The 230686-nt window shown below is 71.6% G+C and carries 175 protein-coding genes and 2 pseudogenes (2 of these 177 only partly in view); 90 read left to right on the top strand and 87 right to left on the bottom strand.

What is annotated here, in order from left to right; genetic code table 11:
• The 3 genes from WME96_RS17740 to WME96_RS17730 form a co-directional block, all read left to right on the top strand.
• Positions 1 to 1095 carry the 3' portion of a GH1 family beta-glucosidase gene (locus WME96_RS17740; protein ID WP_437291299.1) on the top strand. Its footprint begins 441 nt before the window's first position, so the window shows 1095 of its 1536 coding nt (coding positions 442–1536); the start codon falls outside the window, past its left edge; it ends in the stop codon at positions 1093 to 1095.
• Between the two features lie 147 nt (positions 1096 to 1242).
• Positions 1243 to 2769 carry a hypothetical protein gene (locus WME96_RS17735; RefSeq protein WP_437291298.1) on the top strand — a complete coding sequence of 509 codons (1527 nt, stop codon included), beginning with the start codon at positions 1243 to 1245 and terminating at the stop codon, positions 2767 to 2769.
• Between the two features lie 220 nt (positions 2770 to 2989).
• Positions 2990 to 4420, top strand: coding sequence for a hypothetical protein (locus WME96_RS17730; RefSeq protein ID WP_437291297.1), 1431 nt, complete (start codon positions 2990 to 2992; stop codon positions 4418 to 4420).
• Positions 4421 to 4454: 34 nt separating this feature from the next.
• On the opposite strand, the gene WME96_RS17725 is transcribed toward WME96_RS17730, so the two are convergent.
• Positions 4455 to 5390: a fibro-slime domain-containing protein gene (locus tag WME96_RS17725; RefSeq protein WP_437291296.1), complete on the bottom strand. Its 936-nt coding sequence runs from the start codon at positions 5388 to 5390 to the stop codon at positions 4455 to 4457.
• A gap of 254 nt (positions 5391 to 5644) precedes the next feature.
• Positions 5645 to 6361, bottom strand: a complete 717-nt coding sequence (locus WME96_RS17720) for an SDR family oxidoreductase (protein ID WP_437291295.1) — start codon at positions 6359 to 6361, stop codon at positions 5645 to 5647.
• 61 nt (positions 6362 to 6422) lie between these two features.
• Between WME96_RS17720 and WME96_RS17715 the strand changes: the two genes are divergently transcribed.
• Positions 6423 to 7310 (top strand): LysR family transcriptional regulator, encoded by an 888-nt coding sequence (locus WME96_RS17715; RefSeq protein WP_437291294.1) that lies wholly within the window; start codon positions 6423 to 6425, stop codon positions 7308 to 7310.
• A 25-nt stretch (positions 7311 to 7335) separates the two neighbouring features.
• On the opposite strand, the gene WME96_RS17710 is transcribed toward WME96_RS17715, so the two are convergent.
• From WME96_RS17710 to WME96_RS17700, 3 genes are all read right to left on the bottom strand, one after another.
• Positions 7336 to 9729: a glycoside hydrolase family 31 protein gene (locus WME96_RS17710; protein WP_437291293.1), complete on the bottom strand. Its 2394-nt coding sequence runs from the start codon at positions 9727 to 9729 to the stop codon at positions 7336 to 7338.
• An 89-nt stretch (positions 9730 to 9818) separates the two neighbouring features.
• A complete protein-coding gene (locus WME96_RS17705) occupies positions 9819 to 10127 on the bottom strand; it encodes a DUF3817 domain-containing protein (RefSeq protein ID WP_437291292.1) in 309 nt (102 codons plus the stop codon).
• Complete coding sequence (locus WME96_RS17700; RefSeq protein WP_437291291.1) at positions 10124 to 10492, bottom strand: hypothetical protein; 369 nt, start codon at positions 10490 to 10492, stop codon at positions 10124 to 10126. Before WME96_RS17700 ends, WME96_RS17705 begins: the two co-directional genes overlap by 4 nt.
• A 213-nt stretch (positions 10493 to 10705) precedes the next feature.
• On the opposite strand from WME96_RS17700, the gene WME96_RS17695 reads away from it, so the two are divergent.
• Positions 10706 to 11674 carry a GlxA family transcriptional regulator gene (locus WME96_RS17695; protein WP_437291290.1) on the top strand — a complete coding sequence of 323 codons (969 nt, stop codon included), beginning with the start codon at positions 10706 to 10708 and terminating at the stop codon, positions 11672 to 11674.
• 27 nt (positions 11675 to 11701) lie between these two features.
• Here the strand turns inward: WME96_RS17695 and WME96_RS17690 are convergent, their stop codons facing one another.
• From WME96_RS17690 to WME96_RS17680, 3 genes are all read right to left on the bottom strand, one after another.
• Positions 11702 to 14041, bottom strand: a complete 2340-nt coding sequence (locus tag WME96_RS17690; RefSeq protein WP_437291289.1) for a peptide ABC transporter substrate-binding protein — start codon at positions 14039 to 14041, stop codon at positions 11702 to 11704.
• Positions 14042 to 14232: 191 nt separating this feature from the next.
• On the bottom strand, positions 14233 to 15249 hold the full coding sequence (gene galE, locus WME96_RS17685; RefSeq protein ID WP_437291288.1) for a UDP-glucose 4-epimerase GalE: 1017 nt from the start codon (positions 15247 to 15249) through the stop codon (positions 14233 to 14235).
• A 266-nt stretch (positions 15250 to 15515) separates the two neighbouring features.
• A complete protein-coding gene (locus WME96_RS17680; protein ID WP_437291287.1) occupies positions 15516 to 17906 on the bottom strand; it encodes a peptide ABC transporter substrate-binding protein in 2391 nt (796 codons plus the stop codon).
• Positions 17907 to 17979: 73 nt separating this feature from the next.
• Here WME96_RS17680 and WME96_RS17675 point away from each other — a divergent pair, with 73 nt between their 5' ends.
• Complete coding sequence (locus WME96_RS17675) at positions 17980 to 22566, top strand: hypothetical protein (RefSeq protein WP_437291286.1); 4587 nt, start codon at positions 17980 to 17982, stop codon at positions 22564 to 22566.
• A gap of 117 nt (positions 22567 to 22683) precedes the next feature.
• Here WME96_RS17675 and WME96_RS17670 read toward each other — a convergent pair whose 3' ends face one another.
• Both WME96_RS17670 and WME96_RS17665 read right to left on the bottom strand, forming a co-directional pair.
• Positions 22684 to 23703 (bottom strand): OmpA family protein, encoded by a 1020-nt coding sequence (locus tag WME96_RS17670; protein WP_437291285.1) that lies wholly within the window; start codon positions 23701 to 23703, stop codon positions 22684 to 22686.
• 206 nt (positions 23704 to 23909) lie between these two features.
• The gene (locus WME96_RS17665) at positions 23910 to 25028 is read right to left on the bottom strand and encodes an RNA polymerase sigma factor (protein ID WP_437291284.1); all 1119 of its coding nucleotides are present in this window, start codon (positions 25026 to 25028) and stop codon (positions 23910 to 23912) included.
• A 350-nt stretch (positions 25029 to 25378) separates the two neighbouring features.
• On the opposite strand from WME96_RS17665, the gene WME96_RS17660 reads away from it, so the two are divergent.
• The 3 genes from WME96_RS17660 (at position 25379) to WME96_RS17650 (ending at position 27288) form a co-directional block, all read left to right on the top strand.
• Positions 25379 to 25876, top strand: a complete 498-nt coding sequence (locus WME96_RS17660) for a L,D-transpeptidase family protein (protein ID WP_437291283.1) — start codon at positions 25379 to 25381, stop codon at positions 25874 to 25876.
• Positions 25877 to 25981: 105 nt separating this feature from the next.
• Positions 25982 to 26407, top strand: coding sequence for an EVE domain-containing protein (locus tag WME96_RS17655; RefSeq protein WP_437291282.1), 426 nt, complete (start codon positions 25982 to 25984; stop codon positions 26405 to 26407).
• A 32-nt stretch (positions 26408 to 26439) separates the two neighbouring features.
• Positions 26440 to 27288, top strand: a complete 849-nt coding sequence (locus WME96_RS17650; protein WP_437291281.1) for a hypothetical protein — start codon at positions 26440 to 26442, stop codon at positions 27286 to 27288.
• 228 nt (positions 27289 to 27516) lie between these two features.
• Here WME96_RS17650 and WME96_RS17645 read toward each other — a convergent pair whose 3' ends face one another.
• Positions 27517 to 28179 (bottom strand): HAD family hydrolase, encoded by a 663-nt coding sequence (locus tag WME96_RS17645; protein ID WP_437291280.1) that lies wholly within the window; start codon positions 28177 to 28179, stop codon positions 27517 to 27519.
• A gap of 250 nt (positions 28180 to 28429) precedes the next feature.
• On the opposite strand from WME96_RS17645, the gene WME96_RS17640 reads away from it, so the two are divergent.
• Positions 28430 to 31075 (top strand): efflux RND transporter permease subunit, encoded by a 2646-nt coding sequence (locus tag WME96_RS17640; protein ID WP_437291279.1) that lies wholly within the window; start codon positions 28430 to 28432, stop codon positions 31073 to 31075.
• Positions 31076 to 31083: 8 nt separating this feature from the next.
• Here WME96_RS17640 and WME96_RS17635 read toward each other — a convergent pair whose 3' ends face one another.
• Together WME96_RS17635 and WME96_RS17630 are read right to left on the bottom strand one after the other, a co-directional pair.
• Positions 31084 to 32037, bottom strand: a complete 954-nt coding sequence (locus WME96_RS17635; protein WP_437291278.1) for a hypothetical protein — start codon at positions 32035 to 32037, stop codon at positions 31084 to 31086.
• A 10-nt stretch (positions 32038 to 32047) separates the two neighbouring features.
• Positions 32048 to 33073, bottom strand: a complete 1026-nt coding sequence (locus tag WME96_RS17630; RefSeq protein WP_437291277.1) for a hypothetical protein — start codon at positions 33071 to 33073, stop codon at positions 32048 to 32050.
• Positions 33074 to 33279: 206 nt separating this feature from the next.
• On the opposite strand from WME96_RS17630, the gene WME96_RS17625 reads away from it, so the two are divergent.
• The 5 genes from WME96_RS17625 to WME96_RS17605 all read left to right on the top strand — a co-directional run bounded on the left by WME96_RS17625 (position 33280) and on the right by WME96_RS17605 (position 36723).
• Positions 33280 to 33570: a hypothetical protein gene (locus WME96_RS17625; protein ID WP_437291276.1), complete on the top strand. Its 291-nt coding sequence runs from the start codon at positions 33280 to 33282 to the stop codon at positions 33568 to 33570.
• A gap of 71 nt (positions 33571 to 33641) precedes the next feature.
• Positions 33642 to 34499, top strand: a complete 858-nt coding sequence (bufB, locus tag WME96_RS17620; protein ID WP_437291275.1) for an MNIO family bufferin maturase — start codon at positions 33642 to 33644, stop codon at positions 34497 to 34499.
• Positions 34483 to 35391: an HvfC/BufC family peptide modification chaperone gene (locus WME96_RS17615; RefSeq protein ID WP_437291274.1), complete on the top strand. Its 909-nt coding sequence runs from the start codon at positions 34483 to 34485 to the stop codon at positions 35389 to 35391. The genes bufB and WME96_RS17615 overlap by 17 nt, the downstream gene beginning before the upstream one ends.
• Before the next feature lie 9 nt (positions 35392 to 35400).
• The gene (locus WME96_RS17610) at positions 35401 to 35832 is read left to right on the top strand and encodes a secondary thiamine-phosphate synthase enzyme YjbQ (RefSeq protein WP_433936661.1); all 432 of its coding nucleotides are present in this window, start codon (positions 35401 to 35403) and stop codon (positions 35830 to 35832) included.
• A gap of 138 nt (positions 35833 to 35970) precedes the next feature.
• The gene (locus tag WME96_RS17605) at positions 35971 to 36723 is read left to right on the top strand and encodes a lysophospholipid acyltransferase family protein (RefSeq protein ID WP_433936660.1); all 753 of its coding nucleotides are present in this window, start codon (positions 35971 to 35973) and stop codon (positions 36721 to 36723) included.
• Positions 36724 to 36738: 15 nt separating this feature from the next.
• Here WME96_RS17605 and WME96_RS17600 read toward each other — a convergent pair whose 3' ends face one another.
• Positions 36739 to 37623: an SGNH/GDSL hydrolase family protein gene (locus WME96_RS17600; protein ID WP_437291273.1), complete on the bottom strand. Its 885-nt coding sequence runs from the start codon at positions 37621 to 37623 to the stop codon at positions 36739 to 36741.
• 147 nt (positions 37624 to 37770) lie between these two features.
• Here WME96_RS17600 and WME96_RS17595 point away from each other — a divergent pair, with 147 nt between their 5' ends.
• On the top strand, positions 37771 to 39150 hold the full coding sequence (locus WME96_RS17595) for a site-2 protease family protein (RefSeq protein WP_437291272.1): 1380 nt from the start codon (positions 37771 to 37773) through the stop codon (positions 39148 to 39150).
• A gap of 18 nt (positions 39151 to 39168) precedes the next feature.
• Positions 39169 to 39624 (top strand): dUTP diphosphatase, encoded by a 456-nt coding sequence (gene dut / locus WME96_RS17590; RefSeq protein WP_437291271.1) that lies wholly within the window; start codon positions 39169 to 39171, stop codon positions 39622 to 39624.
• 21 nt (positions 39625 to 39645) lie between these two features.
• Here the strand turns inward: dut and WME96_RS17585 are convergent, their stop codons facing one another.
• Both WME96_RS17585 and WME96_RS17580 read right to left on the bottom strand, forming a co-directional pair.
• Positions 39646 to 40548 carry a LysR family transcriptional regulator gene (locus WME96_RS17585; protein WP_437291270.1) on the bottom strand — a complete coding sequence of 301 codons (903 nt, stop codon included), beginning with the start codon at positions 40546 to 40548 and terminating at the stop codon, positions 39646 to 39648.
• A 14-nt stretch (positions 40549 to 40562) separates the two neighbouring features.
• Positions 40563 to 42128 carry a serine/threonine-protein kinase gene (locus WME96_RS17580; RefSeq protein WP_437291269.1) on the bottom strand — a complete coding sequence of 522 codons (1566 nt, stop codon included), beginning with the start codon at positions 42126 to 42128 and terminating at the stop codon, positions 40563 to 40565.
• Positions 42129 to 42484: 356 nt separating this feature from the next.
• On the opposite strand from WME96_RS17580, the gene WME96_RS17575 reads away from it, so the two are divergent.
• Positions 42485 to 45226: a phosphoenolpyruvate carboxylase gene (locus WME96_RS17575; RefSeq protein WP_437291268.1), complete on the top strand. Its 2742-nt coding sequence runs from the start codon at positions 42485 to 42487 to the stop codon at positions 45224 to 45226.
• A gap of 171 nt (positions 45227 to 45397) precedes the next feature.
• Complete coding sequence (locus tag WME96_RS17570; RefSeq protein WP_437291267.1) at positions 45398 to 46597, top strand: 6-phosphofructokinase; 1200 nt, start codon at positions 45398 to 45400, stop codon at positions 46595 to 46597.
• A gap of 25 nt (positions 46598 to 46622) precedes the next feature.
• On the opposite strand, the gene WME96_RS17565 is transcribed toward WME96_RS17570, so the two are convergent.
• The 3 genes from WME96_RS17565 to WME96_RS17555 form a co-directional block, all read right to left on the bottom strand.
• Positions 46623 to 47492, bottom strand: coding sequence for an NmrA/HSCARG family protein (locus tag WME96_RS17565; protein WP_437291266.1), 870 nt, complete (start codon positions 47490 to 47492; stop codon positions 46623 to 46625).
• 100 nt (positions 47493 to 47592) lie between these two features.
• Positions 47593 to 48600: an anion permease gene (locus tag WME96_RS17560; RefSeq protein WP_437291265.1), complete on the bottom strand. Its 1008-nt coding sequence runs from the start codon at positions 48598 to 48600 to the stop codon at positions 47593 to 47595.
• Complete coding sequence (locus WME96_RS17555) at positions 48597 to 49214, bottom strand: DUF47 domain-containing protein (protein ID WP_437291264.1); 618 nt, start codon at positions 49212 to 49214, stop codon at positions 48597 to 48599. Before WME96_RS17555 ends, WME96_RS17560 begins: the two co-directional genes overlap by 4 nt.
• 165 nt (positions 49215 to 49379) lie before the next feature.
• On the opposite strand from WME96_RS17555, the gene WME96_RS17550 reads away from it, so the two are divergent.
• Positions 49380 to 51179 carry a HAMP domain-containing sensor histidine kinase gene (locus tag WME96_RS17550; protein WP_437291263.1) on the top strand — a complete coding sequence of 600 codons (1800 nt, stop codon included), beginning with the start codon at positions 49380 to 49382 and terminating at the stop codon, positions 51177 to 51179.
• A 118-nt stretch (positions 51180 to 51297) separates the two neighbouring features.
• Here WME96_RS17550 and WME96_RS17545 read toward each other — a convergent pair whose 3' ends face one another.
• Positions 51298 to 51780 (bottom strand): hypothetical protein, encoded by a 483-nt coding sequence (locus WME96_RS17545; protein WP_437291262.1) that lies wholly within the window; start codon positions 51778 to 51780, stop codon positions 51298 to 51300.
• A gap of 173 nt (positions 51781 to 51953) precedes the next feature.
• Positions 51954 to 52475 (bottom strand): peptidylprolyl isomerase, encoded by a 522-nt coding sequence (locus WME96_RS17540; protein WP_437291261.1) that lies wholly within the window; start codon positions 52473 to 52475, stop codon positions 51954 to 51956.
• A 173-nt stretch (positions 52476 to 52648) separates the two neighbouring features.
• On the opposite strand from WME96_RS17540, the gene WME96_RS17535 reads away from it, so the two are divergent.
• The gene (locus tag WME96_RS17535) at positions 52649 to 53308 is read left to right on the top strand and encodes a hypothetical protein (RefSeq protein WP_437291260.1); all 660 of its coding nucleotides are present in this window, start codon (positions 52649 to 52651) and stop codon (positions 53306 to 53308) included.
• A 302-nt stretch (positions 53309 to 53610) separates the two neighbouring features.
• Here WME96_RS17535 and WME96_RS17530 read toward each other — a convergent pair whose 3' ends face one another.
• A complete protein-coding gene (locus WME96_RS17530) occupies positions 53611 to 55494 on the bottom strand; it encodes an OmpA family protein (RefSeq protein ID WP_437291259.1) in 1884 nt (627 codons plus the stop codon).
• Entirely contained in the window at positions 55491 to 57638 is a 2148-nt protein-coding gene (gene traA / locus WME96_RS17525; RefSeq protein WP_437291258.1) for an outer membrane exchange protein TraA family protein, read from the bottom strand. Before traA ends, WME96_RS17530 begins: the two co-directional genes overlap by 4 nt.
• Positions 57639 to 58062: 424 nt before the next feature.
• Here traA and WME96_RS17520 point away from each other — a divergent pair, with 424 nt between their 5' ends.
• The 3 genes from WME96_RS17520 (at position 58063) to WME96_RS17510 (ending at position 60998) form a co-directional block, all read left to right on the top strand.
• Positions 58063 to 58881: an SDR family NAD(P)-dependent oxidoreductase gene (locus WME96_RS17520; RefSeq protein ID WP_437291257.1), complete on the top strand. Its 819-nt coding sequence runs from the start codon at positions 58063 to 58065 to the stop codon at positions 58879 to 58881.
• A 134-nt stretch (positions 58882 to 59015) separates the two neighbouring features.
• Positions 59016 to 60656: an SBBP repeat-containing protein gene (locus tag WME96_RS17515; RefSeq protein ID WP_437291256.1), complete on the top strand. Its 1641-nt coding sequence runs from the start codon at positions 59016 to 59018 to the stop codon at positions 60654 to 60656.
• A 213-nt stretch (positions 60657 to 60869) separates the two neighbouring features.
• Complete coding sequence (locus WME96_RS17510; RefSeq protein WP_020736078.1) at positions 60870 to 60998, top strand: hypothetical protein; 129 nt, start codon at positions 60870 to 60872, stop codon at positions 60996 to 60998.
• 21 nt (positions 60999 to 61019) lie between these two features.
• On the opposite strand, the gene WME96_RS17505 is transcribed toward WME96_RS17510, so the two are convergent.
• Entirely contained in the window at positions 61020 to 65261 is a 4242-nt protein-coding gene (locus WME96_RS17505) for a DNA topoisomerase 3 (protein WP_437291255.1), read from the bottom strand.
• A gap of 287 nt (positions 65262 to 65548) precedes the next feature.
• Between WME96_RS17505 and WME96_RS17500 the strand changes: the two genes are divergently transcribed.
• The 3 genes from WME96_RS17500 (at position 65549) to WME96_RS17490 (ending at position 69949) form a co-directional block, all read left to right on the top strand.
• The gene (locus tag WME96_RS17500) at positions 65549 to 66385 is read left to right on the top strand and encodes a hypothetical protein (protein WP_437291254.1); all 837 of its coding nucleotides are present in this window, start codon (positions 65549 to 65551) and stop codon (positions 66383 to 66385) included.
• A gap of 707 nt (positions 66386 to 67092) precedes the next feature.
• Positions 67093 to 68586 (top strand): pectate lyase family protein, encoded by a 1494-nt coding sequence (locus tag WME96_RS17495; protein WP_437291253.1) that lies wholly within the window; start codon positions 67093 to 67095, stop codon positions 68584 to 68586.
• Between the two features lie 286 nt (positions 68587 to 68872).
• Positions 68873 to 69949, top strand: a complete 1077-nt coding sequence (locus tag WME96_RS17490) for a vWA domain-containing protein (RefSeq protein WP_437291252.1) — start codon at positions 68873 to 68875, stop codon at positions 69947 to 69949.
• A gap of 221 nt (positions 69950 to 70170) precedes the next feature.
• Here WME96_RS17490 and WME96_RS17485 read toward each other — a convergent pair whose 3' ends face one another.
• Complete coding sequence (locus WME96_RS17485; protein WP_437291251.1) at positions 70171 to 70563, bottom strand: hypothetical protein; 393 nt, start codon at positions 70561 to 70563, stop codon at positions 70171 to 70173.
• Between WME96_RS17485 and WME96_RS17480 the strand changes: the two genes are divergently transcribed.
• Complete coding sequence (locus WME96_RS17480; RefSeq protein ID WP_437291250.1) at positions 70544 to 71287, top strand: pectate lyase; 744 nt, start codon at positions 70544 to 70546, stop codon at positions 71285 to 71287. The two genes, WME96_RS17485 and WME96_RS17480, sit on opposite strands and share 20 nt — an antisense overlap.
• A gap of 67 nt (positions 71288 to 71354) precedes the next feature.
• On the opposite strand, the gene WME96_RS17475 is transcribed toward WME96_RS17480, so the two are convergent.
• Positions 71355 to 71987, bottom strand: a complete 633-nt coding sequence (locus tag WME96_RS17475) for an HD domain-containing protein (RefSeq protein WP_437291249.1) — start codon at positions 71985 to 71987, stop codon at positions 71355 to 71357.
• Between the two features lie 139 nt (positions 71988 to 72126).
• Between WME96_RS17475 and WME96_RS17470 the strand changes: the two genes are divergently transcribed.
• On the top strand, positions 72127 to 73452 hold the full coding sequence (locus tag WME96_RS17470; RefSeq protein WP_437291248.1) for a sigma 54-interacting transcriptional regulator: 1326 nt from the start codon (positions 72127 to 72129) through the stop codon (positions 73450 to 73452).
• A gap of 54 nt (positions 73453 to 73506) precedes the next feature.
• Here the strand turns inward: WME96_RS17470 and WME96_RS17465 are convergent, their stop codons facing one another.
• The 11 genes from WME96_RS17465 to WME96_RS17415 form a co-directional block, all read right to left on the bottom strand.
• Positions 73507 to 74343, bottom strand: a complete 837-nt coding sequence (locus WME96_RS17465) for a hypothetical protein (RefSeq protein WP_437291247.1) — start codon at positions 74341 to 74343, stop codon at positions 73507 to 73509.
• Positions 74344 to 74371: 28 nt separating this feature from the next.
• Positions 74372 to 76096, bottom strand: coding sequence for a serine/threonine-protein kinase (locus tag WME96_RS17460; RefSeq protein WP_437291246.1), 1725 nt, complete (start codon positions 76094 to 76096; stop codon positions 74372 to 74374).
• A 264-nt stretch (positions 76097 to 76360) separates the two neighbouring features.
• Positions 76361 to 77539: a vWA domain-containing protein gene (locus WME96_RS17455; RefSeq protein WP_437291245.1), complete on the bottom strand. Its 1179-nt coding sequence runs from the start codon at positions 77537 to 77539 to the stop codon at positions 76361 to 76363.
• 535 nt (positions 77540 to 78074) lie between these two features.
• Positions 78075 to 79745 carry a pectate lyase gene (locus tag WME96_RS17450; RefSeq protein WP_437291244.1) on the bottom strand — a complete coding sequence of 557 codons (1671 nt, stop codon included), beginning with the start codon at positions 79743 to 79745 and terminating at the stop codon, positions 78075 to 78077.
• 88 nt (positions 79746 to 79833) lie between these two features.
• Positions 79834 to 80202, bottom strand: coding sequence for a cupin domain-containing protein (locus tag WME96_RS17445; protein WP_437291243.1), 369 nt, complete (start codon positions 80200 to 80202; stop codon positions 79834 to 79836).
• Between the two features lie 22 nt (positions 80203 to 80224).
• On the bottom strand, positions 80225 to 80896 hold the full coding sequence (locus WME96_RS17440; RefSeq protein WP_437291242.1) for a bifunctional 4-hydroxy-2-oxoglutarate aldolase/2-dehydro-3-deoxy-phosphogluconate aldolase: 672 nt from the start codon (positions 80894 to 80896) through the stop codon (positions 80225 to 80227).
• 8 nt (positions 80897 to 80904) lie between these two features.
• Complete coding sequence (locus tag WME96_RS17435; protein ID WP_437291241.1) at positions 80905 to 81993, bottom strand: PfkB family carbohydrate kinase; 1089 nt, start codon at positions 81991 to 81993, stop codon at positions 80905 to 80907.
• A 10-nt stretch (positions 81994 to 82003) separates the two neighbouring features.
• Positions 82004 to 82765, bottom strand: coding sequence for a 2-dehydro-3-deoxy-D-gluconate 5-dehydrogenase KduD (gene kduD, locus WME96_RS17430; RefSeq protein ID WP_437291240.1), 762 nt, complete (start codon positions 82763 to 82765; stop codon positions 82004 to 82006).
• 4 nt (positions 82766 to 82769) lie between these two features.
• Complete coding sequence (locus WME96_RS17425; RefSeq protein WP_437292328.1) at positions 82770 to 84092, bottom strand: MFS transporter; 1323 nt, start codon at positions 84090 to 84092, stop codon at positions 82770 to 82772.
• 94 nt (positions 84093 to 84186) lie between these two features.
• Complete coding sequence (locus WME96_RS17420; protein ID WP_437291239.1) at positions 84187 to 85005, bottom strand: 5-deoxy-glucuronate isomerase; 819 nt, start codon at positions 85003 to 85005, stop codon at positions 84187 to 84189.
• Positions 85006 to 85080: 75 nt separating this feature from the next.
• The gene (locus WME96_RS17415; RefSeq protein WP_437291238.1) at positions 85081 to 86688 is read right to left on the bottom strand and encodes a carbohydrate porin; all 1608 of its coding nucleotides are present in this window, start codon (positions 86686 to 86688) and stop codon (positions 85081 to 85083) included.
• 683 nt (positions 86689 to 87371) lie between these two features.
• Between WME96_RS17415 and pheS the strand changes: the two genes are divergently transcribed.
• Both pheS and pheT read left to right on the top strand, forming a co-directional pair.
• Complete coding sequence (gene pheS / locus WME96_RS17410) at positions 87372 to 88421, top strand: phenylalanine--tRNA ligase subunit alpha (RefSeq protein ID WP_437291237.1); 1050 nt, start codon at positions 87372 to 87374, stop codon at positions 88419 to 88421.
• A 32-nt stretch (positions 88422 to 88453) separates the two neighbouring features.
• A complete protein-coding gene (pheT, locus tag WME96_RS17405; protein WP_437291236.1) occupies positions 88454 to 90946 on the top strand; it encodes a phenylalanine--tRNA ligase subunit beta in 2493 nt (830 codons plus the stop codon).
• A 410-nt stretch (positions 90947 to 91356) separates the two neighbouring features.
• Here the strand turns inward: pheT and WME96_RS17400 are convergent, their stop codons facing one another.
• Complete coding sequence (locus WME96_RS17400; RefSeq protein WP_437291235.1) at positions 91357 to 91983, bottom strand: hypothetical protein; 627 nt, start codon at positions 91981 to 91983, stop codon at positions 91357 to 91359.
• A 674-nt stretch (positions 91984 to 92657) separates the two neighbouring features.
• Between WME96_RS17400 and WME96_RS17395 the strand changes: the two genes are divergently transcribed.
• Both WME96_RS17395 and WME96_RS17390 read left to right on the top strand, forming a co-directional pair.
• Positions 92658 to 94958 (top strand): DUF4215 domain-containing protein, encoded by a 2301-nt coding sequence (locus WME96_RS17395; RefSeq protein ID WP_437291234.1) that lies wholly within the window; start codon positions 92658 to 92660, stop codon positions 94956 to 94958.
• A gap of 316 nt (positions 94959 to 95274) precedes the next feature.
• On the top strand, positions 95275 to 97848 hold the full coding sequence (locus tag WME96_RS17390) for a glucosyltransferase-I (RefSeq protein WP_437291233.1): 2574 nt from the start codon (positions 95275 to 95277) through the stop codon (positions 97846 to 97848).
• Between the two features lie 12 nt (positions 97849 to 97860).
• Here WME96_RS17390 and WME96_RS17385 read toward each other — a convergent pair whose 3' ends face one another.
• Positions 97861 to 100680 (bottom strand): nSTAND1 domain-containing NTPase, encoded by a 2820-nt coding sequence (locus tag WME96_RS17385; protein WP_437291232.1) that lies wholly within the window; start codon positions 100678 to 100680, stop codon positions 97861 to 97863.
• Positions 100681 to 101003: 323 nt separating this feature from the next.
• Here WME96_RS17385 and WME96_RS17380 point away from each other — a divergent pair, with 323 nt between their 5' ends.
• Both WME96_RS17380 and WME96_RS17375 read left to right on the top strand, forming a co-directional pair.
• A complete protein-coding gene (locus WME96_RS17380; protein WP_437291231.1) occupies positions 101004 to 102014 on the top strand; it encodes a hypothetical protein in 1011 nt (336 codons plus the stop codon).
• 400 nt (positions 102015 to 102414) lie between these two features.
• Positions 102415 to 103011, top strand: a complete 597-nt coding sequence (locus WME96_RS17375) for a hypothetical protein (RefSeq protein WP_437291230.1) — start codon at positions 102415 to 102417, stop codon at positions 103009 to 103011.
• 70 nt (positions 103012 to 103081) lie between these two features.
• Here WME96_RS17375 and WME96_RS17370 read toward each other — a convergent pair whose 3' ends face one another.
• Positions 103082 to 104878, bottom strand: a complete 1797-nt coding sequence (locus tag WME96_RS17370; protein ID WP_437291229.1) for a sigma 54-interacting transcriptional regulator — start codon at positions 104876 to 104878, stop codon at positions 103082 to 103084.
• Positions 104879 to 105073: 195 nt separating this feature from the next.
• On the opposite strand from WME96_RS17370, the gene WME96_RS17365 reads away from it, so the two are divergent.
• On the top strand, positions 105074 to 105427 hold the full coding sequence (locus tag WME96_RS17365) for a hypothetical protein (RefSeq protein WP_437291228.1): 354 nt from the start codon (positions 105074 to 105076) through the stop codon (positions 105425 to 105427).
• 58 nt (positions 105428 to 105485) lie between these two features.
• Here WME96_RS17365 and WME96_RS17360 read toward each other — a convergent pair whose 3' ends face one another.
• Positions 105486 to 106124 carry an STAS domain-containing protein gene (locus tag WME96_RS17360; RefSeq protein ID WP_437291227.1) on the bottom strand — a complete coding sequence of 213 codons (639 nt, stop codon included), beginning with the start codon at positions 106122 to 106124 and terminating at the stop codon, positions 105486 to 105488.
• A gap of 385 nt (positions 106125 to 106509) precedes the next feature.
• The gene (locus WME96_RS17355; protein WP_437291226.1) at positions 106510 to 107727 is read right to left on the bottom strand and encodes an MFS transporter; all 1218 of its coding nucleotides are present in this window, start codon (positions 107725 to 107727) and stop codon (positions 106510 to 106512) included.
• Positions 107728 to 107934: 207 nt separating this feature from the next.
• Between WME96_RS17355 and WME96_RS17350 the strand changes: the two genes are divergently transcribed.
• Both WME96_RS17350 and WME96_RS17345 read left to right on the top strand, forming a co-directional pair.
• Positions 107935 to 109065, top strand: coding sequence for a pirin family protein (locus WME96_RS17350; RefSeq protein ID WP_437291225.1), 1131 nt, complete (start codon positions 107935 to 107937; stop codon positions 109063 to 109065).
• 39 nt (positions 109066 to 109104) lie between these two features.
• Positions 109105 to 110133: an endonuclease/exonuclease/phosphatase family protein gene (locus WME96_RS17345; RefSeq protein ID WP_437291224.1), complete on the top strand. Its 1029-nt coding sequence runs from the start codon at positions 109105 to 109107 to the stop codon at positions 110131 to 110133.
• On the opposite strand, the gene WME96_RS17340 is transcribed toward WME96_RS17345, so the two are convergent.
• The 4 genes from WME96_RS17340 to WME96_RS17325 form a co-directional block, all read right to left on the bottom strand.
• Entirely contained in the window at positions 110057 to 111313 is a 1257-nt protein-coding gene (locus WME96_RS17340; protein ID WP_437291223.1) for a PAS domain-containing protein, read from the bottom strand. The genes WME96_RS17345 and WME96_RS17340 overlap by 77 nt on opposite strands.
• Positions 111314 to 111380: 67 nt before the next feature.
• The gene (locus WME96_RS17335; protein ID WP_437291222.1) at positions 111381 to 113420 is read right to left on the bottom strand and encodes a serine hydrolase domain-containing protein; all 2040 of its coding nucleotides are present in this window, start codon (positions 113418 to 113420) and stop codon (positions 111381 to 111383) included.
• A gap of 39 nt (positions 113421 to 113459) precedes the next feature.
• Entirely contained in the window at positions 113460 to 114461 is a 1002-nt protein-coding gene (locus WME96_RS17330; RefSeq protein ID WP_437291221.1) for an aldo/keto reductase, read from the bottom strand.
• Between the two features lie 295 nt (positions 114462 to 114756).
• Positions 114757 to 115428 carry a DNA-binding protein gene (locus WME96_RS17325; RefSeq protein ID WP_437291220.1) on the bottom strand — a complete coding sequence of 224 codons (672 nt, stop codon included), beginning with the start codon at positions 115426 to 115428 and terminating at the stop codon, positions 114757 to 114759.
• A gap of 334 nt (positions 115429 to 115762) precedes the next feature.
• On the opposite strand from WME96_RS17325, the gene WME96_RS17320 reads away from it, so the two are divergent.
• On the top strand, positions 115763 to 119413 hold the full coding sequence (locus tag WME96_RS17320; RefSeq protein WP_437291219.1) for a protein kinase domain-containing protein: 3651 nt from the start codon (positions 115763 to 115765) through the stop codon (positions 119411 to 119413).
• Positions 119414 to 119497: 84 nt separating this feature from the next.
• Here the strand turns inward: WME96_RS17320 and WME96_RS17315 are convergent, their stop codons facing one another.
• The gene (locus WME96_RS17315) at positions 119498 to 119806 is read right to left on the bottom strand and encodes a hypothetical protein (RefSeq protein WP_437291218.1); all 309 of its coding nucleotides are present in this window, start codon (positions 119804 to 119806) and stop codon (positions 119498 to 119500) included.
• Between the two features lie 439 nt (positions 119807 to 120245).
• Here WME96_RS17315 and WME96_RS17310 point away from each other — a divergent pair, with 439 nt between their 5' ends.
• The gene (locus tag WME96_RS17310) at positions 120246 to 121175 is read left to right on the top strand and encodes a hypothetical protein (RefSeq protein ID WP_437291217.1); all 930 of its coding nucleotides are present in this window, start codon (positions 120246 to 120248) and stop codon (positions 121173 to 121175) included.
• Between the two features lie 40 nt (positions 121176 to 121215).
• Here the strand turns inward: WME96_RS17310 and WME96_RS17305 are convergent, their stop codons facing one another.
• Both WME96_RS17305 and WME96_RS17300 read right to left on the bottom strand, forming a co-directional pair.
• On the bottom strand, positions 121216 to 122871 hold the full coding sequence (locus tag WME96_RS17305; RefSeq protein WP_437291216.1) for a sigma 54-interacting transcriptional regulator: 1656 nt from the start codon (positions 122869 to 122871) through the stop codon (positions 121216 to 121218).
• Positions 122872 to 123084: 213 nt separating this feature from the next.
• The gene (locus tag WME96_RS17300) at positions 123085 to 123408 is read right to left on the bottom strand and encodes an ArsR/SmtB family transcription factor (protein ID WP_433936597.1); all 324 of its coding nucleotides are present in this window, start codon (positions 123406 to 123408) and stop codon (positions 123085 to 123087) included.
• A gap of 157 nt (positions 123409 to 123565) precedes the next feature.
• On the opposite strand from WME96_RS17300, the gene WME96_RS17295 reads away from it, so the two are divergent.
• Positions 123566 to 124048 (top strand): SRPBCC family protein, encoded by a 483-nt coding sequence (locus tag WME96_RS17295; protein WP_437291215.1) that lies wholly within the window; start codon positions 123566 to 123568, stop codon positions 124046 to 124048.
• A 280-nt stretch (positions 124049 to 124328) separates the two neighbouring features.
• Here the strand turns inward: WME96_RS17295 and WME96_RS17290 are convergent, their stop codons facing one another.
• Positions 124329 to 125075 (bottom strand): hypothetical protein, encoded by a 747-nt coding sequence (locus WME96_RS17290; RefSeq protein ID WP_433936595.1) that lies wholly within the window; start codon positions 125073 to 125075, stop codon positions 124329 to 124331.
• A gap of 698 nt (positions 125076 to 125773) precedes the next feature.
• Here WME96_RS17290 and WME96_RS17285 point away from each other — a divergent pair.
• Genes WME96_RS17285 through WME96_RS17265 form a run of 5 tightly spaced genes read left to right on the top strand, consistent with a single transcriptional unit; the run spans position 125774 to position 129160 of the window.
• Complete coding sequence (locus tag WME96_RS17285; protein ID WP_437291214.1) at positions 125774 to 126502, top strand: TRP-like protein; 729 nt, start codon at positions 125774 to 125776, stop codon at positions 126500 to 126502.
• A gap of 4 nt (positions 126503 to 126506) precedes the next feature.
• Positions 126507 to 127385 (top strand): DUF4388 domain-containing protein, encoded by an 879-nt coding sequence (locus WME96_RS17280; RefSeq protein ID WP_437291213.1) that lies wholly within the window; start codon positions 126507 to 126509, stop codon positions 127383 to 127385.
• Entirely contained in the window at positions 127382 to 128185 is an 804-nt protein-coding gene (locus WME96_RS17275; protein WP_437291212.1) for a ParA family protein, read from the top strand. Before WME96_RS17280 ends, WME96_RS17275 begins: the two co-directional genes overlap by 4 nt.
• On the top strand, positions 128157 to 128732 hold the full coding sequence (locus tag WME96_RS17270; RefSeq protein WP_437291211.1) for a hypothetical protein: 576 nt from the start codon (positions 128157 to 128159) through the stop codon (positions 128730 to 128732). Before WME96_RS17275 ends, WME96_RS17270 begins: the two co-directional genes overlap by 29 nt.
• A 53-nt stretch (positions 128733 to 128785) precedes the next feature.
• Entirely contained in the window at positions 128786 to 129160 is a 375-nt protein-coding gene (locus WME96_RS17265) for a hypothetical protein (protein WP_433936590.1), read from the top strand.
• Positions 129161 to 129165: 5 nt separating this feature from the next.
• Here WME96_RS17265 and WME96_RS17260 read toward each other — a convergent pair whose 3' ends face one another.
• From WME96_RS17260 to WME96_RS17250, 3 genes are all read right to left on the bottom strand, one after another.
• Complete coding sequence (locus WME96_RS17260) at positions 129166 to 130176, bottom strand: helix-turn-helix domain-containing protein (protein WP_437291210.1); 1011 nt, start codon at positions 130174 to 130176, stop codon at positions 129166 to 129168.
• Positions 130177 to 130300: 124 nt separating this feature from the next.
• On the bottom strand, positions 130301 to 131218 hold the full coding sequence (locus WME96_RS17255; RefSeq protein WP_437291209.1) for an SMP-30/gluconolactonase/LRE family protein: 918 nt from the start codon (positions 131216 to 131218) through the stop codon (positions 130301 to 130303).
• Between the two features lie 177 nt (positions 131219 to 131395).
• Positions 131396 to 132490, bottom strand: coding sequence for a hypothetical protein (locus WME96_RS17250; protein ID WP_437291208.1), 1095 nt, complete (start codon positions 132488 to 132490; stop codon positions 131396 to 131398).
• A 378-nt stretch (positions 132491 to 132868) separates the two neighbouring features.
• On the opposite strand from WME96_RS17250, the gene WME96_RS17245 reads away from it, so the two are divergent.
• The 15 genes from WME96_RS17245 (at position 132869) to WME96_RS17175 (ending at position 149581) form a co-directional block, all read left to right on the top strand.
• Positions 132869 to 133855, top strand: a complete 987-nt coding sequence (locus WME96_RS17245) for a PAS domain-containing protein (protein ID WP_437291207.1) — start codon at positions 132869 to 132871, stop codon at positions 133853 to 133855.
• A 444-nt stretch (positions 133856 to 134299) separates the two neighbouring features.
• Positions 134300 to 135172 (top strand): ABC transporter permease, encoded by an 873-nt coding sequence (locus WME96_RS17240; RefSeq protein ID WP_437291206.1) that lies wholly within the window; start codon positions 134300 to 134302, stop codon positions 135170 to 135172.
• Positions 135169 to 136014 (top strand): ABC transporter ATP-binding protein, encoded by an 846-nt coding sequence (locus WME96_RS17235; RefSeq protein WP_437291205.1) that lies wholly within the window; start codon positions 135169 to 135171, stop codon positions 136012 to 136014. Before WME96_RS17240 ends, WME96_RS17235 begins: the two co-directional genes overlap by 4 nt.
• Positions 136011 to 137060 carry an ABC transporter substrate-binding protein gene (locus WME96_RS17230; RefSeq protein ID WP_437291204.1) on the top strand — a complete coding sequence of 350 codons (1050 nt, stop codon included), beginning with the start codon at positions 136011 to 136013 and terminating at the stop codon, positions 137058 to 137060. Before WME96_RS17235 ends, WME96_RS17230 begins: the two co-directional genes overlap by 4 nt.
• On the top strand, positions 137057 to 137512 hold the full coding sequence (locus WME96_RS17225) for a nucleoside deaminase (protein WP_433936582.1): 456 nt from the start codon (positions 137057 to 137059) through the stop codon (positions 137510 to 137512). The genes WME96_RS17230 and WME96_RS17225 overlap by 4 nt, the downstream gene beginning before the upstream one ends.
• Before the next feature lie 426 nt (positions 137513 to 137938).
• On the top strand, positions 137939 to 139054 hold the full coding sequence (locus tag WME96_RS17220) for a substrate-binding domain-containing protein (RefSeq protein ID WP_437291203.1): 1116 nt from the start codon (positions 137939 to 137941) through the stop codon (positions 139052 to 139054).
• A 256-nt stretch (positions 139055 to 139310) separates the two neighbouring features.
• Positions 139311 to 140381 carry an alpha/beta hydrolase family esterase gene (locus WME96_RS17215; RefSeq protein WP_437291202.1) on the top strand — a complete coding sequence of 357 codons (1071 nt, stop codon included), beginning with the start codon at positions 139311 to 139313 and terminating at the stop codon, positions 140379 to 140381.
• A gap of 86 nt (positions 140382 to 140467) precedes the next feature.
• The gene (locus tag WME96_RS17210) at positions 140468 to 141667 is read left to right on the top strand and encodes an MFS transporter (protein WP_437291201.1); all 1200 of its coding nucleotides are present in this window, start codon (positions 140468 to 140470) and stop codon (positions 141665 to 141667) included.
• A gap of 149 nt (positions 141668 to 141816) precedes the next feature.
• Positions 141817 to 143043: a flavin-dependent oxidoreductase gene (locus WME96_RS17205; protein WP_437291200.1), complete on the top strand. Its 1227-nt coding sequence runs from the start codon at positions 141817 to 141819 to the stop codon at positions 143041 to 143043.
• The gene (locus tag WME96_RS17200) at positions 143040 to 143486 is read left to right on the top strand and encodes a DUF3237 family protein (RefSeq protein WP_437291199.1); all 447 of its coding nucleotides are present in this window, start codon (positions 143040 to 143042) and stop codon (positions 143484 to 143486) included. The genes WME96_RS17205 and WME96_RS17200 overlap by 4 nt, the downstream gene beginning before the upstream one ends.
• 383 nt (positions 143487 to 143869) lie before the next feature.
• A complete protein-coding gene (locus WME96_RS17195; RefSeq protein ID WP_437291198.1) occupies positions 143870 to 144946 on the top strand; it encodes a hypothetical protein in 1077 nt (358 codons plus the stop codon).
• A gap of 36 nt (positions 144947 to 144982) precedes the next feature.
• Entirely contained in the window at positions 144983 to 145960 is a 978-nt protein-coding gene (locus WME96_RS17190) for a fumarylacetoacetate hydrolase family protein (protein ID WP_437291197.1), read from the top strand.
• A gap of 58 nt (positions 145961 to 146018) precedes the next feature.
• The gene (locus tag WME96_RS17185) at positions 146019 to 147170 is read left to right on the top strand and encodes a 4-hydroxyphenylpyruvate dioxygenase family protein (RefSeq protein WP_437291196.1); all 1152 of its coding nucleotides are present in this window, start codon (positions 146019 to 146021) and stop codon (positions 147168 to 147170) included.
• Positions 147170 to 148330 carry a homogentisate 1,2-dioxygenase gene (locus WME96_RS17180; RefSeq protein ID WP_437291195.1) on the top strand — a complete coding sequence of 387 codons (1161 nt, stop codon included), beginning with the start codon at positions 147170 to 147172 and terminating at the stop codon, positions 148328 to 148330. Before WME96_RS17185 ends, WME96_RS17180 begins: the two co-directional genes overlap by 1 nt.
• A gap of 354 nt (positions 148331 to 148684) precedes the next feature.
• On the top strand, positions 148685 to 149581 hold the full coding sequence (locus WME96_RS17175; protein WP_437291194.1) for an SGNH/GDSL hydrolase family protein: 897 nt from the start codon (positions 148685 to 148687) through the stop codon (positions 149579 to 149581).
• A gap of 4 nt (positions 149582 to 149585) precedes the next feature.
• Here WME96_RS17175 and WME96_RS17170 read toward each other — a convergent pair whose 3' ends face one another.
• Positions 149586 to 150509 (bottom strand): alpha/beta hydrolase family protein, encoded by a 924-nt coding sequence (locus WME96_RS17170; protein ID WP_437292327.1) that lies wholly within the window; start codon positions 150507 to 150509, stop codon positions 149586 to 149588.
• 654 nt (positions 150510 to 151163) lie between these two features.
• Here WME96_RS17170 and WME96_RS17165 point away from each other — a divergent pair.
• Positions 151164 to 152753, top strand: coding sequence for an amidohydrolase family protein (locus WME96_RS17165; RefSeq protein ID WP_437291193.1), 1590 nt, complete (start codon positions 151164 to 151166; stop codon positions 152751 to 152753).
• On the opposite strand, the gene WME96_RS17160 is transcribed toward WME96_RS17165, so the two are convergent.
• Positions 152721 to 153704 (bottom strand): asparaginase, encoded by a 984-nt coding sequence (locus WME96_RS17160; protein ID WP_437291192.1) that lies wholly within the window; start codon positions 153702 to 153704, stop codon positions 152721 to 152723. The two genes, WME96_RS17165 and WME96_RS17160, sit on opposite strands and share 33 nt — an antisense overlap.
• A 7-nt stretch (positions 153705 to 153711) precedes the next feature.
• Positions 153712 to 154674 (bottom strand): SMP-30/gluconolactonase/LRE family protein, encoded by a 963-nt coding sequence (locus WME96_RS17155; protein ID WP_437291191.1) that lies wholly within the window; start codon positions 154672 to 154674, stop codon positions 153712 to 153714.
• Positions 154675 to 155156: 482 nt separating this feature from the next.
• Between WME96_RS17155 and WME96_RS17150 the strand changes: the two genes are divergently transcribed.
• On the top strand, positions 155157 to 155870 hold the full coding sequence (locus WME96_RS17150) for a DUF6796 family protein (RefSeq protein WP_437291190.1): 714 nt from the start codon (positions 155157 to 155159) through the stop codon (positions 155868 to 155870).
• A gap of 122 nt (positions 155871 to 155992) precedes the next feature.
• Here the strand turns inward: WME96_RS17150 and WME96_RS17145 are convergent, their stop codons facing one another.
• The gene (locus WME96_RS17145) at positions 155993 to 158710 is read right to left on the bottom strand and encodes a kelch repeat-containing protein (RefSeq protein WP_437292326.1); all 2718 of its coding nucleotides are present in this window, start codon (positions 158708 to 158710) and stop codon (positions 155993 to 155995) included.
• 228 nt (positions 158711 to 158938) lie between these two features.
• Positions 158939 to 159229: pseudogene (locus WME96_RS17140) on the bottom strand (kelch repeat-containing protein); the annotation flags it as partial.
• Positions 159230 to 159546: 317 nt separating this feature from the next.
• On the opposite strand from WME96_RS17140, the gene trpS reads away from it, so the two are divergent.
• The 4 genes from trpS to WME96_RS17120 all read left to right on the top strand — a co-directional run bounded on the left by trpS (position 159547) and on the right by WME96_RS17120 (position 168190).
• Positions 159547 to 160623 carry a tryptophan--tRNA ligase gene (trpS, locus tag WME96_RS17135; protein ID WP_437291189.1) on the top strand — a complete coding sequence of 359 codons (1077 nt, stop codon included), beginning with the start codon at positions 159547 to 159549 and terminating at the stop codon, positions 160621 to 160623.
• A gap of 483 nt (positions 160624 to 161106) precedes the next feature.
• Positions 161107 to 164313 carry a DEAD/DEAH box helicase gene (locus WME96_RS17130; RefSeq protein WP_437291188.1) on the top strand — a complete coding sequence of 1069 codons (3207 nt, stop codon included), beginning with the start codon at positions 161107 to 161109 and terminating at the stop codon, positions 164311 to 164313.
• On the top strand, positions 164310 to 165308 hold the full coding sequence (locus WME96_RS17125; RefSeq protein ID WP_437291187.1) for an SWIM zinc finger family protein: 999 nt from the start codon (positions 164310 to 164312) through the stop codon (positions 165306 to 165308). Before WME96_RS17130 ends, WME96_RS17125 begins: the two co-directional genes overlap by 4 nt.
• Positions 165309 to 166111: 803 nt before the next feature.
• Complete coding sequence (locus WME96_RS17120; RefSeq protein WP_437291186.1) at positions 166112 to 168190, top strand: hypothetical protein; 2079 nt, start codon at positions 166112 to 166114, stop codon at positions 168188 to 168190.
• A 242-nt stretch (positions 168191 to 168432) separates the two neighbouring features.
• Here WME96_RS17120 and WME96_RS17115 read toward each other — a convergent pair whose 3' ends face one another.
• The 4 genes from WME96_RS17115 to minD form a co-directional block, all read right to left on the bottom strand.
• Complete coding sequence (locus WME96_RS17115) at positions 168433 to 169068, bottom strand: hypothetical protein (protein ID WP_437291185.1); 636 nt, start codon at positions 169066 to 169068, stop codon at positions 168433 to 168435.
• The gene (locus WME96_RS17110; protein ID WP_437291184.1) at positions 169065 to 170333 is read right to left on the bottom strand and encodes an AAA family ATPase; all 1269 of its coding nucleotides are present in this window, start codon (positions 170331 to 170333) and stop codon (positions 169065 to 169067) included. Before WME96_RS17110 ends, WME96_RS17115 begins: the two co-directional genes overlap by 4 nt.
• A 245-nt stretch (positions 170334 to 170578) precedes the next feature.
• On the bottom strand, positions 170579 to 170890 hold the full coding sequence (gene minE, locus WME96_RS17105) for a cell division topological specificity factor MinE (protein ID WP_061614363.1): 312 nt from the start codon (positions 170888 to 170890) through the stop codon (positions 170579 to 170581).
• Between the two features lie 11 nt (positions 170891 to 170901).
• Positions 170902 to 171729 carry a septum site-determining protein MinD gene (minD, locus tag WME96_RS17100; protein ID WP_061614362.1) on the bottom strand — a complete coding sequence of 276 codons (828 nt, stop codon included), beginning with the start codon at positions 171727 to 171729 and terminating at the stop codon, positions 170902 to 170904.
• Between the two features lie 408 nt (positions 171730 to 172137).
• On the opposite strand from minD, the gene WME96_RS17095 reads away from it, so the two are divergent.
• A complete protein-coding gene (locus WME96_RS17095; RefSeq protein ID WP_437291183.1) occupies positions 172138 to 176106 on the top strand; it encodes a protein kinase domain-containing protein in 3969 nt (1322 codons plus the stop codon).
• Positions 176107 to 176191: 85 nt separating this feature from the next.
• Here the strand turns inward: WME96_RS17095 and WME96_RS17090 are convergent, their stop codons facing one another.
• Both WME96_RS17090 and WME96_RS17085 read right to left on the bottom strand, forming a co-directional pair.
• Complete coding sequence (locus tag WME96_RS17090; RefSeq protein ID WP_437291182.1) at positions 176192 to 176851, bottom strand: glutathione S-transferase family protein; 660 nt, start codon at positions 176849 to 176851, stop codon at positions 176192 to 176194.
• A gap of 183 nt (positions 176852 to 177034) precedes the next feature.
• Entirely contained in the window at positions 177035 to 177604 is a 570-nt protein-coding gene (locus tag WME96_RS17085) for a dihydrofolate reductase family protein (protein WP_437291181.1), read from the bottom strand.
• A 114-nt stretch (positions 177605 to 177718) separates the two neighbouring features.
• On the opposite strand from WME96_RS17085, the pseudogene WME96_RS17080 reads away from it, so the two are divergent.
• The 5 genes and pseudogenes from WME96_RS17080 to WME96_RS17060 form a co-directional block, all read left to right on the top strand.
• A pseudogene (locus tag WME96_RS17080) lies at positions 177719 to 177837 on the top strand (winged helix-turn-helix transcriptional regulator); the annotation flags it as partial.
• Between the two features lie 168 nt (positions 177838 to 178005).
• The gene (locus WME96_RS17075) at positions 178006 to 178521 is read left to right on the top strand and encodes a hypothetical protein (protein WP_437291180.1); all 516 of its coding nucleotides are present in this window, start codon (positions 178006 to 178008) and stop codon (positions 178519 to 178521) included.
• A 16-nt stretch (positions 178522 to 178537) separates the two neighbouring features.
• Complete coding sequence (locus WME96_RS17070; protein ID WP_437291179.1) at positions 178538 to 179422, top strand: hypothetical protein; 885 nt, start codon at positions 178538 to 178540, stop codon at positions 179420 to 179422.
• A gap of 155 nt (positions 179423 to 179577) precedes the next feature.
• Positions 179578 to 180198 carry a winged helix-turn-helix transcriptional regulator gene (locus WME96_RS17065; protein WP_437291178.1) on the top strand — a complete coding sequence of 207 codons (621 nt, stop codon included), beginning with the start codon at positions 179578 to 179580 and terminating at the stop codon, positions 180196 to 180198.
• A gap of 347 nt (positions 180199 to 180545) precedes the next feature.
• The gene (locus WME96_RS17060; protein WP_437291177.1) at positions 180546 to 182423 is read left to right on the top strand and encodes a c-type cytochrome; all 1878 of its coding nucleotides are present in this window, start codon (positions 180546 to 180548) and stop codon (positions 182421 to 182423) included.
• Positions 182424 to 182468: 45 nt separating this feature from the next.
• On the opposite strand, the gene WME96_RS17055 is transcribed toward WME96_RS17060, so the two are convergent.
• On the bottom strand, positions 182469 to 183419 hold the full coding sequence (locus WME96_RS17055) for a LysR family transcriptional regulator (protein ID WP_437291176.1): 951 nt from the start codon (positions 183417 to 183419) through the stop codon (positions 182469 to 182471).
• Between the two features lie 124 nt (positions 183420 to 183543).
• Between WME96_RS17055 and WME96_RS17050 the strand changes: the two genes are divergently transcribed.
• Positions 183544 to 184392, top strand: coding sequence for an oxidoreductase (locus WME96_RS17050; protein WP_437291175.1), 849 nt, complete (start codon positions 183544 to 183546; stop codon positions 184390 to 184392).
• Between the two features lie 94 nt (positions 184393 to 184486).
• Here the strand turns inward: WME96_RS17050 and WME96_RS17045 are convergent, their stop codons facing one another.
• Positions 184487 to 185572: a hypothetical protein gene (locus WME96_RS17045; RefSeq protein ID WP_437291174.1), complete on the bottom strand. Its 1086-nt coding sequence runs from the start codon at positions 185570 to 185572 to the stop codon at positions 184487 to 184489.
• Positions 185573 to 185757: 185 nt separating this feature from the next.
• Positions 185758 to 187074 (bottom strand): trypsin-like serine protease, encoded by a 1317-nt coding sequence (locus tag WME96_RS17040; protein WP_437291173.1) that lies wholly within the window; start codon positions 187072 to 187074, stop codon positions 185758 to 185760.
• 465 nt (positions 187075 to 187539) lie between these two features.
• Here WME96_RS17040 and WME96_RS17035 point away from each other — a divergent pair, with 465 nt between their 5' ends.
• Positions 187540 to 188316 carry a hypothetical protein gene (locus WME96_RS17035; protein WP_437291172.1) on the top strand — a complete coding sequence of 259 codons (777 nt, stop codon included), beginning with the start codon at positions 187540 to 187542 and terminating at the stop codon, positions 188314 to 188316.
• 151 nt (positions 188317 to 188467) lie between these two features.
• Here the strand turns inward: WME96_RS17035 and WME96_RS17030 are convergent, their stop codons facing one another.
• Positions 188468 to 189565, bottom strand: a complete 1098-nt coding sequence (locus WME96_RS17030) for a transposase (RefSeq protein WP_437291171.1) — start codon at positions 189563 to 189565, stop codon at positions 188468 to 188470.
• 329 nt (positions 189566 to 189894) lie between these two features.
• Between WME96_RS17030 and WME96_RS17025 the strand changes: the two genes are divergently transcribed.
• Positions 189895 to 191283 (top strand): ATP-binding protein, encoded by a 1389-nt coding sequence (locus WME96_RS17025; protein WP_437291170.1) that lies wholly within the window; start codon positions 189895 to 189897, stop codon positions 191281 to 191283.
• 440 nt (positions 191284 to 191723) lie between these two features.
• Here WME96_RS17025 and WME96_RS17020 read toward each other — a convergent pair whose 3' ends face one another.
• The 3 genes from WME96_RS17020 to WME96_RS17010 all read right to left on the bottom strand — a co-directional run bounded on the left by WME96_RS17020 (position 191724) and on the right by WME96_RS17010 (position 192783).
• On the bottom strand, positions 191724 to 192098 hold the full coding sequence (locus WME96_RS17020; protein WP_437291169.1) for a hypothetical protein: 375 nt from the start codon (positions 192096 to 192098) through the stop codon (positions 191724 to 191726).
• Positions 192095 to 192589 (bottom strand): RNA polymerase sigma factor, encoded by a 495-nt coding sequence (locus tag WME96_RS17015; protein WP_437291168.1) that lies wholly within the window; start codon positions 192587 to 192589, stop codon positions 192095 to 192097. Before WME96_RS17015 ends, WME96_RS17020 begins: the two co-directional genes overlap by 4 nt.
• Before the next feature lie 62 nt (positions 192590 to 192651).
• Positions 192652 to 192783 (bottom strand): hypothetical protein, encoded by a 132-nt coding sequence (locus tag WME96_RS17010; protein ID WP_437291167.1) that lies wholly within the window; start codon positions 192781 to 192783, stop codon positions 192652 to 192654.
• A 590-nt stretch (positions 192784 to 193373) separates the two neighbouring features.
• On the opposite strand from WME96_RS17010, the gene WME96_RS17005 reads away from it, so the two are divergent.
• Positions 193374 to 193811, top strand: coding sequence for an NADAR family protein (locus tag WME96_RS17005; RefSeq protein WP_437291166.1), 438 nt, complete (start codon positions 193374 to 193376; stop codon positions 193809 to 193811).
• Between the two features lie 160 nt (positions 193812 to 193971).
• On the top strand, positions 193972 to 196098 hold the full coding sequence (locus WME96_RS17000; RefSeq protein WP_437291165.1) for a hypothetical protein: 2127 nt from the start codon (positions 193972 to 193974) through the stop codon (positions 196096 to 196098).
• Positions 196099 to 196127: 29 nt separating this feature from the next.
• Here the strand turns inward: WME96_RS17000 and WME96_RS16995 are convergent, their stop codons facing one another.
• Entirely contained in the window at positions 196128 to 196679 is a 552-nt protein-coding gene (locus WME96_RS16995; protein WP_437291164.1) for a hypothetical protein, read from the bottom strand.
• A gap of 284 nt (positions 196680 to 196963) precedes the next feature.
• Positions 196964 to 197647 carry a hypothetical protein gene (locus WME96_RS16990; protein WP_437291163.1) on the bottom strand — a complete coding sequence of 228 codons (684 nt, stop codon included), beginning with the start codon at positions 197645 to 197647 and terminating at the stop codon, positions 196964 to 196966.
• A 109-nt stretch (positions 197648 to 197756) separates the two neighbouring features.
• Between WME96_RS16990 and WME96_RS16985 the strand changes: the two genes are divergently transcribed.
• Positions 197757 to 198722 (top strand): DUF4423 domain-containing protein, encoded by a 966-nt coding sequence (locus tag WME96_RS16985; protein WP_437291162.1) that lies wholly within the window; start codon positions 197757 to 197759, stop codon positions 198720 to 198722.
• 64 nt (positions 198723 to 198786) lie between these two features.
• On the opposite strand, the gene WME96_RS16980 is transcribed toward WME96_RS16985, so the two are convergent.
• Positions 198787 to 199458, bottom strand: a complete 672-nt coding sequence (locus WME96_RS16980; RefSeq protein ID WP_437291161.1) for a cyclase family protein — start codon at positions 199456 to 199458, stop codon at positions 198787 to 198789.
• Positions 199459 to 199749: 291 nt separating this feature from the next.
• Between WME96_RS16980 and WME96_RS16975 the strand changes: the two genes are divergently transcribed.
• Positions 199750 to 201489, top strand: a complete 1740-nt coding sequence (locus WME96_RS16975) for an ABC transporter substrate-binding protein (RefSeq protein ID WP_437291160.1) — start codon at positions 199750 to 199752, stop codon at positions 201487 to 201489.
• Positions 201490 to 201517: 28 nt separating this feature from the next.
• Here the strand turns inward: WME96_RS16975 and WME96_RS16970 are convergent, their stop codons facing one another.
• The 3 genes from WME96_RS16970 to minC all read right to left on the bottom strand — a co-directional run bounded on the left by WME96_RS16970 (position 201518) and on the right by minC (position 205314).
• Positions 201518 to 203098, bottom strand: coding sequence for an MSCRAMM family protein (locus WME96_RS16970; protein WP_437291159.1), 1581 nt, complete (start codon positions 203096 to 203098; stop codon positions 201518 to 201520).
• 208 nt (positions 203099 to 203306) lie between these two features.
• Positions 203307 to 203864, bottom strand: coding sequence for a hypothetical protein (locus tag WME96_RS16965; protein ID WP_437291158.1), 558 nt, complete (start codon positions 203862 to 203864; stop codon positions 203307 to 203309).
• Between the two features lie 610 nt (positions 203865 to 204474).
• Positions 204475 to 205314, bottom strand: coding sequence for a septum site-determining protein MinC (gene minC, locus WME96_RS16960; RefSeq protein ID WP_437291157.1), 840 nt, complete (start codon positions 205312 to 205314; stop codon positions 204475 to 204477).
• Between the two features lie 221 nt (positions 205315 to 205535).
• Between minC and WME96_RS16955 the strand changes: the two genes are divergently transcribed.
• On the top strand, positions 205536 to 206315 hold the full coding sequence (locus WME96_RS16955) for a hypothetical protein (RefSeq protein WP_437291156.1): 780 nt from the start codon (positions 205536 to 205538) through the stop codon (positions 206313 to 206315).
• Positions 206316 to 206744: 429 nt separating this feature from the next.
• Positions 206745 to 207029: a hypothetical protein gene (locus WME96_RS16950; protein ID WP_437291155.1), complete on the top strand. Its 285-nt coding sequence runs from the start codon at positions 206745 to 206747 to the stop codon at positions 207027 to 207029.
• A gap of 230 nt (positions 207030 to 207259) precedes the next feature.
• Here WME96_RS16950 and WME96_RS16945 read toward each other — a convergent pair whose 3' ends face one another.
• From WME96_RS16945 to WME96_RS16935, 3 genes are read right to left on the bottom strand one after another with little or no spacing between them, the layout of a single operon-like run.
• Positions 207260 to 207832: a hypothetical protein gene (locus tag WME96_RS16945; RefSeq protein ID WP_437291154.1), complete on the bottom strand. Its 573-nt coding sequence runs from the start codon at positions 207830 to 207832 to the stop codon at positions 207260 to 207262.
• Positions 207833 to 207834: 2 nt separating this feature from the next.
• Positions 207835 to 209193: a hypothetical protein gene (locus WME96_RS16940; RefSeq protein ID WP_437291153.1), complete on the bottom strand. Its 1359-nt coding sequence runs from the start codon at positions 209191 to 209193 to the stop codon at positions 207835 to 207837.
• Positions 209190 to 210131, bottom strand: a complete 942-nt coding sequence (locus WME96_RS16935) for a hypothetical protein (RefSeq protein ID WP_437291152.1) — start codon at positions 210129 to 210131, stop codon at positions 209190 to 209192. The genes WME96_RS16940 and WME96_RS16935 overlap by 4 nt, the downstream gene beginning before the upstream one ends.
• Before the next feature lie 154 nt (positions 210132 to 210285).
• Here WME96_RS16935 and WME96_RS16930 point away from each other — a divergent pair, with 154 nt between their 5' ends.
• Both WME96_RS16930 and WME96_RS16925 read left to right on the top strand, forming a co-directional pair.
• Complete coding sequence (locus WME96_RS16930) at positions 210286 to 211137, top strand: DUF350 domain-containing protein (RefSeq protein WP_437291151.1); 852 nt, start codon at positions 210286 to 210288, stop codon at positions 211135 to 211137.
• Entirely contained in the window at positions 211134 to 212378 is a 1245-nt protein-coding gene (locus WME96_RS16925) for a glutathionylspermidine synthase family protein (protein WP_437291150.1), read from the top strand. The genes WME96_RS16930 and WME96_RS16925 overlap by 4 nt, the downstream gene beginning before the upstream one ends.
• A gap of 67 nt (positions 212379 to 212445) precedes the next feature.
• Here WME96_RS16925 and WME96_RS16920 read toward each other — a convergent pair whose 3' ends face one another.
• Positions 212446 to 215214: a DUF2961 domain-containing protein gene (locus WME96_RS16920; RefSeq protein ID WP_437291149.1), complete on the bottom strand. Its 2769-nt coding sequence runs from the start codon at positions 215212 to 215214 to the stop codon at positions 212446 to 212448.
• Between the two features lie 349 nt (positions 215215 to 215563).
• On the opposite strand from WME96_RS16920, the gene WME96_RS16915 reads away from it, so the two are divergent.
• Positions 215564 to 216625 carry an ADP-ribosylglycohydrolase family protein gene (locus WME96_RS16915; RefSeq protein ID WP_437291148.1) on the top strand — a complete coding sequence of 354 codons (1062 nt, stop codon included), beginning with the start codon at positions 215564 to 215566 and terminating at the stop codon, positions 216623 to 216625.
• Here WME96_RS16915 and WME96_RS16910 read toward each other — a convergent pair.
• The 3 genes from WME96_RS16910 to WME96_RS16900 are packed head-to-tail and all read right to left on the bottom strand — an operon-like array spanning position 216606 to position 220073.
• Positions 216606 to 217547: an ABC transporter permease gene (locus tag WME96_RS16910; protein ID WP_437291147.1), complete on the bottom strand. Its 942-nt coding sequence runs from the start codon at positions 217545 to 217547 to the stop codon at positions 216606 to 216608. The two genes, WME96_RS16915 and WME96_RS16910, sit on opposite strands and share 20 nt — an antisense overlap.
• Positions 217544 to 219046, bottom strand: a complete 1503-nt coding sequence (locus tag WME96_RS16905) for a sugar ABC transporter ATP-binding protein (protein ID WP_437291146.1) — start codon at positions 219044 to 219046, stop codon at positions 217544 to 217546. The genes WME96_RS16910 and WME96_RS16905 overlap by 4 nt, the downstream gene beginning before the upstream one ends.
• 7 nt (positions 219047 to 219053) lie before the next feature.
• A complete protein-coding gene (locus WME96_RS16900; protein WP_437291145.1) occupies positions 219054 to 220073 on the bottom strand; it encodes an ABC transporter substrate-binding protein in 1020 nt (339 codons plus the stop codon).
• A 587-nt stretch (positions 220074 to 220660) separates the two neighbouring features.
• On the opposite strand from WME96_RS16900, the gene WME96_RS16895 reads away from it, so the two are divergent.
• The gene (locus WME96_RS16895) at positions 220661 to 221059 is read left to right on the top strand and encodes a hotdog domain-containing protein (RefSeq protein ID WP_437291144.1); all 399 of its coding nucleotides are present in this window, start codon (positions 220661 to 220663) and stop codon (positions 221057 to 221059) included.
• A gap of 5 nt (positions 221060 to 221064) precedes the next feature.
• Positions 221065 to 222048 (top strand): alpha/beta hydrolase family protein, encoded by a 984-nt coding sequence (locus WME96_RS16890; protein ID WP_437291143.1) that lies wholly within the window; start codon positions 221065 to 221067, stop codon positions 222046 to 222048.
• 284 nt (positions 222049 to 222332) lie between these two features.
• On the opposite strand, the gene WME96_RS16885 is transcribed toward WME96_RS16890, so the two are convergent.
• Positions 222333 to 223298, bottom strand: a complete 966-nt coding sequence (locus WME96_RS16885; protein ID WP_437291142.1) for a LysR family transcriptional regulator — start codon at positions 223296 to 223298, stop codon at positions 222333 to 222335.
• 177 nt (positions 223299 to 223475) lie between these two features.
• On the opposite strand from WME96_RS16885, the gene WME96_RS16880 reads away from it, so the two are divergent.
• A complete protein-coding gene (locus WME96_RS16880) occupies positions 223476 to 224348 on the top strand; it encodes a hypothetical protein (protein WP_437291141.1) in 873 nt (290 codons plus the stop codon).
• Positions 224349 to 224643: 295 nt separating this feature from the next.
• Positions 224644 to 225909 carry a zinc-binding metallopeptidase family protein gene (locus WME96_RS16875; RefSeq protein ID WP_437291140.1) on the top strand — a complete coding sequence of 422 codons (1266 nt, stop codon included), beginning with the start codon at positions 224644 to 224646 and terminating at the stop codon, positions 225907 to 225909.
• 25 nt (positions 225910 to 225934) lie between these two features.
• Here WME96_RS16875 and WME96_RS16870 read toward each other — a convergent pair whose 3' ends face one another.
• Complete coding sequence (locus WME96_RS16870) at positions 225935 to 228349, bottom strand: PAS domain-containing protein (protein ID WP_437291139.1); 2415 nt, start codon at positions 228347 to 228349, stop codon at positions 225935 to 225937.
• Positions 228350 to 228696: 347 nt separating this feature from the next.
• Between WME96_RS16870 and WME96_RS16865 the strand changes: the two genes are divergently transcribed.
• Positions 228697 to 229617 carry a transposase gene (locus WME96_RS16865; protein ID WP_437292325.1) on the top strand — a complete coding sequence of 307 codons (921 nt, stop codon included), beginning with the start codon at positions 228697 to 228699 and terminating at the stop codon, positions 229615 to 229617.
• Between the two features lie 432 nt (positions 229618 to 230049).
• Here WME96_RS16865 and WME96_RS16860 read toward each other — a convergent pair whose 3' ends face one another.
• A protein-coding gene (locus WME96_RS16860) for a hypothetical protein (RefSeq protein ID WP_437291138.1) crosses the window boundary here: on the bottom strand, positions 230050 to 230686 show its 3' portion. The gene runs 182 nt beyond the window's last position; the window shows 637 of its 819 coding nt (coding positions 183–819); its start codon lies beyond the right edge, outside the window; it ends in the stop codon at positions 230050 to 230052.

The following is a 230686-nucleotide window of genomic DNA, read 5'->3' as shown; positions in this document are numbered from 1 at the left end:
CGCCTCGTCGACGAGCTGCTCCGCCACGGCATCGTGCCGATGTGCACGCTGTTCCACTGGGACTTTCCCCAGGCGCTCCAGGATCGCGGCGGCTTCCTCCAGCGCGACGTCGCCGAGTGGTTCGCCGACTACACGACCGTCGTCGCGAAGCGGCTCGGGGATCGCGTGCCCTGGTGGGTGACGCAGAACGAGCCGCAGGCCTTCATCGGCAACGCGCTCCTCGACGGGCACTTCGCGCCCGGGCTCAAGCTCCCGTACCGGGAGTACCTGACCGCCGCCCACAACCAGATGCGCGCCCACGGCAAGCAGGTGGACGCCCTGCGCGCCGCGGCCAGGGGGGCGAAGGTCGGCTACGTGCTCGCGACCCAGGTCCAGCGCCCGGCGACGGAGGACCCGGGCGACATCGAGGCCGCGCGCGAGGCGATCTTCTCGGTGTACGAGCGGCACCCGTGGAACAACGCCTGGTGGATCGCCCCGGTGCTCGAGGGGCGGTATCCGGAGAGCGGCCTCAAGCTCTTCGGCAACGACGTCCCCGACTTCCCCGCCAGCGACTTCGACGAGATCAAGCGGCCGCTCGACTACCTCGGCCTCAACATGTACACGTCGGGCACGTGGCGGCGGGGCAAGGACGGCAAGCCCGAGCGCGTCACCTCCCCGCCCGGCTACCCGCGCGCGACGCTCGACTGGCTTCAGGTGGTGCCCAGCACGCTGTACTGGGGCTCGAGGTTCTTCTGGGAGCGCTACAAGCTGCCGATCGGGATCACCGAGCACGGCACCTCCACGCGAGATCAGGTCTTCCTCGACGGCAAGGTGCACGACCCGCAGCGCATCGACCTCATGCACAGGTACCTGCTCGGCCTGGCGCGGGCGGTGAAGGAGGGAGTCCCGGTGATCGGGTACTGGGCCTGGTCGCTGCTCGACAACTTCGAGTGGGCCGAGGGCTACAAGGAGCGCTTCGGGCTGGTCTACGTCGACTACCAGACCCAGCGCCGCATCCCGAAGGACTCGTTCTCCTGGTACAAGCAGGTCATCGCGAGCGGCGGCGGGTCGCTCCTCGGGCCGACCGCCGTCGCCTGGGACAACGTGACCGGTTGAGCCGCGGCGGCCCGCGGCCCGGCGGAAACACCGGGCCGCGGGGCCTCCTCGCGCCCAGCGCGAGACGCGCCGAGAGCTGGTTTCCGTCTCCTGCCCTCCCCCTGCGCCGTCTTCAGCGATGGTACCGTGCGGCGCCGGGAGACAGGGATGAACAGAAGAGGGTCCCATCTGGGGTGTGTTTCTCTGGCCGCCGCGCTGGTCACGTCAGGCTGCGGCGCGAGGAGCAGCCTGGACATCGAGTCATGGACCGCGGTCGACGGCAGCGGCGCCGGGGCCGGCGACAGCGGCGGCGCCGGGGCCGGCGACAGCGGCGGCGCCGGGGCCGGCGACAGCGGCGGCGCCGGGGCCGGCGGCGCTCGCGCGTGCGCGCCGGGCTGCCTCGCGCTCGATTTCGCCCGTCATTTCGACCACGCCGAGCCGCAGGGCCTCGCCGTCGACGCGCAAGGCAACATCCTCGTGACGGGCTATGTCAATGGCGCGGTCGACTTCGGAGGCGGTCCTCTCGTGAGCACGGGCAGCGCCGACGCGTTCGTCCTCAAGCTCGACGCGCGCGGCAACCACCTCTGGAGCCGGCGGTTCGGCGATGTCCCATCCGTCATACCCGACGATCAGGTCGCCCTGTCCATCGCGGCCGACGCCTCCGGGAACATCGTCGTCGGGGGCCGCTTCGTCGGTTCGATCGATCTCGGCGGCGGCGTCGTGAACGACGAGGGAGGCTCGAGCGGCTTCATCGTCCTGCTCGACGCCTCGGGGCAGCAGCTCTGGAGCAGGGAGATCCGCGCGCACCGCGCGCAGGCCGCCAACGTCCGCGGCGTCGCCTTCCATCCGGAGGGCGGCATCGTCGTCGTCGGCGATTACGCGGGGACCGTGGAGCTCGGCGGCGGCCCCCTCACCAACAACGGCGGGGACGGGCTCAACGTCTTCGCCGCCAGGCTCGACGCATCGGGCGGCCACGTCTGGAGCAGGAGCTTCGGCCGACAGAGCGCGCAGAACGCCACCGTCGCCCTCGACGCGGCGGGGAACATCGCGCTCGGCGGCACGTTCCACGACGTCGTCGATTTCGGCGGCGGCCCGCTCAGGTCCGCGAGGGGCTCGGGTGGCAGCCTGTCGGCCGACGTCTTCGTCGCCTCGCTCGGCCCGCAAGGCGAGCACCGGTGGAGCCGGGGCTTCGGCGGCGTGCAGGGCGAGGAACACCGCGGAACGGCCGTGGACGGGGCGGGCAACGTGGCCACGCTCGGCTTCTTCGCCGGGTCGCTCGAGTTCGACGGCGCCACGCTGACGAGCGACGGGTACGACGTGTTCGTGACCAAGATCTCCGCCGGCGGCGCGCCGCTGTTCGCCAGGCGCTTCGGTGAAGCGCACACGCTCGCCGCCGACGCCGCCGGCAACACCTGGCTGGCCGGCGTCCTCACGTTGGACGCAGATTTCGGCTGCAGCCCGCTGCCCGCGAGCCAGGTGGGGCTCTTCGTCGCGGGGCTCGACCCGCGAGGCAACGGGCTGTGCAGCGTCTCGTTCGAGCCTTCGGAGTTCGGAGCTATGTCCCGTGTCGCCGTCGACCCGGCCGGATCCCTGGTCGTCGCGGGGACCTTTCAGGGCACGATCGATCTTGGCGACGGGCCGCTCTCGAGCCCCCCGATGAAGCAGTCGATGCTCATCGCGAGGCTCATCCCGTGACCGCGCTGCGCGCTGACGCCGCGACGCCCTCGAACCGGACGTCCAGGCGCAGCTGGCGGCGTACGGCGATGGCAACGACGCCGCCTTCATGGCGGTGTTATCGCCGCGGGGGCCGGTCTACAGCGCGCAAACGCTCTGCGGTCGGGGTGCGAATCGGCTAGTCTCTGCCTCTTTGCCTGCGCGCGCGCCCGCGCACAGGCGCTCACAAAGGACACGAGATATGGCCCTGCGCAACGTTGTAGTCACGATCACCGCGACAGGTGTGATGTTCCTCGCCGCGTGCGAGCCCGGCGATCCTCCTCCCGCCGACGGCTCGGGTGGGGCTGGCGGCTCGGGTGGGGCTGGCGGCTCGGGTGGGGCTGGCGGCTCGGGCGGCGCGGCCGAGCCGCAGTGCGGTGCGCCGTCCGGCGGCCCGACGCTCCACGAGGGCGATCTCGACGAGAGCGAGACCTGGACCGCGGAGGGCAGCCCGCACATCGTGGGTTTCCCTGTCCGCCTCCGGGAGGGCGTGACGCTCACGATCGAGCCCTGCGCCGAGGTGCTGCTCGAGGAGGATACGGGCATCTCCGTGATGGACGAGGGCGCCGAGCTGCGGGCCGAGGGCACGGAGGCGCGGCCCATCACGTTCCGTGGCAGCGAGGGAGCCCGCTGGAACGACGTGCACGTCGCCTGGCCGGGCAAGGCGACCCTCCGGCACGTGGCCCTCGAGGGCGGCGGCGGCGATCGCTTCCACGCGAACGCGACGCTCTCCGCTTACGGCGGCTCCGTGACCCCGGCGGTGCCGGCGCTGCTCGTCGATCACGTGACGGTGCGCGGGTCGCTCGGCGCCGGGGTCCTCCTGCTGCGGGCGTCGTCGTTCGCCGAGGGCTCGACGGACCTCGTGATCACCGAGAGCGGCAGCGACGAGCACCCGTATCCGCTGGAGCTCGGCGAGCAGGCGCTCGGCTCGATCCCGGTCGGCGTGTACACCGGCAACCGGAAGGACGAGATCCTGATCCAGGACGAGGGCGCCAATCAGACCTCCGGGCTGCAACAGGACACGACCCTGCGGGACCGCGGCGTGCCCTACCATTTCGGGGACTGGCGCGACGCCCGCTTCAACATCGGCGCCGGCGGCGAGGGCGCGCCCTTGACGACGCTCACCATCGAGCCCGGCGTCACCATCCGCTTCGAGCCCGGCAACTTCTTTCAGATCGAGCACTTCACCGGCGAGTTCGCGGCGAGCGGCGCCCTCCGCGCCCTGGGCACGCCGGAGCGGCCCATCGTCTTCACCTCGGCCGCGGAGAGCCCCGCCCCCGGCGACTGGGGCGGGCTCTGGTACGGCGGCATCCCGCGCCAGGAGAACGTCCTCGAGAACGTCATCATCGAGTACGCGGGCTACGATTGCGGCTGCATCCTGCTCTCGTGCAACGATCTCTCGACGTTCAACGGCGCCGTCATCTTCAGCCAGCCGCCGAGCAGCGCGTTCATCCAGGGATCGACGATCCGCCACGTCGCCGGCCACGGCGTCACCCGCGGCTGGAACGGCACCGCGGGGCCCGATTTCGTCACCGGAAACACCTTCGAGGACGTGAGCGGCTGCGAGCAGACGCGGCCCTGGGTCGAGGGCCAGTCATGCCCGGATCCGAAGCCCCCCTGTCCGGAGGGCTGAGCGCGGGCAGCGCGAGGCGCCGGGCCTCAGGGCCTCAGCGCGGGACCTCGACGGGCACGAAGCAGGAGATGTTCGTCTCGATGTGGAAGTTCGACCCGTCGGTGTGGCGCTCCGCGTGGAAGATATCCATCGTGTACGTGTTGCCCGGAGAGATGCCCAGGTAGTTGGCCTGTGCGTCGAAGTCGATGACGCCCGACTCCGGCCCGTGCATGCTGCCGAGATCGAGGGCGAGCTTGCCGTTGATGAAGATCCACATGTCGTCGTCGCCCCGGAAGCTGAACTCCTGGCCGGCGACGTAGCCGAACTTGAGGTGGATCTCGGTGGTGAAGAGGAAGTTCTGGTTCTTGCCGTTGGGGGGGTTGATCCCGAACCCCTCCTCCGGCGCGAGCGGGAAGAAATCCGTGCTGTCGAAGACGTACCGACCCGAGCCGGCCGGCGTCTCCTCGAGCTCGATCTGCTTGGGGAAGGTCATGTTCACGCCGGGTACGTCGCGGTACCACTGGTCGAACGACGCCTTGCTCGTGATGACGACCTGGTTCGGGTTCCCGCCCCCGCAGTCGAGCGGTGTCTGCAGGTCTGCCTGGCAGCCAATCGAGTCGAGGAACACCGGCTTGCTCTCGGCGTCGAGCGCCGGCTCGACGAGCTTGCGGCGGACCACGTCGCCCCGGAAGTCCATCTCGAAGTCGGGGTGCGTGTCGTTGAAGTCGCGGTAGAGGACATCGAGCGTGCTCTTGCACTCGCTCCCGCCGCCGGCGCCGCCGGACCCGACGGCCACGTTGCCCCCCGAGATGCTCCCGATGTCGTCGCCGCTCGAGCTGCTGCCCGCCGGCGAAGGCGTCCCGCTGCTGCCGCCCGTGGTCGCCCCGCCGCCGGACCCGGCGGTCGAGTTGCCGTTGTTATCGTCCGACCCCGAAGAGCAGGCCAGGGCTGCGATGGCGAAGGTCACAAGAAAGAGAGAACGAGGGGACATAGAGCACTCCTGGGATAAAGTAGGACAACCACACCTGGTGAAGGCTGTCAACGTCACCCCTGGAATCCTACGCGAGATTGCGCGGCGCAGTCCGCTCGATCTCGTGGAGATCGCTTAATTCAGCCCAGCTGCATCGCTCGGAATCAGCGCTGCCTCGACCCTCGAGGTGCGTAATGCAGCGCGTCGTCCTCATGTAGCCGCTGCGCTCCACAGCCCCCGTGGCGCTATCCTGTGCTCGATGCGGGCAGCCGGGCTCAGATGAGCCGGTGTCCCCCATCGACGTGCAGCACCTCGCCGGTGGTGAACCCGTTGCCCATCAGGAAGAGCGCGGCGTCGGCGATGTCCGCGGGCGCGCCGACGCGGCCGACCGGGAGGCGGCGCGCGTGCTGCGCGAGGCGCTGCTCCTTGGCGGCGCCCGCGATGGAGTCCCACACCGGCGTGTCGATCCAGCCGGGCGACAGCGCGTTCACGCGCACCGGCGCGAGCTCGATGGCCAGGGCGCGCACGAGCGACATGAGCGCCCCGTTCACCGCGGCGATGACCGACCCGCCCGGCCCCGGCCGCACCGCGGCGATCCCCGTCGTGAAGACGAGCGAGCCCTCCGGCTCGATCCGCGCGTGCTTGGCGACGTGGAGCGCCGCCAGGAGCTTCGAGTCGATCGTGCGGCGCGCCGCGGCGATATCCATCTCGCGGATCGGCTGATAATGCCCCTGCACCGCCGTCACGACCACGTGACGCGCGGGCGGATGCTCGTCGAAGAGGCGGCGCACCTCCGCCTCCTGCGTCACGTCGGCGGCGAAGGTGCGCACGCGGCGCGCCTCCCCGAGCTCGGCCGCGGCGCCGGCGAGCTTGTCGGGGGAGCGGCTCACCAGGGTCAGCGAGGCGCCGCGCGCGAGGCAGGCCCTGGCCACGCCGAGGCCGATCCCCGACGAGCCCCCGAGGATGACGATGTGCTGTTGTTCAAGGTTCATGACCGAGACGTAGCGTCGCTGTCTCCTCCGGACCATGGGACGCTGTGGCATGCTTCATCCCATGGACGGGATGATCTCGCTCGAGGACGTGCGGCTCTTCGCGGCGGTCGCTCACCACCTGAGCTTCGTGGAGGCGGCGCGGCGCACCGGGGTGCCCACCAGCACGGTGAGCCGCCGGGTGGCGCAGCTGGAGGAGGCGCTGGGCGTGCGGCTGCTCCAGCGCACCTCCCGCCGCGTCGGCCTCACCGGCGAGGGCGCGCGGCTGCTCGAGCGCGCCGGGCCGCTGCTCGACGAGCTCGGGTCGGTGCTCGACCGGGCCGCGGACCGCGAGGACGAGCCCGCGGGCAGGCTCCGGGTGACGGCGCCCATCATGACGGGCGCGCAGCGGATCGCGCCGGCGCTGTTCTCCTTCGCCGCCCGGCACCCGCGCCTGACCGTGGAGCTCACGCTCACCAACGCGGTCGTCTCCCTCGTCGAGGAGGGCGTCGATCTCGCCTTTCGCGCGGGGCCCGTCGAGGACGCCGAGCTCGTGGCGCGGCGCCTGTGGTCGCTCCCGTACGCGCTGGCCGCGTCGCCGCGCCTCGTGCGCGAGGCCCTGAACGGCCGCACCCGGCTCGCCCGCGCGTCGCTCGGGTCGGTGCCCGCCGTCCTGAGCCGCCCGGGCAGCGCCTGGCGCCTGCGGCGGCGGGACGGCTCGATCGAGGAGGTCCGGCCGCGCGCGCGCTTCTGCGTGAACGATCCGCGCGCGGCCATCGCCGCGGCGGCGCAGGGGCTCGGCGTGGTCTGCGCGCCCCGCGAGGTCATCGAGCAGCAAGGCAAGGCGCTCGTCGAGCTCACCGTGACGGGGCGCACGGTCGAGCCCCGCGAGCTGTTCGCTGTGTACCCGTCACGGCGGCAGCTCTCCTCGCGCGTGCGCCTCGCGCTCGACTGGGTGATGAAGCACGGCTGACCGCCGCGGCGCGTGGCCCCGGCCGTCAGGGCGCGCGCAGCTCGATCCGCTGCCAGTCGGCCGCGACCTCGATCTCGACGACGCCCTCCGCCACGCGGTGCGATCGCGCCCCGGTCACGGAGCGCGGCGCCGGCACGCCGTGGACGCGGAGGGTCTCCACCTCGCGCGCGAGCGGCAGCTCGCCCTGCACGCTGCGCTCGAGCGCGAACGTGCCGCCGTCGAGGCCGCCCGAGATCCGCGTGAGGCGCGACGCGCCGTGGCCGTCGCCCTCGTCCTCGTAGAGGCGGCCGCTCACCGCCGCCGCCGCGTGCACGTGCCAGGTGATCTCCTCCCAGCGCGCGCTCGTCGTGTGCATCCGCGGCGCCGTGAGCGCCACCGCGCCCCCGGCGCGCAGCCACACGGGGACGACATCGAGCGGCGCGTCGGCGATCACGTGGCGCCCGCCCTCCTCGACCTTGCCGGCGCGCTCGAGGTTCGCGAGGTCGAGCCACGCGCCGGCGGGCAGGTACGCGAGCCGCTTCGACTGCCCCGGCCGCACCACCGGCGCGACGAGCAGGTCGTCGCCGAAGAGGAACTGGTCGTACGCGTGGAGCGCCTCGGCGTCGGCCGGCGCCGCGAAGGACAGCGGACGCAGGACCGGGAGGCCCGTCTCGGCCGCCTCGTGCATCAGCGTGTAGAGCGTCGGCAGGAGCCGGTAGCGCCGCTCCAGCACCGCGCGCGCGAGGTCGAGGAACGGCTCGCCGAAGCGCCACGGCTCCTGCGCCGGCCTGCCCCGGGCCGCGTGGTTGCGCATCAGCGGGTAGAACAGCCCGGCCTGCATCCAGCGCACGAGCAGCTCGCCGTTCGCGCGGCCGGCGAAGCCGGGGATGTCGGCGCCCACGAACGGGACGCCCGAGAGGCCGAGGCCGACAAGCATCGGGATCGACGCCTCCAGGTGCGTGAAGTTGCTGGCAAAATCGCCGGTCCACACCGCGGCGTAGCGCTGGACGCCGGCGAAGGCGGCGCGCGTGAGCACGAACGGGCGCCGCGCGGGCGCGTGGCGCGCGAGGCCCTCGTGGGCGGCCCGCGACATGCCGAGCCCGTAGACGTTGTGGACCTCGAGGTGGCGCCGGGCGCCGTGGCGCGCGTCGTAGGGCAGCGTGCTGCCCTCGATCGTGCCGAGGCCCGAGCTGCGCCCGCCGTTCGGCGCGGGCAGGCCGCGGTCGGGCTGGACGGAGAAGCACGCGGGCTCGTTCATGTCGTTCCAGATGCCGGCGACGCCCGCGTCGACGAACGACCGCTGCAGATCGCCCCACCAGCGCTGCACCTCCTCGCGCGTCAGATCCGGGAAGACCGCCGGGTCGGGCCACACCTCGCCCACGAGCGTGCCGCCGCGGGAGAGCCGGACGAGGTAGTCCTTCGCGCGCGCCTCCTCGAAGACCGCATAGCCCTCGTCGGCCTTGATCGCGGGGTCGACGATGGTCACCAGCTTGACGCCCTCGGCCGCGAGCTCGCGCGCGAGCCCCGCGGGATCCGGGAAGCGCGAGCGGTCCCAGGTCCACACGCGGTAAGCGTCCATGTAATCGATGTCGAGGTGGACGGCGTCGAGCGGGAGCCCGCGCGCCCGGTAGCCGCGGACAACGCCGCGCACGTCGTCCGCTGTCTCGTAGCCCCAGCGCGACTGGTGCGCGCCGAGGCTCCAGAGCGGCGGCATCGCGGGATGGCCGGTGATCGCGGCGTAGCGACGCAGGACGTCGGCCGGGTGCGGGCCGGTCATCAGGTAGACGTCGAGCTCGGGCCCCCGCGACTCCCAGGTGATTCGGCCCGGGTCGCTGAGGGCGATATCCACCTCCGAGCGCCACGGCTCGTCGAGGAAGAAGCCCCAGGCGACCCCGCCGCGCAGCGCCACGAAGAAGGGAATCGAGGCGTAGAGCGGGTCGGACTCCACGTGCGGCGGGTAAGCGTCGGTGTTCCAGAACGTGAAGCGCAGGCCGCGCTTGTCGAGCGGGCCGACCTTCTCGCCGAAGCCGAGGTAGGCCTCGCCCTCGGGCGCCCCGAGCGAGATCCGGGAGCGGTATTCGTCGACGGGAAAGGCGGGCTTCACCTCGCCGGAGACGCCCTCGCAGCGCGCGAGGACGCCGCCCTGTCCGTCGCGGAAGGTCCATGTGCCCGAGGCGAGCGAGACTTCGAGAGAGGCGCCCTCGGCGCTCACGTGGAGCGTGTCCCCCTCGCGGCGCGCGGAGAGCGGCAGCGCGCCCTCGGCCACCACCGCGAAGGAGCTTTTCGGGGGCAGCTCGGGGTGCGTGAAGCCCGTCACGGCGGCCGAGGGGGCGTGGCGCACGCGCAGCACGCCCGGACCTGGACAGCGGATCTCGACGGCGGCGCGGTCGCCCCAGAGGAGCACGTGAGTCGCGCCGATCGAGGCGTCGGAGAGGTGCATTCCGCGACTCTAGCCGAGCCTGCCCGCCCCCGCCAAGCCGAGGGCGCGCCTCTGCATCCATGTTGTCGTGAATCGCGGTATTGCCGCGATTAGCCGGTAGCCGGGTGGTCCCGGTCAGCGTCGCGTCGCAGCAGCCGCTCGGCGGCGAGGAACCCGAGCGGGACGATCGAGAGGCCGAGGACGCAGAGCAGGCTCCTCGTCGAGACCGCTCGTTCGAAATACGCCCGAGACGCGACCGAGAGCAGCACGAGAAAGAGCAGACCGTGAATGGTTCCGGCGACGCGCACCGCGATCGCGAGGCCGAGACCGTACTTCAGCGGCATGGCGATCAGCAGGAGGAGCAGCAGGGACGCCCCTTCGACGAGGCTCGCGAGACGCAAGGAATGAAGCGAGCTCACTGGATCACCTGCGCCCACGTCGGCTTGAGGACCATGAGCGCGACGACACCGGCGAGCGGAAGCGCAGCGCACGAGAACGCCCGAGTACCCCGCTTGTCACGCGAAACGCAGTAGACGAGGATGACGTTGGAGCTGACGGAGAGCGCGAGCCCGCCGACGAGCCACAGCTCGGACATCCGAAAACCACCGAGAGCGGCCAGAGCATATCCGGCGCACCACGTCGCGAGCAGGCTCGGAGAGGCGATGCGGTGCACGGCTCGCTTCCGCTCGCGCGGATCCGCCGCGACGAAGCTCGCGACGAGCCCGCCGGCGTACCCCATCGCGCCGAGAAACTTCAACGTCAGGACCAGCTGATACAACATCATCTCGCACCCCGGGGGCCTTTCACCGAGGCCCGCGTCCCCGTTCGACCACGAACGATGTCATCGCACGCGCGTCGCGGCCGCGCGAGCGGCTGAAACGCCAAAAATCGCCAGGTTCTGGCCAGACGGCTCGAACGGCGCTGTGGAGCCGAGACGACCGCAGATCGTCGCGTGAGCTGGCCTGGCGCGATCATGGCGTGCATGCATAATCCGGCCATGCATCGCGTCGCCATCGTCGCCTTCGACGACGTCGTGGCCTTCGATCTGTCGATCCCGACCGAGGTGTTCGGACGCGTGCGGCTCCCGAACGGGCGCCCTGCCTACGAGGTCCGCGTGTGTGCCGCTGCGAAGGAGGTCGACGCTGGGGCCTTTCGCTTGCGGGTCCGTCACGGGCTCGAGGAGCTCCGCAGGGCCGACACGGTGATCCTCCCGGGGGTCGCCGACATCGATCGCCCCGTACCCGAGCGGTTGCTCCGCGCCGTGCGGAGGGCGGCCGGCGCCGGGGCCCGCGTCGCCTCGATCTGCTCCGGCGCGTTCCTGCTCGCCGCGACCGGGCTCCTGGACGGGCGGCGGGCGACGACGCACTGGCTCGCCGCCGGGGAGCTCGCGCGGCGGTTTCCGCGCGTCGAGGTCGATCCGGGCGTCCTTTACGTGGATTGCGGGCAGCTGCTGACGTCCGCCGGCGCAGCGGCCGGGCTCGACCTGTGCCTGCACATGGTCCGGCTCGACCACGGGGCGGCCGTCGCGGCGGAGGCGGCGCGCCTCTCGGTGATGCCGCTCGAGCGCGACGGCGGTCAGGCGCAGTTCATCGTGCACGCGCCGCCCACCGCCGACGGCAGCTCGCTGAGCCGCGTCCTCGACTGGATCGAGGAGAACCTGCGCAAGGAGATCGCGCTCCGCGACATCGCCCGGCAGGCGGCGATGAGCGTCCGCTCGTTGAACCGGCACTTCAAGGAACAGACGGGGACGACCCCGCTGCAGTGGCTGCTGCGCGCCCGGGTGCGCAGAGCGCAGCTCCTGCTGGAGACGACGGCGCGGTCGGTGGAGCGGGTCGCGTCCGACGCCGGCTTCGGCTCGGTGGCCGCGTTCCGCCAGCACTTCCACCGCGTGGCTGGCACCAGCCCCCAGGCCTACCGGAGCGCGTTCCGGAGCCGCGCGCGCCCGCAGGACGGACGCCGCGGCTGACCCTGTATCGGGTCAATCATGTGGCGCTCACTGCCCCCCGCCGAGCCGCCCCGGCGGCGGCAGCTCCAGCGCCGGCGGCGGCTCCCCGGCTGGCCTGTGCTGCCAGTCGGGGTCGATCCAGAGCCATTTGACGAGCTGCGTGTTGCGCGCGTTGGGGATGAACCCCCTCACCCACGGCTTCACCAGGGTCGGCTTCTCCTCGAAATACAGCGGGATCCTGCACATCCCGTCGAGCGCGCGCCGCTCGGCCGCCCGGTAGAGCCGGATGCTCTCCCTCGGATCGGCGATGGCGGCGGCCCTGCGCACCGCCTCGTCGAACTCCGCGTCGGCCCACCCGCTCCGGTTGTTCGGGCTGTACGAGAGGAACGTCCCGAGCCACGTCTGCGGATGGTTGTAATCGGCGTACCAGGCCAGGCGGATCACCTGGAAGTTGCCGTCACGCAGGTTGTTCAGCATCACCCGCCACTCCTCGTTCCGCAGCGTCGCGGAGATCCCGAGGTGGCGCTTCCACATGTCCTGGATGGCGACGGCGACCTGCGTGTGCCCCTCTCCCGTGTTGTAGAGGACCTCGAGCGGCGGAAAGCCCCTGGCGCGGAGCTCGTCTCCCTCGCGGACGACCTCGTAGCCGGCCTCCGCGAGCAGCGCGCGGGCGCGCGCGGGGTCGTGGCCGACCTCGGGGCTCGAGAACGGATCCGCGCCGCGCTCCCTCTCCTCGGCCACCTGCTCGGCGTAGCCGGATCCGGTGATGTCGGGCACGTAGTGGGTCGCCGGCCTCCCCACGCGCGTGATCTTCTCGACGAGCTGCCGCTTGTCGACCGCGAGGTTCAGCGCCCACCGGACGCGCGCGTCGTCGAGCGGCGGCTTCCTCGTGTTGAGCTCGTAATACACGGTGGAGAGGTACTCGCTGCGCCGGAGATCCCTCTTCCCGGACAGCCAGCCGAGGTGCTCGTAAGGAATCTCGGCGTTGTCGCCCAGGTAGTCGATATCCCCCGCCTTGTAGAGCTGCAGGGTGGCGTTGTGCTGGGCGACCTCCATCCAGACGATCCGGTGGATCCTGAGCGCGTCATGGCCCCAGTACGCCGGATTCCGCTTCATCGTGATCTCGTAACGGAACTTCCACTCATCGAGCAGGTACGGCCCGTTGACCACGATGTTCTCGGCGCGGAACCAGAGATCCGGCTCGCCGCGCGCCTCGAAGGGCTCGACGACATCGCGGCGCACCGGGAACAGGGTGACGAAGCTCGTGAGGTCGGTGAAGTACGGCGTGGGCTGCTCCAGCTCGACGTCGAGCGTCCGATCGTCCCGGGCCCGCACGCCGACGGCGGTGTCGTCCTCGACCAGCTCCGATGCCGCGATGAACCCGGCCGCCGCGCCGGACGGCGGCGCCGACCGCGGCGCGGCGGGGTCGTACGTGGGGAGGCTCGCGTGGGGCGCGACGAGCGCGTAGGCGGCGTCCGGCGACGCGGGCGGCGCGAGCAGGCAGCCCGGGAGGAAGCCGCGGCCCTGGGGGCCCTCGACCTCGAACCAGCGGTCGGGCGCGCCGTTGCAGGTGACCGGCGGGCCGGCCGCGAGGAGCGCGACCTCGGCGCCGCGCCACCCGCCGCCGGGGTCGGCGTCGCGCGGCGCGGGCGGCGGGGTCGCGCCGGCCGCGTCGAAGGCGAGCCGCTCGCCGGCGCCGGTGTTCTCGTCGTCGGGCTCGCTGTAGGTCACCGAGGCGACGCCGGGCGGCGGCGCCGCGAGGGGCGCCACGGCCGACGTCACGCGGGCGGGCGACTGACCGAGCACGACGACGAACGCGCCCTTCGGCAGGGACAGCGCGGCCGGCGCGTCGGGCCGCGGCGCGCTGCGCAAGGTCGCGGCCTCGCGCAGCGCCTTGAGCTTGCCGAGGTTGAACAGCTCGCCGTTCTTGAGCACGTGCAGGTTCGTCGCGGCGAGCGAGGCCGTCGACGGCCGCAGCACGCGCTTCCACGCGTACTCGAAATCGTGCGCCGTCACCGGCTTGCCGTCCGACCAGCGCGCCTCCGGCCGCAGGTGGAACCGGAAAAACCGGTTGTCGTCGCTCTGCTCCCACCGCGTCGCGACGCCCTGCACCGGGTGGAGATCGCCCGCGGCGTAGCTGGTCAGCCCCTCGAACATCTGCTGGAGCAGCGTGATGCTCACGGAGTCCACGGCCTTGCCGGGATCGAGGAACTCCGGCTCGGCGCCGTTGTTCACGTAGAAGGTGGTGACGTCCTTGCCGGTGCGCGCCGTCGTCCCGACGTGGTCCTCGCGCTCGCCGGTGCACGCCGCGAGCGGCGCGAGGGCGAGCAGCGCGCCGAGGAGGGCGACGCGCCGACGGGGCTCAAGGAAGAGAACGAACGACGTCATCGCTGATCCTCGGGCCCCGGCGATTCCTGGCTTCGTGAGAGAGAAAAACCACAGAGGCACAGAGGGCACAGAGGGAAGAGAAGAGATAGAGATTCTTTTCTCTTTCTCTTCTCTCTCCTCTGTGCCCTCTGTGCCTCTGTGGTTCAAATTCTCCTATCAAGGAACCAGGAACGCGCCACGGAGAGAGTGTGTCAGTCCGCAAACCCCTTTGGATTCTGCTCCTGCCAGCGCCAGCTGTCGCGGCACATGGTCTCGATGTCGCGCTCGGCGCGCCAGTTGAGCAGCTCCGTCGCCCGCGCCGGATCCGCGTACACGGAGGCGACGTCGCCGGGGCGCCGGGCGACGATCTCGTGGGGGACCCGCTTGCCGCTGACCTTCTCGAACGCGGACACCACCTCGAGCACGGAGTAGCCGCGGCCGGTGCCGAGGTTGACCGTGAAGCTGTCGCCGACCGAGAAGATGCGGTTCAGCGCGGCCAGGTGCCCGAGCGCGAGGTCGACCACGTGGATGTAGTCGCGCACGCCGGTGCCGTCCGGCGTCGGCCAGTCGCCCCCGAAGACGCGGAGCTTGTCGCGCCGCCCCACCAGCACCTGCGTGATGAACGGCGTCAGGTTGTTCGGGATGCCGCTCGGGTCCTCGCCGATGAGCCCGCTCTCGTGCGCGCCCACCGGGTTGAAGTAGCGCAGCGACGCGAGCGACCAGCCGCCGGTCGCCGCGACGTCGCGCAGGATGTACTCCACCATGAGCTTCGACTGCCCGTACGGGTTCGCCGGCCCGAGGCGGCACCCCTCGTCGATCGGCACCCGCTCCGGATCGCCGTACACCGTGGCCGACGAGCTGAACACGAGCTTCCGCGAGCCCCGCGCGTCGAGCGCCTTGAGCAGGCACACGGTCCCGGCGACGTTGTTCTCGTAGTACGCGAGCGGCTTCTCGACCGACTCGCCGACCGCCTTCAGCCCCGCGAAGTGGATCGTCGCGTCGACCGGGTGCTGGGCGAGCAGCCGATCGAGCAGCGCCGCGTCGCGGATGTCGCCCTGGACGAACGTCACCTGCTTGCCGGCGATCCGCTCGACCCGATCGACGGCCGCCTTGCGGCTGTTGCAGAGGTTGTCGAGGATGACCACCTGGTAGCCCGCGCGGAGCAGCTCCACGCATGTGTGCGAGCCGATGTAGCCCGCGCCTCCGGTGACCAGGATCGTCTTGCTCATGTCGTTCTCCCGAGAGCGTCCGTGATGCGCTCCCGGGAAGTTGGCCACGGCGCAGGCCAGCGCGTCAATGGGGACCTCTCCTCAGCACGCGCGGCCGAACGACATGGAAATCTGCTGATTCTCCGCGTCATCGATCGCCCGACGACGGCGTGGAGGAAGGCGTACGTGAACACGCCGGCATCCCCCTCGGGGCTCGCCCGAGGATGGCCCGGGAGACGCTCCATACGAGCGAGGAGCGCGAGGCGACGTCGCGCCCGCAGGCCCCCTCAGGGCGCGATCGCCTCGCCCGGGGCCGGGCCGAGCCGGCCCGGCGGCGGGAACTCGAGCGGCGGAAACGCGGTCTCGTTCGACGGGTTGTCGCGCCAGCTCGGGTCGACCCAGAGCCATTTTACGAGCTGCACGCTCCGCGCGTTGCCGATGAACCCCTTGACCCAGGGCTTCACCAGCGTCGACTTCGTGTAGAAATACAGCGGCAGCTTGGGCATGCCGTCGACCGCCCGCTTCTCCGCCTTGCGGAACGTCCGGATGCTCTCCTTGGGATCGGCGATCGCCGCGGCGGAGCGCATCAGGTCGTCGAACTCCTTGTCGGCCCAGCCCGTCCGGTTCTGCGGGCTGTACGAGAGGAGCGTGCCGAGCCACGTCGCCGGATGGTTGTACTCGCCGATCCAGCCGAACCGCACGACCTGGAAATGGCCGTCGCGCACGTTCTTGAGCATCACCTTCCACTCCTCGTTCCGCAGCGTGGCGGAGATCCCGAGGTGACGCCTCCACATGTCCTGGACCGCGACGGCGACCTGCTTGTGACCCTCGCTCGTGTTGTAGAGGATCTCGAGCGCCGGGAAGTTCTTCGCCCGGTACCCGTCGCCCTCGCGGACGACCTCGTAGCCGGCCTCGGCGAGCAGCGCGCGGGCCCGCTCGGGGTTGAACACGACGTCCGGAGACGAGAACGGATCGGCGCCGCGCTTCCTCTCCTCGGCCACCGCCTCGTCGTAGCCGGAGCCGGTGTAGTCAGGGACGTAGTGCGTGGCCGGCGTCTGCCCCGCCCGCGTGACCTTCTCGACGAGCTGGTGCTTGTCGACAGCGAGGTTCAGCGCCCAGCGGACGCGGACGTCGTCGACCGGCGGCTTCCTCGTGTTGAACTCGAACCAGTACGTGGAGAGGTAGTGGAACCGATGGAAATCCTTCTTGGTCGAGAGCCACGTCACGTGCTCGGACGGGAGCGACGCGTTGTCGCCCATGTAGTCGAGATCTCCCGCCTTGTAGATGTTCATCGCGGCGTTGTACTGCTCGATCTCCAGCCAGACGACGCGGTGGGTCTTGAGCTTGTCGTGGTCCCAGTAGTGGGGATTCCGCTTCATCGTGATCTCGTAACGGAACTTCCACTCATCGAGCGTGTAGGGGCCGTTGACCACGATGTTCTCGGGGCGGAACCAGAGCTCGGGATCGCCGCGCTGCTCGAACGCCTCGATGACGTCCTTGCGCACGGGGAAGAGCGTCACGTAGCTCGTGAGATCGGTGAAGTAGGGCGTGGGCTGCTCGAGCTCGACGTCGAGGGTGAGGTCGTCCCTGGCCCGGACGCCGACGGCGCTGTCGTCCTGCGCGAGCAGCGCGTCGGGCACGAAGCCCACCGGCGGCTCGCCCTGCGCGGGCGCCGGGGTCGCCGCGGCGTCGTACGTGGGCAGGCTCGCGTGCGGCGTGACCAGCGCGTACGTCTCGGCCCCCGGACGCGCGCCCTCCGCGGCCGGCGTGAGCAGGCACCCCGGGAGGAAGCCGCGCGCGCCGCCCCGGTCGAGCTCGAACCAGCGGTCGGCGGCGCCGTTGCACTGGCACGGCGGGCCGGCGCGGACGATGTCGACCACGGCGCCCTGCCAGCCGCCGCCGGGCGCGGGGCCGAGCGGCGCGGCAGCGTCGAGCACGAGCCGGTCCTCGGTGCCGCCCTTCGCGTCGCCCTTCGTGAACGTCACCGTGGCGGCGCCCTCCGGCAGCGCCGGGAGCGGCGCGATCGCGGCGTCCACCTGGATGGGCGAGCGCGCCAGCACCACGACGAACGACCCCCTGGGGAGCTCGACCGCGGACGGCGCGTCGGCCCTCGGGGAGGCGCGGAGCGGCGCGGCCTCGCGCAGCGCCTTGAGCTTGCCGAGGCTGAACAGCTCGCCGTTCTTGAGGACGTACAGGTTCGTCGCGGCGAGCGAGGCCGTCGACGGCCGCAGCACGCGCTTCCACGCGTACTCGAAGTCGTGCGCCGTCACCGGCTTGCCGTCCGACCAGCGCGCCTCGGGACGCAGGTGGAACCGGAAGATCCGGTTGTCGTCGCTCTGCTCCCAGCGCGTCGCGACGCCCTGCACCGGGCGGAGGTCGCCGGCGCCATAGGAGGTCAGCCCCTCGAAGAGCTGCTGAATCAGCGTGGAGCTCGCCGAGTCGTTCGACTTTCCCGGATCGACGTACTCCGGCTCCGTGCCGTTATTGATGTAGATCGTCGTCGCGTCCTTGCCGACGCGCGCGGTCGTCCCGGCATACCCGCCCTCGTCGCCCTGGCTGCACGCCGCGAGCGCGAGGGACACGAGGCCGAGCGCCGCGACGGCGCCGCGCGCCACGCAACCGGCGCCCCCGCCGCCCCCCTCGCCACCGGCACCTCGTCGCCCCGGAGCCCGTCGCATACGGCGGGGGTAGCACGGCCTCCGAGGGGCAGGAAGCCAGCCCGCCGTCTTCGTGGTAGGTCGCGCGCTCGTCATGCTGCACGATCGCGTGGGTTCCTCGTCGCGCGCTCTCTCGCTCTGCTCGGCGCTCCTCCTCGGGCTCCTCGCCGCGGGCTGCGGCGGCGCTGGTCCGTCGGGGGCAGCGCACGCGCGCGCGTCGCGCTGCGATCCGGCGCACCTCGAGCCGTGCGAGCGCGCCCTCGCCGCGGCTGTCGTTGAAGGCCGCGCGCCGCGCGAGCTCGCCCTGGGCTACGTCGAGGCCCGCGCCTCCCGGGACGCCGGCGACCCGTGGGCGCTCCTGCTCCGCGACCTCGACCGGCGCGGCGGGCCGAGGCCGGCCGCCGCGGTCATCGTGGAGGCGGGCGCGGAGGCCGCCGGCGGCGCGCGCCGCGGCGGCGCGGCGGACGCCGTCTGGATCCGCGCCGCGCCGCTGCCGCCGCCGGGGACGCTCGGGACCGAGGCGCTGCTCCTCGCGCTCGGCGAGGCCCTCGGGTACGACCACCTCGTTCACGCGCGCGCCGGCGGCGGCGGCGCGGTCCAGCTCTTTCCGCGCGATCCGCTCGCGCCGTTCATGGCCGGCGTCGCGCCGGTCGCCCGCGGCGACGCGTCGCTCGCGCGCGTCGCGGACGACATCGCGCTCGCGGCGCTCGTGCGCCGCGCCTTCAGCGCCGCCGGAGCCTTCCGCTACGTCGAGGCCGCGCGCGCGGCCGACGCCATCGCGGCCGCCGTGGAGGGGCGCGACCCGGACGACGAGCCGGCGCTGCGCGGCCGCTACGCGCTCCAGCTCCTCGGGACGGCCGGGATCGCGCTCGACGACGAGGACGAGCGCCGCGCGACGAGCGAATCCGGCGCGACCGCCGCGCCCTCGGCCTCCGGGCTGAGCTCTCCGCCCGCCGCCGGGGACACGCCGTACGGCGACCTCCTCCGCGTGCGCACGGCCCGGGACAGCCGCGCGGCGTGGCGCGCCCGCGGCGCGGCGGTGCTGCGGGGCGTGCCCGCGGACCGGCGCGCGGCGCTCGACGACCTGCTCGGGGAGGCCCGCGGCTGCGGCCGTGGCATCGCGCCGCCCATGGAGGGCCCGCGCGACCTCCTCTTCGCCGCGGAGCTCGCCGCCGCGCTCGCCCCGAGCGACGCCGCCGCCGCGCCCGCCGCGCCCGCCGCGCCCGCCGCTGCGCTCGCGGCCGGGAGCGCGGCGACCGGCGCCACGGCGAGCGCCCCGGCGGCGGCGCCGGCCGGGAAGCTGCCGCTCGAGGCGTGGCTGCCGCGCTACGAGGCGCTCGTCCGCGCGGTCGATCGGACGAGCACCGCGTGGGCCCACGCGCCGAGCCTGCTCCACGAGCGCGGCCGCTGGCCCGCCGCGGGCCAGGCGGGAAGCGCCGTCCACCAGCGCGTCACCGAGCTCGGCCTCGCGCACCTCGCCGCGCTGCGCGCCCTCGCCGAGGCCGAGCCGCGCCGCTACCGCGCGCTCGCGCAGATCCCCCTCGCCTACAGCCCCGGGGTGCTCGGGGACGAGCGCCTCCGCGACGCGATCGTCGACCTCACGCAGGTCGCCGTGCAGCGCCGCATGGCCGAGGCGCGCGACCCGGAGGCCGTCCTCGGCGCCGTGCTCGCCGGCGTCTTCGCGGGGATGTCGTACCCCCCCGAGGTGCAGGCCGCGCACTTCCTGGCCCTGCAGGGCGCGCTCACCGCCAAGCTGCGCGGCGACCTCACCGCGCAGACCGGCTGGGGCGTCGCCGCCCTCTACGCCGCCGACGCGCTGTACCGGACGCTCTCGGATCAGGCGCCCGACCTCGCGTTCTCGTCGGCGCAGATCGGCCGCGCGCTCTCGCCCGGGCCGGCGCTCGCCCACCCCGGCCTCGCGGCGGTCGCCGCGAGCCTCTCGCGCTACGCCGCGCTCGGCGCCGCCGGCGCGCTCGATCCGCGCGCGGTCGACCCGGCCCGGCTCCCTCCGGAGCGCCGCGCGGCGCGCGACGCGCTCCGGCGCGCCGTCGCGGGGCTCGCGGCGCCCGAGGGCGGCAGCGGCGCATCCGAAGGCCACGCCGCGGCATCCGAGGGCGGCGCCGGCGCATCCGGAGGCCACGCCGCGGCGCCCGACGGCCAGGCCACCGCGCCCCGCGGCGCCGCCGTCGCGGCGGGCGCCCCGGAAGCCCCGCCGCCCGCGCTCGTGGAGGACGTCACGGCGCTGGCCGACGGCGTGCTCGCCGTGCTCCTCACCGAGCGCTCGCGCAGGCCGCCGCCCGGGAGGGGCACCTGCGCCGCTGCGGGGCGCGGGCCGAGCCCCGAGGCGCGCCGCGCGCTCGCGCGGCTCGGCGACGTCCGCGGGCGGATCCTGCTCGCGCCGCGGTTCAAGCAGGGCGACGGGGCGTGGGCGCGGCGGGCGCGGCTGCTCGTGACGCTCCTCTCCGACGCGATGGACCTGCTCGCGGCGCCGCCCCGTCCGACGTCGACGGCGGGCGCCCGCGCGCCAGAGCCCCGCGTGCGCTTCACCGTCCCGACCGCGGACGCCGAGGCCGCCGTGGCTGCGGGCCTCGCCGGCTGGGCCGACCGCGATCTCTCCGACGCGCTCGCCGGCGGCTACGCGCTCGCCCGCGCGGTCTTCGAGTCCCCCACCGCCGAGCGCTTCGCGCAGCAGAGCGGCGCCCCGCTCGGCCGCGTGCTCCGCGGGCTCTCCGCCGCGCTCCGCGGCGGCGCGGCGCGCCCCGAGGCGGCGCCGAGCCCGGCCGGGGCCGCCCTCCTCGACGCGCTCGCGTCCGTGCCCGCCGCCCGGGCGGACGCCGACCTCCGGGGCCTGTTCGTCGGCTACGCCAGGGCGTTCTCCGCCCTCGGCATGCGCGACCAGGCCGACCTCGGGCTGCTCACCTCGCTCCTCGGCGCGGCCGTGCTGGGCGCGCCGCCGTCGCCGGAGGCCGTCGCGCTCGCGAACGAGCGCGGCAGCCGGGTCGCGTGGGCGCTCTCGTACCTGAGCGAGATCGCGAAGGCCCGTCACCACGGCATCGCCCCCGACCCGTCGGCCTACGCGGACGCGATGCGCGAGGCGTCCGACGACGCCTGCCAGACGGCGGACGCGGGGGACGTGCTCGCGATCGTGGGCGCCGCGCGCGACTTCGCCGGCGGCCGCCGCGCCGAGGCCCGCGCCGCGCTCGACCGCGTCCTCGCGGACGCCGACGCGCGCGGCCTGCGCGTGCCGCGCATGACGTACCGCTACGAGGAGAAGACCGCGACCCGCGTCTTCTCGCTCAGCTTCGACGTCTCGTACGGCGCCGGGATCCTCGAGGGATCGACCGGCTTCCAGCTCGGGCTGGGCCTCCGCACCCGCGGCGAGCCCGAGGGCGCGCTCACCGCGGCGCTCGCGCCCGAGGGCTCGCCCCGGAGCGACGAGGACGCGGCGCGCGCCTACGTCAGCGCCGCGTCCCTCGCGGCCGCCTACCACTTCCTCGACGGCGACGCCGAGCGCGGCGCCGCGGCGGCGCGCCGGGCGATCGCCGCGCTCTCGTTCGGCCTGCGGCTCGGGCCCCGCGCGCTGCGCTCGGACCAGCCGCTCGCCTGGGGGAAGGACGCGCGCGCGCTGCTCGCGATCGACGCCCAGCTCGCGGCCGAGGCCGGGCACCCCTTCCTGGCCGGCGACCTGTGGACGCTCGTCCGCGGCCTCCTGCCGCCCGACGCCGACGACGCGGCGGTCGCGGCGCTGCTCGACCCGCTCCCGGCGGGGCTCGCCGCGATCGAGGGCCTCGGGCCGCTCGTCGCGAGGACCGCGCGCTCGCTCGCCGCCGTCGCCGGCCCGCTCGCGTGCACCGAGGCGCGGGTCGAGCTCGGCGGCTACGAGGAGCCCGGCTGCGACGCCTACCCGCTCGCGCTGTCGCTGCGCATCGCGGACGTGCTCGGCAAGCTCCCGCACCTCCGGCGCGCCGGCAGCGCGGCGGCGTGCCCGGTCCTGCGCAGCCTCGACGGCTTCCTCACGGCGGCGGAGCGCGGGACGTACGACCCCGACGCGTTCACGGCCGCCGTGGAGGCCCTGCGCCGGAGCGGCCGCCTCTACGACGCCGGCGTGATGCTCGCGCGGCAGCGGCGCGAGGGGCACTGCGGCCCGCTCGTCCTCGAGGCCGCGCGCGCGCTCGGCCGCGCGCCGTCGCTCGGCCCGGCGCTGCGCGCGGACCTGCTCAGCGTCGCTGTGCGCTGCGCGGCGGCGGCGCTCGACGGGAGCGTCGTCGACGACGTGATGGCGCTCGACGGCGAGACGCGCGTCCTCCCGGACCTCGGCCGCAACCTGAAGGTCGTGCTCTTCGCGACGGAGCTCGCGGTGCGCGCGCAGCGCTGGGACGTCCTCTCGAGGCTCGCGCGGCAACCTGACTTCGTCGTCCGCTGGCTGGGAGAGAGCGACGACGCGGCGGCCACCGCGCTCCTCATCGAGGCCGCCGCGGCCGCGCTCGCGGGCGACCCGGCGCCGGGCGACGCGCGCGTCGACGGCGCGCGCGAGCGGCTCTGCGGGCAGCCTCCCGCCGGCGATCGCGCCGCGCTGTGCGCCGAGATCCAGCGCCTGCGCGCGGGCGCGCTGCCCGAGGCGCAGCGCCGGAAGAGCGCGAAGGAGGCGCTGGAGCGCCTGCTCGCCGCCGCGCGCGGGTAGGATCAGGACAGCGTGGGCCAGGCTGCTGGACCTGCCCGCGCTCCCCTTCGGCCCAGGCCATGTCACGCGAGCGGGTTTGCCCGCCGGCCACGTCGCGCCGGCGGGCTCGCCTGCGGGCTACTTCACGCTGGCGGGCTTCGTCTCGGCCGGCTTGGTGTCCGCCGGCTTCGCGTCCGCCGGCTTCGTGGCGGCGGCGGCCGGCTTCGCGTCCGCGGGCTTCGCGTCGGCGGGCTTGGCGTCCGCCGGCTTGGCGGCGGCGGGCTTGGTGTCCGCCGGCTTCAGGTCGACCGGCTTCGCCTCCACCGGCTTCGCGTCGGAGGCCTTCGCGGCGGTCTTCGGCGCCGTGGCGGGCACGCCGGCCGGCTTGAGGCCCTTGGTGGCGGCCGCGGCGCACGCGAGCTCGACGCCGGTGTCCTTGCCATCGAGCCGCATGATCTTGATCTCGACCCGGCGGTTCTTCTCCTTCGCCTCCTCGGTCTCACCCGCGTCGGACGCGCAATGCGCCCCGTAGCCGGCGGGCCGCATCCGGTTCTTCTCGACGCCAAGCGCGACGAGCGCCTTCACCACCGCGTCGGCGCGCTTCTTCGTGAGCGCCACGGTGGCGGCGTCGCTACCGACCTTCTCGGAGTACGCCGCGACCTCGACGAACTGGACCTGCGGATTCTCCTTGATGACCCGGGCGATGTCCGCGAGGAGCTCCTGCGAGGCGGGCTCGATATCGGCCTTCCCGGCGGCGAAGGCGATCTTCTCGTTGAGCTTCACCTCGTTGTCGGTGAGAGCGACCCTGGGGACGTCGGGACACCCGTCATCGTCCTTATAATTGTTCTTGACCTCAGCCTCGCTCGGGCACTTGTCGGCCTCGGCCACGATGCCGTCTCCGTCCGGGTCGTTCGACTTGCAGCCGTCCTTCGGGTCGGGCGGCAGGCCGTCCTCCTTCTCGGCGACGCACTTGTCACTGCCGTCGTCGATCACGCCGTCCGCGTCCGCGTCGGGGGGCGGCGGCGGGGGCGCCGGCGGGGGCGCCGGCGGCGGGGGCGCCGGCGCTGCGGGCTGCACCTGGGGCTCTTTCGCGCAGCCGGCGTTCGCGGCGAGCAGCGATGCTGCGAATGCCAGTCCAAGCCATCTCGTGGTTCGCATCTCCTGGGCTCCTTCCTTGGCGTCCTTGATTGCGCCGAGCGGCTGCGTGTTTAGACGACTACGCCGGAAACTGCGAGATGTAATCGCACGGCGCGCGCTCCTGCTCCTCGGCAGCGGGTCAGACGTCGCACAGGCGCTGACAATGCCGCTGACGAGCCATCGAGATCGACCCGCTCGGGCGCGTCGCTTGCTTTCCCCGCGCGCCCCTAGCGGCTCTCGGGCGAGAGATCCACTTTCCTGGGCGCACCGCTCTTCTTCTTCATGTCCTTCAGGTCCAGGTCAGACGGCATGGACTTCAGGCCAGACGGCATCGGCTTCTTCGGCTGGAACCGCGTCTCCGCGGGCCCGGCCGTGCTCGGGGTGGGGATCGGCGCCGGCGGCGGAGCGCTCTTCGTGGTGGGCGCCAGCGGCGGAGCGCTCTTCGTGGTGGGCGCCGGCGGCGGAGCGCTCTTCGTGGTGGGCGCCAGCGGCGGAGCGCTCTTCGTGGTGGGCGCCGGCGGCGGAGCGCTCTTCGTGGTGGGCGTCGGCGGGGTGGGCGTCGGCGCGCGGAGCGCGTCGAGCGCGCGCTCGCGCGCCGCGGCGATGTCGGGCGCGCCGCGGCCCGCCGGGTCGAGCCGGTCCGCCTCGTCGAGCTGATCGAGGCACCGGCGCCACGCCGCCTCGTCGCAGGCGCGCAGCGCCTCGGCCCGGAGAGAGCGCGCGCGGTCCAGCGGATCGAGCGGCGCCTCGCGCGGCGGCGGCTCGGGCAGGGGCGCGACCTCGGGCAGGTCCTTCGCCGACCGCAGGAGCCGGACGACGACGATCGCGAGCAGCGCCAGCGCCGCGACCGCGGCGAGCTCCGCGAGCCAGCGCTCCCGCATCCACCGCCGCATGCGCGACACGCGCTGCCGCACCCGGGCGGCGGGCACCTGCTCGTCGGCGGCGATGCTCTCGAGCTTCTCGCCTTCGCCTTCGCGGGCCATCCACGAGAGCGTCTGCTGCGCGTCGCGGTTCGCGGCGGCCTGCTCTTCTGCCCAGCGCGCCAGCTCGCGCGCCTCGACGGGCGGCGGTCCGACCGGCAGGTCGGGCAGCTCGGCGGCGGTCTCCCGCGACGCGCGCCGGTGGTGGTCGGCCACCTTGTGGCGCGCGATGCCGAGCAGCCATCGCCGGAGCTCGGCTGGATCGGCCGGGCGCGCGGGCGAGGCGAGCGCGTCGCAGAGGACGGTCTGCACCACGTCGTCGACCTCGCCGCCGGGCACGCGCCGGCGCACGAACTCCTCGAGGGCTCGGCGGGTCCCTGGGTCGGCGAGGGGGTTCGGCGCGGGGGTGCGGTGCTCGGTCGTCATCGGCGTGCTCATCGACCTCTGCATCGCGCCGCCGCGGCGGAGTGTGACGCGCCCGATCGAGAATACGGCAGCCCCCGCTCGGGCGTCACACTCTGCGGGGGCGCGCCGACCGATCGGGCATGGTCCTCAGGCTCCCCGCAGTGCTCGCCGCGGCGTCGCTCGCCGCTCCCCTCGCCCTCACGGCCCCGTCCCTGACAGCCGGCCCGGAGCGCGCCCTGGCCGCCGCCCCGGCGCGAGCGCGGCCCGCCGCGCCCGTGCCCGACGCACCGGCCGCCGTTGCGCCCACGGCAGGCGCTCCGCCCGCCGCTGCGCCGACCCCCGCCGCCCCGACCGCCGGCGCTGCCGCGCCCATGCGAGGCGCTCCGGCCGCCGCCGCGCCCGCGCCCGGCGCCCCCTTGCCGCGGGTCACCGAGATCCGGATCGACAAGAGCGAGCACACCCTCGATCTCGTCGCGAACGGCGAGGTCGTCCGGTCCTACCGGGTCGCGCTCGGGCCGGGCGGGCCGGGGCCGAAGCGCTACGAGGGCGATCGACGGACGCCGGTCGGCACGTACCGCGTCGCCGGCCGCATCAAGGGCCTGTTTCATCAGTTCCTTGTCGTGAGCTACCCGAACGACGAGGACCGGCGGCGCTTCGCCGAGCTCAGGCGCCGCGGCGAGGTCCCGCCCGGGCGCGGCGTCGGGCACAGCATCGGCATCCACGGCGTCGGCGGCGGTGGCGGTGCACTGCGCGCCGGCGTGCACAAGGACACCGACTGGACGCTCGGGTGCATCGCGCTTGATGACGACGAGATTGACGAGGTCGCGCGGCGAACGCCGGACGGCGCCAAGATCGTGATCACCGATTGAACGGGCGGTGCTAGGGTAGCCGGTCAAATCGACGGGCTGTCCGTCGAGGATGGGAGCGCGACGGCCCGACCGGCGGCGCCCTCATGCCTTCCCGGGAGATCGTGCATGTCTCGCCGTTACTGGCTGATGAAGAGCGAGCCTCAGAAATATTCGTTCGCGCAGCTCGTGCGCGACGGCCAGACGATGTGGGACGGCGTCCGGAACTTCGAGGCCCGTAACAACATGCGGGCCATGAAGGAGGGCGACCTCGTGCTCTTCTATCACTCGAACGAGGGCATGGCGGTCGCGGGCGTGGCGCGCGTCAAGCGCGAGGCGTACCCGGATCCGACGGCCGACGCGGAGGAGGACTGGAGCGTCGTGGACATCGAGCCGGTCGCGCCGCTGAAGGTCCAGGTGACGCTCGACACGATCCGCGGCGACGAGCCGCTCGCCGAGATCGCGCTGCTGAAGCGGTCCCGCCTCAGCGTCGTGCCGCTCTCGAAGGAGCACTTCGATCGCGTGCTGAAGCTGGGCAAGACCAAGATCGCTTGACGCGGGGACCCGGGGTAACGACTAATCCCGGCGTGAACCTCCGCCCTGGAGCCCGAGCCCTCGTCCTCCTCTCCCTCTGCACCGCCGCGTGCGGCGGCCCGCCGTCGCCGTCGCCGATCGAAGGCGAGCCGGTCTGCGCCGACTTCGAGATCGGCGCGACGCGCGCCCCCATGCGCGGGAGCCTCCGGTTCCCCGTCACGCTGACGGTGCTCGAAGGCGCCGACCCGATCACCCGCACGACGATCACGGGGCGCCGGTCGAGCGACGACCCGGCGACGCGCATCCTGCTCGCCGACGACGACGCCGAGTACGAGATCCAGTGGGCGCAGTGCGAGAACCAGCGCGCGCCCCGGGCGCGCACGCTGGCGCGCGACACGAAGGACACCGCCGAGTACGCCTGCGGCAACGCGGCGGTCTACAAGACGGACAAGCTCGTCACCCGCAAGGGCGACGCCGCGTCGCGCAGGGTCCACTTCGCCGCGCCCCCGAAGCCGGAGTGCTGGGAGAGCGAGCTCCCCGCGGCGGAGTCGCCCCCCGCCGTCCCCGCGGTGCCCGACCAGCCGCCGCCGGACGCGGCCGCCGCCGACGCCGAGCCGGCAGCCACCGCCGACGCGGGCGCCGCCGACGCGGGCGCCACCGGCAAGGCCACCGCCGACGCGGGCGCCGCCAGCACAGGCGCCAGAGGCGCGGCTCCCACCGGCGCCACGGGCACCGCCAACGCCGGCGCCACCGGCGCGGGTGCTGCCAGCGCGCGCCCTGCCGGTGCAGCGGCCGCGCCGGCGGACGCAGGCGTCCCCCGCGGTGACGCGGGCGCAGGCGGCCCGGCGACGCCCCCTCGCACCGGAGGGGGCGACGCGGGCAGCCCGCCCCAGGGCAGCTAACATCGCACTGCCCCGGTTCAGCCCTGGTTCATGAGAGAATGAACCACAGAGGCACAGAGGGCACAGAGGGAAGAAAGAGAGAGATAATTAATCTCCTTTCTCTCCCCTCTGTGCCCTCTGTGCCTCTGTGGTTCCAATTCTCCCATCACCCAGTAACTCGGCACGACCGGGTGCGGATCCTCGTCGACGTGCGGAGGCGCGCGGGCGGCTCCCCGCAGGCGATCGTCTCTAGCCAGGCGACAGGAGGCGGTCGAACGCGCCCTCGGGGAGCTGGTCGAGCCGCTCGACCGAGAGATCGGCCCCGAGCTGCGCGTGCCGCGGGCCCACGCCGATCACCTTCATGCCGCCGCGCTTGCCCGCGAGGACGCCCGCGGGCGCGTCCTCGACCACGACGCACCGGTCCGGCGGGGCGCCGACGCTCTCGGCCGCCCGGAGGAAGACCGCGGGGTGCGGCTTGCCGTGCGGCACCTCCTCGCTGCTGATCACCGCGTCGAACACGCCCGTGAGCCCGGTCGCCGCGAGGATCGCGTCGAGGTTCTCGCGCGGCGCGGAGGACGCGATCGCCATCCGGAAGCCGCTCCGGGGGAGCGCGCTCAGCCACGCGCGCACGCCGGGCAGCGGCTCGACCCCCGATTCTGCCACGAGCTTCCGGTAATGCCGCTCCTTCACGTCCGCGATGCGGGCGATCTCGGCCTCCGGGATCTCGGGGCCGATCAGGCGGCGGAGCAGATCGTCGTTGCGCATCCCGAACACCGCATCATGGTCGGCGTTGTCATAGGCGCGCCCCTCGGCCGCGAGCGCCTCGCGCCAGGCGATGAAGTGGTGCTCGCTGGAGTCGACCAGCGTCCCGTCCAGATCCCAGAGAACGGCCCTCGGCTTCGATAGCGACATGGAGAAAGACTATCACCTGCTGTTCCGCGAAACCTGACGGCAACAGCAACGCCGACAGTGACGATCGGTCGCTCGGACCCCTGTTTCTTGCTATTCGCTGCCCCGCGCTCGCCCGCGGCCACCTGGATCTCGGCCGCGCGCCGTCGCCGCGCCGCGCCCGACCGCTGTTCTCGGGGGAGCCCGTTCCCTAGAACGCGCGCCACCCCGCCGCTTCCACCGTCCCTTTCAGCCCCGGATCCACCGACCCCTCATGCCCGCTCCGCAGATGCCACCGCCCCCGGCGCCCCGCCCCTCTCCTTCCCCTCCCCGCGACAGCGCCGGTGACGCTCCCGGCGAGGCGCCTCCCCGCAGCGCGCCGCCGTCCTCGAAGGGCGGCGGGTTCGCCGCGAGGCTCGCCGAGCTCCAGGTGAACCGGCCGGCGCTGCCGCTGCTCGTGACCGGGCTCCTCACGATCGTCGCCATCTTCCTGGCGACGCGGCTCTCGGTGCTGACCGGGTTCGAGTCGCTCTTGCCGGCGTCGCGGCCGAGCGTGCAGGAGCTCGACCGGGTCGCGGCCAAGACGGCCGGCGTCTCCACGCTCTTCGTCGTGCTGCAAGGCGGCGAGGGCACGCCCACGGCCGCGCTGCAGCGGGCGGCCGACGCGCTCGTGCCCGAGATCGAGCGGCTCGGTCCGCCGTGGGTCGGCAGCGTCGAGGACGGCGTGCACGAGGCCTTCCGCTACCTCTCGCCGCGCGCCGGGCTCTACGTCGATCGCGACCGGCTCACGAAGCTGCGGGACGGCATCGAGGCGCGCTACGCCTACGAGGTCAACAAGGCGACCGGCGCGCTGCTCGACGACGACGAGCCGCCGCCCGAGGTGAGCGCTCGATCGATCGAGCAGAGCCTCGGCCTGAACGGGATCGACGCGGGGCGCTACCCGGACGGCTACTACCAGTCGAAGGACGGCAAGACCGTCGTCGTCGCGATCCGCTCGAAGGTGATCGCGAGCGATTTCGCCGCCGGGAGCGAGGCGATCCGGCGCGTGCGCGAGGTGGTCGAGCGCGTGCGCCCCGCCTCGTTCGACCCCGGGATCACCTACGGCCTCGCCGGGGACCTGCAGACCGGGATCGCCGAGTACGCGGCGATCAACGAGGACCTGACCGACGTCGGCGTCGCGGGCGCCGTGCTCATCGCCGCGGTCGTGTTCCTCTACTACCTGCGCGTGCGCACGCTCCTCGCCATGCTGATCACGATCGGCATCGGCGTCGCCTGGACGTTCGGGGTCACGCAGCTCGCGATCGGCCACCTCAACATGGCGACCGGGTTCCTCTTCTCGATCGTCGCCGGCAACGGGATCAACTTCGGCATCATCTACATGGCGCGCTACCTCGAGGCGCGCCGCGGCGGCGCGAGCCTGGTCGAGGGCGTGCGCGTCGCGCACCGCGAGACCTGGCTGCCGACGCTCACGGCCGGCTGCGCCGCCTCGGCCGCCTACGGCTCGCTGGTCGTCACCGAGTTCCGCGGATTCCGCGATTTCGGCCTCATCGGCGGCGTCGGCATGGTGCTCTGCTGGGTCGCGACGTTCGTCGCGCTGCCGAGCATCCTCGCCGTGACGGAGCGGCTCGTCCCCCTCGAGCAGGGGTCGCCGGGCCCGCTCGGCAGGCTGCGGCAGCGCACCCAGGGCGGCCTCGCGTTCGGCGCGCCGTTCGCGCGGCTCGCGGCGCGGGGCCCGGTCGCGATCACGCTCGCGGGCCTCGCCCTGGCCGCGGTCGGCGTCGTCGCCACCGTGGCCTACGTGCGCGCCGATCCGATGGAGTACGACCTCCGGAACCTGCGCAACGACGAGCGCGCGCGCGCCGAGCAGATCCGGCTGACCGAGCTCGCCGAGGAGATCACGGGCTACGTGGGCACCGACGGCATGGCGATCCTCGTGGATCGCCCCGAGCAGGTCGAGCCGCTCCGCGCGGCGCTCTACGCGAAGCGCGACGCGGCGCCCGAGGGCGAGAAGCCGTTCAAGGAGATCTACGCCCTCCAGGACCTGATCCCGAGGGACCAGGAGGCGAAGATCCCGCTCCTCCAGGAGATCAAGGATCGCGTCGTCCGCGCGCAGAAGCGCGGCCTCATCGGCGACGACGACTGGCGCCGGATCCAGGCCGTCATTCCCCCGGACGATCTCGCGCCGTTCGGGATCGACGATCTGCCGGCGGGGGTGGCGCGCGCGTTCACCGAGACGGACGGCACGCGCGGGCGCATCGTCTACATCAGCCCGATCTCGGCCGAGAGCGTGCACGACGCCCACTACCTGTTCCGCTGGGCCGACGCGTACCGCGAGACGCGGCTCCCTGACGGCAGCGTCGTGCGCGGCTCGGGGCGCGCGGTGATCTACGCGGACATGTGGGCGGCGGTCATCGACGACGTGCCGCCGGCGGTGCTCTTCTCGCTGGCCGCGACGGTGCTCGTCGTGCTCGTCGCCTTCCGCGGCGGCCGCCCGGCGTTCGCGGTGCTCGGCGCGCTGCTCGTCGGCGTCTCCTGGATGGCGGGGCTGCTCGTCTTGATGGACGTGAAGCTCAACTTCCTGAACTTCATCGCGCTGCCGCTGACGTTCGGCATCGGCGTCGACTACGCCGTGAACATCGTGCAGCGGTACGCGCGCGAGGGCGCCGGCGGCGCGCTGACCGCGGTGCGCGAGACGGGCGGCGCCGTGATCCTCTGCAGCCTCACGACGGCGCTGGGCTACCTCGCCCTGATCCGCTCGCAGAACCACGCGGTGCGCAGCCTCGGCGTGGCTGCCGTCATCGGCGAGCTCGCCTGCCTCTTCGCCGCCGTGCTGGTGCTGCCCGCGGCGCTCGTCTGGCGCGACCGGCGGCGCCCCAAGGGCGCGGAGAGCTTCCTCGCCGTCGGCCGCCCGACGACCTGAGCGCGCCCTCACGGCGGCGCGCGCAGATCGGCGCAGCACCGCACGCCCGTCGAGTAGTCGAAGTACGCAAAATCATGCGAGGTCACGCGCGCCATGCACCCCTCCCGGGTCGCGCGCGCATAGAACCCGCCGACGAAGGTCCCCTCCGGATCGTCGATCCACTCGTCGAGGTTGCCGACCATATCGCTCGCCGCGTCGTCCTCCCACGCGCTCGCGCAGGTCGCTGTCTCGCCGGTCCGACGCAGCAGCGGCGCGCCGGCGACGCGCACCAGGTTGAGCCGCGGATCGCTGTGCCCGAGGGTCACGTCGCGGTGGAGCACGGCGGCCGGGTGCCCCTCGCGGAACACGTTGCACTTCCCGTCCGCGTAGGTCGGCCCGTACGGGAACTGCTCGTCGCGCTCGCCGCGGCACGCCGTCCGCCACTCCTCGAGCGTGCAGAGCCGCTTGCCGGCGTTCCGGCAGGCGAGCTCCGCCTGCGCGCCGGTCGTGTAGCCCTGCGGCAGCACGCCCTTGCGCGACACGGCGCGCGGCTCGAACTCGCGCTGCTTCTGCCAGCCGGGCAAGAGCGGCAGCTCCATCTGCCGCGCCTCCGCGTCGCCGAGCTGGAGCCGCATCTTCGACCAGGTCCGCTCGACGGACGCGGCCGCCTGCCGCGACGGCGGGTAGAACGCCGAGATCTCGAGCCCGGTCTCCCTGTCGAGCAGCACCGCCTCGTAGCGGTCCACGCAGAACCGGCGCGCGACCCGCACCATCTCCGGCGGGCAGCGCGGCTCGGCCGGCGGCGCGGGCGGCCTCGGCCCCGCAGGCCCCCCGACGAGCGGCGGCGCCGCCTCGGGGGCGCCCGCGTCTGCCGCGCCCGCGCTGACCGCACCTGGACCCCCATCCGCCGCGCCCGCGTCTGCCGTGCCGCCATCCCGCTCCGAGCGGCAGCCCGCGAGCGCCGCGACCGCCAGGGCGAGCACCGCGAGACGCTCAGCGGATCGCGCCGGCATAGGGATCGATCGACTCCGGCGCGCGGCAGAAAAAGCGGCGGAGCACGAGGTAGTGATGGATCGGCAGGAGCCTCGTCTCCTCCCGCATCGACAGCCCCATCCGGCTGATCTCCGCGCCGGGGAACGGCGTCTTCGGGTAGCAGCGGACGATGCCGGAGAGCGCCTCGTACTCGTCGAGGAGCCCGAGCACGTGCCCCACCTCGTGGGCGAGCACGGGCAGCGACCAGCCGGCCCGCATCGCGCTGAAGTACGGCGTCCTGCCGCACGTCGGCGAGAGCGGCACCGCGAGGTCGACCCGCAGCGCCCGCCCGCGCGCCTCGTCCGCGAGCACGAAGTCGAAGTCGTAGCGGACCGGCAGCCCGAAGGCGCGCGCGTCGCGGTTCCAGTAGCCCTCCACCTCGGTCGACCAGCGCGCGAGCAGCGCGCGGATCGCGGCCGGCGTCGCCCTCGCGGAGAACTCGCCGGAGCCCGGGCACGCGTCCGTCGAGCCGGCGCGCGCGTACGGCGTCCCGCGGCACGCGATCGCGCCCCCGAGCGCGCCGGCCAGCCCGCAGTCGGGCAGCTCGAGCCGGACGCCAGCGCCCGCCGGCGGCTCGACCGCGATGCGCACCTCGACCTCCCAGGCGCCGCCGCGCCGACGCACGACGTAGCTCATCGGGCCGAAGAAGAGGCCGTAATGCGGCATCATCCCGGCGATCCGCCGCTCCCCCTCCGGCACGTCCCCGTGGAAGACGCCGCGCGCCGGCGGCAGGCACAGGTACGCGTCCTTCGCGACCGTGTCGGCGAGGATGTCCCGGAACGTCGCCTCGCGCCCCTCGAGGATCGGACCGCTCATCGCCTCGAGCTCCGCCGCGACCGCCTCGATCGTGGGCTCGCGCGCCTCGCCCGCAGGGCGCGCCGCGCCCCCCGCCGCGCCGGCCCCCCCGCGCGCCGCGCCGCCGCAGCCGGCTGCCCCCAGCGACGCGAGCCCCGCGGCCGCCAGGAGCGCCGCGCAGCGCCCCCGCACGACGCCTCGCCAGCCCCGCCGCGGCGCGCCGCAGCGGACACTTTGTCTTGCCCCCGCCGTCCGAAGCACGTTACGTCGTACGTGAAACGCGGCACGCGGGCTGCGTGTCCACACCGTACGGGACACGCCGCCGGACGCCATGCGCGCAGGGGGAAGTCGCGTGGGCGTGGAGCTCAACGCCGCTCACTTACAACGTGGAGGTTCAGATGGCGATGGACATGGGCAAGTCGTTGGCGTTGACGGCGGTGTCGGGCATGGTGGCGGGCCTCGCGGGCTGTGCCTCGTCGCCGCCGCCCGACCCGGAGATGGGGCCCCCCGCCGCCGAGCCGGCGGCGGCCGAGGCGCCCGAGGCCGGCGCCAAGGAGTGCTGCGCCGGCAAGAACGAGTGCAAGGGCAAGGGCGGCTGCAAGACCGACACCCACGGGTGCGCGGGTCAGAACGAGTGCAAGGGCAAGGGCGGCTGCAAGGCCGCCGAGTGCGGCGGCCACGCCCACTGAGCCGCCGATCCGCGCGACGTCCCGGCCCGCGGTGCGCCCGCGGCGCCGGGCGGCGCGCGCCGCGGTGACCCATGGCGAACCCCGATCGCATGCGGCTGGGCCTGCCCGACCTCGGCGTCGGCGTCGGGCTGCGCATCCCGCACTACCGTCACGTCTTCGAGCACCGGCCCCGCGTCGACTGGTTCGAGATCATCAGCGAGAACTTCATGGTCGACGGCGGCATGCCGATCGCCAACCTGGAGCGCGCCCTCGCGAGCTACCGGCTCGTGCAGCACGGCGTCTCGCTCTCGATCGGCAGCACGGATCCGCTCGACCTCGACTACCTCCGCCGGCTCAAGGCGCTCCTCGGCAAGGTGCGATCCCCCTGGGTGAGCGATCACCTCTGCTGGACCGGCGCCCACGGGGTCAACCTGCACGACCTGCTCCCGCTGCCGTACACGGAGGAGGCGGTGCGGCACGTCGCCGCGCGGGCCCGCGCGGTGCAGGACTTCCTCGAGGTGCGCCTCGCCCTGGAGAACGTGTCGAGCTACCTGACCTTCACCGCGAGCCGGATGACCGAGTGGGAGTTCCTCTCGGCGGTCGCGGAGGAGGCCGACTGCGGCATCCTGCTCGACGTCAACAACGTCTTCGTCTCCTCGTACAACCACGGCTTCGACCCGGGCGCGTATATCGACGGGGTGCCGCACCACCGGATCGTGCAGTTCCACCTCGCCGGCCACACGCACCACGGCAAGTACATCCTCGACACCCACAGCGATCGCGTGGCCGACGCCGTGTGGGCGCTGTACCGGCGCGCGGTCGGCCACACCGGCGACGTCTCGACGCTGATCGAGTGGGACGACGACCTCCCGGCGTTCGAGGTCCTCGCCGCCGAGGCGGAGAAGGCGCGGGCGATCCGGGAGGAGGTCGCGCGTGCGCGCGCCGCCTGACCCCGCGCCCCCCGCCGAGCTCGTCGCGCTGATGGGCGAGCTCTCCCGCATGTTCACGGCCCCCTCGCCGCTGCCGGACGACGTCGAGCTCGCCGGCCGGTGCCGCGAGCGCGTCGCGGGCAGCGAGCGGCTCACGCCCGCCGAGCAGGCCGACATCTACCGCCGGCAGTTCTGGCTGCGCCACGTCGGCGCGCTCCGCGAGGACTACCCGGCGCTCGCGCACGTCCTCGGCGACGACGGCTTCGACGCGTTCGCCAGGGCGTACCTCGCGGCGCACCCTCCCGCGAGCTTCACCCTGCGCGATCTCGGGGCAGAAATCGTAAATTTTTCCAGTAATTACGATGGGTTCCCCCCTGCGCTCCGGGAGCTCGCGCGCGACGTCGCGCGGTACGAGCACGCCCTCGTCGACCTGTTCGACGGCGCCTCGCCCGCGCCGCTCGATCCCGCGAAGGTGACCGGCATGCCCGAGGAGGGCTGGTCCACGGCCCGGATCGTCCTCCATCCGCTGCTCGCGCTGATGGAGCTCCGCTACCCGGCGCACCTCCTCCGCCGCGAGCTCCGGGAGGGAAGGTCGCCCGCGCTGCCGGCGCCGCGCCGCGTCCACCTCGCCGTCTTCCGCAGCGCCGCCGATCTCACCATCCGCTGCGAGGAGCTCGATCCGCCGGCGTTCGCGCTGCTCGAGGCGCTCGGGCGGGGCGTGCCGCTCGTGCCGGCGTGCGAGGAGGTGGCGGCCGGCATCGGCAGGGCCGCGGGCGCCGACGAGGCCGCCGCGGGCGCTGGCGAGACGGCGAGCGCGGCGCTCGCTGCCCGCGTCGGCGCCTGGTTCCAGCGGTGGACGAGCTGGGGGCTGATCGTCGACGTGGCGCGCGGCGCCCGCGTCGAAGGCGGCTAAGATGGCGAGGTGACCACCATCGTCCAGCGCACGCTCGAGGTCCGCACGAGCGGCCGAGGTTTCGTGGACATCACGCGCGAGGTCGCGCGCGTCGTCGCCGGGGCCGGCGTCGATGTCGGGCTCTGCGCCGTGTTCCTCCAGCACACCTCGGCGAGCCTCGTCATCCAGGAGAACGCCGATCCCGCCGTGCTCCGCGATCTGGAGCGCTGGATGTCGCGCCTCGCCCCGGAGGGTCGCGACTACGAGCACGACGACGAGGGCCCCGACGACATGCCCGGCCACCTCCGGAGCGCCGTCACCCGATCGAGCGAGGTGATCCCCGTCTCCGGCGGCCGCCTCGCGCTCGGGACGTGGCAAGCCCTGTACGTCTGGGAGCATCGTAGTTCTCCCCACGTCCGCCGCGTGGTAGTGACCGTGACCGGCACCACAGCCGGGGGGTGAGTGGTATACTCCACGCGTTCCTGACCTGGATGAGCCCGGCGCTCCCCGGAGGGCTGCTCGTCCGCCGTGCCCGGCGAGCTCTGCCCGCGGGCGCGAGCGCACCACGCGACCTCCCTCACCTCAAGCGGAACGAGAGCGATGAGCCTTCAGACCACCTTCATGGGAATCTTCGACACCGCCCGGATCTGCTTTCCGACCGTGGTGGACGCGCTGCGGGGCCGGGTGACCCTCGAGCGCTGCGACGAGCGGCTGGACTGGTGGGCGCGCAAGGTCCTCGAGGACGCCGACGTCGATCTCGTGGTGCGCGGGCGCGAGCACGCCGCGGGGACGCGGCCGTTCGTGGTGATGTCGAACCACCAGAGCCTGTTCGACATCCCGGTCGTGTTCCGCGCGATCCCCGGGCGCCTCCGGATGATCGCCAAGAAGGAGCTGTTCAGCGTGCCGGTCTTCGGCCAGGCCATGAAGGCGGCCGGGTTCATCCGGATCAACCGGGGCAACCACGTCCAGGCCAGCGCGAGCCTGCAGGTCGGCGCGTCGATGCTGCAGGACGGCACCCGGGTCTGGATCGCCCCGGAGGGCACGCGCAGCAAGACCGGCGCGCTCCTGCCGTTCAAGAGCGGCGGCTTCCGGATGGCGATCGAGACGAACACGCCGATCCTCCCGGTCGCGATCGACGGCACGCGCCACGTGCTGCGGGCGAAGGACTTCGTTGTGCAGGAGCACCATCGGGTGGTGGTCACGATCATGCCGCCGATCGATCCAGCTCCCTACGGCGCCGGCGGTCGCAACCGCCTCATGCGCGACGTCCGCGCCGCGATCGCTGGCGCGCTTGGCCACGACCCGGGTCTGGTCCACCGCGGCGCGGGGGTCGCGACGTCGCCGCCCGCGTAGCGCGCGCCCCGCGGTTCAGGGCTTTCCGGTCTGCCGTGCGCTGACCGGCTCGCCCGGCTGGAGCGTCCCCTCCAGCGGCTGCGCCCTGGAGCGGTGCTCCTCCGGCGGGGGCGGCCTGAGCGCCCACGGACTGCGCTTCGGCGCGAGGTCGCCCTGGTCCTCGCCAGGGGGAAGGTGCTCCGTCGTGAGCCAGCTCCAGAACACGTCGGCCCAGCGCGCGCCGCCCTCCTCGTTCGGGTGGATCTTGTCCTTCTTGCGCGGGAGCGGGCCGGGCACGAGCGCGTCGGAGTCGAAGAAGCGGCACGGGGCCGAGTTCGTCCGGATCACGTCGATGATGCCGGTGTCCTTGCGCCAGAGCGGCGGGGAGACCCACACGCACGGGCGGTCGCCGATCGCCTTGACGATGCGCCGGACCGCCCCTGCGTGCGCCGGCGGGTTGACGTTCTCGACCTCGTTCGCGCCCAGGCTGATGATCACGAGGTCCGGCTGGTAGTTCGCGACCAGGAGCTCCATCCTGGAGGCCCACGTCACCGTGTAGGAGCTGGTCTCCGCCTTCACCGCATAGCGCACACGGAGCGCCTGCATCCGCGGCTTCAGCGCCTGCGCGAAGCCCGCGAGCGCGAACGAGTCGCCGATGTGGAGCACCGCCGTGTTGGGCGGCACCGTGAACGCCGGCGGCGCGCCGTCGTCCGGCCCGCGCACCCCGGCAGAAGAAGCCCCGGCGGGCGCCGGCGGCGCGGCGGCCTCCGGAACGCTGGCCCCGGCAGGCTCGGCCCCGGGCGGCGGGCCCGCGGGCGCCTCGGCGGGGGACGGCCCGGGCGGCGGCGCGGCGCCGCACGCGATGCCCGCCACGGCCAGCCCGGCGAGCGCCCATCTCCTGACCCGGATCTCCCTGCCCATGCTCGCTCCGCCGACCCACCCGGGACGCCGCCGCAGGCGCCGGGGAGGCGCGCGCGGCCGCGGAAGGGTCGCGCGGCGCACTCTAGGGCAGGCTGCGTCCGCACGGCAATCATTGAGCAGACGGCCCGCAGGCCTTATGACATGCGCATGAGCTTCCGTCTGTTTGGGGTCTCCGTCGACGTCCAGCTCGGCTTCTGGCTCTCCGCCGCGCTGCTCGGGTACGGGATCGTGGCCGGAGGACAGTACCAGCTCTTCCTGGTGTGGATCCTCGTGGTCTTCCTGTCGGTCCTGATGCACGAGTTCGGTCACGCGTTCGCCATCAAGCGCCACCGGGTCGAGCCAGAAATCACGCTGCATTTCATGGGCGGGACCACGACATGGCGGTCGCTCCTTCCCCTCGGCCGGCTCCAGCACGTGCTGATCAGCCTGGCCGGCCCCTTCGCCGGCTTCCTCGTCGCCGGCGTCCTGCACCTCCTGCTCCGTTACGTCCCGGCGCTCTACTCCCTCCCGCCCATGCTGCTCCGCGGGATGGACATGCTCATCCAGGTCAACGTGGTCTGGGGCATCCTCAACCTCATCCCCGTGCTCCCGTTCGACGGCGGCCACGTCCTCGAGCACGCGCTCGGGCCGCGGCGCGCCCGGCTCACGGCGGCGATCTCGGGCGTGTCGGCCGTGATCCTCGCGATCCTGTTCCTGCGCGCGGGGTTCTTCTTCTTCTCCTTCATCCTCGTCATGTCCGCGTTCCAGAGCCTGCAGCGGTTCCGCAGCGAGCCGGAGGCGCCGTCGCCCGCGATGAACCGCCGGCGCGCCGCGCTCCACGAGGAGCCGGTGCCGCCCGAGACGGCGGTGCTGCTCCAGCGGGCGCGGCGGGCCGTGGAGGAAGAGCGGACGGACGAGGCGATGGCCCTGGCCAACGAGGTGCTCGCGCAGTCCCCGGCGCCGCCGAAGCGCGGGCTCCGGGAGGCGCACGAGCTCATCGGGTGGTCGCACCTGCTCCTCGGCGACACGAAGCGCGCGGGGGAAGCGATCGCCCAGGCGCGCAAGCACGGCGACCCGGACCCGGCGCTGGTCGGCGCGGTGCACCTCGCGCTCGGCGAGCTGAAGCAGGCGCGCAAGGTGCTCGAGGCCGCCCGCGAGGCCGGCGACGACCGGAAGGAGGTCGCAGGCCCGCTGATCCGGGTGCTCGTCGAGCAGCGCGAGGTGCCGCGGGCGGCGGCCGTCGCGCTGGACATCGTCGAGCAGCTCTCGGAGGAGGACGCCCGGCGGATGGCCGAGATCGCGTTCGAGCATGGCGCCTTCGACTGGTCGGCGCGGCTCTACGAGGCGATCTTCCGCCGCGCGGGCCTGAGCGAGGACGCCTACGGCGCCGCGCGCGCGAGCGCCAAGGACGGAAACGCGGAGCGTGCCATCGAGCTGCTGCGGCACGCGGTGGATGCTGGCTTCTCGGATCGGGCGCGGGCGTGGTCGGACTCGGCGTTCGAGGCGCTCCGGGGCGCGCCCCTCGAGGCGGTGCTGCCGCGCCCGTGACGGGCTAGGCTCCGGCGCGTGCGCGTCCAGGTCCCTTTTCTTCGCGTCGGTTCGATCGAGGTCCCGCCGCCCGCCTACCAGTCCGAGGGAGCCGTCGGGCTCGATCTCTGCGCCGCCGTCGCCGAGGCGGTGACGCTCGATCCCGGCGAGCGGAAGCTCATTCCCACGGGCTACGCGGTCGCCCTGCCCGACGGCCACGAGGGGCAGGTGCGCCCGCGCTCGGGGCTCGCGCTCCGCCACGGCGTCACCGTGCTCAACACCCCGGGGACGATCGACCCGGATTACCGCGGGGAGATCAAGGTCGTCCTGATCAACCTCGGCGCGGCGCCGTTCACCGTGCGCCGCGGCGACCGGATCGCCCAGCTCGTGATCTGCCCAGTCGCCCTCGCCGACGTGGTCCTGGTCGACGAGCTCACGCCGACCGCGCGCGGCGCGGGCGGCTACGGATCGACCGGCGTGCGCAAGGAGCCGTAGCGCCGCCGCGAGGCGCCCGGCTCACCGCGACCTGAGCTCCTCGATCAGGAAATCCCACACCGCGGCCACACGGGGGACGTCGCGCAGCGCGCGGTGACCGACGAGCCAGAGATCGTCCGTCGGCCAGTCCGCCGCGCTCGCCTCGAGCGCGGCCGCGTACCGCAGCGGCGCGAGCCCGCGCACGTGCATGTACGGCTCCGGGACCAGCAAGGCGCCGAGCCCGGTCTCGGCCGCGGTGAGCTGGGACAGGAAGAAGCTCGTGCGCAGCGCGATGTCCGCCCCGGGCGCGTGGCGCGCGAGCCAGCGCGCGGCCGGGAAGCTCCCGAGATCGCGGTCCCAGGCGATCCACGGCAGGGCATCCCATGACGCGACGCGGCCGGCGTCCTTCACGAGCTCCCTGGATGCCGCGGCGACCCAGCGCGCCGAGGCGAGCTTCGTCACGACCAGGTCGGCGCCCTCCGGACGGACCGAGCGGAGCGCGATCTCCGCCTCGTGCCGGGTGAGATCGAGCACGCGCACGGACGCGTCCAGCTCGATCCGGATCCGAGGGTGGCGCGCGCGGAGGCGCACCAGCGCGGGCGCGACGAACACATCCGCGAACCCCGGCGCGGTGCTCACGCGGACGACGCCCTCCGCGTCCGACTCCGCGCCCGTGGCGTCGCGCGCGAGGCGCCGGTGCGCCGCTTCCATCGCCTCGGCCGCGGGCAGCACGAGCTCGGCGATGCGCGTGGGGACGAGGCCCTCGCGCGTCCGGTCGAAGAGGCGCGCGCCGAGCGACGCCTCGAGCGCCGTCAAGCGGCGGCTCACCGTCGAGGTGTCGAGGCCGAGCCGCGCGCCCGCCTGACCCAGGCTCCCGTGCCGGTGGACGGCCAGGAAGATGCGCACATCGTCCCACCGCGCGTCGCCGAGGTCCTGCGATCTCACCGCCATGCTCCGCGCTAGCGATCCGACGCGAACAGCCGGAACACCGCGATCCCGATCCCGAGGACCACGAGCCCCACCGCGAGATAGAGGAGCTTGAACGGCCCCACCTCGACGCGCTGCCCCTCGAAGAGCAGCGACGCGGCCCCGAGATCGACGAGCGTGATGAGGACGCCCGCGCCCGCGAGCCGCACCGGCAAGGCGAACATCTCCATGAGCTCCGCCGTGCTCAGGCTCTGGCGCGCGGGCGCGCGATCCATCAAGGGCGGTGGCATCCTCGACGGCGCGTGGGACGGCCTCGCGAAGGGCGCGGGCGCCGGCGGAGACCAGTCGAGCGCGAGCGGCACGACCGGCTCGGTGGGCAGGCTGTGCGACGGGAGGCCACGCGGGAGCCCGTGCGACGAGGCGCCGTGCGGCGACGGAGGGAGGCGACCGGCGCCGCGCTCGGGCAGGGCGCCGCGCTCGGGCAGATCGATCTCCTGCGTCGCCATGTCCGCGAACGCGGCGTGCGCCGTCAGGCCCGCGCCCGGCAGCTCCAGCGCGCGCGGCGACCTCGGCGCCGCGGGCGACACCGAAGCGCGCGCGGCGGGCGGCGCGTGGGAGCGGCCGGGCAGCGCGATCGGCGGCGCGCTCCGCGGCAGCCCGAGCGCCTGCTCGACCTCGTCCCAGAACGCCCCGACGTCGCGGTAGCGATCGCGCGGATCGACCGCGAGCGCCCGCCGGAAGACGCCCTCGAGCGCCTCGGGCACGAGCACGCCCTCGCTCCTCGGCGTCGGGCGGCGCTTCTCGTCGAGCACCGTGCCCATCATCGCGACGTGATCGCCGGCGATGATCTCGCGGCCGGCGAGCGCCTCGACCACGGTGACCGCGAGCCCCCACACGTCCGTCCAGGGGCCGGTCTTGCCGAAGCGCTTCGGCGCCCACTGCTCGGGCGCGCCGTACGCGGGCGTGAACGCCGTCGACAGGCCGCCCGACGTGGTGGCGGTCTGTCCGGCCATGACCGTCGCGGCGTCGCGGGCGCGGGCGATCCCGAAGTCGAGGATCTTCACGACCTCCGCGCCGTGGATCTGGGCGAGGAAGATGTTCGCCGGCTTGAGGTCGCGGTGCACGACGCACGTGGGGCCGCTCGGCCCGGGGAAGTGGTGCGCCGCCTCGAGCGCCCGCGCCACCGGCGTGAGCAGCCGGATCGCCTCGACCGGCGGCAGCGGCGGCTGCCGCTGCGCCGCGCGGGCGGCGATGTGGCTCGCGAGCGTGCCGCCCTCGAGCCACTCCAGCGCGATGAACGGCACGAAGACGCCGGTCGCCGTCGAGATCACGTCGTGGTGCAGCGGCCGGACGACGGCCGGGATCGCGGCCGAGAGGCGGAACAGCAGCTCCGCCTCCTCGCGGAACTTCTCCAGGAACTGCGCGCGGAGCTGCTCGGGCAGCGTCCCCGGGACCTTGAGGCATTTCAGCGCGACCGGCGCCCGGAACGCCTCGTGGTGAGCCCGGTACACGACGCCGAACCCCCCTTCGGCGACGACCCGCTCCACCGTGAACGCCCCCTGGGTCGTACCGACGATCCCGAAGACGTCATCGGCCATCCGCTCGAGGCTACACGACCTCGACGGCGCTTCGAAAGGGCGGCCCGGGCGCGGGCTCGCGCCCACCCGCGACCACCAGGACGCCGCCGGGAGCCCCCGGGGCCGGGCGCCCGCCCCCCCCCCCGGGGGCCCACCACCGGTGCTCGTCGACCCGGGCGACGACGCGGCGAGGCGATCACAATCAGTCAACAAAATTCATCGGTTACAGCTTCACGTAAAATCTTTCGGCTGAGGGTCGGCCGCGGCCGCCGCCCCCCCCGCGCCCCTCCCCCGGGGTCACCCGGGGGCAGCCAGACTGTCCGCCCGGGCCACACTCGGTGGTCCGTTTCACGCCGCGTCGCGCTAGGCTCGCGCGCATGCCGCCGCGTCGACGTGAGGTCGATCGACCTCTTCGCAAAGAAGTCCGCCTGCTTGGCCGCCTGCTCGGTGAAGTGCTGATCGAGCAGGAGGGGGAAGAGCTCTTCGCCATCGAGGAGCGCATCCGCACGCTCGCCATCCGCCGCCGTCGCGGTCCCAGCGACGGGCGCGCGCACGCGGCCGCGGAGCTCACCAAGCTGCTCGCGAGCCTGCCGCACGATCGTATCGAGCCCGTCATCCGGGCGTTCACCGTCTACTTCCGCCTCGTCAACCTGGCGGAGCAGCACCACCGCATCCGCCGCGCGCGCGCGTACCTGACCGACCCCGGCGCGCGCCCGCAGCGCGGCTCGCTCGAGGCCGCGATGCGCACGCTCAAGGACGCCGGCGTCCCCGCCGAGCGCGTGCGCGCCGCGCTCCGGTCGCTCGACGTGACGCTCACCCTCACCGCGCACCCGACCGAGGCCGCGCGGCGCACCGTCCTCGAGAAGCTCTACCGCATCGCGAAGAACCTCGAGGAGCGCGACCGCTGCCACCTCACGCCGGAGGAGTCCGCGCGCAAGCTCGCCGAGATCCGCGAGGAGATCACCGCGCTCTGGCAGACCGACGAGGTCCGGCGCGATCGCCCCACGGTCGGCGACGAGGTGAAGAACGTCGCCTGGTACATCGAGGAGATCCTCTGGGACCTGCTCCCCGAGCTCCCCGCCGCGATCGGGCGCGCGTTCGAGGCCGCGTACGGCGAGCCGCTCGACGCCGAGTTCGTGCCGCTCCGGATCCACTCGTGGGTGGGCGCCGACATGGACGGCAACCCGCTCGTCGTGCCCGCCGTCCTCGAGGACGCGCTGTTCGCCTACCGCATCCGCGGTCTGCGCCGGCTCATCCGCGCGGCGCGCGAGCTCGGCGGCGCGCTCTCGCAGTCGCTGCGGCACGTCACGCCGCCGCCGTGGCTGCTCGCCTCGATCGAGGAGGACGCCGCCGCGATGCCCGAGGTGGCCGCGCACTTCGGCCCGCGCACCGAGGGCGAGCCGTGGCGCCGCAAGCTGCGCTTCATCGAGGCGCGCCTCACCGCGACGCTCGAGCACGCCGAGCACGGCCGCGCCGAGGCCCGCGCGCGCTACGGGCAGGGCCCCGCGCTCGAGGGGCGCGCGTTCGTGCGCCCCGAGGAGCCGACGCACGCGGTCCCCTACCGCGAGCCGGCGGAGCTCGAGCGCGACCTCGCGCTGGTCGCCGACAGCCTCCGCGCCGCGGGCAGCGCCCGGTCGGGCGAGCGGCGCGCCCGCGCGCTGCTCTCGCAGGTGCGCGCGCTCGGGTTCGCGCTCGCGGAGCTCGAGATGCGCGCCCCCGCCGAGGACGCGCGCGCCGCGGCGGCCGAGGTCGCCGCGGGCCGCGTCGAGCCGGCGCAGATGGGGCCGGAGGCGCGCCGCGTGTTCGAGGCGCTCCAGCGCATCGCCGCCGCGCAGCGCGACAGCGGCGAGTCGGCGTGCCGCACGCTGGTGCTGTCGATGACGCAGAGCGAGAACGACATCCTCGCCGCGCTCGAGTGCGCGAGGGCCGCCGGGCTCTGGGACGAGGCGCGATCGTGCGCGCGCATCGACGTGGTCCCGCTGTTCGAGTCGCTCGGCGCGCTGAACGACAGCGCGCGGATCCTGCGCGCGCTGCTCGCGCACCCGCAGTACCGCCCGCACGTGCTCGCGCGCGGCGTGCAGGAGGTGATGATCGGCTACAGCGACTCCGGCAAGGAGGTCGGCCTGCTCGCGGCGAGCGCGGCGCTCCGGCGCGTGCAGGAGACGCTGCCGAAGATCGCGGCGGAGGCGGAGCTGCCGCTGCGCGTCTTCCACGGCCGCGGCGAGTCGGTGGCGCGCGGCGGCGGCCCGGCGCACCAGGCGCTGCTCGCGCTGCCGGCCGGCAGCGTCGGCGGCCGCTACAAGGCGACGGAGCAGGGCGAGGCGCTCGACCACAAGTACGCCCGCCCCGAGCTCGCGATGCGCACGCTGGAGCTGATGCTGAGCGGCGTCGTCCTCCACACGCTCGGCGCGCAGCCGCGGCCGCCGGCCGCGTCCGAGCTGCGCTACGCCGCGGCGTTCGACGAGCTCGCGGAGACGGGGCGGCGCGTCTACCGGGAGCTCGTCTGGGAGGAGCCCAGGTTCGTGGAGTTCTTCACGGCGGTGACCCCGATCGACGAGATCGCGCGGCTGCCGCTCGGCTCGCGCCCGAGCAAGCGGCGCGCGGGCGGCCTCGAGTCGCTGCGCGCGATCCCGTGGGTCTTCGCGTGGACCCAGAACCGGGCGATCCTCCCGGGCTGGTACGGCGTCGGCAGCGGGCTCGAGGCGATGGGCCAGCGCCCCGAGGGCGCGGAGCTGCTGAAGGAGATGATGGCGTCGTGGCCGTTCTTCCGGGCGGTCATCGACAACGTGGAGATGGTGCTCGCGAAGGCCGACATGACGATCTTCGCGGACTACGCCGAGCTCGCGCCGGCCGCCGCGCGCAAGGCGGTCGCGCCGCGGATCATCGCGGAGTACCGGCGGACGCGCTCGTGGCTCAAGCGGCTCACGGGCAACCGGCGGCTGCTCGAGGGCAACCCGACGCTCCAGCGGTCCATCTCGCTGCGCAACCCCTACGTCGACCCCCTTTCATTCCTGCAAGTCGAGCTCCTGCGGGCGAGCCGCGGCGGCGACTCCGGGTGCGATCGATCGCTGCTGCTCACGCTGAACGGCATCGCCGCCGGCATGCGGAACACGGGCTGATCGACGCGGCGTCGCCGCGTCGCTGCGCGGCGCCGTCGTCGACGCGGCGCCATCGTTCAACGCCGCGCAGCGCGGCACGGTCGCTCGACGCCTGGCGTCGTCGGGCGACCGTATCGAACGCGTGACAATCGCTCGGCCACCCGCGGCGCCGCATGGTAGAAGGCCGGCGCCATGACCAGCATCGTCGAGTTCGGACGTCCCGACACCCTTCCGGCATCGGACAAGCGCCTGCTGCTCGTCTTCGACGGCGGCAATGCCCCCGGCTACTCCTCGGTCGCTGTCGCGCTGACCGAGGAGGCGGCGCGGCGAGGCTACGAGGTGTGGGCCGCGACCGAGGGCTTCCGCTCACTGACCGCAGACGCGCGCGCCCAGCCGCAATTCGAGCGCCTCATCATGAGCCGCCGCCAGCGTTACGCCCTGCTCGCGCAGGGCATCCCGGCGCGCTCGATGGGGCGCCGCGTGCTCGACGCCGGCAGCGATTTCCGGACCGAGCGATACACCGGCTTCCTCGAGCGCGAGAAGCGCAAGCAGGCCGCCGCGAAGTTCAAGGAGCAGGGGTTCACGCACCTCATCTGCGTCGGCGGCAACGGCACGTTCGAGGGCATCAAGGCGTGGCTCCAGGAGTTCGAGGTGCGCCCGCAGGCCGGCTTCGTCAACGTCTCCATCGACAACGACCTGGAGGGCGATCGCGCGATCGGCTTCCTGTCCGGCGTGGAGACGGGCGCGAACATCGCGCGCGGGCTCTACGAGGACGCGTACACGCACAAGCGCATCTACATCCTCGAGATGATGGGCAACCGCAGCGGGCGGCACGCGCTGCACTGCGCGGTGGCGGCGCGGTCGCACCTCATCGTGCTCCCCTTCTTCCGCTTCCCCCAGGACGTGCTGGCCGAGCTCGCCGAGGGCCTCGGGCGCGCCGACTACGCGCTCGTGATCGTGGCCGAGGGCTACGAGGCCGAGCGCCGCCGCAAGGAGCACCCCGGCATGTCGGCGAGCGAGTTCCTGAAGCACCAGCTCGAGGGCGCCGGGCTCCGCGACGCGCCGGACAAGCGCGTCATCGCCGAGCCGTTCAGCCGGTACATCCGCGGCATCCGCCCCGCGTTCCTCGACGTGTCGGCGGCCTTCCTGAAGGGGTCGCTGCTCCTGTCGGCGTTCGACGAGGGGCGCACCGAGGTGATGCCGTACGTGCTCGCCGCGAACGACGTCGGCGTGCTGGATTTCGCCTCGATTCGCCGCGAGGACGGCGTCGAGCGCGCGTTCCTGCCGCTGCTCGACCGGCTCGACCTGCAGCGCTTCAAGACGTGGATCCTCGACCACTTCATCAGCCTCGGGGGCGCCCGGCCGAGCCGCGCGCCCGCGCCGGCCGGCTGAGCCGCGCCGGCCTGGGCGCGCCGGCTCAGGCGACCGCGCGGGTCAGCGCGCCCGCGAGGTGCTCGCGCGCCCAGTCCTCGAACCGCCGCCACCCGATCTCCGGGTAGGCGGCGCGGAGCGCGGCGAGGTCGACGCCGTGGCCGCCGCGCGCGAGCCAGCGGAACAGGGCGGCGAGGTCCTCGCTGCGCGCGCGGACCTCGGCAAGCGGGACCTCGGCGTAGCGGATCTCGCGGCCGGCGATGCGGGAGAGCGCCGCGGTGGCCTCGGCGCCGGTGAGCTCGTCGGAGGCGAGCTCGATCCGCTGCCCGAGGAAGTCGCGCCGGCGCTCGATCACGAGCGCCGCGAACCGCGCCATGTCGTCCGTCGCGAGCTGCTGGAGCGGGCAGCCCCCGGGGAGCGGGACGGCGTACACGCCGCGCCGGAGGGCGTGGAGCGACGCGGGCGCGAGCAGGCTTTCCATGAGGTAGACGGGCCCGAGGATCGTGCACGGCACGCCGAGGGCGGCGATGGTCCGCTCGACGGCCGCCTTGCCCTCGAAGTGGGGGATGCCCGTGCCCCGGTCGGCGCCCGCGACCGACGTGTAGACGAGGTGCGCCCCGCCCGCCGCCTTGACCGCCTCGGCGACGATGAGCCCGCGCCGCACCTCGGCGTCGGCCCCGCCCTCGATCGGCGCGCCAGCGACGAAGACGGCGTCGACGCCGGCCGCCGCGCGCGCGACCGAGCGGGGCTCGTCGAGGCTGCCGTGGACGATCTCGGCCCCGAGCTCGATGAGGCGCGCCGCGGCGGGATCGCCGGGCCTGCGGCTCAGGGCGCGCACGCGGTGCCCGCGCGCGAGCAGAGATCGCGCGATCGCCCCGCCCTGGGCCCCCGTCGCCCCCGTCACCAGCACCCGCATGGGCGCGCTATGGGGCTTGCCGCGCGCTCTGTAAGCCCTCTGGCCGCGGTCGGGGGCGCTCGCCGGGCTCGCTCGCGCGACGCCGCGCCCGGCGGCGCGGTCAGGGCTCGCCGCTGATGAGGCGCGCGATGGTGTAGATGGTCGCGGAGAGGATGGCCGACGCGGGGATCGTGAAGATCCAGGCCCAGACGATGCGGCCGGCGACGCCCCAGCGGACCGTGGAGAGGCGCCCGCTCGCGCCGCCGACCCCGACGATGGCGCCCGTGATCGTGTGCGTCGTGCTCACGGGGATGCCGAGCGCCGTGGCGCTGAACAGCGTCGCCGCGCCGGCCGTCTCGGCCGCGAAGCCGCCCACCGGCTTGAGCTTCGTGATCTTCATGCCCATCGTCTTCACGATGCGCCAGCCGCCGGAGAGCGTGCCGAGGCCCATCGCGGCGTGGCAGACGAGCACGACCCAGAGCATCGGCTTCGGGTCGTGGCCGCCCCCCTGCACGCCCGCGGAGATGAGCAGCGCCGTGATGATGCCCATCGTCTTCTGCGCGTCGTTGCCGCCGTGCCCGAGCGAGTAGGCGGCCGCGGAGAGGAGCTGCAGCCGCCGGAACCGGGAGCTCACCTTCCCCGGCGTCCAGCTGCGCGCGAGCAGCTGGATCGCGCGCATGAGCGAGTACCCGATGATGGCGCCGAGCAGGGGCGACACCAGGATGAAGGCCGCCGTCTTGCCGAAGACGGTCGCGTCGAGCACCGACAGCCGCCCCGCGCTCTTGACCGCGGCCCCCGCGAAGCCGCCCATCAGCGCGTGCGACGACGACGACGGCAGCCCCCACCACCAGGTGAGCAGGTTCCAGACGATCGCGCCGAGCAGGCCGCCCAGGATGACGTTCGGGGTGATGAACCCCGGCTCGACGCCCTTCGCGATGTTGCGCGCGACCGTGGGCTCGAACAGGGCGAACGCGATGAAGTTGAAGACGGCCGCCCAGAGCACCGCGGTGCGCGGCGACAGGACGCGCGTCGAGACGACGGTCGCGATCGAGTTCGCGGCGTCGTGAAAGCCGTTGATGTAATCAAACACCAACGCGATCGCGATGATGAGGAGGATGTAGGTGGTCATGCGTGCTCGAGCACGATGCCTTCGATGATGTTCGCGACGTCCTCGCAGCGGTCCGTCGCGTTCTCCAGAAGGTCATAGATGTCGCGCCACTTCATCACGAGGAGCGGGTCGTTCCCCTTCCTGAAGAGCGCCGCGAGCGCCGTGCGGTAGTGCCCGTCCGCCTTGTTCTCGAGCTTGTTGATCTCGACGCAGAGCTCGAGGAGGTTCGGCTGCCGCTTGATGTCCCTGAGCGCCTGGATGGCCGAGCTCATGACGGTGCACGACTCGACGACGGCCTGCGCGAGCTGCCGCGCCTCAGGGGGCGGGCTGTCGATCTCGAACAGCACGAGCCGCACGCTCGCCGCCTCGATGCAGTCGAGCACGTCGTCGAGGCGGGTGATCAGGGCGTGGATCTCCTCGCGGTCGAGCGGGGTGATCCAGGTCTGGTGCAGCGCCGCCAGGCATCCGTGGGTGATCTTGTCGGCCTCGTCCTCGAGGTCCGAGATCTTCTTCGCGAACGCCTGCGCGTCATCGAGCCGGTCGAGCATCTCCAGGAGGAGCTCGCTCGCGGCGACGCTCCGCTGCGCATGGTCGGCCAGCGCGTCGAAGAAGACCGCGTCACGGGTCAGTCCCATGGGGGCTGCCGTTTAGCCGTCTCCCCGCATCACGTCAACGAGTCGTCACGGGGCAGACAAAACCAGGTAACATCATGAATCTTGGCGCGCGCCACGCGCGCGGCGCGGCACGCGCGTGGCGCGCCGCGCACGTGCGTGCCGCGCCACGTCGCGCGCGCGGGTGACATGGGTATTCGAAGCAAGCTCATCGCGTTCGCCGTGGGGATCGCGGTCCTCGCGGCGGTGGTGTTCGACGGCTACGTCGTGAAGACGCTCGGAGCGGAGCTCGGGCAGCACACGGAGGCCGATCTGGCGGTGCGGACGGCGCTCGTCGCCGAGTCGGTCGCGCGGGCGGGCGACCTCGCGTCCGAGGCGACCGCGCTCGCGGCGACGCTGTCGGCGCGCGCCGGCGCGCGCGTCACGCTGATCGATCCGGCGGGCGTGGTGCGGGGCGACTCGTCGGTCGCGCCGGAGCGGCTCGGAGGGCTCGAGCCGCACGCGACGCGCGACGAGGTCGCCGACGCGCGGCACCACGGCGTCGGGCGCAGCGAGCGCGTGAGCAGGACGACGCAGATGCGGATGCTCTACGCCGCGCAGCGGCTCGATCGGCCGGACGGCCCGTGGATCGTGCGGCTCGCGTTCGAGCCGGTCGCGATCGATCGCAGCCTGTCCGCCGCCCACGCGCGCGTGGTGCAGGGCACGTGGCTCGCCCTCGCGCTCGCCGTGAGCGCGGCGCTCGTCGGGGCGGGCGCGCTCTCCGGTCGGCTCGTGTACCTCACCGGCGTCGCGCGGGAGATGCGCGGCGACCTGAGCCGGCGCGCGCGCGTGCAGGGGCGCGACGAGATCGCCGCGCTCGGCGGCGCGCTGGACGATCTCGCCGAGAGCCTGGAGCGCTCGCGGCGCGAGCTCGGGGGCGAGGGCGAGCGCTTCGGCGCGGTGCTCGAGTCGATGCGCGAGGGCGTGCTCGTCACGGACGAGCGGGGCGACATCTCGCTCGTGAACCCGGCGCTCTCGCAGCTCCTCGGCATCCGCGGGGACGCGGTCGGCCGCCCGCCGATCGAGGTGCTCCGCTCGGCGGGCCTGCACGAGCTGCTCGAGGAGGTCGCGCTCGCGCGCGCAGCGGCGACGCGCGAGATCGAGATCGCGCCTGCGACGCCGGGGGCGGCGGGGCCCCCGGGTCGGAGGATCCTCGTCGTGAACGCGGCGCCGCTCGCGCTGCCGGCGCAGAGCCGCGGCGCGGCGGGGGTCGTCGCCGTCTTCTTCGACGTGACGGAGCTGCGGCGGATCGAGGGGCTGCAGCGCAACTTCATCGCCAACGCGTCGCACGAGCTCCGCACGCCGGTCGCGTCCATCCGCGCGAGCAGCGAGACGCTCCTCGGCGGCGCGCTCGACGACCCGGAGGCGGCGCGGGACTTCGTCGAGGTGATCGAGCGCAACGCGGCGCGGCTGCACCGGCTCGTGAACGACCTGCTCGATCTGTCGCGCATCGAGGGGCGCGAGCGGCCGCTGTCGCAGGGTTCGCTCGACCTCGCGACGCAGGCTGAGGCGGCGGTCGCGCTCCTGCGCGGGCGCGCGCGGGAGAAGGGGACCGAGGTGGAGGTCGACGTGGCGCCCGGCACGCTCGTCACGGCGGATCCGCGCGCGCTGGACCAGATCCTGACCAACCTCGTCGACAACGCGATCCAGCACACGCCGGACGGCTCGCGCGTCGTGGTGCGCGCGCGGAGCGCGAACGGGCGCGTGCTCCTGGAGATCGAGGACGACGGCCACGGCATCCCCGCGGTGCATCAGGCGCGCGTGTTCGAGCGGTTCTATCGCGTGGATCCGGGGCGCTCCCGCGCGTCGGGGGGCACCGGGCTCGGCCTCTCGATCGCGAAGCACCTCGTCGAGGCGATGCGCGGCGACATCTCCGTGACGACCGGGGCGGCCGGCGGCGCGCTCTTCCGGGTGACGCTGCCGGGCGCGACGGCGGGCGCGCCGCGGTAGGCGCGGGCCACGCTGGCGCTGCGCCGCGCGAGGTCGGTCGCGGCGGCGCGGGAGTCGGTGCGAGCGCCACGGCGCGGGAGGCGGCGCGAGCGCCACGGCGCGCGAGACGGTGCGAGCGCTACGGCGCGCAGGCGGTGCGGCAGGAGTCGAACGACTCCTGGCACGCCGTCGGGTTCTCGATCCTGGGCAGGCCGCCGTCCGGGGGGAACTTCGGCGTGAGGCAGGTCTGGAGGATCGACTGGCACTTGGCGGCGCACGCCGCGAGCTTGCTCGAGAGCGCGCCTGCGTCGGGCGTCGCCGGCGCGCCCGCGTCCGTCGGCGCGCCGCCGTCCGTGGCCGCGCCCGCGTCCGCCTTCGCTCCCGCGGCGGCGGGCTGCGCCGGCGACGCCTTCGCGGTCGCGGGGGGCGCGGCCGGGGTCGGGGTCGCGGCCGGCACGGTCCCGGTGGCCGCAGGAAGCGGCGCCGTCGCGGGAGGCGCGGTGACGTCGGCCGGCGCGGGGGCGACCTCCTCGGGATCGTCGCTGGACTTGCACGCCGCGATCAGCAGCGCTGGCGAGGCGATCATCACGGCAAAGGCAGCGAAGAGCTTGTGGGCGCGCATCGGTGCTTCATGCTGCGCCTCCGCCGGAAACGCAACCCTCGCGCGGGAGGCGCGGCGCGCGCCCTGCGTGACGCACGCACCTTGTTACAGGCGCGCGCACCCTGGGTGACGCACGCGCCTCGTTTCTGGAGGGAAAGGGGCTCCGGCAGGAGCGGGCCTGTCGCGCAGGAGCGCTATTCCGTCCTGAAGATCACGTGGAATCCATAGCGGGTCTCCACGATGTCGCTGAGCTGATGGATGTCGAGCTCGAACGCCGCGTCCGCGAACGGCGGCAGGACGTCGGCGCGCTCGATGGTGCCGAGGGAGCCGCCGCGCGACGCCGCGCCCGCCTCCTCGCTGTACGCCGCGACCACCTCGCCGAAGTCGGCGCCGCCGCGGATCTTGTCGCGCGCCTCCATCGCGCGCAGGCATGCCTCCTCGCGCGTGCGGGTCGCGCCCTCGGCGCGCTCGGCGCCGGCGTGGCGGACGAGGATGTGCTTCACGCCGATGCGCGGCGGCTCATCGGCGCGTCCCTCCCGCTTCGCTGTGGCGGCGGCGAGGCACGCGGCGGCGTTCGGGGCGCTCGCCTCGGCGGGGGCGGCGCTGTCCGGCGCGGCGGCGGGCGGCGTCCGGGGCGCGCCGCATGCGGCCGCGAGCGCGGTGACGAGCGCCGCGCCCAGGAGGACGAGCGGAGAGGGGCGTACGAGCTGCCGCATCGCCGCGAGCATATCGCCAGGCGTTCACGGGATCGGAACATTCCGAGCGGAGGTGCGCCTGGACGACGGAAAGGTGGTGGTCGTCGCACCGGGAGGGTCCTGCGCTGCGCGTCAGCGTCGCTCGCGATGCGTGGGGTTTGCATCGTGCGTCGCATCGCTGGTAAGAAGGCAGCATGCAGCGCCTCCTCCTCGCGGCCGCACTGGGTGCCGCGCTGATCGCCGGTTGCAGCACCGCCTTCCGAGACAAACGCACGCCTTCCGGTGAGTTCTGCAGCGACATGCACGTCGTGCCGGCGGGCCAGCTCCCCGATCGCGAGTACCATCGCCTTCAGCCCATCGCGAGCGATCCCGAGGCCCGGACCGAGGCAGAGCGCCTCGAGTCGCTCCGCAAGGCCGCGTGCGCCGTGGGCGGCGATGCGGTCATCGAGGCGGTCAACGAGGAGATCCGCACCGAGGACGGCCGGTACGCGAGCGTCGCGAGCGGCACCGCGGTGATCTGGGTCCGCCGCACGGATGGAGAGGCGAAGCCGCTGACGTTGCATCCGGCGAACAAGCCCGCCGATTCGGCGGCGCCCCCCGAGCCCGAGGCGCCCCCTGCGGATCCGGCTGAGCCTGCGTCCGACGAGCCTTACGAGGAGACCCCTGCGCCCGCCGCCTCGGCCCCGCCGGCCAAGCCTGGCAAGCCCGGGTCGAAGCCCTCGCCGGCGTCGTCGGCCAAGCCTTCCTCCCCCACCCCGCCCGCCTCGGCTACCCCGCCCTCCTCCCCCACCCCGCCCTCGTCGGCCAAGCCCTCGACCCCGGCGGCGCCCGTGAAGCCCCCGCCGAAGAAGTGATCGCTCTGTCCCGGCGCTGCCGGGACACAGAGGAGCGACGGCGATTCAGCCGGCGCCTGCCGTCACAGCGGTGTCTCCGCGAAGCCCATGTGGAGGCTCGCGGGCTCGCACGCGCAGCCAGGGGTCCTGATCACGGATACCTTGTTCGAGTCTCTCCGCCTTCCCTGCTGCTGCCACCAGGTTGCCCTGGTCCCATGAGGCGGCGGCCGTAGGCTCCGTGAGAGGGAGTCCGCCGCGCGGCGGATTCCCTTTCACGGAGCCGGGCGACTCGGCACGCCCTGAACGCCCGAGAGCGCGGATTCCTACTTTTGCGGAGCAGGCGGCGCCGCCGGCGGCTGGCCCGACGACGAGGGCGCCGGCCCTGGCGTGCCGGATCTCGGCAGAACCTTCGTACCGCTCGGGAGTCCCCCCCCGTCACGCCGGTTGGGCAGCGGAGCCGCCTCGCCCGGCACGCCACCGGCCGGCGGAAGGCTGGATCCACCGCTCGGCAGCACGTTCGGCTTGAGGACCCCCTGCCCGGGCAGCGTGCCCTGGGTCGGCAGCGCGCCCTGCGATTTCTGCGGCAGCACCCCGCCGGAAGGCAGGATCTGCTCGGTCCCCTCGGGCGCCCCGGTGAGCGGCTTCGCCCCCGCGGGGCCGTAGCGCAGGATGCGGAAGACCACGCGCCGGTTCTTCGACGTCATGAACTGGCAGTCGGGCGAGAGCTGCGCGTCCGGCCCGGTGCAGCCGGTGTCGTCGTAGATGGGCTGCGTGTGCCCGTAGCCGACCGCCTGGAGCCGCGACGGGTCGACGCCCTTCGCGATCAGGTACGCCATGACGCTGGCCACGCGGCGCTGGGACAGCGCCATGTTGTACAGGTCGGTCGCGCGCACGTCGGTGTGGCCCTCGATCCGCACCTCGCGGATGTCCGGGTTGTCGATCAGCACCTGCGCGACGGCCTCGAGCGTGGGGTTCGAGTCCTCGAGGATGATGTCTCTGTCGGTCGCGAAGTGCACCTGCTCGGTGATCACGATCTCGTCGCCCTTGACGAAGGCGAGGGGGCAGCCGTTCTTCCCGTGCGGACCGGCGGGCTTGTCGGGGCACTGGTCGTCGCGATCGAAGAAGCCGTCGCCGTCGGTGTCCAGATCCGGACAGCCAAAGTTCTCGGGGCTGCCCGGCACGTCGGGGCAGCGATCCGCCGCGCCGATGAGCCCGTCGCGGTCCGGATCGTCGTTGTCGCGCTGCTGCAGGCGGTTGATCTCCTCCTGCTCCTGCGAGGTCTTCGGCTGCCACGTGATGACGTTGAAGAAGCGGATCGCGGGCGCGCCGAAGCCGCAGGCCGCGCCGAAGCTGCCGCCGAAGGTGATCGTGATGCCGTGCTTGGTCTGCCAGCGCAGACCGAGGAGCGCCTCCGCGGGGATCTGCCCGGGATCGTCGGGGTAGCCGGTGAGCGAGGGGTAGCCGTACACCTCGCCGATGACCGAGAGGCCCCAGCGCTGCACGACGTACTGCTCGGCGGCCACGCCGAACTGCGCCATGTCGCCGACGCGAACGCCCGCGAACTGGTTGTCGGGCCTGAGCCAGATGCCGGCGTTCGCCGCGAGGAGCAGCCCGAAGTTGAAGCGGTAGTCGCCGATCAGCGTCACGCCGCCGCTCAGCGCGCCGTCGCTGGCGAACGCGTTCTGGTCGCCCGTGGGGAAGTTGAGGTTACCCGCGATCGCCATCCCGAACCCCTCCTTGACCTGCTCCTTCCGGTTCAGGTACGGGAGCGAGACCTTCGTCGAGAGGCGGAGATCGCCGACCGTGGAGCTCTTGACCGAGCCCTCGGTGCCGAAGCGCCGGAGGTTGCCGCCCTCCTGGAAGAGGATGAGCGGCATGGTCATAGTGACGTCGAAGACGTCGAAGAAGCCGATGCCCGCGAGGAGCGCGAGCTCGAGCCGCCCGGTGATGGCGTTGACCGCCTGCTTCGTGTCGTCGCCCGCGACGAAGAGCACGAGCGGGTCGGCCGCGATGTCGCTGTAGAGGCCGACGGTCGGGGAGAGGTTCCCGATGACCTCGGACTTCTGGACCATCACGAGGTCCCGCGGCGCGGCGGCCGGGCGGAAGACCTGCGCGTCGAAGCGCCCCTCCTCGGCGAGCGCGGGGCTCCCGGCGAGCAGCGCGGAGAGCGCGAGGAGCGGAGCGAGGAGGGACGAGCGCCTTCTCACGAGACACCCCCGCGGCTCTGCCGGCGCTTTCTTTCGAGCAGGGCCAGCGCCGCGAGGGCGAGGAGCCCGGCGGGCCGCGGGTCTCCGCCCTTCTGGCCGACGACCGAGACGCTGCAGATCTCGGCAAGGGTGCCGCCGCACGCGACGTTGTCCGGCATCGGGCCGAGCGCGCACTCCTTGGCGTCCGCCTCGTCGGTCCAGCGGCAGTGCTCGTTGCCGAGGCAGTCGAGGTTCGACTTGCAGGAGACGTCGCACGTGTTGGTCGCGAGATCGCAGGTGTTGCCGCAGGGACACTGGGTGTCGGCGTAGCACTCGACGCACTTCTCGCCGTCGCAGAACGGGGTGTCCTCGGCGCAGGTCGCCATGCACCCCGGCTCGCACGCGTGCGTCTCGGGGTTGCACGTCGTGCCGGCGCACTGCTCGTCCGAGGTGCAGCGCACGCAGGTCGCGGTCTGGGCGAACTGGCCGAAGCAGAACGGCGTGTCGTCGCCGCAGCTATCGCAGCGCGGCCCGCAGCGCCGGTCCTTGACGCACTCCTTGCACTCGCCGCTCAGGCAGTACTGGCCCTCGGCGCAGTCCATGTCGTTGCGGCACGCGGCGCACGCCGTCCCGATGGGCCCGGGGAGGCAGAAATCCACCGGCGGCGTCTGCGGATCGTTCGGGTCCTCGGGATGCGCGCAGTCGACGCAGCCCTCGCCGCAGCAGTTGGGCTGCGCGTTCTCCGGGATGGCGTCGACGCAGTGGCCGGTCGGCGTGTGGCACCGCTTGCCGGCGGGGCACTGCGCGTCCTCGAGGCACTCGACGCACATCGGGTCGCCGCCCGGCTCGACGGCCGCGCAGTCCATCTGCGTGCCGTTGATGCCGTTCGGACAGCAGTTGCACGAGTTGCCGGCGCACCGGTCGGCGGTGTCGCACACGACGCAGGTGTGATCGACGCAGATCTTGCCGCGCAGGCAGTCCGCGTCGGTCTCGCACTCGTACTCCTCCTTGCACTCGTGCGTCTCGGGGTCGCAGACGAAGCCGTCGCGGCAGTCGTCGCTGGTGCGGCACTCGGCGCACTGCGTCCTGCCCTCCAGGTTGATGCAGAACAGGGTGTCGCCCGTGCAGGCCGAGCAGGATTCGCCGCAGAATCGTGCGGTGTCACACGGGGCGCAGAGGGCCGCCTCATTGCAATAGTAGCTTCCAGGACAGCCGTTGGTCCCGGCCTGGCCGGCAAACTGGCGATTGCACTGCTGGCACTGGTCGAGATCGGGGAACGACGGCGAGCCGCTCAGCGTCTGGAAGAACTGCGCGGGTTGGAAGAGGGAAAAGTTAGCCGCCTTGAGGCTCTCGCTGCCTTCTACCCGCGCGCCGAGCTCGAAGTCCTCGAACTCGCCGACGAAGTAGGACATCTCGAGTGCCGCGTGCTCGGCGATCTCGACGTAGAGGATCTCGAGCGGGTACAGGCCTGGCTTCTCGAAGATGACGGTGTTCGTGAGGCGCCATGTCGGAAGGCCGAGCCGCGCCGGACGGACCATGACGGGCTTCACGCCGTTGAGCTTGTCCCAGAAGGTGAGGCTTATCGCATCGTCGGCGTAGAGACCGATATGAACGGTTCGACCCACGATGTCCTCGGGGACGAGCAAGAACCCGCGGAGCCTGGAGCCGAACGGCTGGCTGGTGCCGTGGCTGTTCCAGGGGAAGTCGCACCCGCCCTCCTGGCACGTCGTCGACATCAGTCCGGTGAAGTCGCCGTAGCTCAGCGGGCCTTCGTCGTCCTGGTTCTCGTCCTCATCAACGTCGCTGTTGTTGTTGCTGAGATCCAGGACGGTCCGAACGACGTATTCGCGATACCCTGCCTCGACAACCCCGTTCTTGCTGGTGATGAACGCATTGACCTTGTCGTTATAAGCCAGACGCTCGCCAGGTTCGTCCCTGGGGAGGGGCACGTAGAAATCGTTATCCACGTTGTCGGACAGGGCCGATGCGGCGCAGAGGCCGGTCCCCTCGACCTCCGGCAGCGTGTCGATGGTGGGCTCATAGAGGGTGACCGGGCCGAATGGCTGCGATTGTGCACGCGCCGGCGCCGGCTGCGCGACGCACAGCGCCGCTGCGGCGGCCAGAGCAAGTCCTCGAACACGCATGGCTCGCTCGCGGCTCAGCATCGCTCACGGTTTCCTGGCGCCGTTCGCGGCGCCCTACCACCTGACGTCAAGAGCACGGTCCTAGGCTACCCGGGGCGCGCCGGCGTCTGCAAGCTCCGAACACCTCGCCAACCGCTCGCTCCAGATGTAGGGGATGGCCCTCCAGCGCGCCGTACTCCGGGATCGCGGCGCGGCGAGCCCCCCCCAGGAGCCGCCTCGACCGAAACGCTGCGCCGTGGGCGGTACGCGCGCGCATCTCGGAGCGACACGTTGCGATGCAGACGCCGCCGCGGCGTCTGTTCGCACCGGATGACGCGCTCGTGGCGTTCCCTCGAGCATTACGCGACGCGGCGAAGCACGCTTGGGTCCCCCCGCAGCGTCCGTGCATGGGGGCGCGAGGGCCCCCTCGCGATCCGTGGCGGTGCGGCGTAAAGGGATCGCTCCCATGACGATCACCTCGGGTCTCGCCATCGTTACAGGCGCTTCGTCCGGCATCGGTGCGGAGCTCGCGCGGCAGCTCTCGGCGCGCGGGCAGCCCGTGCTCGCCATCGGCCGGCGGGCGCACCGCCTGGAGGAGCTCTCCGCACGAGCGCGCACCGCCGGGCATGCACCCATCCACCCTCTCGAGCTCGACGTCACCGCGGAGGGCGCGGCCCTGCACGTGCGGGATCGGGCGCGCGCGCTGGGCGGCGCGGCCTGGCTGGTCAACAACGCGGGAACGACGCGGCTCGGGCCCTTTCTGGACGGCGACCCGGCAGCGCAGGCGATGCTCGTGCGGCTCAACTGCGAGAGCGTCGTCGCGCTCTGCGCGGCGATCGTCCCCGACCTGGTGGCCCGCGGCGGCGGGCGCGTGCTCAACGTCGCGTCGCTCGCCGCGTTCCAGCCGACCCCGGGACAGGCGGTGTATGGAGCCACAAAGGCGTTCGTGCTCTCGATCTCCGAGAGCCTGTCCGTGGAGCTCGGCGGGACCGGCGTCACGGTGACGGCGCTGTGTCCTGGGCCGGTGACCACGGAGATCTTCGACGCGGGCGCGCCCGGCGTGCCGCGCAGGAAGGTGCCGTTCGAGCTCACCGCCGAGGACTGCGCGGCCTACGGCATCGCGGCAGCGGATCGGGGCGACGTGGTCGCCGTCCCGACCGCGCTGAGCAAGGCGACGGCCCAGCTCTCCCGCTTCCTCCCTCGCGCGGCGATTCGCCGGCTCTCCTCGCGGATCGGGCTCTCGGTCCTCGGCTACGGCGCCCCGACGCGAGGCGTCCGAGGCTAGCGAGAGAGCGCGCGCCACGCCCCGTGGCGCTCGATCCGATGACGGGGCGCCGGCGGCTCTGTCGGTGTGATAGCCTCTGTTCCGGCGCCCGGGGGACCGCTTCCGCAGGCGCGCTCGAGCGAGAAGAACGTCTCATGCAAGCACAGGCGTATGTCCTTGGTTCCGTCGTCGGCCTGACCGTGTGCGCCAGCGGGTGCGCGGCGCTGCTCGGCCTCGATACGTTCGTCGATCAGTCGACGGACAGCGCGGGCGCTGGAGGTGCGGGAGGCGCCGGCAGTGCTGGGGGCGCTGGGGACGACGGAGAGCCCACGGCCTGCACGCCGGACACGTCGGAAGCGTGCTACGTGGGGCCACCGATCACGGAGAACAAAGGGGTGTGCCGGGGAGGGATGCGCACCTGTGACACCGACGGGATCTGGGGCGTATGCGAGGGAGAGATCGTGCCCGGGGTGGAGCGCTGCGATGCGGCGGACGACGAGAACTGTGACGGCCTGGAGTGCGTCGTCTGGACGACCGCGTACGAACAGACGGGCGACGTCCACTTCATGGACATCGCGGGTGATGCCGACGGCAACATGTTCGTGAGCGGCGCCTTCTTCAACACCATCACGATCGGCGACCATACACTCTCGTCTGCCAGCACCACCGATATACTGCTCCTCAAGCTGAACCCGACCGGAGAGCCCCTGTGGTCCAAGAAGTTTGGTGACTCTTACCCGGACGAGCCGTGGGCTCTCACCGTCGACTCCAAGGGCAACCCGCTTCTGAGCGGCATCAGCGACAGCGGCATCGACTTCGGCGATGGGCCGCTACCGGCGGGGTCATTCATCGCGAAGCTCGATGCATCGGGCAAGCGCATCTGGACCAAGGGCCCGGAGGGCGGCGGGATCAATGCCGTCGCGTTCGACGCAAACGATCGCGTCATCGTCGCGGGACGTTTCAGTAAGCCGATCGACTTCGGCGGCGGGCCGATGCAGCCGGACGACGGTGACTCGGGCATCTTCGTCGCAAAGCTCGACGGTGCGACGGGCCTCGCGACCGCAGGGGGCTGCTGGGTGCGCACGTTCGGCGATAGCAACGCGCTCGTCAGTGTCATCGACATCGCGGTCGACCGTTCCGACAACATCTTCATCGCCGGCTCGACGCGCGAAACCACTCAGCTGGGTCGGTACACGATCGACAGAGGAGGCTTCGTCATGAAGCTGACGCCGTCGGGAGTATCGGACTGGATCAGGACGATGCGCGTGATCGGGCCGAGCCCGGCACGCATCGAAGTGAAGAGTGTTGCGGTAGATTCCCGGGGAAGACCTGTATTGGCCGGAGATTATAACGGCGAGCTACAGATAAATCCACACACGATGACGTCGGTCAGCGATGACGTCTTCGTTGTGCAGCTCGAGGCCAATGGCAGCGCGGGATGGGTGCGTACGCTTGGTGGGACGGATAGTCAGACGGCCCGTGGCCTGGCGCTCGACCCGTTCGACAACGTCGTCCTTGTCGGAGATGCCAACAAGCAGATCGACTTCGGCAACGGCCCACTTCCTCTGGTGGACGACTCCGGCTTCGTCGTGAAGCTCAGCCCCGACGCGGAGCTCGTCTGGCATCGCTTCCTTGGCAAGGACGCCGTTCCCTACGCCGTCGCCAGCTCGCCGGACGGCGAGGCGCTCGTCGCGGGCTGGACGAGAGCACCGGAGGCAGATTGGGGCGCGGGCCCTCTCCCCAACCTCGGAGCCGACGGCCGCCAGCAGCTCGTCATCGCCAAGCTCGGCCGATAAGCCCGCCGTCGCTCCGGCTGCCTGGGCTCGGCCGATAAGCCGCGGCCACGAGCCTCCCGTGGTGCGAAACGCCTCACTGTGGCGTGCGCGCCGACGTCCCCACCATCAAGCGAGCGAGACCATCGGTTTCCGCCGCGAAATTCCGCCCCCTCGCCGTGGCACCCCCATTGCTTTGCTCGTCGAGCACCCCGACACGGGGCCGGAGGTCGTTCGATGAGCAAGATTCTGCGTGGGATTGCAGCAGGTTACGGCGCGAAGAAGCTCGGGGGCGGGTGCTTCAGCACCATCCTCATCTTCGTCCTGCTCTGGTGGGTGCTCGGCCACTTCGGCATCTTCCGCTGAGCGCCGCGCGGGCGCGCTCGTTCAGCGCGATCGGCCCTTCTTCCGCTGCGCCTTGCGCGCGAAGAACGCCCGACGCGCGTCCGGCGACTTCGCGCCTTGCCGCTTCTTCACCTTGGGCGGGGCCTTCGCGAGCGCGATATCGCTCACGCCGCGCGCCTCGCCCTGGCGGCCCCGCGGCGTGAGCGACGCGCGCTGGTAGGCGATCGTCTCGCCCGCCTTCTCGAACGACTCGTCGCGCACCTCCACGAGGCCCGCGCGCACGAGCCCGCCGAGGAGGTGCTCGAAGTCGCGCCGTTCCAGCGACCCGTCCGCGAACACCTCGCGGTGGAGCCGCCCGGTCGGCTGCTCGCCCTCGCGCAGCGCCGCGAGGATCCGCGCGATCGCCTGCGCCTCGTCGCGGCTCGGCGCCCGGAACTCCCGCGCCGCGCACGCGGCCGGCGCGCAGACGTCGCACAGGCCGCACGCCTCGCCGGTGTCCTCCTGGTCGCCGAAATGGCGGACCAGGTGGAGCATGCGGCAACCGTGGCTCTCGGTGAACCGCGCCATCTGCAAGAGCTCGGCGAGCTTGTGGCGCCGCTGCGCCTCGTAGGGCGCGCGCCACCCCGGCTCCCCCAGCGCGACGCCCCCGTCGGCGTCGACGCGCGCGCCGCCGTGGATCCAGAGCTTCTCCAGCGCCTTGTCCGCGACCTCGGGATCCATCCCGAGATCGCCCAGGATCTCCTCCCGCGGGCGAGGCGCCTCGGAGAGCTCCCCCTCGATCCGCTGCAGGATCGCCGGCTCAGGGTAGTCGCGCTCGTGGAAGAACTCGTGCATTCGCCGATCGACGTACGAGTGCATCAGCACGGCCCGCGAAGGGAGCCCGTCGCGGCCGGCGCGGCCGATCTCCTGATAATAGCCCTCGACGCTCCCGGGCAGCCCGGCGTGGATGACCGTGCGCACGTCGGGCTTGTCGATGCCCATACCGAAGGCGATCGTGGCGACGATGACCTCGGTGCTGCCGTCCAGAAATGCCGCCTGAATCCGGTCGCGCACCTGGGGGGCCAGGCCCGCGTGGTACGCCTCGGCAGGCAGCTCTTCGGCCAGGCCGGCGGCGAGCAACTCCGCCTCTTTCCGGGTCGGCGCATAGACGATGGCGGGCGTGCGGCCCTCTCGCCCGAGCAGCGCGCGCACCCGGGCGAGGCGCTCCCCCGGGCTGACCTCGAGGATCTCGATACCCAGGTTGCTCCGCCGGAAGCCGTGAATGAAGCGCGCCGCTGTCGCGAGCCCGAGCTGCTCGACGATGTCGTCCTGCACGACCGGCGTGGCGGTCGCGGTGAGCGCGATGACCGGCGCCGGACGGAGCGCCGGGAGCCGCTGCCCGAGCATGCGGTAATCAGGGCGGAAGTCGTGTCCCCATTTGGAGATGCAATGGGCCTCGTCGACCGCGACGAGCGCCGGCTTCCGGCGCGCGAGCAGCTCGGGGAAGCCGGGCACGCGGAGCCGCTCGGGGGCGATGAACAGGAAATCGAGCGCGCCAGCGAGATAATCCACGCAGGCTTGACGGGACTCGGCCCGGCTCCGGCCGGAGTGGATGCGCTCGGCGGCGAAGCCGCACGCCCGGAGCTTCGCGGCCTGGTCCTCCATGAGGGCGATGAGTGGGCTCACGACGAGCGTCGTGCCGCCGCGGGCGATCCCGGGGAGCTGGTAACAGAGCGATTTGCCGGCGCCGGTGGGCATGACGAGCAGCACGTCGCTCCCGGCGGCCGCGGTGCGGCAGACGGCCTCCTGGTAGGGGCGGAAGGCGCGGAAGCCGAAGCACTGCTGGAGCAACTCGAGGAGATCCGCTGGCCGGCGCTCCCGGGAGGGGGCGACAGCCGCGGCGCGCGCTGGCGATGGTGCGGTGGACGCGGCGCGCGACGGCGCGACGGCCGCGGCGCGCGACGGCGGTGATGCCGTGTCCACCCCACGCGCCGAAGGTGAACCTGCAACCGCCCCACGCGCCCGCGAGGGCGCCGCCGGCGCGGATCGCTCCGGCATGGGCACCACGGCTGCCGGACGAGCCCGCGCCTGCGCCCGCGCCGGCGACGATGCCGCGGCCGCCGCCGCGACGGTCTGAAGCGCGCCGCGCGACACGTCGGCCGGCGCGACCGCCCCGCTGCTGCCCGGCGCGCGGCGCGTCGTCGCGCGCGGCGCCTCGCGCTCCCGCGGCGCGGCCGTCGCGGATTGACGCCCGTTCCCGGGACGCCTCGACTCGCCGTCTTCCCGCGATGGAGGCTCCCTGGCTCCGGGCCAGGGCGCGGCGCCCGCCGCCGGACGACGCCCGGCGCTCACCTCCTCGACCACGTGGCGCACGTACGACTCGATGCCTGCCATGAAGGAGGGCAGATCGCCGGCGCCCCGGGCCATGCGGGCGAGCTTCGCCTCCCAGGCGCCCGTCATCGCGGGGCTCTTGACGTCCGCGTGGACGACCTCGATCAGCCCGACGCCCTTGTCCGTCGCGTGCAGCAGCTTGCCCTTGCGGACGAGATACTCGCGCCGCAGGAGCGTCTCGATGATCGCGGCCCGCGTGGCCGGGGTGCCGAGGCCCGAGTCCTTCATCGCCTCGGAGAGCTCCTTCTCGTCGAGGCTGCTGCCCGCCGTCTCCATGGCGGTGAGCAGCGTCGCCTCGGTGAAGCGCGGCGGCGGGCGCGTCTTCTTCGCCAGCGCCTGCGCGTCGAGCACGAGCTGCACCTGCCCCTTCACGAGGCCCGCCGGGAGCTGCTGATCCGCGGTCTCGCGCTCGCCCTCGCCCTCTCCGCCGTCGCGCCCCTCCGCGTCCTCCCCGGCAGCGCCCTTCTTGCGCGGCTTCGCCGGCGGCTTGCCGAAGCCGATGTCGAGCACCTTCCACCCGACCTTCTCCACGACGCTGCCCGCGCTGTGATAGCGGTCCACGATCGGCGCGCCGGCGCCCTCGCCCCGGCCGCGCGTCGTGATCGCGGTGATGACGGTGGTGATCGACGTGACGTGGTCCTCGTGCCACGCCGAGAGCAGGCGCCGGCAGATGAGATCGAAGATCTTCTGCTCATCGGTCGACAGATCCGCGCGCGACGACCGCGCCCCCGTGGGGATGATGGCGTGGTGATCGCCGACCCTGGCGTCGTCGACGAAGCGCTTTCCGAGCGGCCGGGTCCCTGTCCCCGGGGCGAGCATGCCGCGGTAAGAGCCCTCGACCGCCTGCACCACCGCGCCCAGCGTCGCGGCGATCTCGGTCGAGAGGTGACGGCTGTCGGTGCGCGGATAGCTGATGAGCTTCCTGCGCTCGTAGAGCGCCTGGGCGACCTCGAGCGTCCTCTGCGCGGAGAAGCCGTAAAGGCGGTTCGCGTGCCGCTGGAGCTCGGTCAGGTCGTAGAGCAGCGGCGGCGGGAGGCGGCGGGACTCGGACCGGATCGCCTCGATGCGCGCCTCGCCTCGCCGGGCCCGCTCGACGATGCGCGCCGCCTCCTCGCCGTCCGGCGGCAGGCGCCTCCGCAGCGGCGCTGTCTCGCGCGCCTCGCCGCCGGGCTGCTCGCCGGGGAGATCCTTGTCGCGGAAATACGTGCCCTTGTACGACGACTCGGCGGCGCCCGCGCCGTCGTCCCGGTACGGGGAGAAGGTCGCGACGACCTCGAGGTACGGCTCCGGGACGAACCGCCGGATGGCGAGCTCGCGCTCGACGACCATGGACAGCGTGGGCGTCTGCACGCGGCCCACCGAGAGGTCCTGGTCGAAGGCGAGGCTGTAGGCGCGCGAGAGGTTCATGCCGACGAGCCAGTCCGCCCGGCTGCGCCCCCGCGCGGCGTCGGCGAGGCCGTCGTAGCTGCGCGCGTCGCGCAGCCGGCGGAGCCCGTCGCGAATGGCGTCGGGGGTGAGGCTCGATATCCAGAGCCGGTCGACCGGCCGGGTGCAGCCGGCCGCCTCGTAGATGTAGCGGAAGATGAGCTCGCCCTCGCGGCCCGCGTCGGTCGCGCAGACGACGCGCTGGACGTCGCGCCGGCCAAGGATCTTCCGGACGATCTCGAACTGCGCCCGCGTCCCGGGGAGGACGACGAGCGGAAAGCGCGCCGGCAGCATCGGGAGGAGGTCGAGGCGCCAGCGCTTCCAGGCAGGGTCGATCTGGTGCGGCTCGGCGATGGCGACGAGGTGCCCCACCGCCCACGTGACGACGTAGCCGCCCCCCTCGAGGAAGCCCTCGCCGCGCCGCGAGGCCCCGAGCACCGCGGCGATGTCGCGGGCGACGGCGGGCTTCTCTGCGACCACGGCGATCATGCGGGCAACCCGGGAGGAACGGGCGCCGCCCGCGCCTCCCGCGGGTGCGGTGATAGCGCGTGGCGCCCCCGGGCGGTATCGAGAAGCGCGCCGGCCCGGAAGCGCGCGCGCCTCGTCGCGGTCCGGGCCGGGGCGCGGCGGGGCGCGGCCCCTGGCGATCGAGGTCGACGGCGGGCGGGCAGCTCCTGCCGTCGCCTTGACACGGGTGCGCCGCGCAGGTTCACGTATCTGCCGGACGTTTGCCGTCGCGCCGCGGGGACGGGCGACGCGAGGAGAGGGGAAGTCGCATGCGGGATCTGAAGGGGATCGTCGAGGTGGAGCTGCTCGTCGAAGAGGGCGGCGCGCTCACGCCGACGCGGGAGTACGTTCACCGCGACACGACGTACGTCGAGGGGCGGTCGGGCCAGCGGTACGCGCTGCGCGTGCGGAACCTGACCGGCGGGCGCGTGGAGGTGGTGCCGTCGGTCGATGGGCTCGACGTGCAGAGCGGCAAGGACGCCTCGTTCGACCTGCGCGGCCTCGTGATCAGGCCTCGCGACTCGTTCGATTTCACCGGATTCCGCATCAGCGACAGCGAGGTCGCGACGTTCCGGTTCGGGAGCATCGAGCAATCGTATGCCGCGAAGATCGGCAAGCCGCGCAACGTGGGAGTCATCGGCGTGGCGGTGTTCGAGGAGCTGGCGCCCCCGCCCCCGCCGCCCCCGCCGCCCGTCTCACCGCCGCCGTTCGGCGGGCCGCCTCCGCCGTTCGGCGGGGCGCCCCCCGGCGCGCTGGGCGCGCCGCCGGCACCTCAGGCGTTCGGCCCGCCCGCGCCGGCGCCCGCGGCTCGCCCGCCGACGCTGTCGCCCGCGGCTCCCCCGCCCGCCCCCGGCTTCGTGCCCGCCCCCGCGGCGCCGAAGGGGCTCGGCACGACGTTCGGCGAGCGGCGCGAGTCGCGCATCACCTCGACGCAGTTCGAACGGGCGACGCCGAAGCCCGCGGCCGTGCTGGTGATCCGCTACGAGCAGCGCGAGGGGCTGCGGGCGCTCGGGATCGACGTCGACGGGCTCTCCCAGCGCGAGACCGCCAGCCCGTTCCCTGCCGAGACGGGCTTCGCCAAGCCGCCGCCCGGCTGGAAGGGGTGAGCGCCGAGCGCGCGGGCGCGCAATCCGCCCGCGGGCTGACCGCCAGGTCGAGCCCCAGCGCCGCCGAAGGATAGCGCCCCATCTGCGGCACGATGCGCTGGTAGCGCTGGGCGTCCGGGCCTGGCAGGCGGTAGCCGTGGACCTGCCCGGCGCTGACGTGAACGGCTATCCACGAGGCGTCGGCGAAGATCCCGTCGATGGCCGCTGGTCAACGCGCGGTTGACACGTCGTGGGTCGGCGCCGTCAAGCACGTCAACCCGCGGTTGACTCGGCGAGCTCACGGCCCGCTGCGACAAGCGCCTCGACGCCGCGAGCACAGCGCGGCTTCCAGCGGGTCCGAACGCTTGTCGGCGGGCGGCCTGGAGAGGGCGGCATCGTGATTGCTTGCCTTCACGGAGGAGGTGCGGCTCCGGCCGGTCCGGCGGCCGGCACCTCACGCGTGGTCTGGGCTGCGCGATGCGCTGGCTGCCCCCTCGGGCACGACGAGCTCGGCGCCTCTCAGGACACCACCGCTACACGGTGGACAGCAGCGCGGATGTACCGGCGATCGTGATGGCCGGCGCGGGCGTGGGCGAGATCGATCGTCGAAGCTTCCCTGCAAAGCCGGACCTCTCGGAGCTGAGTCCACCTCGACAACGGAGATACCAGTGCACATTCGATTCCTCCGCGCTCGCCGAGCGTCCGACGCGGGCGCCCTGGCGATGCTCATGATACTTGCGGCATGCTCGACCGATCCCGATGGAGGCACGGCGACCAGCGGCTCAGCCAGCGGGCCCGGCGGCTCTGCCACCATCGGCTCGGGCGGCGCCGGTGGCTCGGGCGGGACGGGCAGCTCGGTTACCATCGGTTCAGGCGGTTCGGCCGGAGCGGGCGGCTCGGCCACCGCGGGTTCGGGCGGCGCCGGTGGCTCGGGCGGCGCCGGTGGCTCGGGCGGCTCGGTCACCGTGGGTTCGGGCGGCGCTGGAGGCTCCGGCGGCGCTGGTGGCTCCGGCGGCGCTGGTGGCTCCGGCGGCGCCGGTGGCTCGGGCGGCGCCGGTGGCTCGGGACCCGTCGAGGACGTGGGCAACGTCATCAAGGTGACGACCCTCGACGCGGACGGCCCGGGATCGCTGCTCGAGGCGATCCAGACGCCGGGGCGGCGCATCATCGTGTTCGAGGTCGGCGGGATCATCGATCTGAACAAGGCCCGCCTCAACGTCACCGAGCCGTTCGTCACGATCGCCGGCCAGACAGCGCCCTCGCCGGGCATCACGCTGATCCGCGGCGGGATGAGGATCAGCACCCACGACGTGCGGATCCAGCACCTCCGCTTCCGCATGGGCGACGCCGGGGCCGCGCCGGCATCCGGGTTCGAGCCCGATGTCACGACGGACGGGGCCTCGGCGTACAATATCGTGATCGACCACTGCTCGGTGGCCTGGGGCGTCGACGAGAACCTGTCGGTCTCGGGCCCCCGCTTCGACGGCCCCACCGGCACGTCGCGCCGCGTCACCCTCAGCAACAACATCATCGCCGAAGGGCTCGCCGAGTCGATTCACGAGAAGGGTTCCCACTCCATGGGCACTCTCGTGCACGATCACTGCACCGACGTCACCGTCGTCGGCAATCTCTACGCCCACAACAACGAGCGAAGCCCCTGGTACAAGGGGTTCGCGACCGGGGCGATCGTGAACAACGTCGTCTACAACCCCGGCAGGTGGGCGATGCGGCTCGGCCCCGTCGTCCGTGAGTGGGAGAGCTCGGGCGTCACACCGGAACCCCCCAGGGTCAGCATCGTCGGCAACTACATGCGGCACGGCGCCAACACGATGCCGGGGCTCCCGATGGTGGGCACCAACTCCCTGGGATCCGCCTACCTCGAGGACAACATCGCCGTGGATGCCGTCGGCGAAGCGGCGCCCATCGTCTCCCCGCAGATCGTCGTCCTCCCCGAGAAGCCCGCGTGGCCCGAGGGCCTCGTGGCGCTCCCCGCGGTGTCGGTCCTGGACTCGGTGCTCGCGCACGCGGGCGCGCGGCCCAGAGAGCGCGACGAGGTCGATCTGCGCATCGTCGCAGAAGTCCTGTCCGGCGGCGGCATGTTCGTGAACAGCCAGGACGAGGTGGGGGGCTACCCGACGGCAGAGCCGACCTCGCGGCCGCTGGTCGTCCCGACCGAGGACATCGAGGGCTGGCTCGAGAGCTTCGCGGACGATCTCGAGTGATGCATCGAGTATACCCGTCAGCACGCGACGAGCGCGCCCTCGGCCCCCTGCGCGCCAGGGCACGCTCCTTGCCGTGAACTCCCCCGCGAGCAGCGCACGGGCGCCCTGAGCCCGCCGCGCGCATCGTGGGAATCCAGCAAAAGGTTTCGGTGACGCAGGACACTCGCTGACGCGCCTGCTGGCCCCTGCCCGGGAGCGCAGGCGCCGGCAGAGCGACCGTGAGGGCGTCACCCGGAGTCCGCTCACGGGAGGCAGCATGCGGAGAGCATTCTTGGTTTGTTCCGTCGTGGTACTGGCAGCGCTGTCGGGCTGTGCGACGAGCAGCGACAGCGACAGAAGCAGCGATGGCAGCAGCGGCGATCCGGGCACCGGCGCCGGCCCCGGAGTCGACGACTTCGGCGGCGCGGCGGGGGGCGACCCCGGAGGCGACTTCACCCCTGGCGCCACGACCGGCGGAGAGCAAGTGGACTGCGGGCGTCAGAACTTCGACGTCGAACGCAAGCCGGCCAGCATCCTGCTCGTCCTCGATCGCTCGGCGTCGATGCAGGACGATCCGAGCGGGGACGAGGGCACACCGTCGAAATGGGACATCGTCGTGCCCGCCTTGCAGGAGGTGATCGCGGCGACGAACGAGGCGGCCTCCTGGGGCCTGAAGGTGTTCCCACAGGGCGACAGGACAGGCACCTGCACCGAGGAGAGCTTCCCGCGCGATATCCTGATCCCGATCGCGAGCAACAACGCGCCCACGGTGAATCAGGCAATCTCGAGCACGACCCCCGAGGGGGACGGCACGCCGACAGGCGACGCCATCAACAAGGCGGTCGAGTACCTGCAGGCGATCCAGAACGACGACCCGAAGTACATCCTGCTCGCGACGGACGGAGACCCGTCGTGCCCCAAGAGCGATTCGGACGAGTTCGCCGTGCAGGCGGTGACGAACGCGGCCGCCGCCGGATTCCATACGTTCGTGGTCGGGATCGCGTCGCAAGAGAGCAAGGTCAAGGCGCTCAACGGCCTCGCCGTCGCGGGGCTCGAGCCGCGCCAGGACCCGGATCCGCTCGCGCCCAGGTTCTACCTCGCGGCCACGAGGGACGAGCTCGTGACGTCGCTGCTGACGATCACGGGAGAGGTCTCGACCTGCCTGTTCCCGCTGAGCGCGCCGCCGCCGAACCCGGACCACGTCGGCGTGTTCGTCGGGGACCAGGCGGTCATGCAAGACACCACGGGCACGAACGGCTGGAGCTACACGGGGCCCGACATGATGACCATCAAGCTCCACGGCCCCGCGTGCGAGCAGGTGGCGAGCACCGGCGCCGGCTCCGTCAAGGTGATCTTCGGCTGCAAGGACGACCCGATCTACTGAGCTGCAGAGCGCGCGCCGACCGGCCGGCGTGGATCCGATCGAAAGATCGCCGCCCAGAGCCCGTGCGCGTCAACCGCGAGCGTCAACCGGTGTCGACCTCACGTTGACACTCCGGCCGCAGCCCACGCCCGCGCGGCGCCCGAAGTCCGCCGCACCCCCTGGATCGCCGTTTGCATTCGTGTCGGAGTCGACCCAGAGGCCAGCCCGGGGTCCGCGGGCCGTCATCGTGAATCCAGAACGAGAGGTAGCGAGATGAGATTCGGATTGAAGTCAGCTTTCACTTTGCTGCTCGTGATCGGCGCCGCCGGCGCCTCCCAGCTCGGCTGTTCGGACGACGCGGCGACGCCGGACGACGGCCAGGGGGGCAGCAGCTCGAGCAGCAGCACCGTCGCGACCGGCGGGAGCACGACCGCGGGGAGCGGCACCGGCGGCGGCAGCGCGAGCAGCACGACCTCGGGCAGCACGAGCGCGAGCAGCACGACCTCGGGCAGCACGACCTCGGGCAGCACGAGCGCGAGCACCACGGCCGCGAGCACCACGAGCAGCGGCACCGGCGGCACCGGCGGCGAGGAGCCGCTCGGCGACGAGATCCCGATGGCGATCCCGACGCCCACGAACGGCGACGGCGAGATCAGGACCCAGACGACGGTGCTGAAGAACGCGGCGAACGGCGGGCAGGACGTCTACGACTTCAACAACCAGAAGATCGGCGTGAACAACACCGCCGACTGCGACGACGGCGAGGGCCAGAAGACGGTGTTCGAGGTCGAGGATGGCGTCACCGTCAAGAACCTCATCATCGCGGGCGGCCTCCCCGGCGGAAACGGCATCGTCTGCAAGGGCGACTGCACGCTCGATCACGTCTACTGGGAGGACGTCTGCGAGGACGCCGCGACCAACAGCAAGGACGGCGCGACGATGCGCATCAACAGCTCGATCGCCCTGCACTCCGCCGACAAGATCTTCCAGCACAACGCCAAGGGCGGATCCACGACGATCGTCACGAACTCGTACATCGCCGACTTCGGGAAGCTCTGGCGCTCCTGCGGCGATTGCACCGCCAACGGCGGCCCTCGCAACCTGATCATCGACAACGTCCGGGTGGACCGCGTCAAGACAACGGTCGCGGGCGCGAACCAGAACTACGGCGATACGGTCACGATCACCAACCTCTACGTCAAGGGGGGATACGACGAGGACGACGACAAGCCGAAGATCTGCCAGGAGTACCGGGCCGTCACCGACCACATGGGCGAGTCGGAGAAGCTCCACGGCGGCGCGAGCCAGTGGAACACCGGCACGTGTCACGTCAGCAAGAGCGACATCAAGAGCTGGTGAGCGCGCGTGGGGCGGCGCTCGCCCCGGCCTGACTCCGCGCCGTCTCCCGCGAGCCCGCTCCGCCCCGCTACGACCCCGCCTCGAGCTTCCGGCGCAGGTTGTCGCGCGCGCGCGCCTCGAGGCGCTCCCGGAAATACGGCGACAGGAAGATGTGCTCGAGGGCGAGCAGCCTCTCGAAGAAATGCCGCCGGCCCGCGGCGTAGAGCTCGGGCGGCACGGCGCTGTACTCCGCGGCGATCGCCCGGTCGTACGCGTCGAACGCCGCCGGATCGCTGCCCAGGATCGCCATGTCGCAGTCGAGGAACAGGGCCTCTTCGTCGTCGACGTCCGCCGGCCCGAGCGCGCCGTGGCGCGCCGTCAGCAGGATGAGCCGCTCGATGAGGTCCTCGTCGAGCGCCTCGCCGGGCAGCCAGCGCGCGACCGCCTCCCGCGCGAGCGCCGCGCTGCGCGCCTCGTTGTCGTGACGGCCGGGCACGTACACGGCGTCGTGAAAGAGCGCGGCAAGGAACACCTCGCGCGGCCTCCGCCAGCCGACGTCGCGGCCGACCTCGCCCACCCGGCCGAGCACCTCGCGCACGTGGACCAGGTCGTGGTACGCGCGCCCAGGCTCGCCGTACGCCGCGCACACAGCGCGCCACAGCGGCTCGGGCAAGGCGAGATCGGCCGGCGCATCGGGCGGCGTGAGCTCAGGCGTCGTCACGAAGGACAGGATACCCCGACCGCGGCGCCGTCCAGCGTCCGGGCAGCACCGCGCGCTGGAAATCCGGACGAGATTCGGAGATGCTGGCCGTCTCCTCTTCCGTCCACTCTTCCGTCCACCCGCCGTCTCCGCCCGCTCAATGCACGACGCCACCCGGACGATCACGACCCTCGGCAGCGACGCGATCGAGCTCCCGGACCTGCGCCTCGTCGTCACCCCGCAGAAGAGCCCCCCGATCGAGGCCACGCTCGGCGTCGCGCCGCTCGTGCTCGGCACGAGCGCCGACTGCGACGTCGTCATCCCCGACGCCCGCGTGTCGCGCCGCCACGGCCAGCTCCGGCTCACGCCCCGCGGCGTCGTCCTCACCGACCTCGGCAGCAAGAACGGCACGTACATCAACGACGTCCTGATCCACGAGGGCTTCCTCACGCCGAGCGCCGTCGCCTCGCTGGGCGGCGTCCCGCTGACCGTCCGCGTCGGCGGCTCCCCGGTCCTCGTCCCGCTCTCGACGTCCGCGAGCTTCGGCGAGGCGCTCGGCAGCAGCGTCCCCATGCGCGCGCTCTTCGCCCGCCTCGAGCGCGCCGCGGCCACCTCGGAGACGATCCTCCTGCTCGGCGAGTCGGGCACCGGCAAGGAGGTCCTCGCCCGCGCCATCCACGCGGCGAGCCCGCGCAGCGGCGGCCCGTTCGTCGTCTTCGACTGCAGCGCCGTCGCCCCCAACCTCATCGAGGCCGAGCTCTTCGGCTACACGAAGGGCGCCTTCACGGGCGCCCAGGCCGCGCGCGCCGGCCTCCTCGAGGAGGCGAGCGGCGGCACGCTCTTCCTCGACGAGATCGGCGAGCTCCCGCTCGACCTCCAGCCGAAGCTGCTGCGCGCCCTCGAGGCGCGCCAGGTCCGCCGCATCGGCGCGGCGGCGTACACGTCGTTCGACGCCCGCGTCATCGCCGCCACCCACCGCGACCTGCAGGGCCGCATCGGCTCGGGCAGCTTCCGCGAGGATCTCTACTACCGGCTCGCCGTCGTCGAGGCCGTCGTGCCCCCGCTGCGCGAGCGCAAGGAGGACATCCCGCTGCTGGTCGAGCGCTTCCTCGCGGCGCAGGTGCCCCCGCGCTCGCTCGCCGACCTGCCCCCGAACGCGCTGGAGCTGCTGCGCGGGCACCACTGGCCGGGCAACGTGCGCGAGCTCCGCAACACGGTCGCGCGGCTCGTGCTCTTCCCGCACCTCGCCGAGGAGGCGATCGTCAAGGTGGCGCCGCGGCCCGCCGACATGGGCGTCGCCCAGTTCGCCGCGCTGCCGCTCCGCGAGGCGCGCGACATGGTGGTCGAGCAGTTCGAGCGGACGTACATCGCCATGAAGCTCCGGGACCACGGCGGCAACGTCGCCCGGGCCGCCGCGTCGATGGGGGTCTCGCGGCAGCTCGTCCACCGGCTCATGGAGCGCTACGGAATCCGCAGCAAGGGCTGACCCACGGCGCCCGGCGCGGCGCTCAGAACGAGGCGCGCAGCGAGAGCGCAGCGCTCAGAACGAGGCGCGCAGCGAGAGCGCGGCGCCGTCGGGTGAGAAGGACAGGCCGGCGGCCGGCGCGGCGGGGGCGACCGGGTCGAGCTGGAAGTAGAGCAGCGCGCCCACGCCGGCCGCGGCGAGGCCCAGCCCGGCCGAGATCGCGCCGGCCTTCCACGCGAGGTCGATCGCCTCCACCTCGTCCGCCGAGCACCTCGGCGCGCACCTGTCGCGGAGCTCGCCGCGATCGATGTGCCCCTTGACGCCGAGGAACGCGCCCACGCCGAGCGCCACGGCGCCGGCGCCGACGAGCACGAGCGGCCAGCGCCGCCGCGCCGGCGCGGCGGCGTCCGCGGCTCCCGCGGCGCGCGGCGGAGGCGCCGGCGCGGCCGCCGGGAAGCGCACCACGATCGGCAGCGCCTTGTCGCCCGGCGACAGCGTGACCATGGCGACGACGCGCGTCCCCGCCGCGTCCTCGAACGTCAGCGTGTGGCGCCCTGGATCGACCTCGATCGGGTCCTTCGGGAGCGCCTCGACCAGCGGCGCGCCGTCGAGGAGCACCCGCACGCGGCCCGGCGCGCCGCCCTCCGCGGACGTGGCCGACAGCGCGACGCTCGGCATGTCCCGCTCGACCATCTCGCTCCAGCGCTGGCAGTCGTCGGCGAGCGTCGCCGGGCACGAGCTCAGGCAGATCCGGAGCTCCGCCCGCGCGCGCAGGAGCGCCCGGTCGCGCACGAGCTGCTGCGCCTGCTCGTACGCGCCCGCGCACGTCTCGCCGACGCCCTGCGCCCGTGCGCGCGAGCCCGCGAGGAGCGTGACGGCCGCGCTCGCGGCGACGAGGAGGACCCGCTTCATCGCGGCGCAGGCTACACGCTTCCGCCGGTCAGAGGCACTCACGCTTGATCCGCCGGATGCCGCTGCCGTCCACGTAGTAGGGAGGCACGCAGCGCGACCGCGGCCGCGCGGTGGCCGCGGCGCGCTCCCGCGCGGCCGGCGCCGTCTGCGCGGCGGCGGGCGCGGAGGTCGCTGGCGCGCGCGCGGCGGAGGCCCTCGCCGCGGGCGCGGAGGCCACGGCCGGCGCGGAGGCCACGGCCGGCGCGGAGGCCACCGCCGCGGGCGCAGAAGCCCCCGCCGCGGGCGCAGAAGCCCCCGCCGCGGGCCCGAGGGCCGCCGTCGGCGCGGAGGCCTCCACCGCCGGCGCGGAGGCCCCTGCTGCGGGCTCCAGGGCCCCCGCCGCGGGCGCGCTCGCCGTGGGCGCCGGCGCCACGGCGGCGGGCGCCGCGGAGGCGCCCGCGCTGGCCTGCTCGGCCGGCGACGCCGCGACCCCCGGGCTCGCGCCGCAGCGCCCGGCGACCACCGCCAGCACGAGCGCGCCGGCCCCGAGGGCGAGCGAGGTGGCGCGGGTGCCCCACCCCCTCGGCTCCCGCGGCTCCGCCGCCCCGGCGACCGGCGTCGCGAGCGCGGAGGCCGCCGGCCGAGCCATGTCCTCGACCGTCCTCGTCATCGTCGCGACCGTCATCGAGGGCCGCGGCAGGCGCGCGCGGTTGGCGGAGGGCCCCGCCGGGCTCGTCTCGATCTCGCGCAGCGCCGGCGCCGCGGCGGCGGGGCTCGACGGCGCCGCCGCCGGGACGGCGCTCCGCTGGGACGTCTCGATCTCGGCGAGGCTCTTCGCCCGCGCCTCGAGCAGCGGCCCCGCCGTCGCCTCGACCCACGCCCCGACCGCGCGCGGGCTCGCCGGCGGCAGCGCCTCCTCCAGGGCCGCCGCCATCTCCAGCGCGGTCGCGTAGCGCCGCTCCGGGTCCCGCTGGAGGCCCCGGAGCACCACCTCGTCGAGCTCCCTGGGCACGTCGCCGAACGCGCTCGGCGGCTGGACGACGCCCTCGAGGATCCGCCCGTAGATCTCCGCGTCGCACTCTCCGGTGAACAGCCGGCGGCCGGTGAGCGCCTCCCACAGGACCACGGACGCGGCGTAGATGTCGGCGCGGCGGGTCAGCGGCGCCCCGCGGAGCTGCTCTGGCGCCATGTAGCTGAGCTTGCCCTTGAGCTGCCCGACGCGGCTCACCTGGCTCCGCACCGCCGCCCGCGCGATCCCGAAGTCGAGCACGCGCGCGATCCCGTCCTCGCCGACCAGGATGTTCTGCGGCGACACGTCGCGGTGGACGATCTGGAGCGGCGCCCCGTCCTCGGCGGTCGCCTCGTGCGCCGCGTGCAGGCCCGCCAGCGCGCCCGCGACGATCGCGGAGACGACCGGCTGCGGCACCCGGCCCCCCCGCGCGCTCGCCTCGCGCAGCAGGCTCGAGAGCGACTCGCCGGCGATGTACTCCATGACCAGGAAGAGCTCGCCGTCGGCCTGCACGCTGTCGAGCGTGGTGACGACGTTCGGGTGGCGGATGCGCACCGCGAGCCGCGCCTCGTCGAGGAGCATCGACGAGAACTCGGGGTCCCTGGCGAACTGCGGGTGCAGGCGCTTGATCGCGACGGTGCGGGCGAAGCCGTGCGCGCCGACGAGCCGCCCGAAGTGGACGGACGCCATCCCCCCCGAGGCGATCACGCCGTGGAGCGTGTACCGATCGAGGGTCCTCCGCTCGCGCTCCTGCGCCGTTGCCATCGTCGCCCTGTTCTACAACATCTCGGCGGCGTTGCTGGACTGTAACATGCACTCCCACGTTCACCGGAAATGACGTCGAAGGACGTCGGACGGCGTCGGAGGACGTCGGACGACGCCGTGCGGCGGGGGATGCGAGCCTCATCGCTGCTGTGGTGGTCCGGTGTCACGCGGTGGGTGTGCAACGGCGCGTGTCCACAGTGTCAACTCGTGGTTGACACGGGTCGACGACGCCGACGCGCCGCGCGGGCGCGCGGCCTGCTCCGGTCAGAGCGGGACCTCGATCACGCTCTCGCAGGTGAAGTCGACGCTCAGGGCCGCCGCCAGGTCCGCCTGGACCGCGGCGCACGTGCCGCCGCAGAGCACGATCTGCGTCGGGTTCGCGGGCTCGTCGTAGCGCCAGGCGTCCGCCGTCGCGCAGCTCTGGTCGTACGGGAGCGACGTCGGCGTGTTCGATCCGCTCGTGTAGTTCACGCGGACCTTCTCCTTGTCGAACGTCCTGCCGTCGGGCGCGGGCGGGATCCCGAGCGTGCACGACACCGACGCGCTGCGGATCCGCTCGACCGCCGCCTTGAACGCGGCCGTGGTCTGCGACGGATCGCCGGTATCGATGAGGACCGCCTCCTCCGTGCCGCCCGCGGCGGCGATCTTGTCCAGGCTGGACACGGTATCCTGCGCGCCCGGGAGCGGCGGGTTCGCGACCCCGATGACGTACGTCAGCACGTTGCTCGCGAGCGCCTCCTGGGCGTCGGCCACGACGGCATCGATCGTGTCGGAGTCGTCGTCGCACCCCTGGGGGTAGCCGTCGGTCACCAGCACGATCGCGTATTTGCCGGGGGTCTGCGCGCGCTGCGCCTCGATGAACGCGCTCGTGCCCCGCATCACCCACGAGGTCGGCGTGCCGCCGCGCCAGTCGTCCGACGTCTCCGGCTCGACCTCGTCGATCGCCGCGGCGAAGGCGTCGGAGGGGAGCGGCGTCGGCGGAACGTCCGGCGTCGTGTAGGTGTCCGTCGAGCACTTGTCGTCGTCGGCGGGGAAGAACGTGAGCGACGCCGTGAGCCCTTCGGATCCGGGATCCGCGAAGAACTGCTTGGTCGCGTCGACAACGGGATCCCACTTGAGCGCCTTGTCGTGCCAGTCCTTGTCGCCCTTGCCCATGCTGCCCGACACGTCGAACGCGAAGGCCAGGTACACCGGCTGGAGGGACGCGGCCGCCGTCTGGCTGGCGCACGTGCCATCTCCACCCGTCGGGTTACCGTCGCCCGTGCCGCTCGATCCGGGCCCGGGCCCGCCGATGTCGGGCGACCCCCCGTCGCCGGCGCTCCCGCCGGAGGCGCTCGCCGCCCCTCCGCCGCCTGCTCCTCCGCCGTCGCCCGGGCTGCTGCCGCACCCGAGCCCCACCACAGCCACGCTCAGCACCGACATGGCAACAGTAAGCAATCTCATGCTTCGACTCCTTGCACCACCGCGCGCCGGCGTCGCGCCGCCGGCATCGAGTCACGTGGATTGCGCGTGGTCTCATGACGCCAAGCACGCAGGGTGCCAGGGCGAAGCCGCTCGATCGACGCCCCCCCGCGCGGCGGACGACGCCCCCCGCGCCGCGGACGACGCCCCCCGCGCCGCGGACGACGCCCCCCGCGCCGCAGATCGAGCGTGCAGCGCGCTGGATCTGCTACCTCGGACCAGCGCACCGCATGACGACGTCCTTCAGCCTGGCGTCGGCCGCGTCCAGCGGCGCCGTGTACGGCGGGGTGAACGCGCTCCCCTGCCCTGTTTCCTTCCGGAAAGAGAATTTGAACCACAGAGGCACAGAGGGCACAGAGGAAAGAGAAAGAAAGCGAGAGGAGAGAACGATGTTTATCTTCTTCTCTTCCCTCTGTGCCCTCTGTGCCTCTGTGGTTCATTCTCTCATCAACTCAGGAACAAACCTGAGCGACGCGGCACCAGCGACCCCGGGGCGACGGCGGTCGCCCTGGGGTGCTCACTGGACGGGCGCGACGTGGGCGATGAGGATGCCCATGTTCTTGATGAAGCTCTCCACGGTGATGCCCGTCGGCGCCTCCTTGGGCGGGTACCCCGCCGGCGCCTTGCTCGGCTCGTAGGGCGAGGTGTCGCTGAGGTCGCCGACGTGCGTCGTGGCGTAGGCGTCTTCGAGGTACGGCTCCGCGGTGCCCGGGCCGATGGGGGGGTTCGTGATGTACGTGAGCTTGACCGGCCAGTAGCCCTCTTCGTTGAGCTCGCTGACGACCTTCTGCGCATCCGCCTCGGTCACCGGCGTCGTCGTCATGGTGCGGCCGACGTAGAGATCGCTGAGCGACACCTCGCGCAGCGAGAAGTATTTCGGCAACTCCGCCGGCTCGTCGGTCTTCAGGGGCGAGCCCGCCGTCAGCTCCTCGGGCGATCTGGCCTTCAGCTCGTCGTGGCGCTTGCGCATGGCGGCGATGTCCAGCTTGCGCGCCTGCCCGTAGTGGCCAATGGGCTTCTCGGGGTTCTTGTCGAAATAATACTCGCCGTTGACGACGTTCGAGCCGCGCCGGTGGACGTAGAGCGGAATGTCGGTCCCGATCTCGATGTACGTGGGGTGCGTGCGATCGGGGAAGAGCTCGATGAGCTCCGGCGTGAACTTGACCTTATCCAGCCAGTCCAGCGCCTCGGGTACGCGGGCGATGTATTTCTCGTCCCCGGTCAGCTCGTAGAAATTGAGGAGCTGCTGGATGTTGTTGGCCGTCGTATGCGTGGTCAGCGCCGTGGGCTCGTACGTGCGTGCGCCCACCGGCTCGCCCTCGAGCGTGAACTGCAGACCCCACGCGGGCTGCGGCGCGGGCTGCTGCATGGCGACGAAGTTGTCCATGGCGCGCTCGATGTTGTCGAGCAGCTCAGATTGGCCGAGCGCCATGCGGCACATGATCAGGAACTTGATGTTCTCCCCGGCCACGTCGTCGTTGAAGGTGACGAGGCTCGTGTAGTCGGGCACGCCCTCCTCCTTGCTCATCAGCGGGAAGCGCTGCGGCCAGCCGCCGCCCGGGTACTGGGCCGTGGTGACGAAGCTGATCGCCTTCTCGAGCGGCCCGCGGAACCGCTCGTCCTTCTTCTCGAGGTACATGCGCAGGAGGAGCTGCGAGGCCACGGCGGTGCCGGCGTCGTCGAACGTCGCGTTGCCGTAGTAGTGGTGGAACTCCTCGAGCCGCCAGCCGTTCTGGCCGATCTTCGTGTACCAGCTCTTGAGCGACTCCTCGCCCGCGAAGTCGTAGATGTAGTTCCAGCCGCCGGCCTCGTGCTGGGCCTCGATCAGGGCCAGGGCCACCTGCTCGGCGGCCTTGTAATAGAGCTCGTCGCCGGTCGCGTGGTAGGCGTCCAGGTAGGCGTGACCCATCGACGGCGTGCCGGGCGGCTGCACCCACAGCATGGTGCGAAACGCCTCCATCTCGCCCCAGCTCTGGGAGAGATCGGGGAGGTAGCTCCACACGTACCCCCCCTTGTACGCGACCTCCTCGCTCATGAAGGTGGCCGCGCGCTTCATCGCGGCCAGGGCCTCGGCGTGCTCCTCCGGCGGCACGACATCGGGAGGATTGGAAGGACCCGGCTCGTTGCCGCCGCAGGCGGCCAGCAGGAGGGGCAAGAGTGTCGACATCGCGAACGTTCGGCGTTTCATGGGCTCCTCGGTCGAGACACGTCCGCTGCGCCGGGCGCAGGGCCGGTACAAAGCAATGGTCAACTGGTGGACTGGAGAGACAGGCGGGCTAGCGCGATCGGGCCATGTAATCTTCGCGGGCGGGGGTGAACACATCGAGCACGACGGACGGCTGGAGCGCCCAGGCCTGGTGTTCGACGCCCCCCCGGACGACGAAGCTGTCCCCGGATCGCGCCTCGAACGCCTCGTCCCCGCACGAGAACCTGAGGTGCCCGTCGATGACGTAGACGAGCTGGTCGTGCGGGTGGCTGTGGCGCGCCCCGGCCCAGCCGATCTCCATGTGGTGCTCGACGAGCATCAGGTTCGGGTTGTGGGCCAGCACGCGCCGCCGGAGCCCCGGCTCCGGCGTGAAGAACTCCACCTCGCCGCTTTCCACGCGCGAGAGGCTCGGGACATCTCTCTTCTGAACGTCGCTCATGCTTCTTTGCTCCTCGAGATAGCTAGGCCTGTGCGCTCTTCTTGAGCTCGGCGCGCGCGGACCTGACCACGGACAGGAACTCGCGCGCGCGCTCCGTGAGGACCCCGTCCGCGCCGGCCGCGAGCGCGGCGGTGTCGACGAGCTCGCCGCCGACCCCGAGCGCCACGGCGCCGGCCTCGATGAAATCCCTGGCCGTCGACAGGTTGACCCCGCCGGTCGGCATCATCTTCACGTCCGGGAGCGGCCCTCGCAGCGCGCGCAGGTACTTCGCGCCGCCCATCGCCGAGCACGGGAACACCTTCACCGCGTCCGCGCCCGCGCTCCACGCCGTGATCACCTCGGTCGGGGTGAGCGCCCCGGGGAAGACCGCCTTCCCGAGCTCGTGCGCCGCGCGGATGACGTCGAGGTTGAGCCCCGGGCTCACGATGAACTGCGCGCCGGCCTCGATGCACCCGCGGGCGGCGTCGGCGGTGAGCACGGTGCCCGCGCCGACGAGGACGTCGCTCCCCATGCGCGAGGCGATCTCGTGCATGACGGAGAGGGCGTCCGGGACCGTCATCGTGATCTCGAGGACCTCGATGCCGCCCGCGAGCAGCGCGCGCGCGGCCCGCACGGCGAGCGCTCCGGAGGGCGCTCGCACCACGGGGACGACGCCGATCTCCTCGATGCGGCGGACGACTTGCTCCCTGGTCATCTGCCGGCTCATCGCTCGATCCTCGCGCTGGCCCCGCCCATCGCCCGCCGCACCTCGCCCAGCGACGCCATCGAGGTGTCCCCCGGGGTCGACATCGCGAGCGCCCCGTGCGCGACGCCGCACTCGAGCGCCCACTGCGGGCTCTGCCCCGTCAGGAGGCCGTACACGATCCCCGAGGCGAACGAGTCCCCGCCTCCGACGCGATCGAGGATCTCGATGTCCCGCTGCGGGACCTCGTAAAACTCCCCGTCACAGTACAGGATACCGCCCCAGCCGTTGACGCTCGCGCTCCTCGCCGTCCTGAGGCTCGTGGCCACGACCGAGATGTTGGGATACGCCGCGACGACCTCGGAGATCATCCGGCGGAACCCCGCCGTGTCGAGCCGGCTGTAGCTGCTGTCCACGCCCGACACCTCGAAGCCGAGGGCCGCGACGAAGTCCTCTTCATTGCCGAACAGGCAGTCGACGTACGGCATGAGGGCGCGATTGACCTCGCGCGCCCGCTCCTGGCCGCCGAAGTTCTTCCACAGCGAGGGCCGGTAATTGAGGTCGTACGAGATCCGCACGTCGTGCGCGCGCGCGACCTCCATCGCCTCGCGCGCCACGCCGGCGGTGGTCTCGGACAGCGCACAGAAGATGCCGCCGGTGTGGAACCAGCGCGCCCCGCGCTCGCCGAAGAGGTCCTTCCACGGAAGGTCCCCTGGCCTCAACCGGGAGGCCGCGCTGTGGCCGCGATCCGAGCAGCCGACGGCAGCGCGGGGGCCGAAGCCGCGCTCGGTGAAGTTCAGGCCGTTGCGCGCCTCGCGTCCCACGCCGTCGTACGGGACCCAGCGCACGGCCGACGTGTCGACCCCGCCCTGGAGCATGAGGTCCTCGATCAGCCGCCCGACGGGGTTGTCCGCGAGCGACGTGACGATGGCGGTCCGCAGCCCGAAGCAGCGCCGCAGCCCCCGCGCCACGTTGTACTCTCCCCCGCCCTCCCCGACCTCGAACGTCCGCGCGGTGTGGATCCGTCGCTCTCCCGGATCGAAGCGCAGCATCACCTCCCCGAGGCTCACCTGATCCCATTCACAGCTCTTTGCATTGCGGATCTTCATCTTCGGCTCCTCAACGACTCATCCACCCGCCGTCGACGACCAGCACGTGGCCGTGGACGTACTTGCTCGCCTCCGAGCACAGGAACAGCGCCGCTCCGGCGATGTCGCTCGGCTCTCCCCACCGCCCGGCCGGGATGCGCTCCAGGATCTGCCGGCTGCGCCCCTCGTCGGCCCGGAGCGCGGCCGTGTTGTCCGTGGCGATGTAGCCGGGCGCGATCGCGTTCACGTTGACGCCCCTCGCCGCCCACTCGTTCGCGAGCGCCTTCGTGAGCTGGGCGACGCCGCCCTTGGACGCCGCGTAGGCCGGGACCAGGATCCCGCCCTGGAACGAGAGCAGCGAGGCGATGTTGATGATCCGGCCCGACCCCTGCTCGAGCATCTCCTTGCCAGCGATCCGCGACAGGCGGAACGCGGACGTCAGGTTGACCTCGATCAGGAGATCCCAGTCCTCGTCGGAGTACTCGACCGCCGGCGACCTCCGGATCAGCCCCGCGTTGTTCACGAGGATGTCGAGGCGCCCGAGCTCGGCCTTCGTCCTCCGGACGATCTCCGCGTGGGCCGCGCGGTCCGCGAGATCCGCGGACACCCCGATGGCGCGCCGACCGAGCTTGTGGATCGCGGCCATGGTGGCCTCGCCCGGCTCGTCCTTGCCGTGACAGGCGACGTCTGCCCCGGCGCCCGCGAGCGCCGTCGCGATCGCGGCGCCGATCCCCGTGGCCGAGCCCGTGACGAGCGCGACCTTGCCATCCAGACGAAACAGATCGCTTGTCATTGTCCTATCCTCGTCGCAACCGCGCGGCCTCGAGCCGCGGCACGAGCGCATGAATGATGGCGAGCGCCAGGAGGTAGGCAGACGCCGCCATGACGAAGAGCGTCGAGTAGCTCCCGGTGAGCTGCAGGACGCGCCCGGCGATCTGCGCGATGAGCATTCCGCCGATCGCCCCGGCCATCCCGCCGAAGCCGACGGCCGAGCCCACGGCCTGCGACGGGAACATGTCCGTGGTGAGCGTGAACAGGTTCGCCGAGAAGCCCTGGTGCGCGGCGGTGGCCAGCCCCAGGAGGAGCACGGCGACCCACAGCGAGTCGGTGCGCGTCGCCAGGAACACGGGCGCGACGCCGAGCGCGCACACGAGCATCGCGGTCTTGCGCGCCGCGTTCGCGCTCCAGCCGCGGCGCATCAGCGTCGAGGAGAACCAGCCGCCGGCGATGCTGCCCACGTCCGAGAGCAGGTAGATCGTGACCAGGGGCGGGCCGATCTGGAGGAGGTTCAATCCATGCTTGCGGTTCAGGAAGTCGGGGACCCAGAACAGGTAGAGCCACCAGAACGGGTCGGTCATGAACTTGCCGATCGCGAACGCCCATGTCTGGCGGTGCGGGAGGAGCTCGAGCCAGCCGACCTTGCCCGCGGGCGGCGACGGCTCGCTCGTGATGTAGGCGCGCTCCGCCTCGGAGACGCGCGGGTTCTCCGCGAGGGGCCGATAGAGGATCATCCAGGCGACGATCCACAGCGCGCCGATCGCGCCTGTCAGCGCGAAGGCGGCGCGCCACCCCCACGTCACCGCGATCCACGGCACGACGAGGGGGCACACGATCGCGCCGATGTTGGTCCCCGAGTTGAACAGGCCGGTCGCGAGCGCGCGCTCCTTCTTCGGGAACCACTCCGCGATCGTCTTGATGGCGCCCGGGAACATGCCGGCCTCGCCGACGCCGAGGGCGAACCGGGCGGCGGAGAGCCCCCCGGCGCTGCCCACGAGCGCGTGCGCGGCGGCCGCCAGGCTCCAGAACCCGACGGCGAACGAGAACCCGCGCCGCGTCCCGATGCGATCCATGAGGCGGCCCATCGTCACCATGCCGATCGCGTAAGCGGCCTGGAACGACGTGACGATGTTGCCGTAGTCGATGTCGTTGTAACCGAGGTCCTTCTGCAGCGTCGTCTTGAGGACGCCGAGCACCTGCCTGTCGACGTAGTTGATCGTCGCCGCCGTGAACAGGAGGGCGCAGATCACCCAGCGATACCCCCCGACCCCGGCGGCGGCCTGCGGCGCCGCGTGCGGCGCGGCGGCGCCTGCGTCTGCGCGGCGCGGCGCCTCCGCGGGCACCTCGACGATGCCCGTGGTGGGCTCCGATTTCATGACCATGAGAAGCACTCCTCACTCCCTGAGCCCGCGTGACGCTGGCTCGCTCACGGGGTAGTTACTTGAGGCTCGCCTCGAGCCCGGACCCGCGCTGGCTGAACTCCGGCTGCACGTTGACCACGCCGAACACCCGATCTTCCCGCTCGCGGTGCGCGGCCATGAGCCAGACGAAGTTGATCGAGTGCCCGGGCGCCGCGACGTTCGGGTGGTAGCCGGCGGGCATCAGGACGGCGTCGCCGTCCCGCACCACGGCGACGACCTCGGGCGCCTCCGGGCTCGTGTAGACGAGCTGCACGCCGAACGCCGGAGGCGGCATATCGAAATAGACGTACATCTCCTCGAGGATCTCGGTGTGCTCGTGCGGGGGCCAGCTCGTCCAGTGCCCCGGGGCCGAGCGCGTGAAGCCCGCGACGATGCGGCCGGCGTCCACGTTCTTGCCGATCAGGATGTTGAGCTCGCGCTTCGTCGCGTCGCCGCCCGCCGTGAACTTGAGCGCCGGGTTCTGCTCGACGTCCCTGTAGCGCACGACCTGGATCGGGTAATTCCCGTCCACCTCGGCGCCGCATTCGACGAGGTCGACAGCGGAGGTCGTGCTGACCGCCACCGTCGAGCCGCGAGGCACGTAGATGGCGTCGTACTGGCCGAGCCCGATCGTGTCCCCGCCGTTCACCTGCACCACGCACCGGCCGCCCAGGCAGAGCAGCCCCACCTCGCGCCCGCACGTCTCGAAGACCACCTTCGGGGCGGTCTGGTCGAGCAGGATGCGACCGTAATGCAGGCGCTTCATCGGGCTGTCGGCCGGCGTCACGGAGAGCTTCCTCCCCTTGTGGGACGCCGTCGCGCGGACCACGACCTCTCGAGGATTCACTGGATTCATGGACAGAGACCTTCCTGTGTTTGTTAAGCGTATTGACGATGTCGCGCGGAGGAGCCCGGACGCCCCGTGGCCGCGTCAGAAAGCCGGGCTCGCCTTGATGTTCCACTCGACGTTCAGGCCGATGAAATGCTCCCACGTGCGCTGGCTGAACACGTCGTCCCGCGGATAGAGCGCCTTCGCGCCGTCGTCGCGCCGGGAGACGAGCCAGATGAAGCGGAACTGCGGGCGCTTGAAGTCGCCCTTGCCGGCCGCGTTCAGGAACGGCACGAGCCCGAAGCGCACGACGCTCGCGTTGTGGTGGCTCGCTCCGGGGGACGCGCCGGGCGCCGCAGGATCGGCCGGCGGCGGGACCCTCCCGCGCCGCTGCGCCTGGTACGAGCCCTCGACCGCGATACCGCCCCAGTCGCGCAGGTAGACGTGCGGCCGCACGACGAAGATGCCCTCGTCGAGATCGCTGAAATCGAACGAATCGCTCGCGTTGCGGAACGAGCGCACGTACCCCGAGGCCATGAGGCCGAGCGGCCCCGTCTCGTAATTGCCGCTCAGGGTGACCATGAGCTCGTGCGCGCCCGACGCGGTGCCGTCCGGCGCGGGCTGAAACGGGCTGCCGAACTCGCCGTACGCCGCGAGGTCGCCCGCATAACGGAGGAACAGGTGCAGGTGCCCGTTGTCCACGCCGGTGAACGGGCTGACCTGGGCGCCGATGACGTACCCGGAGTCGCGCGGCAGATCCTCGAAGACGCCCGCCTCCGCCGTCTCGCGCCTGCCGGCGGGCGTCGTGTGCAGCTCGCCGTACAGGACGCCCTTGACGCCGCCCTTCTCCCCGACAGGAACGGTGTGGCTCGCCTTGAAGCTCGAGATGAGCCGCTGGCGGTCGAGGACGTTGACGTTCGCCGTGCCAGGCTGGTTGAGCGCGGGCGGGCGCTCCACCGCCTGCTGATAATACGGCGTGAGCGGCCGGTTGACGCCGGCGTGGACGGCGAAGTACGTGCGCTTCGAGGGCAGGTCGTAACGGACGCCTCCGCCCAGCGTGTTCAGCCAGTCGAGCGGCCAGAAGTCGAGCAGCTCGCTGTTGTCACCGCGGTAGAGGCGCGAGCCGATCCACACGCTCAGCCCCTTGAGGCCGAGATCTCGCTCCTCGACGAAGGCGTTGCGGAGCGACATGTTGATGTTCCACGGCCGCGCGTTGTTGTAATGGAGCGTCGGCGCGTCCACGACCAGGCGGACGGCGACGCGCGTGGTGGCGCCGGTGGACTGCCAGTGATCTTGCCGCTCGAGGTCGAGCTGGACGAAGGTGGACTCGTCGAGGCGCGAGCCCCTCAAGACGATGTCGGCGTCGCGCGGCGCGTCCCCCTCGCCGTCCATGGCCGCGACGGCGCGGCCGACGCCGCCGAAGAAGAACCCGCTCTCCGGCGCCTTCTCCTGCGGCGGCATGCTGGGCTCTTCCTTCGTCGCCGGCTGCTGGGACGGGCCCACGGGCTGCGCCGGCTCGGCGCTCCCGGCGGCGACGGCCTCCGAGGCGTCTTTCCCGGGCTGCGGCGCGGCCGGCGTATCGGCCGGCGCGCCCGTCGTGTCGGCCGCCTGGCCAGGCGAGGTCGTCGCGGGAGGGGACAGCGGCTGCGCGCTCACGACCGCCGGAGCCGCGAAGAGCGCCGCTAGAGAGAGATGGAAGATGGGCTTCACGGGTTCGTCGTTCTCGTAGCGAGTTGGCGTTGCACCAGCGCAGGCAGCAGGGCTGTCGCCAGGGCGCAAACCACCCTGACGAGCACACCTGACGTGGCCCGTTCATCGATCGGAGCGCGCACGGCGCCCCTGCGCGGACACGTTCGTCCGCGATCGTCCTGGTTCGTCCTCGCTCAGAGCAAGCGACGAGCCAGGGACATAAAGGCCCAGCGTGGCGTCATGACCAGGGCATTCTCACCCTGGTCGAGATGCGATTTTCGATTCAGACGGACAGAGCTCGATGGAGACGCCGTAAACCTCGAGTTGACATGGTTGACGCGGTCGACAGCCGCGGTTGACGCGCGCCGCTCGCAACGAGCTCGCAGGGGCCTCTCACTCGAGCAGATCGGTGCGGCGCGATGAGCGTCCGTGGAGTCGGCGCGGGCGGGCCGGCGCGCGGCGACGCTCTCCCGGTGGACCGGGCCGTCGCGAGCGGAGGGCCGTCAACCCGAGGTTGACCGCGTGGACATGGGGTGTTGCGCGCCGCGCGGCGCGGGGCTGCGTCGCCCGGGAGGGCTGCTCCGCCGGGGCGCGCGGCGCGGCTGCCGGCGCAGGACGCCGCGCCACGTCCCGCGCGGGGAGGCAGGAGCTGCGCGGGACGTGACATCTTGCGTTGCCATGGCCTCTGAGGTAAGGGGGCGGCAATGAGTGGTCCCGAACTCGGCCGCCTCATCGACGAGGTCGATCGCACGGTGGACGTCCAGTTCGCCGCCGTCGGCGATCTCGATGAGCTGAACCGCCTGTATGCCAGCCTGCTTGGGCGCCGCGGCTCGCTCAATGCGCTGATGAAGCAGCTCCCCGGGGCGGCGCCCGAGGAGCGCAAGCAGCTCGGCCAGCGGCTCAACGCCGTGAAGGGCCGCGTGGAGCGCGCCCGCGAGCTGGCGACCGCGCGGATCAAGCGGACCGCGCGCGACCTGGAGCTCTCCGCGCCGCCGCTCGATATCACCCTGCCCGGCCGCTGGCGCGCGCCGGGGCGGCCGCACCCGATCATGCGGACGCTCGACGAGATCGTCGATATCTTCGTCGGGCTCGGGTTCGACGTGGCCGAGGGGCCGCAGATCGAGCTCGCGCGCTACAACTTCGATCTCCTCGGGTTCCCGGCGGATCACCCGGCCATGGACATGCACGACACGTTCTACGTGGCCGGCGATCCCGGGCAGAACGTGCTCCTCCGCACGCACACGAGCCCGGTGCAGGTGCGCGAGATGCTCTCCCACGCTCCCCCGGTGATGATCGTCGCGCCCGGCGTCGTCTATCGCCGCGACGACGACGCGAGCCACAGCCCCATGTTCGTGCAGATCGAGGGGCTCGTCGTCGATCGCGACGTGTCGCTCGCCGACCTCAAGGGCCTGCTCGAGGTGTACAGCCGCCGGATGTTCGGCGAGAACACGAGGACGCGCTTCCGGCCGAGCTACTTCCCCTTCACCGAGCCGAGCGCCGAGCTCGACGTGTCCTGCCTCGTCTGCTTCGGCGCGAACCGCGCTTGCCCGCAGTGCAAGGGGACTGGCTGGCTGGAGGTGCTCGGGTGCGGCATGGTCCACCCGACGGTGCTCCGGAACGTCGGAATCGACCCGGAGGTCTACACGGGCCTCGCGTTCGGCATCGGCGTGGATCGCACGGCCAACATGAAGTTCGCCGTCGACGATATCCGCGCCTTCTACGAGAACGACGTCCGCTTCCTCGGAAGCCTCTAGCCGGCTCACCGCTCTCCGCAGGCCCGACTCCCATGTTGATATCCTACAAGTGGCTTCAAGAGATCCTCGGCGCCGATCCCGGCGTCGACGCGGTGACATCGGCGCTCGGCCGCGGCGGGCTCGAGGTGGACCGCGTGACGCACGTCGGCGCCGCGCTGCGCCCGGTCGTCCTCGCGGCCGTCGTCGGGACGCGGCCGCACCCGAGCAAGAAGGGCCTCACGCTGGTCCGCGTCGACGCGGGCGGCGCCGGCGAGGGCGTCGAGGTGGTGTGCGGCGCGCAGAACGTCCCGGCGCCGGGGGCCCGGGCGCTCGTCTGCTATGCGCCCGTGGGGGCGCAGGTCGTCGACCGCAGCGGCGCGCTCGTCACGCTGACCGAGAAGGCGGTCGCCGGCGTCGCCTCGGCCGGCATGCTGTGCGCCGAGGACGAGCTCGGGCTCGGGTCGAGCCACGAGGGGCTCCTGACGGTCGAGGGAGGCCGGCCCGGGCAATCGCTGCTCGACTGGGAGCCGCGCCTCGAGGACTGGATCATCGAGCTCAGCGTCACGCCGAACCGGCCCGACGCGCTGGGCCACCTGGGCGTGGCGCGGGACGTGGCCGCGGTGCTCGGCATCCCGTTCCAGCCGCCGACCGTCGCCGCGCCGAAGTACGACTTCGCGCGGGCCGGCCAAGCGTCGGTGGAGGTGCGCGACGGGGCGCGCTGCCCGCGGTATGCCGGCCAGGTGATCGAGGGCGTCCGCGTGGGCTCCTCGCCGCTCTGGGCGCGGGTGCGGCTCGGCCGCCTCGGCGTCCGGCCGATCACGAACATCGTCGACGCGACCAACCTGGTGATGCTCGAGCGGGGTCAGCCGCTCCACGCCTTCGACCTCGACACGCTGCGCCTGCCGGTCGAGATCCGGATGGCGCGGCCGGGCGAGGCGTTCGTCGCGCTCGACGGGCAGAAGCTGTCCTTGAACGAGGACGACCTCGTGATCGCCGACGCGGAGCGCGTGGTCGCGCTGGCCGGCGTGATCGGGGGCGCGGACAGCGGCGTCACGGCGACGACCACGCGGGTGTTCCTCGAGTCGGCGTACTTCGAGCCGCGCGGGATCCGCCGGTCGGCGCGCCGGTACGGCTTCCACACCGAGGCGTCGCACCGCTTCGAGCGGGAGGTGGACATCTCGGGGGTGCCGCTGTCGCGCGACCGCGGGAGCGCGCTCATCTGCGAACTCGCGGGCGGCGGGGCGGCGGGCGAGCCGATCGACGCGTACGTCGCGCCGCGCGCCCCGCGCCGGCTGACGCTGCGCCTGCCGCGGTACCAGCGGATCATCGGCGCCGAGGCGCCGGCGCGGACGCGCGAGATCCTCGGGACGCTGGGCATCTCGATCGTGGCGGAGCTCGCGGACCAGCTCGTCGTCGAGGTGCCGGCGCACCGGCCGGACATCGTCGAGGAGATCGACCTCATCGAGGAGGTCGCGCGCGTCGCCGGCTACGACCAGATCCCGAGCCGGCTGCCGCACGTCGCGGCGGCGCCCGCGGGCGCGAAGGGCGATTACCGGCTGCGGCGCAGGGTGCGGCAGATCTGCACCGGGATCGGGCTGCACGAGGCGGTGACGTACTCGTTCCTGTCGCCGCAGGAGCTCAAGGCGGCGCGGTACGACAGCGCGTCGCTGCTGCGGCTGCTCAACCCGCTCTCCGAGGAGAAGTCGGTGATGCGGCCGTCGCTCGTGCCGGGGCTGCTCACGGTCGCGCAGCGGTCGCAGCGGTACAACGTGCCGCGGGTGCGCCTGTTCGAGGTGAGCCAGGTGTTCCTGGCGCGCCAGGGCGAGGCGGCGGGATCGAGCGGAGCCGAGGGCGCGGCCGGCGCGAACGGGGCCGGAGACGCGGGGCAGCAGGCGCCGGTCGAGCGGCCGCCGGTCGACGAGCCGACGCGGCTGACGGTCCTCCTGGCGGGGCCGCGCGACAGCTATCTGACGCGGCCCGAGGACGTCGATTTCTACGACGGCAAGGGCGTGGTCGAGGCGGTGCTGGCGGAGCTCGCGGGCAGCGTGGCGCCGGCGTTCGATCTGGAGGGCGAGCCGCCGCCCTGGGCGCACCCCCGCAAGGGCGCGCGCGTGACGCTCGACGGTCGGGAGGTCGGGTACGTGGCGGAGCTGCACCCGGACGTGCGCGACGCGCTGGAGATCACGAGCGGGGTCGTGGTGGCGGAGCTCGACCTCGCGGCGATCGCGGGGGCGTACAAGGCGCCGGTGGCCGCGAAGCCGAGCCGGTTCCCGGCGATGAGGCACGACGTGGCGCTGCTCTTGCCGCTCGATGTACCGGCGGGCCAGGTCATCGAGGTGCTGCGGAGCACGGCCGGGGAGCGCTGCGAGAAGGTCGAGCTGTTCGACCGGTACCGCGGCAGCGAGCTGCCGGCCGGGACGCACTCGCTCGGGTTCGCGCTGTGGTTCAGGTCGCCGGAGCGGACCTTGACGGACGACGAGGTCGACAAGTGGACGAAGGCCGCGGTGGACGCGGCGAAGGCGCGGTTCGGCGCGCAGCAGCGCTGAGCCGAGGCGGCGGCGCCGGGCGGTGACTCCGGGCTGCCCGGCCCCCGGAGAGGGTGTTTGTCGGGCGGCGCGGGGCCCCTCGACGAGCTGAGCCCCGAGGAGGCAGCCGCCGCCGCAAACCGGCGCGCGGCTGCCCCGAACCGCTCCAGCGCTGCCCCGAACCGCTCCAGCGCTGCCCCGAACCGCTCCAGCGCTGCCCCGAACCGCTCCAGCGCTGCCCCGAACCGCTTCAGCGCTGCCCCGAACCGCTTCAGCGCTGCCCCGAACCGCTTCAGCGCTGCCCCGAACCGCTCCGCGCCGCCGTCACCCGCCCGAGACCCCCCGTCGCCCCCAGGTCTGGAGCCCTTTTCGCCTCGAACCCCGGGGGGCCGAGGCGAGCTCCCCTCCCCCGGCGCTCTCCGGCGTCCTCGTCACGCCGGAGGGCCTCCGGCCCCGCCGGGATCGACAGGCGCGCTCTCGCAGATGTCGATGGCCGTCTTGCACTTGCCGAACTGGCAATACCCGTGTCGCCCGAGCGCCGGATCCGGACATTCGACGTCCGGACAATCGGCGTTCGTCGTGCACGATTGGCCAGTTGCAGGCGTTGTCGCCATGTCCATCGCTCTGTCGTAATAGAAGGCGCACAGGGCCCCTGCATCGGGGTCGTGACTGCTGTCGTTCGCCGCCTGCAAGGCCTTCTTGTAGCGCTCGCTCTCCTCGAAGCAGGGGTGATCCGCCGCGAGATCGGCGGCCTCGATACCCACGCCGCTCTCGCAGCCCGCCTGCTGCGCCGTGCAGGTCATGAGGCTCTGGAGCTGCTCGAAGACCGGCTTGCAGACGCCCAGCTCCTTCACGGCCTGGCCGTGGACCAGGCGGGTATTTGCGGCGCACTGCTCGGCTGTCACGCCGTCGCTCAGCTTCCCGCACTCGGCCAGCTTGTCGCAGAGGAGATCCTCGGGGCCTGCTGGCGCTGCGGACTCGCTCAAACAGCCCGGCACGGCCATCGCGACGAGACCGAAGATCGGGGCGCACAGGAGGATGGTCTGGAGCGTTTTCATGGAGTGTGACCTACCTTTCAAGGTGATCGCCGGTGAGCCCGGCTGGCAGAGCGCCGTCGCAACCGGCGTGCCGCCCCTCCACGCGAGCGGCCCTGGGATGAAGAGCGGCCTGCGCGGCGCGCCGAGCCCAGCCGCGCCGTGCGGTCGCTCGGCGCCCTGGGCCGGTATGCGCGCGGCAAACCTTGCCTGCGTGGCAAAGATTGCCACCGCTGCGAGGCAGCGGCATGGCAAGGATTGCCATCGCGCCGCCCCCGCGCCGCGGACACGCCGAGGCGACACGCCCGACGTCGCCGTGCGCTGCCGCGAGGAGAGGCGTCGCGGCGGCACCGCACGGCAAAGCGGCATGATAGCAGCCCACCTCTGCGGCGCCGAGATGGCATGTCGCTTGCTGCTTGCTGGCGATCTCGCGCATGAACCCCACGCTCGGTCCTCGCGTCGCTGCTGTCGACGCCGGCGCTCTCCCTGATCCTCCTGGCGCCCCGATCCCGCGCGTGGCTCCGGAAGCAGCGCATATTGCTTCCCGCAGCGCGGAGGTGCAATACCGGAGCGGACTGCCGGCCGCCGGGAGAGGTAACAGCGAGGAGAACATGCGAGCATCGACGCGAAGACGGGGCGCTGAAACGCGCGGGAATGTCACGGGCCCTCCGCACGGCGGCTGGGCGCCTCGTCACGTCGTGGCGATCGTGTTCGTGATGGCGCTGATCGCCGTCACGGGCGCATGCCTCCAGGGCGGGAAACCTTGCGGCGGGAGCTTTTGCCCGATCGACCATGCGTGCCTCGAGAGCGACCCGGACGACGACGAAATCGACTACGTGTGTGTTGCCCCCGGCCGCCTCAACCAGTGTGGCAACAAGGTTCTCGAGAGGGAGAACGCCGAGATCTGCGACGACGGCAACACGACGGACGGCGACGGATGCAGCGCCGACTGCGCGTCCCGCTGCGGCAACGGCGTCGTCGATGACGACGCCCCTCCGTTCGAGCTCTGCGACGATGGCAACACGATCAGCGGCGACGGGTGCAGCGCCGACTGCACGTCCGACGAGCGTTGCGGCAACGGCATCCTCGATGCCGAGGAGACGTGCGACTGCGGCGCTGGCGAAATTACCGCGACCGACCCGCTGTGCCGCGGCAGCCAGAACGCGAAGCTCCGCGGGTATTGCAGGCACGACTGCAAGGTACATTGCGGCGACGGGAACCTCGCAGCGGATGAGAAGTGCGATCCCACCGTGCCAGTCATGACCTCCTGCTTCTACCTGCGTTACGATTTCGGCCGCCCGGGGTGCCTCAGCTCCTGCGATGAGCTGTCCGCCACGCCGTGCGGAAGCTGGAACTGGAGTCGACAGGATCCCGTCACGGCGGAGTGGTTGCGCGGCGTGTGGGGGAGCGGGGCGGAGGACGTCTTTGCCGTCGGCTTGAACGGCACGATCCTGCGCTACGACGGCCAGCGCTGGCAAGCCATGGCCTCGCCCACGTCGAGCTTCCTGGTTGGCGTGTGGGGAAGCGGGCCGCGGGACGTCTTTGCCGTGGGGAATGAAGGCACGATCCTGCACTACAACGGTCAGGACTGGAAGGATATGCCCTCGCCCACATCCGCAGGATTGTCCGGCGTATGGGGAAGCGGGCCGGAGGATGTCTTTGCCGTGGGTGATGAAGGCACGATCCTGCACTACGACGGCCTGCGCTGGGAGACGATGAACTCCCCCACATCCGCAGGGTTGTCCGGCGTGTGGGGAAGCGGGCCCGCGAATGTCTTCGCCGTGGGGAATGAAGGCACGATCATGCACTACGACGGCCAGCGCTGGGAGCTCGCGATCTCGCCACCCTCGGAGAGGCTGAGGAGCGTGTGGGGAAGCGGGCCGAACGATGTCTTTGCCGTGGGTAGTTACGGCACGATCCTTCACTACGACGGCGAGGCGTGGAAGAGCATGGCCCCGCCCCCGTCGGAGTCACTGCCCGGGGTGTGGGGGAGCGGGCCGCGGGACGTCTTTGCCGTCGACATCAACGGTTCGATCTTGCACTACGACGGCCAGGACTGGCACGTCATGAACTCGCCCGTGTCCACGGAGCGGTTGTTCGGCGTGTGGGGGAGCGGGCCGCAGGATGTCTTCGTCGTGAGCGATCGAGGCACGATCCTGCACTACGATGGCCAGGAGTGGCAGGGCATGGACTCGCACACGTCGGAGCGGTTGGAGGGCGTGTGGGGGAACGGGACGCAGGGTGTCTTCGCCGTGGGTGACAGAGGCACGATCCTGCACCACGACGGCCAGGAGTGGCAGATCATGGAGTCGCACACGTCGGAGCGGTTGGATGGCGTGTGGGGGAGCGAGCGACAGGGTGTCTTCGCCGTGGGTGACAGAGGCACGATCCTGCACCACGACGGCCAGGAGTGGCAGGGCATGGCCCCGCCCACGTCGGAGCGTTTGTCCGGCGTGTGGGGCAGCGAGACGCAGGGTGTCTTCGCCGTGGGCGGCAACGGCACGATCCTGCGCTACGACGGCCAGGGGTGGCAGGGCATGGACTCTCCCACGTCGGAGTCTTTGTCCGGCGTGTGGGGGAGCGACCCGCGGGACGTCTTTGCCGTGAGCGAGATGGGCACGGTCCTGCACTACGACGGCCAGACGTGGCAGGACATGAACGCCCCCAGGTCGGGATGGTTGTCCGCCGTGTGGGCGAGCGGGCCGCGGGATGTCTTCGCCGTGGGTGATGAAGGCACGATCCTGCACTACGACGGCCAGCGCTGGGAGGACATGACCCTGCCCACGTCGGAATGGTTGTACGGGGTGTGGGGGACCGGGCCGGAGGACGTCTTTGCCGTGGGCGCGTTCGGCGCGCTCCTGCACTATGACGGGACATCCTGGCTCAAGCTCAATTCCACGACAGATCGCGATCTTCACGCGGTGTGGGGGGCCGGAAGGACATCCTTCGTCGTCGGCGATCTCGGCGCCATCTACCGTCACACCCGGACGGCGCCGTGACGAGGCCCGTCCCCCACCTCGCCGCGGCGCGCGTCCGGTAGCGTCCGCTACAGCTCCTTACCTGCGCCCTGCTGGCGCGCAGCCCGTATCCGGCGCCGGCGGAGCTTGGTTCTCGGGCTTCCCTGGAGGAGGTGCTCATGCGTACACTCGCGTGTCACGTACGGCCGGCGGTTTTGCGCGACACGGCGCTGGCTTCCGGGCCGCTGGGCGAGGAATCAACGAGGTACAGATGAGGGCATGGACGCGGATACGGGGCATGGAGAGGAACGGGAACGTCACGGGCCTTCCGCGCGGCGGTTGGGCGCCTCGTCACGTCGTGGCGCTCGCGTTCGTGATGGCGCTGATCGCCGTCACGGGCGCATGCCTCCAGGGCGGGAAACGTTGCGGCGGGAGCTTTTGCCCGATCGACCATGAGTGCCTCGATAGCGACCCGGACGAGGACAAGGTCGAATACGTGTGTGTTGCCCCCGGCCGCCGCAACCAGTGTGGCAACATGCTTCTCGAGACGGACAACGCCGAGGTCTGCGACGACGGCAACACGATGGACGGCGACGGGTGCAGCGCCGACTGCACGTCCCGCTGCGGCAACCGCGTCGTCGATCGTGATGCCCCTCCGCTCGAGGTTTGCGACGACGGCAACACGATGGACGGCGACGGGTGCAGCGCCGACTGCACGTCCGACGAGCGCTGCGGCAATCGCGTCATCGATGAGGTACGCGGCGAGGTCTGCGACGACGGCAACACGATGGACGGCGACGGGTGCAGCGCCGACTGCACGTCCGACGAGCGCTGCGGCAACCGCGTCGTCGACGAGGTACTCGGCGAGGTCTGCGACGACGGCAACACGATCGGCGACGACGGGTGCAGCGCCGACTGCACGTCTGACGAGCGCTGCGGCAACGGCGTCGTCGATGCGGTACGCGGCGAGGTGTGCGACTGCGGCGAGGACAGGATCGTTGCGACCGACCCGTCGTGCGAGGGTGAGCAGAACTCGGACCTCCGCGGGTATTGCAAGCTCGACTGCACGGCACATTGCGGCGACGGCGAGCTGACGCAGGGTGAAACCTGCGACCCCGAGCTGCCCGTCATGACGTCTTGCGTCCCCCTGCGCTTCGATTTTGGCCGCCCGGGGTGCAACGATTCCTGCGATGGCCCGTCCACCGCCACGTGCGGCGCCTGGAACTGGCGCCGGGACGATCCCGTTACATCGCAAGGCTTGCGCGACGTGTGGGGGAGCGGGATGCAGGATATCTTCGCCGTGGGTACCAGCGGCGAGATCCTGCACTACAACGGCCAGGACTGGCAGAGAATACCGTCTCCCACGTCGGAAGAGCTGTCGGGCGTGTGGGGGAGCGCGTGGAACGATGTCTTCGCCGTGGGTCGTGGCGGCACGATCCTGCACTACGACGGCCTGGACTGGACGGACTGGACGGACATGCCCTCGATCCCGGAGCATGGACCGTTGTTCGACGTGTGGGGGAGCGCGTCGAACGATGTCTTTTTCGTGGGGGGTGGAGGCACGATCCTGCACTACGACGGCCAGAACTGGCAAAAGGAAGCCTGGCCCGAATCGGAAGTGCTGTTCGGCGTGTGGGGGAGCGCGTGGAACGATGTCTTCGCCGTGGGTGGTAACGGCACGATCCTGCACTATGACGGCGAGAAATGGGAGTCCGTGGGACCGCCCGCGCCGGGGGTATTGCTGTATGACGTGTGGGGGAGCGCGTCGAACGATGTCTTCGCCGTGGGCAGCCACGGCACGTTCCTGCACTATGACGGCGAGGGATGGAAGGACAACCCGCCCACCACATCGAAGCCATTGTGGCTGGCCGTGTGGGGGAGCGCGTGGAACGATGTCTTCGCCGTCGATGATCAGGCCACGATGCTGCACTACAACGGCGATGGCTGGCAGAAATTGACCTTGCCTCCGGGGGCCACGCTGTTGTACGGCATCTGGGGAATCGGGCCGCGCGATGTCCTCGCCGTGGGCGATAACGGCACGACGCTGCGCTACAACGGCCAGGAATGGCGCCGCATCGACTTGACCGATTCAAACGATCTGCGCGGCGTCTGGGGGAGCGGGCACCACGACGTCTTCGCCGTGGGGTACGGCACGATCCTGCACCATGACGGCCTGGACTGGACGCCCATGGAGACGCCCACATCGGGAGAGCTGCTGCACGGCGTCTGGGGGAGCGGGCCGCACGATGTCTTCGCGGTAGGGCTACAGGACACGATCCTGCACTACGACGGCCTGAACTGGATCGCCATCGGCCCGACGATGGCGGCGGAGTCGTTCCGTGCCGTATGGGGAAGCGCGCCGAGCGATGTCTTCGTCGTGAGCGAGAAGGGCACCATCCTGCACTACGACGGCGCGGGCTGGGAGAAGATGACCCCGCCCTCGCCTGTGGCGCCCTTGTATGGCGTGTGGGGGAGCGCGCCGGACGATGTCTTTTTCGTGGGCGATCCGCCGAACGAATATGGTGCTCTGCCCAGGGCGCTGCACTACGACGGCGTGGACTGGCGCCCCATGACCTTGCCCACCTCGGAGCCTTTGCAGGGCGTGTGGGGCACCGGACGGGACGATGTCTTTGCCGTGGGTAACAGAGGCACGATCCTGCACTACGACGGCCAGGAGTGGCTGGCCATGAGCTCGACCACGCTGGAAACCTTGTATGGCGTCTGGGGGAGCGCGCCGAACGACGTCTATGTCGTGGGTGAGAACGGCACGTTCCTGCACTACGACGGGATCTCCTGGCTCAAGCTCAATTCCACGACGGATCGATCCCTCTACGCGGGGTGGGGCGCCGGAACCACGTCGCTCGTCGTCGGCAGCCGCGGCTCCCTCTACCGTCACACCCGGGCGGCACCGCCGCCGGCACCGCGGCCGTAGCCGCGGCGCCCGCTACTTCAATCTCTCGCCGATCTTCCCCGCGGTCCGCTCGATGAGCTGCTCCTGCTCGCGCTTGCTCTGCAGCATCGCCTCGGCCGCGGCCCTGGCCTTCCGCTCCTCCTCGGTGGCCTTCACCTCGGCCTCGCGCGCCTCGGCCTCGGACCGCTGCGCCGTGTCCCGCGCCGCCCGCGCCTGCCCCACCGCTGCGCGGGCGCGCTCGGCCTCGGCCTCGGCGCGATCGCGCGCCTCCTCCGCCTCGCGCTGCATCTGCTCGGCCCGCCGCCGCTCGGCCTCGCTCTCCTGCCGCGCCCGCTCGGCCGCGCTCCGCTGCGCCGCCTCGCTCGCGAGCGCCTGCTTCAGCGTGTCCTCCCCCCTCCGGATCGCGTCGAGCTGCGCCGTGATCACGCCGTTCTGGCGGCTCAGCTTCACGATCCCCGCCCCCGCCACGCCGACCAGGATCGACAGCGCCGCGATGACCCCGGAGACGAGGCGGCGGCGCATTTGCCGCGTGTGGTTCGCCAGCCGGAGCACCTCCTCCAGGAACAGCCGCTCCCGCTCGGGCAGCGCGCCCCGGTAGCGCTCGTGGAAGTCGCGCGCCTCCCTGGCCACCTTGCCGCGCCAGAGCGTGTCCGCGGCGCGGCCGCTCGCGTCCCAGAGCCGGGCCGCCGCGCGCAGCCGGTCCAGGAACGCGGCGTCTTCCTGGCTCTCGCCGAGCCAGCGCTTGAGCGTCGGCCACCGCTCGATGAGCGACTCGTGCACGAGCTCCACCGTGCTCTCCGCGCGGTCGCTCCCCTTCTCGATCGCCAGGAGCCGCCCGTCGGCGAGCAGGCCCACCACCCGCTCGATCTCGCCCGGGTCCCCGGGCAGCTCGCAGAGCTCGGCCAGGCTGGCCACCGCCCGCGTCCGCTCCGGCGTCACCAGGCGCTCCAGCACCGCCCGCGACAGCCTCGCCTGGCGCTCGCTCATCCCGGCCAGCAGCGTGTCGGCGTGGCTCGCCAGCGCGCCCGCCACGCCGCCGAGCGCCTCGTAGCTCGCCCGCGTGAGCAGCCGGCGCCCCCGATCGCGCATCTCCCACAGCCTCGCCGCGGTGAACTGGAGCAGCGGCAGCGCGCCGCGGGTCGTCGCCAGCGCGTCGAGGATGTCCTCGACCATCGCCGGATCCTCGATCTCGTGCCGCGCCGCCTCGACCGGCTTCACCAGCGCCTCGCGCAGCCCCTCGCGCCCCATCGGCCGGAGGAACACGAGGCCGCGGGTCATCGCCGCCATGAAATGCTCGTGCTCCGCCATCCGATCGAGGAAATCGGACCGCACCGACAGGACGACGCGGAGCGGCGAGGAGGCGTCGTCGGCGATCCCCTCGAGGCACGCGAGGAACGCCGCGCGCTCCTCGGCCGGGGCGCCGAGCGTGATGAGCTCCTCGAACTGATCGACGAACAGCAAGAGGCGCTTCTGCGCGCGGCTCGCCCACCCGCGCAGCGCGGCGCCGAGCAGGCCGGGCTCGGCGGGCAGCCGCTCGCCCAGGGCCGCGCGCGTCGACGCGCCGCCCTGCCCGGCGAGCTCCCGCACGTCGGTGCTCAGCGTCATCGCGGGGTGGCTGAAGAGCTCCGCGAGCGCCGCCATCGGAGCGCGCCCGGGCCGCAGCACGAGCGCCTCCCAGCCCTCGCCGGAGCGCTTGAGCGCCGGGATCACCCCGGCACGCACCAGCGACGACTTCCCCACCCCCGACGCGCCCGCGAGCGCGAGCAGCGGCTGGCTGCGGAGGCGCGCGATCACGCCGGCGAGGTCCTGCGCCCGGCCGAAGAAGCGGTCGGCGTCGGCCTCCTGGAACGACGAGAGGCCGGCGAACGGGCTCTCGTCGGCGCCGAGGTGGATCTCCCGGCGCCCGGGCAGGAGCGGCAGGAGCGCGGTGAGCAGCTCCTCCGCCGAGGCGAACCGCTCGGCCTTTCGCTTGCGCAGGCAGCGGTCGATGATCGCGCCGAGCGCGCCGACCTCCGGGTGGCAGGCGCTGACCTCGGGCATCGGCTCGTCGAGGCGCGGCACCGCGATGAGGTCCGGCATCCTGCACGGCGCGAGCGGATGCGCCCCGAGCACGAGCTCGTGGAGCATGATGCCCACCGCCCAGACATCGCTGGACCCGTCGATCTCCTTGCCCGCCCACTGCTCGGGAGACATGTAAGGCAGCGTGCCGACCAGCGCGCCCGTGCGGGTCAGGCGCATGTCCTCGGCGACGGGGCGCTCGGCCACGAGGCTCGCCTCGTCGTCGCGCAGCGAGGCGACGCCGAAATCGACCACCTTGATCGCGCCCGAGGCGTCCAGCATGACGTTCTCGGGCTTGAGATCGCGATGAACGATGCCGGACGCGTGCGCGCTCGCGAGCGCGCGCACGACGGGGACCATCATCTCGACGGCCAGGCCGGGCGCGACCGGCGCCGCCCGCGCCCGGGTGGGGGCGTCCGCGGGCCGGCGCTGCTTCATCCAGGCGCGGAGGCTCTGCCCCTCGATGTACTCGAGCACCATGTACGGGAATCCGCCGTGCTCGTTGACCTCGTGGATCGTCACGATGTGCTCGTGCTTGCAGCGCGCGGTGGCCTGCGCCTCGACGAGGAAGCGCTGGACTCCGACGCTGCTCAGCTTCGTGAGGAGCTTGATCGCGACGAGGCGAGCGAGCCGGAGATCGCGCGCCAGGAAGACGACCCCCATGCCCCCCCGGCCGAGCTCGCGCAGGAGCTCGTAATGGCCGACGCGATCGCCGGCCGACGGCGCCGGCCTGGCCTGCTCCGGGGACGACGACGGCTGGGCGGCCGTCGCGGGCATCGTCTGGGTCTCAATCATCTCACGAGCGCACGCGACCACGCCGCGAGCATAGTACCGTTCCCGTGCGCGCATGTCCCCTTTCACCTCCCGGGGTACCTACGCTCCCCTGCCACATGGCCTCCCCTGGATCGCCCGCTCGGCGCGATCCAGGCATCCGACGGCGCACCCCCGGCGCCGGCTCGCTTGGCAGGCCCTTCCGTTCGATGTAGTCTGATCACGCACGTGCGCTCGATGTCGATCTCGACCTGCGCGCGAGGTGACCAGCGAGCCTGGACTCATGCTAGAGGCGTGCGCGAGCGGAGGTCCACGGACGCCCCGGAAAACACAGGGGCTCGGCTTTCATGACGACAACCCGCAAACGACACGCTCGAATCGCGCTCTCCACAGCGCAGCTCCTGCTGCCCATCGCCCTCGTGGCCGTGTGCGCTGCGCCCGCGCGAGCCCAGGCGCCGCTGCCACCATGGCATCAGGGCGTCTCGGAGGAGCGAAAGCAGAGGGCACAGTCGCTCTTCGACGAGGCGCGGGAGCTGCACCGGCGCATGATGCTCGCCGAGGCGCGGGCCAAATACGAGGAGGCGCTGGCTGCCTGGGAGCACCCCGAGCTCCGGGTCTACCTGGGACGGGCGCTCAGGAGCATCGGTCTGCCGCTCCTCGCCCACGAAAGCCTGCGCCTCTCCCTGCGCTGGGGGCCCGGCTCGCTCGACGCCGAGCTGGAGCAGGAGGCGCGCTCGGCGCTGCGGGCGCTCGTCGAGCGGGAGCTCGGATCCATCGAGATCCGCTGTGACGAGCCGGGCGCCGTCGTGCTGCTGGACGGCCAGCCCTGGTTCGTCGGCCCCGGCGCCGGGCGCCGGATGGTCATGCCGGGAGAGCACGTCGTCACGGCGAGAAAGAACGGCTATTTCACGGTCGTCAAGCCCGTCGTCGTGCTCGCCGGCAAAGAGGCCTCGGGCCAACTCGCGCTGAGCGTCGACACCGTCGTCACCAGGCAGCGGTGGGCCGCGTGGATCCCGTGGGCGACGCTCGGGGCCGGCGCGGCCCTGGGCGTCGCGGGCGGCGTGCTGGCGTCGCGTGCCGGCGCGGATCACAGGGCAAACCAGGAGCGCGTCGAGGTCCTCTGTGATCCGTGGTGCAAGCCGCTCGACCTTGCCGAGGACAGAGACAGCGTCCTCGAGAACCGGCTGGCGATCGGCGCCTTCATCGCCGGCGGAGCGACAGTGATCACGGGGACGGCCCTGCTCTTCATGAACAGGCCACAGTCCACCCGCACCGAGGACCGCGGCGGCGTGAAGGTCGAGTTCCGGCCCGCCGCGTCGCTCGACGCTGCGTGGGTGTCCGCTCGGTTCGTGTTCTGATCCCCGGGAGTCGCCGCGACCTTCGTCAGGCCGACGACGCGGCAAGGCTTGCCGCACCTTGGCCGGGGGGGGCTGGCAACCGTTGCCAGAGCGGCAAAGATTGCCATGCGCACGCTGGCCCCGCGCGTGAGCTCGATCGCAGGGGCGAGCCGCCGGCGCGCGCTGCCGCTTCGTCTCGACGGACGGATCCAGCGGATTCACGCGCGCGTGGGATGGCCTCGCAAGCGCATGGCACATGCGTTGCGATGACTCACACGCGACGAGGCGACTCCAGGCCAGCTCAAGAACACGACGCGTGGTCTCGCCTCTGCTGAACCGACCTAAACGACATGAGGCCCAGTGATCGACGCCGCACGGGCGGGCAACCGATCACCAGGGCTGCACGGAGGGTTCTGAACTCATGAGCTCACTTTCTCTCTTCTCGCGCGCCTTTGTTGGACTCATCGCCCTCTCGGTCGCTCCGGCCTGCGTCGACCCACGAGCCGCCGGCGGCTCCGAGCTCGGCTCGGGCAGGGCGCCCGTCGTCGAGCAGGAGGAGGACAACGATCCGGGGTGCGGCGAGGGCGACGGGCCCTCGGAAGCCTGCGCCTCGTTCGAGGGGACCGGCTGCTACTGGATGGAGAACACCAGCGGTGACTCCTGCTGGGTCCCGGCGGACTGGGCTCCCACCGTCGAGGAGTGCTTCGCCATGGACTCGTGCGACGGCGGCCTCGGCGCGTCCGACGGCGGCTGCTACAAGTGGGCCGACGGCTCCGACGAGGACCGGTATCCCTGGCCGGCGGCGCCGACGCAGGAGCCCGGCTGCGCCTCCTTCGAGGGGACCGGCTGCTACTGGATGGAGAACACCAGCGGTGATTATTGCTGGGTCCCGGCGGACTGGGCTCCCACCGTCGAGGAGTGCTTCGCCATGGACTCGTGCGACGGCGGCCTCGGCGCGTCCGACGGCGGCTGCTACAAGTGGGCCGACGGCTCCGACGAGGACCGGTATCCCTGGTAACGCGCCCGGCCCGCCCGAGCGCCGGCCGTCCGAGCGCGTGAGGGAGAGCCCCGTATCCGGGGGCTCTCTCTCACGCGCTCCGCTTCCCCTCCCGCGCGGAGATGCCGTATTGCTTCAGCTTGAAGGTGAAGGTGCGGACAGGCATCCCGAGGAGCGCCGCCGCCCGCTTCTGGACCCCTTCCGCGGCGTCGAGCGCCTGACACATGCGCGTGCGCTCGATGTCCCGGATCTCCTCGGCGATGGGCTTGAAGCGGAAGGGCGCCGCGGCGGGCGGCGCCGACGGGTCCGCCGTGGGCCGCGGCGCGACGTCGAGCCCGGCGATGCGCTCGGGCAGACACCAGGGCTCGATCACCGGGCCGTCCGCCGTCGCGGCGGCGTACTCCATGGCGTTCTTGAGCTCGCGCACGTTGCCGGGGAACGGGTGCGCGAAGAGCGCGGCGAGCGCGGCCTCCGAGACGTCGAGCGCGGGCCGCCCCGTCCGGGCGCACGCCTCGGCGAGGAACAGGCGGGCCAGGATCGGCAGCTCACGCCGCCTGTCCCGGAGCGGGGGCAGCTCGACGACGGCGGCGCTCAGGCGGAAGAGCAGGTCTTGCCGGAAGCGGCCGGCCTGGACCTCGGCCTCGAGATCGCGGTTCGTGGCGGCGACGACGCGGATGTCCACCTCGCGATCGCGCACGTCGCCGAGGCGCGTGATCCGCTTCACCTCGAGCGCGCGGAGCAGCTTGGCCTGCGCGCCGAGGGGCAGCTCGCCGATCTCGTCGAGGAAGACGGTGCCGCCGTGCGCCCGCTCCAGCAGGCCGGGCTTGGGCGCCCGCGCGTCCGAGAACGCGCCCTTCTCGTAGCCGAAGAGCTCGCTCTCCACGAGCGTCTCGGGGAGCGCCGCGCAGTTGAGCGTGATCAGCGGCCGCTGGGCCCGGGCAGACCAGTGGTGCACCGCGGCGGCGGCGTTCTCCTTGCCCGCCCCCGTCTCGCCGAGGACGAGGACCGGCAGATCGCTCGCCGCGAGGCGCCGGATCAGCTCGAACAGCCGGATCATGGCCGAATCGGCCACCACGATGGTGCGCTCGCCGATGACGTGCTGGACGGCCGTCTCCGAGGCGGCGGCGATCGCCCCCGGCGCGGCGATCGACGCGGCGGTCCGCGCGCCCGCGAGGAGCGTCTCCGTGTCGCCGCCGTCGAACGGATAGGCGGCCAGCCCGCCGCGCGCGTCGGGGGCCAGCGGCGCGATCACCTCGAGCAGGTGGAGCACCGCGGCGCGCGCCGCCTCTCCGCCGAGCTCGGGGAACCCGATGGCCAGGTGAGAGGCCCCGTCCCAGGCGACCATGTCCACGAGCCGGAGCGCCGAGAGCAACCGCTGCTCGAGCGCCATGCGCATCTGCACGGACCCGAGGGACACCACGGCCAGGCCGAACGGCCGCGCCGAGTCGGCGGCGCGCTCGATCTCCTCCTCGACGCGCCGGCGCAGCCGGCCCATGTCGATGAGCGCCCCGCCGCTGGACGACAGCTCGCGCCGGAGGATCAGCGTGGCATCGCCGATGGTGACAACGTCGCCGGAGCCGAGCGTGCGCGAGCCCTCGATGCGCTCGCCGTTGACGAGCGTCCCATTGTGGCTGCCGAGGTCGGTGATCCGGATCTCGCCGCCGGAGACGGCGAGCTTCGCGTGCCGCCGGGAGACCGCGGCGGTGTCGAGCCTCACGTCGGCCTCATCGCTGCGCCCCACGATGAGCACGCCGTCGTCGGGGAGCGCGCGGCGGTACGACGAAGAAGCGCCGATGACGAGGAGGTATGAGCAGACTCCTCGGCTGTCCGGGGACTCCCGCAGCTCGAAGGTCTGAGTCGTCAACGGCGAGCTCGCGGGACCGCTCATGAGGCGGAACCTATACCCGAAGTCCTCGCGCATGCAAGCCGCGAGCCGCTCGGGCCAACGCCGTGCCACAGCCGTTTCAGCGGCTCCAGCGCCGGTGGTGCGACAAGGGCGCCCGCCGCGGTGCGTTTCCCTCCCCCGCCCCGGAACCTTCTCCCCCACCGCATGTCAGCACCGCCATCGAAGGAGGTCCTCATCATGTCTGACGCGTTTCACATGGGCGGCTGGGGCATGTACCCGACGCTCGTCTTCGGGCTCCTGCTCCTCGCCGCGTCCGTCCGTTACGCCATCTCGCCCGAGCGGCGCTTCGTTCCGCTCCAGATCAGCCTCGGCATCCTGACGCTGGTATCCGGCGGTCTCGGCTTCGTCAGCGGCGCCATCAAGTCGCTGACGTACATGGGCGCGGTGCAGCCCGACGCGCGCTGGCTCTGGATGGTGGGCATCGGCGAATCGCTCCACAACGTCGCGCTGGCGCTCTCGCTCCTCGTCCTCTCGTCCCTCGCCGCCACCGTGGGCGCTTATCGTTGCTCGCAGATGAACCCTGCGAGCTGACGCCCGCGCCCCGAACGCAGCCCAGCGCGCGCCGATCGCCGGAGACGCGCCGCCGGCTTCACGGGGCGCGCTTCGCCGCAATGAGTTGGCGGAGCGCCTCCCGCAGGTTCCTCCGCGTCGTGAGCAGCCCCGGGTCGAAGTCCATCTCCACGAGCGAATCGGCGACGAGCGGCTTGATCCCCGTGATCACGCATCCGGCGCCGAGCAGCCGCAGGGCGCTCGCCGTGTTGACCAGGTGGCGGAGCGCCTCGCCGTCCATCGCGACGATCCCGGTGACGTCGATGATGACGTGGGTCGCCGACCGCTCGGAGACCGTCGCGAGCAGCTCGCTCATCACCCGCGCGCCCCGCTCGCTGTCCATGACCCCGACCACCGGGAGGCAGAGCACGCCGCTCCAGACCTCGATGATCGGCGTCGACAGCTCGCGCAGCGCCGCGCGCTGGAGCTCGATGGTGGCGAGCTGGTCCTCGACCTTCTCCACGTAATCGAGGCTCCGCATCCGCTCCGTGGCGATCGCCGCGATGAGCGCGTTGACGTCCTGCTGGAGCTCGTGGAGCGGGTGGCCCTCGGGCAGCGCGTCGTGCCACCGGACGTCGAGCGCGCCGCCGCGCACGTCGGCGAGGACCTTGCGGAGGCCGTCGATGACGGCGCCGATCTCGCGCGGGTCGTCTCCTGCCGTTCCTGGACGCTGGCTCATCGCGCGCTGGACAGGCGGCTCACGGCCCTGGTCGCCTCCCCCGGGGGCTCGAATCGGGGGGAGACTCGGGAGGCGAATCGAGGACGTGTCGCGCGCATGGCATTGGCTGTACCTCGATCCAGGGAGAGGGAGCAATGACGGAGAGGATCGGCCACTACCATCATCACCTCGACGGGGGCCGCCGCATCGTGGTGGTCAGTCACGACCACACGCCGTCCAACCTCGACCGGGGGCTGCTCACGGGGCTCGCGCGCAGCGTTGAAGCCCCGAGAAAACGAACCACAGAGGCACAGAGGGCACAGAGTTTTTTGTTGTTCCTCTGTGTCCTCTGTGCCTCTGTGGTTCAAATCTCTTCATTCCTGGGTGTTTCGAGCCGATCGGCGCTCTACGGCCGCGGCGCGGCGGCCACGGCGACGCGGCGCTCGATCCCGAGGAACAGCAACGGAAACGCGATCGTGAAGGCGATCGACAGCGCGGCCACGGTGGGCATCCCGTCGAGGCGGTGGTCGGGGAGCTCGTGGAGCATCCTCGCCGACCAGAACGCCGCGAGCGCGGCCGCCATGTGCTGCACGGCCGACTGGATCGAGGTGAAGCGCGCGCGCTCGGCGGGGCGCGGCACCTTCGACGTGAGCGTGTTGTACGAGACGTTGCGGAACGTCATGCCGAGCATGAACACGATGAAGATGCCGAGCACCGGCAGCCCGGGGACGTACGAGAAGAACCCGGCATAGAGCACGAACACGAGCACCGCCGCCCCCACCGCGCCCGTCTGGAACGAGCCGAACCGGTCCACCAGCGGCCCCACCGCGCGCATCGCGGCGAAGCTGACCAGGCCGCCGACGAAGTAGAGCAACCCGAGCCGATCGCGCGGGTACCCGAGGTTGAACTGCACGTACGCGGAGATGTTCGGGATCACCAGGAACGACGCCATCGTGACGACCGCCGTCGTCGCGTACGAGAGCATCACGATGGGCCGCCGGACGAGCGCGTGGAGCTCGCTCAGCGCGCCGCCCGAAGGCCGCGCGCCCGCGAGGTGGCCGCGCATCGAGGGCAGGAGGAAGATCGCGAGCCCGGCGACGACCAGCCCGAGCGCCGCGACGGCGAAGAACGGCAGCGGAAAGCCGCCGCGACGGGCGAGCTCCAGCCCGGCGGGGACGCCGAGCACCGAGGCGACCGAGAACGAGCCCAACACGACGCCCATCGCCTTGCCGCGCCGCTCCGGGGGGATGACGTCGGCGACGATCGAGAACGCCACCGAGGTCGCGGGCCCGCCGAACGCCCCGGCGAGCACGCGCGCCGCCATCAGGCTCGGCAGCCCGGTCGCCAGGCCGCCGGCCGCGGTGCCGACGACGAGGCCGAGCATCGCCACCGCGAGCGCGCTGCGCCGGTCGAACCGGTCGAGGAAGAAGGCGCCGGCCAGGCCCGAGATCGCGGCCGCCGCCGTGTAGCTGCCGCCGATGAGGCCGATGTCGGACATCGAGATGCCGAGGGCGACAGCGAAGTCGGGCCCGAGGGGCATCACCATCACGAAGTCGAGGATGTTGATGAACTGGACCGCAGCGACGAGGAAGATGATGCTCCGTTCGGAGCGCTCTCTGGACACGAGGATCGACGTTACCACCTGGACCCGAGAAGCATCGAGGGGCGCGCAGACAACCGGCGCGCGATCCCGGCCGTCCTCGCCGCCTCTCGACCGCCGCTCACCCCGGTAAACGCCGCTCGGCTGCGCGCCGGAGCGTCGATGGTTGCTCCCGGCGCAACACCACGTTGCGCGACTCCGCGGTTGTTCCTCCGCGGGGCGCACCTTACGATGGCGGCCATGGATCGCCGCACTGCCCTCGGCGCCCTCGCCGCCGCGCCCGTCGTGGCCGCATGCGCCCGCACCGAGCCCTCGTCCACCGGCGCCGACGACGCCGCGCTCGCCGCGCAGGATGTCGTCCGCGACGTCGCGCCGCTCGGGTCGCCGTGGGAGACGCTCGACCCGTTCCTTTTCTGCGTGCACCACGACGACGCGTACCCGGCCGGCAACGACCGGATGGGGCCGGCCGCCTCGCTCGCCGGCCGCTCCATCGGGCGCGACTTCGCCGGCAAGGACGGGTGGCGCATGTACCACGGCGCCGTGGTCCCCGGCTTCCCGCAGCACCCGCACCGCGGCTTCGAGACCGTGACCGTCGTGCGGCGCGGGCTCGTCGATCACTCGGACTCCCTCGGCGCGGCCGCGCGCTACGGCCGCGGCGACGTCCAGTGGCTCACGGCCGGGAGCGGCGTCGTCCACTCCGAGATGTTCCCGCTCGTCGAGCGCGGCGGGCCCAACCCGCTCGAGCTCTTCCAGATCTGGCTCAACCTCCCGCGCGCGGACAAGCTCGCCGACCCGGCCTTCGTGATGATGTGGGGCGACACGATCCCGAGGCAGGTCCTGCGCGACGCCGCGGGGCGTTCGACCGAGATCACGGTCATCGCCGGCCGCCACGGCGAGCTCCGCCCGCCGGCGCCGCCGCCGAGGTCGTGGGCGTCGCGCGCGGACGCCGACGTGGCGATCTGGACGCTCAAGATGGCGCCCGGCGCGCGCTTCACGCTGCCGGCCGCCTCGCCCGGGACGAACCGCGCGCTCTACTTCTTCCGCGGCAGCGAGCTCCGCGTCGGCGCCCGGCGCGTCCCGGCGGGCCAGCGGATCACGCTCCGCGACGGCGCCGCCGCGCTCCTCGAGAACGGCCCCGACGAGACCGAGATCCTGCTGCTCCAGGGCCGGCCCATCGGCGAGCCCGTCGCGCAGCACGGCCCCTTCGTGATGACCTCGATGGCGGAGGTCCAGCAGGCCTTCCTCGACTACCGGCGCACCGGCTTCGGCGGGTGGCCGTGGCCGAGCGACGATCCGGTCCACGCGCGCGAGGAGGGCCGCTTCGCGCGGTACCCCGACGGGCGCATCGAGACCGTGGGCTGACGAGCGCCGTCGGGCACACAGCGTGCATCGCTGTGCGCCATGCCGTTCCAGGTCGCCACATTCAACGCGGGGCTCGCGGTGGGGGTGCTGCCGTACGCGACGGAGCGCGTTCCGCGCGTGGTCGAGGCGCTGGCCGCGCTCGACGTGGATCTCCTGTTCGTGCAGGAGTTCTGGCTCGACGCGCACTGGGATCTGCTCCGCCGGGCGCTGGAGTCGCGCATGCCGCACGCGCTCCGGCCCGAGCCCGCGCACCCGGCCCCGCACGGGGCGTGCAGCGCCTCCCAGGTGAGGCCGCTCGTCGCGTGCGCCGAGGCGAAATGCAGCGGCCTCACCGATGAGGCGCTCGCGGCCTGCGTCGTCCAGAGCTGCGCGACCACCGCCCTCGCCCTCCCTACCCCGTGCCTCAACTGCATCGCGAGCCGCCCGGTCGGCACGATCCACGAGATCGTCGACCGGTGCGTCGGGGAGCCGACGGCCGCGCAGGGGTCGTCGCCGGGCCGGTCGTCGCGCTACGGCGGGCTCATCGCCTACGGCGGCTCGTTCGGCACGGGGCTCCTCGCGCGCGCGCCGCTCGAGGATCGCGGCATTCTCGTGTTCGAGTCGACCGTGAACGCGCGCGGCGCCCTGCACGCGCGCATCGCGGCGCCCGGGCTCGGCCACCTGCACGTCTTCGCGGCGCACCTGTCGCCGGGCGGCGCGGAGCAGCCGCCCCAGCTCGATCGCCTGCTCGCGTGGGTCGACGAGAAGGCGGGCGGCGCACCGGCGCTGCTCCTCGGCGATCTCAACACGACGCCCGGCTCATCGCTGTTCCGGCGGCTGGAGAGCGCCGGGTTCCACGACGCGGACGTGCCCGATCGCCGCGGGACGTTCTCTCATGACGGGCTCGGCACGGGCGACGTGGGGGACTCGGGCTGGCGGCTCGATCACGTGCTCCTGCGCGGCCTGGACGCGGCGCTGCGCGCCGATCGCATCCTCGACGAGCCGGTCACGATCAGCGCCGCAGGGCGGCCGGTCCGGACGACCCTGTCGGATCACTTCGGCGTCCTGGCCACGGTCGAGCGGCGCTGACGGCGTAGCGGATCCCGTCCTGCAGGGTACCGCGGGTGACGATGCCGGTGAGCTCCACGCCGAGGGTCACCAGGGTCTGCGCCACCTCCGGGCGGATGCCGGTGAGCACGACCTCGGCCCCGAGGAGCTGCACGCCGCGCGCGGCCTTGAGCAAGGCGTCCGCGACCTGCGTGTCCACGGTCGGTACGCCCGTGATGTCGAGGATCGCCGTGCGCGCGCCGCACGAGCTGATCCCCTGGAGCAGCGTCTCGACCACCCGCTCGGCGCGCGCGCGGTCGATCGAGCCGACGAGCGGCATCGCGATCACGCCCTCGCTGAGCGGGATGAGCGGCGTGGAGAGCTCGGCCAGGAGCCGCGCCTGCGACTGGATGATCTCCTCCCGCAGGCGCGCCTGCTCCTGCTCGGCCTGCTTGCGGGCGGTGATGTCCATGGTCACGCCGCAATAGCCGGCCAGGCTCCCGTCGTCGTTGCGAAGGGCGCGCATCTGGGTCTCGACCCAGACGAGGCGGCCGTCCTTCGTGGTCCACCGGCTCTGCGCGCTGGCGGAGCCCGTCGTGGCGAGCGTCCCTGATGCGTCGGCCGCCGGCCGATCGTCAGGGTGCGTGATCTTCGCCCAGAAGTCCGGCTCGGAGAGCCACTCTTCGGGGGTGTAGCCGCTCAGGGCGAGGGCGCGCTCGCTCACGAAGCTGACCCGCTGGCGCGCCGGATCGTCCACGAACCATATCTCCCAGACGATGCCGGGCACGCTGGCGATGAGCCGCTCCAGGCGGCGCCCCATCTCGTCGGCCCTGCTCGAGAGCTGCACCTGCTCGGCCGCCGCGCGGGCGGCCGTCGCCGCGTCGCGCGCCGTACAGCAGAGCCGGCGCTCGCCCGCCGCGCCGCCCTCCGCGTGGGCGACGATCTCGATCCGGCGGGGCGAGTCGCCGTCTCCCTGAAGCCGGACAACGAAGGAGATCGCGTCGCTCGAGCGCATCGCCTCATCGAGCGCGACCTCCGCGTCGGCCATGTCCTCGGGCGCGACGAACTCCTGCAAACGACGCCCGAGGAGCGCCTCGGGCGCCACGCCGTAGACCCCGAGGGCGGCCGGCGATGCCTCCAAGAAGGTGCCATCGGCGAGGTGCAGCGACAGGGCGAAACGGCCGATCGACACCCTGGCTGCGGAGGGAGCAGTCGAGCTCATGATTCAATCCATCCCGTGCAGGTGCAAGAGAACATCATACCGTCGTTGGCGGGCTCGCGCGCCCTCCTCAGAGCTCCTTCGGGCACCTGCCCGCCTGCTTCGCAGCGTCGAGCTCGATCTCGCGGACACGGCCGGGCTCGCCCGCATCGATCCTGAGCTTCATCACCAGGTTCCCGCCGCGCTCGCACACGATCCGGAACGTGTGCTCCTGATCCCCGTCCGAATCGACCGAGCCGCCGAGCTTGCACCCGCGTCGCTCCTGCAGCGCGCGGAGCTCCTCCTGGACGGCGCCGGCGTCGGCGGCGCTCGAGAGCACCGGCCCGACCGCGGCCGTCGGCTGGCCTGCCGCGAGCTCGAGCACCTGCTGCGCGCTGCGCTTCATCGCCTCGGTCGGCGGCGCGATGCCGTCGAGGCGATACCTCGTGATCCGAGACGTCCCGGCGTCGAGCGCGAGCTTCGCCTCGATGCGCCCCCGCTCGCACGCCATCGCGTAGCGCGCCTCGAGCGGCGGCTCCCACGATAACAGCGCGCCGGGCCGACAGGCCCCGTGCGTCTTCCTGAAGCGCTGGAGCGTCTCTTCGAAGGTGCTGTCCGGGATGGCCCCACGGAACTCCGGGGTGAAGAGCGCTTCGTAGCGCGCTGGCTCGAAGCGCTCGTACAGCGCGACGGCCCCGCGGAAGGCCGACTCCAGGCGGGCGCTCGGGCGCTCCCGCCGGGGCGCGGTGACGCCGGCCTCGCGCAGCATCGAGCGCACCTCCCCGACGATCGCCTCGGTGTCGGCGTCGGCGTGGCTCACGAGCAGCACGAGCCCCACGCCGGCCCGCGGGTAGAGCTCCACCAGGGCGGAATAGCCGTCCGCCGCCCCGTTGTGCCGGACGACCGCGTCGTCCTCGCAGCTCTGGTGAGCGCGCCAGGCATACGCGTATCCGGTCGCCGTCGCGTCGACCGCATGGCGCCCCTCGGCGGCGGCCGGCTCGACCGAGAGGCGCGCGGGCCGCGCCGTCGTGTGGGCTTCCCGGATCGAGCTGCGCCGGAGGGGCCCCGCGTCATCGCCGCTGCGCGGCGGATAGGCCGAGAGCTGGAACGCTGTGTAACGGGCCATGTCGCGCAGCGAGGCGTAGAGTCCGCCTGCCGCCTCGGACGCGCCGAAGCGCCAGTGGGGCGCGGGCTCCAGCTTGCCCGCCCTCCTGCGGTGCCCCGTCGCGAGGCGCCCGGGCGGCACCGCGCGCTGCTCCCAGAACGAGGACGACATGCCGAGCGGCGCGAGGAGCCGCTCGCTCACGTGGTGGCGGTAGCGATGCCCGGAGGCGCGCTCCACGACGAGCCCGAGGAGCGCGAACCCGAAGTTCGAATAGGCCTCCTTCGTCCCGGGGACGTACTCGAGCAGCGCGCCGGGCACCGCCGCGCGGAGCTCGGCCTCCGTGACGTCGCGCGACGGGTCGGAGTACTTGAACCGCCCGAGCCGCGGTAGCCCTGAAGAGTGCGTGAGCAGATGCCGTATCGTGATCCGCGGCGAGTCGGAGGTCGGATAAACCACCTTCGCGAGCTCCGGGAGGTAGCGTGACGCGGGGTCGTCGAGCGCGAGCTTCCCCTCGTCCCGGAGCTGCAGGATCGCGGCGGCGGTGAGCGTCTTCGTGATCGATCCGACGCGGTACACCGTGTCCGCGTCGGGCGCCTCCGAGCTCGCCGGGTCGCGCACGCCGAAGCCCCGCGCATAGGCGAGCTCGCCGCCGACGACGACGCCGATCGTGAAGCCCGGCAGCTCCTGCCGGGCGAGCTCGGCGCCGAGGTGGGCCTCGATCTGCGGCGCGAGGGCGAGGAGCTTCGCCCGGCGCCCGGGATCGTCGAGCCACACCCCCGGCGCCTCGGCGACGAGGAGCGGCGCGTCGGCGACCGGCGCGGCCGGGTTCGGCTGGCGGGCGGCGGTCGGGCGCGCCGCGGGCGCGCTGGGCACGGAAGGCGCGGCAGGAGGGCTCTCGCCCGCGGCGCAGCCGGTCAGGGCCACGAGGAGCGACAGGCGGGCGACGCGAGGCAGCAGCGAGGCGCCGGGCGCTGCGCTCGCCGCCGGCGCGCCGGCGCGTCGGGCGCGCGGACCTGCGCGCGTCATCTCACGACCTCCCTCGCGCGCTGCTCGTGGGACAAGGCTCTACCGGCGTTCGCTGTCGAGCTGCCGCATCTGCGGCGCTGCGTAGCGATCGCCGGAGATCGTCACGAGCGCCTCGAGCGCCGTCAGGTCGGCTTGCGACAGCGGCCGGTCGAGGGCGCCGAGCGCGTCGTCGAGCTGCGCGAGCGTCTTCGCGCCGACCACGGGCACGAACGCCGGCTGCCGCCCGAGCACCCAGGCGAGCGCGAGCTGCCCCGGCGTCATGCCGCGCTCCTGGGCGAACCGCTGGAAGGCGCCCACGACGTCCTCGTTCTTCTCGCGGTGCTGGCCGGTGAAGCGGGGCAAGTGGGCGCGGAGGTCGCCCGGCCCCTTCGGCTTGCTGCCGGTGAGGAGCCCCCGCGAGTAGACGCCATAGAGGGTCGCGCTGATGCCGAGCTCGGCGAGCGCGGGGAAGATCTCGGCCTCGGGGCCGCGGGTCGCGACCGCGTACTCGATCTGCAGATCGACGATCGGGTGGACGCGGTGGGCGCGGCGGATCGTCTCGACGCCGACCTCGGAGAGCCCGATGTGGCGCACGTGGCCGGCCTTCACGAGGTCCGCGATCGCGCCGATGGTGTCCTCGATCGGCACGGCGGGGTCGAGCCGGGCGGGGCGGTAGACGTCGATGACCTCGACGCCGAGCCGCTTCAGGCTGTACGCGGCGAAGTTCTTCACGGCGACGGGGCGCATGTCGAGCCCGCCCCAGCTCCCGTCCGGCCCTCGGAGCGCGCCGAACTTCACGGAGAGCTGGACCCGCTCCCTCCGGCCGGCGATGGCGCGCCCCACGAGGAGCTCGTTGTGCCCCATCCCGTAGAAGTCCCCCGTGTCGAGCAGGGTGACGCCGAGGTCGATCGCCGCCTGGATCGTCCGGACGCTCTCGGCGTCGTCGGTCGCGCCGTACATGCCGGACATCCCCATGCAGCCGAGCCCCAGCCGGAACACCTCGGGCCCCGTGGAGCCCAGCCTCACCATGCGCTGCGTCTTTGCCGGTTCGTGCTTGCTCATCGCTCGTCCCTCCGTGCGGGGAACGATCCTGGATGCCCGCGGCGAAGTCCAGTTCCTCGTGCCGCCTCGGCGGGTTGATCCGTGGCTTCAATGAGGGAAGAGAAGACGAACCACAGAGGCACAGAGGGCACAGAGGGAAGAAGAGAGAGAGAGAGAGAGGAGAGTTAGTAAATTATATTTCTTTTCTCGCCTCTGTGCCCTCTGTGCCCTCTGTGCCCTCTGTGGTCCTCTTCCATGGAACCAGGGGACAGGACACGTCAGCGGGCGCGGCGCGTGAATCGGTGCGCCGGCGGGCTCACTGCAATACGAGGTCTCCTGCCCGGCGCGGCGCGACCTCGTAGGTCGCCTCGTACTGCGCGGCGAGGCCGGTCACCTCGATGGCCTGATCGACGGCGAGCGACGCCGTGTCGATGACGGGCTGGCCGTCCACGATGTGCACGAAGACCTGAGTCTCGCCCGAGCTGTCGTCGATATACACCTTGAAGCCGTAGGGCTGGTCGTCCTCCACGGCCCTTGTCACGTTGCCCCTCACGCGCACGAGCAGGCCCTCGACCTGCTCTCCGACGTAGGCGGTCGTCACGTCCGTCGGCTCGACGGGTCCGATCCCCCCGAGCGCCGTGACCGCGGCCGCGTCGGCCTTGAGCACCGTCTGCTGGGCCACCTGCTCGAGCTTCCCCGTGACGCGCACCCGGACGTCGAGCTCGAGATCGGGCGCGTCGGGCAGGCTCACGTAGATGCCCCCGGTGGCGTCCTGCAGGGCGAAGCCCTGGTCCTCGGTCGCCGAGTTGAACGTGCCGGGCGCGACGGTCACGAACCCCTCGAGCGTCGCCGTGGAGCCCTCGGCCAGGGTGCGGGCTTCGGCGACGGTGAGCGCAGCCTCCTCGCTGGAGCCGCAGGCTGTCGCCGCGAGGAGGCAGGTGATGACGGCGATCGAGACGAGATTGCGAACCGGAAGGTGCCTACGCATCCCTGGTCCCTAGCGCTGCTGCACCCAGGGAACAAGACGTCGCCCGGAACGCTGGAATCGCGTGAGGAGCGGGTCGTCGGTCTCGTCCGCCATGTCCCCGTCGTAGCGCCCCGCGACTCCCCGCTGATGGCCCGCCGCCCTCGCAGCACCGCCAGGCGTTGACGGAGACGTGCTCACGAATTAGCGTCATCTGCGTTACTTGAGCGTATTCCTGGCGCGGGCAGCGGCATCGCGGAGCGCATGGCCCGGGGCTCGCTGGCTCGATGAGCATTGGCGCGATGAAAGAGACATCGCGGATTCAGGCAGAGGAGCTGATCCGCATCGTCAGGTGGCCATGGACGAAGACCATGAAGCCGAGCTTCGCGTCGCGGTGGCCGAGGGCCTCATCCCGCGGGCCGGCGCGCAGGCGCTCGCGCGCGAGGCCGCCGAGGCCGGGGCGAGCCCGCTCGCGCTCCTGCTCGCGCGCGGCGTCATCTCGGAGGAGAGCTTCGCGTCGCTGCGCGGGAACATCGGCGCGTCAGGCGCGCCGATCCCCCCTCCGGCGCCGCCGCCCGCCGCCTCGAACGCCGCGCTCGACGATACGATCGCGAGCCCGCCGAGGGCCCCCGATCTTCCGGAGCCGCCGCTGTTCCCGTGGTCTGCCCGCGACCGATACCAGCCCCTCCGCTTGCTGGGCCAGGGCGGTATGGGCACCGTGTTCCTCGCCCGCGACCTGCGCCTCGATCGCGACGTCGCCCTGAAGCTGGTCCGCGGCGGCGAGCCCGCGTACGTCAGGCGATTCATCGCCGAGGCGCGATCCCAGGCCCGCGTCAGCCACGAGAACGTCTGCAAGGTGTACGAGGTCGGCGAGGTCGACGGGAAGGCCTACATCGCCATGCAATACATCGACGGCGAGCCGCTCGGCGACGCCGCGCCGACGCTCACCGTCGAGCAGAAGGTCTTGCTCGTGCGCGACGCCGCCGAGGGCATACATGAGGCCCACCGCGCGGGCATCATCCACCGTGATATCAAACCTGGCAACATCATGGTGGAGCGCGGCCCGGACGGTCGGTTGAAGTCCTATGTCACGGATTTCGGTCTGGCCCGCGCGTGGAGCGAGGAAGCGACCGACACAGGATCGGTGGCGGGCACTCCCCAGTACATGTCGCCCGAGCAGGCGCGCGGAGAGGCCGGGAAGCTCGACCGCAGGGCCGATGTCTACGGCCTGGGCGCCGCGCTGTACGCGATCCTGACCGGAGAGCCGCCGATCTCCGGCGACAACGCGCTCGATGTGCTCTGCCGGATCGGCACGGTCGAGCCGCGCCCGCCTCGCGCCGTCGACCCCGGCATCCCGCGGGACCTCGAGGCCATCGTGCTGAAGTGCCTCGAGAAGGATCGCTCGGCCCGGTACGACTCCGCGCGCGCGCTGGCGGAGGATCTGGAGCGCTTCCTGAGCGGCGAGGCGGTGCTGGCAGGGCGCCAGCGACCGCTGTACCGGCTGCGAAAGCGGCTCCGGAAGCACCGCCGCGCCGTCGCGCTCGCCCTGTCCGCGTTCACCCTCGCGGCGGCCTCCCTCGGGTGGGGCGTCGTCGCGCGGCGCGAGGCGGCCGAGCGGGAGCGCCTGGCGCGCCGGTTCACGGAGCGCGTGGAGCGCATCGAGGCGATGGCCCGCTACTCGGCCCTCTCGCCGCTGCACGACACGCGCGCCGATCGGGCGAGGATCCGCGCCGAGATGGCCGCGCTCGAGGCCGAGATCCAGCGATCCGGTCCGGTCGGCTCGGGCCCGGGGCACTATGCGCTCGGGCGCGGCTTCCTGGCGCTCGGCGACGAGGAGCAGGGGAAAGAGCACCTCGACTCCGCCTGGCAGAGCGGGTTCCACGATCCGCGCGCGGCGTACGCGCTCGCCCTCGTCGAGGGGCACCTGTACCGGCATCGGCTCCTCGAGGCGGAGCGCATCCGGACCCCTGAGCTCCGCGATGCCAGGAAGCGCGAGATCGAGCGGCAGCACCGCGACCCGGCGCTCGACTACCTGCGGCGGAGCGCGGGCGCCGACGTGCCTTCCGAGGCGTATGTATCGGCGTTGCTCGCCTTCTACGAGGGCCGGCTCGAGGACGCGCTCGCGCGCCTCGACGCGATGGACGGCGGGCTGCCCTGGTTCTACGAGGCGCCGGCGCTGCGCGGCGACGTCCTCCTGGCGCGGGCGTCGCAGCGATGGAACCGGGGAGAGCGCGAGGGGGCGCTCGCCGACTTCGAGGCTGGGCGCCGCGCCTACGCGGCCGCCGCGGCGGCCGGCGAGAGCGAGCCGTCGGTGCACGAGGCGCTGGGAGCCCTGGAGTACGCCGCGCTCGTGACGGAGCTCTACGGCGCCGGAGAGGTGGAGCTGCATTTCGATCGCGGCCTCCAGGCGGTTTCACGGGCGCTCACCGCGGCGCCCGACCGTGCTGGCGCCCTCGTCCTCCGGGCCAACCTGCTGCGCCGCATGGCGGAGCACCGGGTGAACCAGGGAGGGAGGCCGGAGGACCTCCTCGACCAGGCGGTCGCCGGCGCGCGAGAGGCCATGCGCGTCGATCCTGGCCGCGCGCGCGCCCGGCTGACGCTCGGGCGAATTCACCACCAGTGGGCCGAGTACCTGCAGCAGAACAACCAGGATCCGCGCGAGCAGCTCCGCAGCGCGCTCGACGCGTTCGACGGCGTCGCCGCCGCCGAGCGCGACTACGATTACGAGATCGATCGCGCGTTGATCCACGAGACGTGGGCGAGCTACGAGGACCAGGTGGGCGTGGACTCGAGGGCGAACCGCGGCAGGGCGATCGATGGCTTGCTCACGGCCATCCGCCTCGACGACAAGCTGCCCGTCGCCTGGATCAACCTCGGAATGGCGTACTTCATGCGAGCATCCCTGCCTCGCGCCGAGGACGCCGACGGCGACCTGCAGCAGGCCAGCGCCGCGCTGGAGCGGGCGCGCGCCATCAATTCACGCCACGTGGTGCCGTACTTCTACGGCGGCCAGGTCCACCGGCTCAAGGCGCTGCGCGCGCGGGCGCGCGGCGGCGACGCCGGCGTCGACCTGGCGCTGGCGGCGGAGCGGTACCGGCAGGGGATCGCCCTGAACCCGGGGTTCACGTTCCTGCACAACGGGCTCGGCGGCGTCCTGATCGAGCAAGCGAGGGACGCCTGGGATCGCGGGGCCGACCCGTATCCATTCCTCGACGACGCGCAGCGAGCTTACCGGAGCGCGATCGCCGCCGCCCCGGAGCAGGGCTTTGCCTACCACAACCTCGGCGACGCGCTGCTGGAGCGCGCGCTTTACGAGCAGGCCCGCGGCGAAGATCCCCGCGCGACGCTGCGGAGCGCGCTCGACCTCGCGCGGCAAGCGGTGGAGCGGCTTCCGCACCACGCGCCCCCCTGGGCCAACCTGGGAATGGCCTTCTCGATCCAGGCCGCCCACGAGCTCGATCGGGGGCTCGACCCGCAGCGCAGCGTGGCGGAGGCGCTCTCCGCGGCGAACGAGGCGCTCCGGCGGAATCCGAGCGAGGCGCTCGCCCACCTCGTCCTCGCCGAGGCCCGCGCCACGCAGGCGCTCTGGCAGGCTCGCCGCGGGCGCGATGGGGCAGCGGCGTTCGAGGAGGCGGCGCGGGCTTACGAGGCGCTGCTGCGCCTGTCGCCGGACGAGCCGCGGTATCCGCTCTCCTTCGGGCGCTCCTGCGGCGCCTGGGCGGCGCAGCTTCGCGACGCGGGGAAGAGCGCGGAGCCGCACCTCGCCCGCGGCCTGGAGCTCGCCGGCGGTCTGCTCGAGGCGCGCCCGGACTGGGCGGACGCGCGGGCGCTCCGCGCGAGCCTGACGCTCATCGAGGCCGAGGCGCGCGCCGCTCCCGAGGAGCGGCGGCCGCTCGCCGAGCAGGCGCGCGAGGACTTCGATCGAGCGCTCGCGAGGAACCCCAACCTCGCGGCGCGCTGGCGGGGTCGCGCTGACCTGGCGAGGGAGCTCGCGACGCCGCCTCGCTGAAGGGCGCCGCTCCGTCCGCGGGTCCGGCGGGCGCGACGCCCCTCGCTGTCATGCAGGGGTGAGGAGCGCCGCGGAGCGCCTTGCTCACGTGTCTTGACCGGACTTGACCGTGACCGAGCCCGTCATCGGAGCCTGCGGCTCGGCCTTTGGCGCCGAGAACGCATGCTGGAAGGTGCCAACGGGAGCATTGTGCTTGATCGTCGCTGACGCCCGCGTTTCATTGCCGTGGATAGTCACCGACTGCTGGTCAAACAGGCCCGTGCTCAGCGCGATCGTCACCGCGCCCGTCCGGTCCTTGGCGCGCACGAAGCAGACGCTGTCTCCCCTGGCGACCTCGACGCAGGGTGGATGGAAGCACTCTTTGCCGACCGCGACTTCGACGATGTTGGTCATGGACCGGTTCTCCTCCCGAAAGACCACGTCACACTACGCTGATTCTCGCTGGCGTTGGCGGACCGGGACACCGAAGAGACCTCGCTCCGGGTCCGCGCCCGACGCCGCGTCGCAACCGGCGCGCCAGCCAGCCCACGGGCGCCGCCGGCGGTCTCTTCGGACCGCGCGCCTGCGGCCGCGAGGCGTCGAGGGGTCCGCGTCGACGTGTCGAAGGGCGGCGCTCGACGCGTCGAGCCGCGTCGACGGCGGCACGCACAGCCGGGCGACAGGGCTTGTCGCGAGCGAGGCGCTCCTCCTGACGGCATATCGCCGTGGCCCGGATCTTGATGAACGGGGTCATGTCACCGCGAGCCGAGCGCGAGGGACGCCCGCGAGCGGGCGCGCCGCGCTGGACGCGAGCGGCGATGCGGCTTTCAACGTTCATCTTGAGAGAAAAACCATGGCACAGGCGTACTTTGTCGATTTCAACAATTACTCGGGCCGTACGTGGACGATGTCGGTCTTCCAGACGTACCCTGATTCCGTCGGCCTGGAGAGCGTCTCGTGGCTCCAGTCGAGGGCAGCGGACGGCGGCGAGACCGGCGTCACCTGGGAGGTCGATTATCAGGCCATGCTGGCCGACTACAAGCAGGAGGGTGGCCGAGGCGTCTACAAGGCGAGCCAGAAGAGGGACACTCTCCTCGGCAAGAAGTGGAAGATCGCGTACGAGGAGGGCCTTCAGCAGCTCGTGGCCGACGGCGACGCGGACCGCCCGGATCAGATCATCATCGCCAATGATTCGGGCGAGATCGCCTACCCCGGGATCGGGATGTCGGGCCAGGGCGCGGTGTTCAAGGCGAAGGGCATCTATTCGAAGTCGTCCGCGCAGTTCATCGTGAAGCCGACCTACTGGGTGGGTCTCTTCAACGATGTGGTCCGGGGCGAGGTCATCTCCAGCGACGTCGTCGTCGGCCCGCTGCAGCTCAAGTTCGAGGGCGGGATGAACCGCGCGACCGTCGCGGCGAGCGTCAGCGGGGGCCAGATCCAGCTCGACATCACGTACAGCCGCGCCGAGGCGTTCTCCCTGGAGGCGGTCGACAGGCACCTCCAGGACCTCGCGCAGCGGCACGTCCGGATCGGAGGGGATCGCGGCGTGACGAATGGAACGCTCAGGTCGGGTGCAAAGCACGCGTGGGGCAAGAACGAGTACGCCAAGCTCTCGTTCGACTGGGCCGACAAGAAGAACCCGGGCACGGGGACGTGCAGCGTCAAGATCGGGGAAGAGGCCGCACGCAGCGTCGCGCCGCCGCAGGTGGGCATCAACGTGGACAGCAAGGCGGGATCCCTGACCAACAACACCGACAGGACGATCAGCTACCAGCTCGAGTGAGCCTGGCGTCGGCGGGCCCTCGCCGCGCCCCCTCGGGGCATCAATGACGCCCAGGCTCGAGCCTGAGCTCCTTGAGGCGCCGCCGGAGGGCCCGCTTCGACACCGACAGCTGCTCGACCATCCTGTCGAGATCGCCCCCGCAGGCGCGGAAGCAGCGCTCGATCTCCTCGGCGCCGAGGTCGCCCGCCGTCCGGATGCTCGTGCTCCGCTCGATCAGGTCGTAAATGGAGGGCCGGGGGATCCCGAGCTGGTCGGCGGCGGCCTTCAGGTCCCACGCGTTCGCGCGCAGCGCCGCGCTCAGCTCGGGCTCGGTGACCTCGGAGGGCCTGCGGCGCGCCGGCGCGCCTGCCGTGGGCGCTCCGGCATGGTCGCCAGGCGCGCCTTGCGCCGGCGCCGGGACGCTCCCGGACGGACGCGCGTGAAGACGGCCGGGCAACGGCAGCGCGCCTGCAGAGAGCTCCTCGAGGAGCCGCGGCTCCGCCTGCAAGCGCGGTTGCCCTCGGCTGCCGATGACGAGCTGCCGCGTGACGTTGCGGAGCTGCCGGATGTTTCCCGGCCAGGCAAAGCGCACGAGGCACGTCGCCAGCGACGCCGGCAGCCACGGCTCCGCGTAGGGGTCTGCCGGCGCGAGGCGATCGGCCTCTCCGATGGCCTCGAGCTCCTCGAGCGCGAAGCTGTAGAACAGCGCGCCGATGTCCTCGCGACGCTCCCGCAGCGGGGGGATCCGGATCTCGTAGCCCGCCAGCCGGTGCAGCAGGGGCGCTCGCAGCCGGCCCTCGCGGATCAGCGCTTCGAGATCCGCGTCCGTGGCCGCGACGAGGCGCACGTCGGTGGGGACCGGGGTCTGCCCGCCGACGGGGTACATCTCCCCCGTCTCGAGCACGCGCAGCAGCATCACTTGCACGTCGACCGGCGCCTCGCCCAGCTCGTCGAGGAACAGCGTGCCTCCGCGGGCGACGCGGAAGAAGCCCTCGCGGTCGCGCGTGGCGCCCGTGAACGCGCCCTTCTGGGTGCCGAACAGCTCGGCCGCCGCGAGCTCGCGGGGGATGGCCCCGAGGTTCACGCTGACGAACGGGCCGTCGCGCCGCCGGCTGCGCGCGTGGATGGCCCGCGCGACGAGCTCCTTGCCCACCCCCGTCTCGCCACGGATGAGGACCGGCACGTTCAGGTCGGCGATGCGCTGGACGTGGCGCTGGACGCCGCGGATCCCCGCGCCGCTGCCGACCATGCCCATCGATTCCATCGCGCCTTCCGGCTCGGCGCTCGCCAGATGGAGCAGCACCACCACACGATCCGAGAGCTCCAGCGGCACGCCGCGGGCCAGGTCGGCGAGGTCGATCTCCCACGCGGCCGGGACGGGCTCGCCGGCCACGGTGACCCGGGTGCCGCCGTCGTCGAGGCAGACGCGCACGCGCCCGTCCCCCGCCGGCGCGAGACGCAGCGGTCTCCTGCTCAAGGAGGGATCGGCGAGCGGCGACCCCACCGCGCTGCCCGGCCTCGCGAAGGTCGGTGCATTGCGCGACAGGAGCACGTCTTTGCCCGCTGCGAGCGCCTCGAGCAGCAGCCGGTCGCCAACGCGGCCAGGCGACGGGTGCGAAACGACCGTCAAGGCGGGGAGCGTGGACGGCGGGCGCTCGACGGCGCGATGCCTTGGGCCGTCGACGGTCGATACTTCGAGAAGGCCCCGCTTTTTCATGGGTCGGTGCGCTCTCCGCGAAAGGCACGCCACAGACTTCGAGGGCCAGCAATGGATGGGCGGCGCATCGCGGCGCAGGCAGAGCGCACGCACCTTCTCGACCGAGAGACCCTGCCCTCGGGGGTAGGAAAACCAAACAATGCGAGGATGTCAAGGCGCGACCAGAGGGACTACACGCCGCCCGGGTCTCCCTCAGCCGCCGGGCTTCCCGCTTCACGTCTCCAGATCGCGCTTCAGCCGATCGAGGAGCTCGACCGCGGCGGAGGCGTAGCGGCTGATCCACCGGTCGTGGATCCGCTTGATCGGGAGCACGTTCAGATAATTCCAGCGCTGGCGCCCTTCCCGCTTGACGATCACCAGCTCGGCCTTCTCCAGCACGCCGAGGTGCTGCATGACCGTGCAGCGATCCCACGCGACGAAATGATCGCAGAGCTCGCCGGTGGTCTTCGGCCCGTCCGCGAGCAGGTCCAGGATCTCTCGCCTGCGACCGTCTGCCAGCGCCTTGAAGACGAGGTCATCCGGTTCGCCGCTTGACATGTTATAATAATATAACATGATGCGGGGGCGGTCAATCACCGCGCAGGTGGGTCGGCACGTCCGGCGCGTCGGTGTACCGGTGCGCCCGCGCGCCGTCGCATCGGCGCGCGGGTGTGTCAGTGCGCGGCCGGGGCGTCGCCGCGACAAGGAGGGTGTCATGGAGCTCAAGTTCCAGGTGCAGACGAAGGTTCAGAAGCCCGTTCACGAGGTCTTCGATGCGGTCTACAACCCGAAGAAGCTCAGCGGGTACTTCACGACGGGCGGCGCGAGCGGGCCGCTCGACGAAGGGACCACCGTCATGTGGAGCTTCGCCGATTTCGATGGAGGCAAGCCCTTCCCCGTCTCCGTCAAGCAGGTCGTCGCCAACAAGCTCATCGTCCTCGAGTGGGCGGCGAGCGAGCCCTCCGACGGCAGCGACGGCAAGCAGCTGAAGGAGCTCCCCTACAACACGACGGTGGAGATGCACTTCGAGGCGCTGGGGCCGAGCTCGACGCTCGTCCGGATCGCCGAGTCGGGCTGGAAGGAGACCGCGTCGGGATTGCAGGCGTCCTACGGCAACTGCCAGGGCTGGATGCACATGGCCTGCTGTCTGAAGGCGTACCTCGAGCACGGCATCAACCTGCGCGAGGGCTCGTTCTGAGCCGAGGTACGCGCCGCCGTCGCGCGCCTTCGCGAGCGGCGGCACGTCGGAACGATCGTGCCGAGGTTCGACGCTCGGGACGCGGCCACGAGCTCGCCCCTGGCTGCGCGTCCTCGATCTCGACGATCAGGCCGCCCGGCAGCAGCGTCAGGGCATGGTGGGCTGGGATGCCACCGGCATCCGCGCCACGCGCAGAGCGCTCTGCGCGTGGCGCGTGCCGGCGCGGGGTGCAGTGGAGGGGGCCGCGCGGCGCCGATCGGAGAGCCTCAACCGCGTTGCTTCACGCGGCGAGGATCGACGACCGGACCATCACCCCGCTCACGCCGTCGGTCTCGACGACGCTCACCGGGTGCTTGAGGGCATAGCGCAGGAGCTCGTGCGTCCACGGCTCGAACATCGCGAACACCTCGTCCGCGAGCGCCTTGTACCGCGCGCGCGTGGCCGGGTCGAGCGAGATGCCCGCGAGCGCGGCGTGATCCGCGTCCACGGTGTGGCCCGATTCGCGCTCGAAATGATGCGGGCCGCAGTAGCGGAGCTCCGTGCCGAGGCGCTCCTCCAGCGCCTTGGCCAGCGGGAGCATCGCCGAGAACAGGACGTTGCCGGTCTCCTCGATCGCCTCTATGATGACGAGCCGCTCGAGCCCCGACGTGCCCTTGATGAGCTCCGTCAGCCGGGCCGTGAGGATCCGATTCTGAAGTGTCTCTTCCCCCCACAGGAAGTTCATCCAGTCCGAGCCCCGCGCCTCGATGTCGAAGCCGAGCTTCGTCAGATCCTCCAGGTACCATGGCCAGTGGTGATCGTCCTCCCGGGTGTGGACGTTGACCATGTCCTGGTACATGTCCGGTTCTCGCTCGTCCCGGAGTACGAACCGGTTCAGGTCGCCGAAGCTCAGGATGAAGTAAGCCATGCACGGATAGAAGCCGAGCCGCTCGAGAGGATCGAGCCGCTCGTCCCGCATCCGCTCGAACAGGGGTAGACGAGCGTACGCCTGCTTCTTCTGGAAGATGTGCCGCAAGACCTGCCGCATAAGCGATCTCCTTTCGGCTGTTGTGTCGTTGGTCTAGTTATCCCTCTGTTTGCTTATTCCCAGGCGCCGACGGCGCCTCGTGATGCCTAAGACAAGGTCACTGCGTCACCGAAATGGGTGCTGCCGGATCCCCCCCGGGTCAAAATCCTGCATGCCCCCCCTCATGCTGCATTTCCGAGCTTGATTTTTCCAATCTAGCTTCGAACCACCTCCAGTCGTCGTTCAACGCTGGGGGATGTTCCCACTCGGTGCACCGACTGTAGCGCAAGTCCGGCGTAAGCTGAATCCAATATCTTCAGGGATCCCTCCATTGAGGTCGGCCGCGGCACTCAGGTGCGCAAACGAGCGTACATGTGGGACAACAAGGCCGCGAGAGAGCAACGGACGAGGTGCCGACGATTGATCCCGCGGGGCGTCCGAGCGCGCCCCGCGACGCCCCCCGCCGGCCGCGGCAGCGGGTCTCCTTATATAGACCCGGCCCCTGTCTCGTCGCCTTCACGTGGGCTCAGGTCGCAGCGCCTGATGTCGAGTCTGGCTATGGCCGTTCCCGCACACGCTCGCACCTGTGACGATGGCGATCCCGATGGACGACGCTGGCGGCCGCGGCCCGAACATTCAATCAAACAGCTTGAAGGCCGGCGGCCCGGGCATGTAGCTTGCCGAATTGTGCCGTGAAAGACCAACACGACTCAGCTTTGGTGTCGGAACCCGAGAGCCGCGCGATCCCGAAGACCATTCCCGTGCGGGAGGAGGTCGTGCGGCTGGTCCGTGAGAAGCGCTACGAGGAGGCGCTCGCGGTGCTGTACCGAGCGCGATCGGAGTCCCCCAACGATCGCGAGCTGCAGACGAGCATCGAACGCATCAAAGAGTTCCTCGCCGGCGCCTATGCCAAGCGGCTCGGCGGCCTCGATCAGGTGGCGGGGCCCATCCCCGTGGCGGCGGGTCGCTCGCCCGACGCGCTGATGGTGGCGCGGTACATCGACGGCGCCTCGACCTTCGACGACATCGTGCAGATGTGCCCCCTCGGGCGGCTCCGTACGCTGCAGGTGCTGGTCGGTCTTTATACGGGCCGGGAGGTGGCGTCGCCGTACAGCGAGAGGACGCCGGTGTCCTTCCGGCAGGCGCCGGAGACCACCGTGTCCGAGGCGACGACGGACGCGGGGCCGCCGACCATGCCGGCGCGCGGGCTGGAGCGGCGCGCGCCGGAGCCCGCCCCCGTGAGCGCGCGCTTCACGCTGCCGGTGGTCGAGACCGAGGAGGATCGGCGCTACCGCGAGGCGTTCTCCCGCGGCACCGCCGCCTTCGTGCAGCGCCGCTTCGCCGAGGCGGTCGAGGCGTTCGAGGCGTGCGCGAAGATGCGCCCGGGCGACAACGCGGCGGCGGTCATGCTGCGCCGGGCGCAGCGCGACCGCGACCTCGGAGGCTGAGGGAATGCCCATCGTCGTGATCGCCGATCCCGATCTGCGCGAGCGCATGCGGTGCATTCGCGTCATCGCCGGGCAGGCTCAGGTGAGCGCCCTCGGCGCCGCCACGTGGGAAGAGCTCGATCAGGCGCTCGACGGCGCGCAGAGCGTGGAGCTCATCATCTACGCGCCGTCGCTCCCGGGCGCGCCGGAGGACGCCCTCGCGCAGCTCAACCGCCGCACGGCGCGGCTGGTGCTCGCGGTGCACGACGGCGTGGAGATCCCTGGCGCGGTGAGCAGCGTCACGCGCGTGACGTGGCCCATCGCCGAGGAGACGCTCGTCCTCATGGCGCACGCCGCGGGCGAGCAATCGGCGCCGGTCGGGATGAACTTCGTGCCCGTCGATTTCTTGCAGATGATCTGCATGTCCGGCGACTCTCACGTCCTCGTGGTGAGCAACGAGAGCGGCGACGTGGGTCTCATCGAGGTGCGGCGCGGCCAGCTATGGACGGCGTTCGACGCCCTCGGCGTGGGCGAGGAGGCGTTCGCGCGGCTCATCCGCCCGGAGATGCGCGTGCGCGTCAACCCGGCCGGCGGCTCGACGAAGGAGCGCACCATCTTCAAGGACCTCGCGGAGCTGGTGCTCGACTCGCTGCGCCGCATCGACGAGGGCAGCGTCGACGTGCCGCCGCCGATCTCGTCGCGGCGGATCGCGATCGCGCTCGCCTCCCCGGAGCAGATCGCGAGCCGCGTCAAGCAGCTCAACGCCGACGCGCGGCGCCTCTTGATGGAGCGCAGCTACAGCGAGGCGGCCCGCGTCCTCACCGACCTCTCGGCGCTCGATCCCGCGTCCAGCCTCGTGCGCGCTAACCTGGAACAGCTACGCAAGCTCGGATACCCAAGATGACCCGATCCATCGCATTCGCCAGCCTGAAGGGCGGAGTCGGAAAGACCACCGTGGCGCTCAACTGCGCCTTCGCCTTCGCGCGCCGCGGCGCGCGGACCCTCCTCGTCGACACGGATCTGCAGGGCGCCATCGGCATGTCGCTCGACGGCGTGAGCGATCGCCCCGGCCTCGCCGCGAGCCTCGCGCGCGGCGGCCCACCGCTCGAAGGCGTGGTGAAGACCCGGCTCGCGGAGCTCTGCCTCCTGCCCATGGGCCCCGTCGACGCGCTCGACGAGGATCGCTTCTCCGTCACCGCGCGCGAGGCCAACGTCGTGGGGCGCATCCTGGAGCAGAGCCAGCGCGACTTCGATCTGGTCCTCTTCGACACGCCGGCCGGGCTCGGCGGGATGTCGCGCGTCGTGCTGGAAGAGGTGGACAGCGTGATCGCGGTGGCGCAGTGCGAGCCGCTCGCGCTGCGGGCCCTGCCCCGGCTGCTCGAGATGCTGGCGCGGCTGCGCGAGATCGGCGCCGCCTGCTCGCTGCTCGGCGTGATCGGCACCATGAGCTCGTTCCGCGATCCGGTGCCGCTGGCGTCGCTGGAGGAGCTGTGGTCCCTCTACCGCGAGCAGGTCTTCGACACCGCGGTGCCGCGCGACAGCACATTCCTCCAGGCGAGCCGCGCGGGCGTGCCGCTCGGCTTGCTCAGCCGCCGGCCTCCGGCGGTCTCTGCGGTGTTCGACAAGCTCGTGGCCGAGATCGAGGAGCGGCTGGGCACAACGGCAGGAGGCGAGGATGACGGTCCGATCCGTCTCGTGGACTGACGCGCAGCGGGTGAGCTCGCTGCTCGCGCAGGTGACCGCGCCGCGGTCGCAGGAGCGCACGACGCTCGTGAGCCCGATGGCGCCGCCGCGCCCCGCGGCGCAGGCGAAGCCCGCGCCGGCGCAGGCGAAGCCCGCGCCGGCGAAGCCCGCGCCCAGGCCGCCGAAGGAGGTGCCGCGCCTCGTGCAGACCTCCGACAACCCGGCTGACCGGCTCGACACGCTCGTCGCCTGGACGCTCGACCACCACGCGTGCGTGGGCGCCTTCGTCGCCGACGACAACGGCCTCACGCTGGCGGCGCACGGCATCTCCGAGGCGCACGTGTCGCTCGTGGGCCCGCTGCTCTCGGCGCTCGTCGGCGTCCGCAGCATCCCCGGCGTCGACGCCACGGCGGGCGCGCTCTGGCTGGGCGCGCAGATGATGTCCTGGGTCGAGGCGCGCACGGCGCGCGGCGGCTTCTGCCTCGGGACCGTGGGCGACGAGGCCCTCTCCACGCGGGCGTTCGAGCAGCTCAAGGAGGCGCTCGAGACGACCCTGCACGGGCTGTAACGAATGCGGGATTTCCAACGCGGGCGCGCGCGCCCAGGAGCCACGGAAGCACGATGATCGACACCAAAGTCCTCGAGGCCGCAGTCCATGATCTCCGCAACATCCTTCGCGACGGGCTGCTGGCCACCGACATCTGGGAGCGCTCGGCGGGCCTGTCGCTCGCCGGCTTCAACCAGCAGCCGGTGGCGGTGGCCCTCTTCACGCGCATCACCGAGGAGCTGGACACCTCGCTGCGCGACTCGAACTTCCCGCCGCTCGGGCGGTATTACCTGATGGACATGGCGGGCAACCACACCGTGGTGGTGGTCAACCACGGCAAGCTGCTCCAGGGCATGCTGGTGGACAACAAGCGGGCGAACCTCGGGATCCTCATCTCCGTGGCCATCCCGCGGATGATCGACACCATCGCGCAGGCGATCATGCGCTGAGCTGCTCAGCCCCCCACCCCGCTTCTCGACTCGCCCTCCTCGCCGAAGCAGCCGTCGTCCGCGCCCGGCCGGTGCCGCGCGCGGTACTCCGACGGGCTGAGCCCCTCGGAGCGCCGGAACTGCTCGGCGAACCGCGACGCCGAGTCGTAGCCGCAGGCCGTCGCGACCTCGAGCACGCCGTGGCGCCCCGAGCGCAGCAGCGTCTTGGCCAGCTCGAGCCGCTCCTTCCACAGGAGCGCCCTGAACGAGAGCCCCCTCGCGCCCAGCCGGCGGCGCAGCGTCGCGTTGCTCACCCCGAGCGCGCGCGCGACGTCCTGGGCGGCCCACGCGCGCGCCGGATCGCGGCGCACCAGCGTCCGGATCGCGAGCGTGGGATCGAGCGACAGCGTCGACGACGCCGCGCGCGCCTCCTCGAGCTGCTCGCGGTGCTGCAGCAGCAAGGTCAGGATGAGGTCCTCCAGCCGGTGCTGGAGGAGCAACGCGTGCGCCCCGGGCAGGAGGAGCGTGTTCACGAGGTGGATCAGCGCCTGGATCGACGGCATCGCCGAGCGCAGGAGGTGCGGCCGGTCCGCCTCGAAGCCGCCGAGCCCCCGCTGCACGCAGAGCGTCGGGTAGCGGCGCTGGAGCCGCTCGTCGACCTCGCTCAGCAGCTCGATGGTGAACGAGCGGTACACGCCGCGCTCCGGATCCGGCTCGTTCACGAGCTCGAGGGGGATGCCCTGCGGCACGAGCAGGATCTGCCCCTCGCGGGCGACGAGGCGCGTGTTGCCGTCCGGCCCGTCGAGGAAGATCCGCTTCGCCCCGTCGAGGATGAGCACCACGAGCGGCCGCGAGAGCCGCTGGATCTGGACCCGCTCGCGCGCGCGGGTGAAGACCCCGATCCACCGGGCCAGGCCGGCGCCGGCGGCGCCGTACGTCGAGGACGCGCGCTCCAGCCGGGCGATCGCCTCCCTGAGCGCGCCCCAGGCCTGGGCCTGATCCGTGGGCTCGAGCAGTCGGGTGAGCTGGGTGTTCATGTTCGCTCCTGGTTGCCTCGTGGATCGATCGGCGGCGCGATCGCCGCGGCGACGCGCTGCAGGCCGGCCGGGGCGGATCAGCGTAGCCGCGCCGCGCCGGCGGCCCAAGCGCTGGTGCGCGGGCTCACTCGACGTCGAGCAGGACGACCTCGTCGTCGTTGAAGAGCGGGACGAGCAGGCGGCTCCTCGCGCGATCCCAGCCGAGATCGGCGGGGCTCGGGAGATCCTCCGCGAGGGTCGAGACGCGCGGCGCGGCGTCCCCGGCGGGGTCGACCTCGAAGATCGCGCTCGCGTCCCAGCTCGACACGAGGAGCCGGCCGTCGTCGAGGCGCACGAGGCCGTCCAGCGTGCCCGCGGGCAGCGCGATCTCGCGCCGCGGCTCGCCCGAGGCGTCGACCGCGTCGACGCGCGCGGCCCCGAGGTAGGCTACCCAGATCTCGCCGTCCGCGTACGCGACGCCGTTCGGGTGCGGCAGCGCGGGGTCGGCGAGCAGCCTCGACGGCTGCCCGGCCGGATCGATCACGACGAGCGCGTCCGTGCCCGTCCCGGTGATCGCGCCGTCGACGACGGTCACGCCCGAGTCCGAGACCACGATCGACCCGTCGGGCATGACGGCGACGTCGTTGAGCAGGCCGGCGCCGGGCACCTCGATGTCCTGGATCGGCGCGCCGTCGCTCGCGTCGAAGACGCGGACCGCATCGATGTCGGCCACGTAGAGCTTGCCGTCCGCGACGGCCATGCCCTTGGGCGCGCTCAGCGTCACGCCCTCGGACGCGCCGTCGATCCAGGTGAGATCGAGGACCTCGCCGTCCGGCGAGACGCGCGAGATGAACCCGCGATCGTCCTTCTCGACGGGCGAGCCGACGATGTTCGAGACCAGGTACACGTCGCGCTCCGCGTCGTGGAGCACGGACTCGGGCGTGGTGAAGCCGCCGACGCGGCGGCGCTCCGGCGCGGTCGGGGCCGGGCTCTCGGCGCACGCCTGGAGGGCGGCGGAGAGGCAGACGAGGACCGCGGTGAGGCGCTTCGGGTGCGTGTTCATGGGGGTGCCTTCTCGGTGGATCGGGCCCGGCGACGCGCCGGACCGTGCGCCTACCGTGCCCCCCGCTGCCGCGCGGCGCGCGCCCGCGGCGCTCATTGACGCGCCCGAAACGCTCACGCCCTGGCGCCCTGAAGCCTCAACCCCTCCTGTCGACTGCCACCCATCCAGCGCGACGGCTCAACCCGACACCAGCACGCGGTGCCGGTGCAGCACGAGCAGCACCTCGTCGTCGAGGTCCGCCTGCCTCTGCTCCCGCAGCTTGCGCCGCACCCCGCTCACCGGCTCTTCCCCGGTGAACTCCACGAGCAGCGCGTACGCCTCGCCCGGCAGGCCGATCGCGTCGTATTCGCTGTAGGCGCCGAGCGCCACGCTCCCGTCCGGGAGCCATTGCACCGTCGCGTCCGGGTTGAAGCGCAGCACCTCGGGCAGCTCCGGCGAGACCACCGCCCCGTGAAGCCGGTCCAGGATCGCCTGCTCCAGCGTCCCGTCCAGGCCGAGGTGCCGCTCCAGGTCCGCCGCCGAGAGCCCCCGGATCTCCGCGAAGCAGGCGCGGTAATACTCCGCCTCGCGCCCGGTCCACTCCCGCCACATCGCCCTGTACTCGGCCTTGGGCGGCGCCTCCTCGTCGAGCTGGTCCACGGTGAGCGGGCTCGACTCCTGCTCTCCGCGGCTCCGGTGCTGGTGGATGTACTCGGGGTGGAGCTTGAACAGCGCATACCGCGAGAGCTGGATCTCCACGAGGGAGAGGAACGTCTTGATCGACATCCACAGCTTCCGCCCGTCCGCGCCCGCGACGTACTTGCAAAAGAACGTCGAGCAGACCGCCTCGCGATAAGGCCAGATGGTGCAGCTCCCGGGCTCCGCGTCGTAATAAGGGCAGCGCAGCGTGGCAGAGCGGCCGAACGCGCGCCGCGAGCTCGAGTACAGGAGCTCGAACTTCGCGGGCGGCTTCAGCCATTGCGGCGTCGCGCCGATCCGCGCGGCGATCTTCGCCTCCACGCGCCGCCGCCCCTCGGCCATGCCGGGGTCGTCGTCCGAGAGCAGCGCGCCGACCAGGTAGTTCGGCAGCCGCGGGTGGAACGTGCAGCACTTGGTGTCGGGCCGGAAGAACCGGCTCCGGCCGTCCACCGGCGCGACGGCGCTCTGGCACGAGGCCTCGCACATCGCGCACGAGGCGCAGGTGGCCTTGGTCTCGGCCGGGATCTCCCGCTCGAAGAACGGGGGAAGAAGGCCCCTGTAGAGGGCGGGCAAGCTGTCGACGATCCTGGACATGGGTGGGCTCCAGAGAGGCGGCCACCGTAGCACCGGGCGCCGCGCATTCCGCGCCGATCCCGCTCGCGCGCCCGAGCTCGCCCGCTTCGAGGTGTGCGCCGAGCGCAGCCGCAACCGCGAGGAACCCCCGCCGCGGTCGCTCACCGGGTCGATCGCGGCCCTCGCGTCAAGCGGCATGTCCCGCCGAGGGGGCGAGCCCGAGCTCGCGGCACCGCACGCATGGAACCCGGACGAGCGGACGCGAGGTGAGTCGATATGCTCTGTTGACGTGCAAGGTCCTGAGCGCAAGCGCGGGGCCTGTACACCGGTGCCGCTGACCAGCGTTGCGTCCCGAACCATCTTCGGATAATGCGATCAAGCTGACACCTGGTACCCTGAATGCAGCCCGATCCAGAGAACGAGATGTCGCTCGGTGAGCAGGTCGTGGCGCTTCGCCAGCGCGTCGCGGAGCTGGAGCAGGAGCTGGCCGAGGCGCGGCGAGCGGGCGCGACGCAGCGCGACGACCGCCCTGCCGAGCAGGAAGAAGGGCTGCTCGCCAGGTTCTTCTCGGTGGAGGCCGCCGGGCACGCCGCGCTGCTCGACGCGATCCCGGCGATGGTCTTCTTCAAGGATCGAGATCACCGGTACCTCGCCGTCAACAAGGCCTACACGAACCATTACCGCCTCTCGGCCGACAAGATCGTCGGCAGGCGTGATGAGGACATCTTCATCCCCGAGGTCGCTCGCAGCTACCACGACAACGACGAGGCCATCATGGCCGACGGGATCGCGCGGCTGAACGTGGAGCTCCAGTGGAAGCTCGAGGACGGCAGCGACGGGTGGACCCTGGAGAACATCGTCCCCTTCCGTGACGCGCGCGGGCGCGTGATCGGGATGGTGGGCGTCGTGGTCGACGTGACCGCGCGAAAGCGGACCGAAGAGGCCTTGCGGCGCACCGAGTCCGAGCTGCTCGCCAGCCAGGCGCGCCTCCTCGAGACGGTCGCCGCGCTCGCGACGCCGGTGCTGCCGATCGAGCACGGCATCCTCGTCCTGCCGCTCGTGGGCCACCTCGACGGGATGCGGAGCAGCCAGCTCATGGCGGCGCTCCTGCAAGGCGTGGAGCGCCACGACGCCGAGTTCGTGATCATCGACCTCACCGGCGTCCCGGTCATCGACAGCCACGTCGCGCACCACCTGCTGCGCGCGGTGCAGGCCGCGGTCCTGCTCGGCGCGCAGTGCGTCCTCGTCGGCATGTCCGCGGCCACCGCCGCGTCCCTGGCGAGCACCGGCGAGGCGCTGGAGGAGCTCGTCCTTTTGAGAGACCTCCGGGCCGGCGTGCGTTACGCGATGTCGCGGCGAAAGGCCAGGGCTCGCGCGCTCCCGTGAACGACACGCCACCCCCGAGAGGACGTGGCGCTCTGCACCTGAGGCATCCCCTCAAGTTCTTCGGAAAGTTCACAGGGAGGCGGGGAGACGGGGAGGAAGTTCTTCGAAATACTCCCTGTCTCCCCGCCTCCCTGTTCAATTTCTCCGCTGAAAAAAGCTGCGAATTGGGGGAACGCCTCAGGCTTTGCCCCTCTCCTCGCACACGCACCCATCCTCCACGACGCAGCGCGAACAATGCTGCGATGAAGGCCATGCGCCCACCTCGATGAGCGCGCGCTCGCGCGCCAGATCGCGCTTGACGGTGTGGCGTCGGACTGATGACATCTTTTCAGGCCAATCCTGATGAAGGTACGTGGCCCGCCTGCTTCCCGGGCACCGACACGAACCCACATCGGGGCAAGATATCCTCTGTCCCGACTCGGTCTGTCTCGAGAGAACGTCACGATGGGAGGCTCGGAGGCCTTCACGAGGATGCTTGTCGACACGAAGCCGCTCGCGCCGTCGCGCCAGTGCGGGCGGGCGCCGCCGCGCTGGCTCGCGCTCGGCCGCGCCATTCCGGGCCGCGCCCGCCTCGCGCTCGGCGCGGCGAGCCTCCTCGCGATGGCGGCGGCGTACGCGTGGCTCCCGGCCCGCAGCGGGTCGGACGCCGCGATCGTCCCGACGCTCTCGAGCATCGGGCGCGCCACGGCCGAGGCGCTCGCGTCGAGGGAGCTGTGGACCGATGTCCAGCACAGCTTCCTGCGCGTCACGGCGGGGTTCGCGGCCGCCGCCGTCCTCGCCGTCCCGCTGGGCGTGCTCGCCGGCGCGTTCCGCGGGGTCGCCGCGCTGCTCGAGCCGCCGACCGAGTTCCTCCGCTATGTCCCGGTGCCGGCGCTGATCCCGCTGGTCATGATCGCGGCCGGCATCGGCGAGGGGGCGAAGGTGATGCTCGTGTTCCTGGGCACCTTCTTTCAGCTCCTGATCATGACCGCGGACGAGGTGCGGCGGGTCCCGGCGCCGCTCGTCCAGATCAGCCAGAGCCTCGGGGCGACGCGGCGCGAGATCGTCTGGCGCGTCCTCGCCCCGGCCGCCCTCCCCGGCGTCTGGAGCGCGCTGCGCATGTGCAACGGCTGGGCGTGGAGCTACGTCGTCGTCGCGGAGCTCGTGGCCGCCACCGAGGGGCTCGGCTTTCGCATCCTGCGCTTCTACCGCTTCCTCCAGACGCCGAGCATCTACGCCTATCTGCTGGTGCTCGGCCTGCTCGGCCTCGGCCTCGACTGGATGTTCCGCGCGGCCTCTCGCCGGCTCTTCCCCTGGGCGCGAGGGCGCGAGACATGAAGCTGTCGCTGCGCGGCGTCGCGAAGTCGTACCCCGGTCGCCGCGGCGGGACGGTCGCCCTCTGCCCGCTCGACATGGATGCCCGAGAGGGCGAGTTCATCAGCCTCGTGGGCCCCTCCGGGTGCGGCAAGTCCACGCTCCTCCACATCGTGGCCGGGCTCGAGCCGGCGACGGCCGGGACGGTCGATCTCGACGGCGAGCGCGTCCTCGGCCCCGGCGTCGAGATCGGCCTCATGTTCCAGCAGCAGACGCTGTTCCCCTGGCTGAGCGTGCGCGAGAACGTCCGGTTCCCGCTGACCCTCGCGCGCGCCCGGGCGCGCGCCGGCGCCGGCGCTCGGGACCAGCAGGCGGCCCGGGTCGACAGCCTCCTGCGCCTGGTCGGGCTCTGGGACTTCCGCGACAGCCTCCCCGCGGAGCTGAGCGGCGGCATGCAGCAGCGCGCCGCGCTCGCGCGGGCGCTCGTCGGGCAGCCCGAGGTGCTGCTGATGGACGAGCCGTTCGGCGCGCTCGACGCGCAGACCCGCGAGGACATGCAGGAGCTCTTGCTCCACCTCATCCAGCATCACCGCATCACGACGCTGTTCGTCACGCACGACGTGGACGAGGCCCTGCTCCTCTCCGATCGCGTCGTCGTCTTCTCCGAGCGGCCGGGACAGGTCCTGGCCAGCCTCGACGTGACGTTCGCGCGGCAGGCGCGCTCGGCGGAGCTCAAGCTCGACGAGGCGTTCCTGCACCAGAAGCGCGAGATCCTGGCGCTCCTGCGCGGGCGCGCGCGCACCGGGGCGCAGCGCGACCGCTTGCTCTTCGGGCTCACCAACACGCCACTGGAAGGGGGATCATGAATCGAAGGACCGTCTTGCAAGAGCTCGGGGCAGCGCTCGCGTGCCTCGCGCTGTCCGTGGGCTGCTCGAACAAGGACGCCGCGCCGGACGAGGCGTCCGCCGCCGCGCCCGCCCCGGGCGAGCGCCCCGGGGCCGCGGCGCCCCCCGCGGAGCCGCTGAAGCTCACCGTCGGCCACGACCTGTGGATCGGCTACTCGGGCGTCTTCCTCGCGAACGATCTCGGGTACTTCAAGCAGGCCGGGCTCGACGTCGGGCTCAAGCCGTTCTCGAACCCGGGGGACACGCTCGCGGCGCTGGCGTCGAGCCAGCTCGACGTCGGGCTCACCACCCTGCAGAACCTGGCCGTGCTGAACGGCAACAGCGAGACCGACGTCGTGGCGATCGCGCTCGTCGACAGCTCGAACGGCGCTGACGCCGTGGTGGCCAAGGACAGCATCGCGTCGATGGCCGATCTCAAGGGCAAGACGGTCGCCCTCACGCTCGGCGAGGTCAACCACATGCTCTTCCTGTTCGGCCTCGAGAAGAGCGGGGTCAGCCCCGGCGACGTGAAGATCACGAGCATGAGCGCCGACGACGCCGGGGCCGCGTTCGTCGCGGGCAAGGTCGACGCCGCGGTCACCTGGGAGCCGTGGATCACCAAGGCGACCAAGAACGGCGGCCACGTGATCTTCTCGAGCGCCAGCATGCCCGACACGATCACGAACTCGGTGGTCGTGCACAAGGCGAAGCTCGACGCGGGGGGCGACGCCTACAAGAAGTTCCTCGGCGCCGTCGATCGCGGGGTCCAGACGCTGCGCAGCGAGCCCGACAAGGCGTACCCCATCATCGGCAAGTACCTGAACGCCTCGCCCGAGGACGTGAAGGGCATGCTGGCCGGCGACAAGATCTACGATCTCGCCGACAACAAGCGGCTCTTCGGCGCCGCGGACAAGGCCGGCCCCGCCGTGGCCTCGATGAAGTCGGTGATCGACTTCGCTGTCCAGTCCAAGCTCGTCAAGAAGGCGCCGGCGCCGGAGTCGCTGCTCGACGCGAGGCTCGTCCGATGAGCCGCGACGAGGAGCTGATGGCGCGGGCGCTGGAGGTCGCGCGCGGCGCGCAGCGGGCCGGCGAGCCGCCGTTCGGCGCCCTGGTCGTGGCCCCGGACGGCACGATCGTGGCCGAGGCGACCGACGAGGTGAACGCCCAGCGCGACTTCACGTGGCACGCCGAGGTGGGCGCCGTCCGCCGCGCCTGCGCGGCCGTCGGCCCGGATCTGCAGGGGTACACGCTGTACACGACCGTGGAGCCGTGTCCGATGTGCTTCACCGCGGCGTGGCTCGCCCGGATCAGCCGCATCGTCTTCGGCTGCACGATGGCCGAGGTCACGAAGGCGACCGGGGGAGCGCAGCGCGAGCTGGCCGTCCCGGCGCAATGGATGAACGAGCAGTCCGGCGCGCCGCTCGACCTCGTCGGCGGCGTCCTCGACGATCAGTGTCTCGCCCTGTTCGGGCAAGCCTAGCTCCGCGCGTCTCGGACACGGGCAGGGCCGTCCTGCGGGCGACAGGCCCGTCCGGCGGCTCGCGCCCGTATCTGGTGCTCACCTCGCCTGCCCGACGCAGCGCTCCTCTCCCTCGTCGCGCTCAGGAGTCCCTCCGTCCTCGCGCATGCCCCCACCTCTCGGCCTGACAGCCGCGATTCACGGACAAGCATCGATGTGTGAGTCTCCGCGCCAAGATTCGTCGATTGCGCTCATGAGACCTTGACAGAGCGAAGCTCGATGTGATGGCGTATCGCGCGGGGGAAGAGTGGAAGTTCACGGCGACACCTTTGTCGCCCTCGTCCCGGTCGCCGTCAGCTGCGCCGGCGGGCGAAGAGCCCGCCACGAGATAGCGCTTCACGCAAGGGTGCTGCGTACGACGGGACGAACCACGGAGCATGAGGGGGTATGATGAACAGCATTGGACGACGCCGGGTGGCGGCCTTCGGGCTCGCGCTGACGACGGCGGCATGCGGATCGGGCGGCACCACCGGCGAGGGCGAGCAAGTCTCGCACATCAAGCGCGCTGAGACGCCGAAGAGCGAGTTCAACGCGGAGGAGATCGAGGCGACGCTCGACGCGCTCGTCGCCGAGCTCAACGAGGGCGCCCTCGAGCCCATGCAGATGGCGATCCTGCTGAAGGAGATCGGCGGGTTCTTCACGCCGATCACCACGGGGGCGAACCGAGCCATGGGCGAGCTCGGGGTCACGGGGAACGTGCTCGGGGCCAATGGACAGGGGGCGGTGGCCCAGGGGGAGCAGATTGAACAGGCGGTGGCGGACGGCGCCGAAGGGATCGGCGTCTCGCCGTTCGGCGAGGCCACCGCGGCCGGCATCAATGAGGCCATCGACAGCGGGGTTCCTGTGGTGACGCTCGACACCGACGCGAACGGCTCCAAGCGTTCCATCTATGTCGGAACCATCAGCGCGTCGGCAGGCGTCACGGCCGGAGAGACCCTGCTCGCGTTGCTGCCCCCCGCGCCGGGCACTGTGGTGATCCACGGCGCCGGCGACCCGTTCTGGGTCGACGGGATGAATCGAATGCAGGGGGCTCGGGGCGTCCTCGAGGGCGCCGGTTACAAGATCGTCGTGCGTCCGATCGACTGGTCCCCGCAGGGGGAGCTCGCCGACGTCGAGGCGATGAGAGCCCAGATCGAGACCGCGGACCCGCCCGTCGTGGGGTTGCTCGGCCTGCACAACGTCTCGTACCGGTGCGCGATGGCCACGGAGGCCGCTGGCGCGACGGAGCTCCCCGTCGTCGCCTTCGACTACGAGCCGAAGACCGTCGAGTACATGCGCCGGGGGCTCATCAAGGCGACGCACGCCCAGCGGCAGTATTACGCGGGGTACCTCGTGCCCTACATCCTCTACGGCATCAAGATGATCGGCCTCGACGCGACCAGGGCGATCTTCGCCCCTCGGATCTCCGACGAGAGTCGGCTCAACGTCGGCCTCGACGTGGTCCCGTGGGACAAGGTCGACGAGTACAACACCTTCCTCGACTCGATCGGCGTGACTCAGTAGCGGCGCCGTAGCTCGGCGAAGACCTCGCGCGGCGAGGGCGGGCAAGGCCGCCACAGACAACAATTTCAGCGCCAAGCGAATTCGGCTCTCGCGCGAATCGTCCAGTCCGCCGATCGGGCGTGACGTCTGGCGTCGAGGCATAGGCGAGTATGCCTATGCCTCTCGCCAGAGGACCTGGGATACGAAGTCGTTGCGGTCACCTGCATCGGGTGATGCGAGCAACGGCGGCGATCTTCGAACAGAGAGGCGAGGACGAATGGAAACGCTTCGCAATTTCGGCACGACAGCGCCTGGGGTCGTCGTGCTCGCGGCGTTCGCGGCGTTCGCGGCGGTGGCCTGCTCCAGCGAGGGGGATGCGACGGCCGAGGCATCGGCCGGCAGCAGCAGCTCCGGAGGGCCCGCTGGGCCCGGCAGCAGCGGCTCCGGTGCCACGGTTGGCTCGTCCACGACGGGGGGCTCGTCGGCGACGGGGGGCTCATCGGCGTCGGGGGGGAGCGTCGGCGGCAGCGGCAGCGGCGGGAGCCCGGCCTCGGGAGGAGCGGGCGCGGGCGGCGCAGGCGCCGCCGGCTCCGCCTCGAGCGGCTCTGGAGGAGAGACGCAGAGCGCGGGCTGCGGCAGCGCGACGGCGCCGAGGAGCGGCCGCTTCAGCATCGATGTCGGGGGCGCGACGCGCGAGTACATCCTCGCCGTGCCGGACGATTACGATTCCAGCCATCCTTACCGGCTCATCTTCGCCTGGCATCCCCGCGGCGGCTCGGCCGAACAGGTCGCGACCGGGTTCGGCGGCGGCTATTACGGCCTCCAGGGTCGCGCCGACGGCTCGGCGATCTTCGTCTCGCCCGAGGGGCTCGACCAGGGCTGGGCGAACACGGGCGGCCGCGACATCGCGTTCCTCCGCGCCATGCTCGAACGCCTCCGCGGCGAGCTCTGCATCGACCAGAGCAGGATCTTTTCGACCGGATTCAGCTACGGCGGCATGATGTCCTACGCCATCGGCTGCGCGATGGGCGACGACTTCCGCGCCATCGCCTCCATGTCCGGCGCGCTCTACAGCGGCTGCGAGGACGGCGACCACCCTGTGGCCATGTGGGGCGCCCACGGGAACGCCGACGACGTCGTTCCGGTCGACAATGGTCGGTCCGCTCGCGATGTCTTCCTCGAACGAAACCACTGCGATGAGCAGACCACGCCGGTCTCGCCGTCCCCCTGCGTCAGCTACGAAGGCTGCGACGCGGGCTATCCCGTCGTCTGGTGTGAGTTCAGCGGGGGCCACGCCCCGCAGAACAACTCCGGTGAGTCGATCTGGAATTTCTTCTCGCAGTTCTGAAGCGGGCCTCGCTTGAGCCGGACGTCGTTCAACCAGCGGCAGCTGCAACAATCCCGGGCAATGGGACGGAAACGGTAGGTCTCTCCATGGGCGCATCGCCCCCTCACGCGCCGCGCGGCGCCGTCACGCTGTCGCTGTGCTTCCTGATCACCCTGCTGGAAGGGTTCGACATCCAGGCCATCGGCGTCGCCGCCCCCCTGCTGATCCCCGCCCTCGGGATGACGCCCGCGCAGGCGGGCGTCGTGTTCGGGGCTGGCATGGTGGGGCTGGTCTGCGGGGCGCTCGGCGGCGGCTGGATGGCCGACCGCATGGGCCGCAAGCCGCTGCTGATGATCGCCGTCGGCGCCTTCGGCCTGTTCACGCTGGCCACGGTGGTGGCGGGCGGACCGCTGTCGCTGGGTCTCTACCGGCTCCTGGCCGGGACCGGCCTGGGGGCGGCGATGCCCACCCTGGTGGCCATCGCCCTGGAGATCGCCCCTCCCGACCGGCGGACCCGCACGACCACCTTGATGTTCAGCGGCATGCCGGCCGGCGGCGCGCTGGCGGCGCTGTTCGCGGCCGGCTTCCTGGCGCGGTTCGGCTGGCAGAGCATCTTCCTGGTCGGCGGCGTGCTGCCGCTCTTGCTGCTGCCGGTCATGGCGCGGCTGATGCCCGACAGCCGCCCGGCTGCGTCCGGCGGCGCGGAGCGGCCGAACAGCGTGCAGGCGCTCTTCGGCGGTGGCCGGCTGCTGATCACGATGCTGGCCTGGTTCATGTTCGGCTTGACGCTGCTCGTGCTGTATCTGCTGCTGAACTGGCTGCCGTCGCTGGTGGCGGCCAAGGGCCTGGGCGGCGTGGGCGGCGCCGGCGCCGCGTTCGCCTTCAACGTCGGCAGCGTCGTCGGCTGCTGGGCCATCGGCACGCTCGTCGATCGGCTGGGGCCGCGCATTCCCATCATCGCGGCCTATCCCGCCCTGGCCCTGTCGCTGTTCGGGCTGGCGGGGGCCAGCAGCCTGGCGCCGGTGCTGGTGCTGGCCGGCCTGGCCGGCTTCTTCCTGCTGGGCGCGCAATACTCGCTCTACGGCATCATCCCGCTCTATTACCCGGCGCAGGCGCGCGGGCTGGCCGTCGGCGCCTCCATCGCCGCCGGCCGGCTGGGTTCGATCGGCGGGCCGCTGGTGGCGGGCCACCTGCTGAGCCAGGGCTGGGGCCCCGCCGGCGTGGCCATGGCCATGGTGCCGGTGGTGCTGTCGGCCGGGGTGGCGGCGGCGGTGATGACCCTCCGCGGACGCTATGTCGCTGATTGAGGAGAGGGCCGCCCGCGCGGGGTCGATGTCACCTGCGGCTCCTGCCGACGACATCGATCGGCCGACGGCGGCCGACGTCGGGTCCAATGAATTGTCATGGCCCTTAACCAACTAGGCGGCGTCGAGCCGCAAGGCTGCGGGAGGACTTCATGCAGGTGATCGTCGCGGGCGCCGGGATCGGCGGCCTTGCCGCGGCTCTGGCGTTGCACGCCGCGGGCCATGAGGTGACGGTGTTCGAGGCCGCGCCCACCATCCTGCCGCTCGGGGTCGGCATCAACCTCCTGCCCCACGCCGGGGAGGTGCTGGGCGAGCTGGGCCTTGTCGAGGCCCTGCTGGCGCAGGGGGTGGCGACCCGCGAGCTCGTCTATTTCAACCGCTTCGGTCAGCGCATCTGGGGCGAGCCGCGCGGCCGCTTCGCCGGGCACGCCGCGCCGCAGATCTCCCTGCACCGCGGCGCCCTGCAGGGCGTGCTGTTCGACGCCGCCGTCGAGCGGCTGGGCGAAGGCCGGGTGATCTGCGACAGGCGCCTCTCGGGCCACGAGGAGGACGAAGGCCGCATCGTGGCGCGCTTCATCGACCGCGAGGGCGTGGCCCGGAAGGTTCCTGCCGACCTCCTGATCTGCGCCGACGGCATCCACTCGGCGGCGCGCGCCCGCCTCTATCCGGACGAGGGGCCGCCGGTCTATGGCGGCCGCATCCTGTGGCGGGCGACCACGCTGGCGGCGCCCTTCCTCACCGGCGCCAGCATGATCATGGCCGGCCATCAGGACCAGAAGTTCGTCGCTTATCCCATCTGCCCGCCGGGGCCGGACGGCCGGCAGAGGATCAACTGGATCGCCGAGCTCGCCGTCGCAGAGAGCCTGCGACGGGAGGACTGGAATCGGCGGGGCGACCCGGCCGACTTCCTGCCCAGGTTCGAGGCCTGGCGCTTCGACTGGCTGGATGTGCCCGGCCTGATCCGGGGCGCCGATGCCATCTACGAGTTCCCGCTGGTCGACCGCGATCCGCTGCCGCGCTGGAGCCACGGGCGCATGACGCTGCTCGGCGACGCCGCCCATCCCATGTATCCGATCGGCTCCAACGGCGCGAGCCAGGCCATCCTGGACGCCCGCGCCCTGGTCCGCGCGCTCGCCGCTCATGCCGACCCGGTGGAAGCGCTGGCCGCCTACGAGGCCGAGCGCCTGCCCGCCACCGCCGCCATCGTCGCGGCCAACCGCGGCAACGGTCCGGAGCAGTGCATGCAGATCGCCCAGGACCGCGCGCCCGACGGCTTCGAGCGTATCGAGGACGTCTTCGCCCCCGGCGAGCTGGAGTCCATCGCCGCCCGCTACAAGGTGCTGACCGGCCTGAAGCGCGCCTCGGAGCCGCTCGCGTGAGCCCGCCCCTCGTTCCCCTGATGACGCTCGAGGTGGCGGTGGATCCGCCGGTCACCATCACGCCGAACCCGCCCTGCCGTCGCTTCATCCCCATCGTCGGCGGTACGGTGGCCGGCGGCCTCGAGGGCCGGGTGCTGCCGGGCGGCGACTGGCAGACGATCTGGGCCGACGGGCGGATGGAGATCTCCGCCCACTACATCCTCGACATCGCCGGCCATGGGACGGTGGAGATCCTCTCCGAGGGCGTCCGCTCCGGGCCGCCGGACGTGCTGGCGGCGCTCGGGCGCGGCGAGGCCGTGGACCCCGGGCTCTACTATTTCCGCACCGCCATCCGCATGCGCACCTCGGCGCCGGGGCTTCTGCGGCTGAACGCCGTGCTGGCCCTGTCCGTGGGAGAGCGGCTGGCCGACCGGGTGCGGCTCACGGTTTACGAGGTCCGCTAGGCGCGCGATCGTGGCTCAGCCCCTCGAGACCTCGGCTGGCCTGGCGCGAAGGGGGCGCGGAGAACGGCGGCCGCCGCTCGACCGCGAGGTGCGCGCGGCCGTTCTATTGATGAGCACACCACGGAGAACGCATGAGCATAAGGACGAGGGCGTCGAGACGTCGGGGCGAGGTTGGCGCGGGGTTCCTGGCCGTCATCCTCGGCATCACATCCTTCGATAGCTTGGCGCGGGCACAAGCGCAGCCCGAAGCAGCGCCGGCGCCCACGGGCGAAGACCCGCCGATCGCGGAGCCCGCGGCCGAGCCCGCGAGCCCTTCCACAGACGCGAGCGCGGCGCCTGCGCCGCCTGCGGAAGCTGCCGCGCCGGCGCTGCAAGGCGCTGCCGTGACGGTCCCGGCCCCGCCGGCGCCGCCGGCGGCGGAGGAGCCATGGAAGAAGCCGATCAGCGTCGCGGCCTGGGCGCGGGTCGGAGGTCGCCTGCAGAACCCCGGCGCGCGCGAGAAGATGGACCGGCTGCTCGGGGACGGAGAGCTGGATCTGTCGTTCTCAGGCGAGATCAACCGGTTCATCGGGTTGCAGGGCGCGATCGTCGCGCAGTTCGGCCCGACCCCGACCGGGGGCAACATCGCGGGCAGCGCTACTCTCCGTGACGTCATCGCCAAGTTCCAGTTTCATGATCTGCTGAACGTCTGGATCGGCCGGATGATCGTGCCGTCGGATCGCTCCGCCTTCTCCGGGCCGTGGTCGATGGGGCCGTGGAACTATCCCGGGTTCTTCGAGCCCTATGCCCCGCCGATCGGTCCAAGACAGGGGCCTCTCGGGCGCAACGATGGGGTGACCGCCTGGGGCAAGGTGGCGGGCGGGCTGTTCAAATATTACGTGGGCGCTTTCAACCTGCATGACTCTGCGGTGAGCCCGCTCTACACGGCGAGGCTCAACGTGAGCTTGCTCGACCCGGAGCCAGCCTATTACCAGAAGTCCACGTACCTCGGAGAGAAGAGCATCCTCGCGCTCGGCGTGGCAGGTGAAGTGCAGAAGGAAGGCTCGGTCGAGTCGCTGCCGCCCCCCGCGCCGGACACGCCTCCAGGCGTCCCGCGCAAGGACACCTACATGGAGGTCAACGCCGATCTCCTGTTCGAAAAGAACCTCGACACAGCGGGCACGCTCACGCTCGAAGGCGCATTTTACAAGTACTTTGGCGATTTCGAGAGGTTCGACCATTCCTATTTTGCCCTCGCGAGCTACCTCACGCCGAACAACATCGGCGTCGGCAAGCTGCAGCCCCTGGTCCGGCTGCAACAGGCGAAGCTGAAGAACGCCGACCCCTATCTGCTCATCGATGCCCAGATGGGCTACATCATCGAAGGGCACGCAGCGCGCGTGGCGCTCGGCTATCAACGGAGCGATCTGTCGGGGGTGAAAGGGAATGCCCTGTTCCTCGGTGTCCAGCTGCAGAAATGATGGGATCACCGTGACGCACGAGGAGCTCGCACCCGCATGAAGCTCGCCTCTCTCCGCGGCCCCGGCCGCGACGGCACGCTCGTCGTCGTCAGCCGCGACGGCCTCGCCTGCGCGCCGGCTGGCAGCGCGTTCCCCACGCTCCAGGCCGCGCTCGACGACTGGGAGCGCGCCGAGCCCGCGCTCCGGCGCATCGCGGACGACATCGAGCGCGGCGGCGCGGGCGTGGCCCCGCTCGCCGTGGAAGAGCTCGCCGCGCCCCTGCCTCGCGCGTACGAGTGGATCGACGGGTCGGCGTACATCCAGCACATCGTGCTCGTGCGCAAGGCGCGCGGCGCCGAGCCGCCCGAGACGCTCACGACCGATCCGCTGGTCTACCAGGGCGGCTCCGGCGTCCTGCTCGGGCCGACCGACGACATCGTCCTGCGCGACGAGGCCTGGGGCCTCGATTTCGAGGCCGAGGTCTGCGCCGTCCTCGGCGATACCCCGCAGGGCACGCGCCGCGACGAGGCCCACCGGCACATCCGCCTGTTCCTGCTGGCCAACGACGTGACGCTGCGCAACCTCGTGCCCGCCGAGCTCGCGAAGGGCTTCGGGTTCTTCAGCTCGAAACCGGCCACGGCGTTCTCCCCGTTCGCGATCACGCCCGATGAGCTCGGCGACGCGCTCCGCGACGGGCGCGTCCACCTGCGGCTCCGCTCGACCTACAACGGCGCGCTCATCGGCGATCCCGAGGCGGGCCCGGAGATGCATTTCTCGTTCTTCGACCTCATCGAGCACATCGCCAGGACCCGCAGCTTCACGGCCGGGACGATCCTCGGCAGCGGCACCGTCTCGAACCGGGATCCGGCGCGCGGCGTGTCGTGCCTGGCCGAGAAGCGCACGCTCGAGATCCTCGAGCACGGGGCGGCGAGGACGCCCTTCATGAGACCGGGAGACACGATCATGATCGAGATGCTGAGTCGCTCGGGAGAGAGCCTGTTCGGGCGCATCGCGCAGCGGGTGGTGTCCGGATGAGCGCCCCGGCGAAGCGGCCCATGCTCGACGGCCGGCCCCCTCGCGACGGAGGACTGAAATGACAAAGGTCGAGTCGATAGGCATCAAGCGGGTGGAGGCGCTGCATTATTATGTGCGCGACCTCGAGCGGAGCCGCAGGTTCTACACGGAGAAGCTCGACTTCCAGGAGACCGCCGCGAGCTCGCCCGAGCTCAACGCGGCGGCGGCGCAGCGGTCGGTCGTCTTCCAGGCCGGCGAGTGCGCCATCGTCTGCTCGCAGCCGCTCGGCGAGGGCGGGCGGGCGTGGCGCTACCTGCGCAAGCACCCCGACGGGGTGGGCACGATCGTCTTCGAGGTCGAGGACATCGACCGCGCCTTCCGGCTGCTCGACGGCCGCGGCGGCACGCCGATCGACGAGATCCACCGCGCGACCGACGGCGGCGGCACCTTCGCCTCGTTCTCGATCACGACGCCGTTCGGGGACACCACCTTCCGCTTCGTCGAGCGGCGCGGCTACACCGCGCTGTTCCCCGGCTGCGTGGCCTACGACGCGCCGCGCGGCGGCGAGAACCGGTTCGGGATCGCCCGGTTCGATCACATCACCTCGAACTTCCAGACCATGGCGCCCGCCCTGCTCTGGATGGAGCACGTGCTCGGGCTCGAGCCGTTCTGGAAGATCGCGTTTCACACGAACGACGTCGCCAGGGACACAGGCCACGGCTCGGGCCTGCGCTCGGCCGTGATGTGGGACCCGGGCTCGGGCGTGAAGTTCGCCAACAACGAGCCCTACCGCCCGCACTTCAAGAGCTCGCAGATCAACGTCTTCAACGAGGAGCACCGCGGCGACGGGGTGCAGCACGTGGCGCTCGCCGTGGACGACATCCTCACGGGCGTGCGCGGCATGCGCGCGCGGGGCGTGGAGTTCATGCCGACCCCGCCCGCCTACTACGACATGCTGCCCGAGCGCGTGCGGCAGCTCGGCATCGAGCAGATCGACGAGGACGTCGCGGCACTGCGCGAGCTCGAGGTGCTGGTGGACGGCGACGGCGCGCGGTCGTACCTGCTCCAGATCTTCCTCAAGGAGTCGGCCGGCACGCACCGCGATCCCGACGCCGGACCGTTCTTCTTCGAGCTCATCCAGCGCAAGGGCGACCGCGGCTTCGGCGCCGGCAACTTCCGCGCGCTGTTCGAGAGCATCGAGCGGCAGCAGAAGGCGGAGGGGCACGGCTGATGCTCGACCGCGTCGTCGCGGGCACCGTCCCCCGCAAGCACCACATCGCCCTGCGGGGCGAGGCGGGGGAGCTGCGCTACGAGGAGTGCCTGACGCGCGAGGGCTTCGACGGCCCCTACACGATCGCCTACCACGAGCGCCGGCCGCACGAGCACCGGGCAGCGCCGGCCGAGCACGGCTTCGCGCTGCCTGTCGCCGCGCCGCCGCGCCCGCTCGCGAAGCGGCACTACCGGTCGCAGGACCTGCCGCGGCGCGGCGGGCCCGCGATCGACTGCCGCGCGCCGCTGCTCTTCAACGACGACGTGGTGATCGGGGTCGCCGAGCCCGACGCCGCCGATCCGGTGTACTTCGCGAACGCGGACGCCGACGAGCTGTTCTTCATCGTTCAGGGCGGCGGCGTCCTGCGCACGATGCTCGGCGACCTGCGCTTCGAGCAGGACGATTACGTCGTCGTCCCGAAGGGGCTCTTCTACCGCTTCCTCCCCGACGCCGCGCCCCAGCGGTGGCTCACGATCGAGGCCGCGGGCCTCCACCTGCCGCGCCAGTGGCGCAACGAGGTCGGCCAGCTCCGGATGGACGCGCCGTACTCGCACCGCGACTTCCGGCGGCCCACGTTCGTCGGCCCCCTCGACGAGGGCATCCGCGCGCTCGTCGTGAAGCGCGGCGGCGCGTTCCACGGCTTCGCCTGCGAGCGCTCGCCGCTCGACGTCGTCGGCTGGGACGGGACGGTGTACCCGTTCGCGTTCCCGATCCTGAGCTTCCAGCCGCGCGTCGGGCTCGTCCACCTGCCGCCCGACTGGCACGGCACGTTCGCCGCGCGCGGCGCCCTCGTCTGCAGCTTCGTGCCGCGCCCGGTCGACTTCCACCCGGAGGCGGTCCCCTGCCCCTATCCTCACTCGTCCGTCGACTGCGACGAGTTCCTTTTCTACTGCCGCGGCAACTTCACCTCGCGCCGCGGCGTCGGCCCCGGCAGCATCTCGCACCACCCGGCCGGCGTCCCGCACGGGCCGCACCCCGGCGCCTACGAGGCGAGCCTCGGGAGCCGCGAGACGAGCGAGCTCGCGGTCATGCTCGACACGACCCGCCCGCTCACGGCCACGCCGGCCGCGCTCGCCGTCGAGGACCCGGCCTACCAGGACAGCTTCATCGCGGGCGCCTGACCGGAGTCAGGCGCTCTCGCCGGGCTGGTCTGCGGCGCGCTGGCCGGCGGCTGGACGGCCGACGCACGGCAAGCCTCGTAGTTTTCGGCGAACACCGAATTCGACTCTCGCCCGAATTGTTCAGTCCACCAATGCGAGCGTGACGTCTCGAATCGATGCATAGGCGAGTATACCTATACCTCGCTCCGGGTGGCTCGGGTACGAAGTCGTGGCAATCACCTCGCTTGGCATCCCCCCGCCAAGCCGTGGAGTGAACGCCGTCCCTTCGATGCATGGATACGTCGTTGACACAGGGCAAATGAGGGTCTCTCGCGCCCTGGAGCCTCGACACCAAGCGGAACCTGGAGAAATGAAATGCGATCAATACGCCGCTACGTCGCCACGAATCTGAGCGTTCTCGGTCTCCTGAGCATCGGCCTCTACGCCTGCGGTGAGGCCAGTGACGGTGGTACGACCTCGACCAGCGGAGGCACCACGGACGGGGCCACCAGCGGCCCGGGGTCCACGGTCACGGTCGGCACGGGCGGTATGGACCCTGGCGGAGCCGGCGGCTCACCCGCCGTGAGCACCTCGGGCAGCGGTGGCGCAGGCACCGCGGAGGCCAGCAGCTCGACCAGCAGCGGAGAGACGAGCGTCACGACCGGCGGCGCGGACGCGTGCGTCAAGGGCCAGACCAGGGGAAATCAGGTCGCGGTCATCGGCGAATCATTCATCGCCGCGACGCACGGCATCACGCAGCAGATCGAGAAGCAGGCCAAGGCGAACGGCTCCCTCGCCGAGGGCGAGCGCTACATCGACAACTCGGTCAGCGGCACGACGCTGGCCAACGATCAGATCCCCAGCCAGTACCGCAAGGCCGCGGAGAACGGCATGATCAAGTACGTGCTGATGGACGGGGGCGGGAACGACTGCTTGCTGAGAGGGGACGGCGACGGAGCCCTCGCGGCGGCGGAGTCCCTGTTCGAGACCATGGCGGAGGACAACGTCGAGAAGGTGCTCTATTTCTTCTATCCAGACCCCATCGGAAACCAGTTTGCGTCGCTCAAGTCCTGCCTCGACACGCTCCGACCGAAGATGAAGGAGCTGTGCGACGGGCTCACGGCACCGAAGTGCTACTGGCTGGACCTTCGTCCGGTATGGAACGGACACAACGACTACACGCAAGATGGAATCCACCCCACCGCTGCCGGTAGCATCGCCACCGGAGATGCAGTCTGGGAATCGATGGTGGAGAACTGCGTCGCGCAGTGACGCGTCACTTCATGTACGTGTCGAACCATTCGAGCATCTGGCTCGGGTCCTTCGCGAAGTAGGTGTATCCGTCCCACCGCCGCGTGGTCCCTTCGATCCAGAACAGCTTTTTCTGGACAATCGGGATGTTGTCGTATATCGCCTGGACGTCATCCGGCCTGGTGTAGAGATCGTCGCGGACCTGGTACAGCAGCGTCGGGACCATGACGCTTTTCGCCCACGGGACTGGCGAGAAGTCGTCCAGCTTGAAGCTTGTGTGAAGCCTGATACGCTCCTCCAGGTCGTCGATGCGGTCGGCCGGAATTCCGAGTCGTTCCAGCGCCCGCTCGAGCGCGACGCGGCCGGAGAGGGGCTGCGGCGAGACCATGCAGCGGACACCATCGAATGCCTCCGGGTGTTTCGTCATGGCGAACATGGTGGCATTGCAGCCCACACAGCGGCTGAACAGACCGATGGCCATGTCGCGCAGGTCCCGGCGGCTGCGCACGTAGCTCAACGAGCCGATGACGTCGCGGGCTTCGAAGCGTCCCACGGTGAAGATGCCGCCGTTGGCGGCACCGCTGTGGCCGAAGTTGCGAAGGTCGTAGGCGAGCACGTTGTAGCCGGCGTCGTGGAGGATCTTGTAGTCCGGTACGAAGTTCACCTCGAAATCGTTGCCGGTTGCGGCGCCGAGCGACCTCCAAGGCTCCAGATGTGACGGAAGCCCGGAACGGCTGAACCAGCGCGGGTGGTTCGCGATGATGATCTTGTCGGAGCCGGACGCCGGGATGAACCAGCCTTCAAGCGGCACGCCGTCCTGCGACGGGAAGGTGACATCTTCGTAGGTCAAGGCGTGCTCTGCCGGCGAATGCAAGATCGGCGAGCGCAACGACACACGGAAGCTATCTGCGATGGTCTGCAGGACCTTCTCGATCTGAGTTTGTGCCATGGCCTCCTGCTGTGCAGGGGGGTTGGTCTCCTGGACCGATCGAGACATAGGGCTTTCTCCTTGAACGGTTGGTGGAATTCTAGGACGGGACGGATCGGCGTGACACCAACGGCGTGTCCGGTCCGTCTGCACCCGATCTACGTCCGCGGGCCCACTCACGCCAATCCGATCACGACAATCCGTCATCCGATCGCGACAGCGCGCTGCGCGTCGAGCGATGCGACGGCCGCGCGGCCGGCTCGCCCGAGCGCGGCGGGCGCTTGGCCCCCCTGCGCCGCTTGCTCACCCAGCCCTCCCGCGGCCAGCCGGGCCGGCGGGCGTCGAGAAGCTGCCGGGCTCACCGGGCCACGGATTCGCGACGGTTCGCCCCCGCGCGGTCGCGCCGGGTCCCCCCCAGATCCCGGGCGCGCCGGGCTGCTGCTGAGGCAGCAGCGGCGCTGAGGCGCTGCTCGGATCCGAGCACCGCGTGGCGGCTGGCGACGCGCGGATCCAGGCAGGGCGCGGGGCAGGAGCGCCGAAATCCAGAGTCGGCGAGCGCGTCGTCGTCGGCGGCGGCGCCGGGGCACGCGCGTTGCACGGTGCGGCGCGCCAGTACGACGAATCGACCTTACAACGGCGACCTCGGCGCGCCCCCTGCCCTTTCCGGAGTCTTCAATGACCGACCGTATCGCTCGTCTCAAGGCCTCGCCCTCCGTGGCGGTCAAGGAAAAGCTCGACTATCCCGTCATCGACACGGACATCCACACCAACGATTACACGCCGGCCCTCGAGGACTTCGTCGCCACGTACGGCGGCGCCAAGCTCGTCGACGATCTGCGCAAGGCGCTGAGCTCCCGCCGCCGCAACGCCGAGAACAGCAGCGGCAAGGACTGGTACGCGCAGACGCCTGAGGAGCGGCAGCACTACCGCACGGTCAGGTCGCCGTGGTGGGCGCGGGTGACGCGCAACACGCTGGACGTGGCCACGTACCACCTCCCCTCGCTGCTCGCCGAGCGCCTGGAGGAGCAGGGGTCCGATTACTCGGTGCTGTTCCCGAACAACACCCTCGCGCCGCTGGCGGTGAAGGATCCGGGCCAGCGGCAGGCGCTCCAGCGCGCGATCAACCACTACCACGCGGACCTGTTCCGCAAGTACAGCGACCGCCTCACCCCGGTCGCCGGCATCCCGCTGAACACGCCGCAGGAGGGCATCGAGGAGCTGGAGTTCGCCGTCAAGAAGCTGGGCCTCAAGGCGATCAACATCGCCGGCGGCGTGCGTCGTCCCATCAAGGCGATCGCGGAGAAGTACCCCGCGGACCAGCACCCGGAGATCGCCAAGTACGCGACGTACATCGATTTCTACGGTATCGACAGCGAGCACGACTACGATCCTTTCTGGGCGAAGGTGGTCGAGCTCGGCGTGCCCGTGCTCACCCATTACGGGAGCCAGGGCTGGACGGGGCGCTCGTCGATCAGCAACTACATGAACAACCACATCGGCCATTTCGCCGACGGCTCGGAGGCGTTCGCCAAGGCGCTGTTCTTCGGGGGCGTCACGCGCCGCTTCCCGGGGCTGCGCATCGGCATGCTCGAGGGCGGCGCGGACTGGGGCGCGCGGGTCTACATCCACCTCGTGGACCGGTTCCAGAAGCGCGGCCCGGAGGGCCTCAAGCACTATGACCCGGCCGCGACCGACCGCGCGCTCCTGAGCGAGCTGTTCCGGCGGTACGGCGGGGATCTCGTGAAGGGCCGCTCGATCGAGGGCGAGCAGCTCATCGCGGACACGCTGGGCGCCGGGTACACGAGCGACGCGCGCCAGCCTGGGCCGGAGCACCGCAACGACTTCGCGGCGGCGGGCATCGAGAAGATCGAGGACATCCGCGATCGCTGGGTGAACAACTTCTTCTTCGGGTCCGAGTCGGACGACCGCACGATCGCCTCCGCCTTCAACGCCAGGGCGAACCCCCTCGGCGCGAAGATCAACGCCATCTACTCCTCGGACGTCGGCCACTGGGACGTCCCCGATCTCACCGAGGCGCTCGCGGAGAGCTGGCACCTCGTGGAGGAGGGCGTGATCAGCGCCGAGGACTTCAAGGCCTACGTGTTCGAGAACCCGTACAAGCTCTACACGGAGGCCAACGCGAGCTTCTTCAAGGGCACGCGCGTCGAGGAGAAGCTGAAGCGGCAGGGCGCCGGCGACGAGCGGCGCGCCCCGCAGCCGAGGGGCGACGGGTCACCCGCCAAGCCGCTCGAGATACGCGCGTAGGCCCGCGGCGTCGAGCCCGGCGCCCAGCGCGAACATCAGCGCGAGCCGCGCCTTGGGGCCCGAGAGCGCGCCCGCGGGGATCACCCCGAGGTCCCGGAGCCGCCGCCCGCCGCCGGGCGCGCCGTACGTCGGCGTGACCCGGCCGCCGGGGCAGCGCGAGCTCAGCACGACCGGGGTGCCCGCCTTCACGAGATCGCGAATCGCGTCTTCCCAGCTCCCGCAGACGTTCCCCGCGCCCGAGCCCTCGATCACCACCCCGCGCGCCCTCGCGTCGAGGAGCGCGCGGAGGAGGAGATCGTCCATGCCGGACGCCATCTTGACGAGGTAGACGCGCGGCTCGGGGTCGACGAGCGGCAAGGTCGGCGTCCTCGCGGGGCGCGCGTGGATGCGCACGCCCTCGCCGTCGACCGAGCCGAGCGGCCCCGCGCCCGGCGAGGCGAACGTGTTCATCGCGGTCGTGTGGGTCTTCATCACGCACCGCGCGGCGTGGATCTCGTCGTTCAGCGCGACGAGCACGCCGAGCCCGCGCGCCGCGGGCTCGACCGCGATCCGCGCCGCGGAAACGAGGTTGCGCGGGCCGTCGGTGCCCGCCGTGCTCGCGTCCCGCATCGCGCCGGTGAGCACCACCGGGGTCTCCCCGTCGAGCAGCAGATCCAGCGCGAATGCGGTCTCCTCCAGGGTGTCCGTGCCGTGGGTGACGATGACGCCGCTCACCGCGGGATCGGCGGTGAGCCCGCGCACCACGCGCGCGAGCGCCGCGATCCGGTCCGGGCCGAGGTTCCAGCTGCTCTCCAGGCAGAACTCGGTGACCGCGATGTCGGCCACGCGGGCGAGCGCGGGGACGTCCGCGACGAGCTCCTCCGCGCGGACGGCGGGCACCGCGGCCCCGGTCTTCGGGTCGACGCGGCTCGCGATGGTGCCGCCGGTGGTGACGAGGTGAACGCGAGGCATGGCGAGATCACCTCATGTGCGCGAGCGGGAGCCCCGCGACGGGCGCGCGGAACGAGATGAGCCGCGACATGGCGAGAGACCCCATGTAGCAGGTGCGGAGATCGGGGCCGCCGAACGCGATGCTCGTGGGGAGCTGCAGGGTGTTCCCCGCGCAGGCGCCGAGATCCATCGGCTCGATGGTCCCGCTCCTGAGCTTCACGGTCAGCTCCTCGAGGGTCGCGGGGCGCGGATCCTCGAAGACGGTCTGGTAGCTGCCGTCGGGGAAGACCACCGAAACGCCGTTGCGGCAGACGGCGACCACCCAGATGTTGCCCTCGGCGTCGAAGGCGAATCCATCCATGAGCCCGCCGATACCGAGGCTGTCCGGCCCGAACTGCTCGCGCTCGCCCAGGCTGCCGTCGTCGCGCACGGGGAAGCGGATGAGGCGGCCGGGGACGGTCTCGACCGCGTAGAGGAACCGCTCGTCGGCGTCGAGGCGCACCTCGTTCGTCAGGCTGAGGTTGTCGGCGACGATGCGGGGGCCCTTCTCGTCGACGAGCACGATGTACCCGTCGCGGATGTTGCCCACGACCGCGTTCCACCACGGAAGCTGCCGTGTCAAGACGGAGATCCAGAGGCGATCCCGCGAGTCGACGAAGCAGAAGTTCACGGCGCCGAGCGGCTTGCCGTCGATGGAGTCGAGGAGGACCTCGGACCGGCCGTCGCGGTGGAGCTTGTGGACCTTGCCGCCGGACAGGGCGGCGACGATGAGGTTGCCCTGCCGATCCATCGCGATGCCGTTCGGCTCGCCCACGTCGGGGCCGAGCGTCGCCTGCCGTCCGTCGGGATCGATGCGCGTCGCGATGCCGCGGGCGTCCGAGGTCCAGAGCGTGCCGTCGGGCTCGGCGATCACGCACTCGGGCCGGACGAGGCCCTGTCCAACGGTTTCGATTCGCGACAGATCGAGGGTGAACCCCCTGACGGATGACATCGAATGACCTCCCGGCACGGCACCGCGCCGCGCCCTCTCGACGCCGGCGAGCCTAACACCCCCCTCGAGCAGGCGACATCAGGAGCAGCCGCTCCGCCCCGGGCCGGCCCAACCCGAACCAACCCTGCACACGAGGATCGCGAGCCCGGCGCAGCGGGCGAAGATTTGCGATGTGGAGCGAAAATTGCACCTGCACAGAAACCGTCACGTAACGCCGGCGTGCCACACTCCGCGCCAGGCTGTTCCAGGACACGGAACAGGTGAAACCCCGAGAAGAAAACGAACCACAGAGGCACAGAGGGCACAGAGTTTTTTTGTTGTTCCTCTGTGTCCTCTGTGCCTCTGTGGTTCAAATCTCTTCATTCCTGGGTGTTTCACTCTGATGGCGCTCTAGACTGGTGCGATCGTCTTCCCCTTCCCTACGCATGCTTGCAGCCTCGGCGGGGCGCACCGGCAGGGTGCCTCTGCAGGCGAGACCCACGATGGATAGTGACGTCCTCCCGTTCGTTCGTATCAGCGGCCTGTTCGCGGCCCTCGGATCGTTGATCTACGCGGTCGGCGATGTGTTCCTGCTCGCGCCGAAGGTCGGCCCGACCCGCGGCGTCCCCCTGCCGATCGACACGGTGGCGCGCCCCGAGCTGCGGCGGCGCGCGGCGCTCCTGGCCAACCTGTCCATCCTCCCGCCGAGGCGGCTCCTCTGGGGTGGGCTCCTCGGCGTGTTCGCCGCGCCGCTGGTGCTCGCCGGCGTCTATCCGATCTACCAGGGGCTCCGCCCGGCGGGCGTGGCGTGGGCGCTGCCGCCGGCGCTGCTCTTCGCGTATGCGATCGCTGTCGGCCCGTTCGTCCACGGATCGTTCATCTACCTGGGCGAGACCGCGCAGGCGCTCCGCGCCGGCGGCCCCGCCAGGGACGCGCTCTTCGCCGTCCTGGAGCGCCAGCACGGCGTCATGCAGCTCGGGTATGCCGTCATCTTCCTCTGCACGCTCGTCGCGTCGCTCTGGTTCTCGGCCGTGGTGGCGAGCGGGCGCACCGCCTTCCCCACCTGGATGGCCGCGGTCAACCCGGTCGCCGCCACCCTGGTCTGGCTCGCCGCGAAGCGTGCCCTGCCCGCGCGGGCGCGCGAGTACACCGAGGGCGCGGGGTTCAACATCGCGTACGTGATCTTCTTCGCGCTGACCACGGCGACGCTCTGGTAGCGAGCGTGGGATTCCGCACCCACGCGAGCGACGAGGTGCGCGAGGCCGCATCGGCGTGACGAGCGACCCTGGCGAGGCGCTGGAGCATGAGCGCGGCGGCGCTGCTCACGTGGAGCGGCGGATCACGTGGGGCGGCGGACGCTCTCGGAGCGCCGTCGTAGCCGCGTGGAGGCGAGCGCCCCGAGGGCGAGCAGCCAGGCCATCGCCGGCTGGCTGCCCGGCGTCATGCGGCAGCCGCCGCCCCCTCCTGCGCTCGGCGGATCGCCGCCGCTGCTCTGCGCGCCGGTCGTGCTGGCGCCCGTGCTCGCCGAGGCGTCGCTGCCTGCGCCGGCCGTGACGGTCGTGGTGGATGGGGCGCCACCCTCATGGCTGGTATCGCCGCCGTGGCCACCGGCGGCACCGCCGCCGGCCCCGATGTCGCTGCTGGAGCCGGTGCCGCCGCCGCTGCTGCTGGGCCCGCCGCCATGGCCGCTGCTCGTGATTCCGCCACCACCACCGCTGGCATCGCCGCCGCCGCCGGTGGCGGCGCCGCCTGCGCCGCCTGCGCCGCCGTCGCCGCCGGCGTGCCCCGCCGCGCCGCCGCCGGGGCCGGTGGAGTCCCCGCCGCCTTCGCCGCTGGCGTGTCCCCCGGGGCCGCCTTCGCCGCTGGCGTGTCCCCCGGTGCCACCATCGCCTCCCGTGCCGCCCTCGCCGCCTGCGCCGCCACTGCCCCCGCCCTCGCCCGGCACGCAGGCGCCCGCCTGGCACGCCCCGCGCGACGCGGGCTGCGCGGGGACATAGAGCCACGCATTGTCGATAAACTGATACCCCGAGGTCACGTAGTACTTCGACCTACCGGCGCGGCCGCCGGCGATCAGGACACGGCCGTCGTCGAGCCGCGCCGTCGCGTGACTGTTGATCATCACGTCCAGGGCCGGCCCGAGCGCCCAGGTGCCGCTCGCCGGATCATAGATCTCGGCGGCGACCGCGCCGTCGTCCGAGTCTTGCGAGTCGCCAACCACCAGGACCCTGCCGTCGGAGAGGAGCACCGCTCCATGGGACTTCCGTGCCGTCGCCATCTCCCCCGCCGAGGTCCACGTGTCGCTCGCCGGATCGTAGATCTCGGCCGTCTTGCCGCTCTCATCGCCGGTGCTTCCGACGACGAGCACCCGGCCGTCCGGGAGCAGCGTCGCCGTGTGCTCCGAGCGACCCCAGCCCATCGGGGCGACGGGGGTCCACGTGTCGCTCGCCGGGCTGTACACTTCGGCGCTCGCCAGCAGGGACCTTCGATCCTCGCCGCCCGCGACGAGGACCCGGCCGTCCGGTAACAACGTTGCCGTGTGGCGCGCCCGCGGCACGTTCAAGGGCGCTCTCGGGGCCCACGTGTCGGCGACCGGATCGTAGATCTCGACGTGGATGCCGCCGTAGCTGCCCGACTGGTCGCCGCCGGCGACGAGGACCCGGCCATCCAGGAGCCGCGTGGCGGTGCTCACGAAGCGCGGCGCGGCTGTGGTCGCGGCCGGCGTCCACACGCCCGTCGCCGGGTCGAATCGCATCGTCGGCGAGGGGGCCCAGAGCGAGCCCCGGCCGATCACAAGGACCGTCCCGTCCTGGAGCAGCGTGGGTGTCATCGCATAGCGCAAGCCACCGACCGCTCTGGCCGGCTGCCAGGCGCCCGTGCTCGGATCGTAACGGACCCAGACCGTCTCACTCCCGGTCCGGCTGTCGAGCACGCCCTCGCCGATCACAAGGACCGTCCCGTCCGGGAGCACCGTGGGATTGCCTCCAACGAAGATGCCCATCCGACCCGTTTCTCGCCACCCCTCCTCGGTGCCGGGATGATCGCAAGGCGTACCGTCAGGCGTCGCGGGCGCGGGCGCCGCGCACCCGGCCGCGGGGTCGCACACCGGCGCCTCGTGGCACTCGTCGGCGGGCACGCACACCGCGAGGCTCGACCCCACGCAGGCGCCCCCCACACAAGCGCTCGCCGTCGAGCACGCGTCGCCGTCGCTGCACGGCGTCCCATCCGGCGCGGCAGCGCCGCCGACGCACGCCCCTGCCTCGCAGACGCCCCCCGCGATGCAAGCGTCCGCGTCGTCGCAGGCGACGCCCGTGAGCGGCGCGCAGACGCCGTCCTGCGGCGCGCCCGAGGCGGTCGCGCAGGCGTCGCAGGGGCCGGCGCAGCGCGCGTCGCAGCAGACCGAATCCGCGCAGAAGCCGCTCCCGCAATCGCTGTCCGCGTCACAGCTCGCGCCGAGCTGCGATCGCTCGCGGAAGAGCACGGCGGACGCCGTCGGGGTCGAGGCGCCGACGTACCCGCCGGCGACGAGCACGCTGCCGTCCCTGAGGAGCGTCGAGGAATGGTACGCGCGCGCCATCGTGACCGGCGGTTCCACGTCGAGGCTCGACCAGGCGCGGGTCGCCTCATCGAAGAGCGCCATGGTCGCGTAGAAGGGAACGATGAACTCTGACGAGTCCCTCGGGCGGCAGGGCTCCACACCCCCGGTCAGCAGCACCCTCCCGCTCGGGACCAGCGATGTGCGCGTCCCCCGGATGCTCGAGCTGTTCGGCCGGCACGGCGTCGAGGCCGGAGCATACGGCCCGGGTGTCGCCTCCCAGCGGTCGTCTTGCGGGAGGTAGATCTGCGAGAAGGCGTGAACCTCCGGGTCCGGACCGTATTGGGTACCTCCCACGACCAGGACACCGCCGCCCGGGAGCGTCGTCGCGTCAGGGTAAGCGTACCCCCCCGTCGCCAGCACGGCCCCGAGCTCCACGGTCCAGAGGCGAGTCTCCAGGTCATAGAGGCTGCAGTCGATCCCGACCGCCATCACCCGGCCGTCGTGGAGCAGCGTCGCGGTCATGGGGGTGAGTCTGGACTGGGCCTCGCATAGCGGGAGTCTGGTCCAGCTGCGCGACTCCGGGTCATAGACGGCCGCGTCCAGCTCGGGGGTTAAAATCTCGAGCTCCGACGAGGCCATGCCGACCAGCACCGGCCTGCCGCCGGCGAGCATCATCGACGGCGAGGGGTTGGGCAGGCGCAACCGCCCCACGAGCGTCCACGTGTCGCTCATCGGGTCGTAGATCTCTGCCGAGGCGAGCTCTGGCGCGTAGGACCACATGCTTCGTCCCCGGCCGCCGGCCACGAGGACCTGGCCGCTCGGAAGGAGGATGGCCGCGTGTCCGCTGCGGCCGTGGGAGAGCGGCGCCGCGGGCGACCACGTCCTGGTCGCCGGATCGTAGATCTCGACCTCCCGGAGGCTCACCGCCGTGTTCTCGTCGGTGTACAGCCCCACCTCGTCCACCTCCGTGTACCCACCCGCGACGAGCACCCGGCCATCCTGGAGCACCGTGGCCGTGTGCTCGCCCCGCGGGGTGATCATGGGCGGCACGCTCTCCCACGACGGCGCGCCGTCCGCCCGCGCGACGCCCGTGGGCAGCATCGCCAGCCCGCCGGCGAGGACGCTCCCGAGCCTCGACATCGATAGTTTCATCGTCATTTCCCTCCGCCGCCCTCAGGTGCCTTCGGCCCGGTGGGCATTCACCGCAGCACGGAACCGCCCGGCGCGACGCCACCTCGGCGAGCCGCCGCGCGCGCTCACGCTCCGGTCGTTCGAACCGGCGAGCCCGCCCCGCCCCCGTGGGCCCAGGACAAGGCGGGCGTTTTCCCGTAGAGTGCCGCCGTCACAGGAGACCCAGCATGGACGAGATATACTCAGGAACTTACGAGGCCGCGCTCGATCGGAGCGCCAAGCTCGAGGCCGATCTGATCGCGAATCCCGGGAAATACCGGGTCATGACCGGCGACCGGCCCACCGGGCGGCTCCATGTCGGGCACCTCTTCGGCTCCCTCCAGAACCGCGTGCGCCTTCACCGGCTCGGGGTCCACACCTTCATCCTGATCGCGGATTACCAGGTGCTCACCGACCGCGACACCTTCGAGAACATCTCCGAGAACATCAAGCAGCTGACGATCGACTACATCGCAGCGGGCATCGACCCGGAGGACGGCAAGACATTCATCTTCCCGCACAGCCACGTTCCCGAGCTGAACCAGCTCCTCCTCCCGTTCCTCACCCTCGTCACGAACGCCGAGCTCGACCGCAACCCGACCGTCAAGGAAGAGATCCAGGCCGCTGGGCTCAGCCGCATCAACGCCGGCATGTACACCTATCCGGTGCACCAGGCCGCGGACATCCTGTTCTGCAAGGGCAACGTCGTGCCGGTCGGGAAGGACCAGCTGCCGCACCTCGAGCTCACCCGCACGATCGCGCGCCGCTTCAACGAGCGCTTCGCCTCGAAGAAGGCCGTGTTCCCCGAGCCCCAGCCGCTCCTGAGCAAGACACCGGTCGTCCTCGGCCTCGACGGCTCGCAGAAGATGAGCAAGAGCCGCAACAACGCCGTCCTGCTGAGCGCCACCGCCGACGAGACGGCTGGCCTGATCAAGAAGGCCAGGACGGACTCCGAGCGCGTGATCACCTGGGACCCCCAGAACCGCCCCGAGGTCGCGAACCTCCTCACGCTGCTCTCGCTCTCCACGGGAAGGGACCAGCGCGAGATCGCCGACTCGATCGGCGACGGCGGCGCGGGGAAGCTCAAGGCCTTGCTCGCGGAGAGCCTGAACGACTACCTCGCCCCGCACCGTGCGAAGCGCGCCGAGCTCGAGGCGAACCCCGACTACATCCGGAGCGTGCTGCGCAAGGGCATCGACGAGGCGCGCAAGTTCGCGAGCGCGACCCTCGACGAGGTGCGCGACGTGATGAACATGACGATCTGACCGCGTGTCACGGGCGTGGCAGGCTCCCTGCCGGTCTGCCGCGGCGCGCAGCGCCGCCGGCAGCAGCGGTTTGTTGGTCGGGAGACAGAGAGGCAGAGAGACAGCCCGGCTCCAGAGCGGCATCCGCGCGGCGTGAGCCGATTCAGGTCGGCGCGTGACGCCGAGGGCGTCGCTCCGGCACGAGCGACCGGACCGAACCGCGCAGATCTCGCGAGCACAGCGACGGTTCGCCGATCGAGCAACAACCCACGCACCACCCATTCCCTCGATCGATGTCGTTTTCTACGATCCCCGCGCCGAGTCGGCGGGACATCAGGGGTTCCAAAATAAACTGGCAAACCGAGACATTGTCTCGCAAGGGGTCACAGGGCCGCAGGGACGATGTCAGCGGGTGCGCTCCTGCCCGGTCCATCGTTTTTTCCACCTCGCGACGCGCGAAGTCCCTTTTCCTCTCCGTCGGTTGTGCAATGAATTGACGCGCCGATGCCGCTCGTCTTTTTGCCCGACGATGTCCGGTTGTTCTTCTGGGGCGACACCGACGCTGACCGGCGCGCGGCCCGGTCGCTCGGCGCGACCACCCCGGCGGAGGCGATCGTGGTGTCCGAGGCGGGCCGGGTCGAGCGGAGGGCTGGCGAGGCCGCCCCGTTGCTCGACGGCATCACCGCGCTCGCCAGCATGGCCCAGGAAGACCTCGGGCGAGCGCCGCCGTCCGTCGCGGCGTGGAGCCTGGCGAGCAAGCTGGCGCTCGACCTCGTGGTGCGCGAGCGGGTCGTGCCCCGCGTCACGCCCGGTGACGGAGGCGGCGCGGAAGCGCGCTGGGCGGTGTCGCTCGCCGCCCCGGAGGACGCCGCGCGCGTCGCGGCGCTCGCCCGCGCCATGCCTGTCGCCGCGCACGCGGTGCCCGCGGCCGCGCACGCCGAGCCGGCCGCCGCCAGGGGCGGGCGCCCGCGGGCGGCCGCCGCCCCGGAGGTCTGGTCCGCCGAGGCCCTGCTGCGCGCCTTCCTGGACGCCGTGGCCGACGCGCTCGCGCGCGGCAGCGCGACGAACCCCCCGAAGCCGCCGCTGCGACCGGCGCACGCGCCCTGGGAGCACCGGCTGGTCCTCGCCCTGACCGGCGAGCGGCGCGCCTTCGCCACGGAGGGGCTCGCCGAGCGCGCGCTCGCGGCCGACCTCGACGCCTGGGTCCGGCCGGCGCTCGGCGCCTGCGACGCGCTGCGCGCCTGCTTCCGGCTGGAGCTGCCGGAGGGCGACCGCGGCTTCGCGCTCGGCTTCCTGCTGCAGGCGACCGACGATCCGAGCCTGCTCGTGCCCGCCGCCGACGTGTGGAAGGCCAGGGGGCGCACGCTGAAGGCGCTCGGGCGCGCGTTCTCCGACCCGCAGGAGGCGCTCCTCGGCGCGCTCGGCGCCGCGGCGCGGCTGTTCCCGCCGATCGCGCGGGCCCTCGGCGAGGCGAGGCCGGAGCGCGTGGCCCTCGATCCCGCCGAGGCGTGGGCGTTCCTCGCGCAGGCCGCCCCGGCGCTGGGCGAGGCCGGGTTCGGCGTGATCGTGCCGGGCGAGCTCCTGGCCTCGGGGCAGCGCCGCCTGCGCCTCCGCATGCGCGTCGGCGCGACGGGCCGCACCGCCGGCGTCGTCGCGGGCAGCGCCGGGCTCGGCCTCGACGAGGCGCTCGACTTCCGGTGGGAGGCGGCGCTCGGCGACGAGGCGCTCTCGACCCGGGAGCTCGCCGCGCTCGCACGTCAGAAGTCGCCGCTCGTCCGGCACCGCGGGGAATGGGTGGTCGTGGTCCCGGAAGAGCTCGCCGAGATCCAGCGGCGCCTGGAGGCCGGCGGCGGGCGCCTCCCGGCGCGCCGGGCGCTGGAGGTCGCGCTCGCGGGCGAGGCCGACATCGCCGGCGTGGCGGTGTCCGTGGTCGCCGAGGGGGCGCTCGCGCGGGCCATCGAGCGGCTGCGCGCCGGCGCGGAGCGCGCTGCCGCGCCGCCCGAGGGGTTTGTGGGGACGCTGCGCCCGTACCAGGCGCGCGGCGTCGCCTGGCTCCAGACGATGGCGGGCCTCGGCCTGGGCGCCTGCCTGGCGGACGACATGGGGCTCGGTAAGACCGTGCAACTCCTCGCTTTTCTGGTCGGCCGGCGGGCGGCGGCGCCCGGGGACGCGCGCCCGACGCTGCTCGTCGCGCCGACGTCGGTCGTGGGCAACTGGGAGCGCGAGGCGGCGCGCTTCGCCCCTGCCCTGCCCCTCGTGCGGCACCACGGCGACGGGCGCGCCCGCTCCGCCGAGGAGCTCGCGGCGCGCGCGTACGGCGCGAACGGCGGCGGCGCCGCGAACGACAACGGCGCGGCGGATCACGACGGCGCGGCGGACCACGACGGCGCGGCGAACGACGACGGCGGCGCAGGCGGCCCGAACGGCGCTCGCGCGGCGGCGGCGGTGCACGGCGCGCTCGTCATCACCACCTACGGCCTCCTGCGCCGCGACGCCGCGATGCTCGCCGGGGTGGACTGGGCGGCGGTCGTGCTGGACGAGGCGCAGAACATCAAGAACGCCGCGTCGCGCACCGCCGCCGCCGCGCGCGCGCTCCGCGCACCGCACCGCTTCGCGCTCACCGGCACGCCCGTCGAGAACCGCCTCGCCGAGCTCTGGTCGATCCTCGAGTTCGCGAACCCCGGCCTGCTCGGCCCGCTCGAGGCGTTCCGGCGCGCCTACGCGGTGCCCATCGAGCGGTACGGCAACCGGGAGGCGGCGGAGCGGCTCCGGCGCGTCGTCGGGCCGTTCTTGCTGCGCCGCGTGAAGAGCGACCCGGCCGTGGCCGGGGACCTCCCGCAGAAGAGCGAGGCCCGGGTCTACTGCACGCTCACGCGCGAGCAGGTGACGCTCTACCAGGCGGCGCTCGACGAGGCGATGCGCCGCATCGAGGAGGCCGAGGGCATGGCCCGGCGCGGGCTCGTGCTCGCGCTCCTGACGATGCTCAAGCAGATCTGCAACCACCCCGCGCAGTGCCTCGGGGAGGCGGGGCCGCTCGCGGGCCGGTCCGGCAAGCTCGCGCGCCTCACGGAGATGCTCGAGGAGGCGCTCGCGGCCGGCGATCGCGCGCTCGTCTTCACGCAGTACCGCGAGATGGGCGACCGGCTGGTCCGGCACCTCGCGCCGGCGCTCGGCGCCGAGGTCCTCTTCCTGCACGGCGGCACGCCGCGGCCCGCGCGCGACGAGATGGTGCGGCGGTTCCAGGAGGATCCGCGCGGCCCGCGCGTCTTCGTCCTCTCGGTCAAGGCCGGCGGCGCGGGGCTCAACCTGACGGCGGCGAGCCACGTGTTCCACTTCGATCGCTGGTGGAACCCCGCGGTCGAGGACCAGGCGACCGATCGCGCGCACCGGATCGGGCAGCGGCGCGCGGTGCAGGTCCACAAGCTCGTGTGCGCCGGCACCGTGGAGGAGAAGGTCGACCGGATGCTGGAGCAGAAGCGCGATCTCGCGGCGCAGGTGGTGGGCCAGGGCGAGGCGTGGATCACCGAGCTCGACAACGTCGCGCTGCGCGAGCTGTTCGCGCTGTCCCGGGACGCCGTGGCGCTCGCGGGCGAGCTCGACGACCGCGACGAGCCGGAGGGCGACCAGGGCGACGAGCGCGAACCGGCAGCGGGGCGCGCGCGGAGCCGGCGGCAGGGCGCGCGGCGCGCGCGCGGCGAGGCGCGGACATGAGCTCGCCGGCGCGCTGGGCGCCGTTCCGCCGCGAGGCCGGGCCGAAGCCGCCGCCGCCGGCGCGGGGCATCCGGATGAACCGGGCCGGCACGACCTGGTGGGGCAAGCGCTGGGTCGAGGCGCTGGAGCGGATGGCGCCGGACGACGCGCGCCGCCTCGCGCGCGGGCGCACGTACGCGCGGGCCGGGCGGACGCACGATCTGGAGGTGAAGCCGGGCCTCGTGGTCGCGCGCGTGACCGGCTCGCAGCCGAAGCCGTACAAGGTGATCCTCACCCTCGCGCGGCTCGACGACGCCACGTGGGCGCACGCGATCGCCGCGATGGCGAAGCGGGCGAAGTTCGCGGCGGAGCTCCTCGCGGGCCGGATGCCGGAGGACATCGACGAGGCCTTCCGGAGCGCCGGGACCAGCCTGTTCCCGGCGAAGCCCGAGGACCTCACCACCGCCTGCTCGTGCCCCGACTGGGTGAACCCGTGCAAGCACGTCGCGGCGACCCACTACGTGCTCGGCGAGGCGCTCGACAAGGACCCGTTCCTGCTGTTCGAGCTCCGCGGCCGCACGCGCGAGCAGGTGATCGAGGCGCTCCGCGCCGCGCGAGCCGGCGCCGCGCCCGGCAAGCGGACGGGCGGGGGCAAGGCCGCTCCCTGCGAGAAGGACGCGCCGCCGATCGCGACGGTGACGCTCGGCGAGATGGCGGCGAGCGACTTCGACGCCTGGCGCGAGCCGCCGCCGGCGCTCGACGTGGCGCTGGAGCCGCCCGCGGCCCACGCCGCGCTCCTGACGCAGCTCGGCGAGCCGCCGGGCTGGCGCGAGGAGCGCTCGCCGGCGGAGCTCCTCGGCCCGCTGATCCGGGCGGCCTCCGAGCGGGCGCGGGAGATCGCCATGGCCGAGGGCGCCCCGCCACCCCCGACGTCGCCGAGCGCCGGGAGCGCGCCGGGGTCATCGGTCACCTCCGCGCGTCGCGCTCGCGGCGTCCGTCATCGACGCCCTGCCTGACCGGCTCGACCTCACTCGGACCTGGGCGCGGCGGCGACATGGCAAACTTTGCCATCGCCCCATGGCAAGAATTGCCAGCGAGGCAAACGTTGCCAGCAGGCGTCGCTGCGGCGAGTTCGGCGACCTCGACGTGGGTCGCGTCGGGGTCCGGCAACCAGGCCATCCCTTCCGTGGGATCGCGCGCTCGGCATACCGGATGCTTCCGGCGGGGGTCCAGGCGGCGCGAGGCCCTCCCTCGCCGCTGGCCCGGCTATCGAATCTGGCCATCGCATCCGAGAGACCCAGGACGCATCTTCCCGCCACAGCCCGGGATGCCGTGGTGTGGACGCGGCCCCTTCGACACGGCCCGAGCCGCCCTGGCGGTGCGCGCCGGCGTCACCCATTTTGTGAACCGATCGTGAACCGAGCAAAGCACCTTCGCGGCGGCGCGAGCCAGGAACAGAGAAGCTCGCGACAGAATGTAATGCTTGCCCCGGACGCAAACACCATTCATATTCCCGTCGCGCTCGGTTGTAACTGATCGCGAGAGCGACCGGCGCTCGAGCAAGGCATCGCAGGATCGTCACCTCGAACGATCCAGAAGGCCGCGCTGCATGACAGCGCGGGCCGCGGCGGCGCGTGTCCAGGCCATGGCGAGCGTGCTTGACCCACTCACCAGGCCTGCGCGCGGCGTTCTCCAGCGCTCGCCTGGGCTCCATCTCTCTTTCTCCTCGAGCGCGCGCCCATCGGTGGGCGCGCGCTCGTCATCGTGATCGTTTCCAGGAGGTCTCATGTTCTGCAAGCGTTCGAGTTCGAGCACTTCGGTGCGCTCGTGGTCTGTCTCTGGCTCCGCCGGGACATGGCGGAGGGCGCGGCACGCCGCGCTGGCCGCGCTCGCGCTCCTGCCTGCTGCGTGCGCGGACTTCGAGCCGGAGGACGGCGACGTGGACGGCTCCAGCGAGCTGTTCGACGCGACGGAGGTCGAGCTCGGCGAGGCCGCCGAGGAGCTCTCGTTGCCGTTCCCGATCGACCCCCTGAAGTCGCTCACCGTCACGGAAGTCGACATCGTGTCCCAGTTCTCGCTGAAGGACGTCCTTCAGCAGCTCGTCACCCAGTCGGGCGTCCCGGGCCTCACGCCTCTCACGCTGTTTCGGCGGTTCATGGACACGTACCGGGAAGCCCCCGGTCTCTTCCCCTCCGTCGCGCATTGCAATGACGTGGCCGCCAACCCGAACGACGTGTTTCCTGCCCCGCAGCCCGGCGACACGCCCACGACGGGGTCCATCAACGGGTGGCCGGTCCGGTGCCCCCGGACCGTGGGACAGGAGTCCGCCAGCGATCCGTTCTCCGCGACGGCCGGCGACAATGCGTACATGGCGACGACGCTGGCGAACCGCTTCGATCTCGCCCCTCCGGACGGCGCCCACTGCGGGGAGTACCGGATCGTGTTCGCGCGGAAGTCGGGCCACCCCGACTTCGACTCTGCGAGGCCCGACCAGACCTCTCGGCGTAATTTCATCATCTTCGAGGGCCGGCTGCCCAACCCGACCCCCAGCAACGGCCGGGAAGGATGCCGTCCCATCGTCCAGTTCTGGCTGAACCAGTCGGACCCCTCGAAGAGCGTGGCGACCCGGGCGGCGGACCTGAAGTCCTTCTACTTCAATGGCCTGCCCGCGTCCAACGTCGGGCCCGTCATCCACATCGACAACTACGGCCACACGCCGGGCCCGAACAACGGCCAGATCCGGACCAACGAGTTCCTGCTGTTCCAGGAGGCGTTCGACGCCTGGTCGCTCCGGGAGTACAGGCTCACGCACGGCACCAGCGGCAGCCCCTCGCTGAACGTCGTCCCGTCCTTCGTGAAGGACAACCCGTCAGCGAAGCTCTTCGCGCCCGGCATCTCGGGCGATTCGCGGGTCACCAGCTTCCAGAGCACCGTCCTCCCGAACATGGTGGAGAGGCTCGCCGCGGCCGATGACGTCAACCGCTTCGCGTACCCGTCGGCCCTGCCCAGCTCGATGAACGCGGGCGAGAGCCTGATGATTCCCCTCCAGAACAACTACCTGAACGCGATCGGCAGCGGGACGTCGACCCTGAGGACCAACATCGCGAACAAGCTGACCGCCATGGGCAGCGACCTGTCCGGCACCCCCGGCAACCTGTCCGTGGATCAGATCGTCGGGCGCGCTCAGTCCCTCGCCTGCGCGGGGTGCCACGAGCCCGTGGACGCCAGCAACAGCCCCAACAGCAGCCTCAACGTGGGCCTGTCGGATCCGTTCCCCAAGACGCTGGTCTTCACCCACACCTCCGAGAAGACGGAGCCGGTCAACCCGAACAACGTGAATGGTCCGCGGCGCTTCATCCTGTCGACGGCCGTCCTCGACGTGTTCCTCCCGTTCCGCAAGAGGGTCATGACCGACTTCCTCCTCAACAATGCGACCCTCGGGTTCGAGAAGGCGGGCGCGTGGACCTCATCGCAGGCCCTGCTCGCGACCCACACGGGCCGGGTGCAGGAGGGCATCGCGTCGCTGGAGGTCCGGACGCCGAGCTCGTTCAACGCGATCGTCAGCCCGAACTTCAGCACCGCGGGCCTCACGCCGGTGGGCAACAAGATCAAGCTCGATCTCTTCGTGTCGAAGCAACAGCCGAACCCGAGCTGGGTCGGCAACCTGGAGGTGCTGATCTCGATCCCGTCCGCCGGCATCAACAACCAGTGGGTCGGCAACGTCGTGCTCAACGGCCTCACCCGGGGCGTGTTCAACACCGTCCAGTTCCCGCAGCTCCAGGCGGCCACCTTGACGGCGCTCAACGCGGCGCCGAGCGACGTGAAGCTGCAGTTCAACTTCAACGTGACCGCCAACTCCGGCCCCTACTACATGGACAACATCCGGTTCGAGAACTGATCCGCGCCGCGCTCTCGTGAGCAGGGTGCCGGCGTCCCCGCGCCGGCGCCCTGCCTTGCGTGGCCGAGCTCCCTCGGCCCTCGCGCGATCCGCGCCCCCTCGCGGGCACCTGTCACGAGACCCGACAGGACGAGCACATTCTCTGCGTCGATCGGGCGCGGGAGATCGCCACGGCCGAGGGCGCCCCGCCGAATACAGCAGTCAGGCACGCCGCTATCGTCGAGTCCAGGAACGATCCCGGGTCATGCCCCTCCGGGCAATCCCGGCGAGGGTGCGAGCGCTGCCTGGGCGCTATCTCTCCAGCGGATGAGCCCCTTCGCGTCGTCGGGCACCTCGCTCAGATCCGGGCACTGCTCGACGACACGCACCATGGAGGCCGTGCTCTTGAGGGCGAGCCCCGTTTTTTCTATTTCCCGACGCGCGCGCGAAGGGGTCATGTCCTCCGTCCCACGCTGGCCGAGGAGCGCGAGGATCCATCCCTCGAGCGATGGGAGCGCAACCTCTCCGACCACCGCGAGCGGCCTGGACAGCCCCGCGCGGGCACGTTGAACCCCCACGAGGACGGCCTCTTGCCGCGCCGCGCCTTCATCGTCGCCGTCCCGGCTGAAGGCGACGATGTCCGCCTCGGCTTCCTCGGCGTGAAGGATGAGCCGCTCTACCTGCTCCGCTTCGGTGGGCGAAGGGCCGCGCGCCCGCAGCTTGCAGAGGTGCTTCCATTGAAGTGCACCCACGACGGTCCAGCCGTCGCGGCGAATCCGAGCGAGCAGCGCCTCGAGGATCCCGACCTCCACGTTCGACTGGTACGACGGGTGCCCGGCTCGCGAGCCGAGCTCGTTTCGCCCTTCTCCTGCCAGGAAGACGCGCAGCGGGCCACTCACATGCGCACCTGGCCGTGGAGCAACGGGGCCTCGTCGGTGCCATTCGCGTAGCTCACCCACAGCTCACCGAGGGCGTAGACCTTGGAGCGCTTCTCGAAGCCGGGCGTGTCCTGGAGCAACGTGCCCTTCGATCCCTGCTCCTCATCGCGCACGACGACGGTGACCTCGCTCCCCGAGAGCTCGTTGACCACGAGGGGGCTGTGCGTCGCGATGAGGACCTGCGTGGTCGTCGATATCTCGCGGAGCACGCTCATGACCTCGCCGATCCGCGAGGGGTGAAGGCCGTTCTCCGGCTCCTCGACGAGGAGGACGGGCGCGCGGTCGGCGTGCGATGACGCGAGGAAGGCCAGAAAGTAGAGCATTCCTTCGCTCATCAGCGCGGCCGGGACCGGCTTTCCGCTGTGCAGCGTCACCTCGATGCTCTTTTCGGTCTCACTGATCGAGGGGATATGCAGGCTTCGCACGCGTGGAAACATGCGCAAGAAGCGGTCGCGCAGCGCGAGGTAGCCCGCCTCGTCGCGGTCGCGGATCGCCTCCAGCACCCCGGGCAAGCCGTAGCCACGCTCGTCGCGGAACCCGATCCGTACGTTCCGCGGGATCAACGAGCACGGGCGGCGGAGCGCGTCCGGGTCGAGACGGAGCAGGCTTGCTGGGGCGATCCACGCGGCGAGCTCGTGGGCTTCTCGATTGATGTCGGCTGCCACGGACACTATACCGCGACTGACGAGCCCGCCGACCTCCGTCGGACCGACCAGCGCGAGGTTCCCGGATTTGACGGGGATAGGTCCGAACGGCGTCTTCGACTGCACAGAGTCGTGGACAACCCTCACGACCGCGTGCGTGGCGACCGAGGGAGGCAATCCGGGCTGGTTGCCGTACTGGAGCGGCCACTCGATCGCTTCTTGTCCATTCGTGTCGGAGCTACGCTCCAGTCGTTCGATATTGCGACCGCCCTGCCGCGCCAGCTCGTACCACGTCGAGTGTCCGCGGAGGCGGGCCCGGATCCGTGCTTCTCCTGCGTCCGGCGCGGGCCAGCGAGCATCCCCTCCGGCCAGGAGCTGCATCCCCTCGCCGCCCCTGGCCGCCCCTGCGATGAGCAGCGTCTGTACGGCGCGGAGGATCGTGCTCTTGCCGCTGTCGTTCGGCCCGACGAAGGCGTGGAGGGGCGACAGGCGAAACGCAGCGTTCGAGACGCAGCCATAGCCGCTGATCTCGAGATCCTCGATGAATCGCTGCGAGCCGGCCTCTGGAGCGGTTGTGGTCATGGCGTTCGCTGCGGGCAATGAGACGAGAAGCGTCAGCCGTCGCGCGCGCACGTGCGCCACACGGCGCAGCTACGCTCGCCAGAGAAGGGAAAGCAGGGGCTTCGATGATGTCAAGGGTGAACCGCCGCGTCCGCCCTCGGCGTATCCGGAGCGGGTGGCCGCTCCCTTCAACGGGCGCGATGTGGCCCGCGGTGACGGGGTGCTCGGCACCCCGCGCCGCCAGAGGGCGCCTGGTCGACGAGCGTCTAGACCCGCGCCCCGGTCGGCGCCCGCGTCGCCGCCGCGGCGCGCACGGCAGCCCGCTCCGACTCGGACAGCACCACGTTCAGCTCGAGCACGTCGCAGTCGCCGCTGCGCTCGACGTTGACGCTCACCTGATCCAGGTCGATCCGCTCGTACTTCGAGATCACCTGGAGCAGCTCCTGCTTGAGCCGCGGCAGGTAGTCCGGCTCGCCGGTCGGGCGCACGCGCTCGCGCGCCACGATGATCTGCAGTCGCTCCTTCGCCACGGTCGCCGACTTCGGCTGCGACCTCCGGAAATAATCCATGATCGACATGGCAGAACCCCCTAGGCGGTAGCCGCCTGGCCGCCGAAGATCCGGCTGAAGAACCCCTTCTTGGCAGGCTCCAGGAAGCGGTGCGGGCGCTCCTCGCCGAGGAAGCGCTGGACCACGTCGAGGTAGGCCTGCGCCGCGTCGCTCGTCGGATCGAGCACCACCGGCGTCCCGGCGTTCGACGCCTGGAGCACCGCCGTCGACTCCGGGATCACCCCGAGCAGCGGGATGCCGAGCAGCTCGAGCACGTCCTGGTGCGCCAGCATCTCGCCCTTCGCCACGCGCGACGGCGCGTACCGCGTCAGCAGGAGGTGCGTCTTCACCGCCTCCTCCCCGAGCTCCGCCCGCCGCGTCTTCGCGTCGAGCAGGCCGAGCACGCGGTCCGAGTCGCGCACCGAGGAGACCTCGGGGTTCGTCACCACGATCGCCTCGTCAGCGAAGTACATCGCCATCTGGGCGCCCCACTCGATGCCCGCCGGCGAGTCGCAGAAGATGTACTGGAACCCCGCCGCGCGCAGCTCGTCGAGGATGCGCCCCACGCCGTCCAGCGTGAGCGCGTCCTTGTCCCGCGTCTGCGACGCGGGGAGCACATAGAGGGTCTCGATCCGCTTGTCCTTGATCACCGCCTGACGAAGCGTCGCCTCGCCGCGGATCGCGTTGACGAGATCGTAGACCACCCGGCGCTCGCACCCCATCACGAGATCGAGGTTGCGCAGCCCCACATCGAAATCGATGGCGATCGTCTTGTAGCCGAGCGCCGCGATGCCGGACGCGAGGTTTGCGGTCGTGGTGGTCTTGCCGACTCCGCCTTTGCCCGAGGTGACGACGACTACCTTTGACACCAGAAACCTCCTTGAATGGTTCGAAAGACGTGGCTTGTCCGACGGCCGAGCCCGATCGGATGCCCGTCTGCCGGCGTTCACTCAGCGCCGTTGACGCAATGGGAGCTCGGCGCCCGCCCGATTCCATCGAGGCCGGGGACGCGCTCGACTGGGTACGTCATCGCGAACCGAACGAACAACTTTTTCGCGGCGAATCTTGCAGCGTACCTCGGCTTCAGAACTGGATCCAAGTTACCTACATGTAGGACAACCCAGCGCCCCCTGTACGCCGCGGATTTCTGCCCATGGACGCGGCAGCCCGGCCGCTGGTTCGGTCGATCCGCGCGCCGGGCCGGCGACGCGCCGGGCCCGTGACGCGCCGGGCCCGTTACGCGCCCACCTGTACGCTCATGCGATACTGTTGCGCCGATGACACCGGGGCAGCGGATCGGACCGCACTACGAGGTGGAGCGGCGGGCGGGGGCAGGCTCGCTCGGCACCGTCTATCTCGCGCGGAACGTCGCGACCGGCGCGCCGGTGGCCGTCAAGCTCCTGAGGGATCCGAGCGAGGAGGCGCGCAACCGGTTTGCCCGCGAGGCGCGCGCGCTCGCCGCGCTGGATCACCCCCATATCGTCCGGTACGTCGACGACGGCGTGATGCCGGACGGCGAGCCGTACCTCGTCATGGAGTGGCTCGACGGAGAGGACCTCGCCGCGCGGCTCCTCCGCGGCCGGCTGGAGCCGACCGCCGCGCTCCGGCTCGCGGCCCGGGTCGCCGAGGGGCTCGCTGTCGCGCACGCGCGCGGGGTCATCCACCGCGACATCAAGCCGCAGAACCTCTTCTTGCCGCAGGGCGACCTCGACCAGGTAAAGATCGTCGACTTCGGCCTGGTCCACCTCCACGACGCGACGTACGCGCTGACGCGCACCGGGCAGACGCTGGGCACCCCGTCGTTCATGCCGCCCGAGCAGGTCACCGGCGAGCAGGAGATCGATCCCCGCGCGGACCTCTACTCGCTCGGATGCGTCCTGTTCACGTGCCTCGCCGGCCGGCCCCCGTTCGCCGCCGCGCAGCTCGTGGCCACGCTCGCCAAGGTGGTGTTCGACGAGGCGCCGCCGCCGAGCGCGCTCTGCCCCGGGCTGCCGCCGGCGCTCGACGCCTTCGTGGCGAAGCTGCTCGCCAAGAAACCCGCCGCGCGCCCCGGCGACGCCCTCGCGGTCGTCGACGCGCTGCGGGCGCTCGAGGCGAAGCTCTCCGGACCGGTCTCGTCGGCCGCGCCGGCGTCGTCGGCCGCGCTCACCGGCCGCGAGCGGCGCCTCGCCAGCGTGATCCTCGCCGCGGACGTCGGCGACCTCGGCCGCGGCCTCCTCGCCGCCGGCCTGCTGCGCGACCGCACCGTCCCGCTCTCCGACGGGCGCGCGCTCGACACCGTCGGGCTGACCGCGCAGGCGCTGCGGCAGGTGGTGACGCGGCACGGCGCGCAGCTCGAGCTGCTCGGCGACGGCTCGCTCGCGGCGGTGCTCTCGGGCGCCGGCTCGCCCACCGAGCTCGCCACGAGCGCCGCGCGCTGCGCCCTGACGCTGCGCGGCCTCCTGCCCGGCGCGCGCGTGGCCCTCTCGACCGGGTGGGACGAGATCGAGCGGGCGCAGCCCATGGAGCAGGTCATCGACCGCGCCAGCGCGCTGCTCGAGGGCCGCGCCAGCGCGCTCGTCGAGGGGCGCGCGGCCGAGGCGGCGGACGGCGCGCCGCCGATCCTGCTCGATCCGATGACCGCCGCCCTCCTGAGCGACCGGTTCGAGGTCGCGCGGGCGCACGACGGGCTCGTCCTCGTCGGCGAGGTCGAGGCCGCCGACGAGGCGCGCCGGCTGCTCGGCAAGCCGACGACGTGCGTGGGCCGCGAGCGCGAGCTGCTGCTGCTCCAGGCGACGTTCGAGGAGTGCGCCGCGGAGTGCGAGGCGCGCGCGGTGCTCGTCACGGCCGGCGCCGGGGTCGGCAAGTCGCGCCTGCGCCACGAGCTCGTGCGCCGCCTCGCCGGCCGCGGCGAGCCGGTCGAGATCTGGACGGCGCGCGGCGACTCGATGCGCGTCGGCGCGCCGTTCGGCATGCTCGGCCAGATCGTCCGGCGCGCCGCGCGGCTGCTCGACGGAGAGCCGCTCGAGGCCCGGCGGCAGAAGCTCGCCGCGCGCGTCGCGGCGCACGTACCCGAGCACCTGCGGCGGCCGGTCACCGAGTTCCTCGGCGAGCTGGTGAGCACGCCCTTCCCCGACGAGGACAGCGTGCTGCTCCAGGCCGCGCGCCAGGACGCGAAGCGCATGGCCGACCAGATGCAGTGGGCCTGGGTGGAGTTCGCCCGCGCCGAGTGCGCCGCCCGGCCGCTGCTGCTCGTGCTCGAGGACCTCCACTGGGGCGACCGGCCCACGGTCGAGTACGTCGACGCGGCGCTCCGGCTCCTCGTGGGCCAGCCGCTCATGGTGCTGGCGCTCGCGCGCCCCGAGGTGCGCAAGGCGTTCCCGAGCCTGTGGGAGGAGCGGGCGCTCACCGAGCTCCGGCTCAAGGAGCTGTCGCGCAAGGCGTGCGAGCGGCTCGTGCTGGAGGCGCTCGGCCCGGCGACGCCGTCCCCCCTGGTCGAGGAGATCGTGGGGCGCTCCGCGGGCAACGCGTTCTTTCTCGAGGAGCTCGTGCGCGCCGCGATGGAGGGCCGCCCCGACGGCGTGCCGGAGACCGTGCTCGCGATGACGCAGGCGCGCCTCGCGGGGCTCGTGCCCGAGGCGCGGCGGCTGCTCCGCGCCGGCAGCATCTTCGGCGAGGTGTTCTGGCGCGGCGCGGCGCAGGCGCTGCTCGGCGACCCGGTGGACGAGGCCGAGCTCGACGCCTGCCTCGCGGACCTGGAGCAGCGCGAGCTCGTCGCGCGCCGGCCGGATGCAAAATTCCACGGTGAGATCGAATACATCTTCCGCCATGCGCTGCTGCGGGACGCGGCGTACGAGATGCTGACCGAGGACGATCGGGCGCTCGGGCATCAGCTCGCGGGCGGGTGGCTCGCGCGGGCGGGCGAGACCGACGCGATGGTGCTGGCGACGCACTTCGAGATCGGCGGGGAGCGCGAGCGCGCGATCAACTGCTACCGGCGGGCGGCGGAGCAGGCGCTCGGGGGCAACGACTACGCGGCGGCGATCGAGCGCGCCGAGCGCGCGATCGCGTGCGGGGCGGCCGGCGAGGAGCTCGGGGAGATCGCGACGATCCAGGCGGAGGCGCACCGGTACCGCGGGGATTTCGCGTCGGCCGAGCAGCACGCGATCGCGGCGATGGCGGCGCTGCCGGAGGGGAGCATCCGCTGGTACCGCGCGGCGAACCTGGTGGCGCTGGCGGCCTGCCCGCTGGGGCACGAGGAGACGGCGACGGGGCTGGCGAGGGCGCTGTGCGAGCGCTGGTCGGAGTGGGCGGCGCGCGGGCCCGAGCTCATCGTGATGGCGCAGGCGGCGAGCGGGCTCCTGGTGCTGCGGGGCGAGTGCGAGGACGCGGCGGCGCTGTGCCGGCGGATCGACGCGGTGGAGGGGCGGTTCCGGACCGATCCGGCGGTGAGCGCGGCGATCCTGCGGCTCGGGGTGCACCGGGCGATCCTGGCGGGGGATCTCGGTACGGCCCGGGAGCGGTGCGAGGCGGCGGCGCAGCGGTTCACGCACGCGGGCGACGCGCGCATGGCGTGCAGCTCGCGGAGCAACGCGGGGCACCTCTGCAACGAGCTCGGGGCGTACGCGGAGGCGGCGGCGCTGCTGCGGGCGGCGCTGGCGGACGCGGAGCGGCTGGCGCTGGCGAACACGGTGGCGCACGCGAAGGAGAACCTGGGGCGCGCGCTGCTGCACCTCGGGGCGCTCGAGGAGGCGCGGGCGCTGGAGGTCGAGGCGCGGCGGCACTTCGTGGCGGCGGGGCAGCGGCGGCTCGAGGGGGGGACGTACATCTACCTGGCCGAGGCGTTCCGGCTCGCCGGGGACCTCGCGGCGGCCGAGGCCGAGGCGCGGCGGGCGTGCGAGCTGCTCGCGGACATGCCGCCGCTGGCGCCGTGCGTGCTGGCGACGCTCGCGAACGTGCTGCTCGCCCAGGGGCGCACCGCCGAGGCGCTGGAGCACGCGGGGCGCGCGGCGGAGCTGGCGTCGGCGGTGGTGACGTCGCTGGGCCACCTGGAGACGGGCGAGTCGCTCGTCTACCTGGTGCACGCCGAGGCGCTGGCGGCCGCGGGCGACGGGCGGAGGGCGCGCGCGGCGATCGCGCTCGGGCGCGACCGGCTGCTGGAGCGCGCCGGGAAGATCGCGAACCGGGCGTGGCGGGCGTGCTTCCTGGAGAACGTGCCGGAGAACGCCCGGACGCTGGCGCTCGCGCGCGCGTGGCTGGGCGACTGACCGGCTCGGGGGCGACGAGTTGCCGGCGACGTGAGCCGGCGAGCGGATCGAGCTCTCTGTGAGGTGGATGTCGCAACACGCAGCCTCAGGCTGCGGCTGGAGCGTTTCGAGCGTGGTCCGCCATCTGATCGCGCAAGGCCTTCTGGAAGGCCGGCCGCGCCTCACAGCGCTTGACGTAGGCGTCGAGCACGGGGAATTCGGTCACCAGGTCCGTGTGCCGGAGGAACCTCAGCACGGTCGTCATCAGGACGTCCGCCGCGGTGAAGCGATCGACGAGATGGTCGCGCCCATCGAGCCAGGCGGAGAGCGCGGCCAGCCGGACCTTCACCGCATCCACCGCCCCGGGACGCCGCAGCTTCGCCCACGGTTCTTCGCCGTGCTGCAGGTCGATCGCGAAGAGGTCCTGGATCGGCGGAGCGACCGTGTCGAGCGCGGCGAACATCCAGGCGACCGTGCTGGCGCGGCCGTGCCGGTCGGGGGGCATCAGCGCCTCGGAGTCCGCGGCGATGTGATGCACGATGGCGCCCGATTCGAACAGCCCCCGACCGTCCGCCTCGAAGGCCGGCACCATCCCGAAGGGGTGCTTCTGACGGTACGCGTGCGAGCTCCGCTCCCCGCCATCGACCAGCCTGACCTCATAAGGGAGCCCGGCCTCCTCGAGCGCCCAGCGCACGCGCAAGTCGCGAACGAGCCCCTGGGCGAACGGCGGGGCCCAGGGCAATCCCGTGACGGTGATCTTGTCCATTTGAATTCTTTGCCTCTGTGCGGTTGTGTTCCATCGGAGATGGCGCCGAGCCTCGGACAACTTCGGCCGTCGCGGGCTCACGCGCCGTCCGCCGGCACGAGAGGTCTAACGCAGGGGCAGCGACCCTGGGCGTAACAAGTCTGTCGCGAATGCGGTGGCGCGCGTGATCACTCGGCGCGCATGTCACCTCGGCTCGTACGTCGCGACGATATTGCCGTTCTCGAAGGTGCGCTCGGAGACGCGGCGGAGCGCGATGGCGTTGTCGAGGCCCTCGAAGAGGGTGCGACCGGCGCCGAGCAGGATCGGCACGATGACGAACGTGTAGCCGTCGATGAGCCCGGCCCGCGCGAGCTGCGCCACGATCGTGCCGCTCCCCATCACCAGGATCGGCTCGCCGCTGCCCTGCTTCATCGCGGCGACCCGCTCCACCAGGCCGTCGCGGAGCAGGGAGGTATTCGTCCAGCCGACCTGCTCGAGCGTGCGCGAGACGACGAGCTTCTCCATCCGGGCCATGCCCTCGGCGACCTCGGGCATCTGCTGGCGCGCGGCCTCGGTCGTCCAGAAGCCCGCCATGAGCTCGTAGGTCTTGCGACCAAAGAGCAGCGTGCTCCGGCCGCGCCTGGCGTTCTCGGAGGTGAAGCGCGCCCACTCGGGATCACCCGCGGAGGACGCGTGAGCCCAGCTCATGTCGCCTCGCGCATCGACGAAGTAGCCGTCCAGCGAGACGTTCTCGAACACCGTCAGCTTTCTCATCGCAACCTCCTCGCGTGACCTCGTTGTCAGGCGCTAGTCCTGAATTAGGACTATACGGTCCTGAAGTCAAACTCCATCGTGGGCCTCCTGCGTAGCTACCGGGATCCGCGCGGGATCGCGCGCGCCCTCGACCGCGTGGGAGAGCGGTGGCGCTCCTCGTCGAGCGCGAGCTCCTCCTCGGCCCGCGGGGCTTCACCGTTCTGCGCGCCGGGCTTCCTTCCACGCGACCAGACGCTCGGGAGCGCGGCGCCGACGGCGCAAGGGCCGTCTGCCCGGGGTGAACCCGGGCCGGGCACCCCACCCGGGCATCGTCACCGCGCACGCCGTTCAGCGCAGGCGCTGCGGGCCGGGTGCGCTATGGTCGCGGCGCGCTCGCAGGCGCGAAGGAAGGAGGAGCGAAGATGCTCGAATGGCGATGGCTCGGCGCGCTCTGTCTCGCCGGGCTGCTCTCGGGAGCGACCGGCTGCAAGGACAAGAACGAGCGCTGGGAGGGGGCGCAGGAGGCGGCCGAACAGCGCGTCGAGGAGAAGGCCAAGGGTGACGCGCCCAAGGCGGTCGAGGGCGGCAAGCTGAACGCCTTCTTCCCGGCCGACGGCGTCGAGGGACTGAAGCGCACGTTCGAGCAGGAGAAGGACGGCTTCGTGCAGGCCAAGTACGCCAAGGAGGGCGCCGAGGCCACGCTCTCGATCAGCGACCTCATCCAGAACGAGGACGCTCGCAAGAAGTTCGCCAACGCCACCGAGAAGCTGGGCAGCGACCCGCTGACCACGGTGGGCAAGAACCAGACGACCGCGCTCGTCGCCGACCGCTGGCAGATCAAGGTCTCGTCGCAGGCCATGGATCACGCCGCGCGCAAAGCCCTGCTCGAGAAGTTCGATCTCGGCGGGCTGCGCTCCTTCAATCCCCCCACCAAGTAGCCACCGGAGAGAGCCCATGAGCGACAGCGACGATCCCATCTTCAAGCTGGTCAACGACCTGCCCGGCACCAGCGTCACCGGCGCGGTGCTCCACGCCCTGGACTGGATCGCCCCCGGCCAGTGGAAGAACATCACGAACTTCGACGAGCTCATCGCCGACGAGACGGGCGAGAGCGACCAGGACCTCATCCAGCAGGTCGGCCAGCGCGCCATCCAGCTCTACACCGACCCGTCGAATGGCTACCAGAAGGCGGTCTGGTGCTTCCAGATGGTGGACAGCCTGGACAAGACCATCGCCGCCGCCTCGGCGGTGAACCTCATCGGTCAGAAGTTCGATCTCGGCTTCCTGAAGGCCGTCACCCCGCAGCCGGAGGCGGCGCAGGCGGTCGACGCGGGCATCAAATTCGCGTGCGAGCTGGCCTCGTTCGTGTTCGTGAACGGCATCCCCGGCGACGGGGTTGCCGACTTCGCCAGGGCCATCGGCAGCTACGGCAAGAGCGACATCATGCGCCTGGCGGCCTTCGCGGCCATCGACTGCGTGTTGCCGCTGGGGCCGAACTTCATGGAGAAGATCACCGCCGCCGTCTCCGGCTCGGCGCTCACCGAGAGCAAGCTCTACAACGCCGTGGCCAGGTACCTTCCCGGCGGCGGACCCCAGGAGCACAAGGTCCTCATCCAGAAGAACCTCGAGCAGGCCGGCGGCAAGGTCACCCAGCTCGTGCAGGAGAAGGGCATCACGCAGTCCGGCGTCCTCGACAAGGTGCGCGAGCGCATCTCCCTCTCGGACGACAAGCTCGACGTGGTGGCCGCGGCGCTCGACGTGATGACCAGCTACTACGAGCACACCGGCGTCCAGTCGGTGGCCCGGCGGGTCATCTCCCGCGCCTACTCCGAGATCTAGGCATCCGGGCCATGCCCTCGGCGACCTCGGGCCTCTGCTGGCGCCCGGCCTCGGTCGTCCAGAAGCCCGCCAACCTCCTCACGTGACCTCGTTGTCAGACGTTAGTCCTGAATCAGGACTGGACGGTCCTGAAGTCCAACTGCATCGTGGACCTCATGCGTAGCTACCAGGATCCGTGCGGGATCGCGCGCGCCCTCGACCGCGTGGGAGAGCGGTGGGCGCTCCTCGTCGTGCGCGAGCTCCTCCTCGGCCCGCGGCGCTTCACCGATCTGCGCGCCGGGCTTCCTTCCGCCAGCCCCAACGTGCTGTCGCAGCGGCTGCGGGAGCTCGAGGACGCCGGCGTGGTGCAGCGGCGCGCGCTCGCGCCGCCCGTCGCGGCGACGGTCTACGAGCTCACGCCCCGGGGGCGCGAGCTCGAGCCGGTGATCGTGTCGCTGGCCCGCTGGGGGAGCCGGGCGGTCCCGCTGCCGAGCGGCGAGCTCAGCCCGAGCGCGCTGATGATCGCGCTCCGCACCACGTTCGACCCCGGCGCGCTCTCATGCGGGAGGCTCGCGGTCGTCCTCGACGGCGAGCCGTTCTCGGTCGAGATCGCCTGCGGCGCCCTGTCGGTGGTGCGCGGCGAGCCGGAGGCGCCCGACGCGACGATCACCGCGACCGCGCGCGCGCTCCGCGCCGTCGTCTTCGCGGGCCGCGAGCCGCGCGGCGTCGCGATCGACGGCGACGCCGCCCTCGCGACGCGCTTCCTCGGCGCGTTCGCGCGCCCCGCGCCCGCCTGAGCGCCCTGGCGAGGGACCGGTCGGTCTGTCGCGACCTCAACCTGGTTCGGGTCGCGCCGCGACCTCAACCTGGTTCGGGTCGCGCCGCGGTCGATCGCCACATGTGGAATCGCGGCAACACGCTGGCCCTTCCAGCGTATACATCTTGCGTCATCCGGCACGATTCCGGCGGCCGGAAGGCTGTGCCCCAGGCGGAGAAGGCGAATCCATGCGCCGTGGGCGCGCCCCCCTGAATCCGGCGCGCCCGCTGCGATCTCGCATATCACGGGGAGAGCCGTTGTCGTCCGAGGCTCGATGCACGACCCCGGCAACCTTCTTGCAAGGCCGCGTCGGTCGCAGGAGGCGCAATGAAAGCTCGATCCGGAGCGGGGCTCACCACGCTCACCGCCATGATCTCGGCCATCGCCGGGTGCAACGTGCTCTCAGGCTATAATGATCTCCCGTGGGACGAGTACGAAGATTTCAGGGAGTCCCAGGAGCCGACGCCGCCCCCCAAGATCTCCGCGGTGCCGCCTCCCCCGATCAGCGGCGGGACGCTCCTTGTCACTGCCGACAAGGCGGTTGCCGTTGCTGCGGATCCGGACCGCGACAGGATCTCGATCGTCGACCTCGCCAGCTTCACGGTGGACACCATCCTCCCTCTGGAGAAGGATGACGAGCCCGGGCGCGTGGCCGAGGGGCCGGCTGGCTCCGTTCATGTGGCGCTCCGCCGCGGCGGAGCGGTGGTCACGATCGATCTCGCCACCAAGGAGATGCACCGCAGGCCCGTTTGCCCCGCCCCCCGCGGGATCGCGTACGACGCCTCGACAGGCCTGCTCCACGTGGCGTGCGCGGGCGGCGAGCTCGTGACGCTCTCCTCGAATGTCGCTGCCCCGCCGGTCCGCGAGCTCCGCCTCGACCGCGACCTGCGCGACGTTGTCGTCGAGGGGGACTCGCTCCTCGTGAGCCGCTTCCGGTCCTCCGAGCTCCTTGTTGTCGCGAAGGACGGCACGGTGGTCGAGCGCATCAGGCCGCTGTCGTACATCCCGGGCGAGCTGTACGACCTCGAGAACGACACGCGTGAGTTCGAGCCGGGGGTGGCGTGGAGGACGGTCCCGCTGCCCGGGGGCGGCGTGGCCATGCTGCACCAGCGCAGCCTCGTCAGCCCCGTCAGCAGCACGGGGGCCGGCGTCTACTACTCGAGGAATTGCGACCGGCGCTTGCTCCATACCGCGGTGACCCTCATGCGACCGCTGCCCGGCGAGGCCCATCCGTCGAACCCGCCGCTGTCCAGCCATGGTGTTGGCGGCATCGGGGTCGGGCTGCTCGCGGTCGACATCGCTGTGTCGCCGGATGGGCTCAGCGCCGCGATCGTACAGGCGGGCAGCGGCGATGTCATCGAGGCGCCGCTCGAGTCCCTCGAGCGGAACGACGGGATCGACACCTGCTCGCTCGCCCCTGACCAGCGCCACTTCTTTGTCGGCGTCCGGGAGCAGCCCATCGCCGTCGGCTACGACGGAGAGAGAAACCTGCTCGTGCAGATACGGGAGCCGCCGAGCATCCGGCGCTTCGGGGCCCTCAGCGGCGAGGCGATCGGCACGCTCGAGCTTCCCGGGGAGAGCCGGCTCGACGATTCCCATACCCTCTTCCATGGCGACGGCGGTGGATCCCGCGCCGTCTCCTGCGCTTCCTGCCACCCGGAGGGGCATGAGGATGGACGGGTATGGAACTTCGAGCCCATCGGACCGCGCCGCACGCAATCGGTCGCAGGCGGCGTCCTCGCGACGGCGCCGCTGCACTGGGACGGTGACCTGAAAGACTTCAGGGGCTTCATGAGGGAGGTGCTCGAGAAGCGGATGGGCCGCTCGCTTCCGGACGCCGCTCACCTCGACGCGTTCGCGGCGTGGCTCGACGCGATCAAGGCCCTGCCCCGGTCGAAGCCGGCGGACGCGGGCGCCGCGGCGCGCGGCGAGGCGCTCTTCAACGACCCGACCCTCGCTTGCGCGACGTGCCATTCCGGCGAGACGCTCACGAACAACGAGACCGTCGACGTGGGCACGGGCGGGCCGTTCCAGGTACCCTCGCTGCGCGGGCTCGCGGCGCGCGCCCCGTACATGCACGATGGCTGCGCCGCGACGCTCCACGACCGCTTCGGCCCGTGCGGCGGAGGGGATCGACACGGCGTCACCTCGGCGCTCACGCCGGCCCAGATCGACGAGCTCGTCGCGTACCTCGAGACGCTCTGACGCCGAGAGCTCCAGCCACCGTCGGGCGGCGCGGTGGGTCCGGAATCACGCGGGGCCCCCGCCACCGGAGACGCCGGTCCGACCTGAACGACGCCTCGCCTTCTGCCCGCGAGCGCTCGTGACGCTCTCGATCAGCGCGCGGAGCTTTGGCTGCTCCTGCGTGCGCGCCGGGAAGTACAGGTAGAAGCCAGGTCCCTTCGTGATGAACGCCTCGAGCACGCGCTCCAGCCGACCCTCGGAGAGGTCGCGCTCGATGGCCTGGTCGGGTACGTACGCGAGGCCCGACCCCGCGCACGCGAGCGCGACCATGAGCGCGATGTCGTCGACGACGATGCCGCCGGGAACATCGACCGTGATCGCCTTGCCCCGGCGTTCGAGCTCCCATCGATAGACGGTGCCGCTCGCGATGAGGCGCTGGCGGATGGCGCGATGGTGGACGAGGTCCTCCGGCGCGCGCGGCCGCCCCGCGCTCTCGAGGTAGGCCGGCGAGCCGGCGATCGACCACGACGAGTGGCTCGTGATCGGGACCCGCACCATGTCCTTCTCGACCGCGTCGCCGAGCCGGATGCCCGCGTCGAAGCCGGCCGCCACGAGGTCGACGAAGGCATCGTCGAGCGAAACCTCGATGGACAGCTCCGGATACGCCTCCCGCATCCGCGCCACGAGCGGAGCGAGGAGCCATGCGCCGGTCATGCGCGGCGCGGTGATGCGGAGGTTCCCGGAGGGACGCCCGCGGTAGTCACCGAGCGCCGCGAGCGCGCCCTCGACGTCCGCGATCGCGGGCTGCAGGCGCTGAAAGAGGCTCGCGCCCGGCTCCGTGAGCGCGACGCGCCTCGTGGTCCGCTGAAACAGCACCACGCCGTACCGTCGCTCGAGGAGCTTGATCTTCTGGCTCACGGCGGTGGGGGTGACGCCGAGCGCGGCGGCGGCGGCGGTGAAGCTCTTGCAGCGGCCCACGGCGAGGAACGTCGTGAGCCCGTCGAGCGTGTCGGCCATGCCGGATTATGAACCGTAGGTTCAAGAAGCATCAAACGTTTTGCGAATTATCTTCATGGTCGCGATGCTGCATCTTCGTTCTCGCGAGGGGGGCGCACCCCCCGGAAACGAAGAGGAGATCCCCATGGAAACGAGCGAGAACAAGCGTGTGTGGTTCATCACGGGCGCGTCGCGCGGCATCGGCGCGGAGATCGCGAGCGCGGCGCTCGCCGCCGGCGATCGGGTGGTCGCGACCGCGCGCGATCCGAGGAGCATCACGGACCGCTTCGGGCGGCCCGAGGCGCTCCTCCCCCTCGCGCTCGACGTGACGGACGAGGCGTCCGTCGCCGCCGCGGTCGAGGCTGCCGTCGCCCGGTTCGGCCGGATCGACGTGCTGGTGAACAACGCCGGCTACGGGGTCGTCGGCGCGATCGAGGAGACCCAGGGCGACGAGGTGCGGCGCGTCTTCGAGACGAACGTGTTCGGCCTCCTCGCGGTGACGCGCGCCGCGCTTCCGCAGCTCCGGAAGCAGCGCGCCGGGCTGATCTTGAACCTCTCGTCGGTGGGCGGCTACCGGTCGGGGCCTGGGTTCGGCATCTACTGCTCGACGAAGTTCGCCGTCGAGGCGATCTCGGAGGCGCTGCACGCGGAGCTCGCGCCGCTCGGCATCGGGGTGACGGTCCTCGAGCCGGGCTACTTCCGGACGGAGTTCCTGGAGGCGAAGTCCGTCGTGGCGACGGGAAAGGTCATCGCCGATTATGCGGAGACCGCGGGCAAGGTCCGGAGCTACGCGAAGGAGGTCAGCCTCCAGCAGCCTGGCGACCCGGCGCGGCTCGCCCGCGTTGTCGTCGAGCTCGCCGGCGCGAAGAACCCGCCGCTCCGTCTCCCGCTCGGCACCGACGCCATCGCCGCGATCGAGGCGAAGAACGCGTTCGTGACGCAGGAGCTCGCCGCGTGGCGCGCCGTCTCGGCGTCGACGGACTTTCCGACGTGACGCGCGCGGGGGAGAAGCTCGTCGCCCCCGCGCCGCACGCTGCGAGTCCGCCGAACGCGGCCTGGCCGCGCGCGGCGCGGGCGCGCCCCCGCGTCTACTCGACGCAACAGAGCGTCGACTGCCCCGTCGGATCCAGCGAGCCGCTGAGGCTCGTGCGCGCGGTGCAGGTCGAGTTGGTCGGCTTGCCGACGAGGTGCGCAGGAGGCGAGTAGGCGTAACCGCAGTACCGGTCGGCCTGCGAGAGCTGCGCGTGATCGAAGCAGCTGTAGTCGTTACCGAGCTCGACCCGCACGTAGTTGCAATCGCCGCCGCTCGCCGTGCACGCGCAGGACGAGCACGTCCGGGTGTCGGCGTAGCCCCGGAACCAGTCGCTCTCGCGCCGCCCGTAGCCGTCGCAGGTGGCGCTGCCCGACACGAGCGCGCACTGCGCCGCCGGGGCGAGCTTCGGGACACAGACCTGGCCGGCGCGGCAGCCGGCGCCCGGGCTCGCGTGGCAGAGCTTCTTCGACTCGGCCCACCGCGCCGGCGCCGGGATCGCCGTGCCGGTCGCCGTGCAGCTCTGGATCACCTCGAAGGGGCCCGCGCGAACGCCGCCCCAGCTGACGAACCCGTTGTTGATCGGCACCGAGTCGCACATGAACCCGACCCGCTTCGCCAGGGTGCCGCCCGTGAGCCCGTTGTCCGCCTCGCACTGCGACGTGTTCGCGTAGAGGTAGAGATCCGCCGCGCAGTCCGTCGGGTTCGGCGTGCAGCCGCAGCCCTCGCACCCGCTGCCGGAGAGGCCGCGGAAGAGGAGCGTCTCCTCTTCGGTGAAGCCGTCGGGGCACGGCTCTGTCGCGTCCACGAGGACGCCGGGCTGGAAGTTCGTGGGTGCCGCCAGGCAGACCGCGCCCTCGGCGCAGTCCGGGTCCGCGCAGTCGACGGCGTTGTCGCAGTCGTCGTCTGCGCCGTTGAAGCAGTCCTCTGTTGGCATGCACCCCGTCGTGGTGCTCGTGCCCGTGCTCACGCTGGAAGGCGTCGTCGTGCCGGCACCGTTGTCACCGCCCGCACCGTCCGTACCGCCCGCACCACCCGTACCGCCCGCGCCCGCGCCGCCCGCGCCGACGAAGTTGCGATCCTGGGCGCTGCAGGCCGAGAGGCCGACGAGCGCTGCGACCGCAAGTCCGCGAAAATTCATCATGCTGCCAGGATATCCGACCTCCGAGGGCACGTGGCAGCCTCAGATGACGCGGGCGGACGCGTGCGCCACCCGGTGGGCGCGCACACCTGTCAGCGCGGCCCCCTGGCACGCCGGCGCCGCGCGCGGCCGGCGCGGGGATCGGCGCGCGACGCGAGCCGCGCGACGCGGGCCGCGCGCGCTCGCGCCTACAAGCGCTCGATGAGGAAGCTCCGGGTCTTGTCGTCGAAGCTGTGGGGGGCGAGGTTCGCGTCTGCCGTGAAGACGCGTGACCCCGGCGAAGTCCAGAAGTACCCGTCGTAGAGCGTCAGCTTGAAGCCGGGGGGGACGCGGACGGAGCTGATCCGGAAGTCCCATGGGCCGTTGAAAAGAAAGTTGCCTCCGACGCTGTACACGAACGATGCGCCCGAGAAGTTGGCGTGCTCGTAGAAGGTGACAACGTCGAGCTGCGGGTCCGAGGCGTGCGAGACGACGATGCTCGAGATGATCTCGTTCGCGCTCACGGACACGCCGTTCGTGCCCGCGGCCGCGAGGTTCGTGTCCGAGGTGAAGACGTACGCCCCCTCCTCGAAGTTGTGGTTGAAGAAGACCGTGGCCCGGAGCCCTGCAGGGACCGTGATCGAGCTCGCGCGGTCGTTGCCGATGATCGTCAGGTCGGCGACGTTGTAGCGGCCGATCCCGAAGCCCTGCGAGACGCCGGAGAAGTTCGAGAGATCGTGGAGCACGACCTGGTCGCTCGGGTGGACCGTGGGGCCGCCGGCGATCGTCGCGTCGATCCACGCGCGGTGGCGCGCGACGTCGACGCCGGCGAGCGACGCGTGCAGGTTCGTGCCGTCCTGGCCGCTGCTGGCCGAGAACACGGCGACCTGACGCCCGTCGACGAACCACGGGCCGCCGGAGTCGCCGCTCCAGCCGGAGCCCGTCACGCCCGTCGCGAGGAGCTCGTCGTCGGAGCGCCGGCCATCGATGTGGATGGTCGCCTTCTTGAGCGACGGCGCCATGACCAGCGGCGTGCCCTCGCTCCCCCAGCCGTAAACCGTCGCGTCCGTCCCGTTCACGGCCAGCCCCGCGGGGGCGAGCTGGACGAACGGTCCATCGGCGTCCTCGGTCAGGTGGAGCAGCGCGATGTCGACGCCGGCCGAGGGCACCTCGACGGCGTCGACCGCGATGCGCCGGCCCTCGCGGTACGTGTTGCTGCCGACGCGCACCGCCGACGTCTCGCCCTCGTCCGCGATGCAGTGCTGCGCGGTGAGCGCCCAGCGCGGCGCGACGAGGGTGCCGGTGCACTGGTAGAAGTCGCCGGTGCTCCCGCGCACGTCGAAGACCTGGACGGCCCAGGGGCTCGCCTCGGCGAGCTCGCCGCCGATGATGGCGGACGAGCGCGACTCGAGCGCCTCGAGCGCGTCGTCCGACGCGCTATCCAACGAGCAGCCCGAGGAGAGGCCGAGCGCGGCGCCCGCGCACACCGCGAGACCAAGCGCATGACGAAGTTCTCTCTTCTTCATTCTTCCTCCACATCATGATTCTGGTCAGACGATCGTTCGCACCGACGGAGTCCGCCTCCGCCAGGAGCCAGCGTTCGCCAGCAATCAGAGTGACGGGGCCTGTGATCACGGCGTGCCCGGCTCGGCGACGGCCTCTCCGAGCAGACCCGTGGGGGCACCGGGCCGAAACCGGTGAAGGGACAGCCGGAGCGGCAGGCCCTGAGGCGGGCGCACGAAATCCGCCCGCAACGGCTCAAGAATCGCGTCCAGAGTATGCCGCGCTACCCGGAGCGTCGCCAGGCGGCGATCTGGAACGGCCGCGTTCGAGGCGTGGAACGAGGCGGCATCCCGCGGTTCGCACTGCATAGCATTTTTATGATGGGCGCGTCGACTCGGTCAGCGCGGTCAACTGCCTGTCCATCGGCACCCCATGCTGGAGTCGGACGTCACCTCCGGAGGCGGGGTCTGAGGTAGGCTCACCTCCCCATGAGCCTTCTGCTCTCGATGACCTCTTGCCCCAACTGCGGGGCGCCGCTCTCCGTCGCGTCGGGGCAGCGCCACGTCATCTGCATCTTCTGCAACACGAACCTCTTCGTCGAGCGGCCCGCCACCGGCGCTCCCGTCGCGCAGATCAGGGCTCAGACCGCCTCGAAGGACGACATCGAGCGCGTCAAGCAGCTGCTCGTCGACGGCAAGCGCGACGAGGCCGTCGACCACTATGCGCGGGCAGCGTCGGTGTCCAGAGACGAGGCCGAGCAAGCCGTGGCGAACGTGTTTCTCTCGGCCTACTGGACGCTCGTCCGTCACCTGCCGATCAACGGCTTCGGCTTCTTCCTCCACGCGGTCTTCATCTTCGGGGGCGCCGGGCTCGCCGCCTGGGCGGCGACCCGGGCAGTCGAGTCGCCGGCGTACCTGTTCCTCGTCGCGGCGGGGGGCCTCTTCGCGATTCTACAGCTCGTGCGGTTCCTGCGGCACCTTGCCTCTACCCTGGTCGCGTCGTTCGGCTCGCTCGGCCGCGGGCGCGTCCTCCGTTGCTCGGTGGTGCGGGAGTTCGTGAAGCAAAAGGGCTTCTTCGTGGTGGTCGTCTTCGAGGTCGTCCCCGACGACGGCAGTCCGGCCTTCGTCGACCAGGAGACCCTCTTCGTCGGCGAGGAGTCGCTCCGGAAGCTATCGCCGGGCAACGTCGTCCGCGTGCGCTTCGATGGCCGTCGCCAGCACGTCTTCCCGGCCACGCCGGTCACCGTGCTGGCGACAGCGGTCTGACGCGGAGAGGAGCGGTACAACCGCCCCCAGACCATCGAGATCGGTCCTGGAGGGGCGGTACAACCGCCCCCAGACCATCGAGTTCGGGTGGTGCGGTCATTCGACCAAATGGCTGCGGGCGCCGAGCAAAAGACCGCACCCGATCGCAAGCTCATCCCTCCGAGGTGGGCGGCTTGCCGAGGTCGAACAGGTCGAGCTGGACCGGACGGCGCGGAGCCTCGACCGGCGGGGGCGGCGCAGCCTGGACCGGAGGCGCCGACGGCGGGGGCTCGGGATGGCGCTGCGGACGCTTCAGCGCGGGCGTCGGCTCCGTCACGAGGCGGAGGAAGCCCCGGCCGCCCGGAAGCGGCCTCGCAGGCGCGGAGGGCTCGGAATGGCTGAGTGGCTGGGCCTCGGGGGCGGCCGTCTCCCCCTCGGCCAAGAGCGCCTCCATGAGCTCGTCCAGGCTCCACACGTGGTCAGTCAACCCGGCCTGCATCGCAGGCGTGACACGGAGAGTCTTCACGACATGACAGAGGTTGTAGTAGCTATACGTCAGAGCGACAGATGCCCGGTGGTGTTCGATGCGCTTCGAGAACGCCAGGCAGAGCCGACGCATGCGGCCGTTCTGATGTCTCGTGGTGCCGTTCAGGCGCTCCACGTACGCTGTGGACGCCTTCTTCGGGTCGGGCGCCCCAAAGACTACCGACTTGGTGATGAACGGATCGCGCGGCGGCTCGTAGCGGTGGTCGTCGTCGCGCCGGCCGCGGCTGCCAGAACGGTAGTTCTTGACCGTCTGCATGTAGTCAATCGACGTCCCGAAGGACGTTCCTACAGCTTGGACGTACGGCGCGAAGCCGTCCGAGGTGAGCTGAGGCATGACGAGCAAGCGGGTCCGCAGGTCGGCGATGAAAGCGTCTGTCGTCTCCTGGTCACGCTTCCCGACGCGGTAGGCGATCACCAGCCTCGACAGCGTATCCATCGCGACGAAGGTGTACGCCTCGCCGACGTCGGCCGCGTCGGCTGGTGTGACCCTCGCCTGCTTCTTCTGCACGTACCCCCAGATCTCGTCCACCTGCACGAGAACGCACCGGAGGTCACGCACCAGCCGGTTGTGGAGCCGCTCGGCGCCCTGCCCCAGGGCCAGCGCGAAGCGCCGGATCGTCCGCTGCTGGACGCCGGTCATGCGCTCGGTCGCCCGCACGCTGTTGCCGTCTACAAGCGCCGCGAGCACACGCAGGCGCTTCTCCGCCGGGAGCACGTTCGCCACGGGACCCTTGCCTTTCTCCGGCGGAGGGCCCACGATCCGGTCTGCCAGGACGTCGGACGGGTCGCACCGCTCGGCTTCTGCCGCCCCGCCTTCGGGTTCCAGCCGGAGGCGGGGCGTTTTCGTCTAAGGTCCTCTGATTATAGCAATTTTGCCGGGGAAAACCGCTCGGAACGGCTCGGCAGAGGTGGCGCTAGGACAGCGGATGTCATAGCGGACGTTGCGCGTTGCGCAGGGGGTGCGCGATGACAGCGCAGCGCATCAGATGGCTCCGGGACAGCGAGCGGGCGCCTACCGTTGCTCCTGGAACGCCGATGAGGTATTGGCAGTCCATGGCGCCCGTATGGCTTCCGTCTAGATACGAGAATCTAGATATTGCATTCCGTGGCAGGCTTCGACCAAGCGCGGAGCTGAACCAGCTGGTCATCAATGCGTTCAAAGGCATGAAGATAAGTGGCGGAATTCGCTTCCTGCCGGTCTTTGGACTCAGCGGCTCCGGGAAAACGTCCGCGGCCCTGGAGCTCGGCACTCATCTTCCTGAATGCCTAGTCACGACGCTAGAGCGCACGCAAATCGAATCCGTCGACAGCTTGCAACAGACCATGGCACGGCACTTCATGCAGCGCCCTTCAGGCAAAGAGCTGCTGATCTTCGTCGTCGATCAGTACGAAGAAGTTACTGCGGAAAAGGAGTCAGTGCCGAAGCGATTCGTTGAAAGTCTGAGTCTATTAGACCGAAGCCAGCTTGGAAGATATCCGATACTAATACTGTGGCTAACCACAAGTCGTGACTTTCAAAAACTTCTATGTGACGCGACAACTCGGAATCGACGCGTATTGGTCGAAGATGGGTTTGAGCTACATGGCCCACCGAGGGCAGAGTGGTCAAGTATTGTAGAGGAGACGTTTTCGTTTCACAATCACGGCAAGTCTTTGGCCGATTTCGAGGTGATGCCAGAAGACATTGCGCGGATCAGCGCTTCAGCTGACACGCTCGGTACGGCCGTGGAGCACGTAGGGTCGAGACTGCACGAGCACAGTAGAAGTATCGTAGACCTGTCGAACTATCAGGTAATCATGCTGTGGCCTGTGACCGACGGCAAGAGGCTTGCACAGGTGGTGCGATTCACGGACGCTAGATCTGGTTACAAACTCCAATGGGAATCGTGGTATCGATCCTTAAACAAGTTAGACCAGAAGCAACTGCCGCTACAAGAATACAACCGAGCCAGGCTGTACTTCGACATGCGACTGATCCCGATCGCCGCAGCGGATCTTATGCCGCTGTGTAAGAATCTGCACGACAGCGCCTATATTCCTAAGAATCTCAGCAGATTCACGAAGACGCACTTCTACTACATTTTGAACGATGCATGGAACCCGGATGCTTATTCGCCACAGAGAGAGCGGGATTCCGAGCGGGCGACCAACGCGAAGGCGTGGTATGCTGACATTACAAGCAGACCTGTGTTCGTGGGCCAACGTATCGCGGCCGCGTTGCGGGAGCTGGGTGTAGATGCCTCGCATGAGGCCGAAGTGAGATCGGCACACGCGGCCATGCGCGCAGACGTGCTGGTTGTCAGGCCGGGACGACCTACTCAGCGAATCGTGGAACTTAAGGTGTTCGCGCCAAAGAACACGACGCCTTCCGGCATTCGCGACGCCGTTAGAACGACGCTGAAGAGGCATGCGCAATTCGCAGGTTTTATCCCGCGTCAGTAGGCGAGTGCCGCCTGTATACAGCGGCACTCGCTGCGCGCACCAGCGCGCTTTGCGCTATCTCATGCGACGAGTGCGATTATACCGCACGTTGCGAAGCGTGCCACGGCCTCCACAGGTGTTGCACCTGCGGCTTCCCGAACAAAGCGCACAAGTTACCCCGCCGATGTTCCCGCGCCCCTGGCACCCGCGACACGTTCCGGAACCACCGCATACACCACAATTACTCATGGGCGTGAGGCTACTCCGGCGGAGTGAGCAAAGGAAGCGCGGGCGACTGTCGGCCCCAAAATTTGCTGACCGCCGCTTTGTCTGGCCGTCAAGCGGCAAGTGTCAGGCGTAAGGCGCATGGACAGGGGTTCAGGTTGGCGTGGCTATACCAAACACGTGCCAGGCGGGGTGACAAACGAGCTCACGGGGGCGCGCCCACTCGCTCCGCGCGCCTACTCGCCGCCCTCAGCCATCCGCGCCATGACGGCGATCTCGCGCAGCATCTCGCCCGGCGTGCGGCCCTCGTTGTGGGCGATGGCCTCGATCGCCTGCTCCAGCGGATTGCAGCACTCCCGGAGCCCGCGCACGACGCGGGGCGGGACGTCGATGGTTGTGGGCCGGGGGTCCGGCCACCTCGGCGGCCGTCGGGGTGGCCACCAGGAGTACACCGCGTCCCGTGGCCAGTCGCGGTGGTCGAGGCGATGCGCCTCGTAGCCGCGCGCCGTCAGGTAGCGCTCCACGTCCTCGGGCGATACGCGCCGGGTGATGGGCCGCCCGGGGAGCGTGACGCTCATGCGGTGCTTGGGGTCGCGGATGTTGAAGCTCATCGCCGCCACCTCCGGACCTTGAGGGCCAGCATGGCGCGGGCGATGCGGAGCCGGCTCGCCGCGGTGAACGGGCTCATCCCGCGCTGCGCGGCGTACGCGGAGAGCGTCTCCGGGGCGTCGACGGCCAGGAGGATCTCCTGATGCTCCGGCCTGAGCCGTTCGATCGCCCGGAGCAGGTCGCGCGCCTCGATCTGCGCGTCGAGGCTCGGACCAACGAACCCACGGAGCAACCCGAGAGGCTCCGCGTGGAGGATGGCGCGCCGCACGTACGCGCTCTCGAAGTACTTCGACGCCTGGCGCCACGCGATGCCGTGCAGCCACTTCCGGAGCGCGTCACGCGGCTGGTCCTTCGGATTCGGCCGGTATCGGCCGCTCCGGATGGCGCGCCACGCGCCAAGGAAGACCTCTTGCTCCACGTCGGCGCGGTCGCGCTTCGGGATGCCGGCGAGCGTGGCGCGGACGATGCCGCGCTCGGCGAGGAGCGCCTCCATCGTCGGCCGCTTCCTGGGATGTCGTGCGGTCGGCTGGCTCTTCGCCCCCTTCCGCGGGCGCCTCACCCGCTCCTCCCGCAGACGCTGCACCTGTCAGCGGCGGCGAGGTCGCCGAGGAGCTTCTCGACGGGGACGCCCGCCGCCTTCGCGGCGCGGGTCGCCATCGCGAGGGAGCCGCCGTCGTGCCCCTTCACGATGTTGCGCAGGGTGCTGCGCGAGACGCCCAGAACCTCGGCAAGGCAGCCCCACGTGCCGTACGCTGCGCGGAGGTTGCGCAGGGCTGCCCGGAGGCGGTTGCTCTGTGTGGGGCTAAGTGTGAGACGTGGGCGGCGGCGCGCGGGCGCACGTCCGCCTTGCCCGCCGTCGGGGGGGATGAGGTATAGCTGCACTGTTCGGCTCCGGTTGCTCGGGGTCGGACCACGCAGCCCGGACGATTGCCGTCGTCGCGGGCTGCACCTATTCCGGCGGAGCCTAACCGCTCACGCGAGGTGTGGAGTCAAATGACCGCACCGGATCTCAAAGTGCCGCACTACCCGAGATCGGTCCTGGAGGGGCGGTACAACCGCCCCCAGACCATCGAGATCGGTCCTGGAGGGGCGGTACAATCGCCCCCAGACCATCGAGATCGGTCCTGGAGGGGCGGTACAACCGCCCTCCTCGCGCCGTTCCCGGTCCTCGCGCGCGGTCGAGGTGCCTTCGATCCCCGGTGCGTCGAGGCCGACCTGACCCAGGTTGGGTCGCCGGCACAGCGCCGTCGCGCCAGCGCGTGGGGTAGGATCGGTGCATGACCGTCATCAACTTCTACCGCGCCGGCGACGCCTACGGCTTCTTCTCCAACTTCTCGCGCCATCCGGTCACGCTGAAGGGCAAGGTATGGCCCACGAGCGAGCACTACTTCCAGGCCCAGAAGTTCCCCGGCACCCACCACGAGGAGGAGATCCGCAACGCCCCCGGCCCCGGTGAGGCGGCCCGCATGGGTCGACAGCGGAGCCGACCGCTGCGCCCCGACTGGGAGCAGGTGAAGGACGACATCATGCGCGAGGTGGTGCGGGCAAAGTTCACCCAGCACGAGGATCTCAAGCGCGCCCTGCTCGACACCGGGGACGCCGAGCTGGTCGAGCACACGACGAACGACGCCTACTGGGCCGACGGCGGCGATGGGAGCGGGGTGAACATGCTGGGAAAGATCTTGATGGAGATCCGCGAGGAGCTGCGCCGCTGACGCTCGACAGCGCCTCTCTCTCGGCGGCCCCGGGTCTCCGGCGGCATGCAGGACGAGCGCGCGTACAGCGGGGCACGCGGAGCCCCGTGGAGCCGTGCTTTGACGGAGACGCGAGGGCTGGTCGGGTGTACCAGGACGCCCGCGAATGAGGAGAGCATCCATGTCGAGGAGCCTGTCCTTACCCAGAGTTCTCACCGCGGCCGGGCTGGTCGCGCTCGCGTCCTGCGGAGGCACCACCGCGGCGACGCCGCCGCCGCAGTCGGCCGCGCCCCCGTCGCCCGCGGGGACCGCGGCAACCACGCCGCCGACCGCCCCCACGATGCCGCGGAGCGTGGAGTCGCTCGTCGACGTCGTCCCGAGCGACGCGGTGCTCGTCGCGAGCGTCCCGCAGGCCGGCGCGCTCCTCGCGGGCGCGCCGGTGGTCCAGGAGGCGCTCGTCCAGGAGCTCGCGGCGGTCCTGGCGCGCCAGCCCGGCGTGAGCCCGGACCTCGCCCGCGACGTCACGGCGTCGCTCGACGGCGCCATCGTGTTCGTCGGCGGCGAGGCGTCCCAGGGCGGCGCCGTGTGGGCGCTCCTCGGGCACGGCTGCGCGGCGGCGCGATTCCGCGACGGGGCGCCGGTCGAGCGCCTGCTGAAGGAGCTGCCGCGGGAGACCGGCGAGGACGGCGCGTTCGCGCTCCGGGACGACAAGGACAGGGTGTTCGCTCACGGCGAGTGGCTCGCGGAGGCGCGGGTCGCCCTCCTCTGCGCCCGGCCAGAGCCGCTCGCGAGGGCCCTGCGCGTCGCCGGGCAGCGCGAGGCGTCGTTCAGGAGCTCCGCGCTGTTCCAGGCCGAACGCGCGAAGGATCCATGGCTCGCGCTCGACCTCCACCGCATGAGCAGCGGCGGCGCCACCGCACCCGAGCCCGGCTCACGGCTCTTCCTGGCGCTGCCGATGAGCCAGGGCGCGCCCGGCCTCCGCGTCGAGCTCGCGGCCCTCGGACCGGAGTATCCCCGCCTCGGCGCCGTGCTCGCGGCGACGGACCACGGCGCCATGGCGAAACTGCCCTCGGGTGCCCTGGTGGCGCTCGGGCTCTCCCTCCAGCGATCGCCCGGAAAGACCGTGAGCGACGTCCTCGGCGCCTTCAACGGGCTCGCCGGCGGGCCCGTCGCGGCCGCCGCCGCGGGCGCGCTCGCCGAGGTCGGGCTCGAGCTCGGCGACGTGGACAGGGCGCTCGGCGGGGAGGCCGCGATCGGGATCTACCGCGATCCGAAGCACAAGCTCGCCTTCGCGGGCGGCGAGCGCGATGCGGCGCTCCGGCACAACGCCGTGCTGATCGCGATCGCGACCGCGGATGCGGCCGCGCAGAAGAAGGTGTTCGACGCGGTCGCCGCGCACATGAAGCGGACATCGAAGAAGGTCCGGACCAGGCCGGGATGGGTGTCGGACGATCTCGACGACCACAACGAGCTGAGGGCCGAGTCGAGGCAAGGCTTCGTGCTGATCGGCGCGGGCGACCGGAGCTTCCTCGCTCAGGTCGCCGCGCGCTTCGGGAAGGACAAGGAATCGCTGGCCGCGAGCCCGTCGTTCGCGGAGGCGCGGGCGCGCGCGAAGGCGCCCTCGCACCTGGAGATGTACCTCGATCGTCAGACCTTCGCGGGCCTGCTCGAAGGGGCCGCGGCGGCGAGCTTCGGCGCCCTCGGCGCCTCGCCGACGCTGCTCTCCCTGACGCTCGCGCCGAGCGACCGCGGGCTCGAGCTCGCGCTCGGCGGCCAGGGCGGCGTCGAGATCCTCGGCACGAGCGCCGCGCTCGCCGTCTACGGCGTCCGGCGTTACCTCGCCTCCGCGAAGACGGCGGAGGCGAAGAACACGATCGGGGCGATCGCCCGCAGCGCGGTCGGAGCGTTCGAGCGCGCGGCGGGCTCGCAGAAGAACGTGCCGCCGTCGTCGCGCCACCTCTGCAAGTCGGCCAACCCGGTCCCCGCCGCCGTGCCGCGGGGAGCCCGCTACACGCCGTCCTCGAGCCCCGGACAGGACTTCAACCAGGGCGACGACACCTCGGGGTGGCGTTGCCTGCAATTCAACCTGGCGATGTCGGCCTACTACCAATACGACTATCGCGCCGGATCGGGCTACAAGGGGCCGGCGCGCGGCGGGCCCGATCCGGGCAAGGATGGATTCGAGGTCTCCGCGGAGGGGGACCTCGACGGCGACGGGACGACGAGCCTGTTCACGAGGACCGGGAAGATCGTCAACGGGAAGCTCGTGCTGAGCCCGCAGATCTTCATCGCGGAGGAGATGGAGTAGCGCGCCGGATCCCGCAGACGGCGCTCCCCTCACCGCTCCCGCGGCGTCACCACGCGCAGCGAGGCGCGCGCCTCGCCGATGCGCACCACGATATCGCCCTCGCCCCAGCGCTCGTGGAGAGGGTAGGCGCGCATGAGGGTGCCATTGCCCAGAAAGCCGCTGCACAGCGCCGCCATGTGGCCGCAGCGCGGCGGCTTGACCGCGAGGAAATCAGGGTGGCTCCAGGTCACGCTCTGCGATGACACCATGTCGAGATCGAAGGGCTCCCCGCGCGCGGTGAGGGCCTCGGCCACGAGCTCCACGTCGCTCTCGATGACGGCGGGCCCCTTCACGGTCAGCTGCGCGATCGGCGCGACGACCAGGGCGATGTCGCCGTTCTCGCAACGCACCACGCCGCGACCCGCGCGCCTGGCCTCGACGTGGACCGGCGGCCGGTCCCCCGGGTCCACCTGGAGGACGTCGCCGCCCTCGCGGACGCGGCACGCGCCGCCGCTCTGCTCCGGAAGGAAGACCTCCACGCCGACAGGCACGCGGTGCTCGCCGAGCAACGGGTGACACCCCACCAGCCAGGAGAGCGACACGAGAGCACCGGCGCAGCGGGCCAGACCGCCGCGGCGCGCGGCGGCGGTGCGAGGGCGCCTCCCGCCGGGTCCGCGCGCGACGCCGGATGGGAGGTGCGGCCAGAGCATGAGCACAACCTATCATGGAGGGGCGCTGCGCGATGGGCGCATCCCTCGAGCTGATGACGGACACGGGCGGTGGATGCATGCGCCGCCAGGCCCTCCCGTCCCCCTACCGTCTGCCCTCCCCCGCCTGCCCCCCTCCGGCGCAAGTTCGCCCCCACGCCCCCAGGGCGGACCTCGACTCAGAAGTCCGCCACGTTGAACATCCGCGCGGAGACCGATCCATCCGGTCCGTCGCTGGTGGGGAATGTCTCGGCGACCCCGCTGATCACGCCGTCGACAGCGGTGCTGCTCAAGTTACCGTTCAGGTACACGATCACCTCCCTGAACTCCGCGGGATCCACCTCGGTGACCTCGTACGTTCCCTGGAGCGCGTCGAGATCGATCCGGTGGGTGAAGCTCGCCGAGCTGACCTGCAGGGCCCTGAGCTTGACCGTGAACGTCTCGTCGAACGCGCCGTCCTCCGTCGAGAAGGCCAGAGGGACCTGGATCTGCAGGTGATCGGCGCAGTCGAGGGCGAGCGCCATCTCGGCGCCGCCCGACCCGCTGCTCGGCGGCGTCGTGGACCGGACGAAGCTCGCGGAGACGATCTCGCCCAGCGACAGCGTCGCTGTCGTGCTGCCTCCCTTCGCCCACGTGAGCGGGGCGGAGCGCTCCCCGGACAGCGCGGTCACCACGTCCTGCGCCGAGAAGCCCAGCGCCGTCTCCGCGTCGGCGGCGATGGCCTCCGCCTCCTCGTGGCACGCCCCCTCGCCGGCATGAACTCCGCCGATCTGGCCGCCCTGAGGGTTGCCCTCGCCGCACCCGAAGAGCCCGGCGCTCATCACCGCCGCGACCGCCCAAGAAAGCCAACGCCGCTCGCCCATGATCAAGACCTCCTGCGGCCTACCTTGCGTTCGCTCACCGACCCGCGCCAGGGCAGCTTCGCACATTCCATACCGCAAACAGGCCTATGGATGTGCGAACCTGCGAGACATGGACCACGAATCCCTCGCGCAGGAGCTGATCCGCGCCCTGCGCGGCCGGCGCTCGCAGCGCGCCTTCAGCCGGCGGCTCGGCTTCCGCACCAACGTCGTCTACACGTGGGAGTCCGGGCGGCGGTGGCCCACCGCGGCCACGTTCCTCGCGGCGGCGCGGCGCGCTGGTGTCGACGTCGCGGGGGCGGTGGGGCGCTTCTTCCCGTCGCTGCCGGCGTGGCTCGCGCACACCGACCCGGCGTCGGCCGAGGGCGTCGCGGCGCTCCTGAGCGAGATGCGCGGGATGTCGCCCATCGTGGACGTGGCGCGGCGGGCGGGCAGGAGCCGGTACGCTGTCGCGCGCTGGCTCTCGGGCGAGGCCGAGCCGCGGCTGCCGGACTTCCTGCGGATGGTCGAGGCGTGCTCGCTGCGCCTGCTCGACTTCGTGGCGCTGTTCGCGGACCCGGCGGCGCTCCCCGCGGTGAGCGCGGCGTGGCGCACGCTGGAAGCGCAGCGCCGCGCCGTTTACGAGGAGCCGCTGCTGCCGGCCATCCTGCTCGCCCTGGAGATGCCGTCGTACCGGGCGCTGCCGCGGCACGAGCCGGGGTGGATCGCGCGGCGGCTCGGGTTCCCCGCCGAGGACGAGGCGCGCTGCCTGGAGCGGCTCGCCGAGGCCGGCCAGATCCGCAAGAGCCGCGGGCGGTGGAGCGTCGCGCCGATCCGGACCGTGGACACGCGCGCCGACCCGGACGCCGAGCACCGGCTCAAGTGCTTCTGGGCCGGCGTCGGGCTGGAGCGGCTCTCGCGCAAGGCGGAGGGGCGCTTCTCGTTCAACGTCTTCACGGTCTCCGAGGCCGACCTCGCGAAGCTGTCAGAGCTCCACGTGAGCTATTACCAGAACATGCGCGCGGTGATCGCCGAGTCACGGCCACCCGAGCGCGTGGTCGTCGTGAACCTGCAGCTCTTCCCGCTGGACGGGCCATGAGCCGCTCGCGGCGATGCGGCGACGCCGCCGTCGCTCGATCGGGCGATCCCGCGATCCGCACGACTCACAGGATCGCGAACGCCCGGACCGGGAATGTCCCGAATGCGCGGACCTTCACCGGGACCGCGAAGAGGCGGGCTCCGGCGGCGGGGAGCTGGTCGAGCGCGGTCATGTGCTCGCAGATCGGGATGTCCGCGCCGAGCAAGATCGAGTGGACCGGCCGCGTGGGGTCGGCGGTGTCGTCGATGTTGTAGGTATCGACGCCCACGAACGCGACCCCCGCGCCGGCCAGGAGCTGCGCCGCTTCCCGCGTGAGGAACGGATGGCCCTCGAAATAGCGATCGGTGCGCCAGTGCGCGCTCCAGCCGGTGCGCACCAGGACGGCCTTCCCGGCGAGGTCGAGCCCGTCGAACGCGTCCGCGTCGATCGCCCGCGCGGACCGGTCCCGCGCCTCGACGACCACGCTGTCCAGATCGGCGAGCGATTCGAGCCGCAGGTCCGCGAGATCCTTCCCGTCCGCATAGCGATGGAACGGGCTGTCCAGGTACGTCCCCGTGTTCGCGACCATGTCGATGCGGCCGATGTGGAATTCGACACCTTCCGCGTACACCGCGCGCGACCGCTCGCGCGAGAGGAAATCGCAGATCACCGGGGCCGGCACACCCCTGTACGTCGTCATGCCGTGCTCGACGGTGTGGCTCAGATCGACGAGGCGTCGTGATAGAGGGGTGGTCACGGTCCGCTCCTTGGAGGGGCTCGACGCGACCGAGCCTCCGGCGCCCGGTCCGATGCCGGGCCGCCGCCAGTTTCTCGATACGGCGCGAGGAGGTCCAGAAATCGGGTAAGTTGACATGCTCGCACATCCACCGATAGAGTGTGAAATCGGGGATGAAGCCCTCGACCGAGGCACCTTGGGGCGGGCGCCTCGCGGTGACGCCTCGGCGGAGGCCAGGCCGGAAGTGTTTCCATTGCAATGAATCATCGCAGGGGAGCCGGAATCGCGCGTGTGGAGAACCTTATGCCTGGGGTGAATCGAGCCGTTCCCCGTCGCGCTTTCATCCTGTCGGCGCTGGTCCTGTCTGCCGGCGGCGCGGCGGGCTGCTCGTCCAAGGAGAGAGCGGAGGCCACCCCGGTCGCGCCGGACCAGGGGGCGCAGGCGTCCACGCCGGCGCCGCTGCCGGCGGAGGCGCCCCCGAAGGGCGCCGCGATGGTCACGATCGCCAGGGAGCAGCAGGCGACCTGGGTGCGCAACTTCAATCCCCTGCTCCCGGAGGGGAACTCGCGATTCCCGACCGTCGCCGGCATCTACGAGCCGCTCCTCATCTACAACACGATGAGGAACGAGTACACGCCGTGGCTCGCGACGAAGCACGCGTGGAGCGAGGGCAACAAGAAGCTCACGTTCACGATCCGGTCCGGGGTCAAGTGGTCGGACGGGCATCCGTTCACGGCGAGGGACGTGTCGTTCACGTTCGCGCTCCTCAGGAAGCACCCGGCGCTCGATCTGTCGGGGATATGGAAGTTCCTCGGCGGCGTCACGGCCGAGAGCGAGAACGTCGTCGAGTTCACGCTGAAGCGGCCCTATGTCCCGGGCCTCAGCTACATCGGCCACCAGCCGATCGTGCCGGAGCACAAGTGGAAGGACGTCGCCGACCCGGTGACGTACGCGAACGAGAACCCCGTGGCGACGGGCCCCTTCACCGAGGTGAAGACGTTCCAGAACCAGGTGTACGAGCTCGGCAAGAACCCGAATTACTGGCAGGAGGGCAAGCCGGCGGTCGAGGGGCTGCGCTTCCCCGCGTACCCGGGCAACGATCAGGTCATGCTGGCGCTCATCAACGGTGAGATCGACTGGGCGGGCGCCTTCGTGCCCGACATCGAGCGGGTCTTCGTCGAGAAGGACCCGGCGAACCATCATTACTGGTTCCCGCTCGTCGGCGGCACGGCCACGCTGTACCCGAACTCCACGAAGAAGCCGTTCGACGACGTGCGCGTGCGCAAGGCGATCAGCATGGCGATCGACAGGGAGCAGATCGTCAAGCTCGCGGCCGACAACTACACGCACGCCGCGGACGCGACGGGGCTGGACGACTCCTACGAGCGGTTCCGCAACGAGAAGGCGGTGGCGGCGGGCGACTGGGTGACGCTCGACGTGCAGCGGGCGAATCAGATCCTCGACGAGGCGGGCTACCCGAGGGCCGCGGACGGGATCCGGACGAGGAACGGCAAGCCGCTGCGCTTCGAGATCAACGTGGTGAGCGGCTGGTCGGACTGGGTCCGCGCCGTCCAGATCATCGCGCAGAACCTGGAGAGCGTGGGCATCGACGCGTCGATGAGGACGTACGACTTCAGCGCGTTCCACGAGGCGCTGCAGAAGGGCGCGTTCGATATGTCGATGGGGTGGACCACGGTGGAGCCCACGCCGTACAACTTCTACCGCGATCTCATGAGCGCGGAGCTCATGAAGCCGGTCGGCGAGATGGCCGCGCGCAACTGGCACCGCTTCGGCGCGAAGGAGGCGGACACGCTGTTCCACGCGTTCGAGGCCGCGACGGATCCCGCCGATCAGAAGCGCATTTTGGACGCGCTGCAGATGATCTTCGTGCAGACGGCGCCGGTGATACCGCTCTTCATCAACCCGTCCTGGGGCGAGTACAGCACGAAGCGGTTCACCGGGTTCCCCACCCTGAGGAACCCGTACGCCAAGCTGACGCCGAACAACCCGCCGGAGTATTTGCTCGTCCTGGTCGAGCTCCGTCCGAGGTGACGGCGCCGGCCCACCGGGGCGCCGCAGCTCAGTTCGTCTCCTCGGAGGCGGGCTCCGGCGTCACGTCCAGGCTCACGGTCTCGACGGCGCCCTCGGCGACCTGGATGCCCCGGCCCACGGAGGCGGACATGGCGGTGACCAGGTAAGCCCCCGCGGCGAGCGAGGGCACACGGAAGTTGCCGTCCTTGTCGGTCACCGACGTGTGGCGCTCGAAGCCCTGTTTGCGGCCGCGGTTCGTGGCGACGAGGAGGCGAATCCCGGCGAGGGGCTTGTCGCCAGCGGTGACGCGCCCGCGGAGCTCGCCGGTCCCCGCGCCGAAGATCGAGATGTCGCGCTTCACCGTCTTGCCCTCCTTGACGTTCACGGACACCATGGTCGACCGGCTCCCGTCGCGCAGCTCGACGCGCGCCATCCCGGCGGGCAGGTCGTCGATGCGATAGCGGCCCTCCTCATCGGCCACCACGTTCACGAAGCCGACGGAGCGGGCGAGGAGCGTGATCTTGGCGTGGGGGATCGGCGAGCCGTCCTCCCGGCGCGCCACGCCGTGGAGGCTCCCGCCGGAGGACATGACCACCTTGACCGGCTCCACCTTGCCGCAATCGGAGATGTTCAAGGCCACCGTGGTCACCGCATGGCTCCCGTCGTAGGCGCGCACCTGGACGTCCCCCGTGGGCACGTGCTCGAGCCGGAACGTGCCGTCGTCGCCGGTCTGCGTCTGCTGCACGTCGGCCGAGGACCGGAGGGCCTGCTCGCTCAGGGACCCGGTGCCCAGGCGCGACTCGGCGTCGACGAACACGCCCGGCAGCGGCGTGCCCTGCGCGTCCTCCACCCTCCCCGAGAGGACGCACCCGCGGGAGAGCGCGAGCTCCACCGTGCCCGTCTGGCCGTGCTCGACGGAGAGCATCTCGGAGAACGCCGGCGCGCGCTCCTCGGCCGTGGCCTTGAGGATCACGTCCCAGGGGGGAATCTGGTCGATGCGGAAGGTGCCATCGGGGCTATCGAACGTCTGCGAGTACATCGGCGGCGGCGCCGGCACGTCATCGGGAATGGCGGAGAGGACATCGATGGTGAAGCGGCGCACCGGCTCCCGGCGCTCGTCGAGGACGCGCCCGGTGATGACACCGCTCCTCGAGAGCACGAGGCTCACGGTGTCGCCGCTGTGCGCGACCGTGTTGGTCGGGCCGTAGCCGGCCAGATCGGCCTTCAGCTGGTACGTCCCGTCCGGCAGGCTGAGCTCGAAGCGCCCGCGCTCGTCGCTCCTCACGACGCGCGCGGTCGAGGGGATGTTGCCGGCGACCTCGAAGGTCGCTGCGACGACGGTCGCGCCCGCGAGCGCGTTGCCTTCCGTGTCGTAGACGTCGCCGACGATCCGCGGGCTCTCGGGCTCGCGCGGCCCAGACGGCGCGGGGGATCTCAGGATGGCCCGGTTCCGGTAGGTGGACGGTGGCCTCCGCGTCTCGCCTCCAGCGTCCTCGCTGCTCGCGGAGAGGGTCTCTTCGGTCCTGGGACGGGCGAGCAGCAACACCGCCGCCGCGATCACGAGGGCGAGCAGGAGGAGCCTGCCAGAGGACCGATGAAGGAAGCTTGTTCTTGTGCTGTGCTGTTGCATCGTCGTGCCTCCAGGTGGCGTACCCCGGCGACCGCGCGGTCGTGCGGCAGAGGCCTGGCACAAAAAGGGAAAGTCGCCGGCGAAAGCCGGCGACTCCCTTCCCGCCAGGGACCGGCGCGCGCTGCCGCCGGTCACCGGAGCTCCCGTGTGCACCCCGGGAGCTCCGGCCGGCCGTCGATCTGCGGCGCGCCGGATCGTGCTTCGAGGATCAGTCGCCGGTCGCCGTATCGTCGACCTCTTCGCCCTCGTCGTCGACCGCGTCGTGACCCTCACCAAAGCTCAGAGCCTCGCCATAGAACTCGTAATTGACGTTGTCGAGCCCCTTGAAGCTAACCGAGGCAGAAATGTTACCTTCACGGTCCGTGCTCCCCACAAGCAGCTGAACCCTCTTCTTGGAATTCCTGAAGAACAGGTAGCTGCGCTTGTTACGATCATTGACAACAAAGCCAATGCTCGGCTTCTTGTCGAGGTCCTCGCAATCGTAGTTGCCGGTGTTCAACTTCTGCAGCCAGTAGAAGTTGGAGCTACCCAGTATATCCCCCTCGAACACCACCTTACAGGCGCGCGCACAGAACTCCACCGGATAGCCGAGGTACTCACCTTCCGCGTCGTCGATGTAGACGGAAGGATCGCACTTCAACGTGTTGGCTTCGCTGAGCTCGTAGCCACCTTGGATCGTGACATCGTACTCGAGCGTGTGCGCCATCGCGCCGGCGGAGAGCGTGGCGGAAGCAAGGACGATAAGAGAGACAAGCGATTTATTCATGGAAACCTCCCGTTATCACCACAGATGAACGATCTCACGCCGAGCATCCCTCCCGGCGCACGGCTCCGCATCGGCTGATGGGCTGGAACGACGTCTATCGCCGGCTCACCTACCTCCGCGGGCCCGAAGGCGGTCACGCGCTCCGCGGAGCTCTGCGTGACAGCGAGCGGTAAGCTATTCCACGAATACAACGGTGCAAGAGATTTTTCGGCTCGTAGATTTGTTTCAGGGTAGTCGCGCTGGACGATCAGTGCTTGTTCCAGCGACGCCAGCCTGCGGGAACACCGGGTTCGTCCATCGTCCCATCGCGCCTGTCGGGATCTGTCATCGTTGCGACGGCGGTGGTCCGGACGCGAGATGCCGACCACGTCCGATCCGGCGGAGATCGTTCGAACCGAACGACCCCTGCCCTGTGCGAGCCGCGGAAGGGCGGCGAAGGCTGCCCGTACGAACGCGCTCGTCCCGGGTGGTGCTTCGTGCAGGCGGATCGCGTGCCCCGCGACGGCGAGGCCCCGGCGGGCGGTTCGCCCCGGCTGGCCAGCCGTAGCGCCCCGAACGGCTCGGCGGGCGGCCTTCGGCGGTGAACCTCCGCCGGACGACCTGCGATCGCCTACAGCCGCGTGATCACGAGGCCGTCATTCTGCACCGAGATGCGGGCGGGCTTGCCGCGGTGCTCGTCGGGGATCTCGTCGGCCATGAGGTAGCGGCCGGCGATCGAGACGAACTCCGCCTCGAGGCTCATGCAAAAGATGCTCGCGTCCGCGTTGTTGTGGGCGCCGGCCATGGCGCGGCCGCGGAGCGGGGCGTAGACGTGGATGTTGTCGTTGGCGATGAGCTCCGCGCCGGAGCTGACCGGCGAGAGGACCACGAGGTCCCCGTGAGGCACATAGATGACCTGCCCGCTGCGCACGGGGTGCCGGACGGTGAGCCCCGCGGGCGGCGGCTCGGCCGCGTCGGGCGGCGGCGCGGCTTCCCGCTGGCGCCGGGCGGGCCCGGCGGGGCCGCGATCCGGGGCTGACCCGGCCGACCCGCGCTCCGCGGCCGCGGACGCCACGGCCACGGGCGCCGGCGTGGGCGTGTTCCCCTCGGCCGACGGCTGGCGCGTCGAGCGCGAGAGCGGCGTCCGCAGGACGCCGAGGCCGGCGGCGACGGCGCGCTCGCGCTGGGCGTCGGTCGGGTTGCGCACCGCGATGGGCACGAGGTTGTGCCTCCTGAGGGCCTGGGCGAGGGCGCCGAGGTCGACGTGCTCGTCGCCGAGCGCCTCGAGGTCGAGCAGGATCGGCAGGTGCAGGAAGAAGTGCGGCATCTGCGAGATGTGGTCGGCGAGCTGACGCTCGATGGCCGAGACGTCCGCCGTCTTCAGACAGAGCATCGTGATGGCGGGCATCGTGCCCTTGAGCGCAAACGCCTGCTGCTCCTGCCGCTTCTCCCCTCGCCTGCCCGACACCATCGCTGTCCTCGCTCGCAAAAAGGTGCTTCCGCGCCGGCACTGTAACCCGGAACCGGCGGCGCGCGCCGGAAAAACCGGCCGGCTCGCCGGCCCGGAGCCTGTTGGCGCGCGCCGGAAAACCGGCCGGCTCGCCGGGCGTCGCGGCCGGCGCCCGGTCGCGTCCACGGCCGCGCGCCGCTGGTTGGCTGGCCCCCTCGGAGGGTGCTAACGGTGGTTTGGCCATGCCCACCGCGCGCCGCGCCTCCGTACGGCGGCTCGATGATCTCGATCTCCGCGGGGCCTCCTCCCCCTCCCCGCGCGCGGGCACGCCGCCCGTCGACGCGCTCGACCGCCACTTCGCCCTCGAGATACCGCGCGTGTTCTCCGAGGAGGAGCGCGCCGCGCTGGTCGCCGGCGTCCGCGCCGCCCGCGCCGAGTGGACTGCCGACTTCGGAGGCGAGCAGTTCTCGCTGGGGCGCGCCTTCTACACGCACCTGGAGACCGGGCGTTCGCGGCTCTATTTCGCCGACGCGGCCGCCTCGGACACGCGCGTCGAGCGCCACCTCCCGGGCCTCCAGCGCCGGATGCGCGAGCTCGTCGCGGCGCTCACCGGCGGGCTCGCGCAGCCCCGGCGGGGCTTCTGCGGGCCCGGCGTGCACATCTTCCCTGCCGGAGAGAAGGTCGCGCGCGAGGGCGGCGTCGTCCACTTCGACACGGAGGGGCTCTCCGACTACCACCTTGCCCGGCGGCGCCGCGCCATCACCGTCGTCGTGATGCTGGACCTCCCCGAGGCGGACGGCGGGCTCAAGCTGTGGGACGTCCTCTATGACGGGCGCGACGATCCGGGCGGCGAGGCCGCCTCCGCCCGCAGCCTCGTTGCGCGCTACAGCGCCGGCGGCGCGCTCGTCATCGACAGTTACCGGCTGCACCAGATACAGCCCTTCCCCGGCGACCGCGATCGCATCTCCGCCACGGTCCACGCCGCGGAGATCGACCGCGGGCGCTGGGAGACGTGGTTCTAATAAGGTCCGTAAACATGTCTTCTGTCAGCTTGCAACCTCCGCCAATTCGCAGCTAGACACCGCATCTCGGGGGCGATCCTGCCACATCGACCACGCAGGATTCCCCCTCTGAACGCTTGGTTCTCGCGGAGAGAAAATGGCTGGAACTTCGCCGTTTGCAGTTACTCTACGGATCGCTGCAGAGATTTTCTCTTTGCTCCAGACCATGGAACGGTGACTGAGCGCATTTCTATGGCGACGCGCGCCTACAACTTGATGTCCTGAGAACGTTCTACCAATCAGCAAGAGTAGGCCAAAGGCTCGCGCGTAGGGCACGAACAACCATGCGTGCCCCGCGCGGCATGGCCGTTGCATCCCTGCCTATCGGGCACGATGCCGAGCTTCGCACGCCCATCGGTTAATCTGCTGAACTGGAGAATGGAGAAAGCCATGAACAAGCCGCTCAATTTTGCACTCGCCGTAACCTTTGGTCTCGCTGTTATGCAATTCCCCGCACACATTGCCCGCGCAGCCGACGCAGCCACGTGCGGGAAATACGCGAGCGGAGCCGTAGCACAACAGAATGACAATCTCAAGCGCGGCTGTAATATCAGCGGATCGGCGTGGACCTCAGACTACAACGACCATTACAACTGGTGCCTCAATGCCACAGTCGAGCAGGTGGTAGGTGGACTCATGGAGCGCGCCATAGCATTGCAAAGCTGTAATCGATGACATTCCCTGCCGAGTGGATGCTTCTCCAGCAAGATCCATCTGATCGTTGACGCCTCGGGTCTGCGCATCGCTTTGCCGTGGAGTGCCCGTTCAACCCGCTCAAGGCCTTCCGCCGCTTCGCCACGCGTGACGGGAAGACGCTCGGCAACTACGCCGCCTTCATCGTACTCGCCTGTGCCCGCTGCTGGCTGCGAATTTATGGACAGGCATCGAGCGGCAGTCCTGCAAGACTACACGATCTGCCGCAGGTAGTGGAACTTGGGATCCTTGAGGTCCTCGGCGGTGAGCGCCCAGCCCTCGTCCCGCGGGATCAGGTAAATGACGTCCGACTTGACGCTGGCGAAGCTCACGTGTCCGAGGTTCTGGAGGATGTGGCCGAACACGTCGCGGCGCCAGAGGCGGTCCTTCGGGACGTCGCAGACCGCGCGGAGCATCCGATCGGTCGGCGAGCCCTGGACCAGCAAGAACGCCATCGTGAAGGTCAGGTAACGCGGCTGGCCGCGGTACACGTCGGGCGTCCCCGAAGGGCCCTTGCGCGCGCCCTCCTCGGTGATCATGCCGCGGGACCACATGCCGTAATCGTTGAGCGCGCGGGAGTCGTCGTCGAAGTAATCCCAGCACCCCTTCTCGAGGAGGTTCAGGTTCTGGAGCAGCGCCACCTGCGCGCGGCGGTACTGGTGCCACTTCTGGTTCAGGCTCATCGTCTCGCAATGGCCCATGATCGACTCGTGCAGCGTGCGCTGGAGGGGGCTGCCGGGGTCCATGCGCGCGCAGACCTCCATCGCGAAGATCGAGTGCTCCACGATCAGCCTCCGTACCCGCCCGAAGCCCGGTTCCACGAGCCGCTGCGGCTGAGCGCCGCGCCGAGGATCGCGCCGGTGCCGAGCGCCACGACGACAGGCACCGTCCCGAAGGTCTCCGGGGTCGCCTGCGCCCCGCCGAGCGCGCTGCTGCTCGCGAACGGCGTCGCGCGCGACGTTGGCATGTACTGCTTGCCCGGCCGCCGCACGGCCGGCTCGACCGGAGCGGGCCGGGGCGGCGGGCCCCACGGATAGTCCACCCAGAACCATCCGTGCGACGCGGCGCGGCCGCCATAATAGTACGGAGGCCACTCCTCGGTGGCGTTCGCTGGGCTCGCCTCTGCGGGATCGGCGGAGAAGATGTCCGCGGCCATCAGGCCCACGTCGATCTGGCGCATCCGGTAGGCGACGAAGTCATCGTTGAGGTCGTCGGACTCGGTCGTATCCGCCGGGGTGGGCACGACATAGAGCACGTGACGGATCCCCCGATCCCAGAGCGCATCGGCCGCCGGCAGCCTCGCGACATACCGGTTGTCGAACTGCGTCGCGTCGTCCGAATAGGCCGAGAGCCGCTGGCGATCGAGCACGAACATCGTCGCGCGCGGGCCCTGCTGCGAGCGGGCGAAGAGCGGCTGGTAATACGCCGCCGCGGCGAGCGTCAGGTGCGCCTTGACGACGCCGCGCGGGTGCGGCCAGTTGTCGAACGTGAACACCGGCTCGAACGCCTCCGCGGCGCCGGCGGCGAAGGCCACCGACTCGGGGCCGTCCAGGTCCACGATGACCGCGATGTCTCGACGAAGGCCGCTGGTCGTCCGGGCGGCGAGGAGCAGGGACGCGAGCGCCTTGCCGCTCCGGTACGCCCTGTCCATCGCCGGCGTGAAGATCGGCCGGAGCACCGTGCCGAGCGGCGTCACGGGCGCCGGATCGCCCTGGGGGACGAGCGTGGGCACCGCGTACGGCGACTCGAACAGCGAGGGCACGTAATAGGCGCGCAGGGACTCGTCCACGGGCCTCAGGTCCGTGGACATCCTCGCGAGCGCCCCCTGGTCGAACGGCTTCTTCGACTCGCCGTCGAACGTCACGCTCTCCTGCGCCGCGCCGAAGCTCCACCCGAAGCTCCGCTGCATGTCGAGCGCGCGCTTCCTCTGGACCTCGGTGTCGTCGTCCGAGCACCCGTCCGCCGCCACCGCGATCGCGGCTGCGACCCCGGCGAGCCCGACGGCGCCGAGCGCGATCATGATCGCGCTCCGCCGCGAGGCGTCCTTCGGCGCGTCCGCCAGGCCCTGGTGCCACCAGCGCGCGCCCACGATCCCGGGCTTGTCGAGCACCTCGGCGCGCTCGAACGGCTCATCCAGCTTGCTCACGCGGCGGCCTCCTCGGCGTCGCCAGGGGCGCGCGCGGCCAACGGCGGCGACGGCGGCGACGGCGGCGCGGGCCTCACGCCGTTGTCGCGCCGGAGCGCCTCGAGGAACCCCGGTTCGAACGTGCCGTCGATGCGCAGCGAGTACCTGAAGAAGGGATCCGCCTCGACGCCGTGGTAATCGTGATCGTTGAACCAGTAAGCCCGGCCGGCGACAGGCGTCTTCCGCTGCGCCTGCTCGTCCCATAGAAACAGGCGCTTGTTGCCCAGAGGACACAGCGTGATGAAGTGGTCGGGCTCGCCCTGCGTCCCCTCCCCGCGCATCCCCTCCCCGTCCCGGTGCACCGTGCCGTGGTCGTTCGCCTCGAGGCCCATGATGTTGCAGCGCCCGATCGACGAGAACGGCAGTCGCTTCACGTGGGCGATCGTCCTCGGGAAGAACGACCGCGCGAGCCGGGTGAAGTCCTTCCCCTCGCTCCGGCTCTTGTCGCTCCAGTACCGGTTCGGGATCAGCTCGACATAGACCTTCCAGGGGAAGTAGACCCCGTGGCGGAACTTGAGCCACAGCATCTGTCGCCGCGAGAGCGGGAGCTCGCGCTCCTCGCCGAACTCGAGCGCGTCGCGCGCGGAGACGTCGATCGCGGAGGGGTCGTCCGAGAGGCGCTGGAACGTGCGGAAATCCTCGTCGCTCAGGCCGCGGATCACCTCGCCGTAGTCGGCGAGCGCCTCGCCGACGCGCGACGGCGGCATGATGCCCATCGCGCGGTGGCTGCCGCCTGTGTAGTCGATCGGCACCTGCGTGAGCCCGAGGCAGATCTCCTCGTGGATCTCGTCGAGCGCGGAGAGATCGAGGTACGGCTCGAGGTCGATGTAGGGCCGCGCGAAGACGCCCTGAATGCCCTGAATGCCCTGGGTGGCTGAGTCGCGAGGAGGTTCGACCATGGGTGCGCCGCGGGAGCCGGGCCGCCCTCGCCCGGAAGGCCTACCCATATCACAAAGGGCGGTCCGCCCCGCAAACCCGCAAGGCCCCGGAGCGCCGCGCGCCGACCGCGCTGGGTCTTGTGACGGCGCGGCGCGTTCTGTAGCGTGCGGGGCCATGGAACTGTCCTACGTCATGGGGTTCGGGCTGGGCACCACGCTCGCTCTGCTCGCCCTCCTGCGCATCGGGCAGCGCATCTTCTCGCCGGCGCACACGGTCGCGCGCGACCTCGCCGAGGGCAACGCCGCGCGCCGGCTGCTCACGGTGGGCCAGGTGCTCGCGGTGTTCCTCGTCGCCGCGAACGCCGTCAAGAACTGCCTCGACGGCTCCGGCTTCGCGCGCGATCTGCTCTGGGTGAGCGCGTTCGCGGTGGTGGGGCTGCTCCTCGTGATCGCGACAGGCCAGCTCGGGATCCGGCTCTTGCTCAGGGCGCGGCTCCCGGCCGAGATCGAGCGGGGCAACGCGGCGGCGGGCCTCGCGGCCGGCGCGCACTACGTGGCGACCGGGCTCATCACGTCGCGCGCGATCGCGGGGAAGGACCTCGGCGATCTCGCGATCTCCCTCGGCTTCTTCCTGCTCGCGCAGGTCACGCTGCACGTGTTCATCTCGCTCTTCCGGGCGCTCACCACCTACGATGACGCCGAGCAGATCCAGGGAGAGAACCTCGCCGCCGCCCTGAGCTACGCGGGCGCCACGATCGCCGTGGCGATCCTCATCGCGAGGGCGCTCGAGGGCGACTTCGAGGGGCTCTTCGTGTCGCTGAAGGGCTATGGCGGCGTGCTGCTCTATCTGTTCGCCCTCTACCCCGTCCGGCAGCTCCTCGTACAGAGCCTGCTGCTCGGCGCGCCGCTCTCGCTGCGCGGCGGCCGGCTGGACGCCGGCATCGCGGCCGAGCGCAACGAGGGCATGGGCGCCCTCGAGGCGGCGACCTACCTCGCGACCGCGATCGCCATCGCGCGCCTCCTATGAGCGACGCTGTCCGCGCGTACGACGCGTTCGCCGCGAAGATCGTCGAGACGGGCCTCATCACCGACCCGTGGGTGGACGGCGCGCCGCGCTTCCGCGAGGAGCCGGTGTTCGTCACGGCGGCGGAGCAGCGCGCCCTGTACCGGGCGGCCGAGGAGGTCGCGGCCGTCTACAACGAGCTCTGCCTGCTCGTCGCGGACGAGCCCGCGCTGCTCGACGACTTCTTCTGTCTCACCCCCTGCCAGAAGGCGATGTGGCTCTCGTCACAGCCGCTGTGGCACGGCATCGCGCGCGCGGACGTGTTCCTGACGGACGAGGGCCCCGCGATCGCCGAGCTCAACTGCGACACGCCGACGGGCGAGGCGGAGGCGGTCGTGCTGAGCGCGCTCGCGGCGCCGGACCACCCCGGCGCGCGCGACCCGAACCGCGAGCTGGGCGGCCGGTTCTGCGCGATGGTGGAGGAGGTCGCCCGCGCGCTGCTCGGCGAGGCCGCGACGCGGCGCGTCGGCTTCGTGTATCCGACGGAGTTCACCGAGGATCTCTCGGTGATCCGCCTTTACCGGCGCTGGCTCGAGGAGCGCGGCCACGCGGTGATCCTCGGCTCGCCGTACAACCTCGGTCACGACGAGCGCGGCCTGTCGCTGTTCGATCTCCCGTTCTCGGTGCTGCTCCGCCATTACAAGACGGACTGGTGGGGAGAGCGATCGAGCGTGTGGACCGACGAGCAGATCCCCGACCCGGAGCCGCTCGTCGGCCCGCTCGGCGCCGTGCTCACCGCCGCGGCCGACGGGCGCGTCGCGATCCTGAACCCGCTCGGCGCCGTGCTGCCGCAGAACAAGCGGTCGATGGCGTTCATGTGGGAGCACATCCATCGCTTCTCGCCGCACGCGCAGTCGGTGATAGAGCGCTACATCCCGGTGACGTCGCGGCTGGAGACGGTGCACCCCGAGCTGCTCCTCGCCCAGCGCGAGGAGTGGGTCCTGAAGAGCGATTACGGCGCCGAGGGAGAAGAGGTGATCCTGGGGCGCCACACGCCCGATCACGTCTGGCGCGCCTCCCTGGCCAAGGCGCGCGAGGGCCGGTGGATCGCACAGCGGTACTTCACCGCGCTGGAGAACGAGCGGCGGGAGTCGGTCAACTACGGCGTCTACCTCATCGCCGGCGAGGCGTGCGGCCTCTACGCGCGCGTCCAGGCGGGGATGACCGACGCGAGCGCGCTCAGCGCGCCGGCCCTCGTGCGGTAAGGGTACGCCGTACAAGACGGTGTACGGCAGGGCGCCCCCGGCGAGCTGGAGGGCCGACGCGCGCGGCTCAGAGGCCGAAGAGCTCCTGGAGGAACACGCCGCCCTTGCCGGGGCCTGCTTGCGTGAAGAACAGGCGCCCCTTGTCGAAGTCGCTTCCCTCCGCGATCCACTCGGCCGCGTGCGCGCGGAGCCGGGCGATGGGGCGCGGCGGGAACGCGAACGGCGAGCGCGAACGGTGGACGAACGTGGCGTCGTAGTCGACGGGGTAGCTCGTGAACGTCAGGTAAAACCACCCCTTGCGCTCGAACACGAAAGGAGACTCGGTGTGACCGCTGTTGGGCATCGCGGTCTCCGGCCCGAGCGTGAGCGCCATGGCCGGCGGGCTCCAGCGCACGAGATCCAGCGACGTGCGGTAGGCGACCCCGCTCCGGGGCGACTCCCGCGACGCGCAGCGCGTGTAATAGATCACCCAGAGATCGGCGAGCCGGACGAGCATGGGATCGCGCGCGACGCAGATGTCCTCGAAGAGCGTCCCTCCCTCGCGGGCCCAGCGGATGCCGTCGCGCGAGCGCGCGATGCGGAAGCCAAATCGGTCGGGGTCGTGCGTGCCCACGTGAAAGACCATCACCAGGCTGCCGTCTCGGTCGCGGACCATGTGCGGGGCCCAGATCCAGCGCTCGTCCGCGATGGCGCGGGCGGCGAAGCCCTCGGGAGCCATCGAGAAGCTCGGCGAGGCGGCCTCGATCCAGCGCTCCGGCCCGGGACCGGGCGCCGTGGCGAGGACGAACTCGCGCTCGAGCTCCGGCCGATACGGCTCGTGGTGGAAGATGCCTGTGAGGATCCACCGGCCGTCGGCGAGCTGGAGGATCGAGTGGTCGTTCACGTAGAACGGCCCCCCGGGGAGGTCGTGGGCGTCGAAGATCTTCACGGCCGGGCCCTGCGTGAGCTGCGGCGCGGGAGGTCCGGAGAAGAACCGCAGCGTGTAGCTGCTCTCGCTCCACGGCGCGGGGGAGCCGGTCGCGTCGATCTCGAGGACCGGGCGCCTGCCTCCACCGCATTCGCCGGGGAGCAGGTCGATCCAGAGCGCGTCCTCGGCGAGCGGCCGGACGGGGTTCGCCAGCATCTCGTGGATCACGCCGACCTCCCGCCCGTCGAGCCTCACGCGGGCCGTCTGGGGGGTCTTCTCCGCGGAATACGCGCGGAGGAGCAAGAGCCCGCGCGCGTCGGGCGGGCACTGGACCTCGATCCGGGTGATCCCGCGGGCTTCGCGGAGCCGGAAGCGCCGCCGGGGCGCCGTGCGCTCGGCGTCGACGGCCGAGCGCGCGAGGCGCCGGCGCCCTCGCGCGCGGACCTTCTGCTCGCCGATCACCCGATGATCCGAGAATGCATAGGCGAGGCCGAGCGAGCGCACCCGCAGGGGCGCATAGGCCCCGGTAGGCCCGGCCTCCATGCCGAAGCGCATGCCGGAGCGGCTCACGATGGGGTCGGCCACGTGCAGGCGGTAGAGGGAATGCTCGAACCGGGCGTTCCTCCAGTCGTCCTCGGGATCGTGGACGATGAAGCGGAGCTGGCCGCTGAAAGGATTGCTGTGCGCGCCGATGAAATAGAACCCCCCGTTATAGTAGTCCTCGGTGCCGGTCCCGATCTGGAGGGGATACGACATCCCGTCGGTCCGGATCATCTCGTCCCCCTCGAGGTACAACCGGTCGCCGAGACGCCCGCCGCCGAGGTGCTCGAGGAGGCCGACGAACTGGAGCGGCTCGTCGCTCTCGAAGAAGGGCATCGTCGTCTCGCGTCCAGGGGCCTCCTGATCGCGGTAATGCGCGAGGAGCCGCACGCCGGGGCGCGCGGTCGCGAGGGTGACGGCCGCCTCGATTCCCGCGATCTCCCCCCCTTCCGCGACCTCGATCGAGAGCGCCTCTCCCTCGGCCAGCGGAATGGGCAGGCGCGTCGCGAGCCTGCCGACGCCCGAGGCGTCGGGCGCCCGGGCGGCGTGCAGCGCGCTCCGGAAGGTGGTCCATCCGCCGTCGGCCTCGGTGCCCGTGCTGGCCAGGCCGAAGAAGAACGACGCGGGTACGGGCTGCCCGCCGACCCGCACAACCAGGTCCTTCAAGCGCCCCGCAGGGATGAGGAGGTCGAGGCCCGATACCGTCGCAGGGCCTGTCGCGAGGACGAGCGGGGCGCCCAAGCTCGGCCCGTGGCGGTGCGATCGCGCGGGCAGGGCGGCGGTCCAGTCCTCGGCCATGAACCGCGCGAGCTCCTCGGGCGTCGGACCCGACGCGGCGCCGGGGCCCTCGCGGTAGGTGACCTGGTAGTAGATGCGAACGCCCCGGAATCGGACCTTCGCCTCGCTGGACCACGCGAACGGGACATAGCTGGTGAACGCGCCCGAGCTCGCGTCGATGCCGAGCGCGAGCGGCGATCTCCAGGGGCCCCGACCCTCGAAGAAATCGTGGGGTGACCCGCGAAAGACCGTGTGTCCGTCGATCTCGATCCAGAGCTCCTGGTCCGGCTTATCGAGCTCCGCGCGGGGGGCCGTCATCCAGATCCGCGTGATCCTCCCCTCGCCCCGGGCATGGAACAGGACCCGGTGCTCCCCCTCGAGCGCGACCCCCGCGCGATATCCATCGTCGTTGCCGCCGGCAGGGTCGTGCGTTGTCACGCTCCGCGTCATCCACCCGGGATGAAAGGAGAGGAGATCCTCCAGCACCGGATCGATCGACGCGACGCTCGGCGCCGTGGCGCCCGGCGCGTCGAGGAGGTCGTGGACCGCGCGGGAGATGGGGAGATCCAGGTGCGCGCCGGCGGCGGCCCCGTCGAGACTTCGGGCGCTCATGATCACAACCTAAGGGCAAGATGTCACCGGGGTAGCGGGGACATACGGTATCGCGCTTGCACCACCGCGAAGCGAGACCAGGCGCGACGCTCCGGGCGCGCATTTCGACGAGCAATCCATGCGCACTCACGGCGATCGACGGCGTGCCGAAGGTTCATCCCGGCGCGGGAGCTCTGCGCGGTGGAGCGGCCTGCTTCTCGCGCTGCTCTCGCTATCTCCGCCCGCGGGCGCAGGCAGCGCGCCGAGCCGCGCGCTCGACGACCGTGGGGAGCAACGGGAGCCGACGGGAATGTCCTCCCCGCCGCGAAGGGGGCTCGATCGCGCAGCGTACGCGGAGCGACTCCGCGCGATGTGGGTCGGCGCCTGCATTGCCAACTGGACAGGGCTGCGCACCGAGGGCGTCCGCGTCGGGCGCCCCTTCTTCACCGACGCCGACTGGGGAAGACCGCTGGGCCGCGACGGGGCGCGGATCGACTTCGTGCTGCCCGATCCCTGCCCGGCCGACGACGACACCGACGTCGAATACGTCTACCTGCACCTCATGACCGAGGCGGGGACGCTCTTCCTCTCTCCCGAGGGGATCCGGGACGGGTGGCGGGCGCATATCAACGATTTCATCTGGGTCTCCAACCGGCGGGCGCGCGACCTCATGGAGCGGGGCGTGCTGCCCCCCGCCACGAGCGATCCGGCGCTCAACCCGGAGTCGCTCCAGATCGACGCGCAGCTCACCACGGAGATCTTCGGCGCCCTCGCGCCCGGCAGGCCGGAGCTCGCGCTGCGGATCGCCGATCTCCCCATCCGGACCACGGCCTGGGAGCACGCCGCGCACGCCGCGCAGTTCCATGTCCTCCTCTTCTCGCTCGCGGCGACCGTCGATCCGGAAAAGCCACGACGAGAGGAGATATTGCGCATCGTCCGCGAGGCGAGGAGCTACTTGCCGGATGCGTCGAAGGCCGCCGACGTCATCGATTTCGTGGTCTCCGGGTATCTGGCGAGCAAGGATCGCGACGACTGGGAGGCCGTCCGCGACGCCATCGCGCGTCGCTACCAGGAGCAAGCCGGGGCGCACGGCTTCGTCTATCGCGGGTTCACCGAGTCCGCGATCAACCTGGCGACCGGGACCATGGCCCTCCTGTTCGGCGAGGGGAGCTTCCCGCGCACGGTGCAGATCGGCACCCTGTCCGGATGGGACTCCGACAACGGCACGGCGACGATGGGCGCGCTCGTGGCGCTCCTCGGCGGGATGGCGGAGCTGCACCGGGCCTTCCCGGGGGCGCGCCTGCCCGAGCGCTACCATGTCCACCGCACGCGCCCCACCCTGCCGGACCGGCTGCCGGACGACCCGGAGGCCGAGGATACGTTCACGGACATCGCGCGGAGGATGGTCGATCTCATCGCGCGGCCGCGCTGACGCCGCGCGCGCGCCGCGCCCGATCGACGGCGACCGCGACAACGATGATCGCGCCCGTCGCGATCTCCTGCACCCAGCTCGGCAGCCCGAGGTGGACGCCGCCGGTCCGGATGGTCGTGATGAGCAGCGCGCCGATCACGCTCCCCGCGACGCTCCCCTCGCCGCCGGAGAGCGGCGCGCCGCCGATGACCACCGCCGCGATGACCTCGAGCTCGAGGCCCACCGAATCGGTCGGGTCGCCGACCGTCAGCGTCGAGAACTCCATGACGCCCGCGACGCCGGCGAGCAGGCTCGAGAGCGTGTACACAGCGATCTTCACGCGCCCGGTGTCGATGCCGCACAGCCGCGCGGCGGCCTCGTTGCTGCCCACCGCGAACACGTGGCGCCCGAAGCGCGTGAAGGTGAGGACGGCGAAGACCAGGAGCGCGAGCGCCACGGTGATCCACAGCCCGGGCGCGGTGAGGTCGGCCGAGAGCAGCGCGTCGAGCCCGCGCGGATCGGCGTCGATCTTCTGCTCGGACGCGAGCCCCTTGGCGGCGCCGCGGAGCGCGCTCATCGTGCCCAGCGTCACGACGAAGGGCATCATCCGCGCGCGCCCCACGAGCGCGCCGGTGAGGACGCCCGCGAGGCCCGCCGCCGCCGCGGCGGCGAGCGCCGCCGGGAGCGCCGGCACCCCCGCGCGCAGGAGGGTCGCGAGGACGACCGTCGTGAACGCGACGAGCGAGCCCGTGGAGAGATCGATCCCGCCGGTCGCGATGACCAGCGTCATGCCGACGGAGCAGATGGCGACCACCACCGTCTGCCGCGCCATCGTGAGCAGGTTCTCGCTGCGCAGGAAGGTGTCGGGCGTGAGCGCCGCGAAGAGCGCGTAGACGAGCACCAGGGCGACGAGCGGACCGACCCACGGCGGACGCTTCTTCACGAGGATGCCTCCAGGAGGAGCGACGCCTCCGTCCACGACGACGCGGGCCGCGGCGGCTCGAGGATCCCCCGACGGAGAACCGCGACGCGGTCGCACGTCGTCACGAGCTCGTCGAGCTGGCTCGACACGAGCACGATCGCCTTGCCGGCGCCCGCGAGATCACGGAGCAGCGACAGCACCTGCGCCTTGCTCGCAACATCGATGCCGCGCGTCGGCTCGTCGACGAGGAGCACGTCGAAGTCCTCGCGGAGCAGGCGCGCGATCTGGACCTTCTGCTGGTTGCCGCCCGAGAGCTCACCGGCGCGCTGATCCGGGCCCCGGGCGCGGATCGCGAGCCGCTCGATCCAGCGCGCCGCCTCCGCGAGGAGGGATCCCGGCGCGGCGAGGCGCGGCGCGCGCGGGGAGAGCCAGACGTTCTCGGCGATCGAGCGGCCGAGCATCAGCCCTTCCCCGCCGCGATCCTCGCTGAGGAGTCCGACGCCGCGGCGAGCCCGCAGCGTGACCGTGCCGCTCCGCTTCGGGTCGAGCCCCGCGAGGATGCGCAGGAGCTCCGTCCTCCCCGAGCCGACGAGGCCGGCGATGCCGAGGATCTCGCCCCGGTGGAGCGTCAGCGACGCGCGCTCCGGCCGCTTCACGCCGGAGACGTCCCTGGCGTCGAGCACCACCTCGCCGCCGTCCGGGGTCGCCGCCTCGGGCGCCCCGCTCGCGCGCGCCTCCTCGAGCGCGCGGCCCAGCATCTCGCGGACGATCTGCGCCGGCTCGGTCTCGCGCGGGTCGCCCTCCCCGGCGACGCGGCCATCGCGGAGGACCGTGTAGCGGTCCGCGTGCGCGCGCACGTCCGAGAGGAAGTGCGTCACGAGCAGCACCGCGAGGCCCGCGTCCCGCAGGGTCCGGATGCGATCGAACAGGCGCGCGGCGTCGTCGTGACCCAGGCTCGACGTCGGCTCGTCGAGGACGAGGAGCCGCGCGTCGAGGCGCCCGTCCTCGCGGAGGCCGCCCTGCGCGAGCGCCCGCGCGAGCTCGACGAGCTGCTGATCGGCGACGCCGAGCTCGCCGACGCGCGCGTCGAGCGGCACGCGCGCCGGGTCGGCGGCGACGAGCGAGATCGCCTGACGCGCGACGGCGCGAGCGCGCTCGCGGTCCCGGATCCCGGGCCGCGCGCGCGCGGTCGGCTCGATCCCGAGCATCACGTTGTCGGCGACCGTGAGGTGCGCGCAGAGCGTGCGCTCCTGCGGGACGAGGACGACGCCCGCGCGGCGCGCGCCCTCGGTCGACGCGGGCGCATACGGCGCTCCCCCGAGCAGGAGCGTCCCGGCGTCCGCGCGCTCCATGCCGAGCAGGACGCGCGTCAGCGTGCTCTTGCCCGCGCCGTTCTCGCCGAGCAGCGCGTGGACGCTCGCGGGCGCGATCCGCAGGGAGACGCCCCGCAGCACCGCGTTCTGGCCGAACGCCTTGGCGAGGCCCGTCACCTCGAGGAGGGGCGCGCGCGCTCCGGCCATGGGCCGCTCACTCCCCGAGCCACCTGGCGAGATCGGGGCTCACGATCTCCTGCACCGCCGGGTCGTCGAGGTCCTGCTTCGTGACGACGCGCGAGCCGGTGTCGATGCGCTTCTCGACCGGCTCGCCGCGGAGGTGCGCCACCATCGTCTTGACGGCGACGTACCCCATGTTGAACGGGTGCTGCACGACGAGCGCCTCGATGTCGCCGTCGCGCAGCGCGCCGAGGAGCTTCTCCGACGTGTCGAAGCCGACGAACTTCACCTTCCTCGCGACGTTCGTCTTGCGGAGCGCCTGCAGCATGCCGAAGGTCGTCGACTCGTTCGGGGTGAACACCCCGTCGATCGCCCCCTCCGCCGCGCCGAGCGCGAGCAGCAGGCTCTCGCTGCGCTTGAACGCCGTCTCCGTGGTGGCGCCGCCGTACTGGTTCTCGCTCGCGATCGTGACGCCGGGCAGGGCGCGCACCGCGTCGAGGAAGCCCTGCTCACGGCGCTGCGTGCTCGCCGAGCCCTCCTGGTAGCGGAGCATGACGACCCTGCCCTTGTCGCCGATCGCCTTGCCGAGGTGCTCTCCGGCGAGCTTGCCGGCCGCGTGGTTGTCGGTCGCGACGAAGCTCACGTGCTCGTGGCCGGCAAGATCGGAGTCGAACACGACCACCGGGATCTTCGCCTGCGCCGCCGCGCGCACCGGCGCCCTCAGCGCCGCGTCGTTGAGCGGCGCGAGCACGATGCCGGACACCCCCTGCGCGACGAAACTCGCGACGACGTCGATCTGGGCCTTGAGGTCGTCTTCCCTGAGCGGCCCCTTCCACACGACGTCGACGTCGAGCTCGCGGGAGGCCTTCACCGCGCCCGCGTGCACGCTCTTCCAGAACTCGTGCGTCGTCCCCTTCGGCACGACGGCGATGCGGAGTCGCGCGCCGCTCCTCGCGGCCGCGCCTGCGTCCGTCGACGCGGCCTCCGACGGCGTCCTGGAGCACGCAGCGAGGAGGGAGACAACGAGAGCGCACGCGAGGACATTGGCGTTCATCGGCCCGCGGAAGATAGCTGACGAAGCGCGGTGGCGCTCGCACGAGCCATCACAAGCCATCGAGTCATGAGCTCGAGCGGTCATGCTCCTGTCCGCGCGAGAGGTACACGGATGAAACAAGGGTCGCCCGCAATGGATCTGTCGCGGCAGGAACGAACGTGGAGGAAGCGGCAGACAAGGCTGAGCGCGCTGGTCGGCTTTCTCGGCGCTGGAGAGTCTGTCGGCGCGGCAGACAGGCACCCTCGGAGAGCGGCTGTTCTTCCCCCGGCGTGAGCACCCTGAAGCATACCCTCAAAATCTTCGGAAGATTCACAGGGAGGCGGGGAGGCGGGGAGGCGGGGAGGAAAATCTTCGGAACACTCCCTGTCTCTCCGCCTCCCTGTTCAATTTCTCCGCTGAAAAGGGCTGCTAAATGAGGGGATTCCTCAGGTGAGCACCTCGACCGACGGCGCCGCGTCTACGCGCTGGACTGCCTGCTGGCGCTGTCGATGATGCTGGCGCAGCGCGCGGCCATCGTCTATCTCGGCGGGGCGTGGGGAGGCGCGCTCGGTTTCACGAGGCGAACCGCGGGACAGGAGGATGGCAGCATGAAGCGTGGGCGTCCCTTTCAGGTGGGCGATGTGTCGGGGTGCGAGCGTTGTTTCACGGACGAGGACGTCCTCGAGTTCCTGCGCATCTCCGGCGACGCCGGGCGGCATCACGCCCGGCCGGACGCGCAGGGCAGGCGCGTCGTGCACGGCCTGCTCACGGCGACGATCCCGACCCGGCTCGGCGGCGAGATCGACTATCTAGCGCGGGAGATGACGTTCGAGTTCCTGCGGCCGGTCTTCACCGGGGACACGATCCGCTGCGAGGCGACCATCACCGAGGTCGTGCCGGAGGCGGGGCGCGTGCGCCTCGCGATGAGCGGCGGCTGCTGGAACCAGGACGGGAAAGAGGTGCTGCGCTTCAACACCCGGGGCGTGGTGCTGGACGAGGCGGAGTGAGGGACGTGCTGCGATCACGCTCCGTTCACTGGCTGGATCACGCGGCCGCCGTGCTGACGCGCCGCCGCCGGCTGTTCGCGGGCGGCTGGGGGGACGAGGGGGTGCTCGAGCGGGTGCCGACGGTCGCGCGGTTCGCTGAGGCGCCGCGCGCGGCGGAGGTCACGTGGGGGCGGGCGCGGCGGGAGGGGCCGGTCGAGGTGACCGACGGCTGGTTCCCGGCGGCGTGCCCCGGGCTGCCGCCCTGCGCGAGCACGGCGTTCGTGCGGCGCATCGCGCCGGCGGCGCCCGAGCGGGGGCGCCGGCGGCCGGTCTACGTTGCGCTGGCGGCGTCCGGCGAGGAGGGCTTCGCGAGCCGGACACGGCTGTGGCGGCCGCTCGCCGCGCGCGAAGGCATCGAGGTGCTCCTGCTGGAGAACGCGCTGTACGGGCTGCGGCGGCCGGCGGGGCAGCGCGCCACGGCGATCCGGACGGTGGCGGAGCATCTGCTGATGAACCTTGCGACGGTGGAGGAGACGCGGGCGCTCGTGGAGCACCTCGCCCGCGAGGGGTACGAGCGCATCGGGGTCGTCGGCTTCAGCATGGGCGGGGTGTCGGCGGCGCTGGCGGCGGCGGTGACGGCGCGGCCGCTCGCGGTGGCGGTCCTCGGCGCGGGGCGCAGCGTCGTGCCGGTGTTCACCGAGGGGATGCTGTCGATCAGCATCGAGTTCGAGGCGCTGGGCGGGGCGGCGGCGGCGCGGGCGCGGCTGGCGGCGCTGTTCGGCGCTGCGGACCTCGACCGGCACCCGGCGCCGCGGCGGCTCGATGCCGTTGTCATCGTGGGCGGGCGCCGCGACGGGTACGTGTTCGCCGAGCAGGTCGAGGAGCTCCACGCGCTCTGGCGGGCGAGCGAGCTGCGGTGGCTCGACACCGGGCACGCGGGGGCGGTCGTCTACCAGGGAGAGGCGCTCCGGCGCGCGGCGGTAGACGCGATGGAGCGGCTGGGGTCGTAGCGTCGCGGCTACCCCAACCTGCGGCTACCCCAACCTGGGTCGGCTGCAGTGAGAGCCGGCTACCCCAACCTGGGTCGCGGCTACCCGGCTCCCCCGGCTACCCCAACCTGGGTCGGTTGCCGTGAAAGCAACAAATAGCAGCCAAAGTGGATGAACCACCTCAACCTGGGTCGGGATCCACCCCAACCTCGGTCGGGTTGCTGCAACCCGGGTCGGTTGCCGTGAGAGCAACAGATAGCAGCCCAGGTGGATAATCGCCTCAACCTGGGTCTGGTCGAACCGCCTCAACCTGGGTCGGGTCGAACCACAGGCCCGTCCACCCCCCGCAGCGTCTCCTGGATCACCCGCCGCAGACACGCCGCCGCCGGGTCCTTGTGGGTCCGCTCATGCCATGCGAGCCACATCTCGTGCCCGAGGTCCTCCACGGGCAGCTCCACGATCCGGAACGCGAGGTGCGACCCGAGCGCCACGGCGACGCGGCGAGGCATGAACGCCACCAGGTCGCTGCCCGCCGCCGCCATCGCCGCGGCCGCGAACCCGGGAACCACCAGGACAATCCGGCGGACCAGGCCCTGCGCGCGGAGCGCCTGCTCGACCATGGCGTGACCTCGGCCCGGACGGCCGAGCGGGATGTGCACGTCGATGAAGCCGAGCCGCGGGAAGGAACCCCGCGTCAGACGCTGGCGCACGATCGGGTGATCGTGACGGACAACCCCGACCGTCGGGTCCCGGTAAAGCGGCGCGACGCGCAGCCCAGGGTCGCGCTTCCGCAGCCCGATCGCCACGTCGATCCCGCCCGCGGACATGCCCCCCGCCGCCACCAGGTAATCGATGCTCACCACGCGGAGCCGCGCGAGCGGCATCTCCCGCGCGAGCGCCGCCGCGACGGGCGGCACGTCCGCGATCTGCGAGTTGTCCGCGCAGGCCAGCGTCAGCTCCCGCGTCGACGTGCGCGGATCGAACGCCCTCCGGTGCTCGATCACCGCCCGTAGCTGCCCCATCGCCGCGGCGAGCTCCGGCAGCAGCTCCTCGGCCGCAGGCGTCGGCGCCATGCCGCGGCCGTCGCGGACGAGCAGCGGATCGCCGAGGAGCTCGCGCGCCCTCGCGAGCGCGTTCGAGACCGCCGACTGCGTGACGCCGAGCCGCCGCGCCGCGCGCGTCGCGCTGCGCTCCTCGAGCGTGACCGCGAGGACGTGGAGCAGGTTGAGGTCGATGGTCGATAGATTCACCACGATGATGACATCTATCACGAACCATCACTGGAGATGGCACATCGCGCCTGCCTAGATACGGCCATGCCCGACCGAGAGAGAGGCCCAGTTCCCCCTCGAGCCACCCTTCTCTGCATCGCCGCCGCCGGCCTCGCCGCCGCCGGCTGCGACGATTTCCGCCATTGTGACGCGCCCGATCCTGGGCGTCAGTCCGCGTTGCCAGCCGCGCTGTCGCAGACCGGCCTGTACGCCGACATCGCCTCGGGCACGGTCGCGCGCGACGCGGTGGCCTACGAGCCCGGATTCGAGCTCTGGAGCGACGGCGCGGAGAAGCGCCGGTTCATCCGGTTGCCGCCCGGCGCGCAGATCGACACCGCCGACCAGGACGCATGGCAGTTCCCCGAGGGAACCCATCTCTGGAAGGAGTTCCGCAGGGACGGCGTGCTCGTCGAGACCCGCGTGCTCGCCAAGGTGGGCTCCGCCCCCGAGGACTGGGCCGCGCTCGCCTACGTCTGGAACGCGGACGGCACCGACGCGGTCGCGACGCCCGGAGGCGCCGTGGACGCGCGCGGGACACCGCACGACGTGCCCGCGGCGGCCGAGTGCATGGGCTGCCACGGCGGGACGGAGGGCCGCGTGCTCGGGTTCTCCGCGATCCAGCTCGCCGCGAGCCCTGGCGAGGTCGACCTCGACGAGGTCGTCGCCCGCGGGATGCTCTCGGAACCTCCGCCCACGCCCGTCGAGCTGCCCGGCGACGCCGTGGCGCGCGCCGCCCTCGGGTGGCTGCACGCGAACTGCAGCCACTGCCACAACCAGCGCCGCCCGGAGAGCGACGGCGCGCGCTGCTACGACCCGTATCGCAGCTTCGATCTCACGCTCCGGGTCGGCGACCTCTCCTCCGTCGAGGCGACGGCCACGTACCGCACCGCCGTGGGCAAGGTGATCGACCCGGGCGATCCCGAGGAGAGCGACGTGGTGGAGCGCGCCCGGCGGCGCGATCCCGACTGGCCTTCGATGCCGCCCCTCGGGACCGAGGTGGTCGACGAGGCCGGGCTCGCGGCGCTGCGCGCCTGGATCCGCCGCCTCTAGGCGCCACGGCTCGTCGGAATCGGCCCGTCGCGCGCGACTTACCCGGCCGCCCGTCCGAACGGACGGCGTTTTCGCCACACTGAGACACTCCGCGACGTCCGCGCGAACCGCCGCGCCAGGGCCCAGGCGTCGAGCTCCGGGCTGGACACCCGTCCCGCCGGAGACCGGCCGCCAGGCAAAAATCCATTCAGAGACGCGAGCACCGCCTGGCATGCCTGGCACATCGCTTGCGAATATTGCGAAGTTGCGAACAGCGGGCGGCCACGCCCGCCCCTATCGAGATCTCCCCACCACCATGCCCACCCGATTCGACACGCTGAGCGCGCGCCTGAGCAGCGCGTGGAAACCAGTCAAGCAACCCACCGCCCCGCGCGCCTATCGCTGCCAGTGCGACAGGCCGGTGTTCTTCCGCAACAGCCAGTGCCTGGCCTGCAAGACGTCGCTCGGTTACGAGATCGAGCGCGCCAAGGTGCTGCCGCTGAAGCCTGGTCCGACCGAGGGCACCTGGCAGCTCTGGGACGACACGTCGGACCCGCCGCGGCTCTACAGGCGCTGCGGCAACTTCGACTCGGCGTCGGGCTGCAACTGGCTGGTCCCGGTCGAGGCAGACGACGCGCCCGCGTTCTGCACGGCGTGCCGGCTCAACCGCACCATCCCGGACGCCGGCAACGCCGAGCACCAGGCGCTGTGGCGTCGCATCGAGACGGCCAAGCGGCGGCTGGTGTCCCAGCTCGTGGCGCTGAGCCTGCCGGTGAAATCCAAGGTCAGCGAGGACCCGGAGCGCGGCCTCTGCTTCGACTTCCTCGCCTCGCCGCCCGACGGCCCGCGGGTGATGACCGGCCACGCCGACGGCGTGATCACCTTGAACATCGAGGAGGCCGACGACGCCACGCGCGAGCGCATCCGCGCGGCGATGCGCGAGCCCTACCGCACGCTGCTCGGGCACTTCCGGCACGAGGTCGGCCACTATTACTGGGACCGGCTGGTGCGCGACACCGGCTGGCTGGCGTCGTTCCGGGAGCTGTTCGGTGACGAGCAGCAGGACTACGCCGCCGCGCTGAAGGCCAATTACGAGCAGGGCCCGCCCGCCGACTGGCCGCAGCGCTTCGTCAGCGCCTACGCGAGCATGCACCCGTGGGAGGACTGGGCCGAGACCTGGGCCCACTACCTCCACATGGTCGACACCGTGGACACCGCGCTCAGCTTCGGCATCGACGCCGATGAGGTGGAGCTCGACGTCGAGCCCTGGGGCGCCGACGCGCTCTGGCGACCGGACGACCCGGGGGCCAAGAGCTTCCTCGGCTTCGTCAACGCGTGGGTGGAGCTGACCGCCGTGCTCAACGAGATGTCGCGCAGCATGGGCCAGCACGACTTCTACCCGTTCGTGCTCCCCCGCGTCGCCGTGGCGAAGCTGCAGTTCATCCACCTCGTGGTGAGCGGAGCCCCTGCTCCGGCGCTCCTCGCGCCCCCACCCGACGTGACCCCGCCCGCCGAGCCGGCGGCCGCCGCGGCTCCACCGACCGCGACCCCGCCCGCCGAGCCGGCGGCGGCCGGGCCCTGACGAACGCGCCCGGCAGCGCCGCGCCTCATGCCTTGGGCCAGGTGAACGTGAAGGCCGCGCCGCGCCCGACGTCGGAGTCGAGCGCGACAGCGCCGCCGCTGCTCTCCACGATCTTCTTGACGAGCGCGAGCCCGATCCCGGTGCCGCCCGATTTCGCCCGCGCCTCCAGCGTCTGGAAGATGACGAACACCTTCTCGTGGTAGCGCGGCGCGATGCCGGGTCCGTTGTCCGCCACCGTGAAGCGCCAGCGCGAGCCGGCGTCCGCGCAGGAGATGACGACGCGGCCGCCGGGCTTGTCGTGGTGGTGATTGATGGCGTTGCCGAGGAGGTTCATGAAGACCTGCTGGAGCAGCGCCCGCTCCGTCACGATGGTGGGCAGGGGCCCGTCGACCTCGACGCGGAAGCCCTCTGGCGGCGAGAGGAGGTCCACGACCTCGTCGATGAGCGGCCCCACGGCGACGACCTCGGTGGGCACCCGGACGCGCCCGATGCGTGAGTACGCGAGGATGGCGTCGATGAGCGCGTCCATGCGCTGCACGCGGTTGCGCAGGAGCTCCAGGTTCCGCCTCGACTCGTCGGTGAGGTGCTCGCCCACGTCGTCCTCGATCCACTGCGATAGATTCGCGATGCCGCGCAGCGGCGCCTTGAGGTCGTGCGACGTGATGTAGGCGAACTGATCGAGCTCGCGGTTCGTGCGCTGCAGCGCCTCCGTGAGCGTCGCGAGCTCGTCCGCGCGCTGGCGGAGCGCGACCTCCGCGTTCATGCGCACCGTGACGTCGGTGCACGCGCCGGTCATGTAGAGCAGCCCGCCCTCGGCGTCGCGGAGCATGCGGCCGCGATCGAGGAGCCAGTGGACGCTGCCGTCGGGCCACACCACGCGGAACTCCAGGTCGAAGTCGGCGCCCTCGCGCACGCAGCGCTCGAGCGCGGCGAGGACGCGCTCCCGGTCGTCGGGGTGGACGAGGCTCGTGAACTGGTCGATGTGGCGCGCGGTCTTGCCCGGCGGCAGGCCGAAGAGCCGATCGAGGTTCTCGTCCCAGTCGAGCGCGCTGGTGGCCGGGTCCCAGCGGAACGTGCCGGTCGCCGAGGCGTCGAGCGCCGCGCGGAGGCGCTCCTCCTTTTCCTGGAGCGCGCGCTCGGCGCGGGAGCGCTCGATGGCGAGGGCGGCGAGGCGCGTCGCGACGCGGACGACCTCCTCGTCGGCGGCCGTCGGCGCACCGGGGGTCGACCTGTACACGGCCCAGGTGCCGAGCACCTCTCCCCGCGAGGAGACGATCGGCGTGGACCAGCAGGCGCGCAGCCCGATCGGCAGGGCGAGGTGGCGGAAGTCGGCCCAGAGCGGGTCGGTCGCGATGTCCTCCACCACGACCGGCGCGCGGCGATGGGCGGCGGTGCCGCACGATCCGGCGCTCGGGCCGATGACCAGCCCGTGCACGGCCTTGTTGTACGTCTCCGGCAGGCTCGGCGCCGCGCCGTGGAGCAGGAGGCGGCCGTCGTCGCTCGCGAGCAGGACGCTGAAGCGGCGGCCCGCCGAATGCTCCTCGGCGTCGCGGCACAGCGTGTCGAGCGTCTCCTCGAGGCTCTGATGAAGGGCGATCTTCTCGAGCACCTTGCGCTGCCACGCCAGGAGGATCTGCTGCCGGCGCTGCAGGGTGGCGTCCATCATCGAGCCGAGCATGCGGACGGCCTTCCCGCCCGCGTCGCGCAGCACGAGGCCGCGATCGTAGATGTACGCGTACTCGCCGTCGGCGCGGCGGAAGCGGTACTCGTCGCTCCACGTCGTCGCGACACCGTCGATGGCGTCGTGGATGCTGCGGGAGACGCGCTCGACGTCGTCCGGGTGAATGCGGCGCGTCCAGCTCTCGACGCCCGGCTCGATCTGGTCGAGCGGGTAGCCGAACGTTCGCTCGAAGTTCTCGTTCCACCAGATCGCGCCGGTGGTGAAGTCCCAGTCCCAGAGGGTGTCGTTCGTGGCCTTGGAGAGCAGGTGGAAGCGCTGGTCGCTGAGGCGCAGCATGTCCTGCGCCGTTCGGCGCGGCGTCACGTCCTCCAGCGCGCCCTCGTAGCGCGCGACGCGCCCGGTCGCGTCGCGGATGGCGCGCGCGCTGATGCTGACCCACACGCGCGTGCCGTCGAGGCGCACGAACTCGACCTCGTGGCCGTGGACGGCGCCGTCGCGGTCGAGGATGCCCATGATCTCCTGCCGCCGGCGCGGGTCGGCGTAGAAGCTCGGGACGGGCAGGTCGAGGAACAACGTATGGTCCGCGTAGCCGAGGAGGCGCGCGAACGCGCGGTTCGCGTCGATGAAGCGGCCCTCGGGCGTGGTCGTGAAGAGCGCGACGGGGCAGCCGGCGTAGAACGAGGCGAAGCGATCCTCGCTCGCGCGCAGGGCGAGCTCCGCCTCGGTGTGGGCCTTAACGTCGGGTGGGGTGATGCGCATCTCGTGGGTCATTCGACGGGCCTCGCGGCAGGGCCATTCCTTCTGAAGGCGGGCACATGCGGCGGCAAGCACGATGCGACCGGCGACGTCGATCGCGGGGCGCGGCGGCATGGCCGTGCTCGCTGCGCTGTGGTCGACCCCACCCAGGTTGAGGCGACCCCACCCAGGTTGAGGCGACCCCACCCAGGTTGAGGCGGCCGGAAGAGGTAGCGCGCGGCAGTGGTGGCGCGCTGCTTGGGGTGGCGGACCTGACGGGCAAGGTGGCGGCCGCCACCCCCGGCACGAAACGAATCGTCAAAATCATCGAGCAACGCCGCCGGCACAGAGTTTGTTGATGCATGCTGGCCATGAGCCAGCCTCGCGAGATCGTCCCCGGCGCCACCTATATGATTACCCGTCGCGTCCTGCGCCGGCACCTCCTCTTCCGCCCCGACGCCGCCATCACCCAGCTCCTCGTCTACGCCCTCGCCGTCTCTGCTCGTCGATACAGCATCGAAGTGCATGCGCTCTGCGCGATGTCATCGCACCTGCACCTCGTCGTAACCGACACGAAGGGCGTCTTGCCGCGATTCTTGCAATTCTTCCATCGCATCGTAGCGCTCGGTACAAAAGTGCTCCGCAAGTGGGAGGGCCCGGTATGGGACCATGAAGCCACGAGCGTCGTGCGGCTCCTCACGCGCGCGGCGGTGGTCGAGAAGACCGCCTACGTCCTGGCGAACCCGGTGGCCGCTGGCCTCGTCCCACATGCCTCAGAGTGGCCCGGCGCCAAGGTCGATGTGGGCGAGCTCGGTCGCGGCGTGCTGCACGCGACGCGGCCCTCGGTGTATCTCGACCCGGACAATCCCCTGTGGCCGAAGAGCGTGACACTCTCGCTCGCGCTGCCGCCGGTCTATGAACAGGCTGGCGCGGAGAGCTTTCGCGGTGAAGTGGCGGCCGAGCTCGGACGACTCGAAGCGCAGATTCATGCGGAGGCACGACGTCAAGGGCTCCGCTTCCTAGGCGTCAAACGAGTCAGCGCGATTTCCCCCTACGAGCGAGCGACGAGCTCCGAAGCGCTGCGCGATCGCAATCCGACGTTCGCGGTCGGCCGTCAGCAGGGTCGCGCGTGGCGAATCGCTGCTGCCGCTGTGCGGACATTTCGTGCGTCGTACCGCGCTGCGCTCGAGCGATGGCGCGCCGGTGTACGCACCGCTGTATTCCCGGCCGGAACATGGTGGATGTGCACATTTCACAGCGCCAGCGTGAACGACGTCGTTCTTACGACGTAGGCGCCGAGTGAACGAGCCTTACAGCGATCGGGCGATGATTCAACGTATCGTCGAGGGGAACGCTCATCTCGAGAGAGCACGGAGCGGACAGTAGCGCACTCACGCGTGCGGCATGGCTGAGACACGCAAGCGCCATGGCGCGCGGATCACGAGGAGCCAGCTCACTCTCCGACTGGACACGACGGGATTGAACGGAGCATCTCGGTAAATTGACGTGATCGATGGTTCGACCGGGGCAATCAACGTGAGTTGGATCCCCTCGCCGGCCAACTGCCCAGCCGACCCAACCCGGGTCGCCCCGCAACTCAACCCGGGTCGGTTCTCTCCGGCGACTCAACCCGGGTCGGCTCTCTCCGGCGACTCAACCCGGGTCGGGTGCTCCGCCTCGGCGACTCAACCCGGGTCGGGTGCTCCCCGGGTCGGGTGCTCCCCCTACCGCCGGTGGAGCCGCTGGAGTTGTCGCACGAACTCGGGCTCGAACACCCCGTCCACCCGGATCGAGTACCGGAAGAACGGGTCCGGCTCCACGCCGTGATAGTCCATGTCGTTGAACCAGTAGATCGGCGCCCGCACGATCGTGCGCTCCTCCCCCTCCCTGTCGCAGAGATAGAACCGCTTGCCGCCGCGCGGCGCGAACGAGATTGACTGCGCCGCCCCGAGCGCGCTCCCCGGCTCGGCATCCCGGTGCGCTGGCGCGTGATCGTTCGCCTCCAGACCGAAGATCACACACCGCCCGATCTCGACGAAAGGCAAGCTCCGGATGAACTCCACCGTGCGGGGAAACACCGCCCCCGCCTCCTCGGAGAAGTCCTTGCCAGCGCCCGAGTGCTTGTCTTCCCAGCGGTCGTTCTCGAGGAGGTGATAACAGACCTTCCACGGGAAATAGACGCCGTAACGGTACTTGAGGTACAGCATCTGCGCCCGCGTCAGCGGGTGTTCGGTCTCATCGCCGAACGTGTACTCCCGCTGCCGGTCGAGCTCGAAGGCCGACGGGTCGTCAGCGAGCGCGACGAACTCGCGGAACTCCTCGCGCGAGAAGCCGCCGATCACGTGCCCGTAGTCCACATAC

Source organism: Sorangium sp. So ce406 (genome assembly GCF_051474675.1).
GTDB classification, from domain to species: domain Bacteria; phylum Myxococcota_A; class Polyangia; order Polyangiales; family Polyangiaceae; genus Sorangium; species Sorangium cellulosum_G.
The sequence above is the reverse complement of the archived record's forward strand: the minus strand, read 5'-3'. Positions and strand labels throughout refer to the sequence as shown.

Bases quoted from the DNA above. Each gene is read 5' to 3' on its own strand.
- WME96_RS17735 (WP_437291298.1), top strand. From the start codon at position 1,243: ATGAACAGAAGAGGGTCCCATCTGGGGTGTGTTTCTCTGGCCGCCGCG.
- WME96_RS17730 (WP_437291297.1), top strand. From the start codon at position 2,990: ATGGCCCTGCGCAACGTTGTAGTCACGATCACCGCGACAGGTGTGATG.
- WME96_RS17725 (WP_437291296.1), bottom strand. From the start codon at position 5,390: ATGTCCCCTCGTTCTCTCTTTCTTGTGACCTTCGCCATCGCAGCCCTG.
- WME96_RS17720 (WP_437291295.1), bottom strand. From the start codon at position 6,361: ATGAACCTTGAACAACAGCACATCGTCATCCTCGGGGGCTCGTCGGGG.
- WME96_RS17715 (WP_437291294.1), top strand. From the start codon at position 6,423: ATGGACGGGATGATCTCGCTCGAGGACGTGCGGCTCTTCGCGGCGGTC.
- WME96_RS17710 (WP_437291293.1), bottom strand. From the start codon at position 9,729: ATGCACCTCTCCGACGCCTCGATCGGCGCGACTCACGTGCTCCTCTGG.
- WME96_RS17700 (WP_437291291.1), bottom strand. From the start codon at position 10,492: ATGATGTTGTATCAGCTGGTCCTGACGTTGAAGTTTCTCGGCGCGATG.
- WME96_RS17695 (WP_437291290.1), top strand. From the start codon at position 10,706: ATGCATCGCGTCGCCATCGTCGCCTTCGACGACGTCGTGGCCTTCGAT.
- WME96_RS17690 (WP_437291289.1), bottom strand. From the start codon at position 14,041: ATGACGTCGTTCGTTCTCTTCCTTGAGCCCCGTCGGCGCGTCGCCCTC.
- galE (WP_437291288.1), bottom strand. From the start codon at position 15,249: ATGAGCAAGACGATCCTGGTCACCGGAGGCGCGGGCTACATCGGCTCG.
- WME96_RS17680 (WP_437291287.1), bottom strand. From the start codon at position 17,906: ATGCGACGGGCTCCGGGGCGACGAGGTGCCGGTGGCGAGGGGGGCGGC.
- WME96_RS17675 (WP_437291286.1), top strand. From the start codon at position 17,980: ATGCTGCACGATCGCGTGGGTTCCTCGTCGCGCGCTCTCTCGCTCTGC.
- WME96_RS17670 (WP_437291285.1), bottom strand. From the start codon at position 23,703: ATGCGAACCACGAGATGGCTTGGACTGGCATTCGCAGCATCGCTGCTC.
- WME96_RS17665 (WP_437291284.1), bottom strand. From the start codon at position 25,028: ATGACGACCGAGCACCGCACCCCCGCGCCGAACCCCCTCGCCGACCCA.
- WME96_RS17660 (WP_437291283.1), top strand. From the start codon at position 25,379: ATGCGAGGCGCTCCGGCCGCCGCCGCGCCCGCGCCCGGCGCCCCCTTG.
- WME96_RS17655 (WP_437291282.1), top strand. From the start codon at position 25,982: ATGTCTCGCCGTTACTGGCTGATGAAGAGCGAGCCTCAGAAATATTCG.
- WME96_RS17645 (WP_437291280.1), bottom strand. From the start codon at position 28,179: ATGTCGCTATCGAAGCCGAGGGCCGTTCTCTGGGATCTGGACGGGACG.
- WME96_RS17640 (WP_437291279.1), top strand. From the start codon at position 28,430: ATGCCCGCTCCGCAGATGCCACCGCCCCCGGCGCCCCGCCCCTCTCCT.
- WME96_RS17625 (WP_437291276.1), top strand. From the start codon at position 33,280: ATGGCGATGGACATGGGCAAGTCGTTGGCGTTGACGGCGGTGTCGGGC.
- bufB (WP_437291275.1), top strand. From the start codon at position 33,642: ATGGCGAACCCCGATCGCATGCGGCTGGGCCTGCCCGACCTCGGCGTC.
- WME96_RS17605 (WP_433936660.1), top strand. From the start codon at position 35,971: ATGAGCCTTCAGACCACCTTCATGGGAATCTTCGACACCGCCCGGATC.
- WME96_RS17600 (WP_437291273.1), bottom strand. From the start codon at position 37,623: ATGGGCAGGGAGATCCGGGTCAGGAGATGGGCGCTCGCCGGGCTGGCC.
- WME96_RS17595 (WP_437291272.1), top strand. From the start codon at position 37,771: ATGAGCTTCCGTCTGTTTGGGGTCTCCGTCGACGTCCAGCTCGGCTTC.
- WME96_RS17580 (WP_437291269.1), bottom strand. From the start codon at position 42,128: ATGGCCGATGACGTCTTCGGGATCGTCGGTACGACCCAGGGGGCGTTC.
- WME96_RS17575 (WP_437291268.1), top strand. From the start codon at position 42,485: ATGCCGCCGCGTCGACGTGAGGTCGATCGACCTCTTCGCAAAGAAGTC.
- WME96_RS17570 (WP_437291267.1), top strand. From the start codon at position 45,398: ATGACCAGCATCGTCGAGTTCGGACGTCCCGACACCCTTCCGGCATCG.
- WME96_RS17565 (WP_437291266.1), bottom strand. From the start codon at position 47,492: ATGCGGGTGCTGGTGACGGGGGCGACGGGGGCCCAGGGCGGGGCGATC.
- WME96_RS17560 (WP_437291265.1), bottom strand. From the start codon at position 48,600: ATGACCACCTACATCCTCCTCATCATCGCGATCGCGTTGGTGTTTGAT.
- WME96_RS17555 (WP_437291264.1), bottom strand. From the start codon at position 49,214: ATGGGACTGACCCGTGACGCGGTCTTCTTCGACGCGCTGGCCGACCAT.
- WME96_RS17550 (WP_437291263.1), top strand. From the start codon at position 49,380: ATGGGTATTCGAAGCAAGCTCATCGCGTTCGCCGTGGGGATCGCGGTC.
- WME96_RS17545 (WP_437291262.1), bottom strand. From the start codon at position 51,780: ATGCGCGCCCACAAGCTCTTCGCTGCCTTTGCCGTGATGATCGCCTCG.
- WME96_RS17540 (WP_437291261.1), bottom strand. From the start codon at position 52,475: ATGCGGCAGCTCGTACGCCCCTCTCCGCTCGTCCTCCTGGGCGCGGCG.
- WME96_RS17535 (WP_437291260.1), top strand. From the start codon at position 52,649: ATGCAGCGCCTCCTCCTCGCGGCCGCACTGGGTGCCGCGCTGATCGCC.
- traA (WP_437291258.1), bottom strand. From the start codon at position 57,638: ATGCTGAGCCGCGAGCGAGCCATGCGTGTTCGAGGACTTGCTCTGGCC.
- WME96_RS17520 (WP_437291257.1), top strand. From the start codon at position 58,063: ATGACGATCACCTCGGGTCTCGCCATCGTTACAGGCGCTTCGTCCGGC.
- WME96_RS17515 (WP_437291256.1), top strand. From the start codon at position 59,016: ATGCAAGCACAGGCGTATGTCCTTGGTTCCGTCGTCGGCCTGACCGTG.
- WME96_RS17510 (WP_020736078.1), top strand. From the start codon at position 60,870: ATGAGCAAGATTCTGCGTGGGATTGCAGCAGGTTACGGCGCGAAGAAG.
- WME96_RS17505 (WP_437291255.1), bottom strand. From the start codon at position 65,261: ATGATCGCCGTGGTCGCAGAGAAGCCCGCCGTCGCCCGCGACATCGCC.
- WME96_RS17500 (WP_437291254.1), top strand. From the start codon at position 65,549: ATGCGGGATCTGAAGGGGATCGTCGAGGTGGAGCTGCTCGTCGAAGAG.
- WME96_RS17495 (WP_437291253.1), top strand. From the start codon at position 67,093: ATGATACTTGCGGCATGCTCGACCGATCCCGATGGAGGCACGGCGACC.
- WME96_RS17480 (WP_437291250.1), top strand. From the start codon at position 70,544: ATGGCGATCCCGACGCCCACGAACGGCGACGGCGAGATCAGGACCCAG.
- WME96_RS17470 (WP_437291248.1), top strand. From the start codon at position 72,127: ATGCACGACGCCACCCGGACGATCACGACCCTCGGCAGCGACGCGATC.
- WME96_RS17465 (WP_437291247.1), bottom strand. From the start codon at position 74,343: ATGAAGCGGGTCCTCCTCGTCGCCGCGAGCGCGGCCGTCACGCTCCTC.
- WME96_RS17460 (WP_437291246.1), bottom strand. From the start codon at position 76,096: ATGGCAACGGCGCAGGAGCGCGAGCGGAGGACCCTCGATCGGTACACG.
- WME96_RS17455 (WP_437291245.1), bottom strand. From the start codon at position 77,539: ATGAGATTGCTTACTGTTGCCATGTCGGTGCTGAGCGTGGCTGTGGTG.
- WME96_RS17450 (WP_437291244.1), bottom strand. From the start codon at position 79,745: ATGAAACGCCGAACGTTCGCGATGTCGACACTCTTGCCCCTCCTGCTG.
- WME96_RS17445 (WP_437291243.1), bottom strand. From the start codon at position 80,202: ATGAGCGACGTTCAGAAGAGAGATGTCCCGAGCCTCTCGCGCGTGGAA.
- WME96_RS17440 (WP_437291242.1), bottom strand. From the start codon at position 80,896: ATGACCAGGGAGCAAGTCGTCCGCCGCATCGAGGAGATCGGCGTCGTC.
- WME96_RS17435 (WP_437291241.1), bottom strand. From the start codon at position 81,993: ATGAAGATCCGCAATGCAAAGAGCTGTGAATGGGATCAGGTGAGCCTC.
- kduD (WP_437291240.1), bottom strand. From the start codon at position 82,765: ATGACAAGCGATCTGTTTCGTCTGGATGGCAAGGTCGCGCTCGTCACG.
- WME96_RS17420 (WP_437291239.1), bottom strand. From the start codon at position 85,005: ATGAATCCAGTGAATCCTCGAGAGGTCGTGGTCCGCGCGACGGCGTCC.
- pheS (WP_437291237.1), top strand. From the start codon at position 87,372: ATGAGTGGTCCCGAACTCGGCCGCCTCATCGACGAGGTCGATCGCACG.
- pheT (WP_437291236.1), top strand. From the start codon at position 88,454: ATGTTGATATCCTACAAGTGGCTTCAAGAGATCCTCGGCGCCGATCCC.
- WME96_RS17400 (WP_437291235.1), bottom strand. From the start codon at position 91,983: ATGAAAACGCTCCAGACCATCCTCCTGTGCGCCCCGATCTTCGGTCTC.
- WME96_RS17385 (WP_437291232.1), bottom strand. From the start codon at position 100,680: ATGATTGAGACCCAGACGATGCCCGCGACGGCCGCCCAGCCGTCGTCG.
- WME96_RS17380 (WP_437291231.1), top strand. From the start codon at position 101,004: ATGACGACAACCCGCAAACGACACGCTCGAATCGCGCTCTCCACAGCG.
- WME96_RS17375 (WP_437291230.1), top strand. From the start codon at position 102,415: ATGAGCTCACTTTCTCTCTTCTCGCGCGCCTTTGTTGGACTCATCGCC.
- WME96_RS17370 (WP_437291229.1), bottom strand. From the start codon at position 104,878: ATGAGCGGTCCCGCGAGCTCGCCGTTGACGACTCAGACCTTCGAGCTG.
- WME96_RS17365 (WP_437291228.1), top strand. From the start codon at position 105,074: ATGTCTGACGCGTTTCACATGGGCGGCTGGGGCATGTACCCGACGCTC.
- WME96_RS17360 (WP_437291227.1), bottom strand. From the start codon at position 106,124: ATGAGCCAGCGTCCAGGAACGGCAGGAGACGACCCGCGCGAGATCGGC.
- WME96_RS17350 (WP_437291225.1), top strand. From the start codon at position 107,935: ATGGCGGCCATGGATCGCCGCACTGCCCTCGGCGCCCTCGCCGCCGCG.
- WME96_RS17345 (WP_437291224.1), top strand. From the start codon at position 109,105: ATGCCGTTCCAGGTCGCCACATTCAACGCGGGGCTCGCGGTGGGGGTG.
- WME96_RS17340 (WP_437291223.1), bottom strand. From the start codon at position 111,313: ATGAGCTCGACTGCTCCCTCCGCAGCCAGGGTGTCGATCGGCCGTTTC.
- WME96_RS17335 (WP_437291222.1), bottom strand. From the start codon at position 113,420: ATGACGCGCGCAGGTCCGCGCGCCCGACGCGCCGGCGCGCCGGCGGCG.
- WME96_RS17330 (WP_437291221.1), bottom strand. From the start codon at position 114,461: ATGAGCAAGCACGAACCGGCAAAGACGCAGCGCATGGTGAGGCTGGGC.
- WME96_RS17325 (WP_437291220.1), bottom strand. From the start codon at position 115,428: ATGCGTAGGCACCTTCCGGTTCGCAATCTCGTCTCGATCGCCGTCATC.
- WME96_RS17320 (WP_437291219.1), top strand. From the start codon at position 115,763: ATGGACGAAGACCATGAAGCCGAGCTTCGCGTCGCGGTGGCCGAGGGC.
- WME96_RS17315 (WP_437291218.1), bottom strand. From the start codon at position 119,806: ATGACCAACATCGTCGAAGTCGCGGTCGGCAAAGAGTGCTTCCATCCA.
- WME96_RS17310 (WP_437291217.1), top strand. From the start codon at position 120,246: ATGGCACAGGCGTACTTTGTCGATTTCAACAATTACTCGGGCCGTACG.
- WME96_RS17305 (WP_437291216.1), bottom strand. From the start codon at position 122,871: ATGAAAAAGCGGGGCCTTCTCGAAGTATCGACCGTCGACGGCCCAAGG.
- WME96_RS17300 (WP_433936597.1), bottom strand. From the start codon at position 123,408: ATGTCAAGCGGCGAACCGGATGACCTCGTCTTCAAGGCGCTGGCAGAC.
- WME96_RS17295 (WP_437291215.1), top strand. From the start codon at position 123,566: ATGGAGCTCAAGTTCCAGGTGCAGACGAAGGTTCAGAAGCCCGTTCAC.
- WME96_RS17290 (WP_433936595.1), bottom strand. From the start codon at position 125,075: ATGCGGCAGGTCTTGCGGCACATCTTCCAGAAGAAGCAGGCGTACGCT.
- WME96_RS17280 (WP_437291213.1), top strand. From the start codon at position 126,507: ATGCCCATCGTCGTGATCGCCGATCCCGATCTGCGCGAGCGCATGCGG.
- WME96_RS17275 (WP_437291212.1), top strand. From the start codon at position 127,382: ATGACCCGATCCATCGCATTCGCCAGCCTGAAGGGCGGAGTCGGAAAG.
- WME96_RS17270 (WP_437291211.1), top strand. From the start codon at position 128,157: ATGACGGTCCGATCCGTCTCGTGGACTGACGCGCAGCGGGTGAGCTCG.
- WME96_RS17265 (WP_433936590.1), top strand. From the start codon at position 128,786: ATGATCGACACCAAAGTCCTCGAGGCCGCAGTCCATGATCTCCGCAAC.
- WME96_RS17260 (WP_437291210.1), bottom strand. From the start codon at position 130,176: ATGAACACCCAGCTCACCCGACTGCTCGAGCCCACGGATCAGGCCCAG.
- WME96_RS17255 (WP_437291209.1), bottom strand. From the start codon at position 131,218: ATGAACACGCACCCGAAGCGCCTCACCGCGGTCCTCGTCTGCCTCTCC.
- WME96_RS17250 (WP_437291208.1), bottom strand. From the start codon at position 132,490: ATGTCCAGGATCGTCGACAGCTTGCCCGCCCTCTACAGGGGCCTTCTT.
- WME96_RS17245 (WP_437291207.1), top strand. From the start codon at position 132,869: ATGCAGCCCGATCCAGAGAACGAGATGTCGCTCGGTGAGCAGGTCGTG.
- WME96_RS17240 (WP_437291206.1), top strand. From the start codon at position 134,300: ATGGGAGGCTCGGAGGCCTTCACGAGGATGCTTGTCGACACGAAGCCG.
- WME96_RS17235 (WP_437291205.1), top strand. From the start codon at position 135,169: ATGAAGCTGTCGCTGCGCGGCGTCGCGAAGTCGTACCCCGGTCGCCGC.
- WME96_RS17230 (WP_437291204.1), top strand. From the start codon at position 136,011: ATGAATCGAAGGACCGTCTTGCAAGAGCTCGGGGCAGCGCTCGCGTGC.
- WME96_RS17225 (WP_433936582.1), top strand. From the start codon at position 137,057: ATGAGCCGCGACGAGGAGCTGATGGCGCGGGCGCTGGAGGTCGCGCGC.
- WME96_RS17220 (WP_437291203.1), top strand. From the start codon at position 137,939: ATGATGAACAGCATTGGACGACGCCGGGTGGCGGCCTTCGGGCTCGCG.
- WME96_RS17215 (WP_437291202.1), top strand. From the start codon at position 139,311: ATGGAAACGCTTCGCAATTTCGGCACGACAGCGCCTGGGGTCGTCGTG.
- WME96_RS17210 (WP_437291201.1), top strand. From the start codon at position 140,468: ATGGGCGCATCGCCCCCTCACGCGCCGCGCGGCGCCGTCACGCTGTCG.
- WME96_RS17205 (WP_437291200.1), top strand. From the start codon at position 141,817: ATGCAGGTGATCGTCGCGGGCGCCGGGATCGGCGGCCTTGCCGCGGCT.
- WME96_RS17190 (WP_437291197.1), top strand. From the start codon at position 144,983: ATGAAGCTCGCCTCTCTCCGCGGCCCCGGCCGCGACGGCACGCTCGTC.
- WME96_RS17185 (WP_437291196.1), top strand. From the start codon at position 146,019: ATGACAAAGGTCGAGTCGATAGGCATCAAGCGGGTGGAGGCGCTGCAT.
- WME96_RS17180 (WP_437291195.1), top strand. From the start codon at position 147,170: ATGCTCGACCGCGTCGTCGCGGGCACCGTCCCCCGCAAGCACCACATC.
- WME96_RS17175 (WP_437291194.1), top strand. From the start codon at position 148,685: ATGCGATCAATACGCCGCTACGTCGCCACGAATCTGAGCGTTCTCGGT.
- WME96_RS17170 (WP_437292327.1), bottom strand. From the start codon at position 150,509: ATGGCACAAACTCAGATCGAGAAGGTCCTGCAGACCATCGCAGATAGC.
- WME96_RS17165 (WP_437291193.1), top strand. From the start codon at position 151,164: ATGACCGACCGTATCGCTCGTCTCAAGGCCTCGCCCTCCGTGGCGGTC.
- WME96_RS17160 (WP_437291192.1), bottom strand. From the start codon at position 153,704: ATGCCTCGCGTTCACCTCGTCACCACCGGCGGCACCATCGCGAGCCGC.
- WME96_RS17155 (WP_437291191.1), bottom strand. From the start codon at position 154,674: ATGTCATCCGTCAGGGGGTTCACCCTCGATCTGTCGCGAATCGAAACC.
- WME96_RS17150 (WP_437291190.1), top strand. From the start codon at position 155,157: ATGGATAGTGACGTCCTCCCGTTCGTTCGTATCAGCGGCCTGTTCGCG.
- WME96_RS17145 (WP_437292326.1), bottom strand. From the start codon at position 158,710: ATGACCGCGACGCTGCTCCACGACGGCCGGGTGATGGCGGTCGGGATC.
- trpS (WP_437291189.1), top strand. From the start codon at position 159,547: ATGGACGAGATATACTCAGGAACTTACGAGGCCGCGCTCGATCGGAGC.
- WME96_RS17130 (WP_437291188.1), top strand. From the start codon at position 161,107: ATGCCGCTCGTCTTTTTGCCCGACGATGTCCGGTTGTTCTTCTGGGGC.
- WME96_RS17125 (WP_437291187.1), top strand. From the start codon at position 164,310: ATGAGCTCGCCGGCGCGCTGGGCGCCGTTCCGCCGCGAGGCCGGGCCG.
- WME96_RS17110 (WP_437291184.1), bottom strand. From the start codon at position 170,333: ATGACCACAACCGCTCCAGAGGCCGGCTCGCAGCGATTCATCGAGGAT.
- minE (WP_061614363.1), bottom strand. From the start codon at position 170,890: ATGTCGATCATGGATTATTTCCGGAGGTCGCAGCCGAAGTCGGCGACC.
- WME96_RS17095 (WP_437291183.1), top strand. From the start codon at position 172,138: ATGACACCGGGGCAGCGGATCGGACCGCACTACGAGGTGGAGCGGCGG.
- WME96_RS17090 (WP_437291182.1), bottom strand. From the start codon at position 176,851: ATGGACAAGATCACCGTCACGGGATTGCCCTGGGCCCCGCCGTTCGCC.
- WME96_RS17085 (WP_437291181.1), bottom strand. From the start codon at position 177,604: ATGAGAAAGCTGACGGTGTTCGAGAACGTCTCGCTGGACGGCTACTTC.
- WME96_RS17075 (WP_437291180.1), top strand. From the start codon at position 178,006: ATGCTCGAATGGCGATGGCTCGGCGCGCTCTGTCTCGCCGGGCTGCTC.
- WME96_RS17070 (WP_437291179.1), top strand. From the start codon at position 178,538: ATGAGCGACAGCGACGATCCCATCTTCAAGCTGGTCAACGACCTGCCC.
- WME96_RS17065 (WP_437291178.1), top strand. From the start codon at position 179,578: ATGCGTAGCTACCAGGATCCGTGCGGGATCGCGCGCGCCCTCGACCGC.
- WME96_RS17060 (WP_437291177.1), top strand. From the start codon at position 180,546: ATGAAAGCTCGATCCGGAGCGGGGCTCACCACGCTCACCGCCATGATC.
- WME96_RS17055 (WP_437291176.1), bottom strand. From the start codon at position 183,419: ATGGCCGACACGCTCGACGGGCTCACGACGTTCCTCGCCGTGGGCCGC.
- WME96_RS17050 (WP_437291175.1), top strand. From the start codon at position 183,544: ATGGAAACGAGCGAGAACAAGCGTGTGTGGTTCATCACGGGCGCGTCG.
- WME96_RS17045 (WP_437291174.1), bottom strand. From the start codon at position 185,572: ATGATGAATTTTCGCGGACTTGCGGTCGCAGCGCTCGTCGGCCTCTCG.
- WME96_RS17040 (WP_437291173.1), bottom strand. From the start codon at position 187,074: ATGAAGAAGAGAGAACTTCGTCATGCGCTTGGTCTCGCGGTGTGCGCG.
- WME96_RS17035 (WP_437291172.1), top strand. From the start codon at position 187,540: ATGAGCCTTCTGCTCTCGATGACCTCTTGCCCCAACTGCGGGGCGCCG.
- WME96_RS17025 (WP_437291170.1), top strand. From the start codon at position 189,895: ATGGCGCCCGTATGGCTTCCGTCTAGATACGAGAATCTAGATATTGCA.
- WME96_RS17020 (WP_437291169.1), bottom strand. From the start codon at position 192,098: ATGAGCTTCAACATCCGCGACCCCAAGCACCGCATGAGCGTCACGCTC.
- WME96_RS17015 (WP_437291168.1), bottom strand. From the start codon at position 192,589: ATGGAGGCGCTCCTCGCCGAGCGCGGCATCGTCCGCGCCACGCTCGCC.
- WME96_RS17005 (WP_437291166.1), top strand. From the start codon at position 193,374: ATGACCGTCATCAACTTCTACCGCGCCGGCGACGCCTACGGCTTCTTC.
- WME96_RS17000 (WP_437291165.1), top strand. From the start codon at position 193,972: ATGTCGAGGAGCCTGTCCTTACCCAGAGTTCTCACCGCGGCCGGGCTG.
- WME96_RS16990 (WP_437291163.1), bottom strand. From the start codon at position 197,647: ATGGGCGAGCGGCGTTGGCTTTCTTGGGCGGTCGCGGCGGTGATGAGC.
- WME96_RS16985 (WP_437291162.1), top strand. From the start codon at position 197,757: ATGGACCACGAATCCCTCGCGCAGGAGCTGATCCGCGCCCTGCGCGGC.
- WME96_RS16970 (WP_437291159.1), bottom strand. From the start codon at position 203,098: ATGCAACAGCACAGCACAAGAACAAGCTTCCTTCATCGGTCCTCTGGC.
- WME96_RS16965 (WP_437291158.1), bottom strand. From the start codon at position 203,864: ATGAATAAATCGCTTGTCTCTCTTATCGTCCTTGCTTCCGCCACGCTC.
- minC (WP_437291157.1), bottom strand. From the start codon at position 205,314: ATGGTGTCGGGCAGGCGAGGGGAGAAGCGGCAGGAGCAGCAGGCGTTT.
- WME96_RS16955 (WP_437291156.1), top strand. From the start codon at position 205,536: ATGCCCACCGCGCGCCGCGCCTCCGTACGGCGGCTCGATGATCTCGAT.
- WME96_RS16950 (WP_437291155.1), top strand. From the start codon at position 206,745: ATGAACAAGCCGCTCAATTTTGCACTCGCCGTAACCTTTGGTCTCGCT.
- WME96_RS16935 (WP_437291152.1), bottom strand. From the start codon at position 210,131: ATGGTCGAACCTCCTCGCGACTCAGCCACCCAGGGCATTCAGGGCATT.
- WME96_RS16930 (WP_437291151.1), top strand. From the start codon at position 210,286: ATGGAACTGTCCTACGTCATGGGGTTCGGGCTGGGCACCACGCTCGCT.
- WME96_RS16925 (WP_437291150.1), top strand. From the start codon at position 211,134: ATGAGCGACGCTGTCCGCGCGTACGACGCGTTCGCCGCGAAGATCGTC.
- WME96_RS16920 (WP_437291149.1), bottom strand. From the start codon at position 215,214: ATGAGCGCCCGAAGTCTCGACGGGGCCGCCGCCGGCGCGCACCTGGAT.
- WME96_RS16915 (WP_437291148.1), top strand. From the start codon at position 215,564: ATGTGGGTCGGCGCCTGCATTGCCAACTGGACAGGGCTGCGCACCGAG.
- WME96_RS16905 (WP_437291146.1), bottom strand. From the start codon at position 219,046: ATGGCCGGAGCGCGCGCGCCCCTCCTCGAGGTGACGGGCCTCGCCAAG.
- WME96_RS16900 (WP_437291145.1), bottom strand. From the start codon at position 220,073: ATGAACGCCAATGTCCTCGCGTGCGCTCTCGTTGTCTCCCTCCTCGCT.
- WME96_RS16895 (WP_437291144.1), top strand. From the start codon at position 220,661: ATGAAGCGTGGGCGTCCCTTTCAGGTGGGCGATGTGTCGGGGTGCGAG.
- WME96_RS16875 (WP_437291140.1), top strand. From the start codon at position 224,644: ATGCCCACCCGATTCGACACGCTGAGCGCGCGCCTGAGCAGCGCGTGG.
- WME96_RS16870 (WP_437291139.1), bottom strand. From the start codon at position 228,349: ATGCGCATCACCCCACCCGACGTTAAGGCCCACACCGAGGCGGAGCTC.
- WME96_RS16865 (WP_437292325.1), top strand. From the start codon at position 228,697: ATGAGCCAGCCTCGCGAGATCGTCCCCGGCGCCACCTATATGATTACC.